Raw genomic sequence first — 230,686 nt, 5'->3', positions numbered from 1 at the left:
AGTCTACATAATTACACTTATATGGCCTCTCTTGTGTGTGTATTCGCTGATGCCTCTTTAGGTGCGATAAATTAATAAAAGCTTTATCACAATAATCACACTTACAGGGTCTTTGTCCTGTATGTATTAATATATGTGTTTGCAAACTGCTTGATTGTTTAAAAGTTTTTTCACAACCTGGAAAAGCACATAAATAAGGTCTTTCTCCTGTATGTGCTCGCATATGAACATTTAAAATCGATGGATAGGGAAAACTTCTACCGCAGCCTGGAAAAGTACAATCATATAGCCCGCTTGTGTGGGTTTGATTCTGCTGATCAAGATCACTTCTGATTTCCTGTTCTAGAGTATAAGGTGATAAATCATAACCCTTCCTTTTTTGACCGACTACATTGTAAGAAGATTGCTTTGATAAGTTTTCAACAGGTGAGGTAAGTTTTTGAGGTTTGTTAATCTTTAAACTACTTTGTTGTATTTTATTCACATTGGGCACACTAACATTATTTTCTACTAGCTGGCCTGCAAAATAATGGTCGCCAGTATAACCTAATGTGATGATATTATGACCATTACCAACCGTTTGCATATTGTTACCGCCTACATATGTTGAGACAATATTAATACTCAAGCCCGGGTAAGCCAATGAGAGTAATTGTGGTGCTAAATCGCCAGCAGAATTATTCCAATTACCCATCTGAATTAGGCTACTTCTAATATTAGCTAAGTTACCCGCATTATATCCAGAATTCCTTAAAGCTTGCTGAAAATTATAACTATCAAAAACTTGTAATAAATCATATCGCATTGCTTGGATTATTGCTTCATCACTAGCTCTATTGATAGGTAATAAATGAGCACTATTATTATCTCTTGCTGCTCTTAATACTGCTCTATAGAAACAATTTCCATCCGATTCTACATCTTTATAATTACTTATTTTATACCACTGGTTATCAGGTGGTCTCCTTGGTGTCTTAGAAGGTGGTTCATATTGTAAAGCTTTAATTAGTAAGTCAATTACTTCCTTGCTAAGGTTTATATTAGATCGGTCTGAAAAAACTTGAGTTTGTTTAAAGTTATAAAATTTATCTATTTCTGGTAAAATATCTTTACTAAATTTAAGCTTATTTTCTCCATTAAACTTACTTCTTACAATCCTGCTTATAATTATAATTTTTGATATATAATTTGTGATGTTCTTTATCTTTTTCTTAAAATATGGACTACTTCTATTAATAATGTTTTTTGATAAAAGAAAATTTAATTCTTGAGCTGTTAATAAATCCTCCCTAAGAGATCTGGCTTTATCTAAAGGGTTTTGGTTATTGATCTTTAAAGTCATTAAATGTAATTGTTTTATAAATTTGACTAATTCATCAAAATCCTGTTTATCCCAAAAAGTTTTGAACAAATTATCAAAAATTTCCTTACCATCGTTGTGATTATATTCTATTATTGTGAGACCACTTTTTGCTCTAGGATTTTGAGAATATTTGTTTGGGTTATTAAACATACTTCCATAATAGCCTAAAGCCTTATCTGTACTTTCAAGTTCAGTTTTATAATTATAGCAAAATACAGATAAAAGAACTCTAGCGTAACCATTAGCAAAAAATCCTGATTTTTTTCCTTCAAACTCTTGTTTCTCTTTATATACTGCATTACTTGAGTAAAGGTATGATATATGAACAAAGTTTTGTTTAGGATGTTTAGGCTTATTATTACCAGAATTACCCCAATTATAGTAACAGTGTAACCCATGATCTATCGGAGTATCGTAAACCAATACTGCTAAAATTAATTTAGTTACTTTACAAACTAATAATAATGCTCCTCCACCGATATCAGGTAAAAATGGTCTTAATAGATTATCTTTTGGATTATCTATTAGAGTAACTAACTCTTCAGGTTGTAATTGTTGTTTACAAGCATCTACACTCAACTTAGGAATTATATACTTATTGTCTCGAAGCAGTTGGTTTTTAGCTGCTATTGCTTTAGCTTCTTTTGCTACAGTTCGGTTTGTTTTACCAAACTTAAGATATCCATACTCTATATAACCAAAGGCAATTTTAAATCCTGTGCTTTCATAAACTAAAGAAACTAGTTTTTCTGACCAAGGTATAGCATAAATATCTGCTTGAATAGTTTCTAAGAAATCTTTAAATCCTTCAGGAACATGTAAATTATATAACATTAGTAATATCCTCTAAATTATTATGATGCATTCTATTGACTTATAATCAGTCTGCTTATCATCACGTTATAAAAACAATACCATATTAAGATTAATTTTAATTATATAGAAATAATATTTTAAGTTAAATAAAAATAATAAATAACTTGAAATTTTTTTGGCAACTCCACTATAATATTGGCCCATTTTATTTAACAAGTTCGTATCTACCCTAACTGGTTCTCATCAGTTAGAGCTTTAATCGTATTTAGCAGAAGCTTCACATTTATTACTAAATTTGGTTCATGAATCGTGTTTATTAGCGTTATCATGTATAATTAAACTTTTATTTCCAAAAACTCATAAACACAAATTCGACAAGGAAAACTATGGAACAAATAGTTGTATGTGCAATGTATAAGTTTGTCACTCTTGAAAATTACAAACTAATGCAGAAACCTATTTTAGATGTGATGGTAAAAAATAATGTCAAGGGAACCCTTTTGTTAGCTAATGAAGGAATAAATGGCACTGTAGCAGGATCGCGTGAAGGAGTAACTGCTCTACTTGATTACTTAAAAACTGATAAACGCTTAGAAGATATCGACTATAAAGAGTCTTATCATGATAAGATGCCTTTTTATCGTTCTAAAGTAAAACTCAAAAAAGAAATTGTAACATTGGGAGTAAGTGACATAAACCCTAACGAAATCTGTGGGAAATATGTCAAACCTAAAGACTGGAACAAACTGATCTCTGATCCAGAAGTAGTATTAGTAGATACACGCAATGAATATGAGATAGAAATTGGTACATTTAAAAATGCTGTAAACCCTCATACAGATAATTTTAGAGAATTTCCAGAATATGTTGATAAAAGTTTAGATCCTAAAAAACATAAAAAAGTAGCCATGTTTTGCACCGGAGGTATTCGTTGCGAAAAATCTACAGCTCTTATGAAAGCCAAAGGTTTTGAGGAGGTTTATCATCTACAAGGTGGTATTCTTAAATACCTAGAGGAAGTACCTCAAGAAGAATCTCTATGGCAAGGTGAATGTTTTGTATTTGACTCAAGAGTTGCAGTAAATCACAATCTTGAAAAAGGTAGTTATGACCAATGCTATGCTTGTCGCATGCCTATAACAGAAGAAGATAAAAAAAGGTCTGAGTATGAAAAAGGCATAAGCTGTCACCACTGTTATGATAAATTAACTGAAAAACAAAAATTACGCTTTACAGAGCGTCAAAAACAATCTCAGCTAGCAGCAGAACATGGCTTTTCTCATGTAGGAGATGAGGCTAAAAAATTAGCAGAGTTGAATAAAACTAAAAAACTAAAAGCAAAAGATAAGGCTCGAAAACAAACAAGTAACTGAATATATCTCTATATAATTTATAAAATTTCAAAATTTAAGACCATAACATTTAAATTGTTTAATATGAGATAGTTTAAGTAAATTATTTATTCTTTACCTAAATCTCTAAGTTTAGAGCCAGAAACTAAGTTACTTTCTATTTTTTCTAAGCTAATTCCTTTTGTCTCTGGTACAAAAAATTTAAGAAATATAATAGAAAGTAAACAAAAACCAGCATATACGATAAATAATAATGGTTTACCCCATTCACCTGCACTCATTATTACATTTGAATTACTTACAACCACATATACAAAAGTCCAGTTTACAATAGTTGTTACTGTTAGACCTACTTCACGAACTCTCTGTGGAAAAATCTCAGAACATAAAGTCCAAGCAACAGGTCCCCAAGAACATGCAAAGCCAAATATATAAACCAAACAAAATACCAGTAGTACATATTTTGGAGCGTTAGAAGTAGTATGGCTTACATCAATTAGATAAAAACTATATGCTGCTATCAATAAAGAGACCATCATAATTATAGCTCCTACCGTTAATAGCTTTTTCCTACCCCATTTTTCTACCCATTTTATCGCTGGAAAAGTAGATAAGAAATTAACAAAGAAGACCATTAGCCCAGCTAATATAATATTTAAACCCGCACCTTCTAAAAATTTAGGTGCATAATAAATCATCATATTGATACCAACAAGTTGTTGAAACATCTGGATAACTATGCCTACAAATAAGATTTTCCAAAAATATTTCTTAGCAATAGCTTCTGCTATCGAAACTTTTTTCTCTCCAAGCTTTTGCTTAATTTCACTAATTTCTAGCTCAACCTCATCTTTTTTTCTGGTTTTAGCTAAAATAACTCTTGCTTCTTCTTCTCTATTTTTCAACATCAACCATCTAGGGCTTTTTGGTAAAAAGAAACAACCAACAAGCATTAAAAATGCAAACAGTGTTATTACACTAAACATCAAAGTAAGAGAAATTTTTGTATGACCTACAAACTCTACGATAATCACGTTTGTAAGGCATATTAAAAATATCCCAAAAGTAATCATAAGTTGAAATAGTGTCGACATAGCTCCTCTTACTTTCGTTGGAGCTGTTTCAGCTAGGTAAAGAGGTGTTGCAAAAGAAGCTAGTCCCACACCAAAACCTAAAGTAAATCTACATGCTGTTAGAATTTCGATAGGTGGCAATAAAGAAGAAACAAGGGCCCCTATCAGAAAAGAAAAACCAGCGACTAGTAAAGTATTTTTCCTTCCTAAATAACGAGTAAAAAAGCCACTACATAGAGTTCCTGCTATCCCACCAAAAGCTAAAATAGCGTTAAAATTACCCTCTTGTATACTTCCATCTGCAATACCATATATATGATTAAGAGTTTTGCCAGCATTAGCAATAAACCCCTGATCTAAACCAAATAGCAAACCACCAAGAGCTGCTACTATGCATATGAAAATAACGATTTTTCTGAATTCTTTTTGACTTTCCATTAGTTAAAGCATTTTTAATACACTGTTACTATAAAATAGATTATTCAGCGAACTAATGCAATTAAAATTTACATCTAGCCGAACATATTTTTTAATGCTGAAATGTTTTGTTTTGAATTCTCTTTGCGAGTTTCTGGACATTCTTTTTCACTACCAACCCAATATAAATCTGTTTCAGGCAACTCTTCTATAAACCTACTTGGAACGGTGACTATTTTTTCACCAAATTTTTTACGATGTTTTGTAAGTGTTATCGTTAAATTTTCTTTTGCTCTAGTTATAGCTACATAAACTAGGCGTCTTTCATCTTCTATAGATTCTTCTTCTATACTTTGCTGATGAGGTAATATACCCTCTTCCATTCCCATTATATAGACTTTTTTAAATTCCAAACCTTTTGAAGCATGCATTGTTATAATCTGAACTTGATCATCGTTTTTTTCTTCGTTATCTCTATCTAAAATGTCTATAAGCAACATTTTATTTAAAACCGAAGATAAGGAATCAAGCCCATTGTATGCCTCATCCTCTAACTGATTAATTATCCACCTTATAACTTCTAATACATTAGCGTACCTAAATTCAGCTTGCTTTTCTGATGAGCTTGAGTCTATTAACCACTGTTTATACGAAATTTTTTCAACAAAATCTCCCAAAATCTTCTTAAGTTCTGTTGTAGAAATACTAGCTACTATTTCTTGCTGAGTAGAGATTATCAAATCTTTAAACTTACTAAGATTTGCTTTAGCATACTCACGTAATTCTACTTTATCTAAGTTATATAACGTATGGAAAAAACTACAATGCTGAAAGCCAGTATATTCACCAAGTTTATGAATAGTTGCACTACCTATTTCTCTTTTTGGGGTATTAATAACACGTAAAAAAGCTCTATCATCATCAGGATTTACAATAAGACGTAGATAAGAAACAATATCTTTAATTTCAGATTTTGAAAAAAATGAAGTACCTCCACTTATAGCATATGGAATCTTATGCATTTGCATATACCTTTCTAATACAAAAGCTTGATAGTTACTACGGATTAATATTGCGTAATCAGAATTTTTTGAGTTTGTTTTTATCCTATCAAAAAAAATATCACTAGCTATAAATTGTGATTCATCCTCATCATTTAGCAAACTTATAACTTTAACCTGATCACCATATCCCTTAGCTGACCAAAGTTTCTTTTCAAAAATATGGCTATTATTTTCTATAAGTTTATTTGCTATATTTAAAATTCTACCAGTAGAACGATAATTTTGCTCTAACTTTATAACTTTTAAATCAGGGAAATCTACTTGTAAGTGGCGTAAATTTTCAGGTCGTGAACCCCTCCAGGCATATATAGACTGATCATCATCACCTACTACTGTAAATTTATTTTTACCTTGCGTAAGATACTTTAATAGCTGATATTGTGATTCATTAGTATCTTGATATTCATCTATTAGTATATATCTAAATTTATCTGCCCATAGTTTTTGTATATGTGAATTAGTTCTAAAAAGCTGAATCGGCTGGAATATTAAATCATCAAAATCAAAAGAGTTATATGACTTCAAGTATTTTTGATACTCTTGATAGATAAACACTGCTTGCTGCTCTAGTTCATTTTTAGGATCAACTTGCTCTGGTGCTAAAAGAGCAGATTTCCAAAATGAAATCTTAGATTGTATCACTCCAGCATTTTGCTTGGGTAGCTGATACTCTTCATATGCTATATCATAAATAAGAGCTAAAGAATCAGCACTATCAAAAAGTGTAAAGCTTTTTTTGTACCCTAAATCAGCATAGTGTTTCTTTAAAACCGATAATCCTAATGAGTGAAAGGTAGATATCATTAAGCCTTTAGATGAATCTTTATTAAGTCTAGCTCTAACTCTTTCTTGCATTTCTTTGGCTGCTTTGTTAGTAAAAGTAACAGCTAAAATACTTTTAGCAGGATATAATAACTGCTCTATAAGGTAAGAAATTTTCTCAATAATAACGCTAGTTTTTCCACTGCCGGCACCAGCTAATACTAATAAAGGTGATCCTATATACTTTACAGCCTGTTGCTGTTGAGGGTTAAGATTATCTAGCATTTTATGATTTTATGGCCATCTTCTAGCTGGTATTCTGACTCTGTAGATTCTTTATGGAAAACTACTAACATATAACACTGGTTATCTAAAAAGACTTTATTTACTATATTTGCTAATGGTTTACTGTTTTGATCTTTTAAATCTAGTTCTTGGATATCAAAACTAGATTTTACAACTACTAGTTCTTTTTTCAACTTAGCTTTATAATGCATTCTAGCTATAATTTCTTGCCCCATATAGCAACCTTTTTTGTAGGATACTACATTTTCTAAACTATCTAACTCTAGCTCCGCAGGGAGAAATTTTTCAGTATTTTTTTCATCAATAATAGCTAGTTTATTTAGGATATTTTGTTGTTGGACTTTTTCAAAACTAATATTAGACTCTAAACTACCTGTGGGTAAAATCTCATGCTTTAAAAATCCATTATCAGTAAAAAATAAAGCATATTGAGCGTTTATAGAAAAGCTAACTTTAGAAAACATACCATACTTTTTAAGCCACGATTGCAATATACCTAAAATACCATCTTCTACAGAAAGCAAGAATTTATCATCAGATATATACTTAATAAAACTTAATGAAATTACTCTACCTTTGAGGTTCGCAAACGCTGTAAGCAAAAGATTGTTATTTGATGATAATAGATTTAAATCAGCAGTTACAAGACCTTGAAGAAACTTTTTAGTATCTACACCTTGCACTTCTAATATTTTAAAATTTTGGTATTGATAAACACTCATAAGTATATGTAACCTTTATTAGTCTAGATTTAACAATTTTCTTAACCGTAGCTAACCAATTAATAATTTATCACCAATGAATATTGTTTAAAATATCTATAATATGTCATCATGCTCATAAAGACAGACATCGCTTTGTGTTAAACTCCACCTACGTGGGAATGACATATTAGTTTTATGGTAAATTAGCTATAACAAATTTTATATATTTAAGATAAACATGTAAAGCTTAGTTAAATCAATTAACAAAGCATATTTTAAATGATTTCAGATAATAGTTTTATATTTTTAAGCGTCTAATTCGATAGTTAGCTATTATTATAGAAGAAATAATCACCAGCATACCTATCATCTGTATAATGGTAATTTTTTCATTAAGGAATAATACTGCTAAAATTAAAGTAAATATAGGCATCAATGCGGTTAACATCCCTGTAGTTGGTGCTTGAAGATATTCACTCCCTTTACTCCAACATAAATAAAAAAGTCCTGATGCAACACCTAAAATCAATAGCATAACCCAATCAAACATACTTAACATTTTAATAAACCCAAAATCCACCCATAGCAACATCGGTAGTACAAAGATTGCATTTATGACATTAATAATAATCGAGCCTATTAATGGATTAATAGGAATCCTTATCACTTTAATCAATACGTAATAGCCTGTCTCTGGTAACATAGCAATAAGAATAAGTAAGTTACCCAACCAGCTTATACTATTAACGCTTGTACTAGCGTGAGAATACTGTAAATTAACCATAATTAAACCTATAATTGCCGCTACAACACATATCCACTGTTTCAATGTTATAGATATTTTTAGTAGTAACCACATAGCTAAAATCACCATTGCAGGCAAAGTACTTGTGATAATGCCCGCCATAGTTGCAGAAGTATAATGAATCCCTGAAAGCATTAACAAATTAAATAATGCTCCACCACATAAACCTTGAGCAACTAATACCCACCATGCTTTTCGAGGCATTGACTTAAGAGCCAAGACTTGTGGGGTTTTGCCACTAATCATTAAAATTATTAGAAGCGATATAGCGCCGATAATGAAACGCATCTCTAGCAAAAAAATTAAAGGGACATGTTCTACTAAATATTTTGATCCAGTGATATTTATGCCTGTAACAAACTGAGCTACTAAAATACAACATAAACCAAATATAACCAATGCTCTGGAGTCTTGTTCCATGTTAATAACCTTAAAATTTTAGGCTCAAAATAAACTTTAATTATGACAGACAAAAGCTATAAAACGCAATTGGATTTTTTCATTAAAATCTAGCTTTACTTAGTATCAGGTCGAATAAATTTTCTAATAAATGTATTAACAATACTTATCCATAATGGACTAAATAGCAATGATAATGAAACCAAAGTTATACTCATTTGATATGTAGTATTATCTAAGATGTTTAGCACATACCCCATTGTTATAAGTACAAAACTAAACTCTCCTATTTGTGAAAGCATCGCCCCACCCATTAGAGCTTCTTCCACTCGCTGACGCAATGCTCTAAATATAAGTGTATTGACAATAGTATTAATTACAAAAATTAATATTAAAAAAATAATAAACACAGATAAATAGTTTAATACTAATTTTAAATTAATAAGCATACCTATGGAAATAAAAAATAAAGCCATGAAGATAGTTTTTACTGTAGCTAAGCTATTACCGACCCACTCTGTTTCTTCTACTGTAGCTACAATCATTCCTCCTACAAAAGCCCCTAAAGCTGAAGAAAGACCTAATTCACCTGTTAAAGATGCCATCCCAAAACATATTATCAATGCAGCAAAAACCTTCATCTCATCATCTTTACCAAGAGCTGGTATAAAAGGCAATTTGATACTTTTCTTAATAGCCATAATAGCTGCGATAATAATAACTAAAGTACCACCTACAATTTGTAAAACAATCTGACTATAAGATGGAGCCTCACCTCCTAAAAAACCTATAATAATAAGCATAGGTACAACCGCTAAATCTTGTACAAGTAGTACTCCTAATACATTTTGGCCTAACCGAGTCCTCATACTACCGCTGTCATGTAATAATTTTAAAACTACAGCTGTACTACTTAAACTTACAACAGATCCAAAAAGCACTATCTTAGCTAAAGACCATTCTAAAGCTACTCCAACTAATGAAACTAGCAGAGTTGTTATAATAATTTGTAGCATAGTCCCTATAACTGGGACTTGCCAGTTTTCAGCAAACTTACGTGGTGAAATCTCCATACCTGCAAAAAATAATAATAAAATTACTCCTATTTCTCCTAATCTAGCAAGATTATGATTATCTTCTATAAGATTTATGCCATATGGACCTAACAGTATTCCTGTTAGTAAATACGCTACAACATATGGTTGTTTAAGCTTTTTTATAATCATCGTAAGTACTAGTATCCCTAGCATTACAAATACAAATAATGAAATCAAAGGTTCTGTATGCATCTTATATATCTTTTAAAATTGTATCTTTATATTAACCATTGCTCTACAGTTTTTACGCTTGCTAGCCTATTTATATTATTAATAGATGCTACATGCGCAGCTTCACTATAAGTTGTACACGCATCCTCTAAAACAGTTACATTATAATCTCTATCATGAGCTTCTCGGGCGGTTAGTTCTACAGCCATATCTGTTGATACTCCCATAATTACAACATCTTTAAAATCATTTGCTTTTAAAACACATTCTAAATCTGTGTTATAAAAAGCACTTATTCGGTGTTTAATTACGATATGATCACTAGCTTTAACATCTATTTGATCATAAATTTCTGTTCCCCATTTCCCTAGCTCTAAAGCATTAAATTTCTTAGCGTTACTAAAAATTGGTGAGTTTTCTGGACACTCTATATAATTAGCTGAAAATCCAACCTTCACATGTATAACTTGAATATCATTTGCACGTGCCTTGCTTATAGCCAAATTTGCATTTCCAACGACGTCATTTTTGACTAAGTTAGGTATAAACTTAGCTGCTAGCTTTCCTTCTGGATGTACAATTTCATTAATAAAATCAATTGAGAGTAAAACTTTTTTTGTCATTTTATAACCTAACCTATACTTATAGTTAAATAACTTACTTAGCTATATTATACAAAACCATTATTTGTTAAACCAATAAAAGCTACCTCTAATGACAATAAATTAGATTACTCGCCTATATCCTCATTCCAAAGACTAGGACTATCTTTGATAAACTTGTGCATTATCTCAATACATTGGGCATCATTTACAACCGTAATGTTTATATCATTAGCTTTTAGAAGTTCTTCTTGCCCCATAAAATTAATGTTTTCACCAATCACTACATTTTTAATACCATAAAGTAATATAGCTCCTGTACACATCGCACACGGTGACAAAGTAGTATATAGGGTAGCCTTTTGGTAATCAGCTGCTTTTAACCTTCCAGCCTTTTCTAAACAATCCATTTCTGCGTGGAGTATAGGGCTATCTTTTTGGATTCTTTGATTGTGTCCAGCTCCAATAATTTTATTATCAATTACTAACACCGCACCTATTGGTATACCACCTTCTGTTAGTCCTTTTTTAGCTTGTTCAAAGGCTTGCTGTAAATATTTATCCATTTCTTAGTAAAACTTTAGATTATTTAGATAAAGCTTATAATACTCTAATATAATCGAACAGCTTTATTTTCAATCTGTCAGTAAAATATTCTATAAAAGGGCTATTGCTGCTAACAATTACCTCCAGCTGTGTCTTATATGAGCCCTAACTGGACTAAGCCATGAAACACACCATCATGATAATTCGCTTTTGTTATTAAAGTTGCCTTTTCTTTTAACTGCTTAGTGGCATTTTCCATTGCTATAGCAACATCCACCCTATCAAACATTTCTAAATCATTATTGCCATCACCAAAAGCATAAGTTTCATAATCTTGTAAGTTAAGATATTCAACCATTTTATCTATACCATCAGCTTTAGTATGACCTGCCAAATAACAATCAACATAGCCATGTTCAATGTGCGGTGCTGTAACATAATCATCACCTAAGGTGTGTTGTAATGCTACAACATCAACATCCCTACCTAACACTAGAGCATTATAAATTGTTACATTTTGTAAGTTGTGAGCTTTTATAATCTTATCTTTATTAACAATAACTTTATTATAAAAATATTTCAAGTCTTCTGACTCTAGATCATCTACGTAAGCAAAGTCACCTTCAAAAAGCCAATTATGATTATGTTTTTCGCAAAATTTAAGCACACAAGTTATAGCTTCTTGAGGAAAAAGCTTTTCATAGACTAATTTATCACCAACTCGTATTACAGAACCATTTGCAGTAATATAGCCATCCATTGGTAAATCATAAACTCTAGGTGGAACAAAATTTGGTGTCCTTCCTGTAGCTATAAAAGTTTTAAAACCTTGGGCTCTAAGCTTTTTAATAGCTTGAATATTTTTATCAGAAACAAAAAGTTGGCCTTTATTTTCGTAGACCAACGTACCATCAATATCAAAAAAGAATGCTTTTTTCATTTTTCTCCTTAGTAAATAAACATCGCATCGCCATAACTATAGAAACGATATTTTTTATCTATAGCATGTTTATACGCTTTTATTATATTTTCTTTTCCTGCAAATGCACTTACTAACATTATTAAAGTCGATTTTGGTAAATGAAAATTAGTAATCATTGCATCAACTACATTAAATTTTTTGCCAGGATATAAAAATATATCTGTCTCACCTTGATAAGCTTGTATTTGCCCACTTTGTCCTGCTGTTTCTAATGAACGGACAGAAGTAGTTCCTATAGCTATCACCCTACCACCATTTGCTTTTGTTTGACGGATCTTTTGGCAAACATCTTCTGGTACAGATATAACTTCTGAATGCATTTTATGGCTCTCTACATCATCAACCTGTACAGGTTTAAAAGTACCAGAACCAACATGTAAAGTTATATAAGCTGTACCAACTTCCTTATTTTTTATCTGTTGCATTAATTCTTCTGAAAAATGCAAACCTGCTGTGGGTGCTGCTACGGAGCCCAAATCTTTTGCATAAACTGTTTGGTAACGCTCAGCATCAAATTCTTCATCTTCTCGCTTCATATACGGAGGTAGTGGAATATGCCCAAACTCCTCCATTAGTTGATAAATGTTCTTTTCACCTTGCAACTCAAGAAGATACACTCCACCATCTTTATCTAAAACTTTAGCTAATGTGTCTTGAACATATATTTCACTACCAATATTTGGTGAGCGATTTGCTTTGATATGAGTTTCAAAAACTTTTGGTGTTTTGATTTTTTCTACCAAAAACTCAAGCTTTGCACCTGTAGTTTTTTTACCGTAAAGGCGAGCTAACATTACTTTACTATTATTAAAAACTAGTAAATCTTTTGGGTTTATAAAATCGATAAAATCTTTAAATTTATAATCTTTGATATTGCCAGTCTCTTTACTTAACTTTAAAAGTCTACTTTCATCACGCTTATCCAATGGATAACTAGCTATTTGTTCCTCTGGTAATTTATAATCAAAATCATCTGTTTTCATTTTTATCTCTTTTTATAAAACTTATATTTGTAAAATTCCCCTCTTAAGAGGAGCATCTTGCTAAGCAAAAGGAGTAGAGTATGGTAACTACTAACTACAAAGCCTGTTTTACAATAATTCTTTTTATAAAACTATTTTTATCAACAAACTTTAATCCAAGCCTACGTATTTTCTTAAGGTACTTATTATCACTACCAAATACCTCTTTAAAAGTTTTCATTAAAGTAATCATTTTAGTATTATCAAGTTTTCTATCACGTTGATATTTGTCTAAAGTTGATTCAGCCCCCAATAATCTACCTTTTGCAAAACTCTCACTTAGAACATTAGTCAAAGAAATAACATCCTTAAAACCAAGATTCACACCTTGTCCAGCAAGTGGATGAATACTATGAGCAGCATCCCCTACCAATACAACTTTATCTTGAATATAACTTTTGGCATGGCGTTGCAGCAATTCAAAGCTAAATCTTTTTGATAATAATTTAGTATCACCCAATATGTTTCCAATCGCTAAAGCTAAAGCTTTTTCAAATTCTTGCTCTTTCAAACCCATTAAATAATTAGCGTAATCTGTCTTAACTGACCAAACAATTGAAGCTTTATTTTTATCCTCCAAAGGTAAAAAAGCTAATACACCTTTATCATAAAACCTTTGGTATGCTGTTTGGTTATGTTCCTTTTCGATCTCTAAGGTAGCCACTATAGATATGTGATCATACGGTTTGACCTTTGTTTCAAAATTAAAATAATCTCGAACAAATGAGTTAGCTCCATCAGCTCCAACGATTAAGCTAGTTTCGATTGAAAAGCTCTCCTTAAAGTCATCCTGAACTCGTTTTAGGATCTCACGTTTATTAGAACTAACAAAATTAGATTCCGGATTAAGCTCCGGAATGACAGATTGTAAGAAAAGCTTTTCAGTATTATCATTTCTTTGAATTTCTTTAATTTTTTGATTATCAAATATTTCAATACCCGTGTGGCTAATTTTTTCCAATAAAGCTGTTATTATAACATCATTTTCTACTATACATCCTAAACTATGTTCTGATATTTCCTCTGCTGTAATAGTAATTTTTTCTTCAAGATCATCATCCCATACCTGCATTTGGTAATATGGTGAAACCCTATAAGATCTAATAATATTCCATACATCTAGCTCTTTTAAAAATCTCTTTGATGTATGGTTTATAGCACTAACTCTAGTTTCTATTCTGTTTTGGTCTAGTACTTTACTGCTAATGCTTTTAGCTTCTATTATTGCCACTTGTAAACCCTTTTTATGTAAAGCTAAGGCTAAACTTAGCCCTACCATACCAGCGCCCACAATCACAACGTCTTTTTGCAATATCATCACTCAACAACCTTTCTCATAAGAGTTGAACCCTTGCTAAGTTTACCCATCATTACACGAGATAGAGCTTTTTTGGCTAACTTACTACGCTGTAGTAGATGTAATCCAATATTTCTACTTGCAGCTAATTTCGGATCATCTGACACAAACCAGCGAATAAATCCATGTATTATATAAATAGTTCTATCGTGATCTGGTTTTCTCACTTTAGCAAATTCTGCTAACTTTTGATTTAAAGTTTGTTCTGAAAAATCATTATTCAGCAAGTCGTATAAAAACCCGATATCACGAATACTTAAATTTAAACCCTGACCTGAGACTGGATGTAAAAAATGTAAAGCATTCCCAAAAAATAAAACATTTTGTTTATACATTTCTTCAGATTGCATAAGATATAGTGGGAATACAGCAGGTTTAGAAACCAGTTTTAGTTGCCCTAATCTATAACCAAACCTACCTTGGATAAGCTTTTCAAATTCTTTAACATCAAGGTTTAATTTTGATTTTGACTGACTTCTATCTACTGTCCAAACACAACCCATAATGTTATCAGTTTTTGGCAAAACTGCTAATACTCCATCACTCATAAATCTTTCAAAAGCTGTGTTTTTATGCTCAAGCTCTGTTTGGATATCAAAAACTATAGCATCTTGCTCATAATCAGTAGTTTTAGCCGCAACGTCCAGCATTTTGCGAATACTTGAATTTGCACCGTCACAAGCAATTATAAGTTTAGCTTGTATTACTTCCTGGTGAGAACTGTTTTTATGCTTAACTGCTAAAGAATAACTTTGATCCTGGTTTTCAAGACCTTCGACATTAGTGGCAAAAGATTTTGTAATATTAGGATTATTAGCAACGGCTTCTAAAGCTACTCTAAGTAATTCTTGCATTGGAGCAATAGTACCTAAGAATGGTAAATTCTCATCTTTTGCAAATATTTCTGCTCTACCATATTTACCTTTATCTGAAATGTGTACTTTTTGAATAGGCTGTGTACTACTTGTAATTTTATCCCATATTTCTAAGGTATTTAAAAATGCTATTGACGAATATGAGAGAGCTAAACTTCTATTATCATTTTTTACTTCTAGTTCATCTTTTTCTATATGGATAATGTTAAGCTTCGCTTTAGCTAGAGCCAAAGATGTTAATAAACCAACAACACCTCCTCCTACTATTGCTATATCATATTTACTAGCCATAAAATTTCTAAACCTTTTCACTATCTATTAGAAGCACAGCTACACGTGTGTATTCTAATAATTCCAAAAAATCGCTTTCGCTAGTATCATTATCTTCTAAACTACTATAATCCATATATGATATTTGCATAAGGTCATGAATAGCCTCTTTTACCTCTTTACTTTCAGCGTTTTCGTAATCTAATCCAAATAAGCCCACTCCTGATAAAAAGCCCTTAATCCAATGACTAAGGCCTTCAGCACGGTAGCTAAGAGACTCCTCGTCCCCTGGAATAAATAAGTCAAAACTTAAGCCTTTTTCATCAAACTGATTTTTTGTAAAATCATATAGTTCTTTCATAGTTTGTAGAGCAGATGCTGCTATAACATCTCCTTGTTCAAGTGACTTAGTCATCAGTGAGTCAGACCAAGCTGTAAACTTGACTTCTGCACCAAAACTAAATAAAGCGCACAATAATCCATGAGCTTCTGAAGCACTTGGCAAAGCTTGCATAACTTTCAAAGCTTCATTTATATCTTCAAAATTAGGTTTTTTATTTTTTTGCATAAAAGAATATTTATCATTTTATATTTATTGCCAAATATTCTACTTCATATGGCAGCTTAGTTATAGATGTTTTTTGAAAATGTAGATATAGTTAAGTTAAACAATTTGTACAAAAAATTTTTGTTATAACTAATGATAGAAATTTTACTATAATAGATTAGGACTTCAACTAGTTTAATTAATAAAAATATAGGAGTTGATTCTTGAATTATATAAAGGCCTTAATCGTCGCTAGTATAGTAAGCTTACCCATAATAGTGTTTTCGGAAACCAACTGCAATGGTAATACTTATGAAATTAATCAGTGTTTAAAACAAAAAATGCAAAATCTTGATAAAAAGTTAGATAAAATAGGAAGTCATAACATCCAACAATTTAAAAAATATAGCTATAAAATTTGCTCAACTATAAGTTCTGCCTACAAAGGTGGTAGCTACGAAGCTATAAAATATGGAAATTGTATTATTACTCTTGATGAATGGTATATTGAGCAGTTAAAGAAATGATAATTTTCGTTAATAAGAATTGGATAATGTTTAAACAAATTATTATGGCAATAATAGTTATATTTTTAACAAGTTGTACACCGCCGCAATCATATGATAAAAACTTATGGTATAGATATCATAATAAATATTCTTCAAGTTCTAAATTACACTCTAAGCTTATAGAAATGAATGAAAAAACAGGTAGTAATTTTAATTGGACGCAGTATGACGTTAGAAATAAATAAGGTAAATAATATAAATCTGTTGCAAGCTGGAATTTTGCAACACTCCCATTTTAGATAAATTAAACACAGTCCATTCTTTAAGAGCCTCTTCATTAAAAATAAGTAGTATGCCACATTGGAGAAACTTTACCTACAACAGCTTCTCTTTCTGGTATATTAATTAAAAAATGTAAGCCTGTACGGTCCTCAATGTCTGTTATAGAAGTTCTGTAATCAGCGACTTTTCTCTTCTCAACTCTAGAATTTGGCATTACAAAAGCTATAGCTTTATTTTTAGAAGGTACATATATTATCTTAAAAAAATAATCAGGTACTGCTATTTTATTATCACCTATCGTTTTATGGATTTTTTGTTTTTTGTATATTGGACCTGCATAAACATAAATACTATTATACATATTTGCCCAAATACGCTCATCTGTTTCTAAAGCTCCCCACCCTTGTCTATTTAGGCCAGCTTTTTGTGGAGAAATATTAGAAAGTAAAAATGACTGTTCTGCTGATTTTTCACTAAAATCAGTAGAAGCATATGAAGCAAGATGTCCTCTATCATAACCAGATTTTTTATAGTCACTTAATTGAGCCCTATAAACAAAAGGCACATCAGTGTCTTCACGAAAAGCATCATCCCGTTTTTGTTTATTAGCAATCTTTGCTTTAGTAAGCTTAAAAGCAACCCAACTAGCTTGCTTAGTTTGATAATTATAACCAACCACATAGCCATCTCTACACAGGTACAAATTAGACTGACCTAACCCATTAGTAATATCAAAACTAGGGTTACCAAATTCCAGAAAACCATGACAGTAATCAGTAACAGCGGGTAAAGTTCTTTGTGGAGCATATTGTTTTAAATTATTAAACTGGTTTATTTGTTGCTTTTTTGCTTCTTCACTTTCAGAAAAAAACCTTGCTATAATATTTTTATCATCTTCTGGAGTATAATTTTTAGTTGGCTCTCTAGTAAAATAATCATAGACAGCATGTCTAAAGTTTATAAATTTTTCTTTAAGATTATACTTATCAAAATATGCTCCAGAAAACCCTGCAATTACAGCGATACCAAGATAGAAAAATATTTTAATATGTTTTTTATCCATATTTTTTTTATTTAATATGTCTTGTTTTAAATAATAAAAAATCTTTCACTTCTTTTTCTTCAATTAATGGTAAGACTTCTTTTCTAACTCTACTATAATAGTTATTTATAGTTTTCTTCTCTGTGTACGTCAGCATATACGTTTCTATTAACTTATATTCATAAGGTATTAAAGTTAAATCCTCGAAACAATAAAATGGTCCGTGACCTGTAGGAGATTCTTGGTTACGTTGTTTAACATAACATAAATTTTCTATCCTAATACCAAACTCACCTGGAAAATATGCTCCTGGCTCATTACTTAATATCATACCAGGCATTAGCTCAACTTTAGAAACTGAATTAATACGTTGAGGGCCTTCATGAACTCCCAAGAAACTACCCACACCGTGTCCTGTACCATGACTATAATCAGCACAAAAATGCCATAAATGCTCACGGGCTAAAACATCCAAATGAGACCCTGTAGTTCCTTTTGGAAATACAGCTCTACCTAAAGCTAAATGTCCCTTTAACACTAAAGTATAATATCTTCTATGCTCTTTAGTTGGTCTACCAAAATGTAATACTCTAGTTATATCTGTAGTACCTTCATTATATTGCCCTCCAGAATCGCATAGCAAGGGTGCTTGGTCGTCAAGTGTTTTTAACTGAGAATTATTTTTGGGCTTATAATGTATAACGGCACCATTAGCACCATGCCCTACAATATATGGAAAACTATCTTCAACATAGCCTTTTTGCTGTGCTCTACATTCAGCTAACTTAGCAACAGCTTGTAGCTCATTGATCCCTTGGTAATTATTCTCTAGCCAATACCACCATTTTATGAACGCTGCTGCGTCTTTTCTATGAGCATCTTTAGCGCCATTTATTTCTACTGAGTTTTTTATAGCTTTACTTAACACAATAGGTGATCTATCCACTAGTATTGAACTTTTAGAATTCTTCTCAATTGCTTGTTTTATAGCATAGCTAGCGCTAGTAGCATCTAATAGATACTTAGCTTCATAGGTAGCCAAATCCTCAAAAAATTGTGTGTACTCTTTGACTGTAATATTATTACTTGATAAATAATCTCTTATTTGAGCGTCTAACTTAGAACTATCAATATAAAAGTAAACTTCTTCTAAAGTTACAACTAAGTAACTAATAGCTACTGGAGTATGCTCAATATCTCTACCGCGAATATTAAGAGTCCACATGACTTCATCTAAACTAGAAACCACTAAAGCATTTTGAGATTTTTCTTTTAACTCTTTACGGATAGTGTTTAGCTTTGATTCAACAGATTGACCGGCGTATTGGATTTGCTGTTCAAATATTCTTGCAGTTGGTACAGCTACTACTTGATTTAATTCTTGCTGAGCTCTTGCAACCAAATTCTCATTATCAAAAATTATCTTTCCACCAGATTTTATTGCAATATCTAATAAATTTGAAACTCTAGTTATACCTATTTTTTTAGGATCTATAGCCATCATTTTGCCAGCAAAACTTTTAGCTAACCATTTTTCAATTTCAGATTCAAAGCTAGCTTGCTTTAATAAAGTAAAATCACCCTTTGCTAACTGATATTCAGCTTGAGAAAAATATCTACCATCTGTAGATAAGTATGCATGATCTAAAGTTACTAAAACATCTCCTGCAGATCCATCAAAATCACTAATCCAACTACGATACTGCCAACACTCAGGTACGTATTCGTTATTATGGTCGTCTACTGAAGGCACTAGATAAAAATCATAGCCTTTTTCATTCATTAACTTTCTTAAAATTTGTAATTTTTGTGACATAAATATCCTTTTATATTTATTTACTCAAACCATATAAAACTAGCTTGTCTGCCTGTAACCCCTTCTTTACGGTAGGAATAGAATCTTTTATTACTAAATGTACATAAACCTGAATCAACTACATCAAAACAATGATTACTATTTAAAATTTGCTTAGCAATAAACTTAATATCAAAAAGATATTTATTTTCTCCTTTTGGTTTAAAAGCTTGGATAAACGTTTCGTCTTGCTTGATAAAACTATCATACACATCTTGACCAACTTCATAATACGGTTGTGTTATACAAGGTCCAAGCCACGCAACAAGATCAAAACCTATAAATTCTTTTAAGCTAACTTCTAATACTCCATGAGCCAAGCCTTTCCAACCAGCATGTATTGCAGCTACTTTTGTCATTCTTTTATCAAAAAGTAAAATAGGAAGGCAATCTGCTGTCAATACAGCACAGACTTGATTTGGTTTATCTGTAAAGATTGCATCACAGAATCCTCCATCATATTCACTGAAACTTTTGATAATATTTGTATGGTTTTGTCTAAGCCACTTAACATTGGCATTTACACACGATTTAAATAAATTACGATTTTTTTCCACTGCTAGAGGATTATCTCCAACACTATCAGATAAGTTAAACTTAGCAAACTTTCCTTTACTAAATCCTTGAGTATTATTTGTATAGCCAAATTTAAGCTTTGGGAATGGCGTTTTAATAAAAACTACTGACATCTTTTCTATTCACCCACTTTTCCATAATTATTTTTAACATAATTTTCGACTATCTCTATAAACTCTTTAGAGATATTATCACCTCTTAATGTATGAGACTTTTTACCGTCTATAAATACAGGTGCTACTGGTGATTCTCCACTACCAGGTAAACTAATTCCAATATCAGCATTTTTAGACTCACCAGGGCCATTTACCACACAACCCATAACAGCAACCTTCATGTTTTCAACACCTTTATATTCTTCTTTCCATTGGTGCATCTTCTCATCAAGATATTCTTTGACTTGGCTAGTTAGCTCCCTAAAAAATGAGCTTGTTGTTCTACCACATCCAGGACAAGATGTTACACTTGGAGTAAACGTTCTTAAACCGAGATTTTGCAATATCTCACGACAGACTCTAACCTCCTCTGTGCGTGGAGCATTTGGGGCTGGTGTTAATGATACTCGTATAGTATTGCCAATACCTTGTTGTAAAAGTATACCTAAACTAATAGCACTAGCAACTATACCTTTCGTGCCCATACCAGCTTCTGTAAGCCCAAGGTGCAAAGCGTAATCGCATTCTTTAGCTAATTTTTGGTAAACAGCAATCAAATCCTGGACTTCGCTTACTTTACATGAGATTATTATTTTATCTTTTGGCAGCCCTAAGTCTTGAGCATATTTAGCACTTTCTAAAGCTGATGTTATAAGGGCTTTATGCATTATTTCTTTTAAATCTAACGGATTAGCAGAAGAGTTATTTTCATCTATTAATCTTGCCAGTAAACTTTGATCTAAACTTCCCCAATTAACTCCTATACGTACAGGTTTATCGTTTGCTATAGCTATTTTTATAATTTCAGCAAACTGAGTATCTTTTTTCTTCCCAAAGCCAACATTACCTGGATTAATTCTATATTTGGCTAATGCTTTTGCGCATTCTGGATATTTACTCAAAAGAGTATGGCCATTATAGTGAAAGTCCCCTACCAAAGGTACATGACAATCATGTTGTGCTAGCTCTTTTACAATCATAGGAACCACCTTGGCAGCTTCTTCATCATTTACTGTAATTCTTACAATTTCACTACCAGCTTTATGTAATGCCAAAATTTGCTTTACTGTTTTATCTACATCAGCAGTGTAAGTATCAGTCATTGACTGCACTACCACAGGGTTATTACCACCAATTAAAATATCACCAACTTTTACAACACTTGTTTTATACATATGAAAACCCAAAAATTATGCTTTTACATTTTAAATACTATCGCAGAACATATACAATGTAAGATTATACCACTATAAACTTTATTTTTCAGACCTATGCACTTTAAAGACCTAGAAAAGTTTCTAAATAATTATTTTGAAATAGATATCTATAAAGACTATGCACCTAATGGCTTGCAAATACAAGGCAGCAAAAACATCAAGAAAGTTATAACTGGAGTAACAGCTTGCCAGGTTTTAATTGATAAGGCTATAGACGAAAATGCTGATGCTATAATAGTGCATCATGGCTATTTTTGGAAAGGTGAAAGTTACCCTATTACTGGAATAAAATATCAACGCATAGCAAAACTTATCAAAAATGGGATACATTTATTTGCTTACCATTTACCTCTAGATGGTCATAGAGAAATTGGCAATAACGTACTACTAGCTAAAAAGTTAAATTTGGAAAATATTTCTTTTTTTGATGCTGGAGTGAAGCCTGACATTTCAGTGATAGGTGATTGTAATCTAGACTTTACTAGTTTCAGTAACCTTTTAACAAAAACTCTAGATAGAGAGCCTTTAATTATCAATGCTAACAGCTCAAACAAAAAAGTAGCTATATGTACTGGTGGTGCTCAAGATTTCATAGAATATGCTTATAATGCGGGAGCAACTACATTTATATCAGGTGAAATATCAGAACGTACAACTCATATTGCTAGAGAACTAGGTATAAACTATATCGCAGCCGGTCATCATGCAACTGAAAGAGAAGGTGTGAAAGCTATTGCAAATCTTCTTGAAGAAAAACTCAATTTAGAAGCTAAATTTATAGATATTAGTAACCCAGCTTGAACTATTATTTAATAAATTCTTGTTCTATTTCTTCTAAAGAACGTCCCGTAGTCTTAGGCACAAATTTGAACACAATAAAACAATATACCAAAGTGCACCCACCGCAAATAAAAAACATACTGCTTGTTCCCAACGAGTAAGAAATAGGAAGAAACACTGATGCCAATATAGCAGATGCCATGCTATTTAAAAATAAAGCTGTTCCTAATGCCTTACTTCTTATATTATTTGGTAACAACTCTGACATTATAACCCATACGTATGCTCCAGGACCTATTGCAAAGAAAAATATAAAGCTAATTAATCCAGCTAATAGCACCCAACCTTTGAACTCACCTGCAGGAAGCATCCACAACATTAGGCCAGTTATTATCAATGATGCTGACACCATAAAAGTTCCAAAGGTTATTATGAATTTTCTTTCTAACTTATCCGCTATAAATACAGCTAAAAGTGTGGCAAAAAAATTTATCGCTGTAATAGTTACTCCGCCTAATATAGAAACATAGTTAGAGCCTAAACCAGATTCTTTTAACATTGTAGCAGAAAACTGTAATATACTGTTTATTCCTGTCATTTGAGCTAAAATTGCTATAGAAAAAACTAAAACTATAGGTCCTAAATAATGCCTATGGTGAAGATTTTTCCATATATTTCCTTCTTCTTTTGACTTTTTAATATTAGCCTTGATTTGGTTAATTTGTTCTTTTGCTTTTTCTAATCCTAAAGTTTGAACTAGTAGATTTCTAGCTTGTTGTTCTTTATTAACCATCATCAACCATCGTGGTGACTTTAACAAAAAGAAACTACCTACAAAAAATATTACCGCTGGAACTAAAGATGTTAAAAACATTGCTCTCCAGTCACCTGTGGATTCAAAAAGTAAACCAATATAATTAGATATCAAAATACCTGCAGTCAAAAATAATTGAAAACAAGTAACTGCGACTCCTCGGATATTATCAGGCACTACTTCAGTAAGGTACAAAGGTGCTGTAACAGTTATAAAGCCCACAGAAACTCCCTGAACTAAACGAGATAATAAAAGCATCTGGTAATCGTGAGATTCATATATCATCCATACAGAAACTATAAATATAAACCCTGCTAATAATAAAGTATTTTTTCTTCCTATAAAATCAGCTATTACACCTGCTAGTAGTATCGCAAAAGCTCCACCAAAAAGAACTGAACCTCCTAAAAGCGAAGTTTCAAACGTCGTCATGGGAATGTCATTATTAATAAATAAAAATGCACTATTAATGACACCTATATCATAGCCGTAAAGCATACCCCCCATTGCCGAAAAAAATATCAGCATTACGATTTTGAGTCTTGCTTTTTTAGTATCCATAAAATTTCTCCTGATAAGAATTTAAACTGTTTCTGTAACTTTTTTAAGGTTTGTTGGACTGTCTGGATTAAGTCCAAGCAAAAGAGCCAAATCATTAACCATAATGTAAAATTTTTGCAATAACACTATTGGTTCAAGTACTGGATGGGTTTTTAATTCCACGTTGAGATTAACCTTAGACATAGCTTCTGACTGAACCCCAAAGCTGGCAAAGATAGTATTAACCCCTAAATTTGACATTCTATTTACAATATCAACTGTTCCAGAAGCACTTTCGTCACTCTGGAGTATAGTAAAAGTTGTAAATGTTTGGTTCATAAGGGCAAATGGACCATGTAGTACTTCGGCCCCACTAAAAGCTTCTGCATGAATTCCACAAGTTTCTTTAAATTTTAAAGCCATCTCTTGAGCTATAGGAAACCCAAATCCTCGACCAATAACGAACATATTTTTGCTTTTTTTCAAAGTATCAATAGCTAAAGTCCAGTCTAAAGTCAGAGAAGCCTCTAATACTTTAGGTAAATTTTCTAAGGCTTTAAGTAAACTTTCTTCTTGAGAATATTCTGCAATTATATCAACTAAAGCCACTAGTGAGGTAATAACACTTTTTGTTGCAGCAACGGCATTTTCCTCACCAGCCCTGACAGGTAATACTAAATCTGCCGCCTCAGCTAATGGAGATTCTTCCTTATTAACAATTGCTAAAGTAGTACAACCTGCTTTTTTACATCCCTGCAAAGCCAGCCTTAAATCAGGACTACCTCCAGATTGCGAGATAGCTACAGCTAAGGTTTCACTATCACCTATGTTCTTGCCATAAATAGTAGTTACTGACGGTGACAGTGATGAAACACTAAACCCCAATTTTACTTCAAATAGATATTTAGCAAAATTCGCTACGCAATCAGAGCTTCCTCTTGCTATTGTTATAACTCTTTTAATATTCTTAGATTTTAATAATTTAACAATATCCCTTACTATATCTTTATTTAGTTCTAGCTGGTTAGCTACTTTCTGAAAGCTACTAACAGCCTCTTGCTGCATAAGTGTATTTGACATATTACTATTCCAGAAGGCTAATTAACTTCATTATAATAATAGATTATATTTTTTTACAACATAAATTTGTATTTAAACATTTAATAGAAGTTATTAGTTTATACATGTACAATATTCAATTATTTATAATATTTATAAGTTATATAGAGGTTTAAATAAGATGTTCTTCATTCTAATAGTAGTTTTTTTACTGCTAATTTTCCTACACCTAAAAAGCTATAGTTTTAACTTTAGAACTATCACAGCACTAATCGCTGGTACAGTTATAGGAACCTTCTATACTACCATGGGTTATCATAGTGAAGCTTTTATTCAAGCTAGTGATATACTAGGTGGTGGCTATATCTCACTATTAAAAATGCTAATTATCCCTATAGTTTTAACTTCTATAGTACATTCTATCGTTAATCTTAAAAACTATAATAGCTCCTCTATAATTAAGTTTGCCTATAAAACTATAGTTATTTTACTCATCCTAACTGGAGCAAGTGCTGCTATAGGGGCAACGGTTGCTATTCTTATGAACATTGGACATGGACTAGATATAGCTTCAATAGCTGGCAACTTTGCTAAAGAGATGAAAACTACTACTTTTTCAGAAACTATCTTAAGCTTTTTACCTGATAATCTATTTCATCAAATGGATAATAATAACGTCATGGCTATCGTTATATTTGCCATCTTACTCGGCTTTTCTATGCTTATAGCCCACCGTGAAGATAGCAAACTTGCTAAACCATTTATCGATTTTATAGATTCAGCATTTTTTGTAATTAAAAAGCTTGCAAGAATGATCATTGCAATTACACCTTATGGTGTGCTCGGTCTTATGATCCAAATGAGCATAGAACTTGATAAGAATAGTATCTCAACAGTTCTATACTTTATTTTAACCTGCTATATAGCTATGTTTATTGTTTTAGCTATGCATATTGGCCTATTAGTAATATTTAAAACTAACTTGACTAGGTTCTATAAAAGTATTTGGAAGGCTATGTTAGTAGCAGCTACCTCCAGGTCAAGCATGGGCACACTACCTTTATCAATAGAAGGTTTAAATAAATATGGTACATCTAGTACTATCGCGACTTTCGCTCCTACCATGGGAACTACGTTAGGCATGAATGCTTGTGCTGGAGTTTTTCCTGCAGTATTAGCTATTATGGCTATGAACGCTACTGGAGTTGATATTACATTCTCATGCGTTATACTTATATCTTTTATTTGTATGCTAGCGTCTTTAGGTGTATCTGGTATACCAGGTACAGCTTTTGTAGCAGCTGGCGTAGTATTTTCTTACTTTGGTTTGCCTTGGCAGCTTATTGCTTTAATTATAGGAGTAGATGCTATTATTGACAGCTTTAGAACCCCATTAAATATTCATGGTTCTATGACTACAGCTATTATCGTTGATAAAACTACAAAGGTTAATTAAGTCACGTCTAAAAAAGTCTTTAGAACCTTATATAATACTAATTCCAACACATATTATTACTTTGTATTTCATACCTAATTTAATCCTTTAATATTTGCCAATAGCCACTGCTATTGCCTGCACATCAAAAACTTAAATTAGTCATAAACTCCTTTGGGATAAATGCAACAATTTATGTTGGAATTGGTATAACTGTACTTTGTTAACAAAATATGAGTAAATAAATCCCCAAAATTTAACTCATAAGGGACTGTTGCAAACTCGTACTTAAGCTCTATTAAGTATAAATTTTAACAACTTCTCTCTCATCAAAATATTCTTTAATTCCATTTTTATCTAAATAACACTCATGCCCCTTACCAGCTAATAAGATTACATCGTTAAAGTTAGAATTCTTAATACAATAGTTTATTGCTTTTTCACGTGAATTAATAAAAACATGGTTTTCAGGTTTTAAAAAGCCTTCTTTAATATCACTAAAAATATCTTCTATATTTTCAAAGCGATTATTATCTTCTGTTACAATCACTTTATCAGCAAGTTGCTCTGCTATTGTTGCCATTTTAGATCGTTTAGATTTATCTCTATTACCACCACAGCCAAATACACACCATAATTTAGCTTTTGAATACTTCCTTAAAGTTTGTAAAACCTTCTCTAGAGCGTCTGGAGTATGAGCGTAGTCTATGACAACTTTAGCATTATTTGCTAGTTGTATAAGCTCCATACGTCCTTTTACTGGTTTAATTGTAGCTACGCTTGCTAGAAGTTGATCTCTAGCAATATAATCATTTAATACAGCTAAACTTAAACCCAGGTTGACCAAGTTAAACTCAGCTATTAAAGAGGTCTGAAAACTACCAACATATTCTTGGAAAATATACAAATCAAAACTTGTCTGCATATTGTATATATTTTTGACACTTATATAAACATCAGCATTTTCTGATTTTAGACTAACAGTTACAACTTCACAATCACAAATATCACAAAGCTTTTGACCATACTCATCATCTATATTTATTACAGCTTTTTTTAGGCTTTTAAACTTAAATAGCTTAGCTTTAGCCTCAAAATAACTATCCATAGTCTTATGATAATCAAGATGATCGTGACTAAGATTACTAAAGACTGCGACATCAAAATCTAGTCCCTCAATACGCTTTTGATCAAGTGAGTGTGAAGAAACTTCCATTACTAAATTAGCATTATCAACTGTCATTCTGGACTTCGATCCGGAATCTATTTGAGGTGATAAACAAGTTTCATAATGAGATCCTGAAGCAAGTTCAGGATGACATTTATTTATTTGGCTGTATCTACTTATTGTTTGATATAAAGACAAAATATCAAGCGTTGTATGTGAGCTTTCTTTTAAATTAGGGTAAATACCATTACCATTTGTACCAAGCAATAGTGACTTTTGTCCAGCTAGGTTTAAAAATTGCGCAATGTAATTAGAAATAGAAGTTTTGCCATTCGTGCCAGTTATTCCTATAATATTTTGTGGTTTTTTGTAGTTATAAAACCATTTTGCTAGGCTAGGTAATTTATTTTTTAAATCTTTTATACATATAATTGTTGTCATTCTGGACTTCGATCCGGAATCTACATGATATAAGCAGTAATCATTTTTGTGAGATCCTGAAACAAGCTCAGGATGATAGTTAGATAAGTATTTTAAACTTAAATTATCACTTAAAACGAGCTTTACACCTTTAGCTAAGACATCCTCAATATATTTATTACCATCAGTTGATTGACCTTTGAGAGCAATAAATGCCGATTTATTATCACATTTATGACTATCTAAATAAAGTGTTTCAATTTGAAAATCTTTTCCAACTAGAGTTGTGGAACCAAGAAAATTTAATATTTGATTTTTATATTTCATATTCACGATTTACCGCTACAGAATTCTTGTCATTCCCGTGCAGACGGGAATCTCCTATATTATCATTAGTATTCAAAAGATACCCGCCTACGCGCGGGTATGATTCTACTTTTGTATTTATAAATAGTGATAACTATTTCTTAAAAGCAGGAAAACCCAGCTTTTCTCTAGCGCTATAGTATTTTTTAGCTACTTCTAATGCTAATTTTCTTACTCTTAAAATATAGCCTTGTCTTTCTGTAACAGATATAGCATGGCGGGCATCTAATAAATTAAAAGTATGCGAAGCTTTTAATACAAACTCATATGCCGGAAGAGGTAAATCTTTTTCTACTAATCTGTAACCTTCTTTCTCGAATAGATCAAACTGTTTAAACAGTTCTTCAACATTTGCTTCTTCAAAGTTATAAGTCGACATTTCAACTTCATTTTGGAAAAATACATCACGATAGTATAAAGGTCCATTTTGCGTATTGGCCCAAAGAATATCATACATACTGTCAACATTTTGAATATACATTGCTAAACGCTCAAGACCATAAGTGATCTCACCCATTACAGGTTTACACTCTAAACCACCAACTTGTTGAAAATATGTAAACTGTGTAATCTCCATACCATTTGACCACACTTCCCAACCAAGACCCCAAGCACCCAATGTTGGTGATTCCCAGTTATCTTCAACAAAACGAATATCATTCTCTAATGGATCAATACCAAGCTCTCTAAGTGAACCAAGGTATAACTCTTGAATATCATCTGGCGATGGTTTCATCACAACTTGATATTGATAATAGTGTTGTGTACGGTTTGGATTTTCACCATAACGACCATCTGTAGGTCTTCTTGATGGTTGTACATATGCTGCTGTCCATGGCTCTGGACCTATTGCTCTTAAGGTAGTTGCCGGGTGAAATGTTCCAGCACCAACCTCCATATCTAATGGTTGAATAATTGCGCAACCTTTTGATGCCCAATAATGATGTAACTTTAAAATAATTTCTTGAAATGCCAGCATATTATATTTACAAAAAGAAAGATTAAATAACTACCGAAAATTTTAACATATTTAGGGGTTGTTGCAAGCTGGAATTAGATGGATGATAACAAGGCGAAAGTATTTGAAAAAGCACAAGTTTACATATAGTGAAAAAGCATTTTGAGAATGTTTTTAACACAGTTAGAAACATATAATTTTAGTTTGCAACGCTCCCCCCTTATTAGAACATAAGTAGAAAACGCCTATAAAATTAAACGTATTACTATACTTTAACCACTATCCTACCTTAATTAACTTTTGTTTTTATTTGAAAAAATAAAATTTACTGGAAAAAAAATAAAAATTATTATAATTTTTATATAAGTTTAATAATTTTAATTAAATAATGACTATCAAAAAATAATATTTATATGTTAAGTTTTTTTCGTATTATTTAATGTATGTAAATGTGGCTGCTGCAAGCTGGAATTAGATGGGTGGTAACACTTAACTCTTTACAATTAGCACCCCAAAAATAGAATAATGAACCCTAAGTGAAAAAGGAATACCTTAATGAAAAGCTTGCAAGAGATTATAAAAGAAGTAAAAATAATTATAGCTATATGTAATAAAAGACTGGACTCATTATTTAAAAACATTAGTATTAACAATGTAAAAGAGATAAAATTAGTTTACACAATAATAAAAGATTTAACTGAGTTCGAAAACTCATTACATTCTTTACTAACATTTAAAGAAGATACTGCCAGTTATGACAAAGGCATAAAAATATTAGTAAAACAGCTAGCAAGAGTAAAGCACGATATTAAATTCTTATTACTACAAAACTTCGAATATCACCACATATTTAGAGCGATATTGACATTACAAACTGCTTCAAATTATAACAATATTACAGATATAAGTAGTGATAACGCAAAAAACATGCATGCTACCACTAAGCCTAAACTTAGCCAATTATCCAAATATAGAAGAAGTGAAAAAAGTCATCCTTTTAGCCTACCTAAAGAAACAAATAGTTTTTTTAACCAAATAAATGACGCTGGATACCTTATAAATCTCGAGCAACACAAGTAGGCTTTAACATAGGAGGTTGGAAAAACAAAATAGATAACTTGTATGTATATAGAAATTACAAGATAAAATCACAATCACATGATCACAAATTACAGGAATTTATAGATTCTATTATTTCTTCCAAAAATGATGGCGTGGATTATGTCATTACTCAAAGCAACTATTTACAAGATAATAATAACTACCTTTATATAAATAAAAATCAACTTACTGCAAAATATCCATGCCTTATTATTCTTTATAACAAAGCCTTGTTTGAAATCATCAATGATAAAAATTATAAAAATACAAATTGTGTATTACTCCATATTGTTATTTATGAAATAAATAAATTATTAAAAGAAAACAAATATTGGCCACTTATAGAACACCGTAATAGTTTTGGATTTAACACTCCTACTCTTAGTGATGTTCTGACTGGTCTTAGATTATCTCTAGGGATCGTCCCAAATAATCACTGGTATGATTTTGTTATCCAAGGAATCACTAATGCTAATCGAACGATACAAAAAATAATAAATTCAAAACAATTGATAAACATATGTGATTTCTTTCAACAGAATGTTAGTCTGCAAGCTCTTGGATACCAATTTATGGATATAATATTAGATGAAACTTATAATTTGAACCACGAAAAAATCAATAATTATCTAAATGAAGAAAATAGTAAAGAATATTTTAAGTACAACAAAGACACAACTGTTATGTTATCTACCAAAGCCAAAAATATATTTAATAGGCTACTGTCAACTTATAAATATGCACTAAAAAGTATTCGCCCAAATACCGAGTTTACAGAAAATGAAAACCTACTAACCTACTCTGATCGCATAGAATTGTTGTCTGATCAAATACTGATGGCCACGTTTACCCAGAGCAATATATTCAATATTGAGGAATCTAGCGATGATGAATATGGTCAACAGAAATACTATAGTCCATCTGGCATGAGTTCACTTGTAGTGCCCATGGTAGCTTACAGAGAACTAAACATGATTAATCAAAACGATAATTCATTTCCAACGATATATCTTACCGCGAAATACTGCTATTTTGAAATGGTATCAATGAATAGAATTTTACATAATGATTACTTTTGGGCATATAATCAATTAGGTTATATCTTAGTACATCAAATTTTCTTAGAGGGTTTTATTGAAAATTGCTCCAACTCTTATAAAAATGAGAAAGCCAAAAAGGACTATGCGATACAGCAAATGAATAATAATAATAACAAGGAAATAATTAACAAAATTATATCAGTAGTTGAACAAAAATTGCTATTTTCATGTAGGGATAACGATTATTATTATAAAGATGTTGAAGGACTTTATGATGAAATTATTTACAATATAGGTGTAGTCATTGAAAATAAAGTAATATTAGCAATATTAGAAAAATTCAAACAAGAATCTTTTTCTAAAACACTTGAAAAGTATAAACCGCAAATTATACAAATTGATCATACTCCCTGTGTTAACAGTAATGATCAAATGACATCCGCTGATGATTTATTACATAAAATAGTCAATAGTAATGATAATGGTTTGTATTCTAGATTAGAGATGATAGTTCTAGATATTACTTCTTCAACTTCGGAACACTTAAATAGCTTTATTAAAAAATTTCATCAGCAACAACAAATTCCTTTCTTAGTAACAGCATGCAGCGCGTTAAAAAATAGTGAATTAGGTCTAGACGCTTGGCAACTTGGTATCAATAAAGTATATTTATCACAAGGGTATATTATTTCTAACCCTAATGATAATAGACTTGAAAAATTAAAATCATTAATTCATAAATACACTAAAAATACTGAATCACCTTATAGTAGAATTAACCGTAGATGGTTAAGAGCTGCTGTAAATAAAGTTTAAATTGCATAACCATGCTCATATTAAAACTTTTTTAAAAAACATGTAAATACCCATTAGTTAGGTAAATATTATGCTTGCTTTATTAGTTGTCTACTAACTGTAAAATTATATCTTAACTACTTGGTTTGCCAAACAATATCTAGCTCTTTCGCAGCTTTGACATCATCTAAACGACGAGCTGGTAGATTATATGGAGCTCCTTTTAAATATTCGGGATTTTCTTTAGCAATATCACGAATCTCTACCATTGCTTGGATAAATTTTTCCATACTATCGACATTTTCAGTTTCAGTAGGCTCTATTAGCAAACACTCTGGCACTAATAATGGGAAGTACATAGTAGGAGCATGTACACCTCTATCTATCAAACATTTAGCAAAATCTGTAGCTGTGACACCATATTTTTGTAGCTCAGGTCTCAAAGTTACAATAAACTCATGTGAAGCTCTTCTTTCTGGATAGGCTATAGTAAAACCTTCCTGTTTTAAGCGTGCCATCATATAATTAGCATTTAAAGTAGCTATTTCAGATGCTTCTGTCAAACCATTGCCACCTAAAAGAGCAGCATAAATATACGCTCTAATCAACACCCCAATATTACCGTTAAATGCAGACAGTCTACCAATAGTATTTGGCACATCTTTTTCTTCTAACCATACAAATTTATCACCTTTTTTACCTACCATTGGTATTGGTAAAAATTCTTTTAGCTTATCATTCACAGCTACTGGGCCAGCACCTGGACCACCACCACCATGAGGAGTAGCAAAAGTTTTATGTAAGTTCATATGTAAAACATCAAAACCCATATCCCCAGGACGAGCTTTCCCCATAATAGCGTTTAAATTTGCACCATCATAATACAATAACCCACCAGCTTCATGCACCATCTTAGCAATAGTTGCAATATTTCTCTCAAATACACCTACTGTAGAGGGGTTTGTTAACATAATGCCTGCTGTTTTTGGTCCTAGAACTTTTTCTAGAGCCTCTAAATCAATATCGCCACATCTTTTAGTAGGGATTTCGATAACTTTTAGACCACAAACTTTTGCGGTAGCTGGGTTTGTACCATGAGCAGCATCTGGCACAATGATTTCGTTTCTTTCAAAATCACCACGCTTTTGATGGTATGCCTTTATCATAGCAACACCAGCAAACTCACCTTGAGCACCAGCCATAGGAGCCAGTGAAACACCAGTCATACCAGTTAGTTCTTTAATAACTTCTTGAAGATCATACAAGCACTCTAAAGTTCCTTGTATACTTTGGCTACTTGCATATGGGTGTCTTTCCAAAAATCCTGCTAAGCTAGCATACTTGTGTGCCGCACGAGGGTTGTACTTCATAGTACAAGATCCTAGTGGATAAAAGTTAGTATCAATACAAAAATTTTCACGTGATAACTGCGTGTAGTGTCTTACAACATCTAGCTCTGCTTGCTCTGGTAATATAGGTTTTTTAGAACGAAGCATATTTGCTGGAATATTTGAAACATCACCTTTTTTGCTAGGCATTACAGCTGGTGAATTTACACCTCTAGTTTTTTCAAAAATAACCATTTTCTAACCTCCTAACCTAGCTAAAACTTTTTTAGCTGTAGTGATATAATCGATAATGTCTTCTTGCGTATGGACTTCAGTAGAGCAAACCATAATAGAGTTTACTAAATCACTATGGTACTCACCTAAGAAATAACCTGCATCTATGCCTTGTTTTTCCATCTCTGTTACAAACGTTTCAGCATTAACAGGTAAATCAACAACTACCTCATTAAAAAATGCTTTATCAAATCTCACCTTAATACCATCTAGCTTAGATAGTTCATTAGCCAAGTTTGTAGTATTTTCATGTGATACACTAGCTACACGCTCTAAACCTTCTGCACCAAGTAAACTCATATAAATAGTCGCCGCTGTTACCATTAGACCTTGGTTAGTACATATATTTGAAGTGGCTTTCGCACGGCGAATATGTTGTTCTCTAGCTTGTAAAGTTAGACAAAAACCTTCTTTACCATCTAGATCAACAGTTCTACCAACTATACGTCCTGGCATTTGGCGTACATACTCCATTTTACAAGTCATAAAACCAAAGTACGGACCACCAGAAGCTAAAGGCACACCCATAGGTTGACCTTCCCCACAAACAATATCTGCACCATTTTCACCCCAGTCAGCGGGTGATTTCAAAATTGCTAAAGACATAGGATTAGTCACAGCAACAACCAAAGCACCTTGATTATGAGCCCAATTATTTAAGCTATCAACATCAGCAATTTGCCCTAGAAAGTTAGGACTTTGAATTACTACAGCTGCATAGCTTTGGTTCTGATACTTTTCTAAACTACTTATATTAGTTTTTCCATTTCTTGAGTCTAGCTCGACTATATCTATCTCTATACCTTGATGCTTAGTAATAGTTTCTAAAACTTTTAAATATGTAGGGTGTAGTGCCTCTACAACCAATACCTTTTGCGACTTAGCTTTTTTATTAGAACGAATTGCCATTAGTACAGATTCAGCTAGAGCTGTTGCTCCATCATACATAGAGGCATTAGAAACTGCCATGCCTGTAAGCTCTGCCATCATAGTTTGATATTCATAAATGACTTGTAAGCTACCTTGAGAAGCTTCTGCTTGATATGGTGTATAAGCTGTATAAAATTCTCCTCTACCCACAATATCCCAAATAGCTGAGGGGATGTAATGACTATATGCTCCTGCTCCAATAAAGTTGGTATTTTGGTGATTCTTACCCGCTCTTTTTTTTGCAAGGTTAGCTAACTGAATTTCATTTATCCCATCTTGTATTTTTAAAGTTTTTGCCCTTAATTGCAATGGGATTTCATCAAATAAATCATCTATTGAAGAAACTCCAATAGTATCAAGCATTTTTTTAATCTGCTCTGGTTTATGTGGAATAAAAGACATATACCCTCCTATGTCTTTGTATAAACTTTACAAAAGGTTAAAGGTTTATAGTTAACTAAAAAAGTTTTGTCATGCTACGACTTAATCATAGCATCTTTTTTTGACTCCTTAACTATGGATCCTACAGTCAAGCCATAGGACGACTTTAGTTATATATCAAATTCAATATTTATTTTATGAAAAATTAGTCTTCCACATTTTTTGCATAGTCTTCAGCACTTAACAAGCCAGCTAACTGAGACTCATCAGAAACTTTCATTTTAAAAAGCCAACCATCATGGTATGGCGTTTGGTTAACTTGTGAAGGATCATCAACTAAAGCTTCATTTACTTCTATAACTTCACCATCTACAGGCGAGTATACATCAGAAGCTGCTTTTACTGACTCAACTACACAAGTTTCATCACCAGCTGCAAACTCCTCACCAACCTCAGGTAACTCCACATATACTAAATCACCTAACAAAGATTGGGCATGTTCTGTGATGCCTACAGTTATCTGATCTCCATCTACTTTTATCCATTCATGAGTTTTTGTATATTTTAAGTTATTAGGAATATTCGACATTTTATAACCTCCATACTTATAAATCAGTTAAATTTTAAAATTTATATTAATGACTTCCCGTTTTTAACAAACCTAGGCTTAACTACTTCAACCTCTAATAACTTTCCTCTGATGTTAACTTTTGGGTTACCACCATCTTTAGGAATATATGCCAAAGCAATAGCAATTTTTAAAGTCGGTGAAAAACTACCACTTGTTATGTAACCAGTTTTACCATTATCAAATACTATTTCTTGGGCTGCTCTAAGAACTCCTTTTGATCTTAAGACTATACCAACCCACTTAGTATCTATACCTTTAGCTTTTGTAGCTAAAAAAGCTTTTTTACCTATAAAATTTCGTAACTCATCAGATAAATCAACGCTCCAACTCAAGCCTCTTTCTAGTGGAGTTGTGTTTATATTCATATCTGAACCATACAAATGCATACCAGCCTCTAGCCTTAAAGTGTCTCTAGCACCTAAACCAGCGGGACTTGCCCCTAAGCTAATTAATTTATTCCAAAATTCCACAGCGTTTCCAGCTGGTAAAATAATCTCAAAACCATCCTCACCAGTATAACCTGTACGAGCAAACATCCATTTGTCAAACATGCTAAATGTAAATGGCTTTAGATCTAATACTTTACCAGCAATATCAGTTGATAAAGCTTGTTTTACAACGTCAGCTGCTTTTGGTCCTTGAACAGCTACTATTGCTAAATCTTCTTGTGGAGCTATATTGACATCAAAGTTTTTAGCGTTTTTTCTAAACCATGCAACATCTGACTCTCTATTACCTGCATTTACAACTATTCTAAAATGTTCAGAATCTACCTTGTAAGTAATTAAATCATCAACTATTCCAGCCTCATGATTTAACATACACCCATACTGAGCTTGGTTAGATCCTAACTTAGCAACATCATTTGCAAGTAAATAACGTAAGAAAGCTTCTGCATCTTGTCCTTTTATGTCTACAGCAAACATATGAGAAACATCAAATAAGCCACAATTCTCACGAACATTATTATGTTCTTGAATTTGTGAACCATAATTAATAGGCATTGACCAGCCTGAAAAATCTACCATCTTAGCATTTGCAGCAAGATGGCACATATATAGAGGAGTCTTAAGCATAAAAAAACCAATGATTTTTTATATTAATAACAACAATATACATTTTTTAAATTTTTTTTATAAGAGTCTAGATAAAAAATTTTCTACTCTTCATTAATCACTTTTATATAAAGCTTACCATCTTTAGACCTTTCTGGACCATGTATATCAGTATCAAAACCAGGTAGCATAGATCCAATTTTTTCCAGCATTAATAAGAAATCCAAAATCACCTTCGAATCGGCAGTAATTTTTTCCCCAGGGAATATTACTGGTATCCCGGGTGGATACGGTAATATCATAACTGCAGAGACATGACCATATAATTCAGCTAGCGGAACTTTCTTAACCTTACCTTTAAGTAATTTCTGAAAAGCCCTATGCGGGTTTATTTGCTGCTCTGGAAGCGCATTAAAAGCTTGGTACATAAGTGTAGGTAAATTAGCTTCATACACATAGTTATGCAACTGTTCACTAATTTCTTTTATTCGTTTGTCATCATAAAACTTCGGATCTTCTGCATATAAGGTTGGCAACATCTTTTCTACTAAAGCATTTTCGTCATACATCTGCTTAAACTTATTTAAAACAGATATAAGTCTTACAGATTTTGCTTTTGTTGTACCCAAACTAAATATAAACAGTAAAGAATATGGACCTGTTTTTTCAACTACGATATCATGCTCGTCTAAAAACTTAGCAACAACGTCTGCTGGTATACCCCAATCTTGTACCTCATTGTCTTTTATTCCCGGAGTCAATATAGTTATTTTTAATGGATCAAGTGATAAAAAATCTCCATCTACATCTTTAAATCCATGCCAGCTATCAGTATTCTTTAGTAACCAAGTTTCTTTATTTGAAATATCATCTGGTTGCCAAACGTCAAAAAACCATCCTTGGGCTTCGGATTTTAATTTGACTAATTCTTTTCTAAAATCCATAGCTAAATTAATAGTTTTATCTATCAAATTATACCCTTGTTCACCATCCATCATAGCTGCTGCTGTTTCAGTACTTGCAACTATTGGATAAAACGGTGAGGTTGATGTATGCATCATAAAAGCTTCATTAAGTACTTCTTCACTATAATCTCCTTTTATATGTAACATCGAGGACTGGCTAAATGCTGCTAGCAACTTATGTGTTGAGTGTGTTTCAAAAATAACATGCTCCGGCTTAGGAACAATTTGCATAGCTGACTTATTCTTATATATAGGATGGAAGATAGCGTATGGTATCCATGCACCATCAAAGTGTAGCTTTTTGATATCTAGTTCATTATGAATTGTATCTGTATTATATAGAATACCGTCATAAGTTGAATTTGTTATAACCGCATATTCTGGCCATTTATCAGCAATCTTACTTTCCTGTATTTTTTGCTGTATAACTTCTTTTCTAAACTCTTTTTTTGGAATACCTCCAATAATTCCATAAGCATTTCTGGTTGGTTTTAAATATACAGGGTTTACATCCACCATCATCATAAGGTGAGTTACAGATTTGTGACAATTTCTGTCAACTAAAATAGTATCACCATCAGCAACACTATACATACCAACAATTTTATTTGCAGTTGAGGTACCATTTGTAACTATTAAAGACCTATCTGATTTAAAAACCTTTGATATATATTCTTCTGCATCTTTATGCGCATCAGAATGATCAAGCAAGCTTCCAAGTTCTTTTACAGAAATTGAAAGATCTGTTTTAAATATATTCTCACCAAAAAAATCATAAAATAGTGCCCCTACCGCTGATCTTTGAAAACCATAGCCGCCTTGATGTCCTGGCGTACAAAAAGAAGAGTTAAAAGATTTAGAATACTTAAACAGCTCATATGTAAATGGCGGTAAAATATCATTAAAATAATTAATTATAGTTTTGTTGATAAAATCAGCATCTTCCCCAGCTAAAGCATCATACTGTAAGAAATTAATATTTAAGTTAAAATCTTTTAGATTAAGCTTGATACTATTGTTATAGTCAGAAACCACGAATATAGGTAACTTTGTATTTAAATGTGCTATGTCATGAAAAGCATCAATATTAAAACTTGCTCTATCTAAAACTATCGAACATATTCTAGAATTTTCCTCAAGGATTTCGACAACCTCATCCATATCATCAACTGCTAAAGTATAATACTTATAAGCTTGGAGATCCTTTTTTATTTTTAAAAGGAAACTTTCTTTATATGATTTTAAATTGTTTTTATAGACAAAGACTATTGTTTTCATGTTCTAACCTTAACACCAAATTTTAAATAATTTTATAGTATGCACTATACCAAAAAACTATCAACAATAAAGGATTATTATATAGAACAGCTTGAAATGTAGTTGGAATTGCTGTACACAAAATTAAATATTGGTTATTTAGAAAATTAACGTGTATATTTAATTAATAAAAAGATTAATTTTATAGTATGAATTATTTTAAATATGTAGCAAATACTTTAGTTATGGTTGAACCTAAGTATTTTTGTTTTAATCAAGAAACAGCAACCAACAATGCTTTTCAAAATAAACCGAATATTACAAATCAAGACTTACAAAAAATAGTAATCAATGAATTCTATACCATGGTGGATAAAATTCGATCAAATAATATAAACGTCATAGTTTTGGAATCAAATTTTGAAACTCCTGATGCTGTTTTTCCAAATAATTGGTTTTCAACACATTTACTTAACCAGAAGCCTTATATTTTCATATACCCAATGCACGCTCAAAATCGTCGTAGAGAAGTTCAAATTGAAAAGCTTATTGAAAAGCTTCAAAAAAATACGGGGCTCACCTATAACATACTAGACTTAAGAGGAGATTATTCAACAACTCTTGAGGGTACAGGAGCATTTATTTTCGATCACGAATATAAAACTGCTTATGTATCTATATCTCCTAGAGCAAATAAGAGTTTAGCGCAAGATGTATGTAGGAGGCTTGATTATAAATTAATTACATTTACAAGTTTCGATAAAAAAGGGCCTATTTATCATACAAACGTAATGTTAAGTATAGGTGAACGTTTAGCTATTATATGCTTAGAGTCTATCAAAGCAGATGAAGAAAGAAAAACAGTAATCGAAAGTTTACAAAAAGCTAATAAAGAAATAATAGAAATATCTCTAGAACAAATGTACCAAATGTGTGGAAATGTTTTAGAGGTTAAAAATAAAGATGGTAAAAGTTTTTTGATTTTATCACAAACAGCAAACCAATCTTTTTTAGAGCCCCAATTAAATACAATTGATAAGTATATAACACGTATACCGTGCGATATTAAAAATATTGAAATGGTTGGTGGTGGAAGTGCTAGGTGCATGTTGGCAGAAATTTTTTATTGAGACTTGTAAAACTATTATTAATCAAGGATGCTCATATGTCTAATAATAAGCTTGGGATATTCAAATATATTGGTTGTATTTTATTAGTAATTAGTTCTATGATAGGAGGCGGAATATTTGCTTTACCTATTATGGCTTTTAAGCTTGGCATAATTGCCACTATTATTTTAACTCTATTAATATACGTACTTATGACGATATCAGGCTTATTAGTTGTAGAAATTAGTATAAAACTACCTAGGTTTAGAAATCATTATACTTCATTGGCATACGAAGCTTTTGGGATGCCTGGAAAAGTTTTAGCTTTAATTGCTTTTTCTATAGCAATTTATGCAGCACTTACTGCTTACATAGGAGCCACTCCAGCACTAATTAAATCTGACTCTTATAGCGCAGATTTTAATTTTTATATAACCCCTACCGTGGTACAAGTGACTTTTACCGGAGTACTAGCTACAGTTTTAATCTATAGTATGAAATATTCTGAACACATAAATAGGTTAGTAATGACAATTAAATTAATGTCTTTGGTTACAGTAATATTCTTACTTTCTAAATTTATTAATATTAGTAACTTGTTTATAGTACCAATAAATCTTTCAAATCTAATTGAAGCTACTCTTATTATAATTTTAGCTTTTTCTTACCAATCAATATTACCAAGTATAGTTAGCTATGTAGGCCCAGACTATAAGAGACAAATTAGGAATATAATTTTAGTCGGTACCTTAATTACATGTATTATTTATCTATTATGGATAATTGCTATCGCGGGTTTTATAAAGAGCGTTGGTGCAGATAGATTATTCATATCTAACCCTACTCTAGAGCAACTAGTAGCTATAATTAAAAACAATAGTTCTAATTCTATTGCTATAGCAGCTCTCAACGTTTTCTTAAATATTACCTTATTCGCATCATTTTTAACCATTTCTATAGCTTTTATAGACTTTTGGATTGATGCTTTAGGATTGAATAATAATATTTATGGACGTTTAATTGCCGGGGCTACTGCCTTATTACCATCATTATTGATAGCTTTATTTTTTAATAAAATATTCGTAGTTGCACTAACAGTATCTGGTTTTGCTGGTATTGCGTATTCTATATTACTACCCTCTGCCACATCTTATAAATTGTTTGACAAATACAATAAAAATGGGTCCTATTTTTTTGGAGGTGGTAAGAACGTAAGAGGACTTATCACACTTATAGCTATAGTATTTATGATTTTAGCAATGTATTTTTAAAATCTATTTTATTGCAACTTTTACTAGTTTGAAATAAGTTAGCTGTTATATTACAATTCCACATATAACTATATAAATAGGAGGATATTATGAGAATACTTTCTGTTCAAGATATGTCTAGCATTGTTACTAAGCACGGTTTTGATAAATTTATAAAAGACCTAGTAGAGTATCTTAAAGAAGATTTCATAAGATGGAATGAATTTGACAAATCACCACGCTATGCTGCTCACGTTCCAGGTGGTGTAATAGAGCTTATGCCCACAGCTGATAAAAAACTATTTACTTATAAATATGTAAATGGCCATCCTAAAAACCCAGAGTCAGGCAAACAAACGGTAATTGCTACTGGTCAGCTTAGTGAGGTTAAACATGGCTACCCATTGCTAATTTCTGAAATGACATTACTTACAGCTTTAAGAACAACTGCAGCTACAATTTTAGCTACTGATTACTTAGCCCGTGAAAATAGTAAAACAATAGCGTTAATAGGTACTGGAGCTCAAAGTGAATTTCAAACTTTAGCTCATAAATTAATTCGCCCTATAAAAACGGTTAGATACTTTGATACAGATCCAAAAGCTATGAAAAAGTACGCTAATAATATGAAAGGTGCTGGACTTGAGCTAATAGCTTGTGATAGTGCAAAACAAGCCTGTGAAGGTGCTGATATTATAGTCGTTTGTACTGCTTGTAAATTACATGCTACTGTTATAGAAAATGACTGGATTAAAAAAGGTGTTCATATAAATGGTTTAGGTGGTGATTGTCCGGGTAAAACGGAGCTTGATAAAAATATTTTGTTTAGAGGTAAGGTTGTTGTTGAATATACACAACAATCTATGATCGAGGGAGAAATTCAAAATCTAACCCAACAAGAAATTGATCAAGTTTTACATGCGGAAGTTTGGGAAATTGTTGCAGGAGCTAAAAAAGGTAGAGAAAGTGATGATGAAATAACAATATATGACTCAGTAGGCTTCGCGATAGAAGATTTTTCAGTATTACGCTTGGCTTTAGATTTAGCAGAAAAATATGATATTGGTAGCCAAATGGATATGGTTCCACCTATTAAAGATCCTAAAAATTTATATTCTATTCTTTAACAAAGGCTCCAAGCATATACCTCAGATCATACTTGTGAATGGCTATTTAAGTTACTTAACTTTTTTTTTAAAATCATACCTCCACCAGTCGTTTGATGAGCTGGGACATCAACTGAAATAAAGCCTCCATTATCTTTTTCATATTTATAAACTACTAGACTATCAGTATTACTAGTTACTAGTATATTTCCAGATAAAGATCTATTAACTGAAATATCAGCATTTATATTAGTACTAGAGTTTAGAAGTTTACTATTATCTTTTTCTGTAACTTCAAATTCCCTAAAGAATTTATTTTTTCCATTTATCTCACTTATAGCAACAATGATTTTTTGATTATTATTACCATCTATTTTTACTTCATTTTTATTATTTTGAAATTCAGTGATGTTAATAGTGTTCTTATTTACATCATTAGCCAATAAATATAGCCTACTAGTCATAAAAGTAGTACTAACTGACTCACCTTACGCATTTTAGTTATGAATTTCTAATTTCATATAACTCCTTAAGAGCAATAGCGTTAGATCTAACTAATAGCTTATATTTCAGAGCGAAGTGGTTTAGTGAAGTTTTTATCTTAAGCATTTCTAGTTTACAAAAAGCTACTAATGAGCAAAAAATATGATTTCTTTGAGTTTTCTCAACTTTAGTTGGTGAGGCTGATAAAGAAGTATTTTGCTTAATTGATTTATGATAAACCTCTATTTGCCATCTTTTTTGATAGTCATGGTATAACTGATTAGAATCTATTTCTAAATCATTTGTTACAAGATATAAAATTCCTTTTGTACCGTTCTCGTTTATGAAAATCTTTTTTGTTAAAAGCACAGGGAAATTCATATCTTTAAGCCATATCTTTAAAGATTCTCCATCAGCAATATCAAGTTCAGAGAGCTTAATAAAATCCTTACTCTTTCTAGCATAATCACTCAAGGCAACAACTCTATTTGACTTCATACCAAGTATAAATTTCTTCGATAATCTATGATGTATGAAATTCATATTATCTTTAGAGCAAAACCAGCTATCTGCCAAAATATATTTAAACTTAACATGATTAATAACTGCTCGATTTATCATGTTTTGAAACATTTGGTTTTTAGTAACTTTAGATCTTCTTTTATACCGCTTATCTTTTTCATCATAATATCGCTCATCCTTTTTCACTATCTCATAGTCTATAGGAATAGATAAGTTTGATGTACTAAGCATACATGAGACTATATTAATACCCTTTACATGAACACTTTTAGCATGAGAGTGATGCCAACAGACTATATCATTTTCATCTGTGCTTGGCTTTTCACTAATTGTATCATCCAAACAAAGAACATCGTATTCGCTGTTATGTTTTCTAACTAAAGGCTTTATATATTTCCAAAATTCTAAGCTTGTTAAATCTGACTTGTTTAAAAACCTTGTTATTTTGTCATGTGATACTTCTTGATCTAATATATCTGATAATTTTGTGGCTGTAGCATACTTAGTTTGGCTTATAAGATAGTCTGTGTATATATCTAGTAAATCCTTGTCCATTTCTTAAAAAACAGAATTTTTTCCTATGTCCAGTATTCTAAATATCTTTTTAAAACTTACAATCTTTTACGTAAGGTGAGTAACTGAAATAGCTTAAAACCAGCTATTTCAGTAGATTCCGTGGTCAAGCCTGACGGAATTGTAAGTTAAATTCTTAGTATAATGTTTACTAAGGAGTTAAATCAGAGCTGTTTAATAGTTTTGATTATAACCCAAGCGACCGTCCCGGAATAGATTTAAACAATCGTCGTCATCAAGGTACTTGGGTTATCTCCTTAATACGTTTGGATAGTTGCTTGGTTTTAACGACCGTTTACAATCGCAAACATTTATAAACATACTAAGGAGATACTTGAAATGTATCATAATTTTATCGGTATTGATATATCAAAGAATGATTTTGTAGTAGCAATTCATGCTAAGAAAAAGACTTTTAAATATCTTAATAACTTAACTGGTTTTGATGAGCTTTTATCAGATCATCCTATACTCAAGGATAATTCTTTTGTAGTTCTTGAAACTACTGGAGGCTATGAAAAAGCTTTACTTGAGTATTTAATAGCTAAGAATATAGTTGTTCACAGAGCTAATACTAGAGTAGTTAAACATTTTATTCGTTCTACAGGTCAATTAGGTAAATCAGATAATATTGATGCTATTGGACTAGCTAAATATGGGTATGAAAGACACCGTGATCTAGAATGTTATCAACCTAATGATGATAAAATGCAGAAGCTTATAAAATATATTCTTAGAAAACAAGATATTAAAAAACAGTTAGTAGCTGAAAAAAATAGATATCAAGCACCAGACCAAAAATGTACAAAAGACTCTCACCAAAGAATGATAGGATTCTATAAACAAGAGATTATGATTATAGAAAGTTATATAAATAAGTTAGTCGATGATTGCCAATACTTAGTAAAAGCTAGAGATCTATTAGTTAAAGAGGTTACTGGTTTAGGAAATGCTACAGCCACATCTTTACTTGCTTTGATGCCTGAGTTAGGAAACTTAAACCGTAAACAAATAGCTTCTTTAGCAGGAGTAGCTCCATATCCGTATGAAAGTGGTAAGAAGGTTGGTTATAGAAAGACTTATGGTGGTAGAGCTGATTTAAAACCTATATTATTTATGTCAGCATTAACTGCTGCTAGAAGTAATGGTAAGCTTGGAATATTTTATAGAGATCTTGTTGAAAAGGGTAAAAAGAAGATGGTAGCACTTGTAGCTGTTATGAGAAAAATTATAGTCATTGCTAATGCTAAAATTAGAGATCTAAAAAGAGATTTGAAGGTCTTATAAAGAAATTAGCAACATAGTTGATGACGTACTACTTTTTAGTATCGTTAGCTATATTTGAAAGTTTGAGCCTTTCCACTTAACTGTGTAAATTCAGTTACATGAATCTCTGGATTCTATCCTCAAACTCAATAGCGAAATAAGGCATAGCCTCATTCCAATATCTGACAGGCATAGACCATTTTTTAGTCAAATAATCTATAGCCAAGTACAAAGATTTGAAAACAGAGTCATCCTTAGGAAACAGCTTTTTATTTTTAATAACTTTCCTAAACTGACTATTAAGCGATTCTATCGCATTAGTAGTATAAATAACTTTACGAATTTTTGGTGGGTATTGCAAGAATACGGTTAAATTATCCCAGTTATTTGTCCATGATTTTGAAATTAAAGGATATTTAGCGTCATACTTATTTGCAAAGTTATCAAGTTCAGATTGAGCTATTTCAATGGTATCAGCATCATATATTTTCTTTAACTCTCTAGCTACCTCTTTTTTGTCTTTATATGGCACATACTTAAGACTATTACGAATTTGATGAACCATACAAAGCTGATGCTTTGTCTCAGGGTATATAGCTTGTATAGCATCAGACATACCTTTTAAATTATCAGTACATGCTATAAATATATCCTGTAAGCCTCTATTCTTTAATTCAGTAAATACTCCTAGCCAATATTTAGCACCTTCATTTTGACTGATCCAAAGACCTAATACATCCTTATGACCAGTTAACGATATGCCAAGAGCCACATACACAGCTTTATTAATAATATGCTTGTCTTCTCTAACTTTAACGACTATACAGTCAAAAAACACTATTGGATAAACTGACTCTAAAGGTCTATTTTGCCATGCTTTAACATCATCAATAATAGCTTCTGTAACATCACTTATAAAGCTTGTACTTATCTTTGTATCATATAACTCAAATAACTGTTGTTGGATATCTGTAGTACTCATACCTTTAGCATACAAAGATATTATTTTTTGGTCTAATCCATTTATCTTTGTTACTCTTTTGGGAACTATTTGAGGCTCAAAGTTACTATCTCTATCTCTAGGAATTGATATATCTATATTACCAGTATCCGTAGATAAACTTTTATTACTATAGCCATTTCTAGCATTTGAAGAGTTACTGCGTTGATGCTTTGAGTAGCCAAGATGACTATTCATTTCTGTATCTAGTGCTTTTTCTAATAATCGTTTTGTTAGTTGCTTTAGCAAACCATCTTTCTCAAACATTTGATTAACATCAACACCTGAATCTATTATTTGATCTGCAATAACTGAGTAAATATCTTCTGACTTCTTATTCTTAGACATCGTTTCTATCCTTAATATTTTGCTAGATATAATCTAGCAGGTTAATTAAGAATTTACACATTTATTTGGAAAGTCCCGAAAGTTTAAAAACTTTTTCAAAATTTATGTTATTCACAAGCCACTCTACCAACTTAAGAAATAATGCTAATTTTGACTATATTAACGAATACTTTCAATTACCATGTAATACTACAATATATAGTTTATTTTTATTTTCAATAAGTTCTTTGTGGCGCTTCTGTTTGGAATCTAGGATTCAATGACACATAAACTGTAAAACATTCTATTTAACCCATCAAAATTGACTCCTGCTTATTAAATTTAACATATATCAATAACTATTTTTATCACCTATTATTAGTCACGTAAAAGTTATCAAATTTAATACAAACAATATATTTTCGAAGGAGATAAAAATCAGTATGGATATTAAAAGAATTAAATGGGAGAACGGTCTGAAATTATATAGAGAGGGGAAATACTTATGAAAAGAGTATGCAATATCTTTGTAATCCCTGATGAAGGTAAACAAACGATGCAGGATGACATATATGATGCATTTATTAATTCCGAAAAATTTTGGAGAAATTCTTTTAAAAATAAAATTAGAGATGATTTACAGTTAGAGTTTGATATTATTGAACATAAAGGGAACTTAAAAGAATATAAAATCCATAGAAAAGGTCAATCTACCAATGAATTACAAAATAATAATCTAATTCGTTTCAAGAATCCTGCTTATTTAAACAACAATAGATCTTCTTTATATCTTAAAGAACAATATCAGCATATATTTATTAATTTTTTAAATTCACAGCGCAAAGAATATGACTGTATATATAAGCAACAAAATACCAAACTACAGAAACAGAGTTTTGTTGAATTCTTAATGAAGAACTTAGAATCACCAACCAATTGTGATCATCTAAGTCCTATATTAGAGTGGATTGAGAATATAAAATACTTTATATCTCACTATAAGGGATTAATTATAGAGTCCACTGGAACAACCGGTGTGCATCCTATTTTTTATAAAAAAAATGTAGTTATAGGCCAAGAGAACCATGATAAATGTGGTCATAGATCTAATAACAGTTTATTCATTTGTTTTTTTTCTTTAGTAGCACTTGATACTGCTATCAAAAGTAATAAAGTTATTTATGGTACTTGTCATGGCGCTCAGCTAGGATGGATACTTTTAGGTGGAGGAATGGAAAAGATTCCTTTTGTTGATAATCCTAGCTTAGAAGGTATAGCTCAATGGAGTCGGACTCATAAAACTCAAAATAACAACAAAGGATTATTAATGCATGATGGAATGATAAGCCTTTTTAAAGATGTTATAGACTACAAAAATATCCCTCTAGATACTTTTAAACATAACTATGAATATCTTAAAATTATAAACGACAATAACTTACACGAAAACTCTGAAAAATTTGAATACTATATTAACAAGGATTTCAATCATACATTACTAATGACAGCTCCTATTCCCGATAAGGAACAATTATCTATTGATTCTTATCATCCATTATCATCTATACCTGGAGCTAAAGATTCTCTTATTAAATTTAGTGATACAAACTTATACCCAAATGAATATGTTGGCCGTGGAGACGAGTATTCAAAAGATATCGGAAAACAAATTATAGTAGATGCATTTCACTATAACACCTTCTATGGTTTCCAATATCACCCGCAGTACACATTCAAGAACTCTGATACAGCTTTGATTTTCCATAGAATAATATTTGATTTATATAAAATTACACTAAATTAAAAATTTTAAACCTTGATATTCTTAATGGACTCTTCATTTAGGCAGATTACGTGTGTTATTTAAACTATGGAACTACTGCAAAACCAGTTGCCCATCCACTAGTCTATAAATTTTATCCATACGGCTGGCAAGTTGCTCATCATGAGTTACTATTACAAAACTAGTGCCAAAATCTTGGCTTAATTGTTGAATTAACTGAAATATACTTTCTGATCGCTGGCCATCTAAATTACCAGTTGGCTCATCTGCCAGTATACAGTTTGGGTTAGTAACTAGTGCCCTAGCGATAGCAACTCTTTGACGTTCACCACCTGAAAGCTCTGCTGGTTTATGCTCAAATCTTTCTGTTAAGCCAACTTTTGTTAAAATTTCTTGAGCTAATTTAATAGATTCTTTTTTAGTGTATTTTTTTGTAATTGCTAAAGGAATCATAACATTTTCTATAGCTGTAAACTCTGGTAACAAATGATGTAACTGGTAAATGAAACCTAAGTGTTTATTACGCATCAAAGCCCGCTTATTAACAGACTGATTGTCAAATCTTTCACCCATTAAATAAACTTCTCCGGCTGTACATTTATCTAATCCACCAAGAATATTTAGCAAGGTAGTTTTACCAGATCCAGATAGCCCTAATATTGCTATTTTTTCACCTTTGTGGATATTTAGATCGAGATCTTTTAAAATATCTATTACACTTTTAAATTCCGTATATTGTTTAGATACATTCTTACAGCTTAATACAATTTCTTTACTCATATCTAAGAGCCTCCACTGGTTGTACTCTTGAAGCACTCCAAGCTGGATACAACGTAGCTATAAAGCTTAAAATCATCGAAACTATAGTTACTTTTATAACGTCATCTAACATAAGTTTAGATGGGATGTAGTCAATCAAATAAACATTTGCGCTAACAAGCTGCCTACCTGTAACCTGCTGGATAAAATTAACAATTTCTGTAGCGTAACTAGAGAGTAAAACTCCTAATAATACTCCTAGAATAGTACCTATCAAACCTATAATAGAACCTTGGTAAATAAATATTTTGATAATTTGGCGTGATGACATTCCCATAGTTCTTAATATAGCTATATCACTACGCTTATCAGTAACCAACATTACTAAGGAAGATAATAGATTAAATATGGCAACTGTAATAATTAAAAGTAAAATGAAAAACATCATCGTTTTTTCCATCTTTAAAGCATCAAAGAAAGATTTATTTTCATCGGTCCAATCTCGAGTAAAGTAGTAAGACTGTATAGCCCCATCGTTAAGTTTATTTTTTATCTCCGGAGCATCATAAATGTTATTTACGCCAAGTTGTAAAGCTGAAACATTATCACCTAACTGAAAAACCTTTTGTGCATTTTTAATATTTATAAGTGCATAATAAGCATCATACTGATAACTAACAGAAAAGATCCCTGAAACCGTAAACTGTTTAATTCTAGGTATCATACCTGCTGGAGTCAAGCTCACCTTTGGTACTATAAGTGTTACCTTATCACCTATTGTTACTCCTAAACTATCAGCCAAAGCACTTCCTAAAACTATATTATATCCTTTATCATCTTCTAGTGTCGCCAAAGAACCATCAATAATATGATCTGCTATAGGTAAAACTTTGGTTTGGTACTTAGGCTCTATACCTTGTATTTGCACAAAAGCTGTCGTACTACCACCACGATTTGCACTTAATAACCCTTGTGAATCTATAACTGGTGCTGCTGCTTTTACCTTAGGTATCTTAGATTCTATTTGCTTTGCAACACCTTGCCAATCTTCTAGTTTTCCACCTAACTCATAAACTTTCAATGGTGGCACCATCATAAGGATACGACTTTTAATCTGCTCATCAAAACCGTTCATCACAGACATAACTGTAATAAGCACAGCTACACCTAAAGATATCCCTAAAAAAGAAATTGCAGAAATGATAGATATGAATCTATTACGTTTTTTTGCACGAATATATCTAAGTCCAATAAATAAAGGAAGACTTCTAAACATCTATTTTTTTATATACATGAAACTAAATGTATAGGATAGCATATTAAAGATTGAAAAACATTTTAAAATCTAACTATGAAAAATTATCAGGAAACAATATTAGGTTTGAAAAGTCCTGACGATTACCTACTTTCACCTGGGCAAATGCCAGACTATCATCGGCGTTAGTCCGTTTCACTTCTGAGTTCGGAAAGGGATCAGGTGGTTCCAGACTGCTATTATCGTCAGTGCATATATGATACTCTTCTTAATTCATAAGTCAACTGTTAGTTTTAGTATTGCCACAAAAAAACTTATAATTTTAATCTATCTATCCATACATATCTTAAAATTGGTCATAAACAAGGGCAGGGGTAGAAATTAAATTATTTACTTAATAGCCTTTATGATTTTTTTTACCTAACCATACATCTTCAAAATATTTATGATCATTTGGTCGCCATATTCTAGCTGACTTTGCATCTGAGTATTCTTTTGAAAGAGCAACAGCATCGTATGAGTATGAATTGTTCCCCCGGTCACGTAGCTGTTTAAATTTATTTTTAGTATCATCACGCCAGGCCTTTCCTTGTTCGCGAAGGTTCATAGCTGTACCCGCTGAAAGGGCATATAATCGTAATTGAGCATAACGCTGATGAGTAGACCTCATATCAAATCTATGATTATTCAATAGGTCACTAATATTCTTAATTAACTCGTTGTGTTTTTTATACTTGTCGGGTGTTATATGCTTTTTAGGCTCCGTCAACAGGCTAACGAGCTTGTCCGCACAAATATGATGGCTCCCAAAAAATGATGGTTTATCTGCTAAACAACAATAATAAACTAGTTCTGGTAAAGTTTTTGAATGCAGTAAATCCGTGTACAACTGTGGAGAAATATTTTGTCTTTCAATATTATTAAGAAAAAACTCTTTAAACCCTTCAAAAACATTTTCAATCTGCTTTGCTTCATTAGGATAGTTTGAATTGTATATCTCCTCTAATGCTTTGTACCCATTCCCACCCGACTTATATTGACCGGATGAAACTGACTCTTGATCATCCCAAGGATAACACCCATTATCCATTTTCAAAAGTTGTGAACTCCATGAATTTCTTGTTCCATTTAAGGGAAATTTTTCCACAACATTTTTTGAACGAATGTAATAATCAAAGTCTCTAATTAGGAAGTGTGTTGCCTTTCCTGTATGATATTCCACGATGTTCCCATGAGAATGTAAATCAGTTATGAAACGTTTATTTTCTTTAAATGACATATGAAGCTCAGAATTTATGAATTGCTCCGTAGACTTAATAGGATCCATAACCTTCCCCCCCACAAAAGGCATATCCAACAAGTAAACTGCCCCTATGTTTAGGCTGCGTGCAGTTGCTAAACCATCATATTCACCAGAATAAGCATTCTGGTAAAAATCATTAAACCCTTGAACAGATCTTTCTATAGGGAGTCCATTTAATGCCCCGTAGTTCATTAATTTAATCACTCGGTATTCTTCTTTACCAAAATGATTTACAGTTTTATATATATATATATTGATTAAATGACCGCCTCTAATAGCATCCCCTTGTTCATTCTTTTTCAGGACGCGCAGATTAGAGAACTCGAACGGCGTATAACTTTTTTGAATTGCAGCTGATATATACTCTTTATCAAAAATAAAAGAGGAAGACTGTTGCCAACATCTTTCTCCTGGTATGACATTTAATTTGATAAATGTTTCAATAGCCATCTTCATAGTAACACCCTATCCTTATATAAACATCTAATTCTAAACATTACAATCTTTACTCATTTTTACGATACGTGCAGCGATAGAAAATAAATTATATATCAATCTACGCCTCTCATTTCATAGTAAATATTTTCCTCTACTGTTTCAAAACATAGAGTTGATTAGTGTTTTCTTGCTGAAAAATCCCATCTTCACTCTTAGACTATTACATGTTATACTCTTTAAAAACTTAAGTAAAAAGGTAATAATTGACAGCTACTATTAATAATTAACTCTTAAGTGTCTTGTAGTGCTTGACTGACCTAATTTATGTCTTAAGGGGATGTTGCAAGCTACAAATAATTGCTCTAAAATGCAATAAACTTCCTCGGGAACTAGATTGCAAAAATTATTTCAGGAGAAGATTGAACTACTACATTTTATAAGGAGTTAGATATAAGTGAATTTACACAGTTAGATGGAGAGGCTCATACAACCCACTAACTTATACTATCCCAAACTAACCGTACTACCTTCTGCTATTAACCTACTAATGTCATTAACAAACTCATATATTGAGGAAGGTTTCTGTAAAGTATCAAAACTAGCCTCTACTCCATCTAGAGATACAATTATTTCTAAAATATTTGATTTTTGCTCATTATGGGAGTTAATATTATTTCTAAAGTTATTAAGGACTTTATTTAGATTAGTAGGGTTTATATTTTCACATTTTAATGTCAGCTTAACTTTACTAAAGTTTTCATCTATATATTGAGAAATTGGCTGGACTTTATCAACACTTAGCTTATTTCTCTCTCGCTGTATATCTCGGCTAACTTTACCTTCTACCACAACAATATCATCCACACTTATACTATCTTTAACAGATGCAAATATATCTTCACTAACCAGACAATCTACTCTGTCAAACTCATCATCAATATTGATAATATATAAAACCCTACCGGTCTTAGTCTTTCTACGAATAGCTGGGGTTATCATACTAGCAATAATTCTAACTGAATTTCCATCCATATTTGGGCGTTGTATTTTTTCAAGATCACTAAAACTTACATGATTACGCCAATGACTTTCTTCGTCAAGAATATGCCCACTAAAGTACATACCTAAGGCTTTTTTCTCATTTATTAGTAATTCCCTTAAGCTCCATTCTTCTGTGAAACATTCTTTTTCAAATTCAGAATCTGTATCACTTTCTTGTTCTGTAAAGCCAAATAGGTCATCTTGACCAGCAGCATTCATCTCGTTGACGTAACCGGCATTTTTTATAGCTTTTTCTATAGAGTTAAAAGCTGTAGCTCTGTTTTTTGAAATACCATTTATAGCACCAGCAAAACATAACGCCTCAAGAGCTTTTTTATTAACTTTACGTAAGTCCACTCTACGACATAATTCAAAAATTGAACTGAATTTACCTGCTAACTTTCGTTCCGTAAGAATACTTTTAATGGCTTCTCCACCAAGCCCTTTTATAGCTCCCAAACCAAGTAATATAGTACCTTTTGAAACAGCAATACAATCATATACACTAGTGTTTACATTAGGTGCTTGGACTGATATCCCCATGTTTTTACAATCTAGAATAAACTTCACTAGCTGATCAGTATTACCCATATCACCAGACATAAGAGCAGCCATATATTCATCGGGAAAATGTGCCTTTAACCAAGCAGTTTGATAAGCTATTAAAGCATATGCAGCAGCATGGGATTTGTTAAAACCATAACCGGCAAAAGCTTCCATCTGATCAAATATTTCATCAGCTAAACTAGACTCAATGTTATTGTATTTTTTAGCACCTTCTTTAAAAATTTTACGTTGTTGCTCCATCTCCTCTGGTTTCTTTTTACCCATTGCTCTACGTAAAAGGTCTGCTGCTCCAAGGGTATAGCCAGCTAGTTTTTGTGCCATTTGCATTACTTGCTCTTGGTAAACTGGTATACCATAAGTTTCCTTAAGGACCTCTTCAAGTAAAGGATGTAAATAAGAAATCTGCTTACGCCCATGTTTTCGGTCTATAAATGTTGGGATATTTTCCATAGGTCCTGGTCGGTATAGTGCAACTAGTGCAATAATCTCTTCAAAATTTGAAGTGCCAAGATCTTTAACTATCTGACGCATTCCCTGTGATTCAAGCTGAAATATTCCAGTAGTATTACCGGCTTGTAAAAGTTTATAGGTTTGTTTGTCATCTAAAGGAATATCAGAAATATTTAAAAAAGACTCACCAGCTTTTTTCTTAGCATTAATACTTTTAACCGTATTATTTATTATCGTTAAGTTTTTTAAACCTAGAAAGTCAAACTTGACTAAGCCAACATCTTCCACATCACCTTTATCAAACTGAGTAACAATATCTCCACCTTTGTCCTCACAGTATATTGGAGCAAATTCAGATATAACTGTTGGTGATATTACAATACCAGCAGCATGCTTACCTAAACTACGTGGTAAACCTTCAAGTTTTTGGGCTTTTTCGATTATTTCTGCAACATCCTCATCAGCCTTCATTTCCTCATACAAAGGCTCACCTTTATGAAGGATCTTTTTAAAAGTTGTTCCAGGTGTTTCTGGAATAAGTTTAGCTATCCTATCACCAAAACCAAAGCTTTGTCCCATAACTCTAACTACATCACGCACAACACCTTTAGCAGCCATTGTTCCATACGTAATAATCTGGGCTACACTTTCCTTACCATACTTTTGTTCAACATATTTGATTACTCTATCTCTACCTTGGATACAAAAATCTATATCAAAATCAGGCATTGATACTCTTTCTGGGTTCAAAAACCTTTCAAAAAGCAATCCATATGGTAAAGGATCTATGTCTGTAATCGATAAGGAATAAGCTACCAAAGATCCAGCTCCTGAACCACGTCCAGGTCCCACTGGGATGTCATTTTCTTTTGCCCAACGTATGAAATCCTCAACTATAAGAAAATACCCTGGAAAACCCATGTCACAGATAATATCAATTTCTCTCTGCAACCTTTCTTTATAAGTGTTAGTTATCTGCTCATGCTTATCTGCAGACTTAAGAGGTAATATTTTTTCTAAACGTTTTTGTAGCCCTTGATAACATATTTTTGAAAAGTATTCTCTTTGTGTTAAACCTTCTGGGATACCAACAGTAGGTAATGATGGCTTACCAAGTTCAAATGTAACGTTACAACGCTTTGCTATAGTTAAAGTATTGGTTAACAATACTGGTAAACCACCAAAGGTCTCATGCATTTCTTCTGATGACTTTAAATATTGCTCTTGGGTAAACCTAGATTTTCTAGTTTCATCTAAGATAGTTGTTTTCTCGTTAATACAAGCTCTAATTTCATGAATATCGTAATCTTCTGAATTCATAAATACTGTTAGATTAGTAGCTACAGCAAGCAAACCTTTTTCATGGGCCAATTCTAAAGCTTTTTCATTATATAAGCCTTCATTTTCATAGCCTAATTTATGGATTTCTATAAAATATTTATCTTTGCCAAAGATAGCAATATACTCTGATATAACTTCTGAAATTTTATTAGAATCTTTTGAAAGTATAGCCTTACCTAACTCACCATTTTGCCCACCGTTTAAGCAAATAGTATTTTTAAAATCCATTTGCTTAAACCATTCTTTAGGCACTAAAGGAATTGGGCCTACTCTATCAGCCTCCTGATATGCTCTAGAAACAAGGTTAACGATATTTTGATAGCCTTGATTATTTTCAGCTAATAATACTAAGTCACATATTCCAAAGTGTGTATCAATTTTTAACTCAACACCAAATATTGGTTTGATGCCAATTTTTAAGGCTTGTTTATAAAATTTAACAGCTGCAAATAAATTACATACATCAGTCAAAGCTAAAGCAACTATACCCTTTTGTTTAGCTGTTTCAAAAAGCTCATTTAGTCTAACTGTACTATCAATAACAGAAAACCCTGTATGAACCCTAAGGTGAGAAATCATTATAAATATTTTTTTATAAATAAATTTAACTATAAATGTTACTATAAAAGAATTATAAAATCATGGTAGAATTTGTCTATGAGCTTTAAATGGCCCTAAACATACAGTAAGTACCGCATATTAGCGGTTAGTAGTTACAAAAACAAATGATTAAAAAATAAAACTGTTTGAGCTAGTTTTTTAAAAATTAGCGAGTTTTTTATTTTCCATTTGTTTATAACTACGTGAGCGTAGTGCTAGGCAGTTTTGCATACTTTTTTTGCCATGAAAAAAGTATGTCGCTATAGCTTACGCAGTAAGCAGCGAAACCTATTTTATTTATAAAAAATAATTCTTTGACCTTTCAGGAGCGACGAATTAGGTTTAACTACCGAAAGCTTAGTTTATAAGATAACTTAGATCCAAGAAAGTCACTAATATGCTTTTGCTTATCTTTAAGGACAAAATTATTATATACAATCATATAAACTAAAACTTTACGAACATAGTGCCTAGTTTCACCAAATGGTATATTTTCTATCCAAATGGGAGCTGGAACTTCTTTAGTATTTAACCACTTAGCTACATTACCAGGACCAGCATTGTATGCTGCTATGCCCAAAATCATATTTTTATTAAAAAGACTATCTAAGAAATATAAATTTGCTGTACCAATTGTAATGTTATTCTCAGGAGTGAATATTTGAGTGTCAATAGTATCTAACTTATCTCCAACTAAAGATAGTTTATATTTTTTAACTATAAATTCTGCTGTTGGTATAGTTACTTGCATTAAACCTTTAGCCCCTGCTGGTGATTTTGCTTCTATATCAAAAAGTGACTCTTTTCTCATTATAGAAAGGATTAGATCTTTATCAATAGCGTACTTATCAGCATTCTCCTTAACCTTGGAAATAAAAGCCTTAGGAAATAGTAAGCCAATATTTGAGTACTGCCCAATAACTGACATATTAAATATAGCTGCATAGTACATATTCTCATTAGCTGCTAATTGGGCTAATTTTTCTATTTCATCTTTTCGGTCATTTTTTAATTTATTTCTAATAGTCCACTTCCATAAACTAGTTGAATCTGTATACTGGTCAATCTGGTACAAATCAATAGCCTGTTGTATCGTTTGCTCTTTTAATAAGTCATTAATATCTTTAATGCCTAGCTTACCATTAGGTTTATCACCATAGTTATATGGTTTACCCAACTCATCAGCAGCCAAAAATGAATAATATTCTAAAGGTTCTTTAGCTAACTGCTCAAATATTTGCTTCGCTTTCTCTTGTTGCCCTAATTTCTTATAACTATATGCTAACCAATATCTCCAAGCGTCATCTTGTTGAGATTTCTTAGGAAGCTTACTATAAGTTTTTATATAATCTTTAAAATCACTATTATACAGATCTACTCTTAATAACCATTCCCAAACAATAGTATCAAGATATCTCTTATCTACTTTAGCAAGCCACTGTTTAGCTTGTGATGATTGAGAGCGCGCGAAACTTACTGCTATTTCAGAAATACACTGATGTTTTGTTTTCTCATCTAGATAGCTTTTATTCTTTAGATTGTCCCAAACCTTAGTATAACTTTCCGGATCTTTTTTGATTAAATTTTTCGATATCTCTACAAAGATATCATTAAACTTTCTATACCTATTAAATTTTGAAATAAAGTTATCCAGCTTACTAGGATCTTTTGTCGTTTCTTTCCAAGCTGTAATGTAATTTACATAATCGTCATTACTTTTCACATAAGTGTTTAGTAACCATAACGCATCGCTAAATTTATTTGCAAAAGCTAAAGTATAAGCTTTAGTTACAATATAATCTTTAGCTTTATGATCATAGTTATCCCAATATTTTTGCATTTCATTACAACCAGATGGCATATACACCCTATCTTGCCATAGCTGAGCATATGCATTTAAAGCCTTTTCCTTATCTCCTTGCTCATACTGAGCTTGCATACTCCAACATTTTCCGGAAACACCTAGACTACCAGTATAATATTTATCAAATAACTCCCAATTATGATTTTTCGCATAATATGTTGCAAGGTCATCAGACAATTGAGATATCCAGTATGTGTCTTTATTTTCTTTATAATAACTATCTATAGTCATTTGATCAAAAGTACCTGGTTCTGAACTAATCTCTTTATATTGTAAATAAGGGTAAATGCTTGTATCTTTAAGCTTTGACTTAAGAAAATAATAAGACTTATAGTCTTTGTTGTACAGAGCCTTAATAGCTTGCTTTGAAGACTTAATTTGCTGGTCTGTTAGACTGTAGCCATATTCTAAACTTGTTATAGTTAAAAAAACGATAAAAATTTTTTTTGTCATTACTATCCTTGTTATATTCTTTGTATTAAGCTAAAAACAAAATTTGCTGATTTTTGTGCTGCCATTTTAGCAAATTCATCAAAGTTTTCTGGTGCGTCGCCATCTGCGGTATCTGATATACTCCTTAATATTAAACTTGATATACCAAGCTCATTACATACTAAATTAACACTACCACCTTCCATCTCTATGGCTTTTGCAGCAAACTCCCCCACTACAAAATCTTTCTTTACTGTATCACAAATAAACTGATCTCCAGTAGCAATTACACCCATTTTAAGATCTAACTCTAATTCTTTTGCTACTAATTGAGCTTTTTGTAACATATCTTTACAGGTGTCTATTTTTATTTCTGAAACTGGATTTTTACCATGTGGATAACCAAATGCTGTTATGTCAACATCGTGTTGTACTGTCGCTGTAGCTGCTAGCAAATCACCGACTTGTAGCTCTTGTAATCCTCCAGCTACTCCAGTAAAAAGTAAACATTCGGCTCCAAAACGCTCAATCATAATAGCTGCTGTCATAGCAGAAAATACTTTCCCTATTTTGCTATATGCGATAATCAATTCTTTATCTTGGTAATTAGCTAAGTAATATTTGTTATTTGCATATTCAACTATCTGATAATTGTCTAATTTTTCTAGTATAGGCTGGATTTCAATTTCCATTGCACCAAGTATAGCTATTTTTCTCACTGTTTTTCCTCAATCTCAACTTTAGTGATTTTTCTAAACCCCTGTGGTAAAAGCACTCCACCACCTGATGGCTTATCTGTAATATAAGCGTCTATATTTTTATTATCTATGCGTATAAACCTTTTACCCGCATTTAAAATAATTTCTTGGCTTGCTGGGTTAAAAAGCTCTAAATATTTTATTTTATCTTTTTTATCAAGCTTAATTATAGACTTGCCTTTACCTTTTTTTAGCTCAGCAAAAGTTGAAAAGTCTCGAATTACAGCCCTACCTTGGGCACTTATAATTAAAGCTTTTGAACTACTGTCGAAAGCAACGAATTTTACCACATCATCAGCATCAAAAATGTTTTTCCCTGTGACTTTATTTGCTACAAGATCATCACTAGGTATTACAAAGCCTTTACCACTACTATTTGCTAATAAAAAATGTGAAGCTGTATTTACAAATGCAATACCTATAATTTCATCTGCTTTATCTAAAGGGATGTAAGTTGTAATATGCTCACCATATCCCCTTGCTGAAGGCAATTTATCTATATACATAGAATACGATTTACCTAGTTTAGATAAAAAGATGATTTTTATATTACTATGTCCTGATGTTGTTAGATAATGGCTATCTTCCGGCTTATAGCTAAGCCCTGTAGGATCTATATTATCACCCTTAGCACACCTTACCCAACCTGCTTTAGAGAGTAAAACTGTAACCTTTTCATTAGGGATTAAATCTTTTTCTTCTAAGGCTTGAGCTTTCTCAGCTTCTATAATTTTTGAACGTCTTTGATCGCCAAAATCAGCTAGTATCTGCTTAAACTCTTTTTTCATAAGGTTTTTAAATTTAGTTTCACTATTTAAATAACCCTCTAAAAGCTCCTTCTCTTTATCTAGCTCCTTTTGTTCTTTTTTAATTTCTATTTCTTCAATTTTTGCTAACTTCCGTAGTCTGATATTAAGTATTGCTTCAGCTTGAATCTCTGAAAGGGCAAATCTATTTTGTAACTCTATACTTGGATCATCATAATTTCTGATAATATTGATTACTTCATCTATATTTAAAAAAGCTATTAGCAAACCTTCTAAAATGTGTAAACGAGCTAATACTTTATCTAAGCTTGTAGTTAACCTTCTTCTTAAAGTTTGCTTTCTATATTCAAGCCATTCTTGCAATATGTCGAGTAAATTTTTAACCCTTGGGCGATTATCAAGTCCTATCATATTCATATTTACACGAAAACTTTTTTCAAGATCTGTTGTTGCTAATAGATGTCCCATTAGCTTTTTAATGTTCTTTTTTGTGGTATTGGAGTATAAAACTATTTTTACAGGCTCTTTATCATCAGACTCATCTTGAATATTTTTAATCCATGTTATCTTTTGCTGTTTTAGTTGGTTAGCTATTTGCTCCATAACAGCTGCACTTGAAACTTGATGAGGTAATTTTGTGATAATAACATTACCATCGTTATCAATGTCATACACCGCTTGCTGTCTAATTGATCCTGTACCAGATTTATAAACTTCTGATATCTCCTGTTTGGTACTTATAATATTAGCTCCAGCTGGATAGTCTGGTGCTTCAATTATCTCTAAAATATCATCTATACTGGCTTTTGGATTAGATAAAATATGTAAACAAGCATTTATAACTTGTGTTATGTTATGAGGTGGAATATACGTCGACATACCAACAGCAATCCCCATAGCTCCATTTAATAATATATTGGGGACTTGTGCTGGTAAAAGCTTTGGTTCATCTAAAGTACCGTCAAAATTTTTAACCCAATCAACGGTACCTTTTTTTAACTCATCCAAAAGAAGAACTGCGTACTTTGAAAGCCGAGATTCTGTATAGCGCATTGCTGCAAATGATTTCGGATCATCAATAGAGCCCCAATTTCCCTGACCATCTATAAACGGATATCTATAAGAAAAATCTTGAGCCATCAAAACCATAGCTTCATAACACGCGCTATCGCCATGTGGATGGTATTTACCTAATACATCACCCACTGTGCGAGCAGATTTTTTGTATTTAGAAAGGTAACTTAACCCAATTTCACTCATTGCATATATGATACGCCTTTGCACAGGCTTTAAACCATCTGAGATATGTGGTAATGCTCTATCTAAAATCACATACATCGAGTAGTTTAAATAGGCTTGTTCTGAAAACTCACCTACTGATTGCCGATTCTCTAAACTTGAAAATAAATCCATCTAATAAATCAAATGACTGACTTTTAGTAGATTATATATTAACTATCTAGAGTATGCTAGTTTGACCTGTTTCTAAAGAATACTCTGTTTTCTATGGTATTCTATAGTCTCAAGCTCCTTTGAAAACACAAACTTGTTTCTTCTAAGAAAATCAAGTGTTTTAAATATATCGGTAAATTCGGATAATACCCAAGCTTGAATATTATAGTCATAAACTGTTTTTGCTTTTAGATACCTACTAACACCTGCTCGGCATTCTTGAGTTAGAAAATCAGTAGCTGGAAACTTTATAACAATATGACCTCTTTTATCATACACAGCTACTTTTGAATATGCTCCTAAACTAACAAGCTGCTCCTTTAATCCTTTAAAATCTTCCCAAGCTAAAAGAGTTTTCTCGAAATTGTCCTTCTCTAAGTATTTAATAGCTGTCGAGTTATAATTTTGTTTTAATTCGTAGGTTTGGTCTTTTAGCTCATTATACTTAGTTAGCAACTCATTATATCTCTTATTTAGAGTTAAATTTGAAATTTCTAAGCTATCATTTTTATTTGAGAGCTCTGCTTGCTTTTCTCTATTTTTTTTAGTTTTAGTAGCAACCTCATTGTCAATATATTTGACAAGTTTACTACGCAAAGATATAGCACAATCTTTCTTATCAATGTCGAATTCTTTTAAAGTTTCTTCTATCAACAGCAACAGACTATCTTTTGGCTCCTCTTTTTTTACATCTTCTTGCAACTGAGCTAATTCTAAAGCTTTAGGGTAATTTTCTTTATATAAAGTAACTTTATCTACCAAATCAATTATTGAAATAGCTCCACCTATAAGTTTTCTAACCTTATTAACTGTTATCTCTTCATTTTGTGATTTTAAAAGGTCACATTTTTGATTTACTAGACTCTGTGTTACTTTTTGGACCATATTAAACTTTTTCTTCTTCTCTTAAAGTTAATACTTCACAACCATCTTTAGTAACCAATATAGTATGCTCCCATTGAGCAGATAAAGATCTATCTTTTGTCACCGCTGTCCAACCATCTTTTAATACAGATACTGCCCTTTTACCTATATTGATCATTGGCTCGATAGTAAATATCATACCCTCTTGAAATTTTGCTCCTGTTCCCATTTTACCATGATGCATTACATGTGGTGGCTCATGAAACTCTTTACCAATACCATGACCACAAAAAGTATCTACAATAGAGTAACCAAATTTTTTAGCATGACTTTCTATAACAGCCCCGATATCTCCAAAATGGTTACCTGGCTTAACAACCTCAATCCCTTTCCATAAACATTGGTGAGTTACTTCCACAAGCTTTTTAGCCATAACAGAAGCCTCCCCTATTATAAACATCTTACTTGTATCTCCATGAAAGCCTTCTTTTTTTACAGTTACATCTATATTTACAATATCACCTTTTTTAAGCTTTTTATCACAAGGGATACCATGACAAACAACATGGTTTATAGAGGTGCAAATAGACTTTGGAAAACCATGGTAATTAAGAGGCGCTGGATAAGCTTGCTGTTCATTTACTATATAATCATGACAGATTTTATCTAGTTCTGCTGTGGTTACTCCTTCTTTAACATATGGAGTTATCATTTCTAAAACTTCAGCTGCTAATTTACCAGCCACACGCATTTTTGCTATTTCTTCAGGCGTTTTTATAATTATTTCACTCATGACTTATTAAATTTCTAAAAATCTGGTTATACATTATAAACTATTGACTTATAAATATATAGCATCGCCTAAGATGGTGATAAAATTACGTATAACGGAAAACTAAGTGTAAACAAGTAAATATGTCTATTAAAAAAGCTCAAGAAAGCGTTTCTAACCTTTTTAGTGATATTACCCACCCACGTCTTGCTAGTTTTATTGCTCTAACAGAAGAAGTAGGTGAACTAGCTAACGAAATAATGAAAAAAGAAATTTATGAAGAAACTAACGATTTTACAAAAATTAAAGATGAAATAACGGATGTGTTTGTCAGCTTATTAGAAGTTGCTAATTTATATAACATCGACCTTGAAACAGCTTTTAATGAAAAAATAGAAAACCTAAAACCACGTATAAAAGAGTGGAATAAAGCAAAAAATATTCTAAGCAAAAAAAGAGAAAAGCTCGACTAATCTAGGGCTAATCTATAATAGCTTAGTCTAGAACCTAACATTTTACATGTAATTAATACTTACACAGTTATTAACACAAGTTATACAACTTGATTCCAAAACTTTATTCTGCAATGTATTTCTCATACTCACTTGGTTTAAAAAGTTGATCAATTTCTTTAGAGTCGCTAAACTCTAATTCAAATATCCACCCTTCATCATAACAAGAGTTATTTACTAATTTAGGGTTATCAACTAGTTTTTCATTGATTTTCACCACTTTGCCTGATAATGGAGAGTAGATATCCGAAGCTGTCTTAACAGATTCAATAACGCAAATTTCCTCATCTTTACCGTAATGTTGACCAAATTTAGGCAAGTCAACATAAACTATCTCTCCAAACTCATTTTGTGAATAATCATCTATGCCTACCCTAGCGATATTATTTTTTATTTGAATCCACTCATTTGTTTGCGTATACAAATAGTTTTTATTTATTTCAGGCATATATCCCTCACTTTTGAATTTACAACTTATGTCATCTGTGTTCTGGACTATAGATAATAACACAAAAATCCTTTAAAATTAATTTTGAGACACACCTAAAACACATATTTTAAAATGGATAAATTAACCAACAAAAATATAATAATAGCTGCTGGAGGCACTGGGGGACATATTTACCCTGCTATGGCTGTTGCTGAGCTTCTTCGTGAAAATAGGGGTAATGTAACTTGGGTGGGTGCACCTAACAGTATGGAAGCAAAGCTAGTAGCAAACACTTTTAACATACAATATATTAAAACATCTGGAATTAGAGGAAAAAGCTTTGTAAAAAAATTATTATTCCCTATAAAATTAGCTACTAGTACATTAAAAGCTTACAAAATCCTAAAACAAACCAAAGCAGATTTAGTTATAGGGTTTGGTGGATATGTTTCTGGACCTGTGTGTTTAGCAGCAAAACTAAAAAAGGTTCCTATAATCATACATGAACAGAATGCTAAAATTGGACTTACAAATAGAGTTTTAGCGAAATTAGCTAACAAAATATGTCTAGCGTTTGAGATTGATAATATAAAAAACTACTTTAACCCTCAACAACTAGCGAAAACAAAAATCGTTGGTAACCCAGTAAGAAAAGATATTCTAAACCTTAACAACCTAGAAAAAAACTTCTCTCATCCAGAACTAAGGATTTTAGTACTAGGTGGTAGTCAAGGTGCAAAAGCTATAAATGATATTATACCCAAGCTAATATTAAAATCTAAAAAACACGGTATAGATATTAAAGTTTGGCATCAAACAGGAGCTTTGCTCTTTGAGCAAACACAAGCTAGCTATGCTGATATCCCCCAAGAAAACATCAAAGAAATTTCTGCTTTTATATTTGATATGGCAGCAGCATATAAATGGGCAGATTTAGTGATTTGTCGAGCTGGTGCTCTTACAGTATCTGAATGTGCTATTGCCGGGTTACCAACTATATTTATACCTTTTCCGGCTGCAGTTGATGACCATCAGTTTTTTAATGCTCAAATTATTGTAAAAAATAATGCTGGTTTTTGTATTAGACAAGATCAGATGGATTTAGAAAAATTAATAAGTATAATTAAACCCTTAGTGGATGATCGCGATAAACTAATAAGCTTATCAAATAATGCAAAAAAAGCATTGATAAAGAACTCTAGTGAACAGATATTAGAATGTGTTAAAGAAGTTTTATGTTAAGTAACTATTTAAGGATTTAAAAATGAATTTTGATATGTCTAAATTAATGCAACAAGCACAAAAAATGCAGGAGCAAATGAAAAAAGCTCAACAAGAACGTGAAAATATAGAAGTAATAGGAGAAGCAGGAGCTGGATTAGTAAAAGTAATTATGACTGGTAAACATGACGTTAAATCTGTAAATATAGATCAAAGTCTTTTAAATGAAGATAAAGAAATGCTAGAAGATCTAATAGCTGCCGCTGTAAATAGTGCTGTTAAGAAAGTTGAGGTAAATTCTTCTACCGATCTACAGAGAATGGCTCAAGATGCTGGAATAAACCTACCTGATGGAATGAAATTTCCATTTTAATAAAAAATTTTAAACAAAATGAACAATAAAATATTCTCTCCAAAAATTACAGCTGTTATTGAGTCTTTAAGAAAGCTTCCTACTATTGGTAAAAAATCTTCACAAAGACTAACTTTATATTTATTAAGTAAATCGCCTGAAACAGCTATTGACATAGCTAAATCTCTTATAGAGGCTACTCAAAGTATTACTAACTGTAAATACTGTCAAGCTCTAACTGAAAATGAAATATGTGAAATATGTAGCGACTCTAAACGTGATGACTCTAAACTATGTATAGTAGAAAACTTGCTAGATCTCGTTGCCATAGAAGATGCTAATACTTTTAAAGGAAAATATTTTATCTTAAATGGAAGAATATCTCCCCTAGATGGTATAGGACCTAAAGAGTTAAAACTAGATTTATTAGAAAAGATTATAGCATCAAGAAATATAAATGAAATTATATTAGCAATTAGCCCTACAGTTGAGGGGGAAACTACCGCTCATTTCATATCACAGATTATAGGTAAAAATATAATAATTTCTAGAATTGGATTTGGGGTGCCATTTGGTGGTGAGCTTGAATACTTAGACCAACAAACTCTATTACATGCTTTTAATTCTAGGACAAACATTTAAGTAGGTTTATTTAAAATTCTCTCTACATTTATTGTCACATCTGATTTTCTAATTAATCGTAATAATAAATAGAGCTCTCTTCTATTACGCACTATTACTATAGCTGAAAGCTTAGCTTGTTTATTATCGATTGACATCATGTCAAGGCTACGAATATCTATGCCTTCTCTGGCTAAAGTCGTAGTAAGTTTAGCAACTGCTCCAGGAATATTTTTTAAGGTTACAGCAATCCTAGCTCTAAAACTAGGCTCATCATCATTATTTACAGACCATTCTGCTTGTATCTGTTTAGTATCTTGCATTTTTAATATGCTATATAACTCATTACAGCTACTTCTATGAACCTCTATATTATCTTGTGCTATTATTGCTTTTATTTCATCACCAGGCAGAGGCAAACAACACTCAGCTATACGCTGGTCATCTCCATATCTGATTTGCACTTTTGATGCTGAGGATTTACTATACGAATGTTGAATATCATCTACGTACTTAGCTATAAACTCAATAAAATTAGTAGGATCTATTAACCCTAAGCCAGTATCTAGGTAAAATCTATTTACAGTTTCTATACCCTCATAATTAAATAAAGCTCCATTAATAATCCCATTAGGAATACTTTTAATGTCAATATTATGTTCTTGTAATTTGCTTTCAACAAGCTCCTTACCTGTAATGTAATTAACATTCTTATATTGCTGTTTTAGAAAATCTTTAATTGCTGATTTAGCTCTACCAGTTTCAACAAAATCCAACCAAGCGGGATTAGGGTCAGCTACTGCTGAAGTTACAATTTCTATGTTATCTCCTTGTTTTAAACGGTAATTAAGAGATACTACTTTTCTATTAACTCTCGCAGCTATACATTTATTACCTACATCTGTATGGATGTAATAAGCAAAATCTATACATGTAGAATTCTGGGGTAATTCAACTATTTCTCCTTGTGGAGTGAAAACAAAAACATCATTATTAAACATATCCGTCTTAACATTTTCTAAAAATTCTACAGAGCTAGCTGTATAAACGTTAATATCTGATATCTTCTTAAGCCACCTTTGTATAGCTTTATCAGTTTTTTCACCTATCTTATAGCTCCAATGAGCTGCTATACCATATTCTGCTTGTCGATCCATCTGTAGTGTTTTAATCTGTATTTCTAACGGTATATTATAAGGTCCTAAGACAACAGTATGTAACGATCTATAACCATTAGCTTTAGGGGTTGCTATATAGTCTTTAAAGCGTTGTGGTATCGGCTTATACAGTTCATGAATTTTCCCTAAAGCCACATAGCAGTCAATACGACTAGGAACTATTACTTTATAAGCATACATATCCATTATTTCTTCAAAAGAAATACCTTTTTTACGCATCTTGTTATATATGCTATAGATTGTCTTCTTACGCGCCTTTATACTATCTTTAGATACCAAATCACCTAATTTATCTATTAAAGTTTCTTTAACTTGATAAAAAACTTTTTCTTTATTTTTTTCTACCTTCTTAACCTTTTCATCTAAAATATGGTATCTATAAGGGTACATTCCCTGAAAAGCAAGAGTCTCTAATTGTTCTTTAAGAGTATTAATACCTAACCTATGAGCGATAGGAGCAAATACGTCTAAAGTTTCTTGTGAAATCCTTCTTTTTTTTTCTGGCTTAAGTGGTGCCAAGGTACGCATATTATGCAATCTATCAGCTAATTTAATAAATATAACTCGGACATCTTTTGTTACAGATAAAAGCATTTTCCGAAAATTTTCTGCCTGTTGTTCTGCTATATTTTTATGTCTAATTTGGGTTAATTTAGTAACTCCTTCAACAAGTTGTGATACCTTAGAGCCAAAAAGTTCTTGTATCTCCTGATGCGTATGCTCTGTATCTTCAACAACATCATGAAGTAGCGCTGCTATAATAGTATCAACATCCATTCTTACTTCTGCTAAAATACAAGCTACTGCAACAGGATGAGTAAAATATGGCTCTCCAGAACTACGTACTTGAGTCTCATGAGCATCTGCCCCAAAAATAAAAGCTTCTGCTATTTTTAAACGTTCCAGGTCAGGAAGATACTTAAAGATAAGCCTATTAAGTTCATAAAAACAAAACATAATAAAATAAATAATATATATTAATATTATAGATAATAAATCGATTTGATAATCAAAGCAATTACAACTCTACTTTGTTTTATAAGAAATTAGATATTTTCTTGAAATTATAGCCATCCCAACAACTAAACTTATGTCTATTATCAATAAAATAATTGCTAGAGTCGAGTTATAATTTTTTTGTGAAAAAGCTGCCCCTTGCCCTGGAGGAATAACTCCTGTTGGGTTATATGCTAATCCATACTTTTTAATAATAGATGAGTTTATATCTCTAATGTTAACTACTGGAATCCCTTCTTTTAAGAAATTTACTGCAACAGAATTAATATTTTTATATTCAGGAGGCAAATCTTTCACTACACCAGAAGGAAAGCTAGGTAACTTAACAAACGTATCTTCTTGTTCATTAGATTTAGTGTTTGCAAATTTTTCTTTATTACCTTTATCTTCTTTTTCTGATTCCGGCTTAATTTGCTTAAGTCCTATAGACGCCATATTACCGCCAACATTTATATATGCTTTGATTTTTTCATCACCAGCAGCTTCTTTATACATTTTCAAACGCGTTTCTACAGAAGTATTCGTGGCATCTTTATATGGGATATTGATAGTTTCATAACCATTTCTCTTGATTGCGTCATTTAATTTTAAAATCGCTGAAGGAGTCATACCATAACCATTATCTCTAGAGCCCCCTAATGTTGCTCCTAAAATTGAATAATCAAACATACCCTTTTCTACCAAATTATGATAGATATCTAACCATGTAAAATTAGGCCTATTAGCCCCATATTGGGAAGAACCAGCTGAAAATATAACTAAAGGTTTAAGCTCTAAAGTTTTAATTGCTGATAACATAGCAATATCTAAAGCAGGGTATGATCCAGTTTCTTGAACAGCAACAAGATCACCTTTTTTAAGATCTAACTCATTCAACCAGCTAACAAATATCGCCGCGATATTTGGATTAACAGAAGACCTTTTAGAATATAAATCTCCAGAATCAGTAGTAATTTCTGTCATTGATAAACCTACCAAACCAGTACAAGTCACATCACCGACATCTTTACATAAGTAACCTTTAGATATAAAAAAGTTTTGTGTAAGTTTAAAAGCTTGACTACTGGTCTCTGCTGCTTGTAATTTTTGAGTATAACCTTTAGTTTCGATAACTAAGTTTTTCTCTACTATATATAAAGAAATTATCATGAACGCACTTAAAAACAATATTATATAACGCGACAAATATTTACGATGCCAATACATATTTTTCATTATTTATATTCCTACTATTTGAGGGCCAATCAATACTATCAGTAACAAACGAATAATAACAGACGCTATTAATAATGAACCAATAGTTTCAATGAGGCCTTGTCTATCGATAGATAAAGTAATAAGACCAGGTATAATATAACCTATAACTTTTATATTATCGAAATAAAAACTAGAAGTCATATGCTCAGATAATATACTATTACATATAGTCCCTAATATAAAAGATAAAAGTACTGTAATAGCAATTCTTCTTCTACCATAAATAATCATAAATTTAGACATCAATCTAACTATTCCAAAAATTACTATCGAAATAATTATAGTTAATATGACTCTATCTGGTGCCCCCATTTCTAAAGCAAAATAACCTGGCACAACCATACCACCTGTAGATAAACCTAAAAGTGACACAAAGACTAGCCCAACAATCAAACCTATCCCTATAGAGAGAGTTAATGGATCCATATTTTCTCCTATTAAATGTACAATTTTTTAAAACAAACCGTATTTATAAACCACGCTTCTCTTTATGACTTTTATCACAAAAATCTACTAAACTCATTCCGATATCTTTAATATTACCAACTCCAACAAGTATGTATGAATTAGCTTTTTGAGTTTCGTATACTTTTTCAAGGATTTCAAGAGGTTGCATGTCTTCACAAATGATAACTTGAGACCTCTTTTTATTAAGTGATTTTGCATACTTTTTGTAGAAAGAAGTAAAAACTTCTGTACCTGTTCCAATAAGAACAACTAAATCCGGAACTTGCCAATCAAGTATAGCTTCTGCTATTTGTTTAGACCTATCTTCCCTATCTTCTCGGCAGTTAACAATTAAAACTTTTTTATCACAACTCTCATACTTACTATAAAGCTTATCCCAAAGCATTTTAGTTGAAACTGGATCATTTGCAGCAAAAGCATTAGCAAAATTCATTTCAGAGCCTTTAATATCAAAATTATACTCTGTCATAGCTCCAGGATCAGGGGTTGCTTCCCACATACCTTTTAAAGCCACTTCTCTTGGTATCCCCAAATCATCTGTCACTTTTAATGCCAAAGCTACGTTAATTTTAAACTCAGAGTATACAAATTTATTAATTTCTTCATCTGTTATTTTCTCAGCATCAGTAGCAGTAGCAACTATAAGTTCACTTCCCCTATCTTTACATGCATATTTGAAAAAATCAACATGCACATCTTCAGCTGTAAAGTATTTTGCTTTTACAGGAACTGCCCCAGCTAAAGCTTTTGCAACATCTCTTTCTGTTGGACCCATCACATCTAAATGATCAGGTCTAGCATTAGTAAGTACGCCATGTGTAGCTTTAACTAATTTTAGCTCGCATAAAGATTGTAATAATGGTTGGAGTGCCATACATTCTATAACTATAGCATCAGCTTTAGCTCTTTTTGCTTTAAACATTATTTTTACTTGCTCAGCTATATTACTAAAACCTATTCTAAAAACTGGAGTTTCTGAACCATCAACATCTATGTACCTAGCTAAAGTTCCTGTAGTTTTTGCAACAGTCCTATGGCCTCCAGCACGCACACCAGCTGCTATTAATCTAGCAACACTTGACTTACCTCTAGTACCATTTACATGAATACGTATCGGGATACTCCTAATACTTATATTATGGATAATATTTTCTACTATTAGATAAATACTTAGAACAAGAAAAACTCCTATAATCAGCCAAAAGTCCAAAATAAACCCCTTTTATCCCTTTAAAACTTCTTTTCCTAATATATCATAAAAGCTAGCTTATCAAAAGCTAATGAGCTAATTTAAAATTTTTGATAGTCCCTTTAGTAGCAAAATAAATACCTATGATAAGCACAATACCCCAAATAATAAAGTTCGCAGTTACTTTCTCAAGGTGAAAAATTATACTAAAAACACCCGCCCAAAAAATAAATGTAGCATTAAAAGTAGTTCCTAGACTTGCTCCTATACGCTTTATAGCATAATAGTAAGCGATATATGATGCCATAGCAGACATCACACATATGATAAGCATTTTTATCATGAAAAAGTTTTCCACCACTTTTAAAAATTCTAAAGGAAAAAATATACAAATAAAAGTTAAGCAAACTAAATAAGATATTGCTGAACAAAACTGCCTTGTAGCTAATAAAAATGAACTATGATTTTCAGTAGCCTTTTTTAAGGCCAATGAAAATAAAATTGATTCTAGCCCCCACCCAAGCATTGCACAAAGAGCAAACATAATGCCAATTAATGTTTTACTGCCTCCATGACGCTCACCAGCAATTGATATAAATATAACGGCCAAAACTGATAGTAATATGCCAAGTATTTTTAAATTTGTTGGTTTTTCTTTTAAAAAACATATTGCTAAAAAAAGAGCCACTATCGGATAACATGAAGTGACAACCCCAGCATAAATAGGTCCAGCATATGATATACCAACTATACCAGCAACCATTCCTAAAGGGCCCGCAAAAATAGCCGCTAAACACAATACCCAAAAGATTTTCTTTAAAGATCTAATTCTAGTAAAAAAAGTTTTTGGAGAACTAAAATAATGGTATCCAAATATAGCCAAACAAGATGAAGTATCTTGCACAGCAGCTAAGAGTAAAGAAAAAATTATAGTTAACAGTCCTGTTGATAGAATTTCTATTTTAATACTAAAAATATTGATATATACATCATTAAGGCCCCACAGGACACCTGATAGGACTCCCACAAATATACCAAATAATTTTAAAGACTTAAAATCTAGCAAAATAAATCTATTACAAAATAAAACTAGAATCATGATAACATCTTAAAAGGTTTAAATAAACCATTTCAAAACGTTTATTTATTTTGTGGGTTTATGATACAAAATAAAACTTTATGAAATACCTTTATGGTGCGGACGGGGAGACTCGAACTCCCACGGTCACCCGCTGGAACCTAAATCCAGTGCGTCTACCAATTTCGCCACGTCCGCAATAACTGGGGTGATTGATGGGACTTGAACCCACGACAACCGGAATCACAATCCGGGGCTCTACCAACTGAGCTACAACCACCATTACAAATTGCAATATTCGTAATGGCACGTCCGGCAGGATTTGAACCTGCTACCCTCGGCTTAGAAGGCCGATGCTCTATCCAGATGAGCTACGGACGCATCAAACAATGGTCGGAGCAGAGGGATTTGAACCCCCGACCCTCTGGTCCCAAACCAGATGCGCTACCAAACTGCGCTATGCTCCGACAATAACTTAATAATGGTGGCCAGAGGCAGAATCGAACTGCCGACACGAGGATTTTCAGTCCTCTGCTCTACCGACTGAGCTATCTGGCCAATGACGTATATTATAACTATACAAATGCTTTTAAGTCAATATGTTTTTATAATATTTTACTGATAAAATGTTTTAAATTGTCCTTCTTCAGCATATGCGTACAATGTTTGAGCTATATCAGTAGATCCTGAATAGATATTGCCTTTTTTATCAGTAGCTATTAATCCCACATAATCACCTAGACTATTGCTTTCAGCAATGGATCTATCCACAGCTTCTTTTAAGCTCATGCCATCTTTTACACGAGTACATACTTTAGCTGCTACAGCTTGATTAACAATATGCTCACCTATACCTGTACAAGAAATACCCATTTCTTTTGTGGCAAAATTACCAGCAACTGTTGGACTATCTCCTACACGCCCTGGATACTCAAACCCTGCTCCACCTGTAGATGTTATGGCACAGATTTTTCCTGTAGAATCTAAAGCTACTACACCTATAGTACCAGTATATCCTTTTATTGACTCTAGATATTCTTTATATCTTTTAGGTGTCATAGGCTCATATTTAGGTAATTTCATGATATTATGAGCAAAATCAGTAGCTTGCTCTGCTGCTAAAATGCTGTGGTGCTGCTGCATCAGTCTATTTGCAACTTCTATAGGGTTCTTAATATTTTGGATATTAATGACCCCAGCAAATTTTTGTTGCTTACTATCCATTATCGAAGCGGACATTCTAATTTGACCATCCTGCTGGACCCTTGAGCCAGTTCCTGCATTAAAGATTTCATCATCCTCTAAAAGCTTAGCCGCAAATATTGCCGCTTTATTAGCGTCATCAGTTTGCTTTAAATATTCATAAGATTTTTCAACTATAGGTAACAGATGATTATGGTATTCAATAAAAGAAGTATTTTTATCCTCTCTTGCTCCACAGCCACCATGAATAATAATTTTTTGCATAATAAACTACTCCCAGCTTACAATAAAAAGAATCTTAAATTAAAAATCCACTAGAGAAGTATTTAAATCGAACTTTTGACCTTCTAATAACATATGCATACGAATATCAACTAAACTTATAGGCGCATTATTGCGAGCGTTATGTAACGATGAATGCTTAAGATGTGAAAAATCTATAATTGTCACCATACCAGAACCTATAACTTCTATCACATTATAAGAATTTAAAAGTGCTGCTGTATCTTCGTCAATACCCACACCGACCATATATGGATTATAAGAAAGCGCTGCTAATAACCTACCTAACCTATCTCTTTGAGAAAAGTGCTGATCTACTAAAAGTTTATTTGTTAGACCTAAACCTGGTGCTAAATTTACCATATTACACCTAGGCATAAGACCAGCTTGACCTCCTGCTATCATAAATCCAGAGATAAAAGCAGCTCCAGCTGAAGTGCCAGCTACATTAACGCCTTCTGCGTTTAATTTTCGAATAAGTTGGGCTATTGGAGTGCCTCCTAAAGTAGTTGACAATAGTAATTGATTCCCACCTGTCATAAATATACCAGTACATTCAGACAATTTATCTTGATGTTCTTTATTAGTAGCTTCTAAGCGGGTTTCTATCTTTAGGTTATGAATTTCTTTTACTCCCATTTTAGTAAAAATATCAACATAAATATCTCCCGTATCGGGAAGTTTAGACGCTGTAGGTATTACAGCGATTTTAGCATCTTTACCTCCAGATAAATCTACGAATTTTTCTAAAACTGTAGGGCATGCAAACTTATCTTCTCCTCCCCCTATTGGCATAATAAATCCACGTTGATCTTTTGCAACCGACTTAGAAGGCATCTAAATATTCTCCTATTTATTTTAACTTTTGTTAGAAATAATACATTTTTATAAAATAATACTAAGTAATTACAGACTTTTCTATAAAAAATGATCTGTTTCTCGTAAAGAGTTTTACTTTTATAACCACCAAGGTCATTTACGCTATCAAAATTTGATGATATGCTATTCCTAAAGTACTAAAAAATGATTTTTAAATTTAAAAATGAGCAAAACTATAAAAGTTTTAACCATAGGTGGAGCAACCCTAGATACTATAATACAGTACGAGGAAATGTTTACCATGAACATGCAAAAAAAAGATAATACTCAATCTTTCATGCTGTTAGAAGAAGGTGCTAAAATTGAAGTTAAAGAGCATAATTCTTTTACAGGAGGTGGTGCTACAAACGCTGCTGTTTCTTTCAAAAAACAAAACCTTGATGTTAGTTTCTTTGGAAAAATTGGTAAAGATATTGCTGGTGAGAAAATCATTCAAGAACTAAAAGATTTTGATATAGATATCTCAAATATTCGTTACTCCAACAAGTATGGGACTGCAACGTCTTACGTAATACCAACTTTAAGTGGTGATCGGACAATATTTGCCTATAGAGGAGCTAATAAAGATATATTAAAAGATGATTTACCTACTCAAGCAATAATTCAAAGTGACTTTATATACATAACCTCTTTAAGTAAATCTTCTGCTGCTAGGCTCCCAGAAATAGTAAAATTAGCTTCACAAAATAATACTAAAGTAGCTATCAATCCAGGATCAAGCCAACTCAGTATCGGAGAGAGTTTTATTAAGGACTCTATGTTTGGAATAGATATACTAGTACTAAACTACCAAGAAGCTCAAAAGCTGATGCTTTCTTTATTATCTATTGATGATCAAGGCATTACCAAGTCTACAGATAGACTAGAGCAGCCTAATCTGGATGAAGAAAATAGCGATTTCCTAAATGCCACATTTAGGTTAAAAGATTTTTTTAAGATCTGTCTAGATCTTGGCCCTAAAATAATTGTTGTTACTGATGGAGCTAATGGTGTTTATGCAGCTACTAAAGATAAATTTTACCACAGTCAGTCTCTTAATGTCAGTAACGTAGTTAATACCCTAGGAGCTGGTGACGCTTTTAGCTCAACTTTTTGTGCTAATATATACAAAGGCTTAGCTATAGAAGAAGCTATAAAATATGCTTTAATAAATGCTTGCCAGGTAATTCAACATCCCGATGCTAAATCTGGATTACAACATATAGCAGACCTGGATAAAATGAAATCAAAGATTGATACTGAGTTAGACTCTAAAATCTCTATTAATTCCTGGTAGCAATGTAGTCACCCTCTAAGAAAGATTCTACGTCTTTGACATAATAATCAATTTCTTGACTTTCATAAAAATTAACAGCAGATTTTTTGTCATCTGCATGTATAAGAACCGTTTCCATACCTAAATATTTAGCTGTTACTAGATTATGAGATGAATCTTCAAAAAAGATAGCTTTACTAAAGTCAATGCCAAACTTATTTTTACCAACTTCAAAATATTTTTCTTTAGGTTTAGCAACTAATTCTGTATCTTCCAATGTCAATACTCCATGAAACAGGTTATCTAGCCCAAACTGCTTCATAACCCTATCTGCATGAAAATTAGAAGCATTAGTAAAAACATAAACGTTACTAGTATTTTTGAGAGTCCTTAGATGACTATTAAGCTTTAGATTAGGTTGAAAATGGCCAATATCAATATCATCGATAAAATTTAGATATTCTTTATAATCAATATTATGGTATCTCATAAGCCCCAGCATGGTTGAGCCACATTCATAATATAATTCATCTCTAATAGCATCAGCTTTTTCGTCATCTGAAATTTTCAACTTAATTTTTATATACTCACGCATTCTTTCAAGTTGGCTATCAAATAGACCATTTTTATAAGAATAAAGGGTGTTGTCTAAATCAAATATATATGTTTTCATTATTTTTTAGGTTTCCAATAAAGATATTTATATTAACTTATAAATTATGGGACTGTTGCAAGCTGGAATTAGATGGGTAGTAACAAGGCAAAAATATTCGAAAAAGCGCAGTTTACATGTAGTAAATGAGCATTTTGAGAATGTTTTTAACACAGTTAGAAACATATAATTTTAGTTTGCAACGCTCCCATTATTAACTTTCTCAAGCTCATGTTTCATATTAGCTATTGTTATTTCATAACTACCAGAATTAAAAATAGCAGAACCTGCTACAAACGCATTGACCCCACAACTAGCTATTTCAGCAATATTATCAATATTCACACCGCCATCAATTTCTAAAAGGATGTCTTTACCAGTAGTGTTTATCCACTGGGAAACTTCTTTTGCTTTTTTCAATGTAGCTGGAATAAATTTCTGTCCACCAAACCCAGGGTTTACTGACATTAACAATACTCTATCAATGTGTGTCTGAACATATTTTAAACATTCCAAACTTGTTGCGGGGTTCAAAGCAAGACCTGCTTGTATCCCAAAAGATTTAATCAACTGTAAACTTCTATCAACATGCTCACTAGCTTCCGGATGAAAAACTATACTACTAGCCCCAGCTTTAGCAAAGCTTTCAATCAAACTATCAACTGGCTTAACCATCAGATGCACATCGATTCCTGCAGTTATACCATAATCTCTAAGAGCTTTTAGAACCATTGGGCCAAAAGTAAGATTTGGCACATAATGGTTATCCATCACATCAAAATGAATATTATTAGCACCAGCCAGCAAAACACTTTTAACATCATCTCCTAATCTAGCTAAATCAGCAGACAAAATAGATGGGTTAATCTGAAAATCCTGCATACCTAATTTCTCATATGTAACAAAATAAAATTCAATTCTAACATAATCATATAAAATATTTGAGCTATTGGGTTTCTAAAACTATAATACAGAAGCTAGTTAATTATTTTATTCTAAGAGACTATGAGATATGAGTAGAAATTATATTGAAAATGCAAAAAAAACCTTTGAACTTGAAATTAAAGCTCTAGAAAAACTAAAAAATGCCATTAATAGTGAATTCGAGCGCGCATGTAAAATTATTTTAGCTAATAAGCACGGTCGTGTCATTATAACAGGGATGGGTAAATCAGGTCATATTGGAAAAAAAATAGCTGCGACTTTAGCTAGTACTGGTACTCCTGCATTTTTTGTTCACCCTGGTGAAGCAGGTCATGGAGACTTTGGAATGATAACATCTAATGATATCTTAATAGCCATATCAAACTCTGGCAACTCAACTGAAATAATGGGATTAATGCCTATGTTAAAGCACTTAGATATTCCTATAATAACTATTACTAGTAATGAAGATTCTATGATGGCTAAAAGTAGTGATGTAATACTTAATTTACACGTTGATAAAGAAGCTTGCCCGCTAAACTTAGCTCCAACATCAAGCACTACTGCAACTTTAGTATTAGGTGACGCTTTAGCCATAGCTTTACTAAAGGCAAAGAACTTCTCCGCTAGGGATTTTGCTTTTTCTCATCCTAGTGGTTCGCTTGGTAAAAAATTAACATTAAAAGTAGAGAATATTATGCGTAAAGGTGATGAGATTCCAAAGGTTAAATCTACAGATACTATTCGTAAAGCGATTTTAGAAATTAGTGATAAAGGTATAGGTAATACGTTAATTGCCGAAAATAATAAACTTTTAGGTATTTTTACTGATGGTGATTTAAGAAGAATATTTGAAACAGAAAGTTTTGACTCCCAAGTTTCTATCAACCAAGTTATGAGTAAAAATCCAAAAACCATTCTAAAAGATGATATGGCCGTCACAGCATTGGAAAAAATGGAAGAATTTGCAATAACAAATCTTGCTGTGATTGATAACGATAAAAATATATTAGGAGTAGTAAATATGCATGATTTAGTGAAATTAGGTTTGAAATAACTACTCTAAATGGGTATTACTTCTAGTTTTAAATCAAAAATTAGCAGGTAGAAAGCTTAAAGAACATTACCCATACTTACACAGTGGTAACCAGCATCTACGTGTATAACCTCTCCAGTGATACCAGAAGCCATATCTGAGCATAAGAAAGCAACTGTATTACCAACTTCCATAACATCAACATTTTTCTTAAGTGGAGATACTGTAGCATTATAATCTAGCATTTTCTTAAAGTTACTAATACCAGAAGCTGCTAAAGTCTTAATTGGGCCAGCTGAAACAGCATTTACATTTATACCATCTTCACCTAGAGCTAATGCTGTATATCTAACAGTAGCTTCTAAAGATGCTTTAGCAACACCCATAGTATTATAGCTTGGCATAGCTTTTTCAGCACCAATATAAGTAAGTGCAACTAAAGAAGCTTTTCTACCTTTCATCATCTGACGGCCTTCTTTAGCTAAAGCAGCAAAAGAATATGCACTAATATCATGAGCAATAGCAAAACCTTCACGCGTAACACAATCAATAAAGTTACCTTCTAACTGATCACGAGGAGCAAATGCAATAGAGTGAATGATACCATCAAGGCCGTCCCATACTTTATTCAGGTCTACAAATAAATTTTTGATTTCTTCATCCGAGGTTACATCACAAGGCAAGACTGCTGCAGGATTAAACTCTGTACATAATTTTTCCACTCTATCTTTAAATTGCCCTACGTATGTAAATGCAAGTTCCGCACCCTCTCTATGCATAGCTTTTGCAATACCATAGGCAATTGATTTATTGCTTAAAAGCCCAGTAATTAATATTTTTTTACCCTTTAAAAAACCCATGTTTACATTCTCCTTTGTGGATTTTAACTAAAACTTAATAGACATACTTAACAAGACATATAGTATGAATACCTTAAACTAATGAGTTATAATTATAAATAATCAGACATTAAAACACTAGATTAATTTCAGTATAGGCAATAAACATATGAAATGTAAAGGTAAAAAAATTATAGCTAACGCTCATGGAGAAGTAAGTTTTGATCGTGCTAAAGCAAGTTGGAATATAATGAAAATAACTTCTGAGCTTGTTGAAGGTTATGAACGCTTAGATAATATTACTCCTGCTATAAGTATATTTGGATCAGCTAGGTTAAAAGAAGATGACTACCATTATATTCAAGCTGAGAAGCTAGCTAAAGTACTTTCTGATAGTGGATTTTCCATTATTACTGGAGGAGGTTCAGGAATAATGGAAGCTAGTAATAGAGGAGCCCAACAAGGGTGTTCTTCTAGTATAGGGTTAAATATAACCTTACCCTTCGAGCAAGTTCCAAATAGTCATCAAGATATATCTTTATTTTATAGATACTTTTTCACCCGTAAGGCAATGTTTATTAAACACTCAATGGCATATATTGTTATGCCAGGCGGATTTGGGACATTAGATGAATTATTTGATACAACAACACTAGTACAAACTAAGAAAAAAGCCTATATGCCAATTATATTAGTTGGTAAAGAATTTTGGAGTGGGCTTTTAGACTGGGTTAAAACCACTATGGTGAATAAAGGAGTAATAACAGAACAAGAAGTTGGATTATTAACCTTAGTTGATAGTGCTGAAGAAGTAGTTGAAATTATACAAGAGCACTATAATAATACCTACAGTTCTAAAGAGCATGCAAAAATCGTATTTTAGGAACCTAATATGGATATCAATACTATTTCTATAACCCTAATAAATAACTCCCTACCTATAATTACAGTTTTCTCCATACTTATACATATTTTTTGTGGCTTGGCTATAGCAAAAGATATACCTAAAGTCCTAGATAAAAGGCTTACAACAATATTGCTACCTAAAAATATATGGATTTTGGTTGGCTTGATATCTGGAGTTTGGGGGTTATTAATATATTGGATTATTCATCACTCTAATATCTCAAGAGACTAATACCCAATTATCTTAATAGATATATCATGAAGCGTGACCAGTAGTAGGTAAAGTAAGTTCTGGGTATATAGTTTCAATATCTTTTTTTATAATCTCATTGATAACCTCATTACTTAAGGTATGTCCTAATTCTTTTATAATGTTAGGTTTATTAAAAGCATTTTCAAAAAACTTGTTATCTACTATCTCATCATTCTCTGCAAGAGTTATCCTTATTGCCTTGTCAAGTTTACCTAGGCTACCATTTAATAGTAGCAGCAAATATGCTCCTAAAAATTTCCTAATCTTAACTTTCTTTAAAATAAACATAGTTTTGTAATTAATAAAAAAAGGTGTAACTAAATGTAATCTGTCATATAGTGTCTTATCTAATAATGAAGAAATTCCAGCTGACATTGAGATTGCATAAATAAGATCATAATTCTGAGCATTTACTTGGTATTTCTTGATTATTTTCTTAAGTTTTCGTCTGACAAATATAGGTCTCCCTAACGCCACTGTTGTAACTTTAACTTTTAAACCATTTATTTCAAAATTCTCAACACTATCACCTTTACTATAATAGCCTCTTAACACTAAAACGTTCATATATGGATTTTATCTCTCTTTTTTCTCTATCAACTCTATCTGATATCCGTCAGGATCTTTAATAAATGCTATAATCGATGTACCTCCTTTTACAGGACCTGCTTGACGCGTGACAATACCTCCTTTAGATATAACATCTTGACAAGCCTTATAAACATCATCTACCTCCATACATAAATGTCCAAAAGCATTGCCATGATCATATTCATGTTCACCCCAGTTATATGTTAATTCCAGAACTGTATGATCATTAATATCTCCATAACCTAAAAATGCTAAAGTATATTTATAATCTGGATTGTCAGTTTTTTTAATAACTTGCATGGCTAGTATATTAGTATAAAAATTTATCGATTTATCTAAATCTTTAACTCTTATCATAACATGTGCAAATCTCATAATTTCACCCTCTAAAATTGCCTTTATAAGTTTAGTTTGCTATATTATAACAAATTTTATGCCCCTGTTCGCAATCATCCAGGGTTATCAAAACTAAGGGTTAACATGACTAATTTTGAATTACTTATATTTTATACTTTTATTGATTTTTTTGTCCTTTTTTTAGCTTTCAGGTTATTTGGAAAAAAAGGAGTTACTATCTTTATAATCATTAGTCTTATAGCTGCTAATATCCAAGTAAATAAAGGAGTCCAATACGATATATTTGGATTACACGTTATAGCGACTTTGGGTAATGTAATGTTTGGTGGTATTTTTGTGGCTAATGATCTGCTAAATGAAAAATATGGAAGAAATGAGGCACGCAAAGTTGTATTAGTATCTATTTTCTTTGGAATCTCCTTTATTCTGCTGATGCTTGTCTCAACATTTTACCAAACAGTTAGCAATGATGAGTTTTATCAAAGCTCCAGTGATGCTCTTGATATTTTTTTCTCTCTAAGCGGTGGTGCTCTTAAGGCTGTTATAATAGGTAATTTGGTATATCTAATTTCACAGCTTTTTGATGTTTTAATATACGCCAAACTTAAAAGCTATAGTAACGATTTGAAATGGCTTTGGTTTAGAAATACAGGTTCTACTTTAATCTCACAAATTATTGATACCATTCTAATTACCTATGGTTTTGCATTAGCTGGTATTATTCCTATGCAATATGCTTTAGAAGTAGTAGCCTCAACTCTTTTAATCAAATATATAATTGCTATTATAAATGCGCCTTTATTTTACCTATTAGCTTTTGTAAAACCAAAAGATTTATAATATTATACCAATTCCAACATAAATTGTTGCATTTATCCCAAAGGAGTTTATGACTAATTTAAGTTTTTGATGTGCAGGCAATAGCAGTGGCTTTTGGCAAATATCAAAGGATTAAATTAGGGAACTGTTGAAAACTAAAATTATACAACACTAATTGTGTTGGAATTGGTATTACACATACCAAGAATCTAACTTTTGTTTAAATTTATCAAGGCCTAATTTACTTAAAGAAGAAAATAGCTGATAAGAAACTTTTTCCGTTGATTTAAAGTTTTTGAGGAAACTTTCAAGCATTCTACTAGCTTCTGCTTTTTGCTTATTATTGAGTTTATCAACTTTAGTAAGCAGAATATGTAAATTTAAATCACATGAAATTGCCAACTCTATCATTAAGCAATCAAACTCTTTTAACTCATGACGAGAATCTACTAAAAGGACTACCCCATTCAAACATTGACGTGAGGTTAAATAGTGCTCCATCTCTCTTTGCCATACTTTCTTTATAGACTCAGATACTTTAGCATAGCCGTATCCAGGTAAGTCTACTAAACGTTTATTATTACCCAAATCAAATAAATTTATAAGTTGGGTTCTACCTGGTGTTTTACTTACTCTTGCTAAACCTTTCTGCTCTGTCAAAGTATTTAAAGCGCTTGATTTGCCAGCATTAGAACGACCTGCAAAAGCAACTTCAATCCCAGTATCTTCTGGAAGCTGAGTAACCTTGGCAGCACCCATTATATATTTTGCATGATGATAATTCATAAATTATGCTCTTTTTTTATTTTTTCAAAAAATTCATGGCAGGCTGTGTCTAACATTAGAAAAACTTTTTCAAAATTATTTTCATAATATGGATCAGGTACATCTGTTAAAGAGATTGTGGGTGCATAATCTAAAATTTTAGAAACTTTTGAAAAATCAACACTAGGAAACATCTGTTTTATTGTATCAATATTTTCTTGATCCATAACTAATACATAATCATAATCAGCAAAATGAAACTCTTCTAACTGCTCTGAAATTAAATCTGATAAATCACAATCGTATTTTCTTGCCATTTCTACTGACCTGATATCAGCATAGTCTCCTTCATGACCCCATTTACGTGAGCAAGTACCAGCAGAAGAAATTAAAATAGTTTCATGTAAACCATTTTGCTTAACAATATCTCTAAATATCCCATGAGCAGTTGGTGATCTACAAATATTGCCTTTACATACAAATAGTATTTTTACTAAACTCATTTTTTAATGACTCCTACTATTTAGCCTTTTTCATATCTTCGGCAAGTTTACTATCTGGTTTTAATTTAAAACCTTGAAAAAATTTGCTATCTGGTTTAAGCATAAATACTACTTCATTCTTACCACTAAAACTTTCTTTATACGAGTTCATACTCTTTAAAAACTCATACAATGGTATTGAGCTAGAATAAGCATCTGCAAATATCTTAGCCGCTTTTGCATCTGCTTCGGCTCTTATAATTTTAGATTGCTTTTCTGCTTCAGCCATAGTTACAGTTACTGTAGCGTCTGCCGATGCTTTAGTTTTTTCAGCTGCTCTTTCACCTTCTGCTCTTATACGAGAAGCATCTTTATGTCTGGACGATTTCATACGCTGATATATTGACTCTGTTATGGTTTCTGGCAAATCAATTTGGTTTACTCTTACATCAACAATAGAGATTCCAATTTCTTTAGCTTGGACAGCAACATCTTTTGTTAAAGCTATCATCAACTTATCACGATCATTATTTACTAAGCTTTGGATATCATTCTTACCAACTTCTGCTCTTAATGATGATTCTAAGAACTGTTTTAATAAAGTTTCTGCTCTAAAAACCTGCCCACTTGTACTAGTAAAGAATCTAGAAATATCATTTATTCTCCAAACCACGTAAGCATTTATTAATACATCTTTTTTCTCTTTGGTAACCACACGTGATGAATCTGTTGTTAAGACCCTATTTCTCATATCATAGTTTTTAACTGTATCTAAAAATGGTATTTTGATATGGATTCCTGGTTTATACTCTATTACTTTATCATCTTTTTTAACAAGCTCACCTAATCTTAAAAGTACAGATTCTGTACCTTGTTTTACTATAAACTTACTACTTAAAATTAAGAATAAGCCAACTACCACAAGTACTAAGAGTATTTTTGATAAATTTTTCATGTTTTAATTACTCCCTTGTGCATTTGAAGATGCTAGTATATTTTTTTGAGCTTGATCTAAACCATAAAAGATATTTTTAGCACCATCTCCATCTATTAGGAAAATCTTATTATTTTGCAACACGTTTGAAATTGTATCAAAGTACATTTGATTAGTTACAATATCAGGATTAGTTTTATATATTGGCAATAACTGCTCAAACTGAGCCACCTCTCCTTGTGCTTCTAATACAACTTGTTGCTTGTAAGCATTTGCCTGATCTACAATCCTTTGAGCTTTACCTTCTGCTACTGGTATAATTCTATTTGCATAAGATTCAGCCTCATTTTGTAACCTAGCTTGATCTTCTCTAGCTTTTATCACATCATCAAAAGCCTCTTTTACAGCATCTGGTGCTTGTGCTGGCTGCATAATTACATCACTTACATATATACCAGATTTATATTGCCTCAATAAAGCTTCCATTTCATCTTTAACGCGGATCGCTATAGCGGCTCTTTTTGTTGTTAAAATATCCGATAAGTTACTTTGGCCTACTACTTGCCTAACGGCACTCTCTAATGACTGCTGCAAAAGTTGCGACGGATCAGTATTAGCAAATAAGTAATCCTCTAAATTTGAAATACGATATTGTACTGTAAAAGAAATATGTACGATATTCTCTTCAGAAGTTAACATATCTCTTTGTAGTGACATGGTTTTTAGCTCTTGAACATTTTCTTTATAAACTTTATCTATACCTATAGGATACCAATGCAATCCTGACTCAACTATTTTAGAAAACTTCCCCAACCTAAGTACCGCAGCCTGTTCAGCTGGTTGCACAACATAAAAACCAAAACTAGCCCAAACAGCTATAAGCAAACCTATTACTATAGCTACTATTTTACCTATTGGAGGCGTTTGAAACTTCTGATTTTTATTAGCATTCTTTGAGTAAATACTCTCGTTGTCATCACCATTATTCTTTTTCTTCTTGGAGAAGAATCTTTTAATCATCTCTTCTAAGTCTGGTGGTCCCTGTTCTGAATTTTTACTCCAAAACCATCTTTGCTTTATTTTTTTAATCATTTTATATTCCTATACTATGAAACCTTATATTAAAAACTGCTGAAGGTCTAACTCAAACTCTCTATTGAAGCGTTCAAAATCAGATTGCGCTATATTTATATCTAGTAAATAATTACCATCTTCAGATATTTGTTCTTTTTCTATAACACCAAGATCATACATCATAGATCTAATCTTGGAATGTTTTGGTGGTAACTCTAAGGTTCCTTTAAACCATGACTTATTAAAAAAAGTTGCTAAAGCCGTATAAAACTCCTCTAATCCTTCACCTGTTACTGCTGAAAGATAAACTCTAGCCACGATACTATCCTCTGAGTTATCGAGTGCTACAAAACTAGGTTTTATATTTTCAAGCTTGTCTATCTTATTATAGACACAAATTCTCTCTTTATCACCTATACCAATTTCATTTAATACTTTGTTTACCTGCTCTATATAACTTTTATAATCTTCATCAGCGTAGTCTATAACATGAATCAATAAATCTGACTCTATAGCCTCTTCTAAGGTTGCATGAAAAGCTTCCACCAAATCATGAGGTAAGTTTTTGATAAATCCTACCGTATCTGAGAAAATTACTTCACCTAACTTAGGCACAATTACTTTACGTAAAGTCGGATCTAAAGTTGCAAATAATTGATCTTTTGCTAGAACCTGAGCATTTGTGATTTTATTAAATAATGTTGATTTACCAGCATTTGTATAGCCGACAAAAGAAAGCGTTGGAATGTTATTTTTACGCCGAGAAGCCCTGCTTAAATCTCTATGGTGTTTTACTCTTTCTAACTTTTGAGTTATCTGCTTAATTCTTTGCCTAATCAAACGTCTATCTATCTCAAGCTGAGTTTCACCTGGTCCACCTCGCACACCAATACCACCTTTTTGTCTTTCTAAGTGAGTCCAACCTTTAACTAGTCTAGTTGATTGATAATTTAACTGAGCTAACTCAACTTGTAACTTACCCTCATGGGTTTTGGCACGTAAGGAGAATATCTCTAATATAAGACGTGTTCTATCCATTATCTTACATTCAAGATATTTTTCTATATTCCGCTCTTGAGATGGGCTTAATGGATGATTAAAAACGACTAGATCAGCTTTTATTTCATCACGCTTATTTTTTATCATTTCCATTTTACCCATACCACAAAAATACTTGATATCAGGTTCAGGGTGGTTAAAATCTAAACTTTCTAAGACAATTTTATCTGCTGCCAACACTAAACCTTCTAGCTCAACCGGATCAGCATTTAATTCGCGGTGATATTTAAAATTTATATTTACAAGCAAACATTTACTGCCTGCTTCGTAAGATTGGAAAAATTCCATTAAATAATATACCTCACAATGGAATTATTAAAGAAAAAGAAAAAAGTATTATTGTTCAATATGTTCGTTACTTTCTTGAACTTCAAGTTCATCAGTATGAATATCATCTACATTTTCATCTTGATCATCATTAGAATTTTGATGATATGGATTAAATGAACTATAAACCATTCTTACACTTTTAGCTGGTACTATTGTTGAAATAGCATGCTTATAAACCATTTGATTTACTGTATTTCTAAGTACTATACAAAACTGATCAAAAGCTTCGATTTGCCCCTGAAGTTTAATTCCATTGACTAAGTATACAGATACACTGATTTTTTCTTTTCTCAACGCATTTAAAAATGGGTCTTGTAAAGAGGATATTCTTGACATTGTTTCACTTCCTTTTAGTTATTTAATTATAATTATTATTTTATCAAGTTTAACAATTAAACTTAGCTACACATTTTAACAACATTTATATTTATCAGCAAATTTTATTTGTGAAATATTTAATAAGCTTTCTCAAGGGTGTCAATCCATCACATCACTTTTATCAGCTATTATGGGGCTGTTGCAAGCTGGAATTAGATGGGTGGTAACAAGGCAAAAATATTCGAAAAAGCGCAGTTTACATGTAGTAAATGAGCACTTTGAGAATATTTTTAACACAGTTAGAAACATATAATTTTAGTTTGCAACAGCCCCATTATACTAAACCCATTTAATCCAAGCCAAAAAACTTTAAAACTTTAGATTCTTTATTTATATCTTCCATTGCTATAAGCTTAATATCCCCCTGCCAATTTCGTATCCAAGTAAGTTGACGTTTTGCTAGTTGTCTTGTTGCTACAATACCTTTTTCAACAAACTTGTCATAATCTATATCACCATCTAAATATTCCCATGCTTGACGATACCCAACGCTTCTTATAGCTGTAGTATCTTTAGTTAAATTTGGATTTTTTCTAAGATTTTTGACTTCATCTAGAAAGCCATCTTCTAACATCTGTTTAAACCTTAACTCAATATTTCTATGCAAACTAGCTCTGTCTTTGGGAACTATAGCACACAATCTAATTTCTTCATCTAACTGACCTACTTTAGATGTTTTAACAAGTTGTGAATATTTTTCACCACTTATCATAATAACTTCTAAAGCCCTAAATATTCGCTGTTGATCATTTGCATTAAGCTTTTGGGCTGCATCTGGATCCATCTTATAAAGCTGTTGGTAAAGGTACTCCAAACCTTTCTCTTTTTTCTCTAATTCTAAAATAGATCTTATTTCCGGTTGGCTTTCAGGTAAATTTGATAACCCTTCTATTAAACCTTTAAAGTAAAGCATTGTGCCGCCAACTAATAAAACTTGCTTTCCTCTAGAGTGTATTTCTTTTTTGAGATTATTAACACTAGAAATAAAATCTGCTACCGAAAAGTTTTCAGTGGGCTCTATGATATCAATTAAATGATGCTTTATACCATCTTGCTCTTGTTTGGTTGGCTTAGCTGTGCCTATGTCCATCTGTTTATAAACTAAAGATGAATCAACACTAATAATCTCAGCATTAATCTGCTTAGCAATAGATATTGAAAGAGCAGTCTTACCTGAAGCTGTAGGACCAGCTATACCATAAACCAACTTATTCATTTAGATATTTTTATAATTTATTTTTACTGGAATATCTTCTTTAATTCTTTGCAGGTAAAAATTAAGCGCTTCTTGCTTGTAACTTGCTTCAACCTTATTGGGAATAGTAGCTTTTTTAGAGTTTTCTGGTTGGACTTTTATCACCTTATAAACGTAGATACTTCCATCTAAAGCTTCATATTCATGGTAATCGGTATTACTATTTAATAATACAAAATCACTAAAATCTTTTGAAAGGTCTTTAGACTCACTAGAAACTACAGCTTTTTCAAAACTTTGCTGTACTTTTTGTTGTTTATTCAAATCAGATAATAGCTTATCTGCTTTCTCTAAAGCTAGAATTTGTGATTTTTCTAAAATATAAGCTTGGGTAACCTTATCTTTAACCTTATCAAATGGCTGTAATGTTGATTTTTGTTGTTTATTTACTTTGTAAATTAAGGTCTTGTCTTCTGATAATGGAATACTTGCATACTTCTCTACATTGACAAAAAATGAACTATTCTTAATACCTTCTATATCAGTATCATTATTATCTATAATGTTTGCAATTTTTGGCTTACCTATTTTTTTCTCAAGTTCATCGAATTTAATACCATCAACATCTTGAATAAAAGAATTATATTGTTGTAAAGCTTCTCTATTTTGAATAATCTTTTTAATACTAGCTTTTGTATTATCATCAAATTTTTCAAATAGATCTTTATTATTCTCGTAATACTCTTTTATTTGCGAGTCACTAATATTAGCTTTAGACTTAAAATTACCCTTTGTAATAACAAGGTAGCTAATATTAATTTTTGCTGGATTTATATATTCATTTTTATGAATTTCATAATAAGCATTTAATACTTGAGTATTTGGTTTAACCTGAGCTTTTAAAGCTTGTGGAGAAATTTTTGTATACTCAATTGTTTTATTAACTGAGTAAACATTAGATAAAGATTTTAACTCATACTCAGTGGTGAAGGATGTATCCATGATAGTTTGAGGAATAATACTAGCCTTGATGTTTTGTGAAAGTATCTGCTCTAGCTTGCCTAAACCGCCCAAGTAATTAGCTAACTGCTTTAACTTATCATTAGAAAATTTACCCTTTTCAAAAAACATAGGATTATTAAATATAGTTGCTTGCAACATTAGTTTTGAAACCTGAATGTTATGCTGCTGAGAATCAGCTAAAACCAAATACTGGCTAACCAGCTGGTCAAGCAATTGTTGCTTTTGAATTCTTGTTTTAGCACTTTGTGCATATTGTTCAAACTGTCTTGTGCTAATTTCATTATCTCCAACTTTTGCAACATATGATCTACTAGCTCCTACATTTGTAAAAAAGAAACTCATACCAGTTATTACAAAAATAAAACTTATTGAGATAATAATTATCCAAGTAAATGGGCCTTTTAGCCTATCATTAAAAGACTGTAACATTTTTCCAACCTTATTTAATAAAAGTTCTTAAACTTAGTAATCTAAATATAGCTAATCCAATTGGGACTACTTTTTAGTAACGTTAGCTATATAACGAACTTTAGATTAATGTTTTTAATTATAGTTATTATAACAGGATTATAAAGGGTTGACTATATATCATCTTATGGGACTATTGAAAGCTGAAATTAGGCAAATAATAATAAGGCAAAAATATTTGAAAAAGCGCAGTTTACATGTAGTAAATGAGCATTTTGAGAATATTTTTAACACAATTAGTGTTGTATAATTTTAGTTTTCAACAGTTCCATTATAGATAAAAAAGCATACTGTTAAGCATGCTTATATAAAAAATCGCTAATAAAGTTTGATTTTTTATTATTTAACTGCGTCTTTAAGACCTTTACCAGCTTTAAAGCTAGGAACTTTTGAGGCAGCAATTTTGATAGTTTCACCTGTTTTAGGGTTTCTACCTTCTCTTGGACTTCTTTCTTTAACTTGAAAAGTACCAAAACCAACTAAAGTTACACTATCACCTGCTTTTAAAGCTTTAGTTACTGCTGCGATTGTAGCATCTAAAGTTTTACTAGCAACTTCTTTAGTAACATCTGCTTCTTTTGCGATAGCACTTACTAATTCACCTTTATTCATTTTTAAGACTCCTTATGTTTGTAATGACATACTGTCAATTAAGGTTATAACACTAAAAAAACACCTTTTCAATACCAAAATACTAAAAAACTCTTAACAAAACCTCTTTTATGTTGTTAACAGGGGTTATTTTTAGTTTTTCTGTTATTTCTTTATCAATTTCAGCTAGATTTTTAACATTTTGTTTTGGGATTAAAACTTCCTTAATTCCACCTCTTAATGCAGCTAAAAGTTTCTCTTTTAAGCCGCCTATAGCTAAAACATCTCCCCTTAAAGTTATCTCACCAGTCATTGCAATATCATTACGAACTGGCTTATTTGTGTATACAGAAACTAAAGCTGTAGTCATAGCAATACCCGCACTTGGACCATCTTTTGGAGTAGCCCCCTCTGGGACATGGATATGAATATCCTTTTTCTCATAAAAATCATCCTCAAGCTTATAGTCTTTTGACATAGAACGAACAACACTAAATGCCGCATCAATAGACTCTTTCATCACATCACCTAAGCTACCTGTATATTTAACTTTTCCTTTACCAGGCATAGCCAAAGCTTCTATAGTTAAAAGTTCACCACCAACAGATGTCCAAGCCAAACCTGTAACTTGCCCAACTTTAGATTTTAAACTTTTAACACCATAATCGTACTGATAAACCCCCAAGCACTCTTGTAAATTTTTTTGAGTAATCGAAGCTTTAGTAATTTCTGGATTTTTAAGTGTATTTTTAACTACTTTACGACAAACACTATTAATTTTTTGTTGTAAGTTTCTAACTCCGGCCTCTCTGGTATAATATCTAATAATATCGAGAATTGCCGTTGGTGTGAAAGTTAATTCTTTACTGCTTAAGCCATTATTTTTCAAAGCTTTCGGTATTAAATATTGCTTAGCGATAGCCTGCTTTTCTATCTCAGTATAACCGGCCAAATTAATAATCTCTAATCTATCACGCAAAGCTGGATCAATATCTAAAGAATTAGCTGTTGCTACAAACATAACTTTTGACAAATCATAATCTATTTCTAAATAATGATCATTGAAAGTATTATTTTGTTCAGGATCAAGAACTTCAAGCAGCGCTGCAGACGGATCACCTCTAAAATCAGACGAAATTTTATCTATTTCATCTAATAAAAATAATGGGTTTTCAGTTTTTGCTTTAATTATCTTTTGGATTATTTGTCCTGGCATAGATCCTATATAAGTACGACGATGACCTCTTATTTCTGATTCATCTCGGACTCCACCTAATGCCATACGTACATATTCTCTACCTGTTGCTCTGGCTATAGATTGACCTATAGAAGTCTTACCTACACCTGGAGGCCCCACTAAACATAAAATAGGAGCTTTAGTATTAGAATCCCTCTTAATCTGGACAGCTAAATGCTCTAATATACGCTCCTTAACTTTTTTGATGCCATAATGGTCTTTTTCTAAAACCTTTTCCGCTAAATTAATATCTTTTTTAACTTTAGTACGCTTACCCCATGGCAAAGAAAGTATAGTCTCAATATAGTTTCTAGATACGGCAGATTCCGAAGATGACGGTGGCATAGATTTTAGCTTTTTGAGCTCTTTTAAACACTTTTCTTTCGCCTCTTTAGACATCTTTGCAGATTCTATTTTCTTCTTAAGAGCCGAAGTTTCAGATTCTTCATCAGCCTCACCTAACTCTTTGTAAATAGCTTTTACTTGTTCGTTTAAATAATACTCTCTTTGATTTTTATCAACTTGAGCTTTTACCCTATCTTTAATTTTTGCTTCTAACTCAAGTATTTCAAGCTCTTCTTCTAAGCACGTAAGCAGAATTAATGCTTTAGCCTTTAAATCCTCTACTTCTAAAATTTTTTGTTTTTTAGCAATACTAGAATTAAGAATAGCTGCTATTTCATATACAAATTTCTCCGGATGCTGAGTATTTATTAAAGTAGACAATGCTTCTTTAGTAATAGTGCCGCTATATTCAACAAACTCTTTCAGTGACTCTGATATAGATAAAATTATAGCTTTTAACTCTTTATTTAACTGAGTAGAATCTTGTGTTTGAATAGGCTTTGAAGTATCTTCTATATGAGCATAAATGCAATCCTTTTCATCTACATATTTATCTACTAGTGTTTTAGCTACTCCTTCGACTATAATCTTTAAACTTCCATCCGGAAGCTTCATTATCTGTATAATTTTTGCTAAAGTAGCTATATCATAAATATTTTCAGCAACATCACCTGAACTAGAGCCATTTTTCTGAGTAGCCAACAATATGGAATTATTATAATTGTTGGATGCTTCTTTTACTGCGTTTATAGATTTTGTACGCCCTACATTCAAAGGGATCGTCATACCAGGATAAATAACCACATCTCGTAGTGGAATAACAGGAACAACGCTTAAAATTTCTGACATAAGTTTATATAACCCCTGTAAATTAAATTATATCTTTTAACTTTTTATATTCTTGTTTTTTCGTGACTAAATTAGGTTCTTCTTGGCCCAAGATGTTTTTATCATCTATTATAATTTTATTTATATCTTGGGTTGACGGAATATAAAACATTAACTCAAGCAAGACTCCTTCAAGAATAGTTCTTAGACCTCTAGCACCAGTTTTTTTAACTATAGCTTTTTTAGCTATCTCAATAAGAGCCTGGTCTGTAAATTCAACCTCTATACCATCGAATTTAAATAATTTAATATATTGTTTTATCAAAGCATTTTTTGGCTCTTTAAGAATCCTTACTAAGTCCTCTTCTTTTAGCTCATTTAGCACGGTAACAATAGGTAAACGCCCAATAAGTTCTGGAATCAAACCAAATTTAGTTAAATCTTCACTTTCTACTTTTTGCATTAGTTTTTCTATGTCAAGACTGTTTTTTTGCTCAACTATATCCGCATTAAACCCTATACTTACCTTATCCATTCTATGTTTAACAGTTTTTTCAATACCAGCAAAAGCTCCTCCACAAATAAACAAAATATTAGTGGTGTCAACTTCTATCATCTCTTGATTAGGATGCTTTCTACCTCCTTTAGGTGGTACTGAAGCTACTGTACCCTCTATAAGTTTAAGTAATGCTTGTTGTACACCTTCTCCTGATACATCTCTGGTTATAGATGCACTTTCTGATTTACGCGCAATCTTGTCAATTTCATCTATGTAGATAATACCTTTTTGTGCTTTAGCCACATCAAACTCAGCGTTCTGCAATAATCTAACAATTATATTTTCAACATCATCACCCACATAACCTGCCTCTGTAAGAGTTGTTGCATCTGCAATAGCAAATGGAACGTTAAGTAATTTAGCTAAAGTTTGCGCAAATAATGTTTTACCAGAACCAGTTGGCCCTATTAAAAGAACATTACTTTTTTTAAGCTCAGTATCGTCTTCATTTAGTATTTTAGAGGTAATTCTTTTATAATGATTATACACAGCTACAGATAAAACTTTTTTAGCATTATCTTGACCAATGATATAATCATCCAAATATTTTTTAATTTCTAGTGGTTTAGGTAATTTTTCAAAACTTATGCCTTCAGCATCTAATATCTTATTGCCACCATGAATTTTAATTACACATTTATCAATACACTCATTACAAATGTTACCTTCTCTACCAGCTATAATATTTTTTACTTCTTGCTGTGACTTCCCGCAGAAAGAACAATATAGGATTTTAGACATCTTTATTAATTAGATTCCTTTAATTATTTACTTTTTTCATTGCTTCACGTGACTGAATAACATTATCTATTAAACCATATTCTTTTGCTTCTTCTGCCATCATGAATTTATCTCTATCTGTATCTTTTACTATAGTTTCAAGATCTTGACCTGTGTGGTAAGCCAAGATATCATTTAACCTTTCTTTAATCCGTAGAATATTTTTAGCATGAATCTCTATATCAGATGCTTGTCCTCTAAAACCACCCAATGGTTGGTGAATCATTATTTGTGAACTAGGCAAACTATATCTTTTGCCCTTTGCTCCACCTGCTAATAAAAGAGACCCCATACTAGCAGCAAGTCCTATACAAATAGTATTAACGTCTGGCTTTATAAATTGCATTGTATCATACACACCCATACCAGCTGTTACCATTCCACCAGGAGAGTTGATATAAAAATAAATATCTTTGTCCGGATCCTCTGACTCTAAAAATAATAGTTGGGCAATGACAAGATTTGCTGATTGATCATTCACTTCACCATTTAAAAAAACTATTCGCTCTTTTAAAAGTCTTGAATAAATATCAAAAGCACGCTCACCACCGGCACTTTTTTCTATAACGGTAGGTACTAAATTATTAGTTATCATCTATAAAAAAACCTCTTCTATCTGAATTTTAATTTAAAACCCAGCTTGTTGTGCTTGCATATTTTCTTTAATAATCGCAAAGAAATCTTCTTTTTTATCAGTAACTTTAGCTTGGTCTAAAACCCAATCAGTTAGCTTATTTTCTATCACTAATGCTTTTAAATTATTAATTTCTCTCGGGTTTTTTTTGATTTGCTCTTTAGTTTTTTCTGGTTCCTCATATGCTTGAACCATTTCATCTAATAGACTGTCAACTTCCTTATCATCAGCTTCAAAATTTTGCGTTTTAATTATGCTATCAAGTATCAAACTTGTTTTTACTTTTTGCTTAGCATTTGCCTCAAATAAATTATCTGGTAACTGGTTAACATCAAAGTTACTTTTTGCTCCACCCATGCTATTTAGTAGGTTTTTCTTAGCAGCATCAATTTCTCTTTTAATTAAAGCTTTTGGCACGTCAAACTCAACTATATCTCTTAATCCTTTAAAAACTTGTTCTTTAATTTTCCTTTGGATTATAAACTTCAATTCGCGTTGCATATTTTCTTTGATTTCTGACTCAAAGCTATCCACCCCACCTTTTACTCCAAATTTCTTAACAAATTCTTCATTTACTTCTGGTAATTCTGGTTGTTGGATTTTTTTCACTGTTATATCAAACTGAGCTTCTTTACCTGCAAGATCCTGATTTTGGTAATCTTTTGGAAAAGTAACTGTAATAGTTTTTTGCTCATCTTTTTGCATACCAATAATACCATCTTCAAAACCTGGTATCATCTGTCCAGAACCAATAACCACATCCGTATCATTAGCTGAACCACCTTCAAAAACCTCTCCATCTTTTTTGCCAACAAAATCTATAGTAACTTTATCATCTGATTTTACAACCCTATCAACCTCAGAATAAGTAGCTAATTGCTTTCTAAGGTTTTCTATCATTTGTTGGACTTCTTTATCACCTAGTTCAACTATTGGCTTTTCAACCGTTATAGTGTCACAACCATTTACTTCAATTTCTGGAAATAATTCAAGGTTAGCTACAAACTTAAGGTTTTCACCTTCTTTATTTTCTTTTAAATCGATCTCTATGCCAGCGACTTCAAGCTTTTCATCCTGTATAGCTTTTGTGTATTTTTTAGGTATTAAATCTGATATAACTTCAAAACGGATTTGCTCACCATATTTCTTTTTTACTAAACTTGCTGGAACCTTACCTGGTCTAAAGCCATCTAGTTTTATTGACTTAGCAGTTTGCGCTATTTTTTGAGTTACCATATTATCAATTTCATCAGCCGGTACTTCTATTAGTAGTGAACAATTAATTCCTTCTTTCTTTTCAACAGTTACATCCATTTTAACTTTTTCCTATTTTTATTTAACAATATACCTAGTAGCAAATTTTAACTATCATCACCTAGATTGTCTATATCTTTATTTTGTAAATATATGACAAGGCAAAATATTTACTGTAAAATTCGACATACTTATTTTACAACTTTCAAGATCATTATATGGTAACTATTATTATAAGTATATGTCTACTAATAACACCTTTTATTCTCGCTTTTTGTCACAGCATTATTATTTACAGCCAAAATCATAGTAGAATATACGCAAACTACTTTATAGCCTGCAACTTCAGCATTATAACTTTTATTAACAGCTACATGTGTTTGTTATATGGGGATAGTGTAAGCAAATTTCAAGGATGGATTTTCACTCCTGCAATTTTTCAAATTGGTATTTTCCAGTTAAGCATGTGTTTTTTTTCAATAATTGCTATAATTAAAAAACCCCCATTTAAAGCTGCTTGTTTGGTTTTTTTTAGTATTTATAGTATTCTAAGCTCTTTTACATTATTAACTGATGATACTTATAATGAATTCATAGTTGCTTTATTCACCATAGATTTAATAACTGCAATGGTTGCATATATACTATATGCACTACTGGATAAATGACTTTTAAAATTCATTTACTCTCAACAAAACTGTTATTAAGAACCTATTTTTTATAAGTTTTCCATATATTGGCAAGTGAAGAATACTTTTTTGTATTTAATAGCTCTAAAAAGTTTTTTTCAATTTGCTTATTGGCATATATCCTTGTGCATATTTTGTAGCTTTCTAACAAATATGAATAAGCTTGTTCATAATTTAAAGGAGTTATTTTATGAGAATCACTTATATTCTTCAGAAGGCGTTCAAATTTTTTCTTCAAATGATTATCTCCAAGATGCATTATTTTGTTATGTACTGAATTTTTAGTATTATTAATTCCAAATGACATAACTTCTAGCTTTAGAATAAATGCTCTTAATAGCAATGCTAGAAAATTTTTAAATGCTTTATTTATTGGATATGTAGCTGAATCCAACTTTTGTAATCTGGCAAAACCAGGATTTGCCCAACTGTAAAGAGGTAAATTAGATTGAGAATTTAAAAAATACTTATCAATATGGAACATGTAAAAAAGTCCATACTCATCTTTTTCTTTATGAATAAAGTTACCTCCGTAAGTAGTTCTAAAGTAAGAATAGAAAACCGTTTGCGAAAATATAAACTCTATAGAATCCCTAAATCTGCCAAGTATTGAGAATCCGTCTTCTTCATTTTTATTTATAAAAGCCTCAGCATTTTTAGCACTGTAATACTTTAAATAATCATTATCTTCACCTTTAAAAAAACTATTTTTTAATTGCTGAGCTTTAGGTCCTTGAAATATTTCTTTGTAAATTTCGGTTTCATCAACATAGTGCGGACCATTGTTTTCAGTAATTTTTTTTTGCAAACAGTTTTCTATTTCCTCAATTAAAACATCTATACCACCCTTATGAAAATTTATTATAAGAGCATTTTCTCGCTGAAATGTTGACTTAAGACAATACAAATAATAATCTTTAGGTCCTAATGTAAATCCAGCTAGGGCAAACAACCCCATTACACGATCAATATTGCGAAAAAAAACTTTTTCTTGGTTAGGCAAGAAATCTAAGTCTAGGTAAAACCCTGGAAAATGATTTACAATAAGTAACCTAGCAATATCTGATGCAAACACATATAGTCTATTATCATTTAAATAATTATAAAACTTAGTTAATTGTGGGATAGAGCTATAATAACCACTAAACTGATCATAATCACAAACAACTATATTATTAAACCTAACGTCACAAAATTTATATGTATCAATCACAACATCTAAACCATCAAATTTTAATTTTTCTTTCTTTAGCGGAGTGATTCTAGGCATGGAATATTTTCCAGCTTCAATCCCTAATTCTAAACTAATGAGAGATCCTATAATGTCTTCAGATGTCCACAATCTAACTATGAATTCACTTTTGCTCTTACTTAAGTATCTAACCCATGTTGCTAAATTTCTTAATACACTTTTTTCAGGAATGTCACCATACCAATAGAAATTAATATTAGAGACCATAATCAATGTTAACCTATTAACGCATCATTATTAATGACGTATCATATCATAAAAACCATAGATACCATGTTAAAATTTAACTATGAGGATTTAATTTAAACACAAACCATCTTAACTGTAGTAGGTTTCAATTATTTTTGACTATATACTATTGACAATATCTAGACTTAATAGCTTCTATTGCTTGATCATAAACAATATTCATTTCTTCACGAGAGCCTACACCACCACCTATTTCATATAACTTACCATCAGCAACACCATATATAGCTGCATGGATAGTAAACTTCAAACCTTTATGCCAAGCTGCTTTCACAACAGTAGTTTTGCATAAATTTAAAGCCTGATGGAGAGCATTTAACTCACACATAATATCTACTTTTTTCTTCATATAATTTTCTTGATCATGCCTAAAGCAACTTAAGGTTTCTTCTATAAATTGTTTATTTTGCTCTTTAACTTCATGGATAGATGTTAACCAGTTATCAATAAGACCATAACTTTTATCTCTTACGACAGTTTCTACTCCACCACATGCATAATGTCCACAAACTATAATCTTTTTCACTTTCAAAACTTCAATAGCAAACTGTAAAACTGACAGGCAATTAAGGTCTGTTAAAGAAACAACATTTGCCACGTTACGATGTACAAAGACCTCTCCTGGAACTAATCCGCAAACTTGGTTAGCTGGTACTCGACTATCTGAACACCCTATCCAAAGATATTCTGGTGATTGTCCTTTTGATAATGTTTCAAAAAAATTTGGATTAGTTTTTTTAACTTCCTCAGCCCACTCTCTATTACCTTTGATCAACTCATTTATATCACTCATATTATTCTCCTATATTTTTTACAAAAATTCTTCCCATTCATTATTTCCACGTAAGTAGAAATCTCCTGCAACTTATCTAGTTTTAAAAAATAAACTAAAAACACACACCTTAACTAATCAATTTTTCTTTCATATTTATTTAATTTACTATAGTGGTGACAGTTAAGCTTCAATAGTAACTTCTCCTTGCAAAGACTTTTCAAAAAATTCTTTCACCCGGTCTTGTGATAAATTTTTTTGACTCAACAGATAAAATAACTTACCAAATGCTGCTTCATCTGTCATGTCGTATCCTGAGACAACACCTGCTTTAACTAAGCCACTAGCGGTTTTATACACACCCATCTTAACACTTCCATACATACATTGTGTGCAATTAACTATTACAACTCCTCTATCATTTGCACTAGCAAGAGTATCGTGAATTTTAGGTTCATCCATCATATTCCCAGTTCCATAAGTTTTAAGGATTAGCCCTTGAATAGGAGGCTCTAAAATATTTTCTAAAATTTTTGCACTCATACCTGGAAAAACACTCAAGATAGCAATATTAGGTATTTCGAAATTTGCTAGTTTTGTTGGTTTAGCATCTATAGTGCGCTGCCATAGTAACCTATCATCCACTCTAATATCTACACCAGCGTGAGCTAGTATAGGGTAGTTTGGTGACAAAAATGCATCAAATCCTGTTGCACTTATTTTTGTAGTTCTATTACCTCTTAACAAGCGTTTATTAAAATACACACATACCTCTTTAATCACATCACTACAAGCAAATATAAGGCTGTTTAGAATATTTGATACAGCATCTGAGCGAATTTGTGAAATAGGAATTTGAGAACCTGTCACAATAACTGGTTTTTGAACCTCTCCCAGCATAAAAGACAAAATAGAAGCCGTATACGCCAAAGTATCTGTACCATGTAAAATTACAAATCCATCATAATTGTCATAGTTTTTAACAATATCTAAGGCTAAAGTCAGCCAATTTGCAGGCTTAATATTAGAAGAATCAATAAGTGGTCTATACTCCTTTATAACAAACTTTGGCATTTTATGATTATAAAAGTCAATTATGCTGTTAATTGTTTTTGTTAAGTAACCTTCTTCTACATCATAGCCATTAGCTGTACTAACCATACCTATAGTGCCACCAGTATATAAAACCAGAATTTCTTTATGATTAAGATTTACCATAGGGTTTTCCCATAAGCTCTAATATAGCTTTATTTGCCAATTGGTCTGCCTTTTCATTACCTTGGTTACCACTATGCCCTTTAACCCAGTGCCAATTAACTTCATGTATTTTTGTCAACTGATCTAATTCTTGCCATAAATCTTTATTTTTGACTTCTTTTTTACCACTAGTTTTCCAGCCATTTGCTTTCCAGTTAGTCAACCACTGATTAATTCCATTTTGCAAATACTTCGAATCTGTAAAGATACTAATTTGGCATTTTCTTTTTAGGGTTTTTAGTGTTTCAATTGCGGCTAAAAGCTCCATCCTATTATTAGTTGTATCAAATTCTGCTCCGTATATCTCTTTAGTAATATCACCATAGCTTAAGATAGCTCCCCAACCCCCTATACCAGGATTTCCTTTACAAGCTCCATCAGTATATGCAACTAAATTATTTTTTTTCATAGCAACCCTTGTATATCTCTTTAGCCCCTACACCGCGGTATGTTTTACACTTAACTGGCTTTTCAAGTAATTCTGAAATCTCTACAGGGTCTATTTTAAAGAAATTATCTTTTTTAAAAAAAGCAACAAATTTTTTGCTAAAAATTCTTTTAAATAAGTCTATAAGGACACTCTCAGAGTTTATTAACAACTCTATCTTTTTATTAAGAAATCCATTAGAGAGGAATTTTGAAACTAGATTATAAGCCCTAATGTTTGTAGTTCCTGCAACGATAATTTCTCCATCATCTGAAAGACAGAAATATAATTGCTTTAATAGGGCTTTTTGCTCTTGTTTACTATCTACAAAAGCACTATCAATTATGATCAAATCGAAAAATCTAGGCTCAAATGGCCAGGCATGTATATTAAAAATACAACCCTTTTTACCAGTTTCTAAATAGCCTGAGCAAACTACTGTTTTCAAAGATCTAATATTACTTGAATAATTACATTCTAAACTTGTAATTACCAAAGTTTTTTTATACCATCGTTGCTGCAGATATTTAATAATAATCCGGTCTTTTGCTGTCATAAGCTAACTTACCAAACTTCTCATTCTATCAAAATAATCTGGGCAAGTTTTATTAACAGCCTCAGCATTAGTAATAATAACCTTATCAATCCTTAAACCTAATAATGCTAATGACATCGCTATTCTATGGTCATTATAGCTATCAACTTCTGCTGGTTTAAAGCTACTTCTTGCTGGTGAAATTAATATACTATCTTTTGTAGTTTCAACATAAACTCCTAATTTAGTTAAACCCTCTGCTATAGCTGCAACCCTGTCTGACTCCTGCCCACGTGTATGACTAAGACCTTCTATATAGGTGTCACCGTCGGCAAAACAAGCTACAGCAGCTAAAGTCATAAAAGTGTCAGAAAAGTTACGCATATTAACATATACCCCTTTTAACTGATTATTTCCAATCACTTCAATACCCTCGTCATAATAATTAATAGTACAACCTATCTTTTGTAACACTTCTAAAAATTTTATATCGCCTTGCTTAGACTGCTTGGTTACATTCATAACCTTAATAGCAGAACCTGTAATAGCAGCAAATGCCCAAAAATATGAAGCTGTAGAGACATCAGGCTCAACTACGTATCTTCCAGGTGAAACATAATTAGAATTTTTAGCTTCATAAACGTTATTATCAACTTCAACATTTACTCCAAATTCTGACATAACTTTAGATGTCATTTCTAAATATGGTTGCTTATGATCTGTAATTGATTCTATAAATAATCCTTTTCGCATTAGTGGTGCTGCCATAAGTAATCCAGAAGCAAACTGTGAACTTTTTTTACCATCAACCTGTATACTTCCACCATTTAAAAGATTTGAATGCATAGTCATTGGCATTGCATGGTTAATATTATGATATGTAACTTGCATACCAAGTTTCTCCAGTGGTTTTAACTGATCAGCTAAAGGTCTTTCCATCATTCTTTGTTTCGCATACACATAAAACTCACCACCATCTTGGGTAGCACACATAGGAATTATAAACCTAGTTAAAGTACCAGATTCATTACAAAAAATCTTAGCTTTTTTATTTTTAAATACCCCATCACAGCCATCTATAATTAAAGACTTTGCTTCTTGGTTATGTTTGATATCGCAGCCAAGTTCTTTTAACGCTGCCACACAAGCTAAAACGTCTGCACTATTAGGTAAATTTTCAAACCTTGTTTGACCTTTAGCCACAGCAGCAATTATTAAAGCTCTATTAGATAAGCTTTTTGAGCCATCTAAAGTTACTTGTTTTTTTACTTGCAACCTCAGCCTAGGTATACAATCTTTCATTCAAATTATTCTATTAAAATTTATAATATAATAGCTATTATATTAGCATAAGTAATTTCAAGATAAAGATTTTAAAATGAAGAAAGGTTTATTAACTACGGTTTTTAATCGCTTTTTTAAGCTTAACTAAAGCTTCTTCTTCTATTTGACGAACTCTCTCAGCAGAAATTTTATATTTATCTGCTAAATCTTGAAGGGTAGTTTTCTCTTCCAACAAATACCTAGACATAACAATGTCTTTTGTACGAGCATCAAAATTACTTAGAACCTCTTTTACAGCTTCCATAAGGTTATCATAATAATCTTGCTGGATTACCTGATGCTCAACATCTGAGTTTTTATCTTCAAGATATAAGCTTTGTTGATTTGTATCTTCTCCTTCACCATCTTTATATGGTAGATCAAGACTAGCGTCTCCCTGACACATTCTTTTTTCCATTTCAATAACTGTTTCTTCTTTAACTCCAAGTTCATCAGCTATCTGCTTTATATCTTCAGGGCTTAGCCAACCAATCTTACCCTTGCTACTCCTTAAATTAAAAAATAATTTCCTTTGTGCTTTTGTTGTCGCCACTTTTACAATTTTCCAATTCTTAAGTACATAGTCATGCATTTCTGCCTTAATCCAATGAACAGCAAAAGAAACTAATCTAACCCCCTGTTCTGGATCAAACTTACTTACTGCTTTCATAAGACCAATGTTACCTTCTTGGATAAGATCAGCAATAGATAAGCCATATCCAGCAAAACCTTTAGCAATTTTGGTCACAAATCTAAGATGTGCCATTACTAGCTGTTGGGCTGCATCTAGATCCTTTTTATACCTATAAAGTCTCGCCAACTCTTGCTCCTCTTCAACTGATAATATAGGTAAACTATTAACAAAATTAAGATATGAGTTTAAATCATTATCAGATACTACAGGTAAAGTTTTAGACTTAGTTGTGATAGGAAAACATTTTTTTTTAGCCATGTGGCTCCTATTTTTTAGCGGTAGATAGCCTGCTTTAATTGGTTAATTTGTATTTGTTGGTTTTGTAAAGCCATGGAGAAATCTTTTTGCATTCTAACTATAACTCTTTGTAATTCTATTATTTGCTGAGCCTGTATTTTATTATCTTGCTCTAACTTTTGTACTAGATTTTGTTTATACATACGCTTTGCATATCTATCTTGAGCTTTTTTTAGCTCTTCTAAATTAATCCAACCAACGTTACCATCTTTTCTAACAACTTCACACCAGTTATTATCTTTGCAATAGAAAACATTATAATCGTCTAGGTTTTTAAAAGTTATAGTATCAATAACTTTAGAGCTGTTTACATCCTCTGCATAAATACTTACAAGCTTATCACTATGATGCTTGTGACATTTTGGAGCAATTTCTTTAGTAGAATCATTTGCCATAGCTGGTACTAAACCTAATGTAGAAATTGACAGTACTACTGCTAAAAAAGTTTTTTTCATATTACTTCCTTATTACAAATTCTTAGTGATATTATACACTATTAAAACTCCAAACTAACTACATCTTCATTAAAATACTGACGTATCATTCTTTTCAACTTGCTTAGGTAATAGCGACTCTCTACTTAATCCTAAAGCTACTGCTAAAACGCCTGCGACATATATAGAAGAATAAGTACCAACAACTATGCCCAAGATTAGTGCTAAAGAAAAATTGTGTACCGAACTACCACCAAACAAATACAATACTACAACTACTAACATAGTTAATCCTGATGTAAGGATAGTTCTTGATAAAGTATCATTAATACTTCTATTAACTACTTCTACTACACTTGCGTTACGCATTTTTTTAAAGTTTTCTCTAACTCTATCATAAATTACTACAGTGTCATTTAACGAATAACCTATTACAGCTAACACAGCTGCTAAAACTGTAAGGTCAAATTCTAATTGAAATGCAGCAAATATACCTAATATAACTATAGGATCATGCAGCAACGCCAGACATGCACTTATACCAAATTTCATCTCAAATCTAGCACTAATATATATTAGTATGCACACTAAAGCTATAATAATAGCCAAAATACCATTGCTTGCTAGTTCTTTACCAACTTGTGGACCTATATAGTTAACACTTTGAACCTTTGCATTAAGGACAGTTTCTATTTTTTGCTGCAATTGCTGTTGAGCATCATCTAAATCCTTAGCTTTAAAGTTAATTACATTAGGAGCAAATTTGATTAAATAGTCACCATTTTCACCAAAAGTTGTAATAGTTGTGTTATCAAATCCTACCTTAGCTAACTCATCAGCTAAAGTCTGTGAATTTTCATTTTTTTGTGTATGGATTTGTACTTGATAACCACCTGTAAAATCTAACCCTAAATTTAGACCTTTGGCGAAAATAAAAATCAATGATATAACAATCATTAACACTGATAAGATAGTTGTGTATTTCTTTATTCCTAGAAAATCTATCTGAGTCTTTTGCTTAAAAAATTCCATTATAAACCCAACCTAAAAATTATATGCCAATAGAGATTTTATCTAGTTTTTTTCTCTTACCATAGACAAAATTTGTCATCGCTCTAGATACTGTGACAGCTGTAAACATAGAGGTTACTATACCTATCATTAGAGTAATGGCGAATCCTTTTACTGCCCCACTGCCGATAAAAAATAAAATTACTGCCACAATCAATGTTGTTATATTTGAGTCAACTATTGTTGTAAATGCTCTTTGGTAACCTATATGAATAGCGCTTTGACGTGGTGTACCAGCACGTATCTCCTCTCTAATTCTCTCAAAGATTAGTACATTACCATCTATAGACATACCCAAGTTAAGCACTATACCGGCTATACCAGGTAAAGTTAAAGTTGCACCGGGTATAATTGACATAACCGCTATTATTAACAGTAAGTTCATGATTAAAGCGATATTAGCAATAACACCAAAAACTCTATAATAAACTACAATAAAGATTATAACTGCTAAAAGAGCTATCACTATTGAAAGAGTCCCTTTCTCAATATTATCTTTACCAAGGCTTGGACCTATTTGCTGCTCTTGTACAATATGAACCGGTACCTGCAGCGCACCTGATTTAATCATAAGAGCTAAATTACTTGCTTCTTTTTGATTTAATCCTGTAATTTGAAAGTGTGAACCTAAAGCTGACTGAATAGTTGCGACATTAATTAACTTTTCAGTTTTATTTACAGTATTTTGCTCTTTACCATTTTCATCTAAAGTCTTTTCATAAGTCGTATTGATAAGCATTACACCCATAGGGTTGCCAACGTTTTTACCAGTAATTTCTCTAAAATGACTAGCTGCACCCCTACTTAGCTCAACCATAACAATTGGCGTACCAGTCTGTTGATCAATAGATGGATTAGCACTAATAATATCAGCGCCACCTGCAACTGGGGTCCCTTTTAAACTATAGTAACTTTGATAACTTCTGCCACTATCTAATGAATAAACTTTATAACCCTGCTCCTCTGTAGCTAAACGATCAGTAACAGGATTCACTAAATAAAAATTTGCTGTAGCTGTACCACCTAATATCTGCTTAGCTTGGGTAGCATCTTGTAAACCTGGTATTTCTATAACCACACGATTTCGTCCAGCTTGAGCTACTGAAGCTTCAGCCACACCAAGAGCATTAATACGATTACGCATGACTGTTACTACTTGAGAGATAGCACTTTGCTCTAACTGCAATATCTTTGGACTCGTATAAGTAATAAATATTGTATTACCCTTAGCTGTGTAAAGAACGTCAGGATCTTGGTTTTTTCTAAAATCTGTATCTAGGTATGCTATAAGTTTCTGCATGTCTGAAGGATTATTCACCGTTAGTGAAATAAAACCATTATTAGTATACTCTGTTGGTACATTCATAACAGTCTTGTCTTCTGCTTTTGTTGAATTAGTTATATTTATACCTTTTTCTTTAGCTGCATTTAAGATTATGCTTAAAGTATTACCAAGCTGAGCATCTATAGCTGATTGGGTGTTAGCTTCTAACATAAGGTACATACCACCACGTAGATCCAAACCTAAGTTCATTGGATTAGCACCTAAAACTGACAACCAATTAGGAGAATTAGTAAGCATATTCATAGCTATAATATACTGGTTTCCTAATTTATCTTTTAAAATTTGTTTTGCTTTAAGCTGCTCAGCAACACCCCAAAAAATTATAGCAATATTACTTTTATCATCCGCTATGGTTACTTTTTGATAAGCTATATTCTTTTTGTCTAAAATATCCTCAACCTGAGTAAGAGTTTGGCTAGTTATCTCACCATTTTTTTGTGAGATTTGCAAAGCTGGACTTTTACCAAAAATATTTGGTAAAGCATAAAACAAAGCTATCACTAATATAAAAACTATCAAAAGGTTTTTCCATAAGGGAAACTGGTTTATAGAAAGACTTTTATTATTGCTCATTGAAAGGATCCTTTTATAAAAAAGAAAAAGGTTAAAAAAGTAAGATTCAAAGCCTATTAAGCCTTAGTAGCCCCTTTTGGTAAAATATTTGATACAGCATTTCTTTGTACTTTTACAATTATATTTTCAGCAATTTCCAAGTCAACGAAAGTATCATCTAATTTAGCTATTTTACCAATAATTCCACCATTAGTTACAACTTCATCACCCTTAGCTAATTCAGATAACATTTTACGAAGTTCTTTGTTTTTCTTTTGTTGTGGTCTAATAAGTAAAAACCAAAATATAGCAAAAAACACTACCAACATTAAAAGACCACTATACGGGCTACCAGCAGATTGAGAAGCATCTGCAGCAAAAGAGTTTGTAGTAAACAACACAATAGCCACTAAAGACAATATAATCTTTTTCATTAATTTTTCTCCAAAAATTTTTATTTTAATCGTTTGAATTTTACCTTAGTAAAGGAGTATTATCAATGTGTTAATCACTTATTAAAAAATTGTGACAAACATATCGCCAGCCAAAATAAAGGTAGTAGCGAATCACTGTAACTTAAAATTACGACTAACCTTGCTCATCTTAATAAGCAATAATTACATTTACGATATATAAATTATAAACGAAGTTTTACTTATTTAGTAAAGAAAATTTTAAAGAAATAAGGTGTAAGCTATTAAAAAAATAAAAATAATTTTGCGCATAACCAACTTATAATATAGAATACTTATTAAAATAAATATTATATTTAAACAAATTTAAATTATAAATATTAATTGATATATGTACAGGCAAGTTTTGTTATAAAATTATAATTAATCTTGCATGGGGTGTAGCTAAAAATTATACACATCTGTAAAACTTTATAGGAGAAATAATGTTGAATGGGCAATATATTGAAATATTCCACGACGATAACTTTATGTGTTTTGAAAAAGAGCTTGAAACGGTAAATCAAGAGTACCTAACAGCAAAGCATATCCACCATAAAAAACGGCTTAAGAACTTAATTGACAAAATTCGAGGAATACTCACCAGTAACACTTATAAACCACGTAAAAAACATTTAATTATAAAAGATATTATTAGTTCTGAGATTAATTCATATAATACCCAAAGACAAGGTTATTCTTTTCTTAGTAAACATAAGCTTCATCTGTTTGCTGATAAATATTTTTTAACATCTTTATATAAAATAGAAAAAATAAACCAGAGATACTTTCTAGATTATATAAAGGGCGAGTTAAAAAGCAATTTTATTTATAGTTGCAACCCTAACCTTATTAGTGCCTCAACGAAAGATATTAAGAAATATCTAATAAATGGAGGAAAAGATCAATTATATCCTTTTTTGAATCCAAACGATGAAAAATATACTGATTTTAGAAAAATCTTTGAAACTTCATTAGCTTATCTTCTAATTAAAGAAAAAAGCAAAAACCAGGGTTTAGCTTCCTTTATTGACAAAATCTTTAATCAAATGATTACTTATTTAGAATCTTTATTTTCATTTGTAAAAATAGACTGTTTATATGAAAAACATGATCGTATCAACAACTTTTTAGATTCTAAAAGAATATATAACCTTGTTTGTTTAACGAATTCAGCTTCTCCCTTTAGTTATGCAGAAGCATATTTAGAATACTTCGATGATTATGAATTGGTTTTAGAGAAAGATTACCAGAAAATTTATAATAAAAATATAGATTCACGTTTAGTGGAGTATTATTCTGTCATTTATGAACTTTATAGTAAAAAAGAAAATTTGTTTATTATTAATGCATCTGCGTCCATTATGCTTGTTCAAGCAATTAACTGGATGCTTTATGTTTTGAATGATAAAAAGGAATTTTTCCTAGGAAATAATGGGTATATAGCTGATTACGTTTTACAAAAATTATATATTACTGACAAATTTAAAAATAAAGGTCCAGAGAGAGTCGATAGCCCAAAAAACTATGAAAAGATGGGATTTATTAGTAAAGAAAATACAGGAGAAGAATTTAAAAGGCCTGATAAAATATTTAATAATTACGTTCCTAAAGCATACATGTTTAATGGCCCTAAAGATATAAATAGCAATTGGAATAATTATAGAAAAGAACACAATCAACTATATATATCTGGCATATCAGGGTTAGGTTTAATGTCTGTTAAAGTATTATTTCTTCTTCATGTAGATAAAGAAAAATATAATCAATATTTTGAAATAATCGCCCCAACAATATTGTATTACTTTAGTGGACACAGTTTTTTTGAAGTACACCAGGCTATGTTAAATAGTATAGAAAGTTTAAATAACTCTTCTGCTATATTACCGGCAGTAGATATTCAATTTAATGATTGGGCAAACTACATAAATACTATCCCTGATATAATATTAAGATCAGCCTTTAGGTTAGCACTTGTAACTGATCGCGGCTTCAAAACTTAGTTTTACATGAAATTTAGCCATTCTTATAATAAACCACTCCCATCAAATTTATAACCTATCATTCACGAGCTTTGAAAAAATCTTTTCCGAACTCTTTAAACGCACCATTCTCTATTGCCCTACAGATTCCGTGAGTTTTCCTAAAAACTCATCTTGCAATTTTTACATATAAAATCCTTTATATTCTCTCTGATTTTAGAGCTCCAATCTATTATAAGTATGCTAGGATTTATAGTTTTTAAATACTCGTTTATTTTAGATAAATATACACCTAAATCACTTTCTTCAGCTTGCTTAAGATATAAGCGTATAGCAAGTAGAAGGTATGTTGCCCCTGAATGCCTATTAAGATTAATTTTCCCACTATATAGATTATACGGGTATTCTTTTAACATAAAACTTCTTATTTCAAGCATAAGGCCATCATTTGTTGTAATTGTTTTTATATTTTCTAAGAATTTATTTAATCTATCTAGGCCCGATTTAGAGTGTCTATGGAATAACCCCCTATTTCCTTGTTGTTTATACGCAATCATATAAGCGTTTACCGCTTCTGTTAAATAAGTTTTAAAATTTTTCTTAACAATGATGCCTTTTTTGTTAAATAAAGGCCCTCCTGGGTTATGTAACCATGCATTTGTCCAATCCCATGACCTATGATCGTATCTACACTGTAAATTCCTTCCGCTCCATGGATCATGAAAAATTACATTATTTCCTATAATTCCCTTTACCAAAACTACATGTTTCCATTCATGTACAACAGCAAATGGCCCTCCTTCATTAAGAAGCTCATATATACCATTTTTACTTTCACCATAACCTCCAATATCCCAATGTTGTATATTAAAACCAAACTTCTTTTCAATTTCTACTAAAAAATTATTATCATTATGAATATATGGTATCCCTTTGTTAGTATAAAATTGATAAATATTTGCATTATATGGAGAATGCTCTATACAATTTACTAATTCACTTTTGTCTAGATCGTCGTATCGTTTAAAAAACAAAAGCATCATATAAAAAGAAGAAATAGAGCACAAGTTTATTTTATTCTGGTAAATAAAAGGGACTTCGTAACAAATATCTTGCTTTTCACAGTCATTAACATATTTGTCAAATTCATAATTTCTATTTTTTTGGGTTTGGAATATTATATTTGTCATTTTTATAAAATCTTTAAAAAGTTTTTGTACCCCACAGCGATAAAAGTCAACAGCCTCCCATCGTCTACCTTACAATGTAGATAAATTTTCCTAATAACATATTAGTAAATTGTGAATTGTTAACTTAGAGCTACCCGTATCAAACCAAAGCTATCTTACTTCAAAAGCATCGCCAAAATAAATTTATCTTTATTTAATTTCATTTTTAACAATAATATAATATATGGCTAACCTTTATTTTACAATATAACATTTACAAAATACTAAAGCAACCTCTTTATAGAGATCCTAAAGAAGGCAAATATTTATAAAACTAAACCTTCAAACACATAATTCGTGACTAATTATTTATAATTTACTAAAAACTCTTTTCTAAACTCTTCGAATCTGTCTTCTTCTATTGCTGTACGGATGTTTTTCATTAATTTTTGGTAAAAAGTTAAATTGTGAATAGTATTTAATCTTGAGCCTAAAATCTCCTTAGTTTTATCAAGATGATGCAAATAGCTCTTGCTAAAATTCTTACATGTATAGCAATCACAATCTGGATCCAATGCAGATGTGTCTTCTTTATATTTAGAGTTTCTAATCCTAATAACCCCCTCAGATGTAAAGATATGTCCGTTTCTTGCATTACGTGAAGGCATTACACAATCAAACATATCTACACCTCTATATACTGCTTCGACCAAATCTTTTGGGGTTCCAACTCCCATTAGATATCTAGGCTTACTATCTGGCATCTTATGGGCAATATAATCCAATATTCTTATCATGTCCTCTTTAGGTTCACCAACAGATAAACCACCTATAGCATATCCATCAAAACCAATTTCTGTAAGTTTTTCTAGAGACTCATCTCGCAAATGCTCATACATACCACCCTGAATAATACCGAATAATGCGGATAGATTATCTCCATGAGCGTCTTTAGATCTTTTTGCCCACCTCATAGAGAGTTCCATAGAATCTTTAGCTTCTTTTTCAGTAGCTGGGTATGGGGTACATTCATCAAAACACATAACAATATCAGAGCCCAAATCCTTTTGAACTTGCATTGATATTTCAGGAGATAAAAAAACTTTTGAGCCGTTAACAGGCGAACTAAATGTTACGCCATCTTCTGTAAGTTTACGTAATTTACCTAAACTAAAGACCTGAAACCCACCAGAATCTGTCAAAATAGGCTTATCCCATCCTATAAAATCATGTAAGTCCCCATGTTTTTTGACGATATCAGTACCTGGACGTAGCCAAAGATGAAAAGTATTACCCAAGATAATATCAGCACCCATTTCCTTAAGCTCTACTGGTGATAATGATTTCACTGCACCATAAGTACCTACAGGCATAAAAACAGGTGTTTGGATTTCTCCACGAGGGAAGGTTATTGTTCCTCTTCTTGCTTTACCTTGTTTTTTAGAGATCTCGAATTTCATTACTGTCATAAAACTTAATCCTTAAGATAGATATATACTTTTATAAATATAATTTTTTAGCTACTAATCCTATAAAAATAATATCAACAAAGCAATAAAAATAGTTGTTTTAGCTATTGCCTAGATAATATTATCTTTTATAATATATTGAAGATTTTAAAACTTTTAACGGTGGTATATGAATTTATTAAATTTTGGTTTGCTAATATTTGCTTATTTATTAGGATCTATTAATAGTGCTATTATTGTATGTTATATATTTAGGTTACCCTCACCAAGAAGTGTTGGTTCAGGAAATCCAGGCACAACAAATGTTTTACGTGTAGGCGGTAAGCTACCAGCAACTATAACACTTATTTTTGATATACTCAAAGGTTTAGTACCCATACTAGTTGCGAAAATGCTAACTAATAATGAATTTATTATTGCTTGTACTGCTTTATATGCGATATTAGGACACGTTTTCCCAATATTTTTTGGCTTTAAAGGAGGTAAAGGTGTTGCTACATTAATAGGTGCGTTGTTTGGTTTTTACTGGGTATTAGGTATTATATTTATAGTGTCTTGGTTATGTATAGCTATAATCACACGCTACTCTTCTCTATCTGCTTTAGTAGCAACCATGATAGCTAGTGTTTCTGTAACATTTCTAGCAAATCTAAAGGTCGCAGCTCCTTTCTTAATAATAGCGATAATCATAATTATAAAGCATAAAGGAAATATCCAAAGACTGATAAATGGGCAAGAAAGCAAAATAGGTGACAAGACAAAGGTTAAAAAATGATAGAGATAAAAAATCTTAAAAAAGAATATATAACCAATAACATCAACAATTTGGTCCTTGACAATATAAACCTTGAAATCCAAGAAGGCGAAATCTTTGGTATAATAGGACATAGCGGTGCTGGTAAAAGTTCTTTACTTAGATGTTTAAACCTTTTAGAACAGCCTTCTGATGGTTCGATATTTATTGCTAAGGAAAATATTACAAAAAAGACTCCTAAACAGCTACGTGAATTTCGCAAGAAAGTTGCTATGATTTTTCAACACTTTAATCTACTTTCTTCAAGAAATGTGTTTGAAAACATAGCTTTACCATTAGAAATACAAGGTATACCAAAATCTGAGATAAAAAAAAGAGTTTATGAGTTACTAGACTTAGTTGAGTTACCTAACAAAGCTTTAGCATATCCCAAAGAGTTAAGTGGTGGTCAAAAGCAAAAAGTGGCTATCGCTAGAGCATTAGCTCTTAATCCATTAGTTTTGCTTTCAGATGAAGCTACATCTGCATTAGATCCAACATCTACTAAACAAATTTTAGCTCTACTTAAAAGACTAAATAAAGAACTAGGTCTAACAATAGTACTTATAACTCATGAGATGGATGTGGTAAGGAAAGTTTGTGATAGAGTTGCAATTATTGATAAAGGTCAAATTGCTGAAATAGGTAAAACTTTAGATATATTTTTAAACCCTCAAACTGAAGTAACAAAATCATTCGTTGAAACTAGTATTCATACAAAAATACCAGAATTTATTGCAAAGAGACTTTATGACAACCCTTATAGTTATGAAAATACTTATCCTATCGTTCAGCTAACTTTTTATGGGGAAAAAGGCAAAATGCCTATAATTGCTGAAATATCACGTCAGTTTAATGCTAGCGCAAGCATCATCCAAGCTAATATCGAAACTATCCAAGACCAAATTGTTGGTATAGCAATTTGCCATATTACTGGCGAAAGACAAGACTGGGAAAATGCTTTGCGCTTCCTAACAAATCAAGATGTTAATTTAAAGGTATTAGGTTATGCACCAGCAGACAATATTTAATTTCCAAGAACTTAGCTTAATAGCTCAATCAACATGGGAAACTATCTTTATGGTATTTATTGCTACACTTGTAGCAGTAATAGGTGGGATAATCTTAGGTATATTACTATATACCACCCAAGAAAATAAAAACATTCTGGTAAAAAGTTTTAATAAAGTTTTTAGCATAGTAATAAATGTTACTAGAAGTATTCCGTATATTATTTTACTAATTTTACTTTATCCTCTAACTAGGCTTATAGTAGGCACAACTATCGGTACTACTGCTTCTATAGTTCCACTAGCAATTGCTGCCTTACCATTTTATGCTCGTCTAACAGAGTCAGCTCTACGTGAAGTTGACCATGGTCTTATAGAAGCAGCAAAGGCTATGGGGGCTACTAGAATACAAATAATTTTCAAAGTCTTACTTCCTGAGTCAAAAGCACTTCTTATAGATGCAGCTACTTTAACATGCATATCACTAATTGGTTTTTCAGCTATGGCTGGTATAGTTGGTGGTGGCGGTTTAGGTGATTTGACTTACTTCAAAGGCTATAACTATGGGGATTATACTTTGCTACTTGGTGGTGTAGTGATGCTAGTTATTCTAGTGCAGCTAACTCAATCTTTTGGTAACTATTTAGTTTCTGCTAGGAAACTAACAGCTTTATGGTTATTAACTATTATTTTAGTAGTAGCCAGTGGATTACAACTATACTCAAATTTTGTAGCTTCTAATCAGTCAAATGAAATCACGGTTGGTTATATCACTAGTCCCCCTCAAGATAAAATTATGGAGCTAAGCAAAAAAATTGCTAAAGAGAAATATAATCTTGATGTTAAATTAGTCACATTTGGAGACTATAACATTCCAAACAGAGCACTAAATGATGGCGAGATTCAAGCAAATGTATTTCAACATATCCCTTTCTTGGAAAATCAAATCAAAAAATTTGGTTACAAAATTACTTATATTGGTAAGACATTTTTGTACCCTATGGGGGTATTTTCTAAGAAATATAAAAACTTTGATCAATTACCTAATGCTGCTACAGTTGCTATCCCAAATGACCCTACCAATCAAGGTAGAGCACTTATGATTCTTCAAGATGCTGGTTTGATAACGCTCGAAGATGGTATTACTTGGCAGGCTACGCCTAGTAATATAACTAATAATCCTAAAAAACTAAAAATAATACCTTTACAAGCTGACCAAATTCCTAATAATTTAAGTGATGTTGATATAGGTGTTGTAAATAATGACTATATTCCTAAAGCAGGATTAACCTTAAAAGATGCTCTTTTTGTGGAGCCCAAAGACTCACCTTTTGCAAATATAATTGCTGTTCAAGACAGTCAAAAAGACAATCTAAATTTAAAAGAGTACGTCAAATCTCTAAATAATGATCAAATACTACAATTAGTTCAAAAGCTTTATCCTAATGATGCTGCCATAGCTGCTTGGTAATTTTAAAATACAATCTAAATATCAAAAAATTTATATTTCTTTACTCTACTTATCTTTAAATTTCTAATGGGTAAAAATACCACCCCCAAATGAGCTAAACGTAATAATAATATTTAAATTAAAAATTTATGTTAAATTTTATTTTTTAATTACTAATATTGGTGTATTATAAATAATATTAATTATTAATAATATATTTGAAGAGAAATTTTTAGGTTAGCTGAGCCTACTAATTTGAGTACCTTAGTGAAGTTAAAATTCTTTTTGGCAAGCTCATTGGGCTTTATTAAATTTATTTTACATCCTTTTTATTTCCTAGACTAAATAAAACAATAAATAAGGTATTAGAATGTTATCACATAAACTCATAGACATAAAAAACCAATCTATACTTTTTCTTGACATAGCTAAAATAAAAGATAATTTAAATGTTCACTATCAAATACATCCTCATGATGCTCGAGTTTCATTCGCCATTGGAGATTTACATGGAAATGCATTGAAGTTAGTTAGATTCCTAATTGAAATCGGCATTATAGATCTGCAACTAGAGGGACTAAGTAGTATATACATGGAGTTAAAGAATGCGTACATTAATAAAGAACAGCGTAGTTTTAGAAAATGTCTGGATAAAATTAAGTTTGACGAAAGGCGTACCAAAAAAGCTAAGCTAATCTTGATTGGTGATACTTTATGTGATAGAGGTAATTCTGATTGTATGACTATGCTAGTTTTCAGAAAAATGTCAAAAGCTGGTGTTAAATATACTATTTGCCTCTCAAACCATGATACAGGGTTTATTATCAAAATGACCAAGACCCATGACTTATTGAGATGTGGCAGGAATGTTAAAGAAGCTAGCCCCAGCGTGTCTTATGATGGTGGTAACTTAGACACAAACTCAAAAAAAGTACTTATCCACATGTATAATGAGTATTATCTTAAGAATTTAAAAGTTATGGAATATGAAAAAGTAAACGAAACTGAAATAGTTTATTCTCACGCTCCGTGCAATTGGGATGAAATTAGGAAAATTAAACTTGTTACAGAAGAATACACTAATTTATCTTCTACTATTTCTATGCTCAATGCCAGTCTTGCAAAAGTTATTAAAGAGGGTAAATTTAATTACCGTTGGATTAAAGAAAATAATCTTATCGACTTTGTATGGACAAAAGATTTAAAAGTAATGTTTACTGATAATGTTCTGAATGTCTTTGGTCATGTTGGTGACCAACAAACTAATTCTGTAAATCAAGTGAATTTGGATACTGACTTTGGAAAACAAATTTCCTTTACGGGACAAGATGGTAGACGCTGTGGTAGCAGTTTGAACAATTATAAACTACCTACTGTAGAAGACATAGTGAATTTATATAATATTCATGAAAGAAAAATAGAACGCTACCAATCAGATTTAAAAAACCAAGCCCAAAAATTATATGATTCTTCTGGTGACTTAAAAATATTTTTAGTTTCTGGTAGTATTACGGAAACGGGGAAGCACATTCTTAGAGGACTGAAATCTGGAAGACCTATACTTGAGGAATATAGGCAACAACAAGAGATAGCACGACAACAAATAAAAAATGATTTAAAGTTGCTGCTACGACAAAAAAATGCCAAAATGCAGATACTTTTAAATGAACTAGAGACATTTGTTCGTACAATAAATAATGCCTCCTCAAAATGGTATAAAGGTTTGGGGCATTCTAACAGAAAAGGACGGACTTTAGAACAAATACTTACCATTTTATCAATCGATCACTATGATGAAATTTTTGATATTATCCAAATACTACAGGTTGTGATCAAAATAGCATTAATTCCAAGAGGTGAAACTACAAATTTAAATAAAATTAAAAATCTTCGGAATCCAAAAGAAACAAAAACAGCTCGAAAAGCTTTGATATTACTTAGCCTTCCAGAATATAAAAATTTATCTCAAGAAATAAAAAATTTTTTAGAAAGAAATTTTTTATCTACACCCGTTAACGTGATAACATATAATCATTTATTCACATTTGCTTTTACTACCATTAATGAATTATATTTACATAAAGATGAAATCTATAGTCACGCTCGGCATCTAATTGATAAAATAAACGCTAGATTTTATTGATTAACGTTTATTCTGATATATAACGCTACATCTAAAAGGTAGCACCATATAGGACGCATGAAAGCAGTTATAACTGAAGTCACAAGAAGCAGTACTCTCTCCGAGATATTAACTATTTTGAAAGAAGAAAAAGATAAAAGAATCTTATTTTACTAAAACTACTGAAATAATAGGCTTTAGCAAACTCAGTCGACTTATTTTATAATTATTATTTTTTTGCCCCTTAAGATGTACAATATAAATTATCTAGTTCTGTTATAATACCAGTATAAATTAAGATCAAAAACTGTGGGGGATAGGTATATAAGTACCTAAAAAGCTTTCTACCACATGGCAATAATGAGATACACAACAAATAATACTAAACTAAGGAATAAATATGCAACACTCAGAAGGTTTTATAAAGCTAGTAAATGAAGCAAAATCAAAAATTAAAGAATGTACAGTAGATGATATCTACCAAATGTACATATCAGACTCCCTTGATGGTTTGCTAATTGATACTAGAGAAGAATCTGAATTCGCTAATGGATACATTCCAAATTCTATACATATCAGCAAAGGTTTAATAGAATGTAGAATCGAGCAACTAATACCAAATAAAAACCTAAAAATGTATTTTTATTGTGGTGGTGGCTTTAGATCCGCACTAGTTACAGAACTTTTGCAAAGTATGGGTTATAAAAATGTAATATCTGTTGATGGTGGTTGGAGAGCTTGGAATACTAAAAACTATCCTATTATAACTTCGGAAAACTTTAAGCCTACTGAATATATTAAACTTATAAATAATGCAAAATCAAATATAAAAGAAATATCTGCTGCTGCCTTATACAATATGTATAAAGACAAATCGCTTGACGGAATTGTCATTGACGTTAGAGAAGATTCAGAATTTTCCCAACTTCATATTCCCGGCGCTACACACCTTAGTAAAGGTCAGATTGAAGTCAAGATTGAAAATCTAATTCCCAATAAAGCCCAAAAAATATACTTATATTGTGGAAGTGGTTATCGTTCTGCACTAGCTGCTTTTAACCTACAAAAGATGGGGTATACTACTGTCGTGTCGGTTAATGGTGGTATTCAAGACTGGGTAAATAATAATTATCCTATTACACAAGAAGGATAATTAGTAAAATGTTTAGAATAGGTCATGGCTACGATGTACATAAGTTTACTGATCAAAAGCAAAATATAATAATCGGTGGCGTAGAAATCCCATATCATCTCGGTCTTGAAGCTCATTCGGATGGCGATGTTTTAATTCATGCTCTTTGTGATGCTATATTAGGTGCATTGGGTCTCGATGATATTGGTAAACACTTCCCAGATACTGATAATAAGTACAAAAATACTGATAGTAAATTCTTTTTATCAGAAATTAAAAAAATGCTTGATGCCAAAAATTATCAAATTGGTAATATAGATTGTACAATAATTGCTCAAACACCTAAGATGCTTCCTTATATTGAAAAAATGAAAATATGTTTAGCCCAGATACTTAGTATTGGGATTTATCAACTAAATATAAAAGCAACTACTACTGAGAAACTTGGATTTATAGGTAGGAAAGAAGGTATTGCTACCCATGCAGTATGTTTGATTTGTCAGAAATAAAAAGCTTAAATTAATGCTTGTTAGAACTATAATTTTCTAAATAATTAGCTACACTTTCAAGCTCAGCTTGGCAACAAAATATTCCGATATCATTATCATCAAGCTTATCTAAAATATATTTAACTCCCTCAAGCTCACCATGTGACATATAAATATTTGCAACATTAAAACCTTTTTTTTGTAGATCTTCACGTATTGCCAATGGTAATTCAAAAGGTTTTGCTCCTCTTAAGTACTTATCAGTTTCTTTGATTACTATAAAATCTATATCATATTTTAATATCACATTATTTATAGAGGGTATTAAATTTTTTCTATCACCAGTGGTTCCCATCATAAGAAATTTTCTACCACCTTTATCGTACGCTTGCATCATAGAAAGTAATGCTTCCATACCAGCTTCATTATGAGCATAATCAAGTACCGCCACTTTATTATCCCACTCAAAAATATTTGCTCTACCTCTATTAACTTTTTGATCATTCTTATAGTTTTTTAATGCTGCCGCAATAGTTTTTAAATCGATCTTCAGTTTAAATGCTAATGCTATCGCTATCATGGCATTTTCAATGTTATGTTTTGCAAAACCTTTTACTGTTAAAGGTGCATCTACGACATTTAAAAGCTCAGTTTTTGATTTTTTATCTAACCATTTAAATTTGCCATCTTCTACAATACAAGCGTAATCTGAGTTTGACAAGTAATAGTCCATATCATGAGCTTCTAAATTTTGAGTAACAACTATTTTATTGCACTTTAACAAATCAAACCTTTCTTTCATATAGGAGTTATCAAGGTTAATAACTGCATGAGAGTTTTCTCCCATCGCTCTAAACACTATTGATTTTGCTTCAGCTAATTCAGCTACTGTTTCTATACCATCTTCACCAAGATGATCAGTAGAAACATTAGTAACAGCTGCAGCATCGACAAATGTTTCTATCAAACCTCTTTTTAACAAACCTCCTCTAGCTGATTCTAGCAAAGCAACTTCAACTTTTTTGTTAGTAAGTACAAACTGGTGTCCTGTAGGACCAGAATAATCACCTTCATCTATTAGCTCATCGTTAACTTTAACCCAATCTGTAGATGTATAACCTGTAACCTTACCAGCAAACCTACAAATATAATCTGTAAGACGTACTGTAGTAGTCTTACCGTTAGTACCTGTAACTATAACTGCTGGGATGTCATAAACATTTTGCCAAGGAACCAAAGAGATATCATCATACTCTAAATCGAACTCGTAACAACCAGTACCAGAACCTACAAATGCTTTATTTTTATCTCTAAAAGCATTAAATCCTTTAGACTTAGCTAGTTCGTATAATTTACGATAAGTTAAGTTTTTATCCTCGTTTATTAGTGGTAAAAGAATCTCTTTGGCAGCTTCTAAAGTCTTAAAGCTTCCCTTTTCGACATATTCTCTCACAGATAGCCAAATAAAGTCTATAACGTCACATGCTGGCATTGTAATATCAACAGGTGCTGTTATAGCTAGCCTAATACCATTGTTAAAAAATTTATGCACTATTTTAATTTCTTCCCACCCTAAAGCTGGCAAGATTCTATTTGCCTCTTCATAAAAAAGCTTTGTTAATTTTTCTTTATCTTCAGTTAATGGCACATCTAAAACTGTTCCTGTTTCTTTAAAAAACAAGTTAGGCCCAACCAATCTACGTGAATAGCCTTCTGGAATCATTGTAGTATACTCTCCCTAAACAAAAAACAATTTTAATCACTATCTTCATTATGATAAATAACTCGCACGCCACTTTCATCTGTTATGATACCTGCTTTTATTACATCTGATAACTCCTTAGATAAACTAGGATCTTGAGCTATCATAGAAGCAGAAAAAGACTCTTGCTTTTTAGATTTAATTTCTTCTGCAAATTCATCTTTTTTATTGAAGTATATAATTTGCTTCCATGTTCTTTTTAATTTATCTGCAAATATTGCCACCAAATCCCCTTCTTTAGCAATACAAAGGGCTCTATCTACAGCTTCTTGTTCACTTTCTATTGTCTCGATATTATTAACTGAAACACCAGCTTCTATTAGTGCTTGTTTTAACATATTTGGCACTTCAACTGGGTTTCTACCTCGTAGATTGTCATCACGCTTACAGATAAAATAATCATAGAAAGGTGCAGCAACTTTAGCTATTTCATAAATATCTTCATCTCTTCTATCACCTGGCGATGCTAAAACACATATTTTTTTACCAGCAAAATCCATATTTGCAACCATATGGCTAACCAGCTTTATAGCCGCTGGATTATGAGCATAATCCATTAAAACTTTAAAAGGATGTTCTTCAAACCAATTCATACGCCCAGGATTTTGATAAAATGTTGTTACGAAAGTTCTTAAACCATCTCTAATATCATCTAAGCTCATACCCATGCTATAAGCTATAGCTACTGCAAACATCGAGTTCTGTATATTATGAATAGCTTTACCTTCGATAGTAGCTGGAATTAGGTGCGTCCATAATACAGGTATATGAATATGATTATCAAAAATCGTAATCATATCGCCATTAACCCCTTTTTCAATAATACATGCTTTACCACCAGCTCTAATATGTTGTTTAACTAAAGCATGCTCAGGATTCATTGTTACATAAAAAATGTTTTTTGCTGTTACTTTTGCAGACATTTTTAAAACATGTGGATCATCAGCATTTAATACTGCGACATCTTTTGCTGCTTCAACAACTACACTTTTCACTTTAGCAAGGTCTTCTAGAGTATTTACGCCCTTAAGGCCTAAATGATCGGAAGCAATGTTTAAGCATGCCCCAATATTACAATAATCATATCCCAAACCACTTCTTAGGATTCCTCCTCTTGCAGTTTCTAGAATAGCCATTTCGACAGAAGGATCCTTTAGCACCATTTGGGCAGATACTGGACCTGTAGTATCTCCAGCAACCGTAAGCTTACCATTTATATACACCCCATCAGTCGTAGTAAGACCAACAACCTTACCTGCATTTTTCCACATATGTGCAACCATGCGAGAAGTTGTAGTTTTACCATTAGTACCAGTAATAGCCGCTATAGGAATACGTGCATTGCCAAGCTCTTTTGGAAATAGCATATCAATCACAGCACCAGCAACATCTCTAGGTTTTCCTTCACTAGGTGCTACGTGCATTCTAAAGCCTGGAGCTGCGTTTACTTCACAAATTGCACCACCTATTTCATGGTAAGATTGGGTTATATCATCTATCAAAAAGTCAACTCCTCCTACATCTAAACCAATAGCCTTAATAGCTCTTTCAGCCATATCTCTATTATCAGGATGTACTATATCTGTAACATCAATAGCAGTACCTCCTGTAGAAAGATTAGCTGTAGAACGTAAGTAAAATATTTCCCCATCGTTTAAAACAGTATCTTTAGTATATCCTGCTGCTTTCATCAAAGTATTTGCTTGATAATCTAATTCTAAACGAGTTAAAACTTTCTCATGACCTACACCTCTACGTGGGTCTTGGTTAACTATATCAACAAGCTCTTCTATTGTGTGTTTACCATCACCAACGACATGACCAGGCACTCTTTTTGCTACAGCAACTAGTTTTCCATTAACGACAAGCATCCTATGGTCAAATCCTGTAGCATACTGCTCTATTAACACGTACCTTGAGATTCTATTCGCCTCTACAAAAGCTTCCTTAATCTGCTCAAATGTAGTTAAATTAATCGAAATTCCTCTGCCATGATTTCCATCTAAAGGTTTAACAACTAAAGGAAATCCTAAATGCTTTGCTGCACTAATCGCTCCTTCTTCTGTACGTACCATTCTTTGCTTTGGTACTGGTAAACCTAAGCTTGCTAAAACCTTGTTTGTTTGCTCTTTATTACACGACATTTCCACAGCAATATGTGTAGTTTGGCTTGTAATAGTCGCTTGAATTCTTTGTTGGTGTTTACCATAACCAAACTGAACTAGAGAATGCTCGTTTAAACGAATATATGGTATATCTCTTTTCTTAGCAGCTTCAACAAGTGATCCTGTACTTGGACCAAACTCTTTACTTTGAGCGAATTTTATAAATTTAACTTTTTCCTCTTCAAAATCAAATTCTTCTTTCTTAAACCCAACTTCTTGTTTAAGGTTTTCTGGCAATAAAGAAAGCAAAAGATCCTTTGCTAACTCCATAGCACGTAAACCAACGTCCTTTTGCTTATACTCATATATCATACTATAATGACCTTTTTCACCAGTAGATCTTGTACGGCCAAAAGTCACGTCACTTCCAGCTACACTCTGGAGTTCTAAAATAACATGTTCCCATATATGGCCCATCCAAGTGCCCTCATCTTCGCTAAGTCTACGGATAAGCCCTCCCTCTGTACGATAAGAACAGCCGTGCTCGGCAAGCCCAGGCAAACTGTTGACTAGACTATCAATAAACTCTTTACCTATTTTAGCAGAAGGCCAATTTTCTAGAATCCCCAACTCAATTTCATGTCTTATAACAGGAAAATTGGCGTAAATGTTAGGTCCAACATAAACATTTGTAGATAGTATATTCATCTTAATTATTCCTTAGAATTACATATATATGCTCCAAAAACATATATTTTTATACCTTTAGCTACATTTATATCATAAAATAAAATAAAAATAATTAAAATTCTGTCTGGTTACCCAGTCCTGCGAGTGGAAAATGAAGTACGATTTTGGAATTATTGCTATTGGTGATGAAATAACTGATGGTGATATAGTTAATACTAATACGACCATTTTTGCCAAGCATCTAACTGCAAATGGATTTAATATTGGTTTTCATGTAATCTGTAACGATAATGTAAAAGATATCGCATCTAGTATATTTTTTTTAAAAAATTCACATCATAGTATAATAACTATTGGTGGTTTAGGACCTACTGAAGATGACTTAACCGCAGAAGCAATAGCTATTTTTTCTAACAAAGAACTGGTGCTAGACCAAGATTCTTGGATGAAGATAGAACAGAGAATGATTGGAAAATATGGTAAAGTTACTTTAGGAGCAAAAAAGCAAGCTTTGTTCCCTGAAGGCTCTAAAACTATAATTAATAATAATGGTAGTGCAAATGGTTTTAAGCTAGAGTTTGAAAAAAATAGATATATTTATGCTTTTCCTGGCCCCCCTAAAGAATGTATCCCTATGCTTGAAAATTTAGACTTTGAAAAACAAACTCACTATAAAAAAGTCATAAGAAAAAAATGGGATATTTATAGGATCGGTGAAAGTTTTTTAGCTGAAAAACTAGAAATAATAAAGCAAAAATATCCATTTGTTAGCTTCAAATATAGGATTGCTGATTCTTATATCGAATTAAAATATTTTTACCCTTCAGAGTGCTCTCATAGTGAGAACATAATTAAAGAAGTAGAAATACTACTTAAGCAGTATTTATAGACTTTAAGTGAAGTTGCTCTTTTTTATCCACAAATATAGCATCTGCTCCCCATGATAATAAAGTTTCAACCTCATAATCAGAGCAAGCTGAGTAGACAAATACATTACCAAACTTTTTCCTAAGGTATTCTAACCTCTGCTGACTCAAGCAATCATAGTTTATAATTAATGCTAAATACTTATTTACTTTAAAGTGTGTGTATAAAATAGTGTTTATATAATTAAAATCTTCATCCCAGTTAGTTGTATAATACAACTTACCTTTTTGATATTTTTTATCCTGTTCCAAAAACTTCATTACAGAATTAGAGAAACTTGATATAAAAATTTTACCTTGCATTTCTGGATAACCATTTAAAACATCTAAAACTTTTGTGACAATAGTTTTTTCATATTCTAAACAATCTTTATTTATCTTTATTTCTACATTTGTATAAACATCATTTTTGGTAGCCCAATCAAGATATTCTTTAAAAGTTGGTATCGAACCCTTAATATCCAAAATAGGGTGTACAATTTCTAAATCTTTAAGCCTATCAATTGTCATCTCAGTAACTTCAGAATTTAAATTAGCCAGCCTTTGGCAAGTTTTATCATGAAACAAAAACAGTTCGCCATCTTTGCTCATTTGAACATCAATCTCAAACCATTTAAAACCATAGTTTTTAGCATGTTCAAATGCTTGTATTGTATTTTCAACAAAATCCGTATTTGCCCCACGGTGGGAAATAAATTTATCTATTTTCATATAAATATTGTTTAACATTTACCAGTGGCGATTATACACGAACTACTGAATTTTAGTAAAATATTTTTTCAAACTACCAAGTTATACCAATTCCAACATAAATTGTTGCATTTATCACAAAGGAGTTTATGACTAATTTAGGTTTTTGATGCGCAGGCAATAGCAATAGCTATTGGCAAATATTAAAGAATTAAATTAGGTATGAAATACAAAGTTAGAAAGTAATAATATGTGTTGGAATTGGTATTATATAAAACATAAATTGTTTTTTGTTTTTTTATAATATAAGCAACCGTGTTATAATTTCTGATAATCTGTAGCCAAATTTAATTAAATGATTAATAACCCTCATATTTGCAAAAAACTAGCCTCTTTACTTTTACATCGTAAACTTATAACCAAAGAAAAGCTAGAAGAAGTCAGCCTTGAAAAAGACTTGGGCAAAACAGGTTTTTTAAACTATTTAATAGAGCACGAAATAGTTAACAGCAGAGATTTTATGTTTGAATCTGCAACTTTGTTACGTTTACAATATATAGACTTAACTGCTATTAATGTTAAATTTCTGCCACAAGAGTTTTTTGATTTAGAATTTTGTGAAAAAAATAATTGCTTACCTCTTTTTGTAAGAAAACACGTTGTGTATGTTGCAATTGCAAACCCCCTAGACAGCCAACAAATATTAAAAACCTTACGTAACAAATATGATCAACCTTTTATTGCAATAGTTGGTGAACTAAATCATTTAAAAGAAAAAATACTAGAATTTAATCAATATTTGAAAGATGAAGGGCAAAAAGCTGATGATTCTTCACTGAGTGAAAAAATGGAAAATGTCGAGCTTGACATTGACTTTGTCGATGAGGGTGAGCGTGAAGGAGATGCTTTTTTAGATACAGAAGATGATGAAGCTCCTATTATCAGATTTATAAACAATACTATAGTTGATGCTATCCAAAAAGGAGCTTCAGATATACACTTTGAACCTTATGAGAAAAATTTCCGAATTAGATATAGAATTGATGGCCTTTTAGTAGAGACATTTAACACGACAAAAAACTTAGGACCAAAAGTTATCTCTAGACTTAAAATTATGGCAAGTCTAGATATTGCAGAAAAAAGGATACCTCAAGATGGTAAATTTAAAATATCCCTCTCACGCGAAAAAGCTATTGATTTTCGTGTAAGTACTTGCCCAATAAGCTTTGGTGAAAAAGTAGTGCTGCGTATTTTGGATTCTAGTAACACCCAAATTCCTATAGAAGCATTAGGTTTTTCAGAGAAACAAAAAAAGCTTTATCTAGATACTATACATCAACCACAAGGAATGGTTCTTGTAACAGGCCCTACAGGTTCTGGTAAAACTGTGACTTTATATACCGGAATAAATATTCTAAATAAAATTGAGAAAAATATATCTACAGCTGAAGACCCCGTAGAATTAATAGTAAGAGGCATCAATCAGGTGAATGTAAATAACAAACAAGGGCTTACATTTGCAGCTGCTCTTAAAGCTTTCTTACGTCAAGATCCAGATATTATCATGGTTGGTGAGATACGGGATATTGAGACTGGATCTATTGCAATTAAGGCTTCTCAAACTGGACACTTAGTAATGTCAACCTTACATACAAATAGTGCTCCTGAGACCCTCAATAGGCTTGTAGATATGGGATTACCCCGCTACAACATCGCAACTTCTGTTACGTTGATTATAGCCCAACGTTTAACACGTAAGTTATGCCCAAGGTGTAAAGTTAAGGATACTGAAACTGAATTTGCTATGCTTGTTGAAGATAGTGGGTTAAATGATTATATATTATCAGAAACATTTAACATCACCCTTAGTGAAATAAAAAAAGCAGTTATATATAAACCTAATCCCAAAGGTTGCCCAAGGTGTTTTAAAGGCTATAAAGGGCGTCTAGGATTATATGAAGTAATGCCTGTTTCTAGAACAATATCAAAAATGATTTTAGAAGATAGAAACACTATGGAAATTGCTCAACAAGCACAAAAAGAAGGTATAGCTACAGTTAGGCAATCAGCTCTTGTCAGGGTTGCTGAAGGTTTAACATCAATGGAAGAAGCATACCGCGTAAGTTAAGGAAAAAAGTTATGTTATTTCGAAAAAAAGATAAAAACACAATAACTATAATATCTTGGAGTTACAAGGTAAAGTTAAAAAATGGTAAGCGAATAAAAGGTTCTATTGATGCTGATACAAAAGAAAAAGCCGAGATCTTACTTAGACAAAAAGGCTATTCTGAAATAAAGCTCAAGAAGCAACCTAAAGATATATTCCCAAAAAAAATTTCATACCAAGATATTACTGAAATGACTCGTCAACTTGCTACTATGACAAAAGCTGGTATCCCTATTATAAAATCGTTTGAAGTATTTATAATGGGAATTAGAAAGCATCCTCGCTTAAAGGTTATGACAATCCAACTTAAGCAATCTATTGAATCTGGAGAATCATTTTCTAAGGCTCTTAGTCAATTTCCAAAACTTTTTGATAAGTTATACATAGGCTTGATAACTGCTGGTGAAGAATCTGGAAATCTTGATCTAATGCTAAATAAAATTGCTGATCAACGAGAAAATTTACAATCTATCAAAAAGAAAGTTAAGAAAGCTCTATCTTATCCTATAATAGTATGCGTGATTGCTGCAGGGGTCACTGGTATTTTATTAACTTTTGCTGTACCTGCATTTTCAGCAATGTTTATAAACTCTGGAAAACCTTTACCAGCAATTACACAAATGACTGTTAATGCATCGAATTTTATGCAAGATGCTTGGTGGAAAATAATACTAGGAATCTTTATAGTTATTGGTGTTTATAAGTCATTAAAACTTAAATACCCACGAATCCAAATATTCCAAGACCACTTCATGCTTAAAATACCAATTATTGGAGAAGTAGTTTTCAAATCTGCTTTAGCACGGTTTTCTAGCACTCTTGAAATTACTGTTCAATCTGGTATGAGCTTAACTAGAGCTTTAGATATGGTTTCTCTAGCAACGGGTAATGCTAAATATGACCAAGCTGCTCTTGATATTAAAAAAAGTATTAATGAAGGAGCCTCTTTTAAAGATGCTATAGTTGAGACTGGTTGCTTTCCTTTTTTAGTAGAGCAAATGATATCTGTAGGTGAAGAATCTGGAGCATTAGAAACTATGCTTGGCAATCTAAATAGAGTCTATCAAGAAGAAGTAGATACAATTGTTGAGAGTCTAAGCTCAATGCTGGAACCTATCATTATGGTAGTTTTAGGTGGTGTAGTTGGTTTCTTAGTAGTAAGTATGTACATGCCAATATTTCAAATGGGTGATGCTATTTAAATTTATATTTTGTGATAAATTTAGATATTTGCAACAGCGACCTTACTATATATCAGTGCCAAATTGATATCTTCTATTAAAAAAACCATATATGAAACTAGATAATGTAAGTATAAGATAAGGTTAATTTTGAGATATTACAAATATTTTGTATGCCTTTTCCAGATCAAAGTGAAGAAAGTCTATGGAAAATTTTACTTACGGACGGACGTCATATGGTAAAAGTACCACTAGGAAAGCAAAACTACATACATGGGCTTAAAAAACCTGTCGAATATGAGAAAGAAGAACCAGGTTATTATTCTGCCCAAATTGAGGCTATAATAAAAATGCAAGCCACTCAAAAATGGGATGCAGAAAAATATAAAGAACTCCATACTATTATAAAAACTAAAACAGGTGGAAAAGCTAATACTTCATCTATAAAACAGGGGTGCCAATGTAGCTATGATCTAGTAGATTACGAGACATCTAATGCTATAATGAAAGAACATATAGAAAATTCTAATGAACTTAAACAACAATTAGGTATCAATGCAACTATTTTAAATAAAATAAAATATGAAGCTTCTAATGTTACGTTGACATTAGCCCAGCGGCACTCTCATCAAGGACAAAAAATATCTGGCTCATCACATAAAACTAAAAATATTCTAACCAACACAGATTCTTTGATCCTATGTGAAGCTATTATGGATATATATAATCGAGATATTGATGGGATTGATGTCTGCCAAGATACTTCTGTAAGAAAGGATATATTATTTAAAGCACTTGCTAAAGCTATACAAAACCTTGAAATATGTCACTTAGAAAATGACTTGAACACACGTACTCTTGGTGCGTTTGTAAAAATTGAAACTAACAAATACTTGGGCGAACCTTGTATGTTTTATTACCCTAGCATGGGTGGAAATAGCACTAAAAGTCAGATATATCAAGAGTTAGAAATAGGTCTACAAAATGCTATATATGTACTAAGTGGGGCTTCCTCATTAGTAAAATATCACTTTCATGAGGAAAAAAGAGAGATCTCTGATAAATACATTGAACGTAACATGGATATATACGAAGTTAATAGAACCTTATGGATGCAAGAAGGTAGCTTAAAACAAAAAAATATAAACTTACAAAAACTCAACGTTAATTATTGCTTTACTACAAAGCAAAATTCCAGAAATTTAGGCTCATTTAGAAACGATGTGATAAAATAAGGCCCAAGATATTTAATAACAAAAATTATAAGTAAAAGTAATCATGTATGATTTTATATGGATGTTAGCTAGCTATTCAACATCCAAAGATGGTATAAATCCTGTAAATAATGCCATAGACATGAGAGTAGGTGGTCCAACTTACCAAAATAATATCAATAATGGTTTTGTAGAAACTACTGTTGAAGAATATAGTTCTATTAAAAATAGATTACTAATTTCAAAAGACTCTGCTAAACAAGTATATGAAGAGATGACTGTCTATGGAAAAAAGAAGACTAAAGATAGTTATAAAAACGCTAAATTTATAGTGTCACGCACCGATAATTATAGTCAATGTATCAAGGAGCTAAATACCGTTGTTATCCCGGCTCTAAGAGATTCACTACAGCTAAAAAATAGTTCTTCTTTTAAAATGAAACTATTTTTTACTGGGCATGGAGAAACTTATCAAAAAGCAGGCGCACTATCAGCACACGAGTTAGCGTATCTTTGTGCTAGCTTTTTCAATCATCAAGGCCAAGTTAATTTATTGAAAAATGAGATTATAAATTTTGTAGAATTAGACGTATGCGTAGCTGGTCTTTACAACGAAAACTATAATAATAGTCACATAAAACCTTTTGCTCAAGAATTTGCTCACGAGCTACAAAAATATATTTATAATCTGACTAGAATATCATATGTGAAAATGCCTTTCGGAAGAGATCTAAGAGGTAATAGAATAATGGAAGACTTACCAGCATATACCGGCAAAAATAATAAAATAGGATGTAATAAATATGGGCAACTATATTTAGCTGAAAAAACAAATAACAAAATTGATATTCCACACCCTGCTTTAAATAAATCTTATATATATGTAGATAGTAAAAATCTATTTTATGCTAAAAAATTATTACTAGAAAATGAAGTTTCTGAAGATAACTATGAACATATAAACAATAGTATGGAAGCTTTGCTAGATTATACCCTAATGACAGTGAGTGAAATATATTACTCACTAATTAATGAAAGTATCAGTAAAAACTTTGTGCATAAAAATGACTCTATAGATAATCTAGAAAGCTCAATAAAAGAAACGTTATTGGTACTAGAGCATATTCTTAGCCTAGATGTAAATAAAACTTTCACTTGCATAAATAAAATGTATAAATGTGAGTATTTTAGCGAGTTTTCAAATAAACTCGAAGATTTATTAATTAGATATGATAGTGAAGTAAATAAACAACCATTAAAACAAATACCACTAAAGCCTCAAATTAATTTAGAGCAACAAAACCTTTCCCTAGTAGATATAAAACTTTATTGTATACAGATACTCAAAGATAAATATATATATAATTCTTTTCATAATATATTTAGTAACCATCATTATAATGACAGAGCTATCTTTGTGCTTAAGTTATTAGAAAATAGCAGCAGTGTACTCCAGATAATGACTATTATTGAAAATGAAATTATTTTACTAGAAAGTGGAGTCTACGTTAGGCCAGAACTGGATAAAAATTGTAATAATTTATATCTAGAAAATAATCAGTATAAAAAAAACTATAAAAGCTCTTCTATACAGCAATCATCTTACTACAGTATTTTATCTCAACTAAAAAAGTATATAATTAGTTTATATTAAAAGTGGTAAGTAAGTCTCTTGCTAAAAACATAACAATGTGCAAGAATAAAGCCTTCATATCATTTATACTGCGGAATCATTAATGGAAAATATAACAAATGGTACAACTTCTTTTAAAAATAAACTTTTGTTAACCATAATTTGCTATCTTTGCTACTTTTATACAGCCAATGTTGTTTTAGTTACTGGAGCTGTAATGCGTCCATTATCAGAATACTTTGATGATAGTAATATAGGTTTTGCTTTTACCTTTATTAATGTATCAATGTGGTTTGCTATACTTATAATTGGTTTTCTAATGAATAGATTTTCAATAAAACTTTTATTATTAGTAGCTGTAGCAATTGGTATTATATCCTCACTACTTACAAGCATTTTTCCTTCTATGTTTACACTAAAGATATTACTAACTTGTGTGGGCATCACCGGAGGGCTATTTATGGCTATAAGTAGCTATATGATTGTACATATCTACAGTGATCATAAAATAAGAGCTATGAACGTTATTTTTACTGACTTTTTCTTTAGTTTTGGTGGCGCATTAGTACCAATTTTTGCTGCATATTTAATTACAGAAAATTTCCAATGGTATACTATATACTCAATTTTACAAATAACAGCTATAGCAATTCTATTATTAACAGTATTTTCTGACTTTTCAATACTTAATAGACATACTACTGGCATTAAAAGCTTAAACCTTAATCTGAATTTTTCTTTGTGGAACTTTAGTTTGTATTGCATAGCTTTCTCCGCTTTTTTATTTTTGTTAGCTCAAATAACTATGACTAGTTATGCTCAAACATATTTCCAAGAAGTGCTTGGATGGGGTATCATAGATGCAAATAAACCATTATCATACTTTTGGACAGCTCAAAGTATAGGTTTATTCATAAGCCCATTGATAACTAGGGTAGTTCCTTTAAGGCTTATTCTTCCATTGTTTACATTTGTAGGATTAATCGCTTTATCATGTATTGTCTACATCCCTGATATAAACATAGTCTTAAAAGCTGCTATTATATTTGGTTTGTTTAACTGCTATATCTATGCTGGATTACTAGCTTATGGAACTTTCCAAATGCAGAATCCTCCACCAACACTAATAACTACTATTCTTCTATTTGGAACGACAGGCACAGCTTTATCAACAACAACTGGAGCTTTTATAAACAAATTTTTTGGCTTAACAACTGTAATGCATGCCGTGCTTATCTTTTATTTAATATCTTTTATATTGATTGTTTTTGCCGCTATTTACTCAAAAGAAAATATAAAGTCAATTACCCACTAAATCCCTTATACCCTACACAAATCCTTTTCAAGGGTTTCTTACTCTTTATAACAAATATACATATTAGTTTTTTTGATAACGTTTATAAAATCTTTTTATTTTAAAAAAAATGACTAATAGCGTATAGTTATAAATAAGTAGATAATAATAAACAAGGTATTAAAAATGACAAAACATTTCTCTCTAAATGCAATTTATGGTGTCATATTTGTTGCATCAGTAGCTAGTATTGCATATTTTATTGCAAAAGTCCCAGTTGTTGCCAAGCTAGGAATTAGTCCTTTAATTATTGGTATTTTACTAGGTATGTTACTAACTCACACACCTGCCAGTAAAATTATAAGCCAGTGGAAAGATGGCATAGTATTCAGTGCTAAAAAAATACTTAGATTAGCTATTATCTTTTATGGTTTTAATTTAACTTTCCAACTCATAGCATCTGTAGGGTTAGCTGGTCTTCTAGTATCTATAATCATGTTAGTTTCAACTTTAGTGTTAGGAATAGCTATAGGTACAAAAGTTTTTGGCTTAGATAGAGATAGTTCTATATTAGTAGCTGCTGGTAGCGCTATTTGTGGGGCTGCTGCTGTATTAGCTGCTGAAGGAACGCTAAAATCTGAATCCTATAAAGCTGCTATGGCAGTAGGTACTGTTGTATTGTTTGGTACAATTAGTATGTTCTTATATCCTGTCTTAATGAAAGCTGGCCTTTTAGGGAATTTAGACCAAACACAGTACGGCATCTTTGCTGGTGGATCTATTCATGAAGTCGCGCAAGTAGTAGCAGCCGGTAGTGCCGTTGGTCATCATGCTGAAGAAATAGCTGTAACTGTAAAAATGATCCGTGTAATGATGTTAGCTCCTATGCTAATAATTATAGGCATATGGTTATCTAGAACTGTAGTTGATGTTGCACATAAGACACACACTCAACCGTCTACTGATTCTATTATGAAAATTATTCCTTGGTTTGCTATTGGATTTATCGTTGTGGCAGGGTTTAATTCTTTAGATCTGCTACCTCACGTTGCTGTACACTCAATAGTTCAAATAGACCAATTTCTTTTAGCTATGGCTATGACCGCTCTTGGACTTGAAACTCATGTATCTAAGTTTATCAAAGCTGGAATTAAGCCTTTATTACTAGCTTTAATATTGTTTGCTTGGTTGTTTTTTGGTGGGCTTACTATAACTTACCTAATAACTGCTATAATTTAATGCTGGATACTAGAATCATAGATTCTAAGTTAGTCAACGTTCAACAGCTGTGCATAATGTGTAATACAAGTTTATTTAAATCTACCTATGCTATTTTAGCAATAAATAATGTATCATATGTAAAAAATTTAAAACTTTAAATTCTAATTATGAAGCCAATCGTAAATGCGATCACTACCACTGCCAGAAAAGCTGGAAAAATAATTCTACAAGCTCAAAATGACATAAGCTCTATAAAAACCTCTAAGAAAGCTAATAATACTATCATGTCAAATATTGATATAGCTGTAGAGAATTTTCTTGTTGATAGTATAAAAAAGCTAGGCTTTGATGATTATTTCATTACAGAAGAAGCTGGTGAATTCGGTAACAAAGAAAGTAGATTTTCTTGGATAATTGATCCTATTGATGGCACTAACAACTTTGTTCATGGTCTGCCCCACTGCTGTATTTCTATAGCTCTTAAAAAAGATGAGGAATTAGTACTTGGTGTAATCTATAATCCATTTTTGGATTTAATGTTTAGTGCATATAAAGGTCAAGGTGCTCAACTAAATGGTAAAAAAATCAGAGTGTCACAAAGTCAAGAGTTAGATGATACTTTGATATCAGCATCATTAAAATATTCACGTAAAACTTTTAATGATAGTTACGTAGCAGAATTAATAAAACTTCAACAGCAAATTGCAGGCTACAGGTATTCTGGTAGTATCGCTATGGATATGGCATATTTAGCAGCTGGATATATTGATGGACTTTGGACTTGTAGTTATGTTGAATTATGGGATATCGCAGCTGGATATGTTATTGCAAAAGAAGCTGGTGCTATTATTACAGACATTAAAGGTGTTAGTGATATTCACAATTTACAAGTAATAGTCGCTGGAAACAAAAAAATACAACCAAAGCTTATAAAACTTCTAGCAAAACATGTTAAATAATGAATACTAGAGCTATTGCTGCTAAATCTATTACAGACATTTTAGCTAACAAATATTCTCTTTTAACTATCGATAATAAATTATCTCAACTGCAGATAACTGATCAAGATAAATCTTTTATAAAGTTACTTTGTTACGAGTTTTTTAGAAATTATTATTCTATAGAAAGAATTACCCAGAATTTTATCAATAAAAACACTAAATCTAACGTTAAAATCCTAGTAATGCTTGGGACTTTACAACTTTTAGAAACTAATCAGCCTCACTACGCTACTATTAATGAAACTGTAAATGCTTGTAAAGATTTAAAAATTATTTGGGCTAAAAAGCTTGTCAATGGAGTATTAAGAAACGTTCTAAGAAATATAGAGCAAATCAAAACTGATTATTTAGAATACAAACTTCTTGATTTACCTAATTGGATAATCAATATACTCAAAAAGCAATATCCAAAGAATCATCTTAAAATAGCTAAAGGTGTCAACTCTAAAGCTAATATGTTTATACGTCTTAATAGAAATAAAGACTCTCAACTAGTTATTAATTACCTAAAAGAAAATAATATTGCATTTTCTACTACTAAAGTAGAAAACTGTATAGAACTAAAAACTGCTATTGATATACAAAAAAATCGTCTTTTTAACGATGGTTATTTCACAGTACAAGATATATCCGCACAATATGCTGGCTGGATAATAAACCCTCAAGACCATGATAATATATTAGATGCATGTGCTGCCCCTGGTGGTAAAACCACACATCTCATAGAATTAAATCCTAAAACTAAAATTACTGCTGTTGATATAATTGATAAAAGATTAGAATTACTAAAAAGTAGTGTAACTAGAGTTAACGCAAGTAATCACATAAATATAGTCAAACATGACTTGACTAGACCATTTAATGGAAAGTTTAACAAGATAATTCTTGATGCCCCCTGCTCAGCTTTAGGAACTTTAAAACGGAATCCAGATATTAAGCTTTTGCGAAAACCTAAAGATATTGAAAATATTCAGTTATTACAACAACAGATTTTGCAAAACTTATGGGATAATAATTTAGAAGAAGGCGGTTACCTTTTATACATAACTTGCTCAATACTAAAACAAGAAAACCAAGATCAAATAAATAAATTCCTAAGTAAAAACCATAATGCTAAAATTGAAAAAATACAGCTTTTAGAAGAGTATAAAACAGATTTTGGTTACCAAATATTACCATTTGAAGAAAATGGTGATGGATTTTATTATTGTTTAATTAGAAAACTAGATTCTACCCATACAAATAGAGCTTAGTTTTATCCTAAAAAAAGTATAACCTATTTCAGAAACTAGTTCCTTAAAGTGTTTTTTTCTTATAAATACTAGATTGTAACCTCAACGTTTAAGTTTACTACATAGCTAACTACTTATATTATTTCCCAGATTTTAAATATTTTAGGCTCTATAAACCAGTCTTTTAGAAGAGTAACAACTAGTAAGAATTCTTACCTCTTATTAAATGCACCTCATATCGAATTATACTTTAAAGCTATATTATTTTATTTAGCAAAAGGAAACTTTTAATCAAGAGCCTAAAAAACGAGTGGAGAACAACTAATATGACAGCTTTAACTTTTCACCTTCTTCAGCCAAAAAATAAATTGCCTCAACCATGCACCAAAGAGCAACGTCCTGGGCGTCTAAATGAGTTTATATCACACCTGACCAGTTATTATAATACATATTGTAACAATGCTGACAATCACATTGTGATTCTACCTGAATATAGCTTATATGGACATAGTATTGATGGTTCTATTTCAATCTGCCAACAGGAATGGAAAAAGTTAAAATCCACTTTGTCCCAATCATTAACGCGTAAAAATTGTGTATTCATTATTGGAACTGTAATGAGAAGAAAAAAAGTAGTCGATCACTTTACCGAACTAAAAAATAAAATTGTTGATCTCAACAATTTCTTAGATGAGAATAATAATTACATATGTTTAGTTGAAAACCATGAACTAGAGCTATTACAACGAAATATCACTATTGAAGAACAGCGCCTAAAAAATAATAATAAGATCCCAGCTGAATTTCATCGAAAGGATAGATACATAAAACATTATGAAAGTCATAAAGGTACCTACTATAAATGTAACGTTATGAACTTAAATATACAAAATGAAATACAGTATATAGAAAAAGGTCTTGATACGTTAAAAACTAAACCTGATAGTCAGATGGTCTTAAATACAGCCCTTTGTATCTTGCCTACTGGAATTTATAAATATAATAAAATCACAAATTTTAATGAAGTTGACAATACTGATAATTTATTGTATATGCCTGGCTCTATTTTGCAACATTATAACATGCTAAACTGTTTTGATAACACGTTTAAGGCATCATTAGAGATATGTATGGATCATTCCTCTAATATTAGGAAAAAATTCTTGGATTATAAAGGACAAACTGAACTATACCACATTATCCTCTCTGACTACGTTGAAACTAATATAAGCACCTACTTAAGTAAGTATATTTTACACAGTAGTACCAATAATAATGAACACGGAATTTGGATTTGGAATGGTGCTAACTATACAAAAGTATCAAGCCAACTTAGCACCTCTTTGCAGCACCCTTGGTTCACTGGATTTTATATCCAAGAAAACCAAATCTCAACACAGTTTAATATTAGTTCTAATAACCAAAATGATATAAGCTTCGATCTCTTTCGTAAAAGTTTTTCTGACTTTAATAATAATCAAAATAATATAGGCTTCTCTCTATCTCGTAAAAATTCTTTTGATTTCAATAATAACCAGAATAATATGGGCACATCTTTCTCTCCTAAAAATTCTTTTGACTTTAATAATAATCAAAATAATATAGGCTTCTCTCTATCTCGTAAAAATTCTTTTGATTTCAATAATAACCAGAATAATATGGGCACATCTTTCTCTCCTAAAAATTCTTTTGACTTTAATAATAATCAAAATAATATAGACTTCTCTCTATCTCGTAAAAATTCTTTTGATTTCGATAATAACCAAAATAATATGGGCCCATCTTTCTCTCCTAAAAATTCTTTTGACTTTAATAATAATCAAAATAATATAGACTTCTCTCTATCTCGTAAAAATTCTTTTGATTTCAATAATAACCAGAATAATATGGGCACATCTTTCTCTCCTAAAAATTCTTTTGACTTTAATAATAATCAAAATAATATAGACTTCTCTCTATCTCGTAAAAATTCTTTTGATTTCGATAATAACCAAAATAATATGGGCCCATCTTTCTCTCCTAAAAATTCTTTTGACTTTAATAATAATCAAAATAATATAGACTTCTCTCTATCTCGTAAAAATTCTTTTGATTTCAATAATAACCAAAATAATATGGGCCCATCTTTCTCTCCTAAAAATTCTTTTAATAACTTGTGTAACACCGTTATATCAAGGTCTTCAAATATGACAACAAATATCTTTACATCATTAAATAATTATGAATTTAATAATAATGATCCGATTCTATTATTGGAAAATATCAATAAAAAGAGAAGTCTTAAATTTTCATTACAGCAAGAATCTGCAGAAGAACTAGCATCCCTACAAAAGAAGAAAATTAAATTTACTAAATATAGCTAAATTACTATATTTTAGTTATAATATTTTGTATTTGATCCAATGACCTATTCACTAGATTTTCGTAAGAAAGTATTATCGATAAAAGAGTCTGAAGGTTTAACATACCAAGCTACAGCAGATAGATTTAAGATTAGTAAAAATTCAGTATACTTATGGAGTAAACAAATTAACCCCAAGGTTACCAAATCTAGGCCTGAAATTAAACTAACCCAAGCAAAGTTACTTGATGATATAAGAGCTTATCCAGATGATTATCAATATGAAAGAGCCCAAACTGTTTTACCTAATCTAGTAATTTTGTGGATAAACGAAGACAAAGCTTTTAATTAATATTTTTGTATTTATTGCTCTGTTGTTTTTTTAAAAAAGATGGCGACTACCTACTTTCACCTGGGCAAGAGCCAGACTATCATCGGCGTGTTGTAGTTTCACTTCTGAGTTCGGAAAGGGATCAGGTGGTTCCTACAAGCTATCATCGCCAAAACTTGAGTTTTGGATTATAAAGATATTTAACAATTCAGCATAGAAATAGACTTAAGTCTCTCGGATCATTAGTACTGGTAAGCTACATACATTACTGCACTTCCACACCCAGCCTATCAACGTCGTAGTCTCCAACGTTCCTTACAGGTTTTAAACCTGAGAGATCTAATCTTGAAGGAGGCTTCCCGCTTAGATGCTTTCAGCGGTTATCCCGTCCGAACGTAGCTACCCGGCAATGCTTCTGGCGAAACAACCGGAACACCAGTGGTTCGTTCACTCCGGTCCTCTCGTACTAGGAGCAACTCTTCTCAAATCTCTAACGCCCACGGCAGATAGGGACCGAACTGTCTCACGACGTTCTGAACCCAGCTCGCGTACCACTTTAAATGGCGAACAGCCATACCCTTGGGACCTGCTTCAGCCCCAGGATGTGATGAGCCGACATCGAGGTGCCAAACTCCTCCGTCGATATGAACTCTTGGGAGGAATCAGCCTGTTATCCCCGGAGTACCTTTTATCCGTTGAGCGATGGCCTTTTCCACAGAACCACCGGATCACTAAGACCTACTTTCGTACCTGCTCGAGCCGTCACTCTCGCAGTCAAGCGCACTTTTGCCTTTATACTCTTGGTATGATTTCCGACCATACCGAGTGCACCTTCGTACTCCTCCGTTACTCTTTAGGAGGAGACCGCCCCAGTCAAACTACCCACCATACACTGTCCTCGTCTTTCAACTGAGTTAGAACTTCAATAATTCAAGGGTGGTATTTCAAGGTCGACTCCACATGATCTAGCGACCATGCTTCTTAGTCTCCCACCTATCCTACACATAAATGATCAAAGTCCAGTGCAAAGCTATAGTAAAGGTTCACGGGGTCTTTCCGTCTAACCGCGGGTACGCTGCATCTTCACAGCGATTTCAATTTCACTGAGCCTCTGGTGGAGACAGTGTGGCCATCGTTACGCCATTCGTGCAGGTCGGAACTTACCCGACAAGGAATTTCGCTACCTTAGGACCGTTATAGTTACGGCCGCCGTTTACTGGGGCTTCGATCCAGAGCTTCGCCTAAGCTAACCCCTTCAATTAACCTTCCAGCACCGGGCAGGCGTCACACCCTATACTTCCTCTCTCGAGTTCGCAGAGTGCTGTGTTTTTGATAAACAGTCGCAGCCACCTGGTATTTGCAACCCTCAACAGCTTACGTAGCAAGTACTTCACCATTAAGGGCACACCTTCTTCCAAAGTTACGGTGTCATTTTGCCTAGTTCCTTCACCAGAGTTCTCTCATAGCCTTAGTATTCTCTACCTACCCACCAGTGTCGGTTTACAGTACGGTTACTTATACAATATACTTAGAAGCTTTTCCTGGAAGCAGGGCATCAGTAGCTTCGCCAAATAAATTTGGCTTCGTCTCGTATCTCAGATTATCAAGTTACCGGATTTGCCTAATAACTCTACCTACTTACTTTCACTTGGACAACCATGCGCCAAGCCTACCTAGCCTTCTCCGTCCCTCCTTCGTTCATATAAGCAGCACAGGAATATTAACCTGTTTCCCATCGACTTCACTCTTCAGCTACGCCTTAGGGGCCGGCTTACCCTACGTTGATTAACATTGCGTAGGAATCCTTGGGTTTTCGGCCAATAAGAATCTCACTTATTTTACGTTACTCATGTCAGCATTCGCACTTCTGATACCTCCAGCAAACTTCTCAATTCACCTTCATCGGCTTACAGAACGCTCCCCTACCAATATATTAAATATATTCCGCAACTTCGGTGCATAGCTTAGCCCCGTTAAATCTTACGTGCAGGCCGACTCGACCAGTGAGCTATTACGCTTTCTTTAAAGGATGGCTGCTTCTAAGCCAACCTCCTGGCTGTCTGGGCCTTCCCACTTCGTTTCCCACTTAGCTATGACTTAGGGACCTTAGTTGGCGGTCTGGGCTGTTTCCTTTCCACGACGGACCTTAGCACCCGCCGTGTGTCTCCCGTGATAAAACTTGATCGTATTCTGAGTTTGCATCGAGTTCGGTAAGCTCGTAAAAGCCCCCTAGTCGAAACAGTGCTTTACCCCAATCAGTCAATTCACGAGGCACTACCTAAATAGTTTTCGGGGAGAACCAGCTATCTCCGTGCTTGATTAGCCTTTCACTCCGATCCACAGCTCATCCCATACTTTTGCAACAGTACCGGGTTCGGTCCTCCAGTTAGTATTACCTAACCTTCAACCTGGCCATGGATAGATCGCGCCGGTTTCGGGTCTACTCCTAGCGACTAGTCGCCCTATTAAAACTCGCTTTCGCTACGGATCCCTTATTCAGTTATCCTCGCCACTAAAAGTAACTCGCTGACCCATTATACAAAGGTACGCAGTCACATGACTAAATCATGCTCCTACTGCTTGTATGCAAGCGGTTTCAGATTCTATTTCACTCCCTTTATTAGGGTTCTTTTCACCTTTCCCTCACGGTACTAGTTCACTATCGGTCATTCAGGAGTATTTAGCCTTGGAGGATGGTCCCCCATGTTCAAACAAGGTTTCTCGTGCCCCGTCCTACTTGTTCGTATGCTTAGTTCCATCTTAATCATTTCGTATACGGGACTATCACCCTCTATCGTCAAGCTTCCCAACTTGTTCTACTATAATTAAAATTATATCATACCAGGCTCTTCCCACTTCGCTCGCCACTACTATGGGAATCTCAATTGATTTCTCTTCCTAAGGGTACTTAGATGTTTCAGTTCCCCTCGTTCGCTCTCTATCTTATATCAGATAAAGTGACTGGACTGCTCCAGCCGGGTTCCCCATTCGGAAATTCCGGGATCAACGCTTATTTGTCAGCTACCCCAGACTTATCGCAGACTAACACGTCCTTCTTCGCCTCTGAATGCCAAGGCATCCACCGCTTGCACTTATTCTCTTAAGTCTATTTCTATACTAAATTGTTAAATATCTCTATATTCATGCAAATAAAATATTGGTGGAGCCAAGCGGGATCGAACCGCTGACCCCCTGCGTGCAAAGCAGGTGCTCTCCCAGCTGAGCTATGGGCCAAAAAAAAAATGGTGGGTCTGAGTAGACTTGAACTACCGACCTCACCCTTATCAGGGGTGCGCTCTAACCAACTGAGCTACAGACCCGTATCTTATTTACACTAAAATATATTAGCTACAAACACTCTATCAATTCATCTGAATTAGCAATTAAGCTCTATTCTTATTATTCTTTTCGTATTTCCTTTAAGGAGGTGATCCAGCCGCAGGTTCCCCTACGGCTACCTTGTTACGACTTCACCCTAGTCATGAATCACTCCGTGGTAAACGCCCATCCGTTAAGCTATCTACTTCTGGAGCAACCCACTCCCATGGTGTGACGGGCGGTGTGTACAAGACCGGGAACGTATTCACCGCGACATTCTGATTCGCGATTACTAGCGATTCCGACTTCATGCTCTCGAGTTGCAGAGAACAATCCGGACTAAGAGTACCTTTCTGAGTTTCGCTCCACCTCGCGGTTTGGCAGCCCTCTGTAATACCCATTGTAGCACGTGTGTAGCCCTGGTCGTAAGGGCCATGATGACTTGACGTCGTCCCCACCTTCCTCCGCCTTGTCAGCGGCAGTCTCAATAGAGTACCCAACTTAATGATGGTAACTATCAATAGGGGTTGCGCTCGTTGCGGGACTTAACCCAACATTTCACAACACGAGCTGACGACAGCCGTGCAGCACCTGTCACACAGTTCCCGAAGGCACCAATTCATCTCTGAAAAGTTCTGTGGATGTCAAGACCAGGTAAGGTTCTTCGCGTTGCATCGAATTAAACCACATGCTCCACCGCTTGTGCGGGTCCCCGTCAATTCCTTTGAGTTTTAGCCTTGCGGCCGTAGTCCCCAGGCGGAGTACTTATCGCGTTAGCTACGCCACTAGGCCCTTTACACCGAACCCAACAGCTAGTACTCATCGTTTACAGCGTGGACTACCAGGGTATCTAATCCTGTTTGATCCCCACGCTTTCGTCCCTCAGTGTCAGTATTAGTCCAGAATGTTGCCTTCGCCATCGGTGTTCCTTCTGATCTCTACGCATTTCACCGCTACACCAGAAATTCCCCATTCCTCTACCATACTCTAGTTTGACAGTATCAAATGCAGTTCCAAGGTTGAGCCCTGGGCTTTCACATCTGACTTATCAAACCACCTACAGACCCTTTACGCCCAGTAATTCCGATTAACGCTTGCACCCCCGTATTACCGCGGCTGCTGGCACGGAGTTAGCCGGTGCTTATTCTTTAGGTAACGTCAATTCCATTAGCTATTAACTAATAGACCTTCCTCCCTAACTAAAGTGCTTTACAACCCTAAGGCCTTCTTCACACACATGGTATTGCTGGATCAGAGTTTCCTCCATTGTCCAATATTCCCCACTGCTGCCTCCCGTAGGAGTTTGGGCCGTGTCTCAGTCCCAATGTGGCTGATCATCCTCTCAAATCAGCTATGGATCGTCGCCTTGGTAGGCCCTTACCCTACCAACTAGCTAATCCAACGCAGGCTCATCCATTCGCGGCAGCAACAAGTTGCCACCTTTAATCCTCAGATATTATGCGGTATTAACAGTCGTTTCCAACTGGTATCCCCTCAAATGGGTAAATTCCTACGCGTTACTCACCCGTCCGCCACTCGTCAGCATCCGAAGACCTGCTACCGTTCGACTTGCATGTGTTAAGCATACCACCAGCGTTCAATCTGAGCCAGGATCAAACTCTTCAGTTTAATCTAATTCTCTGACTCAATCACTAAACTCAAATTCTTCAACAAAGTGTTTGTATTTAATATATCTCTTAAATATCTCCAGGCATCAAGCCCCTCTCTACCGCTAACATCACCCGTCAGCCAGTGAAGACATATAATACACACCTCCCTCTCTCAACGCAAGAGCTTTTTATGAAATTTTTGAAGTTTTTCTAGGATTTAGAATTCTGTAGGTAATTGCTTATTAAATATTGTGGAGCTATTGCACGTTTGTATTAGATAAGAATAACGAGGTAAAAACATTCTAAAATCATAGTTTTAACACGATTAGAAACATATAATTTTAGTTTGCAACAGTCCCACAAGTGGTTTAAATATCTTTATCACTTTATATACCTTTGTATTACTAATTAATTTTAACTAATATCTATTAATTATACCCCTACCAAACTTGTTGACTTAAGATTATAATTGTAGTTAGTAAACATAATGGTTTATGTTAAAACTAAGGAGAAAAATATGAATATAAAAAGAAAATTAATCTCAGTAGTAACCCTATCTCTCATGGGCTCTTCAGCTTTTGCCGTTGAAGCTTGGTCTACTTCTGACCTAAGTAGCTACTCTGCAGGTACCGTTGTAACTGATCAAAGCAAAACTTATAAATGTAAACCTTGGCCATATGAAGGTTGGTGTAAATCAGCAGCGTATAGACCTTCTGGTATATATGGTACGGAAGCTTGGGATGAAGTAGGCCCTGGTCCAAGTCCAACTCCATCTGAAAAGATTACAGCAAGTGTTTCTATTCAAGGTGATCTTCCTACTACAGCACAAATTGATTTTGTAAGCTCAAAAGGTACTTCTACTGTTTCAAATGGTAAAGTTACTTTAGAATATCCAAAAGATGGCTCAGAAACTTATACTGTTAAACTTAAAGGTGATGAAGGAACAATTTCTCCTTCTACAGTAACAGTTTCTGCTGCTACTACAATTATTGCATTAACCTATACAGCAAAACCTGCTCCAGCCCCTGGTGACTGCGATACTATACCAAGTAACGTAGCAGAGTTTAAATCTACAGATCAAGGATATTGGGCAGGCTATAAAAAAAGCTTTTGTTAAATACGATGGATCTATTTATCAATTATTAGGAGACTGGTGGACAAGCAAGTCTCCTAAAGAAACAAATGCTTGGACATTATGTCAAGCAGAAGAAAAAGCTACTCTAGACTTTACAATACCTACTAAACCTAGCTTTATAACATCAGATGAGAAGCCTAGTATAAGTATTTTCAATGAAAATGATATTAAGGTAGCAGAGGTTAAAAATGTTGCATGGGGTTCTAAAACTAAAATAGATGTACCAGCTGGTAAGTTAAAAGTTAATGTATCAACAATTGGAACAAGTCAAGGTACAGCAACACCTAGTAGTTTCTCTATAGCTAAAGATGAAACTAAAAACATTACTGTAAATTACGAGCAAGCACAAGTAGGATCTATAAACCTAACAGCTAGTGCAGATAGTAACGCAATCAAGTCAACTACCTACACAATTAATAACAGCTCTGGAGATATAGTAGCACAAGGAGAAGTTAACTTCACATCAGCTACAGTAATAGATAATTTACCAGCCTCAGAAGAGGGCTTAAAATATACTATTTCTGCTAAAAGCTTTACATATGGTGGCTATAGCTATACAGCTAAGCCAATAGTTGTAACAGTTACTACAGGTAGCCGTACAGATGCTCAACTTAACTTTACTACTGAAAAAGTAGCTAGTGCAAAAGTAAATGTAACTATAGCAGGTATGCCAACAGGCAAACAAACAACTTTACATTTTACAAGCAATAGTGGCTCTAGTCAGTTATTAGAAGTATCAGATAATGGTGTATATACAGAAGAATTACCAAAAAATGGTGATACTTGGACTGTGACAGCAGATAAAATCTCTGGATATAAGGCTAGTATAACTCCTAGCTCCTTTGTCGCTGATCAAAACGAGCAAAATGTTAATTTAACTTTTGAACAAGTCGCTCCTATTGAATCAGGTAAGAAAGTTATAGGTTACTGGGAAAACTGGAAGCCAGGTTTAATAAGCGGTGACTATAAAGGTAGTGCTGAAGATGTGGCTCCATATACTCATGTACTATATTCTTTCTTAACATTAGATAGCTCGCCAAATCCAGAAAATCCTGCTAATAAAAAATGGAATAGTGGTCATATAAATGAAAGTATGGCTGGCGCTGATGTTCTAAGTGTTATGGGTAACTATCAAAACCCGTGGGACAATAACTATAATTGGCAAAGAGTACGTATAGACTCTCTTATAAGTTTAACGCATGCTAACAATGGAAAATTTATATGGGCAATTGGTGGCTGGTCTGACCTACAGCAAACAATTAGTGATGATCAAATAGACGCTTTTGTTAATCAGGTTATCGAACTATTAAAACTTGGTGGTGATGGCGTAGATTTTGACTGGGAACATTTAAGTCAATTAGCTGATGGTTCACCCAACCCTAATAAAGAGCAACAATTAGCAACTTTAGCTAAAACTCTTAAAACCTTAAGAAAAAAACTAGATGATGAAGGCATGAGTGATAAGCAAATAGGTTATACTACAAGATTTAACGCTTTCTTTGAAAGTAGTAAAGATCACGGTTTTGCAGCTGACTTTAATTCTGATGGAGAAGGTATAGCTATTGAAAAATGGTTAAAAGACAATGAATCTTCATTAGATGAGGTTGTCAATTGGGTAAATATAATGGCTTATGATGTAAGTCCTAATGATATGCCTAATGGCAAAACTTGGACTAAAGCCGTTTATGAGGATATGTTAAACAGCTTCTCTAAATATGTAAACCCTAGCTTAGTGGTTCTTGGCTTTGAACCAGGTGGGCAAGCTGCATCTGGAGAATGGGAAGGATTGGAGCTTGATAAACAAATGATTGACTACATTGCCCAAAAAGGTTTTGGTGGATCTATGTTCTGGGCTATAAACCAACCAGCAATGGGTACAGCTTCTACTTACTACCAAAATGTTATTACTGGTGATAACGTCAATAGTTTAGCAAATTACTCGCAAGATGCTTTTGCCGAGTAATTAAATTCTAAAAGAGAGAACCTTTCTTTCTTCTTTTATGTTCCTAATATTCTTAAGCACTTTTAACCAAATTGTTTCCAAAATGTACTAATTTCCGCTATATTTATATATATTATTTTTTGTCATTAGTAGAAATGAGGTTAACTATATGGATAAAAGCTTTTATTGTAGTATTAGAGATAAAATTAAAGAAATCAAAGATGCAGGAACCTATAAAAGTGAGCGAATTATAATAACTCCCCAAGAACCGTTAATAACTCTAGAAAATGGCAAGACTTTAATTAATTTCTGTGCAAACAATTACCTTGGTTTTGCGAATAATCCAGAACTAGTTGCTTATGCAAAAGAGCATATTGAAGAATGTGGATATGGTATGGCATCTGTAAGGTTTATTTGTGGAACAAATAGTGTGCATAAACAATTAGAAAAAGAGTTGAGTAATTTTTTTGAATTTGAAGATACTATTTTATACCCTTCTTGCTTTGATGCTAATGCTGGATTATTTGAAACTCTACTCACAAAAGAAGATGCTATCATAAGTGATTCTCTAAATCATGCCAGTATAATTGATGGTGTTAGACTTTGTAAAGCTATGAGATTTAGATACGATAACAATAATATGAAAGAACTAGAAGATAAGCTTATCGAAGCTGATAAAGCTGGAGCTAGATTTAAGATGATTGCTACAGATGGCGTTTTTTCTATGGATGGTATAATCGCAGATTTAAAATCAATTTGTGATCTAGCTGATAAATATAATGCTATAGTTATGGTTGATGACTCTCATGCTGCTGGTTTTGTAGGAAAAAATGGTAAAGGCTCAATAGAGCATTGTAATGTTATGGGTCGTGTGGATATTTTAACAGGAACTCTCGGAAAAGGCTTAGGTGGAGCATCTGGTGGATATATATGCGCAAAAAAAGAAGTAGTAGATTTATTAAAAAATCTATCTCGTCCATATTTATTCTCAAATGCTTTAGCACCTATTATTACAAAAACATCTCTAAAAGCTCTTGAAATAACTAAAAATTCTAACCACCTAAGGGAACAACTCCAAGCAAACCAGCAACGATTTAGAACAAAAATGTCAGCAGCTGGTTTTGATCTGGTTCCTGGGGAACATCCTATTATCCCAGTAATGATATACGATGAAAAAACAGCAGCAATTCTTGCTGATAAACTTCTAGAATATGGTATTTATGTTATAGCTTTTTCATACCCTGTAGTTCCAAAAGGCAAAGCCCGAATTAGAACTCAAATGTCAGCTGCCCATACTTTTGAGCAAATAGATAAAGCTGTGGATAGCTTTACAAAAGCAGCTAAAGAGCTGAACATCATATAATGCTTGACATAATTTAGAAAATAAAAACTTGTTAATTTAAACTCATATCAAACAAAGTATAAGCTTACTATTTTCAGCATTTTTGATGAGAATAAAAATTAACCCTAATATACCTATGAGCATTTATGGGACTGTTGTAAGCTGGAATAGCTTAAAATCAAACTACTCCTGTAGATTACGTGGTCAATCCTAACTGAATGACGTACTACTTTTTAACGTAGTTAGCTATAATACTAAGATTTAAGCAACAGCTTTAATAAACAAAACTACATAAGGGATTTTTTAAACATGAAAGCTTTAGCAAAGTTAAAAAAAGAGCCTGGAATTTGGATGATAAATGACGCTGCTATACCAGAATATGGTTATAATGACGTTTTAATTAAAATAAGAAAAACTGCTATCTGCGGCACAGATCTACATATATATAACTGGGACAAATGGTCTCAACAAACAATCCCAGTTCCTATGATTATAGGGCATGAGTTTGTTGGTGAAGTAGCAGCCAAAGGTGATGGGGTAAAAGGATTAAATATAGGCGATAGAGTCTCTGGTGAAGGACATTTAGTGTGTGAACTTTGTCGTAATTGTAAAGCAGGAAAACGTCATCTGTGTAGGTCCACGGTAGGTGTTGGAGTAAATGTACAGGGAGCTTTTGCTGAATACTTAGTAATACCTGCTGTTAATGTTTTTAAAGTTCCTGACACCATCTGTGATGATATTGCTAGTATTTTTGATCCTCTTGGTAACGCGGTGCACACTGCTTTATCATTTAATCTAACTGGAGAAGATGTCCTTATTACAGGAGCTGGTCCAATTGGCCTTATGGCTGTTAAAATTGCCAGGTTTTGTGGCGCTAGAAGAATTGTTGTAACTGACATCAATGAATATCGACTTAAGAAGGCAAAAGATTTTGGTGCTACTTTTGCTTTTAACGTGGGAAATTTTAAATCACAAGATGAATTGACCAAAAAAATGAAAGATATAATGTCTGAAATTGGTATGACAGAAGGCTTTGATGTAGGTTTAGAAATGTCAGGTATAAATTCAGCAATTTCAATGATGTTAAATGTAATGAATCATGGTGGTAAGATGTCTTTACTAGGTATTTCATCTGGGGATATCACTATTGATTGGGGTGCAATATTGTTCAAAGGTCTTATATTAAAAGGCATATATGGTAGAGAAATGTTTGAAACGTGGTATCTAATGTCTAGTATGGTCCAAGCTGGACTAGATATGAATTCTGTGATTACACATAGATTTAATATAAATGACTACCAAGAAGCTTTCGAAATTATGAAAAGTGGCAAGTGTGGTAAAGTAATACTGGATTGGAGCAAAAGGTGAAAAAAACAAATCATACAAATACTATAAAAATAGACACACAATGGGTTTTCACACTTTTTGGAACAGCTGTTGGAGCAGGGCTTCTTTACTTACCTATTCAAGCTGGTGACAGTGGTTTTTGGGCATTAACCACAGTACTCATCTTGGCACTTCCTTTAACTTACTACTCTCATAAAAACATGGCTAACATTGTTATTGGAGCTAATGATGGCGGTATCGCAGAAGTTTTTACACATAATCTAGGGAAACTACTTGGTTTAATATGTGTGGTACTGTACTTTTTTGCTATTTTCTTAAATATGCCCATGTACTCTATAGGTCTAAATAGCGAATTAGGTAACTTCTTATTATATTACAATATTACGGACTCCAACCTCTCTCAAAGTATTTGGTTTAGTTTTTTTATTTTATCAACCCTTTTAATAATAGTATCTTTAGGAATAAATATAATACTTAGATTTATGCAGTTTACAGTTTTATTCCTTATAATATTAGTTATTACTCTGTCTATATATATAATTCCTTACTGGAATGGCAAATTTATAACTGAAAGTAGTTTTAGTTTTATTAGTTACATAAAAGGATTACTCATGGTCTTACCTATCCTTGTATTGTCAATGAATCATTCACCTGTTATTTCTAGCTTAGTAATATTCTACAGAGAAAATATCAAACTTAAACATGAGGATGAAAAAGCTAAAGTATATAAAATACTTAAGGTTAATTCATTAATCCTATTTATTTTTGTACTACTTTTTGTAACTTCATGTTTATTAAGCACTACAGTAGCTGACCTTCATATGGCTAACATTAATAATCTTTCTATAGTAACTCTAATACAAGAGCAACACCCTAATACTTTTTTAAAGATATTAGCACCAATGATAGTATTTACAGCTATTATAAGTTCTTTTATTGGCTGCTATATAGGTTCAAAAGAAGCTTTAAAGTTTTTGTTCAGATATTTATTTAAAGGTGTTTGTAATATACAAGTAAAAGACTCTTTAATTAATACCCTTTGTATAGCTATTATTTTTTTAGTTTTATGGGTTTGTACAATATGTAATTTTAGTATACTCCACATAATAGGAATTCTGGTCGCCCCAACAGTAGCTTTTTTATTATACATACTACCTGTATTAATCATCTATAAAAATGTTAAATGTAAAGAGTATCGTAAGGTTATATTAGATTCATTATTAGTGATAATAGGATGTATAATAATTTTTGGATACATAATAGGATTACTACTTAGCTAGGCTAGTTTTGGCACAACCAGTTTATTAGCTCTAAATCTTCTTGAGTCGTTACTTTAATATTACTTCTAGATCCTTGGATAATTAAAGGACTGCTTCCATATAATTCTAATGCTGATGCTTCATCTGTAACTAGCTTTGCTAAATCATTAAGCCAGCAGTATTCAAAAGCATTATACAACAAACTAAGCTCACATAATTGTGGAGTTTGAGCTAACCATATGTTATCACGATTAAGTGTTTTATCTATAGTAATTGGGCTATTAGAAGTCACCTGCTTAACCGTTTCAAAGGCTCTAATACCTAAGATCCCACTTTTACTTTTAGACAATTTAACAGCTTCATACAAATTTTTAGTGTCTTGGAATGTAACATTTGGTCTTGCTGCGTCATGAACAAATATCCAGGTAGTCTGGGATCTTATTTGTATCTGTTTTAAAGCGTTATAGACACTATCAAAACGTGTCTCTCCCCCTAGACAAGTAACTACTTTAGGATGACTAAAATATATAGAATCTTTCCAGAAGTTATCATCTTTATTAAGAGCTACTATGACCTTATCAAAAAAATCAGGTTTTATAAATTTCTCTAAAGCTGTATCTAGGATAGTTTTATTATTTGAAAGCTTAAAATACTGTTTAGGAATATCAAGTGCCATTCTAGATCCAATGCCCGCGGCTGGAATTATTACATATTTACTAGAATCATTTGACACTATAAAAGACCTCACCTTTCTTTATAAAGCCCATATTTTGGCGGGCGAGACTCTCTAGTACTTCGCTATTTTTACGTAAAGAAACAACCTCAGAATATAATTGTGCATTAGTCTGATATTGCTCTTGGACTCCCTTTGTTTGAGTTTTTACTGCTTTTTTTAAGTGCTCATAACTAAGTAATCCTGTATTACTAAACCACAAATTATATTGTAAGATAGTAATCAAGAGCAACACTATAGATATAAAAATATAAAAGAAAGTATTAGATTTAATGCTCATTTTTTTAAAAAAGTTTACTCTTGAACTTGAACAACAACTTTTTCATTTTCAGTTTCTTGTACTACTATTTCTTGAGGTTCTTCTTCATCAGAGTTAAACACAAACGCTTTTATACCCGGGTAGATTGCATTTTCACCTAACTCTTCTTCTATTCTAAGTAATTGATTATATTTAGCTATACGATCAGATCTAGAAAGAGAGCCTGTCTTTATTTGTCCAGAACAAGTAGCTACTGCTAAATCCGCTATAATAGTATCAGAAGTCTCACCTGAACGATGTGAAACCACACAAGTGTACCCTGCTTGACCAGCCATAGCCATAGCCTCAAATGTTTCTGTTAAAGATCCTATTTGGTTTAATTTAATTAAAATAGAATTAGCCACACCTTTTTCAATACCTTTAGATAATATGCTAGGATTTGTTACAAATAAATCATCTCCAACTAATTGTACTTTCGAACCAAGTTTTTCTGTTAATAATTTCCAGCCATCCCAATCTTCTTCTGCAAGACCATCTTCGATAGAAATTATAGGATATTTTTCAACCCACGTAGCGTAGTAATCAACCATTTCTTGACTTGTTAAAGATTTATTTTCTGACTTAAGCTCATACTTACCATCTTTGTAAAACTCGCTACTTGCTGGATCTAAAGCAATAAATACATGCTTACCTGGCTCATAACCTGCTTTTTTCACTGCTTTTAATATAGCTTCTATAGCAGCTTCATTTGATGGAAGATCTGGAGCATACCCACCCTCATCTCCGACACCAGCTATACTGTAACCATCTTCTATTAAAACTTTCTTTAGAGTATGAAAAACTTCTGTACCACATCTTAGTGCTTCTGAAAAACTCTCAAAACCTGCTGGTACTATCATGAACTCTTGCATATCAACATTGTTATCCGCATGAGCACCACCATTGATAACGTTCATCATTGGAACAGGCATGAGATATTCTTGTACATCCATTAGGTAACGATAAAAAGGTTTTCTTAAATGTGAAGCTGCTGCTCTAGCTGTAGCCAGAGATACACCTAAGATAGCATTTGCACCTAGGTTTTTTTTATTTTCTGTGGCATCTAAATCTATCATAGTTTTATCAACTAATCTTTGGTCTAAAGCATCTAGTCCTTTTATAGCTTGAGCAATTTTAGTGTTAACATTTTCAACTGCTTTATAAACACTTTTTCCTAAATAAATGTCCTTATTACCATCTCTAAGTTCTAATGCTTCTTTAATCCCTGTAGATGCTCCAGAAGGCACCCCAGCTCTACCAAAAGCACCACTTTCTAAAACAACATCTACTTCAACAGTAGGGTTTCCACGTGAATCTAATATCTGTCTAGCAACAACTTGCTTAATTAACGATGACATAACTATTCTCCTTTAGGTAAATTAAGTCTTTTGAAACCTTGAATGTGTCATTATAAGCTAGGTGTAATAGCTTTGCAATCAATATACTTAGTATGTCGCTTACTCTATAAGCTTATCTGAAACAACTTCTTGAGCTTCACTAAACCCTACACTTTCAGGAGATATCGGTGTGAATTGTACTGTTCCTGTAGCAGATTTTCTTGCTGATAATCTATAAAATGTATATAAACATAATAATGTACTGAATAAAGCTGTTATGATAAAAAAACCAAATGGGCCTACAAAATCCATAATATTAGAAATTATTATAGGTCCAATAACAGAACCAACTCCATATGCAATGGTTATTACACCTATAGCTCCTAAAATTTCATGCTCGTCTAAAAAATCACTAGCATGAGATATTGATAAAGGATACACCACAAAAGCACACCCACCAAATAAAAAGACTGCTATAAAAAACAATAAATGAGTTTTGTAAAATAGACAAATACAAACTGAAGTTATTATAAGCCCGAAAGCTACTAATAATATGACTTTTCTACGATCGATCAAATCAGATAGCTTACCTATAGGAACTTGTAGTAACATCCCTCCTAAAATAGTCGTCATCATTAAAATTGACAGCATATTATGCGTAATATCAACTCTAACTAAGAATATAGGGAGCAAAGTATATATTGAGCCTAACAATGCCCCCCCTATAACACTAGCTACCATTGCAAGTGGCACTTTTTTTATAATTTTTATAGGTGAACAAACCTCTTCTGAATTAGGCACAGGAGCCACCGTACTTGTAAACGCCATAAGGACAATAGATATACTACACAAAGAAGAGATAAAACAATATGCTAGCAAAGTTTCACTAAAATTAAAGTTTATCATTAGCTGTGAAAGAGCTTGTGTACCGTAATATACAAGTAGGTATATTGAAAACACTAATCCTCTATTTTTTTTATCAGATGATAAAATACACCAACTTTCTATAATTAAAAATAAAGCTGCTAAAGCATATCCACACGTGAACCTAAAAAATATCCAAACAAAAATCCCCTTAAAAATACCAAGTATTAGTGTACTTATAGCCATTAAAGAAGCAAATAGTACAAAAGCTCTAATATACCCTACCCTTGTAATTGTAAACTGAGAAAAATAAGAACCTGTAGTCATACCAAAAAAGTATGCGGCCGAGATGATCCCTATTATAAAATTAGATCTTCCAAGAGTATTAAGCTCGATTGAAGAAAAAGTAGTAAAAAAGCCATTACCAAAAGATAGTACACACATTGCTATAATTGGTGTCAAAATTAGAAAAAGTGTTTGCCTAACAGTCATTTAAATTAAATATTTTTTGCTTCTAATTGTAAATTATATAGAATGGTGATTTACAAGTTAAGTTAATTACGCAGATAAAATTTGTTTTTAGTAGACTATAATAAATAACTTCTAATTTGAGTAAAGAATTTCTAGAACACATTTATTACCATTTTATTTCCTTAGTTTGCATTTTATTCATTTTTAACCAACTAATATAACCATAAAATGCATTAATTAAAGTCAAAGTTCTAGTTATAACAACTGGAATTAAAGCCAACGTAATTTCTTTACCTACTAAACCATCTAACCAAATCACAATTGTTAAAATATCTATAATAACCCACAGTACCCACTGTTCAGCATAAGATCTCACCATCAGTAAGAATGCTATTACAGAAACTACTCCCACCAAAGAATCAGCTAATAAACCTATATGTTGCCCAAAAAGTTTGTATAAAATGAAATAGCCGTATAAAGACGCGCATATCGCAACTATAATTAAAATCGATAAAAACTGTTTTAAAGTCAATCGCCTAGCTTTTACTGTTGAGCTAGTATGCATATTCTCAGGGTCTGACCAGATGTACCAACCATAAAATTGCATTGGAGTAAAAAACAATATAAATAGCAAAAATTGTCCATATACCTGATTCTGTAAAGAAATAATAGCATATAAAAAGCAGCTAACTATACCTATAAAATAGTTTAAAAGTTTACCTTTTGCAACCAATATAAGGTTAATTATACTTAGCAGTGAATATATAAAAATAATGGCCTCTGCTTGGGTTAAAATACTTGTCATACCTGTTAATAATATACAAACAAATAACCAAGTTATCTCTTTTTTACTCCAGCCGCTGAAGATATCTTCTTTTTTAAAATCTTTAAAACTAGCCAAGTATGTATATGTTTGAGTATAAAATTTCCTTAAAATTATGCTTAGCATTTTGGTTACCTTTAAATTATAAAACAATAGCTATAAAATTGTACAATTAAGCAAAATCATTTACCATTAGTTCTATAGCACCATATAATTTTAGCCTGCTATAGTACCTAAAAAGTTTTTTCAAAAACTGCTATAGATTCAACATGCATAGTATGAGGAAACATATCCATTACCCCAGCATGTACGAGCTTGTATCCTTTTTGGTTAACTAAAATCCCAGCATCTCTAGCTAAAGTTGCAGTATCACATGATACATATACTATTTTTTGAACGTCAAATTTGTCGATATTTTGGCAAACCTCTAAAGCTCCAGCTCTTGGAGGATCTAGTAGCATTTTATTATACTCAAAGTTACTGAACCACTCTTTAGCCTCGAAACTCTCAAATAAGTTAGCAGTATAAAACTTCACATTAGAAATATTATTATTATTTGCTGTCTGTATTGCTCGCTCAACCATAGCTTGCTCACCTTCTACTCCTATAACAAATTTAGCATATTGTGATAATGGAAGTGTGAAGTTACCTAAACCACAAAATAAATCAATAATTGAATCATCTTTTGATACGTCCAAAAGAGTTATAGCTCTTTGGATCATTTTTCTATTTATATTACTATTTACTTGAGTAAAATCGTTCGGTTCAAAGTTTATTACTATACCGTCAACTGGCTGATAACAAAGTTGAGTTGGTATTTGAGATTTTTCTGGATATAACCTAAATACAGTATCAGGTCCTTTTGGCTGGAGATAAATCCAATAGTTATTTTCGCTACCGAATTTTTTTAATTGTTCAATATCTTCATTTGTAAATGGTTCTAAATGCCTAAAGATAATAGCGGTTCTATAGTCATCTATAGCTATCTCTAATTGGGCTATTTGCTGATGAATAGATAATTTTTCAATAAAGCTTGCTATATATGATAGTTTTTCACCTATTTTAGGATTTAAGACTACACATTTATCAATTTCTGCTAAGAACCTGCCATTACGTTCCCTAAAACCAACTAGGATTTTATTTTTCTTATTTACATAACGAACACCTAACCTAGCTTTATTTCGATACCCTTCCGTATTTTCCGTTTGTAAAGGCGGTAAAATACTTTCAGGAACTACCCCTTGTCCAATATATTTTAGCTGGTTAAGTAAGGTATTTTGTTTATGCTCGATTTGAGCTATAGATGACATATGCTGTAGATTACAGCCTCCACAAGTTTCAAAATACTCACATTTAGGAGCGATTCTATCTGGTGATTTTTTGACAAACTCAATCACTCGACCTTCATCAAATTTAGCTTTTGAAAAAGTATATTCAAATTTGACTATTTCCTGAGGTAAAGTAAAAGGTATAAAAGTGGTTTTACCATCAACTTTTGCTATACCTCTACCATCATGACTTAAGGATATAATTTCAGCTTCAAAAATCCCCTCTTTGAGCTTATTTTTTCTAGATCTTCCCATCAGATTTTATTTAAAAAAATTAATTAGAGCAATTTTATGTAATAAATTTATCAAATACAATCAAAGTTGGGCTTTTAATTATTAATAAAATATCTTGGGTTTAATACTAAGCTACTATAAAAACTAATTCACTAAATTAATTTGATATGTCTCATTATTACTGTTACTTTCGTGAGACCGTGAATTAAGTTTAAAATAACTAAGTAATTTCTTTGTAATATTTTATAAAAATCTAACTACAGTAAAACCTTTGAATTTGTCGTGGTGGGTGCTGAGGGGTTCGAACCCCCGACCCTCGCCTTGTAAGGGCGATGCTCTCCCAGCTGAGCTAAGCACCCGACAAAAACATATTATATATATACTTTATAATAAGTCAATATTTTTTGGCTTATTTAATTATCCAACGATCTCACTTTTTAGTATTTCTTCTGCTGTAAGTTTTGATTCTGCAATTTCTCTTAATGCTAATACTGTTGCCTTCTCTTTTTTTTCATTTCCTGATTCAGTGTAGCCACTTTTTAAGATATTATTTGCACGCATAGAAGCTAATACCACTAAATCAAACCTTGTTTCTACTTTATCTAAACAATCTTCTACTGTTACTCTAGCCATATTTTATACTCCTTTAGTTTAGGACGTTTTATTTTAATAATTGTTTTACCTTGTTATAAACAATATCTATTACAGTTTTATTTTGAGCTCCATCCGGGATAATTATATCAGCTTTTCGTTTAGAAGGCTCAATGAACTTTATATGCATAGGTCTAACAGTATCTAAATACTGGTTAACAACACAATCAACTGTTCTACCTCTTTCATTTTGATCTCGCAATAATCGTCTTATAAAGCATAAATCTGATGGCGTATCCATATATACTTTAAAATCCATCATATTAAGTATCTCTGGATCGTTAAAAAGCATAATACCTTCTAATATTATAACGTTAACTCCACTTGTTACCCTCTCCGACATACAGCTAACCCGCGAATGAGTATTATAATCATAATATGGAACGTAAATATCTTCACCTTTTATTAGTTTTACAAGATCTTTCTTTAAAAGTGCATGATCAAAAGCATCTGGATGATCGTAGTTAACTTTAGCTGCTTTTTCTTGACCAAGGATTGTACCCCAATCTTTATAGTATCTATCTTCAGAGATAACTGCTACTTTATCAAGATGGTGAGCTTCTAACATCTCAACCACAGTATTCGAAAAAAGGGTTTTCCCAGAACCAGAACCTCCTACGATGCCCATTATAAAAACTTTATTTGACACTATATCTTACTTCCTTTTATAGCTGTATCTTAGGTTGAGATTTTACTAAAAAATCAAGTTCTTTCAATAACTTTAAAAAATCTTTTATTTTATACATAGGAAAAGAATTTGGACCATCACTTTTTGCTTGGTCAGGATTAGGATGTGTTTCCATAAATAAACCATCAATACCAACTGCAATAGCAGCTTTTGAGAGTACTGGTACAAACTCTCTTTGACCACCAGAAGAACTACCTTGGCCACCTGGAAGCTGAACAGAGTGTGTAGCGTCAAAAACTACTGGACAACCCGTAGACTTCATTATCTCAAGAGAACGCATGTCTGAAACTAAATTATTATAGCCAAAGCTAACACCTCTTTCACAAACCATTATATTTTCATTGCCTGTCGATTTTGCTTTAGCTACCACATGTTGCATATCCCAAGGTGCTAAAAACTGCCCTTTTTTAATATTTACTGGCTTATTTTGCTTACATACGTCTAATATAAAATTTGTCTGACGACATAAAAAAGCTGGCGTTTGTAAAACGTCAACAACTTCTGCAACCTCCGCAAAAGGTGTATCTTCATGCACATCTGTCACAACTGGGACATTATAGGCTTTTTTTACTTTAGATAGAATTTCTAGACCCTTATCAACCCCCAAGCCTCTAAAGCTGTCGATAGATGAGCGATTAGCTTTATCAAAAGATGATTTATAGACAAAATTAATACCTAACTCTTTTGTTACCTCTGTAAGGTATCCGGCTGTGTCCATAGCCATCTGTTCGGACTCTATTACACATGGTCCAGACATTAAAAAAAATGGTTTGCCATTTCCAACTTCAAAATTAGCGATCTTCATAAAAATTCCAAACTAAGATTTAAAAACATTATGAGTATGTATTATACAGAAAAAGATGAGCCACAACCACACGTAGTTTTCGCATTTGGGTTTCTAATAACAAAGTATGCTCCCTCAATGTCATCCTTATAGTCTACATCTGCTCCCACTAGATATTGAAAACTCATTGAATCAACTAAAAGTCTAACTCCATTTTTAGTAATAACAATATCATCTTCCTTTATCTCATTATCAAATGCAAAAGCATACTGAAAACCGGAGCACCCTCCACCTGTTATATAAACTCTTAAGCTAAGAGAATCATCTCCCTCTTCTTCTATAAGTTCTTTAACTTTTAGAGAAGCTGCATCTGTAAAATTAATAGGATCAACGCTTTGAACTTCTGTACTCATAAAATTACCTTGCTACTAGAGAAAGTTTAACTCTACCATTTCTATCTATGTTTTGGGCTATAACTTCAAGACCTTGTCCTTCAATTATAGAATTTGATTTTATACCTGTTTGTTCAATATCTTGGAAAGATAAATAACCATCTTTATCGCCCATTAGGTTAACAAAAACACCAGAGTCTAAGATTTTAACAACTTTACCTTTATAAACTTGCCCTTCCTCAACCTCTGCTACAATAGCTTCTATTTCTTTAACTGCCATATCAAGAGAGCTTTTGTTTTTCGCGAAAACTTTAACTTCACCTGTATCGTTTGTATCTATTTGAGCACCTGTTCTTTCTACTATTGCTTTTATAGTAGAACCACCGCGACCAACTATATCTTTGATTTTACTAGGATTAACGTTAAGTATATGAATCTGAGGAGCTGCAGATGAAACATCTTCTTTGTGCTCTTTAATAACCTCATTCATTATACCTAAAATATGTAATCTACCCACTCTTGCTTGCTCTAAAGATTGCTCTAAAATCTCTCTAGAAATACCTTTGATTTTGATATCCATCTGTAAAGCTGTGACACCATATCTAGTACCAGCAACTTTAAAATCCATATCCCCTAAGTGGTCTTCATCTCCCAGAATATCAGATAAAACTGCATACCTTGAACCGTCTTTAATAAGTCCCATCGCAATACCAGCTACAGGCTCAGCTATAGGAACACCTGCATCCATCATCGAAAGCGATGAACCACACACAGTCGCCATAGAGCTTGAACCATTTGACTCTAATATTTCAGAGACAACCCTTACAACGTACGGGTAAACATCTTCGTTAGGGAATACAGCATTAGTAGCACGTTTAGCAAGATTAGCGTGACCAATTTCACGGCGTTTTGGTGCCATACCAACCATTCCACATTCACCAACACAATACGGTGGAAAGTTATAATGAAGCATATATCTGGCTTTTTCAATACCATCCAAACTCTCAACTAATTGAGCATCTCTATCACTACCTAATGTTGTAACCACAAGAGCTTGTGTTTCACCTCGAGTAAATAAAGCTGAGCCATGAGCACCCGGTAAAACACCAATTTTTACGTTTATCGGACGAATTGTTTCTGTACATCTACCATCGATTCTTGGTTTACCATCCAGAATATTTGATCTTACTAGATCTTTTTCTATAGAATGAAATGCTTCTATAATTTCTTTTTCGCTATATTCATTATTATCAACAACGTTTAAAAATATATGTTCTAATACATTTTTCCTAATTTCTGCTAACTTAATGTTTCTGTCTTGTTTAGAAGCTATTGTATAGGCATTCTTAATTTCACCAAAAAAGCCAGATTTAATCTGCTCCTTAAGGATGTTGCTAATTTCATAAACTGTGTATACTATGCGTGCTTTAGAAGCTACTTTTGCTAGTTTATTAATAGATGAAATTATAGTTCTAAGATGCTTGTGTCCATATAGAACTGCCCCTAACATTACACTTTCTGGTAGACTTTTTGCTTCAGATTCAACCATTAAAATAGCATCATCTGTACCAGAAACTACTAAATCAAGGGCAGACTCTTTTAAATCTTCTTTATTAGGGTTTAGAATATACTTACCATTAATATAACCTACTCTAACACCAGCTATAACATCATCATAAGGTGCTCCAGATATAGCTAAAGAAGCCGATGCTCCAATTAAGGCTAATATATCCGGTGAAAAGCTACCATCATAAGAAATCACTGTAGCTACTATCTGAATTTCATTAAAAAAACCATCCGGAAACGATGGTCTAATAGATCTATCAATAAGTCTAGAAATAAGAATCTGCTCCTCAGAAGGTCTAGCCTCTCTTCTTGTAAACCCTCCAGGAATTTTTCCAGCTGCATACGACTTTTCTAAGTAGTGTACAGAAAGAGGAAAAAAGTCTGCTCCATCTGCTACAGTTTTTTTGATTGTTGTAGTTACTAGTACAATATTACTGCCACAACTAACTACTACAGAACCATCTGCTTGACGAGCCATGCCACCAGTTTCTAAAGTGATTTTTTTATTTCCTAATTCAAAGACTTCTCTATATATTTTCACAGTTCAACCTTATGTTTTTGATATTTTTAATATGTGATGAAGAAATTTTAGATGAATTACCAATTATTATCTACGTAGATTTAGTTTGTCAATTAGGCTACGATATCTTTCTACATCTTTGTCATGAAGGTAGTCTAGCAATTTACGACGTTGGCTAACTAATCTTAGAAGACCCCTTCTTGAGTGATTATCTTTTTTATGTGTTGCAAAATGGTTTTGAAGATCATTAATTCTAGCTGTTAAAAGCGCTACTTGAACTTCTGGCGAACCTGTATCACCTTCTGATCTTTGGTTTTCTTTTACTATATTTTGTTTATCTTGAGTTGATAACATAATTTATTTTCTCCGTTTGTTTTCTAAATTAACATCTAATAAACCGCACAAAGGAACAGTTTACCAATGGGTAATTATATACTATTGAATAGTAAAAACAAAGAACTACTTAGTAATCTTATCCGGTTTAATGCCTAAGATTTGTAAGCTACTTAATGCTATCTTAGCAAATATTGGAGCTGCTACTGCTCCACCACCATAGCTATCACCTTTTGGATTATCTATGGTGACTGCAATAGCTATCTGAGGATCACTTGCTGGCGCCATACCAATAAAACTTGCCAAATAATTTGCTCCATAAGTTCCTCCAGAAAGCTTACGTGCTGTACCAGTTTTACCTGCAACATGATAAAGGGGAATCTCTGCTTTTGAACCAGTACCACCAAGGTCTTCTACTACAGATTGCATCATACTTATCATTTCTTGTGCAACCTTATCTGAAACTATAGAACGAGTGTCTACATCATCCTCAGACCTTCTTTTAAGTATAGTAGGTTTTATATACTCTCCATTATTTGCTATCGCTGTTGTTGCTGCCACAAGTTGTAAATCTGTAGCGTTCATACCATAACCAAAAGATAAAGTTGCTAATTGAAAATCTCCCCACTTCTCTTTAATTGGCACAAAACCATCTCTTTCGCCAGGAAGCTCTATGCCCGTCTTACTTCCAAATCCAAAATTTCTTAAAGAAGGCTCTAATATAGTAGGCTCTTCTAATCCCAGGATAAGCTTAGAAATACCAACGTTGCTCGATTTCATTAAAATATGTCTTAAGTCAATATCACCATAATCCCTAGAGTCTCTTACTGTGTTTTTACCTATACGATAATATCCAGGATGGGTATCTACTATAGGCTCCTCAGACGTAACATCAACACCGTAAGTAAGAGCCGTTGCTGCAGCAAATGCTTTCATAACAGAACCAAGCTCATAAACATCTGTAACAGCCCTATTTCTACGACTATCAGGATACGCATCCGCCATTGTGTTAGGATTATAAGATGGATAGTTAGCCATTGCTAATATCTCGCCTGTACGAACATCTTCTATAATAACTGAACCGGCATCAGAGTTTGTCTGTATCACCCCTTCTTTTAGGTATTTATAAGCTACATATTGCAATCTTGAATCTATACTTAACTGCAAATTGTTACCATTTCTCGATTCTATAAACTTATCCTCAACCTTAGATGCAACCCCTCCTTTTAAATCTTTCTTATATTCAAAATAACCATTTTTACCTGTAAGAAATTTATTAAATTGAAGCTCTAAGCCTTCTTGACCCTTACCGTCAACATTTGTAAAACCTATAATATGTGCTGCTACTTCTGCTAATGGATAATAACGTTTAAATTCACGTATCACATGGATACCTGTTATGTCTAAATCTTTAATTTGCTGAGAAAGATATGGCTGAACTTTCCTTTTTATATATACAAACCCGCTTCTGCCTTCCCTAACTTTAACTTGGTTTCTTACCTTATCTTGCTCTTTTTGTGATAAATCTAAAATATTCATTATTTTTTGCAAGTTTGGATCCGACGATTTTATATAGTAAGGGTCCACCCAAACAGTATCAACTGGGGTGCTTATTGCTAAAGGATCACCATTTCTATCTAAAATAATACCTCGGTAAGCCTTGATATCTATACCTCTATCACTACGGTTATCACCTTCTTGCTTTAATTTTTGGTGCTGTGCGGTCTCCATATACACAAGCTTAAAAAACAAAAACAAAAAGCTAAATATCAAAAGAATTAAAATGACTAAATGCCTTAGTTTAGGACGGTAACTATTCATCAACACCCTCATTTAAAAATTTGATATCGTTTTTTGTTGGCAAAGACATATGTTCTTTTTGTGCAAAACTCTCAACAGCCGTTGGTGTAGCTAGAGAACTATACTCTAAAACTATTTGACTCCATTGTTCATCCAATTTTGTTTTTTCTACGATCAATTCTTTTTGTTCATTAAGCTGTATCTTATATTCAAAGCGTAAAACTATCAAACTAAAAGATGTAACAAGTAAAATAAATAAAAGCACGAATGATATAGCAACTGTTTTTCTAAAAAAACTATTTCTAAGAGATTCAAAAAGTCTTATTCTGATTTGCCGGTTTGTTAGCATCATAACTTTTCTACCACCCTCAAAATAGCACTTCTTGAGCGTATATTTTTGTCTAATTCATTTTCAGTTGCCTTTGCTTTTTTAACTACCCACTTTAGTTTTTTTAGACTCTCATCTTGTGGAAGCATACGGCTAATTCTGTTAATTTCTACTTTAGGATTTATCAAGTTAGTAAACTTTTGTTTTACTATTCTATCTTCTAATGAGTGAAAAGATATAGCTGCTAATCTACCACCTACCCTCAAAACTTCTAGTATATTGTCTAATAAAATTTCTAAATCTTTGAGCTCATTATTAATATATATACGCAACGCTTGAAAACATCTAGTAGCTGGATTTTTCTTTTCTCTTTGACCAATTGTTTTTCTTATCAACTCAGCTAGTTCAGTAGTAGTGTTAATAGAGCCATTTACACTTATATACTCTTTAATTTTTATTGCTATTTTTTTGGCAAATCTCTCTTCACTATAGACTTTAAAAATATAAGTTAACTCCTCTACTGTTAAAGTTTCTAACGCTTCCTTAGCTGTTTGCCCCTGAGTGGTATCCATACGCATATCTAAAGGACCATCATGCATAAAACTAAACCCTCTGTTAGCATTATCTAGCTGAGGAGAAGAAACCCCCAAATCCATAATAACTCCATCTATCTTACCAAGAAGATCTTGTTTATAACAATAATCATATATATTTGTAAAACTAGAGTGGATTATCTTAAAATTATTGTATTTATAAAAATTATTTTTAGCATACTCTATAGCTTCTATATCTTTGTCAAAAGATATTAAGCTTCCTGTAGTTAACTTATCTAAAATAGCTTTAGAGTGCCCGCCTCTACCAAAAGTAGCATCGATATAGATTCCTTGAGGATCAATGTTTAAAGCTTCTATAGATTCCTGCAATAATACTGAAAAATGCATTCTAAACCTTAAGTAGTTCATTAGTGAGTTTTTTTGCCCTAGAAAAATCAGTTTTTCCTGAACCAAGCTTTGGTATTGCTATTACTTTAAAGTAATTTGATGGTTTATACAGATTCTCTATCTTTGACTGCCTTACTATATCTTTGAGTTGGTTAGGTTCTAGCTCTTCCAAAGTATAAAGTAAATTAATAATCTCACCACGCTTAGAGTCATCTGTAGCTACAGCTAAGACTTCAAAATCCATTTTATGTGAATCGTAGCCTTTTTCACGCAAAGTATCGTAAACTTGCTGTTCTAATAAACCCAAACTAACCATTTCACCTGCTACTTTAGCAAATCGTGAATACCTATCAACAACCGTTAGATAGCCCTCACCATCAATCTTACCTTTATCACCAGTTATATACCAAGTGTGTCCATACTTATCTATCATAACTTCTTTAGTCTTAGCAGGATCGTTAAGATAATAATCCATCTTATTAACACCTCGATAAATAATCATACCTTCTGTACCTAGCGGTAGCTCCTCATGTGATTCTGGATGAATTATTTTAAATTGTCCTCCAGGAACCGTTAAGCCAACTGTACCAATTTTATTTGGAGCTTTTGTTGGTCTATTAACTGCAGCAACTGGTGATAATTCTGTCGTACCATACCCTTCATTAATAACTTTACCGAATTTAGCCTCAAACATAGAGCGAACTTCTTTAGAAAGCTTCTCTGCTCCTGTAATTATAAGCCTTAGTGTAGCAAAGTCTTCTTTTTTAACTGACTTATTTTTAGTATAAATTCTCAAAAAAGTCGGAGTTGCACATAGCACTGTTGCTTTATTCTTTTTAATCAAATTTGCAACTCCCTTAGCGTCTGTAGGGTCAGGATGACAAGAAATGAATCCACCTTGGAAAAAAGAAACCAAGGAAATAGTTAAACCAAAAGCATGGAATATAGGTAGCACTCCAGCAACCGAGTCGGTCTCCCTACATTCAATAACTAAAGTACTTTGGTAAACATTTGCTAGTAAATTTTTGTGTTTAATAGCTATTCCTTTGGGTATGCCTTCGCTTCCGCTACTAAAAATAATAAACGCCAGATCATCAAGCTTAGTAGGTTTAATGTACTTTTTAACAAGTAAACTTGGAGAAAACAATTTGACTTCCAAAAATGTTTTTATAGATTCAAACTTTGATATTTGCCCTTTTATATCTTCTAGGTACAAAATTTTACACATAGAAAAAACGTCTTCTACAAAAAAACCTTTATGCTTGAGTTTTTCAACAAATGCTCTAGAGGTTATTATGGTTTTGATTCCAGCATTTGTTATAGCATGCCTTAGAGACTCTTCTGAAGCAGTATAGTTAAGGTTAACTATTGTTTTTGCGCTTATAAGTAAAGATAAAATTGCTAGATAACCGCCCGCACTAGTTGGCAGACAAATACCTACATTTTCTTCTTTAGAAAGAAAAGTTTTGAATTTTTTGGCCATAAGTATAGATGCCGTTACGAATTTATAACCGTTTAAGCAAACTCCTGTAGTATCACTTACAACCTTATTATTTTTGGCATTTAACATTTGTCTAAACCATATCTCAGCTGGTGATTTAAGCAAACATAGATACTTTTCCCAAGTTCTTACTGATAAATCATCAAACTCTTCTATTAGTGTTTTTAAACTTTTTAACTCTGTAATATCAAAGAAAACCTGCCTATCTAAATTTTTACGTTGTGAATAATAAGGCATTTCTGGACCACAGATAAATAATATAAATCTATTTTTATCTTGGTCAATCTGGGATATAAAATTATTTTTTACAAAAAGCAAACTACTTTGGTCCCAAAAACTAATATGGTTAATATAAGATATATTGTTTCTACTAAGTAGTCTCTCAAGTCCTTTTGCCCTATTATCAAAACCATCTAGCACTGTTATATGCATATCTGGTAAATAAGTTTTAAGTGCCAACACTGAAACTATTGAGGTATCGTTAGCAATAACAATTGAAGTTTCTTTGAACTTTTTAAAGTCTATATCCTGATTACAACTATAAATATATTTTTGATTTAACCTTTTATGTATAGAGGATTTCAGCTGACTTAATTGCATATTTCTCCCATATTACTCGCAAACTAACCACCGCTAATATGTTATCATATAGTAATCCTAATTTTTATAACTAATGTGGTTTTTATGCCAGAGTTACCTGAGGTAGAAACTGTAAAAAAAGGTTTATTAGATAGTGTCGTTAACCATGCTATTAAAAATATACAGATAAATACGGAAAAGTTAAGGTATCCGCTTGATAAAGTAGCTCTATCCAAGTTAAAAAATAAACAAATAAAAGACGTACAAAGAAGAGGCAAGCATTTAATAGTTTTTTTAGAAAAGAATCTGCAATTAATACTCCATTTAGGTATGTCCGGAGTAATTAAGATTAAAAACTCTTCAACTTATACTGTCATTAAGCATGATCATATTATTTTAGATTTAAGTAATCAACTAAGTCTAATATATAACGATCCACGTAAATTTGGCTATTGGTTAATCAATGAGACTCCATTTCCATTAGAACATAAAGCTTTAGCATCTCATGGTGTAGAGCCTTTAACAGCTGACTTTAACTGCGATTACCTACTTTCAAAGCTAGCAAAAACCTCACGAAAAATAAAACAAACTATTATGGATAATGGTATTGTAGTAGGTGTGGGTAATATTTACGCTTCAGAAGCTCTTTTTGATAGTCGTATACTTCCAACCAGAAAATCAAATACTATCACAAAAAAAGAAGCTAATAGACTAGTAATCTCTATTAAAAAAATCCTGGAAAAAGCTATAAAAGAAGGTGGAACGACCCTTAAGGATTATAAGAACACAGAAGGTAAACCTGGTTACTTTACCCAACAACTGAATGTTTACGGCAGAATTAAACAGCCTTGCTATATTTGCAAAACAGAAATACAAAGCTTAGTAATAGGACAAAGAAATACTTTTTTTTGTAAGAAGTGTCAGAAATAGTACTAAATAATCTTCCATCAAAACAGTATGTCGCTGCAGCTTATGTAGTAAGCAGCAAAATCTGTTTTATTTATAAAAAATAATTCTTTGACTTTTTCAGGGACGACTAAATAGCTAAACTTTTTTAGAAATACCACGAGAACAATAATAAATATATCACCAAAAGGATAAGTGAATACTTGTATATTTGATAAACGTATTTATTTCTTGCTTTGAGCTTCTTTCCAAGTATTCTTACATAATAAACATAGTGGAAAATACGGTTTACGATACCTGTTTTATCACTATTTTCATTAGGGGCCACTGCAGCACGCATAAGAATAAAACTAATTATATTATTAACGTATTTAGGTATTATAAATTTCATTGGTCTTTCATAATCACATAGCAAAATAAGTCTACCAGTATCAGATTGGTTTTCAGCGTAATGGAGATATGTTTCATCAAACATCATACTTTGACCATCTCTCCAGTGCCTTTGCTGGCCATCAACAACCATTCTGCACAGATGAGAATTAGGTGTCTGAAGCCCTAAATGATAACGTAAAGAGCCTGCGAAAGGATCTCTATGTGTTACTAGCTTTGATCCTGGTGGCAAGTAAGTAAACATTGCCGCTTTTATTTTTGGTACTCTTTTTAGTAATTCTAACGTTTTAGGACAAGTCCTTACTGCTGATGGATGTGCTTTACCGTACCATTTGAGATAAAAGCGAGTCCACCCAGTTTTAAAGAAACTGTTAAACCCTGCATCATCAAGCTTATCTGAAGCCTTAATTTTACCTATTTGCCTTAAGCTTAACGCCTCATTTTTGATTATTCGCCAATTATCCTCAAGGACCTGTAATTCAGGAAAATTATGAGAATTCAAGTATGGTTTATTAGATATTTTTGAGAATATGTACATAAATACATTTATAGGTGCAAAAAAAGTAGAGTGATCTGTTAACTGACGGAAAAAAGTTAACCTTGCTTGTCCTCTATAATGTATATAAATGGCACTTATAATAATGATGTAAATTATAATCATTGGTAAACTTGCAAAAAACATCATTTTTCACCTCCAAATATTTCTTATGATGACTTAACTTTAATTAGTAGTTTTTATTTACAAGTTTTTAAATAGTTAAACAAACTTGCTAATCTAGCTAATGATACTAAAAAGTTGTACGTCATCAACTATGTTACTAATTTATTTATTTCAGCATCTTAAAATATGGGTAGATTATTTATTAAAATAGATCACCAAACAAGTTTTGGTTACAGCAAAGAGTAATAATATAGCTAAGAGAACGTAAAAGAACAAAATTTATAATTGTAGCTGTTTTTAAAAAAAATCGGGAACTTTATTGGAATATACAAATTCTATGAACAGAATTTTATCTAGGCCAAATAAAAGTATCAGCAAGAGCAATGAACTAGTGAACCATAGAAAAGCTCTGTCAGTTTTGTCAAATCCATACAAAAATCTCTAAAATACTTAACATAATAAATATAAAAATAACTAATCTTTATGTATAATTTAACCAAAACATAACTATTGTTATAAATAAAGTAATAACTTACTGATTTGAAATAGTTATTAACCAAAGGCATAAGTATGGAAAGTAATTTTATTCATTTTTATTGGGCTGGCCCAGAAGGGAAAGATGTCCCACATTTTGTATATAGAAATCTTAATATTTGGGCTAAACATTTATATACCTCTAAAAGTCTGTTTATACCTATTCTATGGTGTAATGAAGCTGTTTATAAAATTCTATCCCAAAATAAAATAGCTAATATTACTAGTTGTTTAACAAATATTTCTTTACCTACGACAAGGGATTCTGGTTTATCTATTGGTAATGATATTAATCACTATAAAAGTGGACGCCAGACTTCGTATAAAAATTTTTATTCATTATTACCTAAAGAAACAGAAGCTTTCTACGGCTTAAATTATAAATATAGCTATGAGAGCCATAAGGGTTTCAAAGAAAAGTTCGGAGATAAGGAAAAATGGGTCTTAAAAAAAGAAGTAGAAGATAGGTTTAAATGTATCCCTGTAATAGTAGTTAACTTTGAAAGTTATTTATATAATTTAGGCGAGACTGACATTGAAACGGAAAATTTTAGATTTCTATTAGAAGTTTATAAATTATACAATAAACCATATTTCTATGCTTTTGTAAAAGATACTTATAACGTTCATTTTCTTGCCAACTTTGGAGGTTTATATTTTGATATAGATTTTCTACCATTAAAAGAAGATTTTTTTAAATCGATGAACCAAATAAGAACAGAAAAGTATAATAATTCTTCATTAAACCTAATAACTTCTGAATTAAGGTATAAAAAGTTTCAAAATCAACAAAATTTTACTTTCGTATTGGTTAAATATTGTGATATAAGTGACGAATCTAAGGAAATTAATATAAGCAGAATAAGTGCCCTTAGTAAACTTAACTATAGTGAAATAGGTTCAATAGCTTCATATGATGTAGGGTTTCAAATTTGCCTTGAACCTGTAAAAAGAAAAAATTTTTACATTCCATATACACTCCTTAGCATAAGAGAAGAATTTAAAAGTGACTATGCTAACTACGAAAAGAATGTTAAAGAATACAAAGAAAAAACTCGAAAAGTATTTCCAAGTGGCTTGTTTCAAGATAATAAATACAGTGGTTATGAAGGTGTAAATGAGCTACAGAAAAAAATAAATGAACAAAATTTGAGAAAATACAGTAGTTATTTTAAAAATAATGCCTATCCTGAACAATACTATAAAGATTTATCCGACTTAGGCGATATACCAGCGCATAATTTAGTACACCATATACAACCTTTAGTTGATGTAACTACAATCGTTATAAGAGATCTTTATGATATTATTACATTTAAGGTTTCATATGATTACCTTCGTAGAAACCAAGGGTTTATAACAATAGATCAAAATTATAAAATGTTATACCTCCATTTGTTTTGGAATAAATTTACTCGTATTTATAAATACACTCCATCAACACTTATATACACAGGTTATGAAAAAATGAATAACTTTTTTAAAATAGCTGATTGCGTGAAAGATCATTTCTCAAGAAAAAGGCAAAAACTGTTTCAGCAATTCAGTAGCCCTAATATAAATGAAATTGCAAATACTAACTTTAAAATATTAAAAATTCCAAATGCCAATATTATCTTGCACCGCGATAAATGGTTAAAGCCAAAGGTATATCAAACTTATGATGGTGTGTATTCTGGTAGCACTCAAATCAAAAACTATTTTCTGAGAATTTCTAATGTAAATGGAAGAAAAATCGAGATCATAATAAATGACATCGCTAAGTATGATATAAAGTTTTATGATAACCTAGGTAACCTACTACATCAAATAGAAAAAGTTGAGCATTTTAAAATGTTATCACATAATTCTAATTCTAGATTCGCAATAGAATATAAAAAGCATAATGATAATGAATATAGATTCGTGGATATACACCAACTATCAACTGCAACAAAATGGTTAAGAGTGAATAAAGCATACACCTACCAAGAGTTTAAACAAAAATTTGACCATTTGATAAATAGATCTATCTCTCTGACTTAAGTTATTTCACTTTAAACATCTAAATTAACAACATTCAACGCATTTGACTCAATAAACTCTCTGCGGGGTTCTACCTCATCTCCCATCAACGTAGTAAACAAGGCATCAGCTTCCACAGCATCAGCTATAGATACTTGCAGCAAAACTCTATTTTCAGGATCCATAGTAGTTTCCCAAAGCTGCTCGGGGTTCATCTCACCAAGACCTTTGTAGCGTTGGACATCATGACCTTTTCTTGCCTCTTTTAATAGCCAATCTATAGCAGCTTCAAAGTCATCAACATACTCTTTACGTCCACCTCTTTCAACATACGCTCCTTTAAATGATATATCTGATAGAACCTCTCCATAGCTAATTAAATCTTCGTAATCTTTAGTCATAAAAAAGTTATTTTTGACAATATAATCTGTATCGTAACCATTTATATAATGGTTAACACCGTATGAAATCCTTTCTTGACCTTCTGCATCAATGTATTTGGATTCTATTAGTTTAAATCTTTCGTAAGACAATGCTTTTTGATTACATCTATTAACAATAGCATTCCACCATGTTGAAATATCTTCATCGCTACATTTAGGGTTATATGACATTACTCTAAGTAATTTTTCAGGATAAATCTTAGCGTATTTTTTTATCACCTTTTCAGACTTTTGGTATAGCTCATAGTAATTAGCTAATACTTGCCCAGAAATAGCATTACCACCATCAAGATATATAACTGCATTTTCAAGACCTATATTACCAAGATATTCTGCTAACGCATCCTCATCTTTGAGATAAGTTTCTTGTTTGCCACGTTTTACTTTGTATAAAGGAGGTTGGGCAATGTATAAATAACCCCTTCCAATCAGCTCTGGCATTTGTCTATAAAAAAATGTCAAAAGTAATGTTCTAATGTGAGACCCATCAACATCAGCATCGGTCATAAGAATAATTTTATGGTACCTCGTTTTATCTGGATTATAATCATCTACACCAATACCACATCCTAAGGCCTTAATTAGAGTACCTACTTCTTGCGAGCCAAGCATTTTATCAAATCGTGCTTTCTCTACATTTAATATTTTACCTTTAAGAGGCAATATAGCTTGGGATTTACGATCACGAGCTTGCTTAGCAGATCCACCTGCAGAGTCTCCCTCTACTAGGTATAACTCAGACAAAGCAGGGTCTTTTTCTTGACAATCTGCTAGCTTACCTGGTAAACCAGCTATGTCTAAAGCGCCCTTACGACGCGTCATATCACGAGCTTTTCTGGCCGCTTCACGAGCCTTTGCTGAATCTAAAATTTTCTCACAAATTATCTTAGCTTCTTTAGGGTTTTCTAATAAAAATTCTTGAAGTTTCTCATTTACCAGTGACTCCACAGCTGACTTAACATCCGAAGAGACTAATTTTTCTTTTGTCTGAGATGAAAATTTTGGATCTGGAACCTTAACTGATAGTACAGCTGCTAAACCTTCTCTTGCATCATCACCCGTTAGGTTTACTTTAAGCTTTTTATTTAAGCCCTCTGTTTCAATATAGTTATTCATAGTTCTAGTAACAGCTGCTTTTAAGCCAGATAAGTGAGTACCTCCATCACGCTGAGGAATATTATTGGTGAAGCAAAATATAGATTCTGTGTATGAATCATTCCACTGCAAAGCTAATTCAACTTGAATATCATCTTTTATACCATTTACAGCAACCACATTTTCATGTATAGGTTTCTTGCTTTTATTTAAATATTGAACAAAAGCTATGATTCCACCATCATATTTGAAAATTTCTGATCTATCGTTGATTTTGTCAATCAACTCAATTTTAACTCCAGAATTAAGAAAAGATAATTCTCTAATCCTTTTCATTAATATATCATAATCAAAATCTACAAATGAGAAGGTTTCTTTGCTTGGCTTAAAAGTTATTGTAGTACCTGTTTTTGTAGTTGAACCAACCTCTTTTAATGGAAATTGTGGCACACCATGAACATATTCTTGAAAATGCTCTATACCATTTCTATAAATAGTTAATTTCAAATTTTCTGATAGAGCATTCACCACAGAAACACCAACACCATGTAACCCACCAGATACTTTATAAGAGTTATCATCGAACTTACCGCCAGCATGTAGCACTGTTAAAATAACTTCAGCAGCTGAACGCCCCTCTTCTTTATGAATATCAGTAGGTATACCTCTACCATTATCAGATACAGATACAGAACCGTCGGTATTTATGATTACCTTAATGTCATCACAGTGTCCGGCTAATGCTTCATCAATAGCATTATCAACAACTTCAAAAACCATGTGGTGTAAACCACTACCATCATCTGTATCACCTATATACATTCCAGGTCTTTTTCTTACAGCATCTAAACCCTTAAGTACCTTAATACTTGATGAATCATAAGTTTTGTTTTCTGACATTAATAAGCTCCAAAAAATTTCTCAGTATTCTAAATATAACTAGTTAAGATTATAACACAAATAAATATTTATATTAATCGATTATAATTGTTGTTATTTTTATATCTAACCCAAACGGGTTTTCATTTAAAAAAAAGGTGCTAATATAGATAAGTAGGTTTACATACTTACATAAAAAGTGACTATTTTGAGCAACAAAAGCAGGAATACCCTAATTATAGTGGTTATTTTTTTTACCATATTGGTAAGCTTTTTATTAGGAAGGTTAACTAGTCCCATAGCAACAAAATCAATTCGTGAAAATGAATTAAAGATTCTAGAAGAAGGTAAAGTTTCTCAAACTCCTGAAAACAGTGTAAACTGTCGTCCTGGCATAAATACTAAGGTAGATAATTATGTAATTGGTTATGGTAGCCTTATGAACAAAGACTCAAGAGGATTAACAATACCAAATTCTGAATATGCTCCTCCTATACTAGTAAATGGTTTTGAGAGAATTTGGGCTTCTCGTGGTGAAAAATCTAGAGCAACGTTTCTATTAGCCATACCAAATAAAGGTTATACCCTTAATGCCATTTATTACAAAGCCTCTGCTAATGATATATTAGCTACAGATTTGCGTGAAGCTTCATATTGTAGAGTTAAAATCCCACGTAAAGATATTTTACCACTAGGTGTTAAAAGTTTACCTAAGGGTAACTTTTGGATGTATGTTAAAGACTTTAAAGACGCTGAATTTCCTACCAAAGATTTCCCTATATTACAAACTTATGCTGACGTATTTATGACAGGATGTTTGCAAACACAAGCTGCTTATCGTCTTAGTGAATTTGGACAACTATGTTTTGACACTACTTATAATTGGGATCTAGCAAACTGGCTGTATGATAGACCAAACCCCCAATACGCACGGTATTCTGCAGATACAGAAAAATACCGTTCAAAAATAGACCAAATCATCAAACGAATCGATTATAATGATGATTTAATAAAAAAACGTCAAGCACTTTAAAATTTCATGAAAGTTTCTAATAGAAAAATTTGCATAGCCCCTATGCTCGATTGGACAGATAGGCACTATAGATACATGATGCGCCTTATCACAAAAAAAACTATGCTCTACACTGAAATGATAACTTTAAACGCTATTTTACATGGCGACAAAAGTTTTTTGCTAAAATATAATGAAATAGAACACCCAGTAACCCTCCAACTTGGAGGATGTGTGCCTAAAGACTTTATTAAGTGCGGTAAATTAGCTCAAGATTTAGGTTATGATGAAATAAATATAAATGTTGGCTGCCCTAGCGAGAGAGTTAAAAAAGGTAACTTTGGATTATCACTAATGGCTGAACCAGAGCTAGTAGCAGACTGTGTTAAAGCCATGAAAGATAGTCTTGATATTCCGATATCTGTTAAGTGCCGTACTGGATATGATCATAATGATAGCTATCAAGAATTATATAATTTTGTAGCTAAGCAAACAGATGCTGGAATTGATTATATATGTATTCATGCTCGTAAAGGCTGGTTAAGTGGATTATCACCAAAAGAAAATCGAACAATCCCTGAACTTAATTACGATACTGTATACCGTATAAAAAAAGATTTTCCAAAGCTTGAAATAGGTATTAATGGTGGGATACAAACCGCAGCAGAAATTAAAGAACATCTAGAGAATGTTGATAGTGTTATGATTGGTCGCGAAGCCTATCACAATCCAATGATTTTCACAGATTTTGATAAGCTTTTTCATAACCATAATGACGATTATAATCAAATAACCCCTTTAGACGTTGCCTATCATATGGCCAGCTATATAGAAGAACAAATGAGAAAAGATCCTCTTATCAAACTTAATAACATCACCAAACATACTCTAAACTTATTCAATGGTTTACCAAATGCTAAAGTGTTTAGACGTTATCTAAGTGAAAATGCTACAAAAAAAGACTCCTATGTTGATACTTTTTTAAAAGCTTTAGAAATTTTTGAGAAACAATAGTAGTTTTTTCTAACTTAAACTGACACCAAATTGTGAAGCTAATTGCTTAACATCCTCAGGTTTTAGATCGTTGATTGACTTACCATTAATAGTTGTCTTCTTAAGCAGATCTTTTGTTTTTTTATCTAAGCCAGCCTGTTTAGCCAAGTTTTCAGCTGTTTTCTTAGCCGCCTCTGTGCTTAACAAACTAGTTAAAGATGACGTGTCTGCAGTGAAACTAACTTTGTCCAAATCACCAGAAATAGTAGCATCTAAAGTCAAATCTGAAATTTTTTGCTTTGTTTTTTGAAAACTCACAGCAACGTCAGTGAAATTTAGCTTTAAAGGTATGTCAAAACTAATATTTCTAGCATCCTTAAACTGCCATTTACCACTACCTGTGATATCTAAGCTATCTGCATCAATTCCAACTCCTTGAATACTCAAACCCTTAGCAAGCTCACCAGTTAAGTTTTTCAGATCAAAACTTACTGTATTATCAACTCCTACTTGATTTGATATAATTACACTCGCGGCTATCTTATCGTTACTTGATGATTTTACATTAATCTCTGTTGGTTTAGCTAATAGAATTGGATTTGTTGAAAGGTTCGAAACCTTGATATCATAAACCATACCATCATTTTCATAACCTTTAATATTCATGTTTTGAATAGTAAAGTCTGGAGCCTTATCGTGTAGATGCTTAGCTTGAATGTTAGCATAACCATATACTTTAGCCTGCTGGTTGATTTCAGCTGCTGTTGTTTTAGAGCTGTCACTCTGTGATTGTGTAGGAGACCTAAAGTACGCAAGAAACTCTACAACCTGTTTGATTCCTTTTGCAACATTTTTTGTCACCTTTGCTTTTTTTGTAATTTCTTGGATATCAATTTGTTGCATACTAGTGCTAACTTTTTTTATACTTTTTGTAACCTCTTGAGAGCTTTTTTCAGAATCAAAGACATTTACATTCTGAGATTTAATATATAAAGAACCTTTTTTATCTCTAGTTTTATCAAGACTAACATCTGTAACTTCGACGTTCTTAAGAGAGATCTGCTTTGTTAGTAATTTAGTTATATCCAAACTTGCATTTATAGATCCTGCATAAAACCTATCTTTATTTAAATTAGCTGGATCAGCTGCCCCTAAACCATTAATCTGAAGATTTGCACTAGCAACATTTAAGCTCATTGAGTCATAGTCAACTGTAGCTCCATTTGCTTTAGTTAACTGCTGTTTTATTATGTTTGAAACTAAAGCTGTCTCTAAAACTTGTGGAGCAAAAACTATGCCGGCAATAAACAGTATTACCAAGACAGTTCCCCAAACCCTTATAGGTTGTCTAAATTTTCTAGCTTGGACTTTTTGCCAATCAACTTTAGCAATATTTTTACCAAAAATTATTTTAGAGGCTATTTTAACACTTAATTTGCTAGTAACCTTTTGATACATTTGGCTTTGAGATTGCATACTTGCCATTTTAGCAACCATTTTTTTATAAGCTTTAGCAATAAGTACCCCAAATGCAATACCTAATATTAAAGAGACAAAAAAAGCACCTGTTACTAAATAATAATCAAAACCTGCATATGCCAAAACAGGTGTATTAACTACAGTTTTAAATATTGGTTGAGTAAAACCATCCAATAGCCATCTACCTATAGTAAAGCTTATACCCTCTAAGAGATACGACAATAATTTTGCAAAAAATGCAATGATAACAAACAGGCCTATATTTACACGCAATATCAACACTAAAACTATTATTAGTGAAAATAAAAATGGTGCATGACTAAAGCCTGGTATAAATCCAAATACAAAACCAAATATAGATACTAACAGAAGTTGTGCTGGCGTTGATGGACTGAATATAACTTTTACAAACATATCATATAGTTTATTCATGCAACTCTCCTTGATTTACGAATAGGTTTCTAATAATTTTCTACTTATACCAATTCCAACACATATTAGTACTTTCTAACTTTGTATTTCATACCTAATTTAATCCTTTGTGATAAATGCACAATTTATGTTGGAATTGGTATTATAACATCAAACACACTATACTGAATATGATAGGAAAATTCCACCAATTTAAGCTAATATTTTGAAATCCAGAACTAATTTATGGGGCTGTTGCAAGCTGGAATTAGATGGGTGGTAACAAGGCAAACACAGGAGTAAACAACAAATATTAAAAACTAATAAACACAATATAATCTATAAACATTTCTAACGTATTTTTATTAGAAAAATGTACTTAAATACGTTATCATTTACAAGGTATTGACTTAAATTTCGTAAATAGATCAAATAAGGAAAAATCAATGAACTTACATGAATATCAAGCTAAAGAGCTTTTAGAAAGTTATGGTCTAAAGGTTCAGAAAGGTATTGTAGCGACTAATCCAAATGAAGCAGCTCAAGCTTTTGACCAAATCGGTGGTAAATTTGCTGTAATAAAGGCTCAAGTACATGCTGGTGGTCGTGGTAAAGCTGGTGGTGTTAAAGTTGTCAAGTCATCTCAAGAAGCTCGTGAAGTTGCTGAAAAACTTATCGGAACAAATTTAGTTACATTCCAAACAGATGCTGATGGTCAGCCAGTAAATTCTGTAGGTGTGTTTGAAGACGTTTATCCTGTATCTCGTGAGCTATACTTAGGTGCTGTAGTTGATAGATCTAGTCGTAAAGTTACATTTATGGCATCTTCAGAGGGTGGTGTAGATATTGAAGAAGTAGCTCATAACTCCCCTGAAAAAATCCTTAAAGTAGAAGTTGATCCTTTGGTTGGTCTACAACCTTTCCAAGCTCGTGAAGTTGCTTTTAAACTTGGTCTAGAAGGTAAGCAAATCAATGATTTCACAAAAACCATGTTAGGTGCATATAAAGCTTTTATCGAATGTGATTTTGCTTTATTTGAAATCAATCCTCTTGCTGTAAGAGAAAATGGTGATATAGTTTGTGTTGATGGCAAGATCAACCTAGACTCAAATGCTTTATATAGACACCCTAAACTACTATCTCTAAGAGATAAATCTCAAGAAAATGCTAAAGAACTGAAAGCTTCTGAACATGAGTTAAACTATGTTGCTTTAGAAGGTAATATCGGTTGTATGGTAAATGGTGCTGGTCTTGCTATGGCCACTATGGATATTATTCAATTGTACGGTGGTAAACCTGCCAACTTCCTAGATGTTGGTGGTGGTGCTACTAAAGAGAGAGTAATTGAAGCTTTCAAACTAATTTTAGATGATGAAAATGTAAAAGCTGTTTTAATTAACATATTTGGTGGTATTGTTCGTTGCGATATGATTGCAGAAGCTATTATCGAAGCTGTTAAAGAGGTAAATGTGACGGTACCTGTAGTAGTACGTCTAGAAGGTAATAATGCTGAACTTGGTTCTAAGATTTTATCTGAATCTGGATTAAAGCTTATTCCTGCTGATGGTTTAGCTGATGCTGCTGATAAAGTTGTAAAATCACTAGGTTAATTAATTAAAACAGTTAAAAGGATATTAAACAATGAGCGTATTAGTTAATAAAAATACAAAAGTTTTAGTACAAGGATTTACTGGTAAAAACGGTACTTTCCACTCAGAACAAGCTATCGCATATGGCACAAATATCGTTGGCGGTGTAACTCCTGGTAAAGGAGGTCAAACTCATTTAGATAGACCAGTATTTAACACTATGAAAGAAGCTGTAGAAGCTACTGGTGCTGACGCATCTGTAATCTATGTACCAGCTCCGTTTGTAAAAGATTCTGCTATAGAGGCAATCGATTCTGGTGTTAAATTAGTGGTAATTATTACAGAAGGTGTACCAACTCTAGATATGTTAGTAGTTAAAGAGTATTTAGAAGGTAAAGATGTTAGAGTTATTGGTCCAAATTGTCCTGGTATAATTACTCCGGGTGAATGTAAAATTGGTATCATGCCTGGACATATTCATATGCCTGGTAAAGTTGGTATCATCTCTCGTTCTGGTACTCTGACTTACGAAGCGGTAGCTCAAACTACTAAGCTTGGTTTTGGACAATCTACTTGTATCGGTATTGGTGGTGACCCAATCCCTGGTATGAACCAAATAGAAGCTTTAGAGCTGTTAGAAAATGACCCTCAAACAGAAGCTATAGTTTTAATCGGTGAAATCGGTGGTACAGCTGAAGAAGAGGCTGCTGAATATATTAAGCATAATGTAACTAAACCAGTTATTGGATATATTGCTGGTGTTACAGCTCCTCCAGGAAAGCGTATGGGTCATGCTGGTGCTATTATCTCTGGTGGTAAAGGTACAGCTGAAGAGAAGTTTGCTGCATTTGAAGCTGCTGGCATTGCATATACAAGGTCTCCTGCTGAGATTGGTAAAAAGCTTAAAGAAGTTACTGGTTGGTAATTTTTTACTATTTAATCCCAAAAATAATCTTTATATCTTTTATTTATATTTCATTTAGGTTCTTTCTTATATACTATGAACAGTAAGAGTAACGTGATTAAGTGAAAACATGACAATCTCTGTCATTAAGAAATTATCCATAATAACATTTTCCTCTATCTTGGCAATGTGGATACTATATCCCTTTATCTACCCAATTCTCTTTGCTGGCCTTTTAGCTATCGTTTTAGCACCTTTACAAAAATATTTAGAAGGGTACTTAAATAAATTTAAAAGTAGTCTTTTAATAACCATAAGTATTTTGTTGTGTGTTTTCATCCCTCTAATTACTATAGTTTCGTATGCAATAAATGAAACTATACAATACCTTCAACATACTGAATCACTATCACAAACACTCACACAATTAAGTGAATATGTTAGTAAAATACCATATGCTGGTAAATATTTACAATTACACTTTAACAACATAGTAGACATAATTAAACAAGACCAGGGGCAAATCATTACCAACTTAGCTAAAGTATTGCCTGCAATAAAATATGTTAGCTTTACCTCCGTAAATTTTATAATTGATTTTTTAATCACTATACTTCTACTTTACCAATTCTTAGTAAGTAGAAATAGCTTAGAAAATTTCTTTAGAAAAATAATTTTCAACGAATTTAATGACAAGGAAAGTTTCATATCAACAACTGTAACAACTACTCGTAGAGTTAGTTTAGCTATATTCTCTACAGCGATTCTTGTTGGAATAGTTATGAGTATAACCTTCATAGCAGTAGGATTACCAAGCCCTGTGCTATTTGCATTTACTGCAGCTTTAACTTCTATGGTACCATTTTTAGTAACTATCATCTACATTGTTATAAGCCTTGGCACTTTTATATTTTATGGCGCTACGAAGGCTACCATAATCCTTATTGTTGGGTTTGTCTTGAATGCTTTTACTGACAACATCATGCAACCTAAAATCATTAACAAAGAGATAAAACTAAGCTTTGTAGCTTCATTATTAGGAATTATGGGAGGCATTCAAGCTTTTGGATTTATAGGAATATTTCTTGGCCCCATAATCTTTAATGTTGCTTACATTGGCATTGAAAAACTTACTGATGATAAACAAACTTTATAAATAAAGGTTTAATAAAAGAAATATATGTAAATAACTACCAAACAGCTTGCACAAGGTTTCCTGCTGAGAACGGCAAAAAGCTGCTGCATATTTTTCTTAAAACTAATCTGCAATACAGCCAACCCCTGTACTGTTATAAGCATTATTCATTGCCGCATAAGTATCACCACTACTCCAGCTACTACCATACATTACAGTTCCATTGCTTCCAGTTACTCCAGAAATACGAACTACCCGATCTGGTGCAAGATCAACCATTTCTTGAGTAACATGGTAACCTGTTTCACAAGTAAATCTTAGCTTACCACCTTCTGCAGCTACCGTTGCTACATTTTTTTTATCACCACTGTAACCCACGAATGATGCCGCTATTTCCTCTGCTGTTTTTGTGGTTCCTTTTGGAACTTCATATAAAACAGATATAGCGTTACCTGTTGTTACATCCTCTGTAGATGTTGCTATCACCTTACCATCTAAAGATACTTCCAAGGTTACTGTGTAAGTTGCATTTGCTACTGGGAAAAAATAATTTATCTCTTGGCCTGTACCAATTTCTGTACCATTTACTTTCCAAGTAAAGGTTGCATTATCTGGTATTCCAGTATCTGTTATGTCAGCCGTAAAACGGTAATTTAATCCAGAGATTACTTCAGAGACTATCTTAGGAGCTCCATACTCAACTGTAAAAGTCTTTGTAAGGCTTATCTCTTGAGTAGTACCATCGGGATTAACTATGCTCCCAGAAACACTTATTTCTTTTGATCCCACAGAATCAAATACATATCCTGTAGGGTTTGCTGTATCTAAACACACATCATTTTCACATGCTGTTAACCCTGCATCTAACATTTGCTGAGCTGAGGCATAATCTCCTCCTGATATATTCCATGTGACATCAAACTGTGTACCTTCAGCAGCTCCTACAGGCTCTGATTTTAATACTTGGTCAACGTGTTTACCTAGCACATTTGTATATCTAAGTAAATCAACATCATCCACTACCACGCTACATACTACGCTACTACAGTCGGTAACTATCTGATACTCTTTTACTTTTTCTGATGAGCCACAACTACTTAATAATGAAGTCGATGCTAGTAGAGCTACCACCTTTATTAATTTCTTATTCATAATTACCTCCATGCAATAATAATTTAAAATAAAATATTTGTATTTTTTATTAATATTCACAATAAAATATTTTATCTAAAATTTTTTAATTTCAACAAATTTTAGCTAAATTTTAAGCTTAGGATGCAATATGGCAATTTATTTAGTTATTAATAAAATAGAAATGATTAGTATTAATAAACTTAGCAGCAGAACAGCTAATTTATGGCAACAAGGAGATCAAGTATGTTTGTTATACTAAGGATAAAACATTTCTATATTGTAATTATCCTAAGCAAAACAAATACTTGTAAAATTTTATTTTTTTATATACTAAAATATAATATAATTTAATTATAGTTATTAATTAATACCCATATTGTCTCTTTTAATATTCTGCTTGTGTATTTAAAAAATTTTTTATGGAAGTAATATTTTGCAACAATTATAAGGACTTTAAAAATGCTTAGCTACGTAACCTTAAATAACTCGCAAACCCCTCCACAAAACTTAAAACTTTCCGGTAATGATAATGATAAAACCTCTTGCTCCATCTGCCTAGATAACTTTACGTTTTCAGAATTTAATAATTCAAAAATATGTATTACTACATGCGGTCACTTTTACCATAAGAATTGTATTGAACAATGGTTGAAGAGTAATCACACGTGTCCTCTCTGTAAAAAAGAATTACTTAAATGGGATTATGAGGTTGAGCTGCCAGTAAACCCTATGGATCAAAATTCTCGAAAGGTATGGTTTAGAGACTTAATTAGAGCAATTGAGCTTGATCACATTATCACAGATGACGAACCAGAAATCGGAAAAGAATTCGGAACGTTTACTGTAGCTAACCTAAAAATAGTAATCAACAATGCTACACAGAACTACTTAACATGGCGCAAAGGAATATTTAGAGTAAGAAATATTAATCATTTATTTAATCACTGGGGCGATAAGGGAATAAATAGAGCAAATAATCTTAATAATAAGGTTCAAGCCTGGGGTAACAACAACGATCATGACCTTCATGATGCAATTAGTTTGTTCAAATACATTTGTAAAGAAATAAAGTATTTTCCATGCAGCGAACACTCATATACAACATTTATATTAAATGCTTTCAAAAGGGATTTTAAATCAATAGGAAAGCATATGAATTCTGTCAACTACTTCTCTCAAGAACCAAATGTCTCGGAAGAACGTAAAAATTTACTTAGTTCCAAATTAGAATTCATACTTAGATTAAAAATGAATGGAAGAAAAATAAAAAAAAGCGGTCAGCTAAGGGCTAAAATAGTTGGAGAAGAAATAAACCTTTCTAGTTTTTGGAAAAAATGCTTTCCTGAATCTCCAGTATATTCCGAATATCATCAGAATATATCTTTAAGCAATAGAAATAATTTTTTTCACTTCCATGTAATAGGAGAAAAATTAAGATGTTTAATAGATGAACGAATATCGATAGAACCACAAGTAAATTTCCTTATCATTGTTGCAAATAGCTATGATGATTATTATAGATTATATGAAAAAATAGGTAACTTAAATAATATCCCTATAGTACTTGTCAAAGTTCAATAACTATACTATTCACTGCTATTAACGGTAGTACATTTTTCACACTTGTACAACATAACTATATTTTTATGATCAGCTTTAATAGCTAACTCAACTGGAACCTGATAATAAAGTTCTCTACATTATTAGTAACTTAATTTACAAATGCCAGATGAAATATGGTATCTTCGTTTTTGAGTAAGTTGGATATAATAATTGCATAAGATTTATGTTAGTAAAATTAAATGATGAAGGATTTTAGTATAACTATGATTACTTTAGAAATATGTATTGATAACCACCAGTCAATTATACATGCTCAAAGGGCTAAAGCTGATAGGCTAGAGCTTTGCTCTGCCCTTGGAGTTGAAGGGCTTACGCCCTCACCTAGCTTAGTAAAATTTGCTAAAGATAATTTCACAGGCTCATTGCAAGCTATGATTCGTCATCGAGCTGGTGATTTTTATTATGATGAAACTGATCAACAGATTATGCTTGATGATTTGCAAATGATGCTTGAACTAGATGTAAATGGGATTGTGATTGGAGCCTTAACAAAAGAAAATAAAATCGATAAAGAGTTCTTAGAACCATTTATTAAACTTACAAAGCAAGCCAATAAAAAACTAACTTTTCATAGAGCTATAGATTTAACAGCTGACATACACACTAGTATAAAAGAGATCATTGATATTGGTTTTGATAGAGTTTTAACCTCTGGAGCAGCTACAAGTGTAATAAAAGGATTACAAACTATAAAATCTCTACAACAAGAGTTTGGCTGCCAAATACAAATAATGCCTGGGGGTGGTATTAACTCAAATAATATAAAAGAAATTTTAGATACCACAAAAGTAACAAATATCCACTGCTCTGCTTCCAAAAAAATATTAAGAACTGCTGACTTTAGTGTTTTTCCTCAGTCAGCTTTAGAGATTAAAATTAGTCAAGAAAATGAAATTAAACTAATCAAATCTATGCTATAGCTTTTACATTTGCAATTTAATTACCTTCAAAACCTCTTATATTTCTTAAGTATTTAAAATTTATTTTGTTTTAAATAAATTTTATTTAAAATTTTTAGCTTACGTGTATAATATTTTAATTATATGTTTTGAATAGATTATAATAGATTTTGCCATATTTACTGAATTTATTTACAAAAATAGTCTCTTTCAACATAAGGATTAAACAAAATGAATGAATATAAAACACTAAGCTATAGCGAACTCTTGGCTCATAAAGATGAAGAATGTTGTATTTGTCAAGATCTCATATACCATGACAAAAGTAAAAAAGACTCTAGAGCATGTGAAACTACATGTTGTAAACGTTTATTACATATAGCATGCATAGAAAAATGGGTATTTGATAATTCTACTTGTCCACTTTGCAGAGCACCTTGCACCTCACCATTGATCAAATACTATCATGATGTCAAACTTCCCGGTGGCTACATGGCTCCAGATGCGCGGAAAGTATGGTTTAAATCTATTATAGACGAAGTTATTCCTGGCTATTTTGATCTACTCGAAGAACCTCAAACAAATGTGAGTGGAACGTTCACAGTAAGCAAAATAAAACTAGCTATTAGTGAAGCTTCCTGGAATTACTTAGAATGGCGTAAAAATAGGGGTTTAAATTACTTTTGGCATTGCACTAAGAAAGGGGCAAATAGGGTCGAGAATCTTAATCATATAGTTTCCACTTGGAGTGGCATTGATCCTAAAGAATTGTTTTCTTTGATTTGCAAAGAGATAAGAGATTACCCTAGAAAAGATCATTCATATACATCATTTATATTAAACAGTTTTAGCAAAATGAAGCCTATAAGTCTTTATCTGAATGATTATGATGACTATACTGCCGGAACACTAGAAGTACGTGATAAACGCGAGTACTTACTTACTAGAGGATTAGAGGATATACTTGGAGCAATGTGTATTAACTCTCGATTTTATAAAAAAGAAATGTTTAAGGGCAAACTACATGCCAAAGTATTTGGAAAAAAAACAAACCTCAAAATATTCTGGAACAAATGCTTTAGTACTTATCTAGATAATACTAAGCAAGTAAGCTTTGCGAAAAGTGATTTGTTTGTAACAACAAATCCTGATCTGGCAGACTTAACACATACTGGAATTCAACCAGAGTCTCCAGAAGTAGATTTCATTATTATCGTTACAGACGGATACGAAGATTATGTAGCATGGAATAAGGCGCTAAGCCATAATAATATTCCTATAGTGCGTGTTGTAATTAAATAACTCAATATATCCATTATACATCACTAGTATAGTACATCTTCCACATTCTTAGCAATAGGGCTATGTCTTTATGACCCACGTTACTAGCAACATCAAGTGGGCTAATGTTATCTTTAGTGACAACATCTAGATTAGCACCCTTTTCTAGCAGTAACTCAACTATGTCTTTATGCCCTTTTTGGCATGCAATGTGTAAAGGAGTGCACCCATTATTTTCAATAATGTTTAGGTTAATACTCTTATGACTCAGTAATAATCTGACTATATCTGTATAACCATTCTTGCATGCAATATATAAAGGTGTAGATTCATCACTTTTAGAAAAATTTGGGTCAACGCTCTTATGGCTTAGTAATAATCTGACTATATCTGTATAGCCATTTTGACAAGCAATGTATAAAGGAGTTAGTTCACTATACTTAGTAATATTTATATTAAACCCCTGGTCTAAAAATAACTTAACTATATCTGTATGGCCATTTTGACAAGCAATACAAAATAAATCACGACCGCTAGGGTAGATTTGCTTTATAACTTTGTTAACCAAGTCTTTCCTATAAGTTTCAAACCCAAGATTTTTTTTTAAACTTTTTCTAATTATTACAAATATTTTCTTCATTATGCTAGTATAGTTATTTCTATCAGCTAATTTTGTCATCTCACTTTCTTTATAGCTTTTACGCGCTGGTAATAAATTTTCAACACTCGTTATTAAAGTTAGTTCTTTGCCAATATATGAAAGCATAACCTCTAAATTTTCATAGCAATTTATCATTTTTAGAGTATTAAACACTTTATCATAATCATATGCATTAAATATATGACTATTTACCCTTATATATGTTTTAAACAATCTAATAATTTCTTCTTTTACATTTATGAAATTCAGCGCACTAGCACTATTTTCATAGATGCCAGATTTAGTAAGATGGTATTTTGGATGTACATAAACTGATAGGTTTAAAGCTAATGAATTTGAAATGTCTTTATTAAATTTAAATTGTTTAAACACTTTATCAGATAGTAGCACGTAACCATAAGAGTTAGCTGTAAACTTACTAGCTTCAACCTGGTTATTATGCATATTATTAGCATCATATAATAGTAAGTAACCATTTTCGAAACTTATTGCTATAGCGTGATTAACACTTCCTAGAAGAATGTAAAACTGGTACTTAGATACTACACACTTCGTAATTAAAGATTTTAAAATCTCTGCATACTCTGACATACTACCATAAAATGGCTCATTATATATTTCTAGTAGTGGAGAGTCTCCAGTAGAACCCAAAGCCCATCCATAAGCACTACGATGCGACAATCCCTGATTTACTATCCATGGAGATATTTTAAGTACACTTTGGGATTTTATGTTATTATATTCAGGCCCCTCAAAGAAGGTGTTATAAGGACGGTGATAGGCTAATAACCCATCTAAAAAAGCTCTTATGGATATTACCAAATCATGATCATAAAGGGCGCGTCTATAAAGGACCGTATATTCAGCTAAATCTTTTTTTATATAAGAAGTTGCTTTTTGCTGTAAAGCAATATGCCCTTTTATTATATCACTAAGCTTCTGATGAGCATTAGAATAGTCTTTAGTAAGTAATCCAAGCCTTGCATAAAAAGTTTTAGTATCTCCTATTAAGCAAGCCTGACCCCACATGGCAGCAAGACCAAAACATAATCCTGATGGTAAACATAAAAGACTATAATAATCTCCCCAGTTGCAGTTATCAGATATATCTTTTATATTTTTGATTAAACCTTCGTAGTAAAACATATTTTTAAATAATTTTTATTGTTATTTTAATATAAATAAAACTTAAAAAAATATATTGGTGTTTAATTTTATAATTATGACTCGAACTAGTGACTTTATCATGACTTTATAACAAATACATTTTTATAAATTCAGTACCATATAACTTTATGCTATAATTGTTTCAAATAATGAATTTATTATCTGTATAGAAAACATGACAAATCATCATAAACTAATCATTTTAGGATCTGGTCCTGCTGGCTATACTGCAGCAATATATGCAGCTCGTGCAAACTTAAACCCGGTAATAATCACAGGTATGCAGCCAGGTGGTCAACTTACAACCACTACAGATGTGGATAACTGGCCAGGTGAGCCTGATGGTATTATGGGTCCTGACCTAATGGAAAAACTTCAAAAGCAAGCAGAAAGGTTTGAAACCCAAATAACTTATGACACAATAAACTCTGTAAGTCTACAAGATAGACCTTTCAAATTAGTTGGTGAATTAGAAGAATATACTTGCGATGCTTTAATCATTGCTACAGGAGCTACAGCTAAATATCTTGGTTTAGAGTCAGAAGAAAAATTCATGGGTAAAGGTGTTTCAGCTTGTGCTACTTGTGATGGTTTTTTCTATAAAAATAAAGATGTAGCCGTAATTGGTGGTGGTAACACTGCTGTGGAAGAAGCTCTATTTTTATCAAACATTGCCAAATCTGTAACTTTAATACACCGTAGAGACACACTTAGATCTGAAAAAATCCTTATCGATAAACTAATGGAAAAAGCTAAAGATGGTAATGTGAATATCATCTGGGACACTACATTAGAAGAAGTACTTGGCGATGATACGGGGGTTAACGCTCTACGTGTTAAAAATGTCAAAACTAATGAAGAATCTAAAATTGATGTAACTGGCGTATTCATTGCCATTGGTCACACTCCAAATACTGGTATTTTTAAAGATCAACTAGAGATGGAAAATGGCTATATCAAAGTTAAATCTGGCTTAGCTGGTGATGCTACTCAAACAAACATCAAAGGTGTATTTGCAGCTGGTGATGTGGCTGACCATGTTTATAAGCAAGCTGTAACTTCAGCTGGCACAGGATGCATGGCTGCTTTAGATGCTGAGAAGTATTTAGATAATTTAACTCAATAATCTTAAACTTCATTTTACCTAGAGTGCTTGAAAAAAGACTGCGTATTGTTCTTTCACTACATAATACCAATTCCAAATGTCCAGTCATTCCGGACACCGATCCGGAATCTCACCGCCTTGCCCATATTTAGGAGATCCGTCAAACAAGTTCAGGATAACTTTAAGTTTACCTCCCTCTCAAAAAGAAACCATCCAACTGAGCAAAATTCAATTTCACCCAAGTTGGTCGACCATGATTACATTGTCCTGAGTTCTCGACTGTTTCCATTTGTCGTAAAAGATGGTTCATCTCTTGGATACTAATTTTATCATTTGCTCTGACAGCAGCATGGCATGACACTGTTGCAAGAATATGATTTAGATAAAATTCAACACTTTTTGTTTTACCAGAAGATGTAAGCTCCGTAGCAACGTTAGAAATTAAATCATGAATATCTTTACTTTTAACATATATAGGAACAGCTCTTACTAATACAGCGTCATCTGCTACTAGCGAAATTTCGAAACCTAGCTTTTCAAAAACTTGTATATTTTCATCAATAGTGGCAACTATATTACTAGATAACTGACAAGTTAGAGGCATTAGCAAATTCTGTTTAAATTTATCAGCATCTGCATGCCAAGTTTTTTTCATTTCCTCATAGAGTATTCTTTCATGTGCTGCATGCATGTCTACAAGCACAACCCCATCATCAACTTGTGAGAGTATATATATACCATGAATCTGACAAATCGCTTGACCTAACCCACCTTCTCTCTTAGGCTGGTTAATATGAAGTTCATTTTTACTATTGTCGTTATTATTATTCTCAGTTACCGCATATTCAAATACTTCAGATGTTGGTTGCGTATCTTCAATTACAGAGATATCCAAACTCATATTCCCAATATTAAGGGGGTTATTTACTGATACTTTTTTTTGCTGCAACTTATAATTTAAATCGTCATTAGTAGTCTGTACATCTGCACTAGTAGTTATAGCTTTGTTAATTTTGCCAAAGAGAAAGTCATAAATAAATCGCTGATTCCTAAACCTGACTTCACTCTTAGCAGGATGAACATTAACATCAACCTCTTTATAATCCATATCTAAATAAAGCAAAAATGCTGGATACCTATTACCATACATTACATCCTTATATGCGGTTTTTACTGCATGGCTTACAATCTTATCCTTGATAATACGTCCATTAAGATAAAAACTCTGCATATCAGCTCTAGCTCGATTATAACGAGGACTTGCTACCCATCCCCATAAGTGTGCATCTCCTACATTTTCATCAATATAAATAGCATTCTCAATAAACTCTTGACTGTATAAATCAAGTACACGATTATATTTAAGTTGAATATCTTCAGCCGCTATTAGGTTTTTTATTTCTTTGCCATTATGGATAAATTTGAAGGATACACCAAAATAACATAACATATATTTTTTTAGTAAATCATAGATGTGTAAAAACTCTGTATTATCTTTTTTTAAAAATTTACGGCGTGCTGGTGTATTATAAAATAATTCACTAACTTCTATAGTTGTTCCTGTGACATGCGCTGCTGGTACGACTTCGTTAGAGTAGTTATTAATCTGCCAAGCATCTTGTGCGTGTATATGCTTAGAAATTATTTTTAATTTTGAGACTGATGCTATACTTGCCAAAGCTTCACCCCGAAAACCCATACTTGCAACCGCCTCAAGCTCGTCTAGTGTATATACTTTACTGGTTGCATGAGCCACTAGAGCTAAAGCCATATCTTGCTTTGTTATACCATTACCATTATCACGTATTCGTATAAATGATTTGCCACCATCTTGGATTTCAATAACAATATTTGATGCTCCAGCATCTATAGAATTCTCGACTAACTCTTTAACTACAGATGATGGTCTTTCTATTACTTCACCTGCTGCTATTTGATTAGCCAAATTTTGTGGCAATATTTTTATTTGACGATAATTATTCATTTAGATAAAAACTAACTTGAAGTCACTAAAAGTAGATTATAGAGATTTAACAGAGAAATCTCTATCTTACACAGAAACAATTTTAGGTATTATTATAAATTTATACTGGTTTCTTCACCCCAAAATCATAATTATAGCATTCTTCAAATAATTTTTGGTTTATCACTTTACCATCTTTATCCGTATATGGGTAAACACCAGTTCCCTCATTTAACCCACACTTTTGTTTGGCTTGCTCATATTGAGATTCTGTAATTCTCTTCCAGTGAGCATTCTTACCAACAGCGTACCAACCGCTTCCCTTATATGCTCTTGCAAATAGAGTCTCCCCACCATCTTGTACTTGAGCTTTAGAATTGTAAGTTTTACCATCATTAGGATTTATCACTCCACCTTTATCAAATTCAAGACTTTTGTCAGAACTATTTGTATTTTCCTGAGGTTGCAAGTTTCCAGCAAAAACAAGTCCTTGCATTAGATTATTACTTGCATCGGTATAGTTATATTTAAACCCATTAACATCACCTTTACCACAAATATCACAATGGACTGGTGCCGGGACAATCTTATTATTAACAATCTTCATAACTGGCACAACTATCTTCATTTCAAGTGTACCTTTATCTCCATACTTATTATCTTTAGCAAAATAAGTTTGGACAATACCTTGAACTTTACCATTTCCAACATCCTTATCCTCATCGAACTGAACCCAGTAGCCTACTGGTGATAGTTTGTCTTCTGGTGCATTTTTAGCATCTTCTGCATATACTGAACTAACAGAAAAACCAGCTAATACGACTAAAGATAGTAGTTTAAATTTTTTCATTTTTTCTCCTTAACAGAACTTCGTGAACAAACAGTCCCCTTTACTGATAGTAACAAAGATAATGTTTTTATTCAAATAACTTATTTTTGCGAAGCAAATTTAGTAAAAGAAGTTTATAATTAAAAAACCTTAGATTAATACTTTAAATAATATTTTTTTGAAACAGCAAGGAAAAATTATAACCAACTTTGGTGGCAATCTCATTGTTAGATTAGAAGATAATCAAAAGGTTTCCTGTCTACTAAGAAGCCACTTGAAAGGAGAATTAACGGTTGGAGATAATGTAATCGTTGATTATCTGGATACAACCTATATAATAATTGATCTTCTAGAAAGAAGAAATCTTATATCTCGTCCTAACTCCTATCAACGTAAAAATAAAAATATCGCTGCAAATATAGATCAAGCTATTATAATTATTTCTCACTCTCCAGCTCCTGTTGAACACTATATAGATAGATACCTAGCGGCTATACATAGTAGTGATATCATACCCATTATAGTCATAAATAAAATTGATAACCAAAGCGAATCAGACAAACAACATATACAACAATTAGCTGAAATTTATGAATCTATTGGCTATAAAATCTTATATATATCAGCAAAAGATAATATTGGCATAAAAAGTCTACTACATACCCTAAATGGTAAAACTTCTATATTTTTAGGTCAATCAGGAGTTGGTAAATCTGAAACTTTAAATACTATTCTAGGTGAACAAATTACAATTACAAGTCAAGTATCTGACTCAACAAAAAAAGGACGCCACACCACCACCTGCTCCACGCTATATGAAATAAATGAAACCACTGCTATTATCGATTCTCCCGGTATTCGAGAGTTTGGTTTATGGAATATATCCCAAGAAGAACTTTTTGATGGCTTTTTGGATTTCAAAAAGCACAAAGGTATATGTCAATTTAGAAACTGCTCTCATGAAGAAAACTCAAAAGGATGTGAAATAGTTAAACATCTAAAAAATGGTAATATAAATAGACTACGTTATACAAATTATCATCGGATCTTAGCTGAGATAAAAAATAAATAAAGGGACTGATTAAATGGACTCGCTTGATTGTTCCATAAATTACATCCTTTCTGGTATCGATATACCTAGCACACCTAATGCTATACTCATCGCTTTAACCATAGCTACACAAAGTGCTAGTCTAGCATCTTGTATTTCTTGATCCGTAATATTGGCAATATGACAATTAGCATAAAATTTATTAAAAATATTTGCCAAAGAATATGCAAACTCACAAATAATGTGAGGTTGAGAACTATCATAAGCTCTGGTTATAGCCATTGGAAACTGTATAAGTTGAAGCTGAAGCTTCTCCTCATATTCATTAGTAGCAGCAGAAATATTGTAGTCTTTGACCAAATCTTGTAAATTATACTCATCACCAAATACTTTTCTAATTATAGATTTTGCTCTAACAGCTGTATATAAAAGATAAGGTCCAGTTTTACCTTCGTATTGTGCGAACTTTTCTAAATCAAATATATAATCGTTTGAATAATTATTCACTAAATCACCAAACTTAATTGTTGCCATAGCTACTTGATTTATAATACTTTCATCATTTTCTTCCGGCATCCTTTGTCTAGCACTTATTTTGGCTTGTGATATTAAGTCGGATAAATGCATTACGCCACCTTCTCTGGTTTTAAAAGGTTTGCCGTCTTTTCCATTTACCGTACCAAAAGCAATGTGCTCCAGCTGACACTTAGTGTTAACTATATTTGTCTTTTGGGCTACGCTAAATACTTGTTTAAAGTGCAGAGACTGTCTTTTATCTACAACATAAACTACCTTATCAGGGTCAAAATCCTTATTACGCTGCCATAATGTTGCCAAATCTGTAGTACCATACATAATACCACCATCACTTTTTACAACAATAAGTGGCGGAATATCTTGTTTACCTGTATCTATCACCCAAGCACCATCATCTTCATACATAAAATCTTTAGATTTTAGGTACTCCACCATTTCACCCACATACTTATTAGCATCACTCTCACCCAACCAGAGATCAAAATTTATATCAAGTTCTTGAAAATCCCTCTTAACAGCCTCTATAGAAACCCTTACAAAATGTTTCCATAAGGCGACATAACCTCTTCTGCCTTGCTGTAGTTCAAAAGTAGCTTGCCGTGCTTTTTCCATTTCACTCATGTCAGACTTACATCTTTTTGAGGCTTGTGGATATATTTGCGCTAACTCAACAACTGTTACAGGTGATTTTTTAGGATACTCTCCAGTATATTCTTTATCAAAATAAACTAGCTCCGGTGAGAGTAATTTTATTTCCTCTATGAGCATACCCATTTGAGTACCCCAATCCCCCAAATGCACATCAGAAATAACTTCATCACCACAAAAACGGTAAAGTCTTTGTAAAGCATCTCCTAATAAAGCCGACCTTATATGCCCAACGTGCATAGGTTTTGCAACATTTGGTCCACCGAAGTCTAAAACTATTTTTTTTGGATTAGGATTTTTTTCTACCCCAAAGCTATTTGTTTTAAAAAAATCATTTACAACCTTAGACAAAAAGTTTGAACAAAGCGTGATATTTATAAAGCCTGGCTTTGCTATTTCAATTTTGCTAAAAATATCCTTTTGCTCTATACATTCGATAATATCTTGAGCAATTACAAATGGTGGCTTTTTTGCAAATTTAGCTAAAGGCATAGCTCCATTGCATTGAAAATGGCCTATTCCCTCACGAGTTGAGACAACTACTTTGGCAAAACTTTCCCCATAATTTAACTTTTGAAAAGCTTTTGCGAATATTTTTGATAGATAAACTTCTATATTCATTTTTTATAAATCCAAGATAAAACTATTCCTATACCTTCCAAATTTAACATAGAAATATGTAGCAAATACAGATATAATATCATGGTTATTTTTTAAAACTCAACAAAAAGGCTCCTAAAATCAATATGTTAAAGGGTATTCATAAATATCTGTGGGTTAGCTTTGGTACTGTATTTATTACAGCATCTGGCTATGCTGCAAGAATTATGAACGAAAACCCTATAAAAGAAGACTGGAGCTGTAAAATTGTAGACAATGAATGGAAATGTGACCGAGTTAAACAGCCAGCGAACGTCTTTGATGAAAAATTAAAACCAGAAGAAAAACAAAAAGCCTTGTCAGATGACTTAGGATGGGTCCCTCAAGCGAAAACTTTTGTTGGTGGCTACTATAATAATGACAGTGCTTTTACCAAGTCTTTATGTGAATCTAAAAAAACAGAACTTAGTTACGAAGATGCTGAATATGATACTGATGGCACACTTATCGCTTCTGGAAACGTAGAAGTATTACAGTGTGATCAAGAAATGTATAGTGATGATGCTATAGTTAGTTTTAACACTGGTAAAAACTCTATCCAATCGATCGTAATGACTGGTGATGTGATTGCTAGACAACCATCTACTGGTATAGTTATCCGCACAAAAGAGCTTGCTGCTAACACAAACGATGGCACTTATAGCGCTGGTGAAACGTACTTTAGAATGGCTAGAGAAGTGCCAAACACGCTTATGTATGATAAAGAACACTTTAGTGGACACTTAAGAGGTTATGCAAAGACTTTTGAAAAAGAAGACCAAGATAACTTAATAATGGAAGATGCTTATCTAACTTCTGGTGATCCTACTGATAACGCTTGGAAGATAACCGGAAAAAATATTAATATTGATACTGGTAAAGAAATGGCTTATGTTAAAGATGGCTTCTTTAAAATTAAAGATATACCAGTTATGTATATTCCTTATTTTTCATACCCTATAAGTAACAAAAGAAAATCTGGTTTCTTAACTCCAAACTTCGTTAATAGTGAACTTTCTGGATATGGGGTTGCAGTACCATATTATTTCAACTTAGCACCAAATTATGATTTATTGCTTGAGACAGTTTTTTGGTTAAAACGTGGTCTGATGGAAAATGGTACTTTCAGATACATGACTGATATTTTTCAAGGGCAATTTGAAGGCTCAATAGTACCTTATGATTTCCAAACTCAAACTATGAGGGGAGCTTTTACTTTCTCAAATAGTGGTGATTTTGGTAATGGTATTACTACAAGACTAAAGTATGACTACGTCAGTGATAAAAATTACTATGATGATTTCTCTGTAGGTAATATTAACCTAGTTACAAAAACCCTTTTAGATAGAGAATTTGACCTAAACTATAGCAATGAGAATATAACTTCAGGATTAACCGCATTATATTATGGTGTAGTTAATCCAGAGATGAACCTTGCAAACATACCTTATGCTAAACTACCAGAAATAAAGTTCAATGCCACAGCTGATGGTTATACTCCTGATTCTCTAAGCCTAAGTATTGAAACATTAAATACTTATTTCTATAAATCAGCATACCCAATAAACCCTAGCCAAAGCCCTGCTATAGGAACAAACGTAAATGCCTTTAGAGGATATGAGTCACCTAAAATTACTGGTAATTTTTCAGAAACTTGGGGATATTTAAATCCTTCTTTAGAAGTGCCTATACGTTATTACCAACTAAATAATAAACCAACAGATACTATAAAATTTAGTAAAAATAGTGTTACAAGTATCTTACCTATTTTTAACATTGATTCTGGTTTATACTTTGATCGTGAGTATACTACAAAAGAAGGTGCTTACACTCAAACTTTACAACCTAGGCTATTTTATACCTATATTCCTTATCAAAATCAAACTGATATACCTTTATTTGACACCAGTTTACAAAACGAGCAATATATGCAGATGTTCCAGGTAAATAGGTTTACAGGTCACGATAGAATTAACAACGCCAATCAGCTTACATACGCTCTAGAGTCAACAACGATCAACCAAGAAGATGGTTCTACTCTAGCATCAGCTAAAATTGGTCAGATGATGTACTTTGCTGATAGAATGGTTACGCTTTGTCAAGGTAATTCAACATGTAATAATCCAGAAATGACAGATGTATTTGCAAAAGAAACATTTTCTCCTATTATGTCGTCATTTGAGTACCAGATAATGAAAAATATTTATTTATCTGCTCAGATTAATTACCGCATACAACAGCAAAATGTGGATTACCAAGTATATCAACTTTCTTACAAAGATGAGAGTGAGAATATCTTTAATGTTTCATACAACAACATTGCTAACAACTGGAACTCTCTAACTCAAGATCAAATTAACAATGGTGTAAAACCAACACCGCAAGAAACTGTAACCCTTTCAACCATAATCAATCTAACTGATAGCTGGGCAATAGCAGGATTATGGAACTATAATTTCCAGCAAAATCAGTTAGCAGATGCATTTGTTGGTCTGCAATATAACGATAAATCTTGGGCTGTTAGAGCACTATGGCAAAAAAGTGCATATACAAACTCTGATCCAAATGATCCTCAAAAATTAGGAAATTTAGTTAACTCCTATATGCTTGAGTTTGAGCTAAAAGGCCTAGGAAGTGTTGGTAGTAGCAGCAATATTGCTTCTCGTTTAAGTCAAATAAATGGCTATGAGCCTGGTGAATGGGGAGGTGCAAAATCATGATAAAAAAACTTCTTATTTCCATAAGCTTTTTATCCATTTTTTTTTATAATGGTTATGCAGATATAGCATCTAATTTGTTTCAAAATTCTTTTAACTCAAGTTTTGGTAACAATAATGAAACAAGTACAACTTCTTCACCAAACTCTGACAAAAAAAATCTTATAAACAAAACTATTGCTATAGTAAACAATAGACCCATAACTTCACTTGAACTTAACCAAGAGGTTCAAAAACTCCAAGCTAGCAATCCACAGATGACTCAATTCAACCCCGATGACTTAGCTGTAAAAAGACGTGCGCTCCAAGATTTAATATCTCAAAGCGTATTAATCCAACTAGCTGAACAAAATAATATTACGATATCAGAGCAGCAATTAAATTCTGCTATACAAGAAGTAGCTACTAAAAATAATATGTCCATAGATTCGCTAAAGCTAAACTTAGAAGCATCTGGTGTGCCGTTTAGTAAATATAAAGACAAAATACGTGAGCAGCTAATGGTTAGCCAACTACAACAACAAGCTATTGCTCAGCAAGTATACGTTTCTCCAGAAGAGATTAAAAAATACATAAAGAAACATCAAAAAGAATTTGATAGACAAATGTCTCCAATCAAAACTTATAGTCTTAAAAATCTAATCATAGCTTTACCAGAATCAAAAAAAGCTAAAAGGGATAAACTTGATTTGTTAAAAAAACTAGCAATGGCCGTTAATAATGGTGATATTAGTTTTTCTGATGTTGTAGAACAATTCTCAGAAGCTCCCAATGCAAGTACAGGAGGAATAGTTAGTCATCCTCTTAAATTTGATGCTATACCGAGTATTTATAAGACAAAAGTAAAAAAACTTAAGCAAAATCAAGTATCTGAGCCTTTTATAATAAATAATACTATACAAATGGTTTATATCGATAAAATAGATGTTCAAGCTCCTTTATTAAGTAAAGAAATCACTAAATACTACGTCTACGGTATAGTTATAAAAGTAGTTGGAAGCATGACTGAAAATGGTGCAAAAAGTTCTCTTGATAGAGCAATTGTTGCTCTAAAAAGCGGTGAGGATTTCACTAAAGTAGCAGAAAAATTCAATCAAGATTATGATCATGCAGATGGTAAATTTGGTTGGGTGTCAACTTTAGATAGCCCCCCTTCTCTACCACCTGCTGCTTTTGCAAAACTACAGACTCTCAAAGAAGATGAGTTTTCCGATGTTTTTCAAGCTGATCCAAAAACTTGGATGATTATAAAATATACAAAAACAAAAAAACATAATGCTGCACAAGAGTTAAAAGAACAAAAAGCTTTAGAAGCTATTTTTTCAGAAAAAGCTCAGCAAATATATAAAACCTGGCTAACTTCTATGAAAGACGATGCTTACATAGAAATCCTAGAAAGTGATCTTCAAACCCCAGAGTTGTATTAAATAGGTTAGTCACATGCAATATAAAACTAAAGCAAAAAAATTTTTGGGACAAAATTTCTTACAAGACGAAAATATCATCCAAAAGATAGTTCAACTAGCTAACATAAATAAAAACGATACTGTATTAGAAATAGGACCAGGTTTAGGAGCATTAACCCGTCATTTGCTTAGCAAAGCACATTATGTTAATGTAGTTGAGTTTGACAATACAATCATAGAGTCATTACTTGATAACTGTAAAGCTTATGGCGAACCTACAGTTTTTAATGAAGACTTTCTTAAATTTGATATTGATAAACTAACTACCTCAAACAAAAAAATAAAGCTCATTGGCAATTTACCTTATAACATTTCTACTCCAATATTATTTAAAGTAATAAACTTAGGTGACAAAGTTGTTGATGCTCATTTTATGCTTCAAAAGGAAATGGTTGATAGAATAATATCCCTGCCAAACACTAAAGTTTACGGAAGACTTTCTGTTATTTTACAATATCATTTCACCTGTAGCTGTATCCTTAAAATTCCACCAGAAGTTTTCTATCCCAAACCAAAAGTTGATTCAGCAATAATTAGATTAAAGCCCAGAGTTGATAAACCATACTTAAAAAATCAAGATTTTTTTGAAAAACTTGTAAAGCTAAGCTTTGCACAACGTCGAAAAACCCTGCATAATAACCTTAAGGAAATTTTAAAACAAAAAAACATTAACTCTAATTGCTTGCCTATTGATACAAGTCTTAGAGCAGAAAACCTAAGTGTTAATGATTTTGTTAATTTGGCAAACTTCTTAAGCTAGGAGTAATAATGGCTACTTATGTAATCGGAGACGTACAAGGCTGCTATGACGAGCTACAATTGCTATTAGAAAAAATAAAATTTAATAAAAATACCGATAAGCTTATTTTTGCTGGTGACATTATAAATAAAGGTCCAAAATCACTTGAAACAATAAATTTTGTTATGTCACTTAAAGAGAGAGCTCAGCTTATCCTAGGAAATCATGAAATACTATTTTTAGCTATCAGCTATAATTTTTTATCCTCAAATAACAAGCATACTTTTGATGAAATTTTAAACGCTTCTAATCTTAAAGAAATCCAAGAATGGCTTTGTAATCAAAAATTTCTAATAAAGCTTGATAATTACTATATAACACATGCGGGTATTCCACATATATGGTCACCTAAAAAAGCCCTAAAGAGAGCTAATGAAGTTGAATTTGTCTTAAAAAATGAAACTACAAGAAAATTACTACTAGCTAATCTCTTTAACGAAGAAATTGCAAAGTGGAATAAAGAACTAGAAGGAATAGAAAGATGGCTGTGTATACTTAACTACTTTACTAGGATGAGAGCTATAAAGAAAAATGGCGAACTAGATTTAAAATTTAGTTCAACTATTGAAGATATTCCAAACGGGTTTGAGCCATGGTTTAAGTTTAAACATAAAAAATTTAGCACAGACAAAATTTTAATTTTTGGTCACTGGGCTGCACTTAAAGGTGTAACTGGTAACAAAAATATAATAGCACTAGATACAGGATGTGTATTTGGTGGTAAACTAACTTGCTACTGTACCAAAAATAAAAAAATCATTAGCGTTAATGCAATTAAAAGTTATAGGAATATTTAAATGGATATATTAGTAATTAATGGTCCAAATCTTAATTTATTGGGGACTAGAGAACCTGATGTATATGGCAATAAAACACTTGAAGATATAAATTTTGAGCTTTCTAATATAGTCAAAAAACATAAAGTAACTTTAGAATTTTTTCAAAGCAATCATGAAGGTGATATTGTTGATAAAATACAACAAACGTCTGTTAAATTTATTATCATAAACCCCGCTGCGTATACACATACAAGTGTAGCAATAAGGGATGCCTTTTTAGCTACAGGTAAGCCTTTTATTGAAATACATTTGTCTAATATATATAATAGGGAAAAGTTTAGGTCTAAGTCACTTCTCTCTGACATTGCTTATGGAGGCATATTTGGTCTTGGTGCAAATGGCTACACCTTAGCTGTAATAGAAGCTATAAATTATATAAATACTAAAGGAGAAAAAGATGGATTTATTAAAAGCAATAGATAGAGTAGCTGAAATTCTTAATTCTAGCGACATTAAAGAAATAAAAATCAAAGATGGCGGATCTAGTATTTTTATGACCAAGAATAACACAGCTACCACAAGTGTAGTTTCTGCACCTGTTGCAAGTAGTATAACTCCTGTTGCATCAACCTCAGCAGCTAGCTTAACTCCTGTGTCTTCTACTAACACAGCAGCTACTATATCTGCTAGTGAAGAAGTATTAAATGGTGAAGAAGTTAAATCTCCTATGGTTGGGACTTTCTATAGCTCGCCTTCTCCAGATGCAGCTGCATATGTTAAAGAAGGTCAAGAAGTTAAAAAAGGTGATGTTTTATGTATTATCGAAGCTATGAAAATAATGAATAAAATTGAAGCTGAAAAATCTGGAAAAATAATTAAGATCCTTGCTAAAGATGGCGATCCAGTTCAATACGACCAACCTCTATTTATAATTGAGTAATTTGATTGAAACATTTTATTAATAGAAAATAGAGAAAGCCGTTCTAAACTCTTAAGAGGTAATACAAAATGATTAAAAAAGTACTAATCGCCAATAGAGGTGAGATAGCGCTTAGGATTCTAAGAGCTTGTAGAGAATTAGGAATTAAAACTGTAGCTGTTTACTCCACTGCTGATGCTAACCTTATGCATGTTAAGCTAGCTGATGAGGCCGTATGTATTGGACCAGCAGCGCCTAATCTTAGCTACTTAAATATTCAAAGTATAATCACAGCCGCTGAAATTACCAATGCAGATGCTATACATCCTGGCTATGGGTTTTTATCAGAGAACGCTAAATTTGCTAAAGCTGTTGAAGAAAGCGGTTTCATTTTTATAGGCCCTCGCCCAGAAAGTATAGAAATTATGGGTGATAAGGTTGAAGCTATCAAATACATGAAAAAAGCAGGAGTGCCTTGTGTACCTGGTTCAGGAGGTCCTCTAGGTAGTGATGATAAGAAAAATCTAGAAATTGCTGAAAAAATTGGCTATCCAGTGATTATTAAGGCTGCTGGTGGTGGTGGCGGTCGTGGCATGAGTATTGTTAGAAAAAAAGAAGATTTAATAAGTGCTATTTCTTTAACTAAGAGTGAAGCAAGAATCGCCTTTAATAATGATATGGTTTATATGGAAAAATTCTTAGAAAACCCTCGCCATATCGAGATACAAGTTTTCGGAGATGGCCAAGGTAACGCTATACACTTATTTGAAAGAGACTGTTCAACACAAAGAAGACACCAGAAAGTTATTGAAGAAGCTCCTGCAATTGGACTTACTGACAAACAAAGAAAACAAATTGGTGAGCAATGTGTAAAAGCTTGTAAAATACTTAAATATCGTGGCGCTGGAACATTTGAGTTCTTATATGAAAACGAAGAATTCTATTTCATCGAAATGAATACTAGAATCCAAGTTGAACATCCAGTTACAGAATCTATTACATCTACGGACCTTATCAAAGAGCAAATAAAAGTTGCTAATGGTCAAGGCTTAAGCTGGAAACAAGAAGATATCACTATTGTTGGACATGCTATAGAGTGTAGAATTAATGCTGAAGACCCTGAAAGAATGATCCCTTCACCAGGAACAATCAATGTTTACCACCCACCAGGTGGTCCAAGGGTACGCGTAGATTCTCATATTTACTCAGGATATGCTGTACCACCAAACTATGACTCTATGATAGCAAAAGTTATTGTACGTGCGCATAATAGAGAAACAGCTCTACAAAAAATGCGTGCAGCTCTTGACGAAATGGTTATTAATGGTATTAAAACCAATATACCTTTACATCAAGAGATACTAAGCAATGAAGCTTTTGTTAAAGGTGGAACAAATATTCATTTCTTAGAAAAAATGTTGGAAAACAAGAAAAATTCTAAATAGTATCCTCTATATCTTCATTTTAATTTCTCTCTTTTTCTTATATACTTTTATCCAAACAAAATAAGATTGCACAACTATGCATAATTTCCAAAATTTTCTAAAAAATACTAGAGAATCTAAAAATTTAGAACAAAAAACTATTGCAGATGCTACAAATCTCTCGGTAGAGGCTATTCAGACTATAGAAAGTTCTGATAATGACACCCTTTTACAAAACTCTAGTACTTTACTAAAAAATCAAGTTCGAAGATACTGTGAATACTTGGAGATTCCTGAGAAAAAAATCATATCTATACTAAATAAAATTGATATTTTATACTATAAAAAGTCTAAATATGGGAAATTAAAGCTTTTTGACTACCTTAATAGGCTCGCAATAATAATAATAGCTGTAACGTTAATAGTTTTGGTTGCTAAACTTATTAAGGGAAGTGTTTATGATGCTATAACTTTTAATACTAAAGACTCTAAAACTTCTATAATTTACACACCTATAAATTATGACGCCGATACTACTAAAGAAAGTAGTTCCGAAGATAATTCAGCAACAGCTAATGCTACTAATAGTAAACAAATATCAGCCCACCCACCTGCTGATGCAAATATGAGCAACGTAATTATAGATAATCCTAATATCACAGACACTACAGAAAAAAGTTCAGTACCAACTGAAACTAATAATAATCAAGAAAAACAAAGTCACCAAACTCCTATTAATAGTGATTCTATAAATGATATGGTCTCTCAATATTTTTCTAAAAAATAGATAAATCTTTTATATTTTCGATATTTTCAAAACTCATAAGTAGCCTATCAAAACCTAGTGCAACTCCAGAGCATTGAGGAATTTTATCAAGACAATCAAGTAGGTTTTTATCTATATCTAGAACTGCTTTACCCTGTTGATTACGAATTTCTAAATCTGCTTGAAAACGCTTTAACTGCTCTTGTTTATCAATAAGCTCATAGTAACCATTAGCAAGCTCTACACCATTATAAAAAACCTCAAACCTTGCAGCTACTAGCTGATCATTATCATCTATAACTTTTTTAGCCAAAGCAGATTGCTCCACAGTATAATTAAAGATAAAATATAGTATACCTGCTTCATTAAGGTTTTTTTCAATCTTGTAGCTAAACAATATATCTAAACAGTCTGCTACACTTGGATTATCTAAACCTTGAATTTTACCAACATACTTATCTACGTAGTCTAGTAACTGTTCTAAATTTGCTAAATGTGGGTTAAAACCATAATACTTTTCAAATGCCTGTTGGTAACTTAAATAACGAAATTTAAGACTAGGCTTGAGTTTTAAAAACAAGGTTTCCATTTCTTTCATAAGCTGAAGGTAATCTACCCCTACCCTATACCACTCTACCATGGTAAATTCAAAGTTATGTAAACTACCACAAGCTGGTTCATCACGAAATGCTTTACATATTTGATATATACTGCCACTACCAGCAGCAAGAAGTCTTTTCATTGCGTATTCAGGTGAACTTTGTAGATATCTTTTACCTAATACAGTATCAATTGCAAATACATCTATAAATGGATCTGTGACACCATAGTTATAAGCTAATGGCGTGTCTACTTCTAAAACGTTTAGGTCTTTAAAATATTCCCGGGTTTTTTCTAAATACTCTGCTCTTTTTCTAATATTAATTATACTCATTTTCTATTACTCTAATTTTACTTATACTTGCTATATCTATTTTAAGCTTATTCATATTCTCTAACTCTAAAGTAAGCTTAAGATCATTTGATATACCTTTTGCTGTCGCTTTATAGATTTGTTCGCCATAATTAAAAGTTATTTGCTTATTCAATACATAGTCATACTTTGCAAAAGTTTTTAAAGTTTCATCTATGCTCTTACTAAAAGACTTTATAACTTCAATAATCATAGACACTAGCAAGCTAGTGCTATCTATAGTTTGTCCATTAATGACAGCTAATGATGTCCATAAACGATCAATCTTTTCATCTAATTCAAACATATTAACATTTATCCCTATTCCAATGACTATATCAAAGCTAGACTTCTTGATATTCTTTGTTTCTATTAGGATGCCCGCTAATTTTTGATTTTTATAATAAATGTCATTAGGTAGTTTTATCTTTAGGTTTTCTCTTAATTCTACTGGTATATAGTTTCTAATAGCTTTCAGCACTCCTATGGCTACTTTAATACCACTTAAAGTATTTTGGCTTATGCTAAAATCACACGAAAATCCTAGTGTTGCGTAGATATTATCTTTATTTTTAGAGACCCAATCTCCCCCTCTTTGACCTTTTCCTTTTATCTGAACATCCGCATAGCATAGGTGGTATTTATGAGTAAAATTTTTATTTAGTATATAGTCATTCGTAGAATTTATACTCTCAAAGTGCTCTATCTCTATATCACCTACATTTTTGTGCAAATGATCTTCTATAAGTTTATGGTTTTTCATGGCTGAATTGCTTTAATATTTAATGATAAGGATACTTGCCCAAGAAATTCTTCTTTCTGCAATTGGTAACAAGCTTTAATAGTATCTCCAATGCTGATTTGACTAACGATTTCACTATCTAAAGCATTAAACCAGATTGCTTTAAATGACTGAGTATTACTATAACGTAAAATCATTTGTGCGTGACTTTGGTCCTTTCCAACTAATCTAAATTTTTCGACTATAAACTTATTGTAAAAGATTGGTTTTTCGAACTCTCTGCCAAAAGGTTCTAAAGAATCTATTTTGTCTAAAGTCTCTAAACAAAAATTATTCTCATCAAGCTCAAAATCATATCCTACATAAGGCGTTAAACTTAGGTCACACTCTTTAACTACTTTATTTATATATTCCTCAAAAACCTCATAAAAGCTATCAAAGTCTTGTTTTCTGATAGTTAAACCTGCGGCTCCTTTATGGCCTCCATACTTTAACATCAGGTTAGGGTTCGTGTTTGCTATCATATCTAATATTTTTTTAATATCTATATCGTCTACGCTTCTAGCTGATCCTGATATTAGGTTAGGATCTATCTGAGTTTGTGAAAATATAATGATAGGCTTACCAAACTTTTCTTTGAGTTTACTTGCGGATATACCATGTATACCTGTATGACCATTTTTGAGAAAAATACACAAAGAATTTTTGGTGCAATTAAGCTCTTGTGCTTGCTTCATAGCCTCTTCTGAAAGCTGCTTTTGGATTTCCTTGCGTTGATTATTTTGCTCTTTGAGATTCTGAAAAATATTTGTTATTCTCTCTGCATCATGTTCTAATAGAAAATTTACTGACCCTAGTGCATCAGCTAGCCTACCGTCACTATTTAATATAGGAGCAATACTAAAGCCTATATACTCACTTGAAATTTTATCTCTATCAAAAAACTCCCAGCAATTTCTAACACCACTTTTAAGCTGACTAATTCCTAATTTAGTTACTATACGATTGTTATGGCTATTAGCCATACTCACACAATCTGCTACTGTACCAATAGCTACTAAATCCAGTAAGTCACTTAAACTATATTTATTAGAGATAACTTTATTATTTTGAATAAATTTACGGCGTAATGCGGCCATAAAAAGCCATGCTACCATACATCCAGCTATAGATTTATCTGGATACTGACAACCATCTTGAGTAGGGTTTAATACTGCTACAGCACTTTTAGGTGGCCCTTCTGGTGGTATACCATGATGATCTGTGACTATAGTATCTATATCATTTTGCTTAAGAATAGAAATTCTAGCTTCATCTGTAGAGCCATTATCTGCTGTTATAATCAAGCTTGGCCGAATACTATCTGTAAGAATTCTATTCATAACGGATTCTGACAAACCATAGCCTTCTTTCATTCTATGACCAATATATGATCTGGTTTTTTCTTTAGGATGATTAAAAATTTTAGTCAAAGCTTCATAAAGTATCGCTTGAGATGTTTGCCCATCACAATCATGGTCTGTTTCTAAGCCAATAACTTCTCCTTCTTGCAAGGCAAGGTAAAGCCTGTCTACAGCTTTGTGGATATCTTTGAACAAAAATGGTGAGGATAAATCTTTAATTGTTCCATTTATTATTAAGTCTAGACTATCTATATTTTGTACTCTTGTAGCAATGAGTTTAGCTATAAATGAATCATATTTATTAGATAATAAATAGTCGTAAACTTGTTTATTAATTTGTTTTTGTTTGACTAACATAAATTTATATTAGATGCTTCTCGTTTACCTTTAACATGGTTTCTAAACATATTAACACCGGACATAAACAATAAACCTAAAGGTATAGCAAAGAAGATACCCCATAATCCCCACATGCCACCAAATATTAATATAGCAGAAACCACTCCCACAGGGTGCATGTTTAAAACCTCTGAGAATAACAATGGTACTAGCAAATTACCATCTAAAGCTTGTATTATAAAATATACAGTTAACATCCATACAAACGTCATGCTAAAACCATACTGAAACATCGCAACCATTACCACCGGTATAGTAACCAAAACCATCCCAACGTATGGAATGATAACAGAAATACCCACACCAAAAGCTAATAGTATTGCGTAGTTAAGGTCAAAATAGGCAAATCCCATATATGTAGTAATAGATACTATAATAAACTCAATCACTTTACCTCGAACGTAATCAGCCAATTTTGGCTTTAAATCATTCCAGACGTAATATAACGCACCATTTTCTTGTGGTAAAAACCCTTTAAACCAATTAATTATTTTTTCTTTATCTTTTAAGAAATAAAAAATCATTAAAGGTACCAAGAATAAATAAATCAATGCTGAAAATAGTACTGGCAGAGTTGCTGCTGTACGCTGGAGTATAAATGAACCAAAATTAGAGCTGAGTTTTTGCCAATCAATTGTATCAAACCAGCTTACTATATTATTTATCCTAACTTCAGTAAGTAAGCTTGGGTATTTTAAAGATAACTCTTCTAAACTATTTTTTAAACTAGATAGTGTATGCGAACCTTGTTTTATAAAATCAATCAGCTGATTAATCATAATAGGTAATAGTACAAATATTACCGATAACAAAACTATTAAGAAAATAATAAATACAAAATAAACTAAAAATTGCCTATTTATCCGAGTTGCTTTGTGAAGGATATTAACAAAGGTATCTAATAAATAGGCTATAACTAAGGCAGCTAGTATTGGTGCTATATAGTTTCCTAGAAAAGCTAAAACTAAGTAAAAAAACAGCATTAAACCAATAAAAATAACTGGCTCATTATTTAAATATTTCTTTTGATACCAAGACTTGAGTGTTGTAAAAATCATTACTAAAAGTGCTCTACTGCTCTTATTAATTATTTTATCAGTTTTTAAAAATATATGTACTTAATTTTAAATGTCTAAATACTTCCTCGGAATAAGAGTTTGAAGTTATAAACTAGAGTCAATTTGAAATCATTCATCTTCCACAATTTCATTTTCTTTGTTATCAACATAACTCTGAAACACTCCATTTCCATTAGTTATATTCCCTGAACTAACTTATATCATCTAGCTATCTTTTAGTATTAGTATTATATCTTCTAATAATTTAACATTGTTTTCCATACCTGGTTGATTGTATTGTTTATGAAGTATAATAATGTTATTAAGTTTATCAATTAGGTTCATCATAATATCATTTCTGTCCTGCAAACCCAATATTATTTTAAGGTAGGATTTCAATAAATCTTCCATCAATATTAGAGCCTTTTTATGCTCACTAGTATCTCTATTAAAATTTAACTTATTAATACGAGAGGTTATAACAAAAAACTTTTCACCAATATTACGGTATTGCTGCAACGTTAATGAATTGTAGCTTTTCTTATCAGCTGTACTTTTCATATCGACAGCTTCATAGAATAAACTTTTTTTATTGATGTTAATAGTAACTGATATTTGTCCACCGTTTTTAAGAAGCTCTTGATCAATACTTACACCAAAATTATTTTTTACAGTCCACTTAATTGCACCTAACTCATTAATTGTTGTAGCTAGAAAAAAGCCTTTTACTAATCCTTCATATCCTTCTTGTTGAGCTTCTTTACAAAATTCCATGAGGTGAGATTGTTGTTTGGTATCTACATTAGGCATTGCAGACCAGCAATTAATTAATATTATTTTATAGCTAATTTTTGAAGTAAATATAAGATTAATTAATCGTTGAAACGAGACAATTTCATCAATAAAAAGTCTATTACTAGTTAATACTTTATAATTTCTTTCACCATAATTATGTTGTGACATACTCTCAAAATCATTTTTTCCTGGTTGTCCATGCCCAAGAAGATAAAATTTAACCGATGATAACTCATTTTTTAAGGTGTCGTCTCCCCAAACATTATTTTTATGCAAAGTTTCACTAATAGACTCTCTATTAGATATACTTACGTCAAGGTGTAAAAGTTCTTTCTGATTGAAAATATATTTAAAAACATATATTACATTTCCAGAGTTTTTACGTAGTTTATGTACTCTCAAGAACTCATTAACAAGAGCATGATTTTGGTTAATTTGTAACTGATCGTTTTGTACAAAAATAATATTCTCTTCTTTATATTCTGCATATGTATCTGCTATTAATATAATTTTTAGCTTCATATCTTCCCCAAATTGTCTGAAATAGCAGCCTAAATTTGGCATACTGTTTTCGAAATTTATTTTAGCAATATAGTATTTATAACTCTTTTACTATAACCAATTCAAGCTCAAACTATAAAAAATAATCGTGTATAGGTTATTTTTTAATAGTAATCACAAAAGGAACAATTAATGTAACAACTATACCAACAAGTAACAAAGTATCAAATTGCATTATACTCATGTTCAAATTATCTATTGGAATAAAGCCAACTACAATAGCCATAAAACAACCCACACAACCTAAAATTGCCATTATAACTGTACCAAATAATCCTTTATATATTTCGTACTGTCCCTGTTGCAACGGTTGACTAACTTTGAGCTTAATTGCTGCTATAAACATAATTATGTATGCTATAACTGCTAACTGTGCTGTTAAATCACTAAGGTACCAATAGGCTTCACTTACAGAGGGCATAAATATATAAGAAAAACAAAATACAGTAAAAATCAAAGCTTGTACTATTAGCATAGTATCAGGAGCATCATTTTTATTAGTTCTACCAAATGCCTGGGGTAAAATATTATCATTACTTACTATCATAAAAGCTCTTGATAAGCCCATAATCCATGCTGAGGTTGTAGTAAAAGCACCAAATATTAGTGTAATTGCAATAAAATATGTTATCCAAGGCATATTTATTTGGTTAAAAAAATAATGAAAAGAAACCATCAAACCTGTAACGATATCAACGTCACCAATCTGTAACTGACTACTTACTAATATTACAGCTATATTAGACAGTATTAGTGAACCTAGAATTACTGAACCTGATATTAATAAAGCTCTAGGAAAATTCTTTTTAGCATTTTTTACATTAGCAGCATGGATAGCACTCATTTCTAGACCAAACAAGCTAAACATAACTGTAATAAACAAAGCCCAACTACTAATATTGTTTCCTGATGGAATAAAATCTGACGCGTGAGGAAGAACTATACTTTGTGTATTAGAAAGCGCCCACAAAAAAGCCATCGCTATAATAATAAGCATAGGCAATAAAGTCCCAATAATAGCTCCTAATGTACTAACCGTACTAGAGGTTTTTATTCCAAATAGGTTTATAGCTGTTGCACTCCAAAACATTACCAAACTCATTGAAATCATATACCAAGGGTTTGATACTAAATCTGCTGCATTTTGCCCTAAAACTGGTGCCATCACATAGGCTATCACTCCAGCAAAAAAACCACAAATCGAGGGAAACCAAACTAAGTTATATACCCACTGTAACCATATAACTAAAAACCCTAAACGTTTCCCAAAGGCTTTTTTCACCCAAATATAAATACCACCTGTTTCTTGAGCCGAACCTGTTGACATCTCTGCTGTTAATAATGCACAAGGTACTAAGAAAAGTATTCCAGCTAATATATAAAAACTTACCACAATCCAGCCAGCTTGGGCTGTTATCGATATATTCCTAAGGCTATCTACGGCTATAATGTTTATCATCACTAGCCTTATTAAACCAAACTTTTTACTACTAACAACCTGTTCCATGAAAACCAGAATTTATTTCGTCAATAACCAATTTAGTATATACTTAAAACCAATTCATAACAACCAAACCTAAGTTGACAAATGAGAGCTAAAAGTATTCTAATTATTTTGTTACTTACTATACTAAACTTATGCTATGCTCAAGATGAGTCTTATATCTGTAGTAGTGATGTACTTAAGACTCCTATAGTCTACTCACAAGAAAAAGGTCAAATAAATTTTACTAACTGGGCTGATTACATATCTCCTGATGTAGTTCCTTGTTTTTCTAAACTCTCTAACACCAGAATTAAGTATATTTATACATCTGATGATAATATGACAAGAGCTAAAGTCATGACTGGCTCCTCAGGGTTTGACCTTATAGAGCAAGGAGCCTTGTATTTAAACACTGAAATAACTTCCGAAGCTCTTGTAGAACTTGATAAATCAAAGTTGCCAAATCTTAAGTACCGTAATAAAGTTATCTACGACAAGGTTTCACAAATCAACGATCCCGGTAATAAATATGCTGTAGTTTATAGCTATGGTACAACTGGTCTAGCTTATAATAAAGAGCAAATACAAGAACAGCTCGGTAAAGGTGTTATTCCAAATAGTTGGGAGTATGTATTTGATGCTAAATATCTAAGTAAGTTAGCTAAATGTGGCGTATCTTTACTTGATGAACCTGAACAGATTTTTGGTAATTATTTCTTTTATCATGGAATAGATCCAAACACTACTAGCAAAGCCAAATATGAAAAAGCTGCTCTTGATATAATTAGAAATATTCGCCCTTTTATCAAATATTTCGACAGTAATAAATACCAAAATGATTTTACCGCTGGTAATTTATGTTTAGTGATGGGTTACTCTGGTGATATTGTTAGATCTGTTGAAAGAGCTAAATCAGTCAATCCAAATGTTACCTTAGCTTATGTTATACCTAAAGAAGGCACTAATATTTGGTTTGATACGCTTATGATACCTAAAGGTGCTAAAAATCTCGATAAAGCATATGAACTTATGAATTATATAATAGATCCTTATGTATCAGCTCAAAATAGTAACTATCTATACCAACCTAATGCTGTTACACAAAATGATAAGTATATGGATCCTATATTTAATGACGAAAACATTAAGCCTACGGATGAAGCAATTAAAAAAATGTATGTGCTGAACATCCATGATGCAGAAATGCAAAGCTTTATAAGTAGAATGTGGATGAATGTCAAATATGGTATAGAATTTAAGCCTAAGTATTATAAGCCAAAATAGTCAAGATTATAACTTAAATTTTCTAACACCAAGGCACTTATATTTACCATGCCTATTGCAAAATAGCCTTAGCTTCAAAATAATGTCTCTCTTATCTATTATGGGACTGTTGCACGCTAGAATTAGATGGGTGGCAACAAGGCAAAAATATTCAAAAAAGCGCAGTTTACATGTGGTAATACTGATTCCAACATAAATTGTTGCATTTATCACAAAGGAGTTTATGACTAATTTTAGTTTGCAACACTCCTATTATTAAAGTTTACAGTTATAGATGTCGAGAAGACAACATTACTGCTCCCTTGTAGACACTAAGTTAACCCCACTATTTTGTTTAATTTAACTTTTATGAAAAACTTCTTCTTTTTGTAGGGTCTTCACCTTCAAATTTCTTACTTTTTTCAGCTTCATCAATATTTTCTTTGTAAGTTCTAAAATCAAACCTAAGTTTATAATCATTGTAAAAGTTGGAAAACTTAGGAAGTTCCCTACAAGGAAAGTGTTTACTCTTAGATTTAAGATCTTTAAAAAAATTTAGTTTTGGATTCAAATTTGCTAATATATTCGTTTGACATCTAAGTGCCCCCGCTCTTTCAATTGATTTATTTTGAGTTTCTTCAGCATCTAGGCCATTTTCAAGGATAAACTTAACCTTAATATTCCTCTTGGATAAAAAATTTCTAAAAGAATCTCTATGTTCCTTATCATGTGTATCTAATGTTAAAAAATAATTTTCTTGTGTTGTATTTGATATTATGTTGATACCATTAATCAAACTCGATGTAGCATTACCATTATCTCCTTTATTACCATCCATATCTTCATAATCCAATTTAACGGCTTCAAAATAATCTACTTTAAAATAATTAGTCCGTAATAATTGCCCAATCTTTTTTATTTCTTTATTTTTATCTTCATAAAGTTTTTTTGATTTTAAAGGCATATCTTCTGTATTATATTCATTTAGAAGAAAGTGACCTTTCGCAATGTATGCCATAGCTAAATCTAAATGATAGGTTACGTTTGGTATTATTAATATATTTTCAGTTTGAAATAACTTTTTATATTTATTAAGAACCTCTTTTTCTGAGTTATATTTTATTTTTTTTTCAACGCTAGTTCTTGATTTATATTCATTTATCCACATATCATAAAGGATTACTAATGAACCAATTAAATAATATTTCTCTCCTCTTGTATTGATGCAAGCAAAAAGATTACCACCCTCAAGAGACTTATTTGTAGATTTAACAACATATTTCTCTAACATTTTATTATCAAAACTCTTAAATTGGTGAAGATATTGTCTTGGGATATAGCTATGAAATTCTTCCGCATAGCTAGCAGGAGTATATTGGTTATGTTCATATATAGCGTGAAACGCTTCATCATTAGCGTAGTATGAATTTTTATTTCTAAGATAAAGTGTACTTTCTGTTTGAAAAAATAAATCTCTTACCCATACAAAATTTTTTAGCTCAGCATTAACAATTTCTTCATATATAATTTGATGCTTGTTACAAAACTCTTTTAAATCTTTAGTATAATGAGACTTCTCTGAAAAAACCAAAGTACCTAAATTACAATATTTTGTATGGTAAAATGAAGATGAAAACACTACGCCACAAATCCCACACCACATAAATATCAGCCAATTCATATAACAACAGTATTTAGTATAGAATTAAAAATAAAAATAACAATTATTTTATATTAAAAATAATTTTTATTAATTTTAAAAATTTTGTTGAATATATTGTATTAAATATAATATTAACCATTGTTTAATCAAATAATAATTAAATACTGCATAATGTGGTTTATTTCATAAAAGACCCAATTTTTCAAAACCTATATTACTCAAAGCGCCATATAAAATTACAGCTACAGAATTAGATAAATTCAGACTTCTACTATTTTTACACATAGGAATTTTGATTTGAGTAGTTTTAAGTAGCTCCAAAACCTCAACTGGTAGCCCTCTGGTTTCTGGACCAAACAATAAAATATCATCACAATCAAAATCTACCTGATGATAATATTGCTTTGCCTTAGTTGTACAAGCCCAAATTTTCTTGGTTTTATTTTTTTGATAAAATTCATCGAAATTTTTATAGATTTTAAGGTTTGCAAACTCATGGTAATCTAAACCTGCTCTTCTAAGTTGCTTATCTTCTAACTTAAAGCCCAAAGGTTCTATAAGATGCAAATTAGCACCCACATTAGCACATAATCGGATAATGTTCCCTGTATTAGGCGGAATCTCTGGCTCATATAAAGCTATATTTATCATCTCTTATAAACTCTTAAACCCAACTTGCAACATCTAAAGCTGTATAAGTAAGTATAACTTTAGCACCAGCTCTTTTCATAGATGTTAGTGTTTCTATAGTAATTGCTTTTTCATCTACCAAACCAGCTTTAGCAGCTGCTTTTATCATCGCATATTCACCACTTACATGATAAGCTGCTATTGGTAAATCAACTACATGGCTTAATTCATTAATAATATCAAGGTAACTTAAAGCTGGTTTTACCATGATAAAATCAGCACCTTGCTCAATATCTGCTATAGCTTCTCGGATAGCTTCCTTTTTATTACGGTAATCCATCTGATAAGTCTTACGATCACCTTTTAGTGAAGAATCACAAGCACTTCTAAATGGTCCATAAAAAGCTGAAGCATATTTTACCGAATATGACATGATTGCTACAGTTTCAAAACCTTTATCATCTAATGCTTGACGCATCGCTATAATCATACCATCCATCATACCACTTGGAGCTACAATATCTGCTCCTGCTTGTGCGTGAGAAATAGCTGTTTTTTGTAAAATCTCTAATGTTTTATCGTTACCAACGTACTCATTTTGGTCTAATATCCCGCAATGCCCATGTGGGGTAAAACTACACATACAAACATCTGTAGCAACTACTAGTTCTGGTGCAAGTTGTTTGATTTTTCTAATTGCTTGTTGAGTAATTCCATTAGGATCATAATTTTCAGATGAAACTAGATCTTTGGTTTTTGGCACCCCAAATATCATTATACTTTTAATTCCAGCTTTCGTAACTTGCTCGACAAGTTCATCTAACCTATCTACAGACCAATGATATTGGTTAGGCATACTTGAAATTTCTTTTTTAATGCCTTGACCATGTACTACAAATATAGGATACATTAAGTCATCTACACTTAAGCTAGTTTCAGCAACCATATCTCTTAAGTTTTGGGATGTTCTAAGCCTACGTGGTCGTGATATTGGAAAACTCATATTTTAATTCCTATTTCTTTTTATTAGGATTTTTTCTATATAAAACTAAAATATTGCCTATAATCTGCACAAGCTCACATTTTGTTGCTTGGGTAATCTTCTCAGATAACTCTTCTTTGTATTCTTTCGGAGCTCTAAAAGCTTTTACTTTGATTAATTCATGCGTTGCCAATGCTAAATCAATCTCTAGCATCACATTTTCTGTCAAGCCTTTTTCTCCTATTAAAACTACTGGTTTTAATTTATGAGCCAAGCCCTTTAATTTTTGTTGCTGCTTTACATCCATTTTTTATTCCTGTTTTTTATCTATAATGTAATTTTGAGGATTCAATTTATCCAAATCCCATTTTAAAGGATTGTTTCTAATATATTGGCATATTTTCAAATATACTTCTTCATTCCTTATAATATGTTCGTAATAATTTCTTTGCCACAAACGTTTATTAAATGATTGCCAATTTTTGGTTTTTACACCATTTATGTATGCGTTGGTTGTCATGGTTTTAAACCATTGAATTATTTTATGTAGGGGCGTACCTGCGTGTTCGCCCTTTTCTAATTTAGGGTCAACACATAGGTTGACCCCTACAGATATATTATCCCCACTCTGTGCCGACCTTTTATTATTCGGGCAACCACAAGGGATTGCCTCTACATAATGGTTATCTACTGTAGGGGCAGATTCTATATCTGCCCTATTTTTAATATGGATTATACAATGAAAATGGTTTGGCATAACTACATATTCACCACACTTAACGTTTGGAAATTTATTCTCTAAATCTTGATAATAATTCCACACCATCAATCCTGCATCGTTCAATACCATCTGATTATCGTTTATTTCTCCCAATAAACATCTTCTCTCATTCATACATACTGTTACAAAATAAGATCCTGTTTGACTATAATCATAAGCTTTTAAGCGAATATTTTTCCGATTAATAAAAGACATTATTTTATAATCTCTAATATTAAATTTTCTAAAATCAATTCTTTATCAACATTTTTGAAATTTGCAAAGTAATTTTTTGCCTCTAAAGCTTGTCTATATATTTTATACACATTATCACTATCTAGATTTGTTGCTAGATATTTGATAACAGCTAACTTATCATAGTTTGCTATATTGTTACTTTCTTCATCTAATTTATAATAATATACATCTATAGCTATACTTGTAAGCCAATATAAAGCGTCTTTATAGTGAGGAGATACCTCCTTTAAAAAAAGATTTACATTAAACTGATTTACTAATACTTTCATTAATAAGTTTCTAGTCTGCCAAAAGTGTGGCTCAAGCTTTATCTTTGCTACAATATTTATATCATCACGAGCTATTTGTAGAGATTTAGCTATACTTTCTTTTGACATATCAAAAGTGTATTTAAGATAACTACACTTATCTTCGTAGTTAAGTTTTATATCATAGACTAATGATCTACTTTTTATAGTTGCCAATATATTATTGTAATCACGCGTAAACATTAGAAAAAAAGTATTTTCTGTTGGTTCCTCTAATGTTTTCAGCAAAGCATTTGCAGCTGAGTCGTTTAGAAAGTCCAACTCTTCAATAATTATAATTTTAGCTAGGTTATTATGAGCTGTTAGCTCACAATTTTTTATAATTTTTTTAACTTCAGCTACTTTTATCTCATCATTTTCAGCTATAGCGATGGTGATATATGGACAATCCTGGTAACTTTCTACATGTTGACCTAAAATAACCTGACATAAAGAATTAATAAAACTATTTAACAATACAGCATCCTTGACTCTGAAAATAAAAGCATGATGTAGAGTTTTAGCAGACTTCTGCTCAAAAAAATTATCCAGAAGCTCTTTATGAGTTTTAAGATCTAACACTTCAATCCTATATTATTTTACGTGCATATAAAAAGTTAGTAATCATACTCTTAAAATATGCTAGTTTTGATTTTAAAAACCCTTTTTCTTTTTTCCTAACAAAACTAACTTCATAAACACAACTTTCTTTATCAAGATGCCTGATTATGTAATCATCATAAGTTTGAATTTCATCTACCAAACCTAACTCTAAAGCATCTTTACCAAACCAATATTCACCAGTAGCAACTTTCTGCATATCTAAGTTTGGTCTATATACTAATATATGTTTTTTAAATAGCTCATGTATATTGTGTAAGTCTTGCTTGAACTTTTGTCGTCCTTCTTCAGTGTTTTCACCCATAGTAGTCAAAGTACGCTTGTAGGCTCCAGAAGTATGCATTTCAACATTTATACCATTTTTTTGTAGCAACTCTCTAATATTAGGTACAGTTCCTACCACACCAATTGAGCCAACTATAGCAAATGGTGCTGAAATAATCTTATGTGCAACAGCAGACATCATATAACCACCACTTGCGGCTATTTGATCTATACATACTGTCAAATTTATACCAGCTTGGCGGATACGCTCTAATTGAGCTGCAGCAAATCCATAACCATTAACTACTCCACCAGGGCTATCAATTCGTACCACAACTTCATCCGTAGTGTTAGCGATAGCCAATACAGCTGAAACTTCTTTACGTAGATTCTCAACTTGAGAAGCATAAATATCACCTTTAAAATTCAAAACAAAAACTCTATTTTTTGTTTGAGTCTCTTTAGTTTGTTTTTTATGTTTTTTAAGGTAACTTTTGTATTGTTTTTTATCTAATATTGTCTCTAAAAATTTTTCTTTAGTTTCTTTATATTCACTACCTAGCTTATTAATTTCCAATTTACCTTTTGAAAGCTTGCTCACCTCTTGCTTTGCCTTTGCTAACAACGAAAAGAAACTTCCTACAACAAATACAATAGCAAATACAACTACTAATGCGTTTAATATAAAAAACACAAAATCTACAAAGCCTTGATACCACATAATTACCTACCTATGAGCTCGTAAGGTTTTTAATAATGAATCATTAGCATTTCCTTTTAAATTTGCTTTTTTGACAGAATCACGTGCAAAAATCTGCTTTTTGTACTTATAAATCGCACCAAAACTTTCATCTATAATAAAACCTTCTGCTTCAAGAGAAATTAAGTATGCTGCTATATAGCAATCAGCTAACGTAAAATTTGAGCAGATGAAAAAATCTGTCTCCGTAAAAACTTTTTCTACCGTTAAAAAGCTTTCTTTTAAATTTTTAAATAAAGAATCGAGTTTATTTTTATTATTACGGTTTTTTTTGATTTCCTCTAAAACTGGGTACCACTCATTATCTATTTTATCTAGAGACAAACGAATTCTAATCCTTTCATTTACCAAACTTGGTAATAATCCTGGTGCTGGAAACCTCTCATCAATATAAATTAACAGAGCCTTTCTATTATTTATACTATAATCCTTTTCTTTCAAAACTGGAAATATGCCATCTGGTGAGATTTTTTTTAACATCTCTGATGATAAATCTCCTGATTCTATTACTTCCACGTTCATCTTCTTTTCTGCTAGAGCAATCCTTGCTCTTAATGAATATGGACAGTATTTAGCTGTATATAACGTTACTTTCATTGAACTTGCCTTTATGAGATTAAAACAATTAAAACTCTACTTATTGTTTGCTATAATTGTGAATACTAAAAACTAATATAGAATTTTACCATATTTGTGGATAACTACAACACAGACAGCGAAGGCTTTTTGTTAGACTCTAACAATTGGGATATAACTTTTTGTCAGATAATAGCAGCTAAAGAAAATATAGTGTTGACTGATGAGCATATGGTAATTATCAATTTTCTTAGAAGTTTTTATAAAAAACATGAAAAATCCCCAGCAATAAGAGAGCTTGTTGGAGCATTAAAGAAAGAATATGGTGATAAATTAGGTAGCAGCTTATATTTACAGATATTATTTCCAATCTCCCCCGCCGTTCAAGCTGCAAAATTAGCAGGATTACCCAAACCTAAAAGATGTATATAGAGGAAAAGATGACTAAAGTATTTTGTAAAAAATATAACCAAGAACTTGATGCTATCCCTTACAAACCTTTACCAGGAGAGTTAGGAGAAAAAATTCAAGCTGAAATTTCGAATAAAGCTTGGCAAGATTGGCTTGCTCACCAGACAATTTTAATTAATGAATATCGTCTTAACTTGATAGAACCCAAAGCTAAAGAATTCTTACAGCAAGAAATGCATAAATTTTTATTCGAAGATAAAAAACAAACCTCACTTTAGACAAAGCTAAATTTTTGGTATAGAATACGCTCCAGGCCATTAATAATTATTAGCTACGCTTGCAATGTATAATTTTTTGAAAAAAAACATATTTTTAGTTTTTATAATATCAGTAGCTTTAATGTATTTATTATTTATTGGAGCTACTCCTTTATTTGACCGTGATGAAGGTTATTATGTTTCTGTTGTAATAAATATGCTTAATAACCACAACTACCTATTACCTACTTATAATAGTGAGTATTGGCTTGAAAAACCTATTTTGCTATATTGGCTAATACAAACTTCAACATTATTACTTGGTAAGAGTATATTTGCTTTTAGACTTCCTGCTGCTTGTTGTGGAGTATTATTAATTCTATCTATGAATTTTTTGCTTAGAAAAATTATAAAAGATAAAACTCTTAGCCTTATAATTTGTGCCTCTATAGCATTTATGCCTTTGCTAATAGTTATATCTAGAACTACTATGATAGACGTTCCTTTAGTTCTTTTTACAACTTTGACTTTATTGTGTTTTTTTATAGCTACGGAAAAGGATAAGTCTTGCGATAGAAAATGGTATTATTTTTCATGGTTTTTTTTAGGCTTGAGTTTTTTGGCTAAAGGTCCAGTAGGTATAGCTATAATCTTGCCAGCTATGTTTATATATTTATTAATTCAACGTAGCTTTTGGCGTGTTTTTTTTAGAGCAAACATACCTATCGGAATATTAATATTTAGTGCCGTTAATTTTTGGTATTTTATAGTTTTTTGGAAACTCGGGTATAAATTTTGGAATGATTTTTTTATCCAGCAAATATTTAATAGAAGCTCAAAAAGCTTGGTTGGTGGCACAGCGATATTTGCAAATTTAGGTGGAGCATTTTTTTATATAGCTACGATCTTATTAACTACAATACCATTTGTAACTCCAGCAGTATCTGGATTTTTATTAGCATTAAATAAAGGTTTAAAATCTAGGAAATCAATCTGGGATAAACTAGCTTTATTATCGGCTATATTTAGTATTATTACTATAATAATATTTAGCTTATCTGCTACTAAATTGCCTTATTATATACTACCAATTTACCCCTTTTTAGGCATATTAGTAGGTTATTTTTGGCTAAATGTGAAAGCTAGCAATAACTTTTGTATACCGTATAAAAAAGTTTTTTGGACAATATTTTATCTAAGTTCTTTACTTATCATTATAGTTAGTTTTGTAGGGCCTTTTGTTATCTATCTTGGCTGGGACAGTATTAATAACGCAGTTAGTCAAGATATTAACCCAACTGAATATGCGCTACCTGCAACTTTACCTAACCATCTATGGGTGTTGTTTTTAGTTGGTATTGTAAGTGTTTTAGTGATTTTCTTATTTAGGCATTTTTATCGTAAAAAAAATATTAACTACATGATATTAACTACTATCGTCGGTGGTTTTTTATATAGCTTATTAGCTATACTGATATTTTGTATTTCTATCTCATGGTTACAAACGCCAGCAATAAATATGGCTACAGAGTTAAAAAGCAAACTACCTAAAAATTCAGTAGTTAGTGAATTAGCAATTATTAAGCCATCTCTACACTACTATCTTAACACTAATAAAATTAATGATTATGCTTTTGCAACAGAATACGCAAAAGCAAATAAAGCGCAAGGTATAGAAAACTATACGATCATTAACGATTTAAATGAACTGGATGCTAAAGTATCTAACAAATATCCATACTATCTAATAACAAGAGATGGTTTAGATATCGATTATAAATCAAAAAATATTAGCGTAATAAAAAATCTTCATCCATATATAATACTAGGTAACAATAAGGCAAAACAACAATGGAAAAACCACAATTCTTAAAAGAATATAAACTTCTAAAATACTTACAACTTAAATACTCAATCTTACCTGTGGCTATAATGGTGATTTTTTTCTATTACTTTATAGATGTAAGGGCTGAAAATCTCGTTCTACTTATCCCAGAACATATTAGATCAATTTTTAAGGTTATAACTTTTTTAGGAGACTCAAGCTGGATAATAATTTCAACCTTACTAATAATCATTACTTTAACAGTTTGTAAAATCAGAAAAAAAGAAGCGATAACCTCTCACAACATTTATAAACTCTTATCTCCTAGTATATTTATACTTTCAAGTGTCATTTTAAGTGGGATTTTGGTTCAAATTTTAAAATGCATCATTGGTAGAGCTAGACCTATACTTTTTAGCGAGCATGGAGCAGCATATTTTCATCATTTTAACTTTTTTGAAGCTAGTTTTTCAAGCATGCCTTCTGGACACTCTACAACTATAGGAAGTTTGTTTGCTTGCTTAATGCTTATATTTCCAAAGCATAGATATCTATGGTTAATTTTAGCGATCTTTATAGCTTCAACAAGAATAATAGTTTTAAAACACTATCCTAGTGATGTAATATTTGGTTTAGCTTTAGGTATGTACACTTCCATTTATCTCTTTAAAAAATTTTGGGATAAAGTATAAACAAGGATTTCTGTATCTGTCAAAAAACACTTTTTGATCGTTTATTTAACGGCTTTTCTTGTAATATTGAGGTCAGAACGTTATCGCGTGGTAATAACCTTAATCTTTTCTCTATATACTCATCATAGCCTACTTTACCTTTATGAGTTTGATACCACCTTAAGGCGCTTTTATCTTTATAACTCACCTTACGTAAAAGATTGTAAGTTTTAAAAAGATATTTAGAATACTGGACATAGGAAAAAATTCTGTTTTTTAAGAAATGGACAAGGATTTACTAGATATATACACAGACTATCTTATAAGCCAAACTAAGTATGCTACAGCCACAAAATTATCAGATATATTAGATCAAGAAGTATCACATGACAAAATAACAAGGTTTTTAAACAAGTCAGATTTAACAAGCTTAGAATTTTGGAAATATATAAAGCCTTTAGTTAGAAAACATAACAGCGAATACGATGTTCTTTGTTTGGATGATACAATTAGTGAAAAGCCAAGCACAGATGAAAATGATATAGTCTGTTGGCATCACTCTCATGCTAAAAGTGTTCATGTAAAGGGTATTAATATAGTCTCATGTATGCTTAGTACATCAAACTTATCTATTCCTATAGACTATGAGATAGTGAAAAAGGATGAGCGATATTATGATGAAAAAGATAAGCGGTATAAAAGAAGATCTAAAGTTACTAAAAACCAAATGTTTCAAAACATGATAAATCGAGCAGTTATTAATCATGTTAAGTTTAAATATATTTTGGCAGATAGCTGGTTTTGCTCTAAAGATAATATGAATTTCATACATCATAGATTATCGAAGAAATTTATACTTGGTATGAAGTCAAATAGAGTTGTTGCCTTGAGTGATTATGCTAGAAAGAGTAAGGATTTTATTAAGCTCTCTGAACTTGATATTGCTGATGGAGAATCTTTAAAGATATGGCTTAAAGATATGAATTTCCCTGTGCTTTTAACAAAAAAGATTTTCATAAACGAGAACGGTACAAAAGGAATTTTATATCTTGTAACAAATGATTTAGAAATAGATTCTAATCAGTTATACCATGACTATCAAAAAAGATGGCAAATAGAGGTTTATCATAAATCAATTAAGCAAAATACTTCTTTATCAGCCTCACCAACTAAAGTTGAGAAAACTCAAAGAAATCATATTTTTTGCTCATTAGTAGCTTTTTGTAAACTAGAAATGCTTAAGATAAAAACTTCACTAAACCACTTCGCTCTGAAATATAAGCTATTAGTTAGATCTAACGCTATTGCTCTTAAGGAGTTATATGAAATTAGAAATTCATAACTAAAATGCGTAAGGTGAGTTTATAAATCGTGACATCATTCAATTCCTTATAATTATCTAAAAGCCATTTAATGCTTCTATTATCCATAAAACGACATCCATACAGTAAAGGAGTTATCTGTTTTTTTATCGGCGTAATCCATAGAGTATTAATATTATGCCTACAAAAATGTCTTTTTAATAAATCCAAAACTTGGTTGTTTGATTCTTTGCTACACCCTGCTACAAAATAACTAGCAATAGAGTTGCTATCTCTTGCTAATAAATTGTGTCTCAATAATAACTCAACTATTTCTGTACGTCCCTCCTGACAAGCAACATATAAAGGGGTTGCTCCAGTATTTTTTGGAAGATTTATAGCAGCACCATTCTCCAACAATAATTCGACTATTTCTTTATGACCCTTCTCACATGCAACATATAAAGGGGTTGCTCCAGTATCTGTAGCTTTATTTATATTAATATCATGTTTAGCTAATAATAATCCAACTATTTTTTTATAACCTCTGGCACAAGTAATATATAAAGGAGTTGCTCCAGTATCTGTAGCTTTATTTATATTAACATCGTTAGCTAGTAGTAGTAACTCAACTATTTCCTTATGACCTCTCTCACATGCAATATATAGTAAATTAGTATTCTGGTGATATCCTTTAGAAATGACTTTTTGTAATTCAACTTTATAGTAGTCCTTATCACCTGCTATAGTATTAGCGTAAGTGTCACTAATATTTTTTAGTGATTCGACAATAATCTGCTTATATCTTGACTTATTTAAACTATTATCTGATGATCGCCTATTATTTTTGTAATGTGCTTCTTCTAGATTACTTAAGTTTCCTTCTCCTTGTAAGAGATAGTTTTCTTCTTTAATAAATGTATAAAGTTTGCCTACATCTATTTCTCTTAGTTTATTTCTAGTATAGGTTGCGCGTTTTTTATGATTTTTCCATTTAAAAAAACTATTTATATATCTATGTAACCTATTGCCTATTTCTATTTTAATATTATCAAGACTTTTTTTTAAATCAGGTATATAATAATCTCTATGTTGGGGACTTATATAAACTAATATATTTAGAGCTAAAAGACCATCTCGTTCTATATTAAAATCAAAAGATTTAAAAATATTAGTAACTAAATTTTCAATACCGTCACATCTGCTGGCCTTAAAGTCACCAAGATTTAACATATTAGCATCATATAACTCTAAATTAGAATTAAATGTAATTGCATGATCTAAACTATTTACACTAACACAAAAGTTAAATTTGCTTTTATTAGGTTGCCTAATAAATAATGGTTTTAAGAAACGACAGTAATTTTCTTTTTTGCCAATAAAAGGATAATTATATACTTCTATAAACGGGGAAACCTTTTGATAAGTAATATTAGGTCTTTGATTATCAAATTTTTTTTGACTAACGGCAGTTAATTTTTCGTTTATAACAAACGGTGAAGTTTTTACTACATTTTGATATATTATTTTATTGCCTTCAAGGCTATTTAAGAATGTATTGTAAGGTGTGTGATATGCAAGTAATCCATCTAAGAAAGCTCGTATTGATATAACATTATCGTATATTTTCTTTTCGCGCGTTTCTAGGTTACTATAACGATCAACCTGTCTAGTGTTGCATTTAAATGATCGCTTTTCATAATTACATACAGCATTGATAAGGTCAGTTAGTTTATTATAATTATTGTTATTAAACGATATCGATATACTATCGCTTGTAACTGGAGTTACGGACTTTTGGGAAAAAGTTAAAGCGAAAAAGTTTTCTATGTGTTAATTTATAATTACATCAACTATGTTATGTTCTAAAAATGAAACAACGTGAATTAGCCAATCTATATACTGAATATTTATTATGTCAAAACTCCCAAGCAAGTGCGACAATGTGTTCAAGTATGTTAGATGAACTAGTAAAGCATGATAGTTTTTCTCGGATGTTAAAAGTTGGTAGTTATGAAAGTAAATATGTCTGGTTAAAAGGTAAAAGTATTTTAAACGCCTACAAAGATAAGCCAAAGATATTATCTATAGACAATACAATAAGTCCTAAATCTGATAGTATGGTCAATGAGGTAGTAAACTGGTTTTATGATCATTCTGTAGGTAGAGCAGTTAAAGGCATCAATCTTATTAGTGCTTTAATCCACGTTGGAGATGCTAATATTCCTGTAGGCTTTGAAGTACAAACTAAGGAAAACTTTGTAGTAGAAAAAGATAAAGCAGGTATGGAGCGCTTAAAGCGTAAAGCACGCTACACAATTAATGAACTGGCAAGAAAACTGATATTGAAAATTATTAAGAATTTCTCTAGTTTTGATTATATAGTAGCTGATAGATATTTTGCTTCTAAAACTAATTTGAAATTCTTTAACAAACATAAACTCTCGTATGTAATAGGTATAGCAAATAATCGTTTAGTTGCTAAGAGTAAAGCTAATGCTCTTGCTGGTAACTACTGTAGGTTAGATGAATTAGGATTGCTAGAAAATGAGGCTATGAAAATTTATTTAAAAGATATAAAATATAGTCTTGTGGTTACTCGCCAAGTCTTCAAAAACGGGGACAATTCAACAGGTGAGATTTATTTAATTACTAATGATCTAAACCTAGAGAGTAACCACATAGAAGATATCTATCAAAAAAGATGGAATATAGAAGTTTATCATCGAAGTATAAAACAAAACGCTAGTCTTGCTAAATCACCTACATCTGTAATTACTACTCAGCTTAACCATATAGGTTTATCTATAGGTGCATTTATTGAACTTGAAAAACTAAAACTTGCTTCAAATAAAAATCACTATGCGTTGAAAAGGAAAATGTTAATCGCCGCCAATCAAGCGAGTCATAGGGAAATTATAAAAATGAAAAAAATACTCAAAATGACTGCTTAAATTTAAAAGTCCGTAACTCCAGCTTGTAAGTAGTTGTAATCTTTTATGAAAAGTAGCGACATCATCAGATAGATACGCTTGACCCCACATGGCAGCCATACCAAAACATAAACCTTTGGGCAATCCTAAAGCAGTATAATAATCTCCCCAGCCACAGTGTTCCGAAATATCTTTTATATTTTCTATTAAATTGTCATAATAACTCATTATATTTTCCAAAGTAACGATTTTTCAGAACAATCAACCAAACCACTCCATTTTGACATAATTAGAATTAATGCTTAAATTATCCATCGCATGCACGAAAGTTTCAAAATTCATACTATTGATTAAAAAAATATAAACTTTATTAATTTATTATAAAATTTTACAGTAAAATATCAACAATTAAACTTATAATTCAAAATTATGAATAAATAGTGAATATATTAAATATAAAAAACTAAGTCAATATATAAAGTTATCTCTTAGATTGTAGTCTTTAGAAAAACTAAACTTGAAATGGTAGAGTTATCGCAACAAGTACGAGAATGATACTATTTTAGCTGTTTTAAGAAACTCTATTATAACTCTTCAGAAAGAGCGATCAGCTTCCTAGCTTGCAAAAGCTGATACTCACTTGTTTCATCTTTTAGGTTTAAATTAAGGTGTCCAACTTTTCGACCTTTTCTTGGACTTTTATTATAACTATGAATTTTTATGTAGTCTAAAGCTGCTAAGTCTGTGGTAGAAGGCATGTTGCCGATACAATTTAACATTATAGTTTTTTGACTATCTGTAGCACCAAGTATAAGTCCTGTAATAGCCCTTATATGGTTTTCAAATTGTGATGTAACTGCACCATCTATACTCCAATGACCACTATTATGTACTCGTGGTGCTATCTCATTAACTATTAGCTCATCACTTTTTACAAAAAATTCTATTGCTAAGGTACCAACGTATTCCAACTCTTTAACTAGAATTTTCGCTATCTGCTGTGCTTTTTGAGAAAGAATCTCATTTTCAAATGGTGCTATAGACTCAATTAAAATACCTTGTTTATGGGTATTTTTAGCTAAGGGATAAAAAGCTATATTACCCTTAACATCAGCTGTACAAATTTGCGAAACCTCATAATCAAAATCAACAAATGCCTCATATATCAAACCATCTGGAGCATCTTTTAAAGTCTCCCAAGCTTTTACTATGTCTTGTTGAGTTTTTATCACAAATTGACCTTTACCATCATAGCCAAATCTTCGAGTTTTAACTATAGCTGGTAAGCCAAACTCTTTAACTGCTTTTTTCAACTTTGCCAAACTATCAATATTTGCAAACTGAGCTGTAGCAATACTATAATCTTGCATAAAAGACTTTTCAAGCAGCCTATCTTGAGAAATAGCTATAGACTTAGCTGATGGATAAACCTTTACCTCATGGTTAATTGCTTGAATAAGCTCATAAGAAATATTTTCATTCTCAAACGTAATTACATCAAATTGTTTTGCCCAGTTTACAACTTCATTGATATTATCTAATGATATATCTGTCATACTTTTTACAACCTCTTGGGCACAATCTCCAGCTTTACCTAAACAGTGAAATTCAAAACCTAATGGGGTACCAGCTATACTTAACATCCTTGCAAGTTGCCCTGCACCGATAACACCTATTTTCATAATTATTGCTCTCTAGGATTGGGATTTTCTAAAACATTTTGAGTTTGGTCAACTCTAAATTTAGCTAAAGCTTCGGCTACTTTAGAATCTGTATGTTGCAATATACTAGCTGCAAAAAGGGCAGCATTTTTACTACCTGCAACACCTATTGCAAACGTAGCTACTGGAATACCAGCAGGCATCTGCACTATGGATAATAAACTATCTTTACCATTTAATGTACTAGATTTCACAGGTACTCCTAACACAGGAAGCTCTGTTTTTGCAGCTACCATACCTGGTAAATGTGCTGCTCCACCTGCTCCAGCTATTATGACTTTTAAGCCACGCTTTTTAGCAGTTTCAGCATATGTAAACATCTTATCTGGTGTACGGTGTGCTGATACTACCTCACATTCATAGCTAATACCAAGTTGATCAAGGATATCGCAACACTCTTTCATTGTGCTCCAATCAGACTTAGAACCCATTATCACACCAATGTCTATGCTCATTTTTTATTTCTCCAATCCTTGTATAACTCAAAATCTGTCATACCACGACTTGATCGTGGTATCCATTTTAACTATAATGGGCCGATACACTGATCGACCCCTACATTTCATTGTTACTTTTTTATATTTATCCGTAGGAGCTAACCTGTGTGTTGTTAGCTCTATCACAAATTTTTATTATTTTTTCTCCAATTTTTAATAACCTCAACCCAAGCTTTACTTTCTAGCTTTTGTACTCTTTCTTTTAAAGTTTCAGCCGTATCTATAGCTAAAACATCACATCCTAGTTGCAATACTACCTGACCACCATCAACATCTTCTGTAACCTGATGAATAGTACAACCAGATTTTATCTCTTTAGCATCAATTACAGACTGGTGTACAGCTAAATCCATCAAACCAGAATGTTTTGGCAATAAAGAAGGATGGATGTTTAGAATTTTACCTCTAAAATAATCTATAAAATCTTTACCTAATATTCGCATGAAGCCTATAAGCAGTATCAAATCTGGATTATATGACTTTATTTCTTGGATTAATAACTGATCATACTGTCCACGATCAAGTCCTTTAGCACTTAAAAATTTATTTGATATATTATGTTCTTTTGCTCTTTGTAAAATATATGCTTCTTTCTTATTTGAGATTACAAGCTCTATATTAGCATCAACTTGCTTAGTAGCAATTGTATCTATTATAGCTTGCATGTTACTACCACGCGTGGAGCCTAAAATTACAAGTTTTAACTTTGACATCGTACTAGCTAAGTTCTTTGTATTTATTACCGCGTAAAATATTCATATGATTAATGCGCTTATTTATAAGCTCTTTTGTACCTATATCACGTCGATGAAACAATTTACCATAGATTTTTTTTACACCATTTTCTGCTTTTTGTTCAGCTTCAGCGATACTGTCACCTAGACCTAACACAGCTATAGCTCTTGAACCTGTCCCGATAAGTTTACCCTCTCTTTCATCTACCGCACCAAAAAACAACTCCACATCACTAGGACATTGAGATATATCGATTTCAAAGTTTTTTACCGAGTGATTTGGATACCCCAAAGGCACTAAATACTTGCATACTGTAGCCTGTTTTTTAAAGCTTGCC

At 32.1% G+C, this 230,686-nt stretch carries 195 protein-coding genes, 7 tRNA genes, 4 rRNA genes and 2 pseudogenes (2 of these 208 running past the window's edge); 72 read left to right on the top strand and 136 right to left on the bottom strand.

The window, feature by feature from the left end:
• Positions 1 to 2,197: the 5' portion of a C2H2-type zinc finger protein gene (locus E4K63_RS03445; protein ID WP_179965686.1), read on the bottom strand. Its footprint begins 326 nt before the window's first position; 2,197 of the gene's 2,523 nt are visible here — the first part of the coding sequence; the start codon lies at positions 2,195 to 2,197; its stop codon lies off the left edge, out of view.
• Positions 2,198 to 2,565: 368 nt separating this feature from the next.
• Between E4K63_RS03445 and trhO the strand changes: the two genes are divergently transcribed.
• Positions 2,566 to 3,552, top strand: coding sequence for an oxygen-dependent tRNA uridine(34) hydroxylase TrhO (gene trhO, locus E4K63_RS03440; RefSeq protein WP_133940597.1), 987 nt, complete (start codon positions 2,566 to 2,568; stop codon positions 3,550 to 3,552).
• A gap of 86 nt (positions 3,553 to 3,638) precedes the next feature.
• On the opposite strand, the gene E4K63_RS03435 is transcribed toward trhO, so the two are convergent.
• From E4K63_RS03435 to E4K63_RS03380, 12 genes are all read right to left on the bottom strand, one after another.
• The gene (locus E4K63_RS03435) at positions 3,639 to 5,042 is read right to left on the bottom strand and encodes a sugar porter family MFS transporter (RefSeq protein WP_133940595.1); all 1,404 of its coding nucleotides are present in this window, start codon (positions 5,040 to 5,042) and stop codon (positions 3,639 to 3,641) included.
• Positions 5,043 to 5,116: 74 nt separating this feature from the next.
• Positions 5,117 to 7,132 (bottom strand): UvrD-helicase domain-containing protein, encoded by a 2,016-nt coding sequence (locus tag E4K63_RS03430; protein ID WP_133940593.1) that lies wholly within the window; start codon positions 7,130 to 7,132, stop codon positions 5,117 to 5,119.
• Positions 7,126 to 7,875: a CAF17-like 4Fe-4S cluster assembly/insertion protein YgfZ gene (gene ygfZ, locus E4K63_RS03425; protein ID WP_133940592.1), complete on the bottom strand. Its 750-nt coding sequence runs from the start codon at positions 7,873 to 7,875 to the stop codon at positions 7,126 to 7,128. The genes E4K63_RS03430 and ygfZ overlap by 7 nt, the downstream gene beginning before the upstream one ends.
• Before the next feature lie 280 nt (positions 7,876 to 8,155).
• A complete protein-coding gene (locus E4K63_RS03420) occupies positions 8,156 to 9,082 on the bottom strand; it encodes a DMT family transporter (protein ID WP_133940590.1) in 927 nt (308 codons plus the stop codon).
• A gap of 95 nt (positions 9,083 to 9,177) precedes the next feature.
• On the bottom strand, positions 9,178 to 10,350 hold the full coding sequence (locus E4K63_RS03415; protein WP_133940588.1) for a cation:proton antiporter: 1,173 nt from the start codon (positions 10,348 to 10,350) through the stop codon (positions 9,178 to 9,180).
• A gap of 26 nt (positions 10,351 to 10,376) precedes the next feature.
• Positions 10,377 to 10,952: a cysteine hydrolase family protein gene (locus E4K63_RS03410; protein ID WP_133940587.1), complete on the bottom strand. Its 576-nt coding sequence runs from the start codon at positions 10,950 to 10,952 to the stop codon at positions 10,377 to 10,379.
• A gap of 107 nt (positions 10,953 to 11,059) precedes the next feature.
• Entirely contained in the window at positions 11,060 to 11,497 is a 438-nt protein-coding gene (locus E4K63_RS03405) for a nucleoside deaminase (RefSeq protein WP_133940585.1), read from the bottom strand.
• A 134-nt stretch (positions 11,498 to 11,631) separates the two neighbouring features.
• Positions 11,632 to 12,417, bottom strand: a complete 786-nt coding sequence (locus E4K63_RS03400) for a Cof-type HAD-IIB family hydrolase (RefSeq protein WP_133940583.1) — start codon at positions 12,415 to 12,417, stop codon at positions 11,632 to 11,634.
• An 8-nt stretch (positions 12,418 to 12,425) separates the two neighbouring features.
• Entirely contained in the window at positions 12,426 to 13,442 is a 1,017-nt protein-coding gene (gene queA, locus E4K63_RS03395) for a tRNA preQ1(34) S-adenosylmethionine ribosyltransferase-isomerase QueA (RefSeq protein WP_133940581.1), read from the bottom strand.
• 94 nt (positions 13,443 to 13,536) lie between these two features.
• Positions 13,537 to 14,799: a UbiH/UbiF/VisC/COQ6 family ubiquinone biosynthesis hydroxylase gene (locus tag E4K63_RS03390; RefSeq protein ID WP_133940579.1), complete on the bottom strand. Its 1,263-nt coding sequence runs from the start codon at positions 14,797 to 14,799 to the stop codon at positions 13,537 to 13,539.
• Positions 14,799 to 16,004 (bottom strand): FAD-dependent monooxygenase, encoded by a 1,206-nt coding sequence (locus tag E4K63_RS03385; RefSeq protein ID WP_133940577.1) that lies wholly within the window; start codon positions 16,002 to 16,004, stop codon positions 14,799 to 14,801. Before E4K63_RS03385 ends, E4K63_RS03390 begins: the two co-directional genes overlap by 1 nt.
• Positions 16,005 to 16,011: 7 nt before the next feature.
• Positions 16,012 to 16,551 (bottom strand): UPF0149 family protein, encoded by a 540-nt coding sequence (locus tag E4K63_RS03380; protein ID WP_133940575.1) that lies wholly within the window; start codon positions 16,549 to 16,551, stop codon positions 16,012 to 16,014.
• A 212-nt stretch (positions 16,552 to 16,763) separates the two neighbouring features.
• Here E4K63_RS03380 and E4K63_RS03375 point away from each other — a divergent pair, with 212 nt between their 5' ends.
• Both E4K63_RS03375 and E4K63_RS03370 read left to right on the top strand, forming a co-directional pair.
• On the top strand, positions 16,764 to 17,057 hold the full coding sequence (locus E4K63_RS03375; RefSeq protein ID WP_133940752.1) for a lysozyme inhibitor LprI family protein: 294 nt from the start codon (positions 16,764 to 16,766) through the stop codon (positions 17,055 to 17,057).
• 26 nt (positions 17,058 to 17,083) lie between these two features.
• Positions 17,084 to 17,284: a hypothetical protein gene (locus tag E4K63_RS03370; protein WP_244947455.1), complete on the top strand. Its 201-nt coding sequence runs from the start codon at positions 17,084 to 17,086 to the stop codon at positions 17,282 to 17,284.
• Positions 17,285 to 17,376: 92 nt separating this feature from the next.
• On the opposite strand, the gene E4K63_RS03365 is transcribed toward E4K63_RS03370, so the two are convergent.
• Genes E4K63_RS03365 through ispG form a run of 4 tightly spaced genes read right to left on the bottom strand, consistent with a single transcriptional unit; the run spans position 17,377 to position 22,124 of the window.
• On the bottom strand, positions 17,377 to 18,384 hold the full coding sequence (locus E4K63_RS03365) for a DNA/RNA non-specific endonuclease (protein WP_133940573.1): 1,008 nt from the start codon (positions 18,382 to 18,384) through the stop codon (positions 17,377 to 17,379).
• A gap of 7 nt (positions 18,385 to 18,391) precedes the next feature.
• Positions 18,392 to 20,179 (bottom strand): aminopeptidase P family protein, encoded by a 1,788-nt coding sequence (locus E4K63_RS03360; protein WP_133940571.1) that lies wholly within the window; start codon positions 20,177 to 20,179, stop codon positions 18,392 to 18,394.
• 20 nt (positions 20,180 to 20,199) lie between these two features.
• Complete coding sequence (gene pgeF, locus E4K63_RS03355; protein WP_133940569.1) at positions 20,200 to 20,907, bottom strand: peptidoglycan editing factor PgeF; 708 nt, start codon at positions 20,905 to 20,907, stop codon at positions 20,200 to 20,202.
• Positions 20,908 to 20,912: 5 nt separating this feature from the next.
• Positions 20,913 to 22,124 carry a flavodoxin-dependent (E)-4-hydroxy-3-methylbut-2-enyl-diphosphate synthase gene (gene ispG, locus E4K63_RS03350; protein ID WP_133940567.1) on the bottom strand — a complete coding sequence of 404 codons (1,212 nt, stop codon included), beginning with the start codon at positions 22,122 to 22,124 and terminating at the stop codon, positions 20,913 to 20,915.
• 96 nt (positions 22,125 to 22,220) lie between these two features.
• Between ispG and E4K63_RS03345 the strand changes: the two genes are divergently transcribed.
• The gene (locus E4K63_RS03345) at positions 22,221 to 22,967 is read left to right on the top strand and encodes a Nif3-like dinuclear metal center hexameric protein (protein ID WP_133940565.1); all 747 of its coding nucleotides are present in this window, start codon (positions 22,221 to 22,223) and stop codon (positions 22,965 to 22,967) included.
• Between the two features lie 4 nt (positions 22,968 to 22,971).
• On the opposite strand, the gene E4K63_RS03340 is transcribed toward E4K63_RS03345, so the two are convergent.
• Both E4K63_RS03340 and E4K63_RS03335 read right to left on the bottom strand, forming a co-directional pair.
• Complete coding sequence (locus tag E4K63_RS03340; RefSeq protein WP_133940563.1) at positions 22,972 to 24,321, bottom strand: sugar porter family MFS transporter; 1,350 nt, start codon at positions 24,319 to 24,321, stop codon at positions 22,972 to 22,974.
• A 21-nt stretch (positions 24,322 to 24,342) separates the two neighbouring features.
• On the bottom strand, positions 24,343 to 25,380 hold the full coding sequence (locus E4K63_RS03335; protein WP_133940561.1) for an SIS domain-containing protein: 1,038 nt from the start codon (positions 25,378 to 25,380) through the stop codon (positions 24,343 to 24,345).
• Between the two features lie 160 nt (positions 25,381 to 25,540).
• Between E4K63_RS03335 and E4K63_RS03330 the strand changes: the two genes are divergently transcribed.
• The gene (locus tag E4K63_RS03330; protein WP_133940560.1) at positions 25,541 to 26,815 is read left to right on the top strand and encodes a dicarboxylate/amino acid:cation symporter; all 1,275 of its coding nucleotides are present in this window, start codon (positions 25,541 to 25,543) and stop codon (positions 26,813 to 26,815) included.
• Between the two features lie 277 nt (positions 26,816 to 27,092).
• On the opposite strand, the pseudogene E4K63_RS03325 reads toward E4K63_RS03330, so the two are convergent.
• From E4K63_RS03325 to glyQ, 3 genes and pseudogenes are all read right to left on the bottom strand, one after another.
• A pseudogene (locus E4K63_RS03325) lies at positions 27,093 to 28,385 on the bottom strand (Mur ligase family protein); the annotation flags it as partial.
• A 123-nt stretch (positions 28,386 to 28,508) separates the two neighbouring features.
• Positions 28,509 to 28,709 (bottom strand): annotated as a pseudogene (locus E4K63_RS08375) (Mur ligase domain-containing protein); the annotation flags it as partial.
• A 133-nt stretch (positions 28,710 to 28,842) separates the two neighbouring features.
• Entirely contained in the window at positions 28,843 to 29,727 is an 885-nt protein-coding gene (gene glyQ / locus E4K63_RS03320; RefSeq protein WP_133940556.1) for a glycine--tRNA ligase subunit alpha, read from the bottom strand.
• Positions 29,728 to 30,261: 534 nt separating this feature from the next.
• Between glyQ and E4K63_RS03315 the strand changes: the two genes are divergently transcribed.
• Both E4K63_RS03315 and E4K63_RS03310 read left to right on the top strand, forming a co-directional pair.
• Positions 30,262 to 30,786, top strand: coding sequence for a hypothetical protein (locus E4K63_RS03315; RefSeq protein ID WP_133940554.1), 525 nt, complete (start codon positions 30,262 to 30,264; stop codon positions 30,784 to 30,786).
• 38 nt (positions 30,787 to 30,824) lie between these two features.
• The gene (locus E4K63_RS03310) at positions 30,825 to 32,663 is read left to right on the top strand and encodes a hypothetical protein (RefSeq protein WP_133940553.1); all 1,839 of its coding nucleotides are present in this window, start codon (positions 30,825 to 30,827) and stop codon (positions 32,661 to 32,663) included.
• A 116-nt stretch (positions 32,664 to 32,779) separates the two neighbouring features.
• Here E4K63_RS03310 and gcvPB read toward each other — a convergent pair whose 3' ends face one another.
• From gcvPB to ldcC, 5 genes are all read right to left on the bottom strand, one after another.
• A complete protein-coding gene (gene gcvPB, locus E4K63_RS03305; RefSeq protein ID WP_133940551.1) occupies positions 32,780 to 34,225 on the bottom strand; it encodes an aminomethyl-transferring glycine dehydrogenase subunit GcvPB in 1,446 nt (481 codons plus the stop codon).
• Between the two features lie 3 nt (positions 34,226 to 34,228).
• The gene (gene gcvPA, locus E4K63_RS03300) at positions 34,229 to 35,596 is read right to left on the bottom strand and encodes an aminomethyl-transferring glycine dehydrogenase subunit GcvPA (protein ID WP_133940549.1); all 1,368 of its coding nucleotides are present in this window, start codon (positions 35,594 to 35,596) and stop codon (positions 34,229 to 34,231) included.
• A gap of 184 nt (positions 35,597 to 35,780) precedes the next feature.
• On the bottom strand, positions 35,781 to 36,164 hold the full coding sequence (gene gcvH, locus E4K63_RS03295; protein ID WP_133940547.1) for a glycine cleavage system protein GcvH: 384 nt from the start codon (positions 36,162 to 36,164) through the stop codon (positions 35,781 to 35,783).
• A 41-nt stretch (positions 36,165 to 36,205) separates the two neighbouring features.
• Entirely contained in the window at positions 36,206 to 37,282 is a 1,077-nt protein-coding gene (gcvT, locus tag E4K63_RS03290; protein ID WP_133940545.1) for a glycine cleavage system aminomethyltransferase GcvT, read from the bottom strand.
• Between the two features lie 83 nt (positions 37,283 to 37,365).
• Positions 37,366 to 39,504: a lysine decarboxylase LdcC gene (ldcC, locus tag E4K63_RS03285; RefSeq protein WP_133940543.1), complete on the bottom strand. Its 2,139-nt coding sequence runs from the start codon at positions 39,502 to 39,504 to the stop codon at positions 37,366 to 37,368.
• A gap of 188 nt (positions 39,505 to 39,692) precedes the next feature.
• Between ldcC and ctlX the strand changes: the two genes are divergently transcribed.
• From ctlX to E4K63_RS03270, 3 genes are all read left to right on the top strand, one after another.
• Positions 39,693 to 40,613 carry a citrulline utilization hydrolase CtlX gene (ctlX, locus tag E4K63_RS03280; protein ID WP_133940541.1) on the top strand — a complete coding sequence of 307 codons (921 nt, stop codon included), beginning with the start codon at positions 39,693 to 39,695 and terminating at the stop codon, positions 40,611 to 40,613.
• A gap of 35 nt (positions 40,614 to 40,648) precedes the next feature.
• Positions 40,649 to 41,863, top strand: coding sequence for an aromatic amino acid transport family protein (locus E4K63_RS03275; protein ID WP_133940539.1), 1,215 nt, complete (start codon positions 40,649 to 40,651; stop codon positions 41,861 to 41,863).
• Positions 41,864 to 41,952: 89 nt separating this feature from the next.
• Positions 41,953 to 42,969 (top strand): ornithine cyclodeaminase, encoded by a 1,017-nt coding sequence (locus E4K63_RS03270; RefSeq protein ID WP_133940537.1) that lies wholly within the window; start codon positions 41,953 to 41,955, stop codon positions 42,967 to 42,969.
• A gap of 26 nt (positions 42,970 to 42,995) precedes the next feature.
• On the opposite strand, the gene E4K63_RS03265 is transcribed toward E4K63_RS03270, so the two are convergent.
• Entirely contained in the window at positions 42,996 to 43,412 is a 417-nt protein-coding gene (locus E4K63_RS03265) for a hypothetical protein (protein ID WP_133940535.1), read from the bottom strand.
• A 37-nt stretch (positions 43,413 to 43,449) separates the two neighbouring features.
• Positions 43,450 to 44,508 (bottom strand): IS701 family transposase, encoded by a 1,059-nt coding sequence (locus E4K63_RS03260; protein WP_179965674.1) that lies wholly within the window; start codon positions 44,506 to 44,508, stop codon positions 43,450 to 43,452.
• A 357-nt stretch (positions 44,509 to 44,865) separates the two neighbouring features.
• On the opposite strand from E4K63_RS03260, the gene E4K63_RS03255 reads away from it, so the two are divergent.
• Complete coding sequence (locus E4K63_RS03255) at positions 44,866 to 45,813, top strand: IS110 family RNA-guided transposase (protein ID WP_179965678.1); 948 nt, start codon at positions 44,866 to 44,868, stop codon at positions 45,811 to 45,813.
• A gap of 94 nt (positions 45,814 to 45,907) precedes the next feature.
• Here the strand turns inward: E4K63_RS03255 and E4K63_RS03250 are convergent, their stop codons facing one another.
• Positions 45,908 to 47,140 (bottom strand): IS256 family transposase, encoded by a 1,233-nt coding sequence (locus tag E4K63_RS03250; protein WP_179965676.1) that lies wholly within the window; start codon positions 47,138 to 47,140, stop codon positions 45,908 to 45,910.
• 484 nt (positions 47,141 to 47,624) lie between these two features.
• Here E4K63_RS03250 and E4K63_RS03245 point away from each other — a divergent pair, with 484 nt between their 5' ends.
• Positions 47,625 to 48,923 carry a hypothetical protein gene (locus tag E4K63_RS03245; RefSeq protein WP_133941280.1) on the top strand — a complete coding sequence of 433 codons (1,299 nt, stop codon included), beginning with the start codon at positions 47,625 to 47,627 and terminating at the stop codon, positions 48,921 to 48,923.
• Between the two features lie 72 nt (positions 48,924 to 48,995).
• Here E4K63_RS03245 and E4K63_RS03240 read toward each other — a convergent pair whose 3' ends face one another.
• The 10 genes from E4K63_RS03240 to map all read right to left on the bottom strand — a co-directional run bounded on the left by E4K63_RS03240 (position 48,996) and on the right by map (position 63,586).
• The gene (locus E4K63_RS03240; RefSeq protein ID WP_133941278.1) at positions 48,996 to 49,682 is read right to left on the bottom strand and encodes an ABC transporter ATP-binding protein; all 687 of its coding nucleotides are present in this window, start codon (positions 49,680 to 49,682) and stop codon (positions 48,996 to 48,998) included.
• Positions 49,675 to 50,937 carry a lipoprotein-releasing ABC transporter permease subunit gene (locus E4K63_RS03235; protein ID WP_133941276.1) on the bottom strand — a complete coding sequence of 421 codons (1,263 nt, stop codon included), beginning with the start codon at positions 50,935 to 50,937 and terminating at the stop codon, positions 49,675 to 49,677. Before E4K63_RS03235 ends, E4K63_RS03240 begins: the two co-directional genes overlap by 8 nt.
• A gap of 113 nt (positions 50,938 to 51,050) precedes the next feature.
• A 5S ribosomal RNA gene (gene rrf, locus E4K63_RS03230) occupies positions 51,051 to 51,166 on the bottom strand.
• Between the two features lie 144 nt (positions 51,167 to 51,310).
• On the bottom strand, positions 51,311 to 52,669 hold the full coding sequence (locus tag E4K63_RS03225; RefSeq protein ID WP_133941274.1) for a hypothetical protein: 1,359 nt from the start codon (positions 52,667 to 52,669) through the stop codon (positions 51,311 to 51,313).
• A 492-nt stretch (positions 52,670 to 53,161) separates the two neighbouring features.
• On the bottom strand, positions 53,162 to 56,635 hold the full coding sequence (dnaE, locus tag E4K63_RS03220; RefSeq protein ID WP_133941272.1) for a DNA polymerase III subunit alpha: 3,474 nt from the start codon (positions 56,633 to 56,635) through the stop codon (positions 53,162 to 53,164).
• A gap of 367 nt (positions 56,636 to 57,002) precedes the next feature.
• Positions 57,003 to 58,973 carry a lytic transglycosylase domain-containing protein gene (locus tag E4K63_RS03215; RefSeq protein ID WP_133941270.1) on the bottom strand — a complete coding sequence of 657 codons (1,971 nt, stop codon included), beginning with the start codon at positions 58,971 to 58,973 and terminating at the stop codon, positions 57,003 to 57,005.
• A gap of 11 nt (positions 58,974 to 58,984) precedes the next feature.
• Positions 58,985 to 59,671: a 5'-methylthioadenosine/adenosylhomocysteine nucleosidase gene (locus E4K63_RS03210; protein ID WP_133941268.1), complete on the bottom strand. Its 687-nt coding sequence runs from the start codon at positions 59,669 to 59,671 to the stop codon at positions 58,985 to 58,987.
• Positions 59,668 to 61,890 (bottom strand): DNA topoisomerase IV subunit A, encoded by a 2,223-nt coding sequence (parC, locus tag E4K63_RS03205; RefSeq protein ID WP_133941266.1) that lies wholly within the window; start codon positions 61,888 to 61,890, stop codon positions 59,668 to 59,670. The genes E4K63_RS03210 and parC overlap by 4 nt, the downstream gene beginning before the upstream one ends.
• Positions 61,891 to 61,962: 72 nt before the next feature.
• Positions 61,963 to 62,814, bottom strand: coding sequence for a hypothetical protein (locus E4K63_RS03200; RefSeq protein WP_133941264.1), 852 nt, complete (start codon positions 62,812 to 62,814; stop codon positions 61,963 to 61,965).
• A 1-nt stretch (position 62,815) separates the two neighbouring features.
• Positions 62,816 to 63,586, bottom strand: coding sequence for a type I methionyl aminopeptidase (gene map, locus E4K63_RS03195; RefSeq protein WP_133941262.1), 771 nt, complete (start codon positions 63,584 to 63,586; stop codon positions 62,816 to 62,818).
• A 122-nt stretch (positions 63,587 to 63,708) separates the two neighbouring features.
• Here map and E4K63_RS03190 point away from each other — a divergent pair, with 122 nt between their 5' ends.
• Positions 63,709 to 64,038, top strand: a complete 330-nt coding sequence (locus E4K63_RS03190) for a MazG nucleotide pyrophosphohydrolase domain-containing protein (protein ID WP_133941260.1) — start codon at positions 63,709 to 63,711, stop codon at positions 64,036 to 64,038.
• A gap of 103 nt (positions 64,039 to 64,141) precedes the next feature.
• On the opposite strand, the gene gcvH (E4K63_RS03185) is transcribed toward E4K63_RS03190, so the two are convergent.
• Entirely contained in the window at positions 64,142 to 64,525 is a 384-nt protein-coding gene (gene gcvH / locus E4K63_RS03185; RefSeq protein ID WP_133941282.1) for a glycine cleavage system protein GcvH, read from the bottom strand.
• Positions 64,526 to 64,639: 114 nt separating this feature from the next.
• Between gcvH (E4K63_RS03185) and murG the strand changes: the two genes are divergently transcribed.
• The 3 genes from murG to recR are packed head-to-tail and all read left to right on the top strand — an operon-like array spanning position 64,640 to position 66,722.
• Positions 64,640 to 65,749 carry an undecaprenyldiphospho-muramoylpentapeptide beta-N-acetylglucosaminyltransferase gene (murG, locus tag E4K63_RS03180; RefSeq protein WP_133941258.1) on the top strand — a complete coding sequence of 370 codons (1,110 nt, stop codon included), beginning with the start codon at positions 64,640 to 64,642 and terminating at the stop codon, positions 65,747 to 65,749.
• A 22-nt stretch (positions 65,750 to 65,771) separates the two neighbouring features.
• Positions 65,772 to 66,101: a YbaB/EbfC family nucleoid-associated protein gene (locus tag E4K63_RS03175; protein WP_133941256.1), complete on the top strand. Its 330-nt coding sequence runs from the start codon at positions 65,772 to 65,774 to the stop codon at positions 66,099 to 66,101.
• 18 nt (positions 66,102 to 66,119) lie between these two features.
• On the top strand, positions 66,120 to 66,722 hold the full coding sequence (gene recR / locus E4K63_RS03170) for a recombination mediator RecR (protein WP_133941254.1): 603 nt from the start codon (positions 66,120 to 66,122) through the stop codon (positions 66,720 to 66,722).
• Here the strand turns inward: recR and E4K63_RS03165 are convergent.
• The 12 genes from E4K63_RS03165 to E4K63_RS03110 all read right to left on the bottom strand — a co-directional run bounded on the left by E4K63_RS03165 (position 66,719) and on the right by E4K63_RS03110 (position 75,210).
• On the bottom strand, positions 66,719 to 68,836 hold the full coding sequence (locus E4K63_RS03165; protein WP_133941252.1) for a RelA/SpoT family protein: 2,118 nt from the start codon (positions 68,834 to 68,836) through the stop codon (positions 66,719 to 66,721). The two genes, recR and E4K63_RS03165, sit on opposite strands and share 4 nt — an antisense overlap.
• 69 nt (positions 68,837 to 68,905) lie before the next feature.
• Complete coding sequence (gene pgsW / locus E4K63_RS03160; protein WP_133941250.1) at positions 68,906 to 70,111, bottom strand: poly-gamma-glutamate system protein; 1,206 nt, start codon at positions 70,109 to 70,111, stop codon at positions 68,906 to 68,908.
• Positions 70,112 to 70,114: 3 nt separating this feature from the next.
• A complete protein-coding gene (gene pgsC, locus E4K63_RS03155; protein WP_133941248.1) occupies positions 70,115 to 70,579 on the bottom strand; it encodes a poly-gamma-glutamate biosynthesis protein PgsC in 465 nt (154 codons plus the stop codon).
• A gap of 43 nt (positions 70,580 to 70,622) precedes the next feature.
• Complete coding sequence (gene pgsB, locus E4K63_RS03150; protein WP_133941246.1) at positions 70,623 to 71,831, bottom strand: poly-gamma-glutamate synthase PgsB; 1,209 nt, start codon at positions 71,829 to 71,831, stop codon at positions 70,623 to 70,625.
• Positions 71,832 to 71,898: 67 nt separating this feature from the next.
• A complete protein-coding gene (locus tag E4K63_RS03145) occupies positions 71,899 to 72,909 on the bottom strand; it encodes a DMT family transporter (RefSeq protein WP_133941244.1) in 1,011 nt (336 codons plus the stop codon).
• Between the two features lie 94 nt (positions 72,910 to 73,003).
• Positions 73,004 to 73,086: transfer RNA gene (locus tag E4K63_RS03140), tRNA-Leu, on the bottom strand.
• A gap of 6 nt (positions 73,087 to 73,092) precedes the next feature.
• A tRNA-His gene (locus tag E4K63_RS03135) sits at positions 73,093 to 73,168 on the bottom strand.
• A gap of 24 nt (positions 73,169 to 73,192) precedes the next feature.
• Positions 73,193 to 73,269, bottom strand: a tRNA-Arg gene (locus tag E4K63_RS03130).
• 9 nt (positions 73,270 to 73,278) lie between these two features.
• Positions 73,279 to 73,355, bottom strand: a tRNA-Pro gene (locus E4K63_RS03125).
• A gap of 15 nt (positions 73,356 to 73,370) precedes the next feature.
• Positions 73,371 to 73,446: transfer RNA gene (locus E4K63_RS03120), tRNA-Phe, on the bottom strand.
• A gap of 57 nt (positions 73,447 to 73,503) precedes the next feature.
• The gene (locus tag E4K63_RS03115) at positions 73,504 to 74,355 is read right to left on the bottom strand and encodes an isoaspartyl peptidase/L-asparaginase (RefSeq protein WP_133941242.1); all 852 of its coding nucleotides are present in this window, start codon (positions 74,353 to 74,355) and stop codon (positions 73,504 to 73,506) included.
• A gap of 39 nt (positions 74,356 to 74,394) precedes the next feature.
• Complete coding sequence (locus E4K63_RS03110; protein ID WP_133941241.1) at positions 74,395 to 75,210, bottom strand: cyanophycinase; 816 nt, start codon at positions 75,208 to 75,210, stop codon at positions 74,395 to 74,397.
• A 205-nt stretch (positions 75,211 to 75,415) separates the two neighbouring features.
• On the opposite strand from E4K63_RS03110, the gene E4K63_RS03105 reads away from it, so the two are divergent.
• Positions 75,416 to 76,528 (top strand): carbohydrate kinase family protein, encoded by a 1,113-nt coding sequence (locus tag E4K63_RS03105; protein WP_133941239.1) that lies wholly within the window; start codon positions 75,416 to 75,418, stop codon positions 76,526 to 76,528.
• Here the strand turns inward: E4K63_RS03105 and E4K63_RS03100 are convergent.
• Both E4K63_RS03100 and rpe read right to left on the bottom strand, forming a co-directional pair.
• Positions 76,515 to 77,180, bottom strand: coding sequence for a pyrimidine 5'-nucleotidase (locus tag E4K63_RS03100; protein ID WP_133941237.1), 666 nt, complete (start codon positions 77,178 to 77,180; stop codon positions 76,515 to 76,517). The two genes, E4K63_RS03105 and E4K63_RS03100, sit on opposite strands and share 14 nt — an antisense overlap.
• A gap of 171 nt (positions 77,181 to 77,351) precedes the next feature.
• Positions 77,352 to 78,041, bottom strand: a complete 690-nt coding sequence (gene rpe, locus E4K63_RS03095) for a ribulose-phosphate 3-epimerase (RefSeq protein ID WP_133941235.1) — start codon at positions 78,039 to 78,041, stop codon at positions 77,352 to 77,354.
• Between the two features lie 130 nt (positions 78,042 to 78,171).
• Here rpe and E4K63_RS03090 point away from each other — a divergent pair, with 130 nt between their 5' ends.
• On the top strand, positions 78,172 to 79,140 hold the full coding sequence (locus E4K63_RS03090; protein WP_133941233.1) for a KpsF/GutQ family sugar-phosphate isomerase: 969 nt from the start codon (positions 78,172 to 78,174) through the stop codon (positions 79,138 to 79,140).
• Positions 79,141 to 79,196: 56 nt separating this feature from the next.
• Here the strand turns inward: E4K63_RS03090 and E4K63_RS03085 are convergent, their stop codons facing one another.
• The gene (locus tag E4K63_RS03085; RefSeq protein WP_133941231.1) at positions 79,197 to 79,979 is read right to left on the bottom strand and encodes an enoyl-ACP reductase FabI; all 783 of its coding nucleotides are present in this window, start codon (positions 79,977 to 79,979) and stop codon (positions 79,197 to 79,199) included.
• 148 nt (positions 79,980 to 80,127) lie between these two features.
• Between E4K63_RS03085 and E4K63_RS03080 the strand changes: the two genes are divergently transcribed.
• Entirely contained in the window at positions 80,128 to 80,841 is a 714-nt protein-coding gene (locus E4K63_RS03080) for an LOG family protein (RefSeq protein WP_133941229.1), read from the top strand.
• 9 nt (positions 80,842 to 80,850) lie between these two features.
• A complete protein-coding gene (locus E4K63_RS03075; RefSeq protein ID WP_133941227.1) occupies positions 80,851 to 81,096 on the top strand; it encodes a hypothetical protein in 246 nt (81 codons plus the stop codon).
• Between the two features lie 24 nt (positions 81,097 to 81,120).
• On the opposite strand, the gene E4K63_RS03070 is transcribed toward E4K63_RS03075, so the two are convergent.
• Positions 81,121 to 81,684, bottom strand: coding sequence for a hypothetical protein (locus E4K63_RS03070; RefSeq protein WP_133941225.1), 564 nt, complete (start codon positions 81,682 to 81,684; stop codon positions 81,121 to 81,123).
• A gap of 9 nt (positions 81,685 to 81,693) precedes the next feature.
• Positions 81,694 to 82,083 carry a lactoylglutathione lyase gene (gene gloA, locus E4K63_RS03065; RefSeq protein WP_133941223.1) on the bottom strand — a complete coding sequence of 130 codons (390 nt, stop codon included), beginning with the start codon at positions 82,081 to 82,083 and terminating at the stop codon, positions 81,694 to 81,696.
• A gap of 105 nt (positions 82,084 to 82,188) precedes the next feature.
• Between gloA and E4K63_RS03060 the strand changes: the two genes are divergently transcribed.
• Positions 82,189 to 82,905: a queuosine precursor transporter gene (locus E4K63_RS03060; RefSeq protein WP_133941221.1), complete on the top strand. Its 717-nt coding sequence runs from the start codon at positions 82,189 to 82,191 to the stop codon at positions 82,903 to 82,905.
• Positions 82,906 to 83,076: 171 nt separating this feature from the next.
• Here the strand turns inward: E4K63_RS03060 and yihA are convergent, their stop codons facing one another.
• The 13 genes from yihA to tig all read right to left on the bottom strand — a co-directional run bounded on the left by yihA (position 83,077) and on the right by tig (position 96,880).
• Complete coding sequence (yihA, locus tag E4K63_RS03055) at positions 83,077 to 83,670, bottom strand: ribosome biogenesis GTP-binding protein YihA/YsxC (RefSeq protein ID WP_133941219.1); 594 nt, start codon at positions 83,668 to 83,670, stop codon at positions 83,077 to 83,079.
• Complete coding sequence (locus E4K63_RS03050; RefSeq protein ID WP_133941217.1) at positions 83,667 to 84,152, bottom strand: low molecular weight protein-tyrosine-phosphatase; 486 nt, start codon at positions 84,150 to 84,152, stop codon at positions 83,667 to 83,669. Before E4K63_RS03050 ends, yihA begins: the two co-directional genes overlap by 4 nt.
• Before the next feature lie 16 nt (positions 84,153 to 84,168).
• Positions 84,169 to 85,086 (bottom strand): protease modulator HflC, encoded by a 918-nt coding sequence (gene hflC, locus E4K63_RS03045; RefSeq protein ID WP_133941215.1) that lies wholly within the window; start codon positions 85,084 to 85,086, stop codon positions 84,169 to 84,171.
• 3 nt (positions 85,087 to 85,089) lie between these two features.
• Positions 85,090 to 86,157, bottom strand: a complete 1,068-nt coding sequence (gene hflK / locus E4K63_RS03040; RefSeq protein ID WP_133941213.1) for an FtsH protease activity modulator HflK — start codon at positions 86,155 to 86,157, stop codon at positions 85,090 to 85,092.
• A 24-nt stretch (positions 86,158 to 86,181) separates the two neighbouring features.
• Positions 86,182 to 87,486: a ribosome rescue GTPase HflX gene (gene hflX / locus E4K63_RS03035; RefSeq protein ID WP_133941211.1), complete on the bottom strand. Its 1,305-nt coding sequence runs from the start codon at positions 87,484 to 87,486 to the stop codon at positions 86,182 to 86,184.
• 48 nt (positions 87,487 to 87,534) lie between these two features.
• Positions 87,535 to 87,864, bottom strand: a complete 330-nt coding sequence (gene hfq, locus E4K63_RS03030) for an RNA chaperone Hfq (RefSeq protein WP_035719472.1) — start codon at positions 87,862 to 87,864, stop codon at positions 87,535 to 87,537.
• 331 nt (positions 87,865 to 88,195) lie between these two features.
• Complete coding sequence (gene miaA, locus E4K63_RS03025; protein WP_133941209.1) at positions 88,196 to 89,122, bottom strand: tRNA (adenosine(37)-N6)-dimethylallyltransferase MiaA; 927 nt, start codon at positions 89,120 to 89,122, stop codon at positions 88,196 to 88,198.
• A complete protein-coding gene (locus E4K63_RS03020; RefSeq protein ID WP_133941207.1) occupies positions 89,123 to 90,553 on the bottom strand; it encodes a peptidylprolyl isomerase in 1,431 nt (476 codons plus the stop codon).
• Positions 90,554 to 90,931: 378 nt separating this feature from the next.
• Entirely contained in the window at positions 90,932 to 91,204 is a 273-nt protein-coding gene (locus E4K63_RS03015; RefSeq protein ID WP_035719481.1) for an HU family DNA-binding protein, read from the bottom strand.
• Positions 91,205 to 91,286: 82 nt separating this feature from the next.
• Positions 91,287 to 93,614 carry an endopeptidase La gene (gene lon / locus E4K63_RS03010; RefSeq protein WP_133941205.1) on the bottom strand — a complete coding sequence of 776 codons (2,328 nt, stop codon included), beginning with the start codon at positions 93,612 to 93,614 and terminating at the stop codon, positions 91,287 to 91,289.
• Between the two features lie 22 nt (positions 93,615 to 93,636).
• Complete coding sequence (gene clpX, locus E4K63_RS03005; protein ID WP_133941203.1) at positions 93,637 to 94,893, bottom strand: ATP-dependent Clp protease ATP-binding subunit ClpX; 1,257 nt, start codon at positions 94,891 to 94,893, stop codon at positions 93,637 to 93,639.
• A gap of 19 nt (positions 94,894 to 94,912) precedes the next feature.
• Positions 94,913 to 95,527 (bottom strand): ATP-dependent Clp endopeptidase proteolytic subunit ClpP, encoded by a 615-nt coding sequence (gene clpP, locus E4K63_RS03000; RefSeq protein WP_035719486.1) that lies wholly within the window; start codon positions 95,525 to 95,527, stop codon positions 94,913 to 94,915.
• 33 nt (positions 95,528 to 95,560) lie between these two features.
• Entirely contained in the window at positions 95,561 to 96,880 is a 1,320-nt protein-coding gene (gene tig, locus E4K63_RS02995) for a trigger factor (RefSeq protein ID WP_133941201.1), read from the bottom strand.
• A 158-nt stretch (positions 96,881 to 97,038) separates the two neighbouring features.
• Here tig and E4K63_RS08330 point away from each other — a divergent pair, with 158 nt between their 5' ends.
• On the top strand, positions 97,039 to 97,488 hold the full coding sequence (locus tag E4K63_RS08330; protein ID WP_133941199.1) for a DUF6790 family protein: 450 nt from the start codon (positions 97,039 to 97,041) through the stop codon (positions 97,486 to 97,488).
• Positions 97,489 to 97,531: 43 nt separating this feature from the next.
• On the opposite strand, the gene E4K63_RS02990 is transcribed toward E4K63_RS08330, so the two are convergent.
• The 11 genes from E4K63_RS02990 to yajC all read right to left on the bottom strand — a co-directional run bounded on the left by E4K63_RS02990 (position 97,532) and on the right by yajC (position 108,151).
• Complete coding sequence (locus E4K63_RS02990) at positions 97,532 to 98,968, bottom strand: glycosyltransferase family 32 protein (RefSeq protein WP_133941197.1); 1,437 nt, start codon at positions 98,966 to 98,968, stop codon at positions 97,532 to 97,534.
• Positions 98,969 to 99,116: 148 nt separating this feature from the next.
• Positions 99,117 to 99,803 (bottom strand): carbonic anhydrase, encoded by a 687-nt coding sequence (locus E4K63_RS02985; RefSeq protein WP_133941196.1) that lies wholly within the window; start codon positions 99,801 to 99,803, stop codon positions 99,117 to 99,119.
• 162 nt (positions 99,804 to 99,965) lie between these two features.
• On the bottom strand, positions 99,966 to 101,000 hold the full coding sequence (gene ansA, locus E4K63_RS02980) for an asparaginase (protein ID WP_133941194.1): 1,035 nt from the start codon (positions 100,998 to 101,000) through the stop codon (positions 99,966 to 99,968).
• Positions 100,987 to 101,448: a ribonuclease HI gene (rnhA, locus tag E4K63_RS02975; protein ID WP_133941192.1), complete on the bottom strand. Its 462-nt coding sequence runs from the start codon at positions 101,446 to 101,448 to the stop codon at positions 100,987 to 100,989. The genes ansA and rnhA overlap by 14 nt, the downstream gene beginning before the upstream one ends.
• Positions 101,435 to 102,022 (bottom strand): class I SAM-dependent methyltransferase, encoded by a 588-nt coding sequence (locus tag E4K63_RS02970; protein WP_133941190.1) that lies wholly within the window; start codon positions 102,020 to 102,022, stop codon positions 101,435 to 101,437. The genes rnhA and E4K63_RS02970 overlap by 14 nt, the downstream gene beginning before the upstream one ends.
• A gap of 3 nt (positions 102,023 to 102,025) precedes the next feature.
• Entirely contained in the window at positions 102,026 to 103,303 is a 1,278-nt protein-coding gene (gene aroA / locus E4K63_RS02965; protein WP_133941188.1) for a 3-phosphoshikimate 1-carboxyvinyltransferase, read from the bottom strand.
• 91 nt (positions 103,304 to 103,394) lie between these two features.
• Entirely contained in the window at positions 103,395 to 104,276 is an 882-nt protein-coding gene (rpoH, locus tag E4K63_RS02960; protein WP_133941186.1) for an RNA polymerase sigma factor RpoH, read from the bottom strand.
• Between the two features lie 14 nt (positions 104,277 to 104,290).
• Positions 104,291 to 104,770, bottom strand: coding sequence for an SH3 domain-containing protein (locus tag E4K63_RS02955; RefSeq protein WP_133941184.1), 480 nt, complete (start codon positions 104,768 to 104,770; stop codon positions 104,291 to 104,293).
• A 69-nt stretch (positions 104,771 to 104,839) separates the two neighbouring features.
• Complete coding sequence (gene secF / locus E4K63_RS02950) at positions 104,840 to 105,781, bottom strand: protein translocase subunit SecF (RefSeq protein WP_133941182.1); 942 nt, start codon at positions 105,779 to 105,781, stop codon at positions 104,840 to 104,842.
• 19 nt (positions 105,782 to 105,800) lie between these two features.
• Positions 105,801 to 107,738, bottom strand: a complete 1,938-nt coding sequence (secD, locus tag E4K63_RS02945) for a protein translocase subunit SecD (RefSeq protein ID WP_133941180.1) — start codon at positions 107,736 to 107,738, stop codon at positions 105,801 to 105,803.
• Positions 107,739 to 107,794: 56 nt separating this feature from the next.
• Positions 107,795 to 108,151 (bottom strand): preprotein translocase subunit YajC, encoded by a 357-nt coding sequence (gene yajC, locus E4K63_RS02940; protein WP_133941178.1) that lies wholly within the window; start codon positions 108,149 to 108,151, stop codon positions 107,795 to 107,797.
• A 464-nt stretch (positions 108,152 to 108,615) separates the two neighbouring features.
• On the opposite strand from yajC, the gene E4K63_RS02935 reads away from it, so the two are divergent.
• Complete coding sequence (locus tag E4K63_RS02935) at positions 108,616 to 110,172, top strand: hypothetical protein (RefSeq protein WP_133941177.1); 1,557 nt, start codon at positions 108,616 to 108,618, stop codon at positions 110,170 to 110,172.
• Positions 110,173 to 110,312: 140 nt separating this feature from the next.
• Here E4K63_RS02935 and E4K63_RS02930 read toward each other — a convergent pair whose 3' ends face one another.
• Positions 110,313 to 111,341, bottom strand: coding sequence for a C39 family peptidase (locus tag E4K63_RS02930; protein WP_133941175.1), 1,029 nt, complete (start codon positions 111,339 to 111,341; stop codon positions 110,313 to 110,315).
• Between the two features lie 344 nt (positions 111,342 to 111,685).
• Entirely contained in the window at positions 111,686 to 112,789 is a 1,104-nt protein-coding gene (gene tgt / locus E4K63_RS02925) for a tRNA guanosine(34) transglycosylase Tgt (protein ID WP_133941173.1), read from the bottom strand.
• A gap of 169 nt (positions 112,790 to 112,958) precedes the next feature.
• Here tgt and plsY point away from each other — a divergent pair, with 169 nt between their 5' ends.
• The 6 genes from plsY to ispF all read left to right on the top strand — a co-directional run bounded on the left by plsY (position 112,959) and on the right by ispF (position 119,805).
• Entirely contained in the window at positions 112,959 to 113,564 is a 606-nt protein-coding gene (plsY, locus tag E4K63_RS02920) for a glycerol-3-phosphate 1-O-acyltransferase PlsY (RefSeq protein ID WP_133941171.1), read from the top strand.
• A complete protein-coding gene (locus E4K63_RS02915; RefSeq protein WP_133941169.1) occupies positions 113,561 to 114,613 on the top strand; it encodes a methionine ABC transporter ATP-binding protein in 1,053 nt (350 codons plus the stop codon). The genes plsY and E4K63_RS02915 overlap by 4 nt, the downstream gene beginning before the upstream one ends.
• Entirely contained in the window at positions 114,591 to 116,063 is a 1,473-nt protein-coding gene (locus E4K63_RS02910) for a MetQ/NlpA family ABC transporter substrate-binding protein (protein WP_133941167.1), read from the top strand. The genes E4K63_RS02915 and E4K63_RS02910 overlap by 23 nt, the downstream gene beginning before the upstream one ends.
• A gap of 349 nt (positions 116,064 to 116,412) precedes the next feature.
• Positions 116,413 to 118,185, top strand: coding sequence for a metallophosphoesterase (locus tag E4K63_RS02905; protein WP_133941165.1), 1,773 nt, complete (start codon positions 116,413 to 116,415; stop codon positions 118,183 to 118,185).
• A gap of 379 nt (positions 118,186 to 118,564) precedes the next feature.
• The gene (locus E4K63_RS02900) at positions 118,565 to 119,317 is read left to right on the top strand and encodes a rhodanese-like domain-containing protein (protein ID WP_133941163.1); all 753 of its coding nucleotides are present in this window, start codon (positions 118,565 to 118,567) and stop codon (positions 119,315 to 119,317) included.
• Positions 119,318 to 119,325: 8 nt separating this feature from the next.
• Positions 119,326 to 119,805 carry a 2-C-methyl-D-erythritol 2,4-cyclodiphosphate synthase gene (gene ispF / locus E4K63_RS02895; RefSeq protein WP_133941161.1) on the top strand — a complete coding sequence of 160 codons (480 nt, stop codon included), beginning with the start codon at positions 119,326 to 119,328 and terminating at the stop codon, positions 119,803 to 119,805.
• A gap of 10 nt (positions 119,806 to 119,815) precedes the next feature.
• Here ispF and E4K63_RS02890 read toward each other — a convergent pair whose 3' ends face one another.
• Together E4K63_RS02890 and cphA are read right to left on the bottom strand one after the other, a co-directional pair.
• Positions 119,816 to 121,507 carry a Mur ligase family protein gene (locus E4K63_RS02890; protein WP_133941159.1) on the bottom strand — a complete coding sequence of 564 codons (1,692 nt, stop codon included), beginning with the start codon at positions 121,505 to 121,507 and terminating at the stop codon, positions 119,816 to 119,818.
• A 32-nt stretch (positions 121,508 to 121,539) separates the two neighbouring features.
• Positions 121,540 to 124,359 carry a cyanophycin synthetase gene (gene cphA, locus E4K63_RS02885; protein ID WP_133941157.1) on the bottom strand — a complete coding sequence of 940 codons (2,820 nt, stop codon included), beginning with the start codon at positions 124,357 to 124,359 and terminating at the stop codon, positions 121,540 to 121,542.
• 133 nt (positions 124,360 to 124,492) lie between these two features.
• On the opposite strand from cphA, the gene E4K63_RS02880 reads away from it, so the two are divergent.
• Complete coding sequence (locus tag E4K63_RS02880) at positions 124,493 to 125,230, top strand: competence/damage-inducible protein A (protein ID WP_133941155.1); 738 nt, start codon at positions 124,493 to 124,495, stop codon at positions 125,228 to 125,230.
• Here E4K63_RS02880 and E4K63_RS02875 read toward each other — a convergent pair.
• Positions 125,214 to 125,978: a glycerophosphodiester phosphodiesterase family protein gene (locus tag E4K63_RS02875; RefSeq protein ID WP_133941154.1), complete on the bottom strand. Its 765-nt coding sequence runs from the start codon at positions 125,976 to 125,978 to the stop codon at positions 125,214 to 125,216. The genes E4K63_RS02880 and E4K63_RS02875 overlap by 17 nt on opposite strands.
• A 334-nt stretch (positions 125,979 to 126,312) precedes the next feature.
• Between E4K63_RS02875 and pilB the strand changes: the two genes are divergently transcribed.
• From pilB to E4K63_RS02825, 10 genes are all read left to right on the top strand, one after another.
• The gene (gene pilB / locus E4K63_RS02870) at positions 126,313 to 128,085 is read left to right on the top strand and encodes a type IV-A pilus assembly ATPase PilB (protein ID WP_133941152.1); all 1,773 of its coding nucleotides are present in this window, start codon (positions 126,313 to 126,315) and stop codon (positions 128,083 to 128,085) included.
• Between the two features lie 11 nt (positions 128,086 to 128,096).
• Entirely contained in the window at positions 128,097 to 129,326 is a 1,230-nt protein-coding gene (locus tag E4K63_RS02865; RefSeq protein ID WP_133941150.1) for a type II secretion system F family protein, read from the top strand.
• A gap of 152 nt (positions 129,327 to 129,478) precedes the next feature.
• On the top strand, positions 129,479 to 130,540 hold the full coding sequence (locus tag E4K63_RS02860) for a hypothetical protein (protein WP_133941148.1): 1,062 nt from the start codon (positions 129,479 to 129,481) through the stop codon (positions 130,538 to 130,540).
• 43 nt (positions 130,541 to 130,583) lie between these two features.
• Positions 130,584 to 132,173 carry a hypothetical protein gene (locus E4K63_RS02855; protein ID WP_133941146.1) on the top strand — a complete coding sequence of 530 codons (1,590 nt, stop codon included), beginning with the start codon at positions 130,584 to 130,586 and terminating at the stop codon, positions 132,171 to 132,173.
• An 82-nt stretch (positions 132,174 to 132,255) separates the two neighbouring features.
• The gene (gene tsgA, locus E4K63_RS02850) at positions 132,256 to 133,467 is read left to right on the top strand and encodes an MFS transporter TsgA (protein ID WP_133941144.1); all 1,212 of its coding nucleotides are present in this window, start codon (positions 132,256 to 132,258) and stop codon (positions 133,465 to 133,467) included.
• 165 nt (positions 133,468 to 133,632) lie between these two features.
• Complete coding sequence (locus E4K63_RS02845; RefSeq protein ID WP_133941142.1) at positions 133,633 to 134,685, top strand: YeiH family protein; 1,053 nt, start codon at positions 133,633 to 133,635, stop codon at positions 134,683 to 134,685.
• Between the two features lie 149 nt (positions 134,686 to 134,834).
• The gene (locus tag E4K63_RS02840) at positions 134,835 to 135,626 is read left to right on the top strand and encodes an inositol monophosphatase family protein (RefSeq protein WP_133941140.1); all 792 of its coding nucleotides are present in this window, start codon (positions 134,835 to 134,837) and stop codon (positions 135,624 to 135,626) included.
• Complete coding sequence (rsmB, locus tag E4K63_RS02835) at positions 135,626 to 136,921, top strand: 16S rRNA (cytosine(967)-C(5))-methyltransferase RsmB (RefSeq protein WP_133941139.1); 1,296 nt, start codon at positions 135,626 to 135,628, stop codon at positions 136,919 to 136,921. The genes E4K63_RS02840 and rsmB overlap by 1 nt, the downstream gene beginning before the upstream one ends.
• Positions 136,922 to 137,226: 305 nt before the next feature.
• Entirely contained in the window at positions 137,227 to 139,263 is a 2,037-nt protein-coding gene (locus E4K63_RS02830) for a fimbria/pilus outer membrane usher protein (protein ID WP_179965685.1), read from the top strand.
• Positions 139,264 to 139,302: 39 nt separating this feature from the next.
• Positions 139,303 to 139,593, top strand: coding sequence for an IS630 transposase-related protein (locus E4K63_RS02825; protein WP_133941135.1), 291 nt, complete (start codon positions 139,303 to 139,305; stop codon positions 139,591 to 139,593).
• Positions 139,594 to 139,630: 37 nt separating this feature from the next.
• On the opposite strand, the gene rrf (E4K63_RS02820) is transcribed toward E4K63_RS02825, so the two are convergent.
• From rrf (E4K63_RS02820) to E4K63_RS02805, 4 genes are all read right to left on the bottom strand, one after another.
• Positions 139,631 to 139,746 (bottom strand): 5S ribosomal RNA (rrf, locus tag E4K63_RS02820).
• A 47-nt stretch (positions 139,747 to 139,793) separates the two neighbouring features.
• Positions 139,794 to 142,678: ribosomal RNA gene (locus E4K63_RS02815) — 23S ribosomal RNA — on the bottom strand.
• A gap of 137 nt (positions 142,679 to 142,815) precedes the next feature.
• A tRNA-Ile gene (locus E4K63_RS02810) sits at positions 142,816 to 142,892 on the bottom strand.
• Positions 142,893 to 142,992: 100 nt separating this feature from the next.
• Positions 142,993 to 144,519: ribosomal RNA gene (locus E4K63_RS02805) — 16S ribosomal RNA — on the bottom strand.
• Together the 16S, 23S and 5S rRNA genes with 1 tRNA gene alongside form the textbook arrangement of a ribosomal RNA operon.
• Positions 144,520 to 145,017: 498 nt before the next feature.
• Here E4K63_RS02805 and E4K63_RS02800 point away from each other — a divergent pair.
• The 5 genes from E4K63_RS02800 (at position 145,018) to E4K63_RS02780 (ending at position 151,546) form a co-directional block, all read left to right on the top strand.
• On the top strand, positions 145,018 to 145,617 hold the full coding sequence (locus E4K63_RS02800; protein WP_179965684.1) for a hypothetical protein: 600 nt from the start codon (positions 145,018 to 145,020) through the stop codon (positions 145,615 to 145,617).
• 685 nt (positions 145,618 to 146,302) lie between these two features.
• The gene (locus tag E4K63_RS08190) at positions 146,303 to 147,598 is read left to right on the top strand and encodes a glycosyl hydrolase family 18 protein (RefSeq protein WP_244947454.1); all 1,296 of its coding nucleotides are present in this window, start codon (positions 146,303 to 146,305) and stop codon (positions 147,596 to 147,598) included.
• 148 nt (positions 147,599 to 147,746) lie between these two features.
• On the top strand, positions 147,747 to 148,940 hold the full coding sequence (locus E4K63_RS02790) for a glycine C-acetyltransferase (RefSeq protein WP_133941286.1): 1,194 nt from the start codon (positions 147,747 to 147,749) through the stop codon (positions 148,938 to 148,940).
• A 288-nt stretch (positions 148,941 to 149,228) separates the two neighbouring features.
• On the top strand, positions 149,229 to 150,287 hold the full coding sequence (tdh, locus tag E4K63_RS02785; RefSeq protein ID WP_133941288.1) for an L-threonine 3-dehydrogenase: 1,059 nt from the start codon (positions 149,229 to 149,231) through the stop codon (positions 150,285 to 150,287).
• A complete protein-coding gene (locus E4K63_RS02780) occupies positions 150,284 to 151,546 on the top strand; it encodes an amino acid permease (protein ID WP_133941290.1) in 1,263 nt (420 codons plus the stop codon). The genes tdh and E4K63_RS02780 overlap by 4 nt, the downstream gene beginning before the upstream one ends.
• 1 nt (position 151,547) lies before the next feature.
• Here E4K63_RS02780 and E4K63_RS02775 read toward each other — a convergent pair whose 3' ends face one another.
• The 17 genes from E4K63_RS02775 to migR form a co-directional block, all read right to left on the bottom strand.
• Entirely contained in the window at positions 151,548 to 152,201 is a 654-nt protein-coding gene (locus tag E4K63_RS02775) for an IspD/TarI family cytidylyltransferase (protein WP_133941411.1), read from the bottom strand.
• A gap of 46 nt (positions 152,202 to 152,247) precedes the next feature.
• Positions 152,248 to 152,538 carry an FtsB family cell division protein gene (locus tag E4K63_RS02770; protein WP_133941292.1) on the bottom strand — a complete coding sequence of 97 codons (291 nt, stop codon included), beginning with the start codon at positions 152,536 to 152,538 and terminating at the stop codon, positions 152,248 to 152,250.
• Positions 152,539 to 152,552: 14 nt separating this feature from the next.
• Positions 152,553 to 153,914, bottom strand: coding sequence for a phosphopyruvate hydratase (eno, locus tag E4K63_RS02765; protein WP_133941294.1), 1,362 nt, complete (start codon positions 153,912 to 153,914; stop codon positions 152,553 to 152,555).
• Positions 153,915 to 154,013: 99 nt separating this feature from the next.
• Positions 154,014 to 155,249 (bottom strand): MFS transporter, encoded by a 1,236-nt coding sequence (locus tag E4K63_RS02760; protein WP_133941296.1) that lies wholly within the window; start codon positions 155,247 to 155,249, stop codon positions 154,014 to 154,016.
• Positions 155,250 to 155,394: 145 nt separating this feature from the next.
• The gene (pnuC, locus tag E4K63_RS02755) at positions 155,395 to 156,177 is read right to left on the bottom strand and encodes a nicotinamide riboside transporter PnuC (protein ID WP_133941298.1); all 783 of its coding nucleotides are present in this window, start codon (positions 156,175 to 156,177) and stop codon (positions 155,395 to 155,397) included.
• A 107-nt stretch (positions 156,178 to 156,284) separates the two neighbouring features.
• Positions 156,285 to 157,634 (bottom strand): 23S rRNA (uracil(1939)-C(5))-methyltransferase RlmD, encoded by a 1,350-nt coding sequence (gene rlmD / locus E4K63_RS02750; RefSeq protein WP_133941300.1) that lies wholly within the window; start codon positions 157,632 to 157,634, stop codon positions 156,285 to 156,287.
• A 262-nt stretch (positions 157,635 to 157,896) separates the two neighbouring features.
• A tRNA-Val gene (locus E4K63_RS02745) sits at positions 157,897 to 157,972 on the bottom strand.
• Positions 157,973 to 158,030: 58 nt separating this feature from the next.
• Positions 158,031 to 158,246 (bottom strand): DNA-directed RNA polymerase subunit omega, encoded by a 216-nt coding sequence (rpoZ, locus tag E4K63_RS02740; RefSeq protein WP_035719587.1) that lies wholly within the window; start codon positions 158,244 to 158,246, stop codon positions 158,031 to 158,033.
• 28 nt (positions 158,247 to 158,274) lie between these two features.
• Positions 158,275 to 158,892 carry a uridine kinase gene (udk, locus tag E4K63_RS02735; protein WP_425321043.1) on the bottom strand — a complete coding sequence of 206 codons (618 nt, stop codon included), beginning with the start codon at positions 158,890 to 158,892 and terminating at the stop codon, positions 158,275 to 158,277.
• A gap of 37 nt (positions 158,893 to 158,929) precedes the next feature.
• Positions 158,930 to 159,757: a 3-deoxy-8-phosphooctulonate synthase gene (kdsA, locus tag E4K63_RS02730; RefSeq protein ID WP_133941303.1), complete on the bottom strand. Its 828-nt coding sequence runs from the start codon at positions 159,755 to 159,757 to the stop codon at positions 158,930 to 158,932.
• Positions 159,758 to 159,798: 41 nt separating this feature from the next.
• Entirely contained in the window at positions 159,799 to 160,149 is a 351-nt protein-coding gene (gene erpA / locus E4K63_RS02725; RefSeq protein WP_133941305.1) for an iron-sulfur cluster insertion protein ErpA, read from the bottom strand.
• A 4-nt stretch (positions 160,150 to 160,153) separates the two neighbouring features.
• A complete protein-coding gene (gene pnp / locus E4K63_RS02720) occupies positions 160,154 to 162,235 on the bottom strand; it encodes a polyribonucleotide nucleotidyltransferase (RefSeq protein WP_133941307.1) in 2,082 nt (693 codons plus the stop codon).
• Positions 162,236 to 162,301: 66 nt separating this feature from the next.
• Positions 162,302 to 162,568 (bottom strand): 30S ribosomal protein S15, encoded by a 267-nt coding sequence (gene rpsO, locus E4K63_RS02715; protein WP_133941309.1) that lies wholly within the window; start codon positions 162,566 to 162,568, stop codon positions 162,302 to 162,304.
• Between the two features lie 105 nt (positions 162,569 to 162,673).
• Positions 162,674 to 164,368, bottom strand: coding sequence for a peptidoglycan D,D-transpeptidase FtsI family protein (locus E4K63_RS02710; protein WP_133941311.1), 1,695 nt, complete (start codon positions 164,366 to 164,368; stop codon positions 162,674 to 162,676).
• Positions 164,361 to 164,699 carry a cell division protein FtsL gene (gene ftsL / locus E4K63_RS02705; RefSeq protein WP_133941313.1) on the bottom strand — a complete coding sequence of 113 codons (339 nt, stop codon included), beginning with the start codon at positions 164,697 to 164,699 and terminating at the stop codon, positions 164,361 to 164,363. The genes E4K63_RS02710 and ftsL overlap by 8 nt, the downstream gene beginning before the upstream one ends.
• Positions 164,696 to 165,616, bottom strand: a complete 921-nt coding sequence (gene rsmH / locus E4K63_RS02700; protein WP_133941315.1) for a 16S rRNA (cytosine(1402)-N(4))-methyltransferase RsmH — start codon at positions 165,614 to 165,616, stop codon at positions 164,696 to 164,698. The genes ftsL and rsmH overlap by 4 nt, the downstream gene beginning before the upstream one ends.
• Before the next feature lies 1 nt (position 165,617).
• The gene (gene migR / locus E4K63_RS02695; RefSeq protein WP_133941317.1) at positions 165,618 to 167,717 is read right to left on the bottom strand and encodes an iglABCD operon regulator MigR; all 2,100 of its coding nucleotides are present in this window, start codon (positions 167,715 to 167,717) and stop codon (positions 165,618 to 165,620) included.
• A gap of 84 nt (positions 167,718 to 167,801) precedes the next feature.
• On the opposite strand from migR, the gene mutM reads away from it, so the two are divergent.
• Positions 167,802 to 168,626: a bifunctional DNA-formamidopyrimidine glycosylase/DNA-(apurinic or apyrimidinic site) lyase gene (gene mutM / locus E4K63_RS02690; RefSeq protein ID WP_133941319.1), complete on the top strand. Its 825-nt coding sequence runs from the start codon at positions 167,802 to 167,804 to the stop codon at positions 168,624 to 168,626.
• A 124-nt stretch (positions 168,627 to 168,750) separates the two neighbouring features.
• Here the strand turns inward: mutM and E4K63_RS02685 are convergent, their stop codons facing one another.
• Entirely contained in the window at positions 168,751 to 169,677 is a 927-nt protein-coding gene (locus E4K63_RS02685) for an aspartyl/asparaginyl beta-hydroxylase domain-containing protein (RefSeq protein WP_133941321.1), read from the bottom strand.
• Positions 169,678 to 170,223: 546 nt separating this feature from the next.
• Between E4K63_RS02685 and E4K63_RS02680 the strand changes: the two genes are divergently transcribed.
• The gene (locus tag E4K63_RS02680; RefSeq protein ID WP_133941323.1) at positions 170,224 to 172,212 is read left to right on the top strand and encodes a hypothetical protein; all 1,989 of its coding nucleotides are present in this window, start codon (positions 170,224 to 170,226) and stop codon (positions 172,210 to 172,212) included.
• An 11-nt stretch (positions 172,213 to 172,223) separates the two neighbouring features.
• On the opposite strand, the gene gyrB is transcribed toward E4K63_RS02680, so the two are convergent.
• Positions 172,224 to 174,629, bottom strand: a complete 2,406-nt coding sequence (gyrB, locus tag E4K63_RS02675) for a DNA topoisomerase (ATP-hydrolyzing) subunit B (RefSeq protein WP_133941325.1) — start codon at positions 174,627 to 174,629, stop codon at positions 172,224 to 172,226.
• Between the two features lie 187 nt (positions 174,630 to 174,816).
• On the opposite strand from gyrB, the gene chaC reads away from it, so the two are divergent.
• Entirely contained in the window at positions 174,817 to 175,641 is an 825-nt protein-coding gene (gene chaC / locus E4K63_RS02670) for a gamma-glutamylcyclotransferase ChaC (protein WP_133941327.1), read from the top strand.
• Between the two features lie 6 nt (positions 175,642 to 175,647).
• Positions 175,648 to 176,634 carry a tRNA dihydrouridine(20/20a) synthase DusA gene (gene dusA, locus E4K63_RS02665; protein ID WP_133941330.1) on the top strand — a complete coding sequence of 329 codons (987 nt, stop codon included), beginning with the start codon at positions 175,648 to 175,650 and terminating at the stop codon, positions 176,632 to 176,634.
• Between the two features lie 9 nt (positions 176,635 to 176,643).
• Here dusA and E4K63_RS02660 read toward each other — a convergent pair whose 3' ends face one another.
• Positions 176,644 to 178,524, bottom strand: coding sequence for a TIGR03546 family protein (locus E4K63_RS02660; protein WP_133941331.1), 1,881 nt, complete (start codon positions 178,522 to 178,524; stop codon positions 176,644 to 176,646).
• A 425-nt stretch (positions 178,525 to 178,949) separates the two neighbouring features.
• Between E4K63_RS02660 and sucC the strand changes: the two genes are divergently transcribed.
• The 3 genes from sucC (at position 178,950) to E4K63_RS02645 (ending at position 182,152) form a co-directional block, all read left to right on the top strand.
• Entirely contained in the window at positions 178,950 to 180,113 is a 1,164-nt protein-coding gene (gene sucC / locus E4K63_RS02655; protein ID WP_133941333.1) for an ADP-forming succinate--CoA ligase subunit beta, read from the top strand.
• A gap of 31 nt (positions 180,114 to 180,144) precedes the next feature.
• Positions 180,145 to 181,017: a succinate--CoA ligase subunit alpha gene (gene sucD, locus E4K63_RS02650; protein WP_133941335.1), complete on the top strand. Its 873-nt coding sequence runs from the start codon at positions 180,145 to 180,147 to the stop codon at positions 181,015 to 181,017.
• A 109-nt stretch (positions 181,018 to 181,126) separates the two neighbouring features.
• Positions 181,127 to 182,152, top strand: coding sequence for an AI-2E family transporter (locus E4K63_RS02645; RefSeq protein ID WP_133941337.1), 1,026 nt, complete (start codon positions 181,127 to 181,129; stop codon positions 182,150 to 182,152).
• Between the two features lie 102 nt (positions 182,153 to 182,254).
• Here E4K63_RS02645 and E4K63_RS02640 read toward each other — a convergent pair whose 3' ends face one another.
• Positions 182,255 to 183,283 carry a DUF3281 family protein gene (locus E4K63_RS02640; RefSeq protein WP_166666887.1) on the bottom strand — a complete coding sequence of 343 codons (1,029 nt, stop codon included), beginning with the start codon at positions 183,281 to 183,283 and terminating at the stop codon, positions 182,255 to 182,257.
• A gap of 441 nt (positions 183,284 to 183,724) precedes the next feature.
• On the opposite strand from E4K63_RS02640, the gene E4K63_RS02635 reads away from it, so the two are divergent.
• From E4K63_RS02635 to E4K63_RS02625, 3 genes are all read left to right on the top strand, one after another.
• A complete protein-coding gene (locus E4K63_RS02635) occupies positions 183,725 to 184,846 on the top strand; it encodes an RING-H2 finger protein (protein ID WP_133941341.1) in 1,122 nt (373 codons plus the stop codon).
• Between the two features lie 245 nt (positions 184,847 to 185,091).
• Complete coding sequence (locus E4K63_RS02630) at positions 185,092 to 185,808, top strand: copper homeostasis protein CutC (RefSeq protein WP_133941342.1); 717 nt, start codon at positions 185,092 to 185,094, stop codon at positions 185,806 to 185,808.
• A gap of 210 nt (positions 185,809 to 186,018) precedes the next feature.
• Positions 186,019 to 187,089, top strand: a complete 1,071-nt coding sequence (locus E4K63_RS02625; RefSeq protein WP_133941344.1) for an RING finger protein — start codon at positions 186,019 to 186,021, stop codon at positions 187,087 to 187,089.
• Positions 187,090 to 187,102: 13 nt separating this feature from the next.
• Here E4K63_RS02625 and E4K63_RS02620 read toward each other — a convergent pair whose 3' ends face one another.
• A complete protein-coding gene (locus E4K63_RS02620) occupies positions 187,103 to 188,875 on the bottom strand; it encodes an ankyrin repeat domain-containing protein (protein ID WP_133941346.1) in 1,773 nt (590 codons plus the stop codon).
• Between the two features lie 196 nt (positions 188,876 to 189,071).
• Between E4K63_RS02620 and trxB the strand changes: the two genes are divergently transcribed.
• Entirely contained in the window at positions 189,072 to 190,022 is a 951-nt protein-coding gene (gene trxB, locus E4K63_RS02615) for a thioredoxin-disulfide reductase (protein ID WP_133941348.1), read from the top strand.
• 166 nt (positions 190,023 to 190,188) lie between these two features.
• On the opposite strand, the gene mutL is transcribed toward trxB, so the two are convergent.
• Entirely contained in the window at positions 190,189 to 191,985 is a 1,797-nt protein-coding gene (mutL, locus tag E4K63_RS02610; RefSeq protein ID WP_133941350.1) for a DNA mismatch repair endonuclease MutL, read from the bottom strand.
• A 100-nt stretch (positions 191,986 to 192,085) separates the two neighbouring features.
• On the bottom strand, positions 192,086 to 192,814 hold the full coding sequence (locus E4K63_RS02605; protein WP_133941352.1) for a DUF2147 domain-containing protein: 729 nt from the start codon (positions 192,812 to 192,814) through the stop codon (positions 192,086 to 192,088).
• Positions 192,815 to 192,971: 157 nt separating this feature from the next.
• Between E4K63_RS02605 and rsgA the strand changes: the two genes are divergently transcribed.
• On the top strand, positions 192,972 to 193,865 hold the full coding sequence (gene rsgA / locus E4K63_RS02600; RefSeq protein WP_133941354.1) for a ribosome small subunit-dependent GTPase A: 894 nt from the start codon (positions 192,972 to 192,974) through the stop codon (positions 193,863 to 193,865).
• A 39-nt stretch (positions 193,866 to 193,904) separates the two neighbouring features.
• Here rsgA and argS read toward each other — a convergent pair whose 3' ends face one another.
• On the bottom strand, positions 193,905 to 195,650 hold the full coding sequence (argS, locus tag E4K63_RS02595) for an arginine--tRNA ligase (RefSeq protein WP_133941356.1): 1,746 nt from the start codon (positions 195,648 to 195,650) through the stop codon (positions 193,905 to 193,907).
• 125 nt (positions 195,651 to 195,775) lie between these two features.
• Here argS and E4K63_RS02590 point away from each other — a divergent pair, with 125 nt between their 5' ends.
• The 8 genes from E4K63_RS02590 to E4K63_RS02560 all read left to right on the top strand — a co-directional run bounded on the left by E4K63_RS02590 (position 195,776) and on the right by E4K63_RS02560 (position 204,559).
• Positions 195,776 to 198,388 carry an LPS-assembly protein LptD gene (locus E4K63_RS02590; protein WP_133941358.1) on the top strand — a complete coding sequence of 871 codons (2,613 nt, stop codon included), beginning with the start codon at positions 195,776 to 195,778 and terminating at the stop codon, positions 198,386 to 198,388.
• Positions 198,388 to 199,812, top strand: coding sequence for a SurA N-terminal domain-containing protein (locus E4K63_RS02585; RefSeq protein ID WP_166666892.1), 1,425 nt, complete (start codon positions 198,388 to 198,390; stop codon positions 199,810 to 199,812). Before E4K63_RS02590 ends, E4K63_RS02585 begins: the two co-directional genes overlap by 1 nt.
• 13 nt (positions 199,813 to 199,825) lie before the next feature.
• Positions 199,826 to 200,611: a 16S rRNA (adenine(1518)-N(6)/adenine(1519)-N(6))-dimethyltransferase RsmA gene (rsmA, locus tag E4K63_RS02580; protein ID WP_133941362.1), complete on the top strand. Its 786-nt coding sequence runs from the start codon at positions 199,826 to 199,828 to the stop codon at positions 200,609 to 200,611.
• Between the two features lie 8 nt (positions 200,612 to 200,619).
• Positions 200,620 to 201,447, top strand: coding sequence for a symmetrical bis(5'-nucleosyl)-tetraphosphatase (locus E4K63_RS08135; protein WP_133941364.1), 828 nt, complete (start codon positions 200,620 to 200,622; stop codon positions 201,445 to 201,447).
• Positions 201,448 to 201,912: a type II 3-dehydroquinate dehydratase gene (gene aroQ, locus E4K63_RS08130; RefSeq protein ID WP_133941366.1), complete on the top strand. Its 465-nt coding sequence runs from the start codon at positions 201,448 to 201,450 to the stop codon at positions 201,910 to 201,912.
• Entirely contained in the window at positions 201,887 to 202,369 is a 483-nt protein-coding gene (gene accB, locus E4K63_RS02570) for an acetyl-CoA carboxylase biotin carboxyl carrier protein (RefSeq protein ID WP_133941368.1), read from the top strand. Before aroQ ends, accB begins: the two co-directional genes overlap by 26 nt.
• A 68-nt stretch (positions 202,370 to 202,437) precedes the next feature.
• Positions 202,438 to 203,793, top strand: a complete 1,356-nt coding sequence (gene accC, locus E4K63_RS02565; RefSeq protein WP_133941370.1) for an acetyl-CoA carboxylase biotin carboxylase subunit — start codon at positions 202,438 to 202,440, stop codon at positions 203,791 to 203,793.
• Between the two features lie 76 nt (positions 203,794 to 203,869).
• A complete protein-coding gene (locus tag E4K63_RS02560; protein ID WP_133941372.1) occupies positions 203,870 to 204,559 on the top strand; it encodes a helix-turn-helix domain-containing protein in 690 nt (229 codons plus the stop codon).
• Here E4K63_RS02560 and epmA read toward each other — a convergent pair.
• From epmA to E4K63_RS02530, 6 genes are all read right to left on the bottom strand, one after another.
• Complete coding sequence (gene epmA, locus E4K63_RS02555; RefSeq protein ID WP_133941373.1) at positions 204,549 to 205,472, bottom strand: EF-P lysine aminoacylase EpmA; 924 nt, start codon at positions 205,470 to 205,472, stop codon at positions 204,549 to 204,551. The genes E4K63_RS02560 and epmA overlap by 11 nt on opposite strands.
• Positions 205,459 to 206,253, bottom strand: coding sequence for a biotin--[acetyl-CoA-carboxylase] ligase (locus E4K63_RS02550; protein WP_133941375.1), 795 nt, complete (start codon positions 206,251 to 206,253; stop codon positions 205,459 to 205,461). The genes epmA and E4K63_RS02550 overlap by 14 nt, the downstream gene beginning before the upstream one ends.
• Positions 206,250 to 207,992, bottom strand: coding sequence for a single-stranded-DNA-specific exonuclease RecJ (gene recJ / locus E4K63_RS02545; RefSeq protein ID WP_133941377.1), 1,743 nt, complete (start codon positions 207,990 to 207,992; stop codon positions 206,250 to 206,252). Before recJ ends, E4K63_RS02550 begins: the two co-directional genes overlap by 4 nt.
• Positions 207,986 to 209,092 (bottom strand): AI-2E family transporter, encoded by a 1,107-nt coding sequence (locus E4K63_RS02540; RefSeq protein ID WP_133941379.1) that lies wholly within the window; start codon positions 209,090 to 209,092, stop codon positions 207,986 to 207,988. The genes recJ and E4K63_RS02540 overlap by 7 nt, the downstream gene beginning before the upstream one ends.
• Positions 209,093 to 209,317: 225 nt before the next feature.
• Complete coding sequence (locus E4K63_RS02535) at positions 209,318 to 210,451, bottom strand: hypothetical protein (protein WP_166666888.1); 1,134 nt, start codon at positions 210,449 to 210,451, stop codon at positions 209,318 to 209,320.
• 94 nt (positions 210,452 to 210,545) lie between these two features.
• Complete coding sequence (locus E4K63_RS02530) at positions 210,546 to 211,955, bottom strand: APC family permease (protein WP_133941383.1); 1,410 nt, start codon at positions 211,953 to 211,955, stop codon at positions 210,546 to 210,548.
• An 81-nt stretch (positions 211,956 to 212,036) separates the two neighbouring features.
• Here E4K63_RS02530 and E4K63_RS02525 point away from each other — a divergent pair, with 81 nt between their 5' ends.
• A complete protein-coding gene (locus E4K63_RS02525; RefSeq protein WP_133941385.1) occupies positions 212,037 to 213,218 on the top strand; it encodes a polyamine ABC transporter substrate-binding protein in 1,182 nt (393 codons plus the stop codon).
• A 346-nt stretch (positions 213,219 to 213,564) separates the two neighbouring features.
• On the opposite strand, the gene E4K63_RS02520 is transcribed toward E4K63_RS02525, so the two are convergent.
• The 8 genes from E4K63_RS02520 to sspA all read right to left on the bottom strand — a co-directional run bounded on the left by E4K63_RS02520 (position 213,565) and on the right by sspA (position 220,019).
• A complete protein-coding gene (locus tag E4K63_RS02520; RefSeq protein WP_133941387.1) occupies positions 213,565 to 214,878 on the bottom strand; it encodes a hypothetical protein in 1,314 nt (437 codons plus the stop codon).
• A 165-nt stretch (positions 214,879 to 215,043) separates the two neighbouring features.
• Positions 215,044 to 215,511, bottom strand: a complete 468-nt coding sequence (trmL, locus tag E4K63_RS02515; protein ID WP_133941389.1) for a tRNA (uridine(34)/cytosine(34)/5-carboxymethylaminomethyluridine(34)-2'-O)-methyltransferase TrmL — start codon at positions 215,509 to 215,511, stop codon at positions 215,044 to 215,046.
• A 13-nt stretch (positions 215,512 to 215,524) separates the two neighbouring features.
• Positions 215,525 to 216,493, bottom strand: coding sequence for a porphobilinogen synthase (gene hemB / locus E4K63_RS02510; RefSeq protein ID WP_133941391.1), 969 nt, complete (start codon positions 216,491 to 216,493; stop codon positions 215,525 to 215,527).
• A 10-nt stretch (positions 216,494 to 216,503) separates the two neighbouring features.
• Positions 216,504 to 216,779, bottom strand: coding sequence for a ribosome assembly RNA-binding protein YhbY (gene yhbY / locus E4K63_RS02505; protein ID WP_133941393.1), 276 nt, complete (start codon positions 216,777 to 216,779; stop codon positions 216,504 to 216,506).
• A 3-nt stretch (positions 216,780 to 216,782) separates the two neighbouring features.
• Complete coding sequence (locus E4K63_RS02500) at positions 216,783 to 217,448, bottom strand: transposase (protein WP_133941395.1); 666 nt, start codon at positions 217,446 to 217,448, stop codon at positions 216,783 to 216,785.
• Entirely contained in the window at positions 217,448 to 218,359 is a 912-nt protein-coding gene (locus tag E4K63_RS02495; protein ID WP_133941397.1) for a DNA polymerase III subunit delta' C-terminal domain-containing protein, read from the bottom strand. Before E4K63_RS02495 ends, E4K63_RS02500 begins: the two co-directional genes overlap by 1 nt.
• Positions 218,360 to 218,366: 7 nt before the next feature.
• Positions 218,367 to 219,383, bottom strand: coding sequence for a protease SohB (gene sohB, locus E4K63_RS02490; protein WP_133941399.1), 1,017 nt, complete (start codon positions 219,381 to 219,383; stop codon positions 218,367 to 218,369).
• Between the two features lie 6 nt (positions 219,384 to 219,389).
• The gene (gene sspA / locus E4K63_RS02485; protein WP_133941401.1) at positions 219,390 to 220,019 is read right to left on the bottom strand and encodes a transcriptional regulator SspA; all 630 of its coding nucleotides are present in this window, start codon (positions 220,017 to 220,019) and stop codon (positions 219,390 to 219,392) included.
• A 96-nt stretch (positions 220,020 to 220,115) separates the two neighbouring features.
• On the opposite strand from sspA, the gene E4K63_RS02480 reads away from it, so the two are divergent.
• From E4K63_RS02480 to E4K63_RS02460, 5 genes are all read left to right on the top strand, one after another.
• A complete protein-coding gene (locus tag E4K63_RS02480) occupies positions 220,116 to 220,430 on the top strand; it encodes a TusE/DsrC/DsvC family sulfur relay protein (RefSeq protein ID WP_133941403.1) in 315 nt (104 codons plus the stop codon).
• Positions 220,431 to 220,438: 8 nt separating this feature from the next.
• Positions 220,439 to 220,687 carry an oxidative damage protection protein gene (locus E4K63_RS02475; RefSeq protein WP_166666889.1) on the top strand — a complete coding sequence of 83 codons (249 nt, stop codon included), beginning with the start codon at positions 220,439 to 220,441 and terminating at the stop codon, positions 220,685 to 220,687.
• A 121-nt stretch (positions 220,688 to 220,808) separates the two neighbouring features.
• Positions 220,809 to 222,539: an ArnT family glycosyltransferase gene (locus tag E4K63_RS02470; RefSeq protein WP_166666890.1), complete on the top strand. Its 1,731-nt coding sequence runs from the start codon at positions 220,809 to 220,811 to the stop codon at positions 222,537 to 222,539.
• A complete protein-coding gene (locus tag E4K63_RS02465; protein WP_133941409.1) occupies positions 222,518 to 223,183 on the top strand; it encodes a phosphatase PAP2 family protein in 666 nt (221 codons plus the stop codon). The genes E4K63_RS02470 and E4K63_RS02465 overlap by 22 nt, the downstream gene beginning before the upstream one ends.
• 262 nt (positions 223,184 to 223,445) lie before the next feature.
• Positions 223,446 to 224,504, top strand: coding sequence for an IS701 family transposase (locus E4K63_RS02460; protein ID WP_179965674.1), 1,059 nt, complete (start codon positions 223,446 to 223,448; stop codon positions 224,502 to 224,504).
• On the opposite strand, the gene E4K63_RS02455 is transcribed toward E4K63_RS02460, so the two are convergent.
• Positions 224,491 to 225,696, bottom strand: a complete 1,206-nt coding sequence (locus E4K63_RS02455; RefSeq protein WP_133942566.1) for an ankyrin repeat domain-containing protein — start codon at positions 225,694 to 225,696, stop codon at positions 224,491 to 224,493. The genes E4K63_RS02460 and E4K63_RS02455 overlap by 14 nt on opposite strands.
• A gap of 638 nt (positions 225,697 to 226,334) precedes the next feature.
• On the opposite strand from E4K63_RS02455, the gene E4K63_RS02450 reads away from it, so the two are divergent.
• Positions 226,335 to 227,417 carry an IS701 family transposase gene (locus E4K63_RS02450; RefSeq protein WP_179965672.1) on the top strand — a complete coding sequence of 361 codons (1,083 nt, stop codon included), beginning with the start codon at positions 226,335 to 226,337 and terminating at the stop codon, positions 227,415 to 227,417.
• Here the strand turns inward: E4K63_RS02450 and E4K63_RS02445 are convergent.
• The 5 genes from E4K63_RS02445 to E4K63_RS02425 form a co-directional block, all read right to left on the bottom strand.
• Positions 227,346 to 227,624 (bottom strand): hypothetical protein, encoded by a 279-nt coding sequence (locus tag E4K63_RS02445; RefSeq protein WP_133942420.1) that lies wholly within the window; start codon positions 227,622 to 227,624, stop codon positions 227,346 to 227,348. The two genes, E4K63_RS02450 and E4K63_RS02445, sit on opposite strands and share 72 nt — an antisense overlap.
• Positions 227,625 to 227,980: 356 nt before the next feature.
• A complete protein-coding gene (locus tag E4K63_RS02440; RefSeq protein ID WP_133942419.1) occupies positions 227,981 to 229,078 on the bottom strand; it encodes a 5-(carboxyamino)imidazole ribonucleotide synthase in 1,098 nt (365 codons plus the stop codon).
• A gap of 2 nt (positions 229,079 to 229,080) precedes the next feature.
• Positions 229,081 to 229,572, bottom strand: a complete 492-nt coding sequence (gene purE / locus E4K63_RS02435) for a 5-(carboxyamino)imidazole ribonucleotide mutase (protein WP_133942418.1) — start codon at positions 229,570 to 229,572, stop codon at positions 229,081 to 229,083.
• Between the two features lie 164 nt (positions 229,573 to 229,736).
• Entirely contained in the window at positions 229,737 to 230,327 is a 591-nt protein-coding gene (gene purN / locus E4K63_RS02430; RefSeq protein WP_133942417.1) for a phosphoribosylglycinamide formyltransferase, read from the bottom strand.
• Between the two features lie 4 nt (positions 230,328 to 230,331).
• Positions 230,332 to 230,686 carry the 3' portion of a phosphoribosylaminoimidazolesuccinocarboxamide synthase gene (locus E4K63_RS02425; protein WP_133942416.1) on the bottom strand. It continues 1,958 nt past the right edge of the window, so the window shows 355 of its 2,313 coding nt (coding positions 1,959-2,313); the start codon falls outside the window, past its right edge; its stop codon occupies positions 230,332 to 230,334.

Source organism: Allofrancisella inopinata, from assembly GCF_012222965.1.
GTDB classification, from domain to species: Bacteria; Pseudomonadota; Gammaproteobacteria; order Francisellales; family Francisellaceae; genus Francisella; species Francisella inopinata.
The sequence above is the reverse complement of the archived record's forward strand: the minus strand, read 5'-3'. Positions and strand labels throughout refer to the sequence as shown.

Excerpts from the sequence above, each read along its gene's own strand:
- trhO (WP_133940597.1), top strand. The coding sequence starts at position 2,566 with ATGGAACAAATAGTTGTATGTGCAATGTATAAGTTTGTCACTCTTGAA.
- E4K63_RS03435 (WP_133940595.1), bottom strand. The coding sequence starts at position 5,042 with ATGGAAAGTCAAAAAGAATTCAGAAAAATCGTTATTTTCATATGCATA.
- E4K63_RS03430 (WP_133940593.1), bottom strand. The coding sequence starts at position 7,132 with ATGCTAGATAATCTTAACCCTCAACAGCAACAGGCTGTAAAGTATATA.
- ygfZ (WP_133940592.1), bottom strand. The coding sequence starts at position 7,875 with ATGAGTGTTTATCAATACCAAAATTTTAAAATATTAGAAGTGCAAGGT.
- E4K63_RS03420 (WP_133940590.1), bottom strand. The coding sequence starts at position 9,082 with ATGGAACAAGACTCCAGAGCATTGGTTATATTTGGTTTATGTTGTATT.
- E4K63_RS03415 (WP_133940588.1), bottom strand. The coding sequence starts at position 10,350 with ATGCATACAGAACCTTTGATTTCATTATTTGTATTTGTAATGCTAGGG.
- E4K63_RS03410 (WP_133940587.1), bottom strand. The coding sequence starts at position 10,952 with ATGACAAAAAAAGTTTTACTCTCAATTGATTTTATTAATGAAATTGTA.
- E4K63_RS03405 (WP_133940585.1), bottom strand. The coding sequence starts at position 11,497 with ATGGATAAATATTTACAGCAAGCCTTTGAACAAGCTAAAAAAGGACTA.
- E4K63_RS03400 (WP_133940583.1), bottom strand. The coding sequence starts at position 12,417 with ATGAAAAAAGCATTCTTTTTTGATATTGATGGTACGTTGGTCTACGAA.
- queA (WP_133940581.1), bottom strand. The coding sequence starts at position 13,442 with ATGAAAACAGATGATTTTGATTATAAATTACCAGAGGAACAAATAGCT.
- E4K63_RS03390 (WP_133940579.1), bottom strand. The coding sequence starts at position 14,799 with ATGATATTGCAAAAAGACGTTGTGATTGTGGGCGCTGGTATGGTAGGG.
- E4K63_RS03385 (WP_133940577.1), bottom strand. The coding sequence starts at position 16,004 with ATGGCTAGTAAATATGATATAGCAATAGTAGGAGGAGGTGTTGTTGGT.
- E4K63_RS03380 (WP_133940575.1), bottom strand. The coding sequence starts at position 16,551 with ATGCAAAAAAATAAAAAACCTAATTTTGAAGATATAAATGAAGCTTTG.
- E4K63_RS03370 (WP_244947455.1), top strand. The coding sequence starts at position 17,084 with ATGTTTAAACAAATTATTATGGCAATAATAGTTATATTTTTAACAAGT.
- E4K63_RS03365 (WP_133940573.1), bottom strand. The coding sequence starts at position 18,384 with ATGGATAAAAAACATATTAAAATATTTTTCTATCTTGGTATCGCTGTA.
- E4K63_RS03360 (WP_133940571.1), bottom strand. The coding sequence starts at position 20,179 with ATGTCACAAAAATTACAAATTTTAAGAAAGTTAATGAATGAAAAAGGC.
- pgeF (WP_133940569.1), bottom strand. The coding sequence starts at position 20,907 with ATGTCAGTAGTTTTTATTAAAACGCCATTCCCAAAGCTTAAATTTGGC.
- ispG (WP_133940567.1), bottom strand. The coding sequence starts at position 22,124 with ATGTATAAAACAAGTGTTGTAAAAGTTGGTGATATTTTAATTGGTGGT.
- E4K63_RS03345 (WP_133940565.1), top strand. The coding sequence starts at position 22,221 with ATGCACTTTAAAGACCTAGAAAAGTTTCTAAATAATTATTTTGAAATA.
- E4K63_RS03340 (WP_133940563.1), bottom strand. The coding sequence starts at position 24,321 with ATGGATACTAAAAAAGCAAGACTCAAAATCGTAATGCTGATATTTTTT.
- E4K63_RS03335 (WP_133940561.1), bottom strand. The coding sequence starts at position 25,380 with ATGTCAAATACACTTATGCAGCAAGAGGCTGTTAGTAGCTTTCAGAAA.
- E4K63_RS03330 (WP_133940560.1), top strand. The coding sequence starts at position 25,541 with ATGTTCTTCATTCTAATAGTAGTTTTTTTACTGCTAATTTTCCTACAC.
- glyQ (WP_133940556.1), bottom strand. The coding sequence starts at position 29,727 with ATGCTGGCATTTCAAGAAATTATTTTAAAGTTACATCATTATTGGGCA.
- E4K63_RS03315 (WP_133940554.1), top strand. The coding sequence starts at position 30,262 with ATGAAAAGCTTGCAAGAGATTATAAAAGAAGTAAAAATAATTATAGCT.
- gcvPB (WP_133940551.1), bottom strand. The coding sequence starts at position 34,225 with ATGGTTATTTTTGAAAAAACTAGAGGTGTAAATTCACCAGCTGTAATG.
- gcvPA (WP_133940549.1), bottom strand. The coding sequence starts at position 35,596 with ATGTCTTTTATTCCACATAAACCAGAGCAGATTAAAAAAATGCTTGAT.
- gcvH (WP_133940547.1), bottom strand. The coding sequence starts at position 36,164 with ATGTCGAATATTCCTAATAACTTAAAATATACAAAAACTCATGAATGG.
- gcvT (WP_133940545.1), bottom strand. The coding sequence starts at position 37,282 with ATGCTTAAGACTCCTCTATATATGTGCCATCTTGCTGCAAATGCTAAG.
- ldcC (WP_133940543.1), bottom strand. The coding sequence starts at position 39,504 with ATGAAAACAATAGTCTTTGTCTATAAAAACAATTTAAAATCATATAAA.
- ctlX (WP_133940541.1), top strand. The coding sequence starts at position 39,693 with ATGAATTATTTTAAATATGTAGCAAATACTTTAGTTATGGTTGAACCT.
- E4K63_RS03275 (WP_133940539.1), top strand. The coding sequence starts at position 40,649 with ATGTCTAATAATAAGCTTGGGATATTCAAATATATTGGTTGTATTTTA.
- E4K63_RS03270 (WP_133940537.1), top strand. The coding sequence starts at position 41,953 with ATGAGAATACTTTCTGTTCAAGATATGTCTAGCATTGTTACTAAGCAC.
- E4K63_RS03265 (WP_133940535.1), bottom strand. The coding sequence starts at position 43,412 with ATGACTAGTAGGCTATATTTATTGGCTAATGATGTAAATAAGAACACT.
- E4K63_RS03260 (WP_179965674.1), bottom strand. The coding sequence starts at position 44,508 with ATGGACAAGGATTTACTAGATATATACACAGACTATCTTATAAGCCAA.
- E4K63_RS03255 (WP_179965678.1), top strand. The coding sequence starts at position 44,866 with ATGTATCATAATTTTATCGGTATTGATATATCAAAGAATGATTTTGTA.
- E4K63_RS03250 (WP_179965676.1), bottom strand. The coding sequence starts at position 47,140 with ATGTCTAAGAATAAGAAGTCAGAAGATATTTACTCAGTTATTGCAGAT.
- E4K63_RS03245 (WP_133941280.1), top strand. The coding sequence starts at position 47,625 with ATGAAAAGAGTATGCAATATCTTTGTAATCCCTGATGAAGGTAAACAA.
- E4K63_RS03240 (WP_133941278.1), bottom strand. The coding sequence starts at position 49,682 with ATGAGTAAAGAAATTGTATTAAGCTGTAAGAATGTATCTAAACAATAT.
- E4K63_RS03235 (WP_133941276.1), bottom strand. The coding sequence starts at position 50,937 with ATGTTTAGAAGTCTTCCTTTATTTATTGGACTTAGATATATTCGTGCA.
- E4K63_RS03225 (WP_133941274.1), bottom strand. The coding sequence starts at position 52,669 with ATGGCTATTGAAACATTTATCAAATTAAATGTCATACCAGGAGAAAGA.
- dnaE (WP_133941272.1), bottom strand. The coding sequence starts at position 56,635 with ATGATTTCTCACCTTAGGGTTCATACAGGGTTTTCTGTTATTGATAGT.
- E4K63_RS03215 (WP_133941270.1), bottom strand. The coding sequence starts at position 58,973 with ATGACAAAAAAAATTTTTATCGTTTTTTTAACTATAACAAGTTTAGAA.
- parC (WP_133941266.1), bottom strand. The coding sequence starts at position 61,890 with ATGGATTTATTTTCAAGTTTAGAGAATCGGCAATCAGTAGGTGAGTTT.
- E4K63_RS03200 (WP_133941264.1), bottom strand. The coding sequence starts at position 62,814 with ATGGTCCAAAAAGTAACACAGAGTCTAGTAAATCAAAAATGTGACCTT.
- map (WP_133941262.1), bottom strand. The coding sequence starts at position 63,586 with ATGAGTGAAATAATTATAAAAACGCCTGAAGAAATAGCAAAAATGCGT.
- E4K63_RS03190 (WP_133941260.1), top strand. The coding sequence starts at position 63,709 with ATGTCTATTAAAAAAGCTCAAGAAAGCGTTTCTAACCTTTTTAGTGAT.
- gcvH (WP_133941282.1), bottom strand. The coding sequence starts at position 64,525 with ATGCCTGAAATAAATAAAAACTATTTGTATACGCAAACAAATGAGTGG.
- murG (WP_133941258.1), top strand. The coding sequence starts at position 64,640 with ATGGATAAATTAACCAACAAAAATATAATAATAGCTGCTGGAGGCACT.
- E4K63_RS03175 (WP_133941256.1), top strand. The coding sequence starts at position 65,772 with ATGAATTTTGATATGTCTAAATTAATGCAACAAGCACAAAAAATGCAG.
- recR (WP_133941254.1), top strand. The coding sequence starts at position 66,120 with ATGAACAATAAAATATTCTCTCCAAAAATTACAGCTGTTATTGAGTCT.
- E4K63_RS03165 (WP_133941252.1), bottom strand. The coding sequence starts at position 68,836 with ATGTTTTGTTTTTATGAACTTAATAGGCTTATCTTTAAGTATCTTCCT.
- pgsW (WP_133941250.1), bottom strand. The coding sequence starts at position 70,111 with ATGAAAAATATGTATTGGCATCGTAAATATTTGTCGCGTTATATAATA.
- pgsC (WP_133941248.1), bottom strand. The coding sequence starts at position 70,579 with ATGGATCCATTAACTCTCTCTATAGGGATAGGTTTGATTGTTGGGCTA.
- E4K63_RS03145 (WP_133941244.1), bottom strand. The coding sequence starts at position 72,909 with ATGATTCTAGTTTTATTTTGTAATAGATTTATTTTGCTAGATTTTAAG.
- E4K63_RS03115 (WP_133941242.1), bottom strand. The coding sequence starts at position 74,355 with ATGCAAAAAATTATTATTCATGGTGGCTGTGGAGCAAGAGAGGATAAA.
- E4K63_RS03110 (WP_133941241.1), bottom strand. The coding sequence starts at position 75,210 with ATGCCTTCTAAGTCGGTTGCAAAAGATCAACGTGGATTTATTATGCCA.
- E4K63_RS03105 (WP_133941239.1), top strand. The coding sequence starts at position 75,416 with ATGAGCAAAACTATAAAAGTTTTAACCATAGGTGGAGCAACCCTAGAT.
- E4K63_RS03100 (WP_133941237.1), bottom strand. The coding sequence starts at position 77,180 with ATGAAAACATATATATTTGATTTAGACAACACCCTTTATTCTTATAAA.
- rpe (WP_133941235.1), bottom strand. The coding sequence starts at position 78,041 with ATGCAGGATTTTCAGATTAACCCATCTATTTTGTCTGCTGATTTAGCT.
- E4K63_RS03090 (WP_133941233.1), top strand. The coding sequence starts at position 78,172 with ATGAGTAGAAATTATATTGAAAATGCAAAAAAAACCTTTGAACTTGAA.
- E4K63_RS03085 (WP_133941231.1), bottom strand. The coding sequence starts at position 79,979 with ATGGGTTTTTTAAAGGGTAAAAAAATATTAATTACTGGGCTTTTAAGC.
- E4K63_RS03080 (WP_133941229.1), top strand. The coding sequence starts at position 80,128 with ATGAAATGTAAAGGTAAAAAAATTATAGCTAACGCTCATGGAGAAGTA.
- E4K63_RS03075 (WP_133941227.1), top strand. The coding sequence starts at position 80,851 with ATGGATATCAATACTATTTCTATAACCCTAATAAATAACTCCCTACCT.
- E4K63_RS03070 (WP_133941225.1), bottom strand. The coding sequence starts at position 81,684 with ATGAACGTTTTAGTGTTAAGAGGCTATTATAGTAAAGGTGATAGTGTT.
- gloA (WP_133941223.1), bottom strand. The coding sequence starts at position 82,083 with ATGAGATTTGCACATGTTATGATAAGAGTTAAAGATTTAGATAAATCG.
- E4K63_RS03060 (WP_133941221.1), top strand. The coding sequence starts at position 82,189 with ATGACTAATTTTGAATTACTTATATTTTATACTTTTATTGATTTTTTT.
- yihA (WP_133941219.1), bottom strand. The coding sequence starts at position 83,670 with ATGAATTATCATCATGCAAAATATATAATGGGTGCTGCCAAGGTTACT.
- E4K63_RS03050 (WP_133941217.1), bottom strand. The coding sequence starts at position 84,152 with ATGAGTTTAGTAAAAATACTATTTGTATGTAAAGGCAATATTTGTAGA.
- hflC (WP_133941215.1), bottom strand. The coding sequence starts at position 85,086 with ATGAAAAATTTATCAAAAATACTCTTAGTACTTGTGGTAGTTGGCTTA.
- hflK (WP_133941213.1), bottom strand. The coding sequence starts at position 86,157 with ATGATTAAAAAAATAAAGCAAAGATGGTTTTGGAGTAAAAATTCAGAA.
- hflX (WP_133941211.1), bottom strand. The coding sequence starts at position 87,486 with ATGGAATTTTTCCAATCTTACGAAGCAGGCAGTAAATGTTTGCTTGTA.
- hfq (WP_035719472.1), bottom strand. The coding sequence starts at position 87,864 with ATGTCAAGAATATCCTCTTTACAAGACCCATTTTTAAATGCGTTGAGA.
- miaA (WP_133941209.1), bottom strand. The coding sequence starts at position 89,122 with ATGAATAAGTTGGTTTATGGTATAGCTGGTCCTACAGCTTCAGGTAAG.
- E4K63_RS03020 (WP_133941207.1), bottom strand. The coding sequence starts at position 90,553 with ATGTTACAGTCTTTTAATGATAGGCTAAAAGGCCCATTTACTTGGATA.
- E4K63_RS03015 (WP_035719481.1), bottom strand. The coding sequence starts at position 91,204 with ATGAATAAAGGTGAATTAGTAAGTGCTATCGCAAAAGAAGCAGATGTT.
- lon (WP_133941205.1), bottom strand. The coding sequence starts at position 93,614 with ATGTCAGAAATTTTAAGCGTTGTTCCTGTTATTCCACTACGAGATGTG.
- clpX (WP_133941203.1), bottom strand. The coding sequence starts at position 94,893 with ATGTCTAAAATCCTATATTGTTCTTTCTGCGGGAAGTCACAGCAAGAA.
- clpP (WP_035719486.1), bottom strand. The coding sequence starts at position 95,527 with ATGATAACTAATAATTTAGTACCTACCGTTATAGAAAAAAGTGCCGGT.
- tig (WP_133941201.1), bottom strand. The coding sequence starts at position 96,880 with ATGGATGTAACTGTTGAAAAGAAAGAAGGAATTAATTGTTCACTACTA.
- E4K63_RS08330 (WP_133941199.1), top strand. The coding sequence starts at position 97,039 with ATGGTAACTATTATTATAAGTATATGTCTACTAATAACACCTTTTATT.
- E4K63_RS02990 (WP_133941197.1), bottom strand. The coding sequence starts at position 98,968 with ATGGTCTCTAATATTAATTTCTATTGGTATGGTGACATTCCTGAAAAA.
- E4K63_RS02985 (WP_133941196.1), bottom strand. The coding sequence starts at position 99,803 with ATGAGTGATATAAATGAGTTGATCAAAGGTAATAGAGAGTGGGCTGAG.
- ansA (WP_133941194.1), bottom strand. The coding sequence starts at position 101,000 with ATGGTAAATCTTAATCATAAAGAAATTCTGGTTTTATATACTGGTGGC.
- rnhA (WP_133941192.1), bottom strand. The coding sequence starts at position 101,448 with ATGAAAAAAAATAATTTAGTTGCATATACTGATGGAGCTTGTAAAGGA.
- E4K63_RS02970 (WP_133941190.1), bottom strand. The coding sequence starts at position 102,022 with ATGACAGCAAAAGACCGGATTATTATTAAATATCTGCAGCAACGATGG.
- aroA (WP_133941188.1), bottom strand. The coding sequence starts at position 103,303 with ATGAAAGATTGTATACCTAGGCTGAGGTTGCAAGTAAAAAAACAAGTA.
- rpoH (WP_133941186.1), bottom strand. The coding sequence starts at position 104,276 with ATGGCTAAAAAAAAATGTTTTCCTATCACAACTAAGTCTAAAACTTTA.
- E4K63_RS02955 (WP_133941184.1), bottom strand. The coding sequence starts at position 104,770 with ATGAAAAAAACTTTTTTAGCAGTAGTACTGTCAATTTCTACATTAGGT.
- secF (WP_133941182.1), bottom strand. The coding sequence starts at position 105,781 with ATGGAATTTTTTAAGCAAAAGACTCAGATAGATTTTCTAGGAATAAAG.
- secD (WP_133941180.1), bottom strand. The coding sequence starts at position 107,738 with ATGAGCAATAATAAAAGTCTTTCTATAAACCAGTTTCCCTTATGGAAA.
- yajC (WP_133941178.1), bottom strand. The coding sequence starts at position 108,151 with ATGAAAAAGATTATATTGTCTTTAGTGGCTATTGTGTTGTTTACTACA.
- E4K63_RS02935 (WP_133941177.1), top strand. The coding sequence starts at position 108,616 with ATGTTGAATGGGCAATATATTGAAATATTCCACGACGATAACTTTATG.
- E4K63_RS02930 (WP_133941175.1), bottom strand. The coding sequence starts at position 111,341 with ATGACAAATATAATATTCCAAACCCAAAAAAATAGAAATTATGAATTT.
- tgt (WP_133941173.1), bottom strand. The coding sequence starts at position 112,789 with ATGACAGTAATGAAATTCGAGATCTCTAAAAAACAAGGTAAAGCAAGA.
- plsY (WP_133941171.1), top strand. The coding sequence starts at position 112,959 with ATGAATTTATTAAATTTTGGTTTGCTAATATTTGCTTATTTATTAGGA.
- E4K63_RS02915 (WP_133941169.1), top strand. The coding sequence starts at position 113,561 with ATGATAGAGATAAAAAATCTTAAAAAAGAATATATAACCAATAACATC.
- E4K63_RS02910 (WP_133941167.1), top strand. The coding sequence starts at position 114,591 with ATGCACCAGCAGACAATATTTAATTTCCAAGAACTTAGCTTAATAGCT.
- E4K63_RS02905 (WP_133941165.1), top strand. The coding sequence starts at position 116,413 with ATGTTATCACATAAACTCATAGACATAAAAAACCAATCTATACTTTTT.
- E4K63_RS02900 (WP_133941163.1), top strand. The coding sequence starts at position 118,565 with ATGCAACACTCAGAAGGTTTTATAAAGCTAGTAAATGAAGCAAAATCA.
- ispF (WP_133941161.1), top strand. The coding sequence starts at position 119,326 with ATGTTTAGAATAGGTCATGGCTACGATGTACATAAGTTTACTGATCAA.
- E4K63_RS02890 (WP_133941159.1), bottom strand. The coding sequence starts at position 121,507 with ATGATTCCAGAAGGCTATTCACGTAGATTGGTTGGGCCTAACTTGTTT.
- cphA (WP_133941157.1), bottom strand. The coding sequence starts at position 124,359 with ATGAATATACTATCTACAAATGTTTATGTTGGACCTAACATTTACGCC.
- E4K63_RS02880 (WP_133941155.1), top strand. The coding sequence starts at position 124,493 with ATGAAGTACGATTTTGGAATTATTGCTATTGGTGATGAAATAACTGAT.
- E4K63_RS02875 (WP_133941154.1), bottom strand. The coding sequence starts at position 125,978 with ATGAAAATAGATAAATTTATTTCCCACCGTGGGGCAAATACGGATTTT.
- pilB (WP_133941152.1), top strand. The coding sequence starts at position 126,313 with ATGATTAATAACCCTCATATTTGCAAAAAACTAGCCTCTTTACTTTTA.
- E4K63_RS02865 (WP_133941150.1), top strand. The coding sequence starts at position 128,097 with ATGTTATTTCGAAAAAAAGATAAAAACACAATAACTATAATATCTTGG.
- E4K63_RS02860 (WP_133941148.1), top strand. The coding sequence starts at position 129,479 with ATGCCTTTTCCAGATCAAAGTGAAGAAAGTCTATGGAAAATTTTACTT.
- E4K63_RS02855 (WP_133941146.1), top strand. The coding sequence starts at position 130,584 with ATGTATGATTTTATATGGATGTTAGCTAGCTATTCAACATCCAAAGAT.
- tsgA (WP_133941144.1), top strand. The coding sequence starts at position 132,256 with ATGGAAAATATAACAAATGGTACAACTTCTTTTAAAAATAAACTTTTG.
- E4K63_RS02845 (WP_133941142.1), top strand. The coding sequence starts at position 133,633 with ATGACAAAACATTTCTCTCTAAATGCAATTTATGGTGTCATATTTGTT.
- E4K63_RS02840 (WP_133941140.1), top strand. The coding sequence starts at position 134,835 with ATGAAGCCAATCGTAAATGCGATCACTACCACTGCCAGAAAAGCTGGA.
- rsmB (WP_133941139.1), top strand. The coding sequence starts at position 135,626 with ATGAATACTAGAGCTATTGCTGCTAAATCTATTACAGACATTTTAGCT.
- E4K63_RS02830 (WP_179965685.1), top strand. The coding sequence starts at position 137,227 with ATGACAGCTTTAACTTTTCACCTTCTTCAGCCAAAAAATAAATTGCCT.
- E4K63_RS02825 (WP_133941135.1), top strand. The coding sequence starts at position 139,303 with ATGACCTATTCACTAGATTTTCGTAAGAAAGTATTATCGATAAAAGAG.
- E4K63_RS02800 (WP_179965684.1), top strand. The coding sequence starts at position 145,018 with ATGAATATAAAAAGAAAATTAATCTCAGTAGTAACCCTATCTCTCATG.
- E4K63_RS08190 (WP_244947454.1), top strand. The coding sequence starts at position 146,303 with ATGCCAACAGGCAAACAAACAACTTTACATTTTACAAGCAATAGTGGC.
- E4K63_RS02790 (WP_133941286.1), top strand. The coding sequence starts at position 147,747 with ATGGATAAAAGCTTTTATTGTAGTATTAGAGATAAAATTAAAGAAATC.
- tdh (WP_133941288.1), top strand. The coding sequence starts at position 149,229 with ATGAAAGCTTTAGCAAAGTTAAAAAAAGAGCCTGGAATTTGGATGATA.
- E4K63_RS02775 (WP_133941411.1), bottom strand. The coding sequence starts at position 152,201 with ATGGCACTTGATATTCCTAAACAGTATTTTAAGCTTTCAAATAATAAA.
- E4K63_RS02770 (WP_133941292.1), bottom strand. The coding sequence starts at position 152,538 with ATGAGCATTAAATCTAATACTTTCTTTTATATTTTTATATCTATAGTG.
- eno (WP_133941294.1), bottom strand. The coding sequence starts at position 153,914 with ATGTCATCGTTAATTAAGCAAGTTGTTGCTAGACAGATATTAGATTCA.
- E4K63_RS02760 (WP_133941296.1), bottom strand. The coding sequence starts at position 155,249 with ATGACTGTTAGGCAAACACTTTTTCTAATTTTGACACCAATTATAGCA.
- pnuC (WP_133941298.1), bottom strand. The coding sequence starts at position 156,177 with ATGCTAAGCATAATTTTAAGGAAATTTTATACTCAAACATATACATAC.
- rlmD (WP_133941300.1), bottom strand. The coding sequence starts at position 157,634 with ATGGGAAGATCTAGAAAAAATAAGCTCAAAGAGGGGATTTTTGAAGCT.
- rpoZ (WP_035719587.1), bottom strand. The coding sequence starts at position 158,246 with ATGGCTAGAGTAACAGTAGAAGATTGTTTAGATAAAGTAGAAACAAGG.
- udk (WP_425321043.1), bottom strand. The coding sequence starts at position 158,892 with ATGGGCATCGTAGGAGGTTCTGGTTCTGGGAAAACCCTTTTTTCGAAT.
- kdsA (WP_133941303.1), bottom strand. The coding sequence starts at position 159,757 with ATGAAGATCGCTAATTTTGAAGTTGGAAATGGCAAACCATTTTTTTTA.
- erpA (WP_133941305.1), bottom strand. The coding sequence starts at position 160,149 with ATGAGTACAGAAGTTCAAAGCGTTGATCCTATTAATTTTACAGATGCA.
- rpsO (WP_133941309.1), bottom strand. The coding sequence starts at position 162,568 with ATGTTATCAACTCAAGATAAACAAAATATAGTAAAAGAAAACCAAAGA.
- E4K63_RS02710 (WP_133941311.1), bottom strand. The coding sequence starts at position 164,368 with ATGAATAGTTACCGTCCTAAACTAAGGCATTTAGTCATTTTAATTCTT.
- ftsL (WP_133941313.1), bottom strand. The coding sequence starts at position 164,699 with ATGATGCTAACAAACCGGCAAATCAGAATAAGACTTTTTGAATCTCTT.
- rsmH (WP_133941315.1), bottom strand. The coding sequence starts at position 165,616 with ATGCATTTTTCAGTATTATTGCAGGAATCTATAGAAGCTTTAAACATT.
- migR (WP_133941317.1), bottom strand. The coding sequence starts at position 167,717 with ATGCAATTAAGTCAGCTGAAATCCTCTATACATAAAAGGTTAAATCAA.
- mutM (WP_133941319.1), top strand. The coding sequence starts at position 167,802 with ATGCCAGAGTTACCTGAGGTAGAAACTGTAAAAAAAGGTTTATTAGAT.
- E4K63_RS02685 (WP_133941321.1), bottom strand. The coding sequence starts at position 169,677 with ATGATGTTTTTTGCAAGTTTACCAATGATTATAATTTACATCATTATT.
- E4K63_RS02680 (WP_133941323.1), top strand. The coding sequence starts at position 170,224 with ATGGAAAGTAATTTTATTCATTTTTATTGGGCTGGCCCAGAAGGGAAA.
- gyrB (WP_133941325.1), bottom strand. The coding sequence starts at position 174,629 with ATGTCAGAAAACAAAACTTATGATTCATCAAGTATTAAGGTACTTAAG.
- dusA (WP_133941330.1), top strand. The coding sequence starts at position 175,648 with ATGAAAGTTTCTAATAGAAAAATTTGCATAGCCCCTATGCTCGATTGG.
- E4K63_RS02660 (WP_133941331.1), bottom strand. The coding sequence starts at position 178,524 with ATGAATAAACTATATGATATGTTTGTAAAAGTTATATTCAGTCCATCA.
- sucC (WP_133941333.1), top strand. The coding sequence starts at position 178,950 with ATGAACTTACATGAATATCAAGCTAAAGAGCTTTTAGAAAGTTATGGT.
- sucD (WP_133941335.1), top strand. The coding sequence starts at position 180,145 with ATGAGCGTATTAGTTAATAAAAATACAAAAGTTTTAGTACAAGGATTT.
- E4K63_RS02645 (WP_133941337.1), top strand. The coding sequence starts at position 181,127 with ATGACAATCTCTGTCATTAAGAAATTATCCATAATAACATTTTCCTCT.
- E4K63_RS02640 (WP_166666887.1), bottom strand. The coding sequence starts at position 183,283 with ATGAATAAGAAATTAATAAAGGTGGTAGCTCTACTAGCATCGACTTCA.
- E4K63_RS02635 (WP_133941341.1), top strand. The coding sequence starts at position 183,725 with ATGCTTAGCTACGTAACCTTAAATAACTCGCAAACCCCTCCACAAAAC.
- E4K63_RS02630 (WP_133941342.1), top strand. The coding sequence starts at position 185,092 with ATGATTACTTTAGAAATATGTATTGATAACCACCAGTCAATTATACAT.
- E4K63_RS02625 (WP_133941344.1), top strand. The coding sequence starts at position 186,019 with ATGAATGAATATAAAACACTAAGCTATAGCGAACTCTTGGCTCATAAA.
- E4K63_RS02620 (WP_133941346.1), bottom strand. The coding sequence starts at position 188,875 with ATGTTTTACTACGAAGGTTTAATCAAAAATATAAAAGATATATCTGAT.
- trxB (WP_133941348.1), top strand. The coding sequence starts at position 189,072 with ATGACAAATCATCATAAACTAATCATTTTAGGATCTGGTCCTGCTGGC.
- mutL (WP_133941350.1), bottom strand. The coding sequence starts at position 191,985 with ATGAATAATTATCGTCAAATAAAAATATTGCCACAAAATTTGGCTAAT.
- E4K63_RS02605 (WP_133941352.1), bottom strand. The coding sequence starts at position 192,814 with ATGAAAAAATTTAAACTACTATCTTTAGTCGTATTAGCTGGTTTTTCT.
- argS (WP_133941356.1), bottom strand. The coding sequence starts at position 195,650 with ATGAATATAGAAGTTTATCTATCAAAAATATTCGCAAAAGCTTTTCAA.
- E4K63_RS02590 (WP_133941358.1), top strand. The coding sequence starts at position 195,776 with ATGTTAAAGGGTATTCATAAATATCTGTGGGTTAGCTTTGGTACTGTA.
- rsmA (WP_133941362.1), top strand. The coding sequence starts at position 199,826 with ATGCAATATAAAACTAAAGCAAAAAAATTTTTGGGACAAAATTTCTTA.
- E4K63_RS08135 (WP_133941364.1), top strand. The coding sequence starts at position 200,620 with ATGGCTACTTATGTAATCGGAGACGTACAAGGCTGCTATGACGAGCTA.
- aroQ (WP_133941366.1), top strand. The coding sequence starts at position 201,448 with ATGGATATATTAGTAATTAATGGTCCAAATCTTAATTTATTGGGGACT.
- accB (WP_133941368.1), top strand. The coding sequence starts at position 201,887 with ATGGATTTATTAAAAGCAATAGATAGAGTAGCTGAAATTCTTAATTCT.
- accC (WP_133941370.1), top strand. The coding sequence starts at position 202,438 with ATGATTAAAAAAGTACTAATCGCCAATAGAGGTGAGATAGCGCTTAGG.
- E4K63_RS02560 (WP_133941372.1), top strand. The coding sequence starts at position 203,870 with ATGCATAATTTCCAAAATTTTCTAAAAAATACTAGAGAATCTAAAAAT.
- epmA (WP_133941373.1), bottom strand. The coding sequence starts at position 205,472 with ATGAGTATAATTAATATTAGAAAAAGAGCAGAGTATTTAGAAAAAACC.
- E4K63_RS02550 (WP_133941375.1), bottom strand. The coding sequence starts at position 206,253 with ATGAAAAACCATAAACTTATAGAAGATCATTTGCACAAAAATGTAGGT.
- recJ (WP_133941377.1), bottom strand. The coding sequence starts at position 207,992 with ATGTTAGTCAAACAAAAACAAATTAATAAACAAGTTTACGACTATTTA.
- E4K63_RS02540 (WP_133941379.1), bottom strand. The coding sequence starts at position 209,092 with ATGATTTTTACAACACTCAAGTCTTGGTATCAAAAGAAATATTTAAAT.
- E4K63_RS02535 (WP_166666888.1), bottom strand. The coding sequence starts at position 210,451 with ATGCCAAATTTAGGCTGCTATTTCAGACAATTTGGGGAAGATATGAAG.
- E4K63_RS02530 (WP_133941383.1), bottom strand. The coding sequence starts at position 211,955 with ATGGAACAGGTTGTTAGTAGTAAAAAGTTTGGTTTAATAAGGCTAGTG.
- E4K63_RS02525 (WP_133941385.1), top strand. The coding sequence starts at position 212,037 with ATGAGAGCTAAAAGTATTCTAATTATTTTGTTACTTACTATACTAAAC.
- E4K63_RS02520 (WP_133941387.1), bottom strand. The coding sequence starts at position 214,878 with ATGAATTGGCTGATATTTATGTGGTGTGGGATTTGTGGCGTAGTGTTT.
- trmL (WP_133941389.1), bottom strand. The coding sequence starts at position 215,511 with ATGATAAATATAGCTTTATATGAGCCAGAGATTCCGCCTAATACAGGG.
- hemB (WP_133941391.1), bottom strand. The coding sequence starts at position 216,493 with ATGAGTTTTCCAATATCACGACCACGTAGGCTTAGAACATCCCAAAAC.
- yhbY (WP_133941393.1), bottom strand. The coding sequence starts at position 216,779 with ATGGATGTAAAGCAGCAACAAAAATTAAAGGGCTTGGCTCATAAATTA.
- E4K63_RS02500 (WP_133941395.1), bottom strand. The coding sequence starts at position 217,448 with ATGTCTTTTATTAATCGGAAAAATATTCGCTTAAAAGCTTATGATTAT.
- sohB (WP_133941399.1), bottom strand. The coding sequence starts at position 219,383 with ATGTGGTATCAAGGCTTTGTAGATTTTGTGTTTTTTATATTAAACGCA.
- sspA (WP_133941401.1), bottom strand. The coding sequence starts at position 220,019 with ATGAAAGTAACGTTATATACAGCTAAATACTGTCCATATTCATTAAGA.
- E4K63_RS02475 (WP_166666889.1), top strand. The coding sequence starts at position 220,439 with ATGACTAAAGTATTTTGTAAAAAATATAACCAAGAACTTGATGCTATC.
- E4K63_RS02470 (WP_166666890.1), top strand. The coding sequence starts at position 220,809 with ATGTATTTATTATTTATTGGAGCTACTCCTTTATTTGACCGTGATGAA.
- E4K63_RS02465 (WP_133941409.1), top strand. The coding sequence starts at position 222,518 with ATGGAAAAACCACAATTCTTAAAAGAATATAAACTTCTAAAATACTTA.
- E4K63_RS02460 (WP_179965674.1), top strand. The coding sequence starts at position 223,446 with ATGGACAAGGATTTACTAGATATATACACAGACTATCTTATAAGCCAA.
- E4K63_RS02455 (WP_133942566.1), bottom strand. The coding sequence starts at position 225,696 with ATGTTAAATCTTGGTGACTTTAAGGCCAGCAGATGTGACGGTATTGAA.
- E4K63_RS02450 (WP_179965672.1), top strand. The coding sequence starts at position 226,335 with ATGAAACAACGTGAATTAGCCAATCTATATACTGAATATTTATTATGT.
- E4K63_RS02445 (WP_133942420.1), bottom strand. The coding sequence starts at position 227,624 with ATGAGTTATTATGACAATTTAATAGAAAATATAAAAGATATTTCGGAA.
- E4K63_RS02440 (WP_133942419.1), bottom strand. The coding sequence starts at position 229,078 with ATGAAAATAGGTGTTATCGGTGCAGGGCAACTTGCAAGGATGTTAAGT.
- purE (WP_133942418.1), bottom strand. The coding sequence starts at position 229,572 with ATGAGCATAGACATTGGTGTGATAATGGGTTCTAAGTCTGATTGGAGC.
- purN (WP_133942417.1), bottom strand. The coding sequence starts at position 230,327 with ATGTCAAAGTTAAAACTTGTAATTTTAGGCTCCACGCGTGGTAGTAAC.